Below are 230,686 nucleotides of genomic sequence, written 5' to 3'. Positions count from 1 at the left end.
GTAAAACTGTGTGGAGCCCGGATCACCCTGACGTCCTGCACGTCCGCGAAGCTGATTATCAATACGACGGGATTCATGACGTTCTGTACCGATGATGTGCAAACCACCGAGTTCTGATACGCCTTCGCCCAGTACGATGTCAGTACCGCGTCCAGCCATGTTGGTAGCGATGGTAACTGCGCCAGCTTCACCTGCACGGGAAATAATCTCAGCTTCCTCAGCATGATACTTCGCGTTAAGCACTTTGTGACGAACGCCTTTGCGTTTCAGCATTTCAGAAAGAAGCTCCGAGTTTTCAATAGAAACCGTACCTACTAATATCGGTTGGTTCTTTTTGTTACGCTCCAGGATTTCATCTACCACTGCATGGAATTTGCCTTTCACGCTCTTGTACACTACGTCAGGCATATCCACACGCTGGTTGGGGCGATTCGTCGGGATTTGGAGCACTTCCAGACCATATATTTTTTTGAATTCTTCTTCTTCTGTTTTCGCTGTACCCGTCATCCCCGCCAATTTGCGGTACATACGGAAATAGTTTTGGAATGTAATCGTCGCTAGCGTCATGCTTTCATTTTGTACAATGATGTTTTCCTTCGCTTCAATGGCTTGATGCAAACCATCACTATAACGGCGGCCAGCCATCAGACGACCTGTAAACTCATCGACAATCAGAACCTCACCGTCAGCTACGACATAATCCACATCCAAACGCATAATAGCATTAGCCTTCAATGCCTGTACAATGTGGTGATTGATTGTAACACTTTCCTGATCGTACAAGTTTTCGAGACCAAAGAAATTTTCAGCTTTGGATACGCCGTTTTCGGTCAAAGCAACCGACTTCACCTTAATATCCAGCGTGTAATCTTCTTCAACATTCAGGCTCTTCACAAAACGGTCGGCCGCGAAATACAGCTCTGTCGATTTCTGAGCTTGTCCTGAAATAATCAATGGTGTACGAGCTTCATCGACGAGAATGGAATCGACCTCATCAATGATACAGAAGTACAACGGACGTTGAACCATCTGCTCTTTGTAAAGCACCATATTATCGCGCAGATAATCGAACCCGAACTCGTTGTTTGTACCGTACGTGATATCACAAGCATACGCTTCCTGCTTGGCGGCATGATCCATATTGGCCAAATTCAGTCCTACGGACATTCCCAGGAAGTTATAAATCTGTCCCATTTCTCCGCTGTCACGTTGCGCCAAATAGTCATTGACCGTAACCACGTGCACGCCTTTGCCCAACAGAGCATTCAAATAAACCGGCAGTGTTCCTACCAGTGTTTTACCTTCACCGGTTTTCATTTCGGCAATTTTACCTTCATGCAGCGCAATACCGCCGAGCAACTGTACGTCATAATGACGTTTACCCAGCACCCGTTTGGACGCTTCGCGAACAGTTGCAAAAGCTTCCGGCAAAATTTCTTCAGCCGTAGTCCCTTGTTCGACCCGAGCTTTAAATTCCGCCGTCTTCGCTTGCAACTCCTCATCCGAGAGCTTTTCGAAATCCGGCTCTATCTTATTGATCAGTTCAACCGTCTTCATTAAACGCTTGACATCACGTTCATTGGTATCTCCGAAGATTTTCTTAACAATTCCTAGCATGGTTTACCCCTTTCACGCAAAACAATTAATAGAATCAATTTCACAATAAGAAAGGGTCCATGATGAAATTGATTCCCGATATGTTTGACAGGCCCGGCTGTACCAGCCCATCGTGCGATGTTCTTTGCATAAATTGTAACAGTTTGTAGGACATGCCGCAACACAAGCAGCCTCCAGATTTGCATCCGGTTAAAGATACCAAAACAATTGACGCACGAAATACACAACTTGGTTACACTTATCCAAGTTTAATTTTCCTTCATTTACAAAAAAACATATAAAAGAGCCTTATCCCGCCAGGTTCGCAAGGATAAGGCTCGTGTTGTTTTCATTTTCCTAATATCCATGAAGCATGCTTCAATCGAAATCGTTCTATTCATTTTAAAATGTGAAAAGTTCCTACTTCACAGGCTATTCCCGTTCGATCAGACCGTATTTGCCATCATTGCGCTTGTAAACTACGTTAACTTCTTCATTGTCAATATTGGAAAATACAAAGAAATTATGTCCAACCATGTTCATTTGAAGAATAGCTTCTTCCACATCCATAGGTTTCAATAAGAAACGCTTGGTGCGGACGACTTCCAGCTCATCCAGTTCTACATCCTCATCTTCAGCAACAGCCACGCCACCTGCCGGATCTTCCACAAAAAGGGTTTTTAAACTGCCTTCCTGACGGAATTTTCGGTTTAGCTTGGTTTTGTGCTTGCGAATCTGCCGTTCAAGCTTGTCTACCACGGCATCAATGGATGCATACATGTCATCGCTCTCGTCTTCGGCACGGAGTACAAGCCCCGGCAAAGGAATGGTTACTTCTACAGTGTGCAAATCTCTGGTTGTGCTTAACGTTACACTTCCATCAGACGTCGGGGGTGCATCGAAATACTTTTCAAGTCTGCTGAATTTCTTATCAACGTAGTCCTTCAAAGCGTCGGTAACCTCGATCTGTTGACCTCGTACTGTTAAGTTCATAGGGCACGCCTCCTTTGCCCCTTCAGTATAGCACATATGTTAACGCCAAGTAAAAAAAGAGACCAACATTCCGAAGCTATTTTACAAAATTCTTCTTTTTTCGCTAAAACGCTTCCGATAACGTCATTCTTTGAAAACAGGTATGTTTAAAATCGACTTGCATACATATGTGAATAATGAGTGCATATACGAATATTGCTCCGCTGACGTCCTGACAAACAACTATTTTGGGCTTCATGCTAAGCGATTTTTATCGAAAAAGGGGGTGTCCCTTTCCCGCTGAACAGGTACATGGACTTGTGCGGTATGCAAGGCCTGGTTACAACCCAGACAATTTATACGAAAGGATTATTACACCCAGCCTAGCTGGCTCTTCCTATACGGAGATCCCAAGATAACGGATTTGGAAGAGATGGAAAGTAGGAAGCTAATCCATGGCTTTTATTCAGCGTTACGTAACGAACCAGACGGGGGCTGTCACCTTTATAGGGAATACACTTGGGCTGGCACGCTCTAATTCGGTAGGAGTGCCGGGAACAACGACCAGCATTGGCGCGTTCATCACAACCAATACAGCCTCTCGCTTCGGCACGTATCCATTCGGTACGACTTCTGCCTTTACCAGTAACTCATCGACAGCATTCCTTGTGCTTCCTGCGGGCAGTACGGTGCTGTACGCTGAGCTTATTTGGGGAGGAAGTTATGCCAACGGCAGTACCAATGTATTATCCAGCACCAACAACCCGGTCACATTTCAGACACCTGCTTTATCTACTACGGTCAGTCCTGAATCTGCAACATCAGTCAACGTCACCAGTCTCAGTACCTATGTGAGAACAGCGAATGTCACAAATCTAGTCATTCAAGGCGGTGCAGGGGCATACACGGTCGGAAATGTGACGGGCACCATCACGGTTCCCGATTCCACCAACACCAACCATGCCGGCTGGACGCTGGCTGTGGTGTACAATAACCCATCTCTTCCCTTCCGTAACCTATCGCTACGCGTTGGTGGTGAAGGGGTCAGTACCGCTACAGGCTCGGTCAATGTGGTGGTGAGTGGCTTTGCCACGCCCGTACAGGGGACTTTGCGCGGCAGGGCACTGATTAGCGCCCAAGAGGGTGACGTGGACATCACTGGTGACCGTGCATTGTTTGGACCTACCACATCCAGTTTGACTGCGCTGTCTGGGCCTAATAATTTTTCAACTAATTTTTTCGCTTCTCAAATAAACGGAGACGACGGCATATTGGTCACGACCGGGACCTTCGGTACAACTAATGCCGTGAATGGGGCACCTGGAACGCAGGTGACGGGCGGAAGGCAAGGCTGGGACATTACCAATGTCTATATTTCCTCCACGCTGCTCAACAGCCAAACCACAGGCGTCCTCCAGCTGACAACAAATGGCGACATTTACACTGTAAATGCCAATGCCATTCAAATTGATATCAATGCTCCGCTGGTGACCCTGACCAAAACTGCCAGCTCTACAGGCTTGGTTATTGGCGATATAGTTACCTATACGGTTAACATTTCGAATACGGGGCTCGTCAGTGCTTCCAACGCAGTGCTTACCGATACCATACCAGCCGGGGCTACCTTCGTACCCGGCAGTGTTGTTGTCGCGGGCACAGCCCAGCCAACGGCCAATCCCGCTACAGGTATCACAGTGGGCAGTGTAGCTCCTGCTTCCACGGTGACCATTACATTCCGTGCAACCGTCACTTCATTGCCAGCAAACACCCAGCTGGGCAATCAGGCATCGGCATCCTTTTCCTTTCAAACCGTACCTGGAGGACCTGTCATTTCTGGCAACGTTCCGTCCAACACTGCCAGTACACCAATCTACCAACCTGTTATTGGGATTATTAAAAGTGCCAATACAACGGCTGCTACAGTTGGAGATACGATTACGTACACGTTTCAGATATCCAACACAGGCAGCATTGCTGCAAATCTCAGCTTTTCGGAGAGCATTCCCGCCGGATCATCCTTCATACCAGGCAGTGTGACCATTGGTGGTTCTTCCGTGCCTGCTGCCAATCCCGCTACTGGTTTTTCAGTAGGAACAATTAATACAGGTGCTACTATACCCGTGACCTTCCAGACCCTCGTCAACGTGGTTCCCGCCTCTGGTAATTTGACCGATCAGGCGGCTTACACGTATACCTTTACACCGCCTGACGGACGTATATTGAACGGAAGCGGGACGTCCAACACGCTCACCATTCCCGTATCCTCACCAAATGTGACCGTGACAAAAGCCTCTTCCCTGGCAGCCGCCGCAGTCGGAGAGACTGTTCAATTTACCATAACCGCCACAAACAACGGAATCGCCAATGTGACCAATGTAGTCGTTACCGATCCGCTACCAAGCGGAGTTGCCTTTGTACCTGGTAGCGTCACCGTGAACGGAACTGCTTCTGCGACTGCTACACCTGTGAATGGCATTCCGATCGGCACTTTAGCTCCAGGCGCATCGGTTACGGTTGTATTTCGGGCAGCCATTAATTCTCTGCCTTCTCCTGCACAGGTCAACAATCGTGCAACTGTCAGCTTCACTTCCGGGGCCTTTACCGGATCATCTTTGTCCAATCTTGTAACCATACCTGTCGTTATTGCAGCGCCGACGATTACCAAAAGCGCCAGCTCCAACCGTGCCAGCGTTGGCGGGACGATTACTTATTCATTCCTCATCGCTAATACCGGAACAGCGGTATTAAACACGACTTTGACGGAAACTGTACCGACAGGCTCCACCTTTATTCCCGGAAGCGTCATTGTCGGCGGGTCCTCAGTGCCAAGCGCCAATCCTAATACGGGAATTTCAGTGGGGACCGTAAGCCCTGGTGCACAAATTACAGTCTCATTCCGGACGACAGTGGATTCCCTACCACCCGGGGGTGGGTTAAACGATCAGGGCCTGCTCCAATATTCATATCAGTTGCAAGACGGAAGAACCCTGTCGGGCTCGCTTCTTTCCAATATTGTTTCCGTATCGATTTCGCTTCCCAACGTAGCAGTAACCAAGTCTGCGGGGTTCACATCCGTTAGTGTTGGCGAAGCACTGACCTACAGCGTGAACGCCGTTAATAACGGAATTGACCCCATCACAAACACCGTGATTACCGATCCACTCCCCGGCAGCGTGTCACTTGTGCCCGGAAGCGTAACCGTCGGTGGATCACCTGTGAGCACAGCCGATCCAAGAAGTGGGGTTCCAGTCGGCACCATTGGCGCAGGCGCATCCGTGCAGGTGTCCTATGCTGTGCTGGTCAATGCCGTTCCGTCCGTACAGCCGCTGCAAAACACAGCCAGTGTCAGCTTCACCAGCGGTGCTTTTACCGGAACATCCCAGACAAATACCGTCTCTGTGCCGGTTTATCAGCCTCGCATCAGTGTAGCCAAATCTGCAAATACAACAGCAGCTACGATAGGCGACACGATTCTGTACACATTGTTGGTCATGAACAGCGGCAATTATAACGCTTCAGTAACGCTGACAGATGCTATTCCTTCCGGGTCCACATTTATGGAGAACAGCGTGGTAATCAATGGCGTTAGTCAGCCCGGAGCTAGTCCAGCAGCAGGTATTTTCATCGGAACCGTGTCGCCGCAAAGCCCTATCACATTGACATTCCAAACTGTAGTGGCTTCTCTTCCAACACCATCCCAACTGACAGATCAGGCCACCGCCGCCATTTCCTTTACGTTGCCCGATGGGCGAGTGCGAACAGATAGCGCATCGTCCAACGTGTTATCCATTCCTGTGTCAGCGCCGAATGTGTCCATTTCGAAGACTGCAGACCGTTCCACCGCCATTCCGGGTGATTCGGTGTTATACACCCTGACCGTACTCAACAACGGACTACAGACCGTGAGTAATGTGGTCGTTTCCGATCCTATCCCGGCCGGCTCTCAATTCACCGCGGGTAGCGTAACGCTGAATGGCTCCACAATAGCCAGTGGAGATCCGTCTTTAGGTATCGTAATTGGGAGCATTGCCGCTGGAGGGGGACCTACAATCACTTTCAGAGCAACGGTGTCCTCTCCATTGCCAAGTCCGCCGCAGCTCACCAATCAATCGCGTGTCAGCTACACCAGCGGTGCTTTTTCAGGGGTATCCGTATCTAACCCGGTGACAGTGGCTTTGAACGCTCCGGTGTTAAGCGTAAGCAAAACCGCTGAGCCTATATCAGCCACAGTCGGAAACATCGTAACGTACTCTGTGGCAGTAACCAACAGCGGTAATATTGCAGCTGCTGCCACATTGATAGACAATATCCCCGAAGGCTCAGCACTGGTACCGAACAGCGTGGTTGTCAACGGTGTTCCTATTCCCGGTGCCAGTCCCGAAACAGGTCTGTCTATTGGCTCCATTGCACCTGGAGCCGTGACTCAAACAACTTTTCAGGTGGTGATTACTTCCGTGCCTTTACCTCCCCAACTCACCGACCAGGCGAATATCAGCTTTTCCTTTCAACCGCCGGATGGCCGGATTGTTAACGGCAATGTTTCGTCCAATATTGTCACAATTCCTGTATCATCACCCAATGTGCAGGTAAGTAAAAGTGCTTCGGTAGCTGACGCAGTTCCCGGCGATACAATAACTTATACCATTACAGCTACCAATAGCGGAGTCCAAACCGTGACGGATGTTCGGGTAAACGATACGATCTCGTCGGGCTCCACCTTTGTTCCTGGCTCGGTTATTGTAAATGGAACGACATTGCCGTCAGCCAGCCCCTTAACGGGGATACCAATCGGTTCCATCGCTGCTGGAGCGTCAACAACCGTCACCTTTTCCGTGTCTGTCAACAGCCTGCCTGAGCCACCTCAGCTGAGTGATCAGGCTACAGTTTCTTTTACTAGCGGTACACTGAACTTCACATCACTCTCTAACACAGTTGTCGTCCCTGTTTACCAGCCTATTATCAGTCTTGTTAAAATCGCAAATACGAGTCAAGCAACGGTAGGCGACACCGTAGTCTATACACTCACCGCCCAAAATACAGGTAATCTAGCAGCGACCGCCACCTTCACCGATGCCATTCCATCAGGCTCCTCCTTTATACCGAATAGCGTCACCGTGAACGGTCTGCCTGTTGCTGGAGCCAATCCTCAATCAGGGGTAGTGGTCGGAAACATTGCAGCAGGGGCTTCTGTCGCCCTTACCTTTCAAGTGGTCATTAACGCTGTCCCTGCTGGTCTGGGTCTATTAAATCAAGGTTCGGCCACATTCACCTTCCAGCCACCTGACGGCCGCACATTAAATGGGAGCGCACAATCGAATCCGGTGTTCATTCCCGTATCCAATCCGAATGTCACCGTGACCAAAACGGTCAATCAGACTTCTGTTGCCTTCGGCGATACCATTACGTATACCATTAATGCAGTAAATAGCGGCATTACACCCGTGACGGGAACTGTCTTTATCGACCCGATTGCTGATGGCACTACTTTTATACCTAACTCCGTACAAGTCAATGGTGTCACTATACCGGGAGCCAACATCGCCACAGGCGTATCCGTAGGCACTGTCCCTGCCGCCAGCTCAGTAGCGGTCACCTTCCAGACCACGGCAACATCCTTGCCAGCGTCAGGCTTGTCAACGGATCAGGCAACGGTCTCCTTTAATTCCGGGGCTTTCGCAGGTCAATCCGTCTCGAATCAAGTCAGCCTGCCTGTATTTCAGCCAATCTTGAATGTGACCAATACCCTCAGTGCAGATCGTGCAACCGTAGGGAATACACTTGGCTTTTTTATCACCGTAACCAATACCGGCAACGCGCCCGCAGAAACGGTGGTGCTTGATCTGTTGTCCAGCTCGCTTAGCCTGAATCAAAATAGCGTACTGGTCAACGGTTCGCCCATTCCCGGAGCAGACCCGATTACAGGCATTAATATCGGTTCAGTCGCCCCAGGTGCGACGGTAACCGTCTCGTTTAGCGCCGTGGTCATATCAGTACCACCTGGCTCCATATTAACCAACCAGGCCACTGTGAACTACACGTTCCAGCTACCAGATGGACGAACGCTGACCGGAAATGGTGCAGCCCTACCTGTATCCATTCCGATCTCATCACCGAATGTTACCGCCACGAAGGCAGCTGATGTGGCTGTCGCTGTCGTGGGTGATTCTATCCCCTATGTCATAACTGCGTTCAATAACGGACTCGATCCGGTTACTAACGTAATCGTCACAGATACCATTCCTTTTGGAACTGCCTTTGTCCCAGGCAGCGTTACAATCAATGGTACACCTGTTGTTACAGCCAATCCGCAAAACGGCATTCCTGTCGGAACGCTTGGAGCTGGGGGCGGAGCCACCATTCGCTTTTTGCTTAACGTACAATCACTGCCTTCGCCAGCGTCCATTACCAATGAAGCGACCGTCAGCTTTACTTCAGGTGCATTTAACGGATTTTCGGTATCCAATCCCGTTACCATCCCTGTGTATCAACCGATCGTCACTGTAACTAAAAGCGCGGGAACGGGAAGAGCTACGGTTGGAGATACGGTAACCTATACATTCTCCGTTACAAACTCTGGAAACATCGGCGCAGATACCGTCCTTAGTGATCCCATTCCGGCAGGGGCTGCTTTTATAGCTAATAGTGTAGTGATCAATGGCACCGCCGCACCTGGTTCAGATCCAAGTGTTGGGATTCCATTAGGTATCATAGGTGCAGCTACGACTGTCACTCTGACCTTTCAGGCAGTCATTACCTCACTGCCCGCATCAGGTACATTGGTCAATCAGGCGACCGCAGCTTACAGCTATCAACCTCCAGATGGTCGTGTCCTGACTGGAAGTGCAGTATCTCCGTCTGTGACCGTCTCGGTCTCTTCGCCAGATGTGGACGTTATCAAAACAGCCTCCGCTACAGATGCCGTAGTCGGAGATACCATTACGTATACTGTGATTGCTACGAATAACGGAATCAGTCAAGTCGTCAATGCCGTTGTATCTGATCAACTGCCACCCGGTACCAGCTTTGTTCCGGGTAGCGTAACCGTGAATGGAACTTCGGTGCCTGCTGCGTCGCCAAGCTCCGGTATCCCTGTAGGCACCATTGCAGTAGGTGGTTCGGCAGCAGTTACATTCCAGGTCTCCGTCGTTAATCTGCCGCAGCCGCCGCAAATAACCAATCAAGCGACCGTCAGCTTTACTTCAGGCGCGTTGACCTCGTCTTCGCAATCCGATCCGGTCACCTTGCCCGTTTATCAGCCGATCATCGGCCTGACCAAAACCGTGAATACCGTTAATACACAGATCGGATCAACATTGGTCTACACCCTGACGCTCACCAATACCGGAAATATTGCCGTTATACCTGTGCTGTCGGATAACATTCCTGCTGGCTCTGAACTACTGCCTAACAGCGTAGTCGTTAACGGCATCCTTGTACCAGGAGCTTCGCCAGTTACAGGCATAACGCTCGGATCACTGGCCCCTTCAGGCAGTATTACAGTGAGCTTCCAAACCATCGTCTCGTCTCTGCCAACTCCGCCTGTATTGACCGACCAAGGGCAAGCAAACTTTACGTACTCACCGCCAGATGGTAGGGTGCTGAGTGATTCCGTCACATCCAATACAGTCAATGTTGCTGTGTCTGCACCTAATATTCAGGTGACGAAAACATCCAGTCTGGCAGCCGCTGTAGTCGGAGATACGATCAGATATACACTGAGCATCACGAATAGCGGTGTGGATTCAGTCACAGATACTGTTGTAACAGACACAATTCCTGCAGGTACATCCTTCGTTCCGGGCAGTGTCCTAATCGACGGAGTAGCCTTCCCTAATGCCTCTCCGGTTGCTGGAATTGCCATTGGAAACGTCGCACCTGGAAATACATTCGTCGTCAGTTTCCAAACGACTGTCCAGTCTTTGCCGCAGCCACCACTGCTCACAGATATTGCAGCCGTCACGTTTACTAGCGGAACGTTCACTGGCACTGCCTTTTCCGATCCACTCATCGTACCTGTGTTCCAACCGTTAATTGCAATTACTAAGGCATCCAGCACTCTTAACGCCTCCGTCGGCGATACACTGACCTACACGATTACGGCCGTGAATAGCGGCAATATTGCAGCAGCGCTTACCATCAGCGATAACATCCCAGCCGGATCGACTTTCCTTGCCAACAGTGTCAGCATTGCCGGCAGTCCACAACCTGGATTGTCCATCGAAACTGGCGTTCCAGTTGGATCCGTGCTGCCAGGCGGAACGGTATCTGTAACGTTCCAAACCGTTATCAATACTCTGCCTAATCCACAGGTACTGGTCGATCAGGCATCAGGCTCATTCACTTTCCAACCACCAGATGGCAGAACTGTATCTGGATCTGCGGTATCCAATTTAGTTAGTATCTCTGTATCCTCACCAGACGTTAGCATCGTCAAAGGAACGACAGCTACCGACGCCATTATTGGCGATATCATTACCTACACACTGGCTGTCTCCAACAATGGGATCAGCACAGCCAGTAATATAGTGGTTTCAGATATGATTGCGGCGGGAAGCTCCTTTGTGAATGGCAGTGTTACCATAAACGGAACTTCCTTCCCTGATGGAAACCCTGGCTTTGGCATTGCCATCGGTACGCTCGCTCCAGGAGCTGTTACTACCGTTACGTTCCAGGTTCGAGTCGACTTCTTGCCAACACCGGCACAATTAACTAATCAGGCATCCGTTAGCTTTACCAGCGGAGTATTTACTGGCAGCTCAACATCTAATGTGATAACCATTTCGGTCTTCCAGCCGATCCTGACAGCAGTCAAAACAAGCAATACCAATAATGCCACAGTCGGAGACATCATCACTTACACGATTGTCGTATCCAACACGGGTAACATTGCAGCCTCGACTACTGTAAGTGACAATATTCCAGACGGCTCTGTATTCCTTCCGAACACAGTCTCGATTAACGGCATTGCAGCTCCCGGTGCAAGCCCGGTTTCTGGCATCTCGACTCCAGCCATACCACCAGGACAATCGGCAACCGTCACTTTCCAAGTGCTGGTATCCTCCATCCCTGCAACCGTACTACTAGTCGATCAGGCTGAGGTAGACTATCGCTTTAATGCACCAGATGGGCGAGAGGCAGGCGGTTTCCATTTATCCAACATTGTTGAGGTAGCCGTGTCACCGCTAGACATCACATTAAGTAAAAGCGTAAGCTCACCTTTCGCCACTACAGGCGATACCTTGACGTATGAACTCGTGATCCTCAACGAGGATACGAATACCGTGCAAGATGCCCGTTTGCTGGACACTTTGCCAGAGGACATCGAGTTTATTACAGGTTCAGTTCAGATTAATGGATCTACGGTGGCAGAAAGCGATCCCGACACTGGCATACCTTTGCCACCGTTAGAAGCGAATACCAAGACTGTCATATCCTTTGATGTCCGTATCACAGCGACAGAACAGCCAGGACCACGTACGAATCAGGCGCGCTTGTTACTCTCAAATGGTGAAGAAGCGAGTGCCGTTTTGTCCAATGCTGTCACCATTGCCTTACTTCAGCCTGTGGTGAAACTGACGAAAACAGCCAGCACGGAGAGCGTACAGCCAGGCCAAAGCATCACCTATTCTATCGTCACAGAAAATACGGGAAATATCGGTGCGTTTGGCTTGTTAACGGACTCATTGCCATCGGAGCTTGCTTTTGTTCCTGGCTCTGTTTCGGTTAATGGAATCCCTCAATATGGGGTCCGTCCAGGGCAAGGCATTGCCCTAGGCACCATCGCACCAGGAGAAAAAACGACTACCGTCTTCTCCGCGCTTGTCATTCGTGCCTCCGAGTCTGGCACACTGGTGAATCAAGCTTCGCTGGCTTACTCCTACCAGCTGCCCGACGGACGAAGCACGAATCTGGTAACTGCTTCACCTTCTGTCTCGGTTAAAGTAGCCCCTACTGCTAGAGGAGCCTTGTCAGCCGTGCTACGCACAACAGTGTCTACTGTCACATTAGGGGATGCTGTACCTTATCAGCTGACTCTTGTTAACGATGGAGGCTCGGTCATTACTGATGTAGTATTAGCCGATTACGTACCGAATGGAACCATCATAAACCCGGATAGCTTGAGAATTAACGGTTCTCCACCTGCTGCTAGCAAGCCGGGTGAACCATTATTTATCGGCAGCTTACAGGCGGGACAGACAATGGATGTATCCTACAGCGTGAACGTTCAGTCTCTGCCTCTCGGAGGACGTCTAAACAATAGCGTACGGCTTCAATATGCTGGCAGTGACGGTGCGAGCGAGGTTACCAGTAACACCGTGACTATAACTGTTTTTGATCCACAGCTTGCCGCAAGTATCTCTACGGAGAATACAGAGGCCATCGCAGGAGAAAGCCTTACTTATACGGTACTGCTCAACAACTTTGGCAACGTAACATCCGAAGTTACACTGCAACATTTCATTCCTGCCGGGACTCTATTGATTCCTGACAGCATACAGTTGAATGGTCAGTCACTGTCGGGAGTCGATCCTGCTGTCGGTGTTAGCCTTGGGTCTGTGGAACCCGGACAGTCATTGACACTGACTTATCAAGTGACCGTATTAGAGGCGCCTCCATCCGGCTACATCGTAAATCAAGCTGCCTTTGCCTACTCGTTTACGTTACCTGGAGGAAGAGTCGTATCGGGGACATTGAATACCAATACCGTTACGATCCCAGTTGTATTCCCACTGCTCGAATTAGTTAAAAAGGTGAGTACCACGGATGCCTCTGTAGGCGACACACTCACCTTCACCATACAGATTACTAACAAAGGGGGAATCACAGCGCAGTATCCGCTGTTCACAGACCCTTTGCCGCATGGACTCATTTATGTACCCAACAGCCTGACTATTCAAGAAAAAGCACAGCCAGGCGCTAATCTCGCTGCAGGTATCACGCTCCCGGATATTGCACCAGGGGAGACGCTCACCCTTACATTACAGGCACAAATCCGTGAAGCACCTGCAGATGGAACATTCAGCAACCAGGCCACCATCGAATATACCTCACGTCGTAGTGGAGGAGAGACCATTCAGGAAACCTCCCAGACCAACACCGTCGGCGTGACCGTTATTGCAGCCATCCCTAAACTTACGCTTAGCTCCAGCGCTTTGCGTGTCGGCCAAGAAGATACCCTGTCCTTTACCGTCTATGTGGAAAACATCGGAAACACCCCACTGGAAGAGCTCTTGCTCACTGCACCATTTGCAGCCGAAGATTTCATTTTGCTACGAACGGTCACCGTGAATTCTGTGCCACTTCCGCATCCTAACCTGCTCCAAGGTATTCCGTTAGGTCGGCTTGATCCAAACCACAAAGCAGTCATCGTATTCTCTTTCGACATCGAATCTGCGCTCCGCGCGTATCTGATCGCCCAGGTTATCCTGCGCTATCAATTCCGTTATCCAGACGGAAGCGTAGAGAAACAATCTGCCTCCTCCAATACCATTTTTGTGGAAATGGCTGACTTTGATGGTTCTCTAGAGTAAAAGTTCTATTGTGTTAAGCTCCTTACCACTGGGTAAGGGGCTTTTTTATGTAATTAGATAACATAAAAAAGCCCTGGAATATATTCCAGGGCAGTTGCTAGCGCGTTATCCATTGCTAACCATCTTACCAATTATGTAGGTCGGCTATGCCGGGGATGATTATAATTTGGTTACGTTAGCGGCTTGTGGTCCACGTGCGCCTTCGACAATGTCGAACTCCACGTCTTGTCCTTCTTCAAGTGTTTTGAAGCCTTCTGTTTGAATTGCGGAAAAATGTACAAATACGTCGCCGCCGTCAGATGTTTCAATGAAACCATAACCTTTTTCTGCGTTAAACCATTTTACTTTACCTTGCATGCACTAACATTCCCTTCGTCATCAAATGAAGTGAAGCTCTCGCCCACATTTCCGACTATACCACCCAAAGTTATCCATTGTCAATTGGAATTGATAATGTTTTCATGTATAGTTATTCCATATATAATACAATGGGTAAATAGTCAACAACTTTGTTCCTTGAACTATTAGAACTTGGACTAAAGTAGACTTACTGATCATGTTTTAAACTATATTTTAGTGCCTGAAACAATAAATTGATAGATTTTTTTGTATAGGTCTTTCTCTTCGTTTAAACTCAATTAGTGACGGCTTTACAAATGTAAAAAAAGCTTTCGTCCACACAATAAAACGTGTTGGGCGAGAGCTTTTTAAATTTATTTCCTACGATCCATCAGAAAGCTATCAGGCGTATAGTTAGTTTCATAAGCACTGCGTTGCGATTTGGCCATATTTCTTTGGACAAGCCAATTTTGGGCTTCCTGTTTTAGCGATTGCATATGCTGATCAATTATTGCATCGTGGCTTAGAATAGACTCTAATTTCTGTTTTTGCTCCGCTGTCATAGGCGTATTTTTCAAGACACTCAGCAGTTTATCCACCTTCATTTGACGAACTTCGACAAAAATCTCAACTTCCTCGTAATTTGTCTCATTCAGTCGAAGTATGAATTGTTGGGTTAGTTGCTCTAATTGAGATAAGGCGTCATTTATCATAGCTTACTGTTCCGTTGACAATGACATACCTGCCGTTAGCTTGTTCACTGCAATCCAAGTTTCACGTAATTCTTGCAGATAACCCAGGACTTCTTCACCTGACTCAATCCTTTTCTTGATATTCGTTTGAATCAATAAATAGTTCATATACTCATATAAAGCATATAAATTTTTGGAAATATCATACGAGTAGTTTAATGTGGACATTAGCTCACTAATAATGGTTTGGGCTTTGACCAAGTTTATATTAGTCTTAACAATATCATTGGATGATATCCCATCAAGCCCGGCCTTTACAAAGCGAATGGCACCGTCATATAACATAATAATGAGCTGCCCCGGAGTAGAGGTCTGCACCGAAGACTGTTTATATTTTTCATAAGGAGATGAGATCAAACGAATCACCCTTTTCTAAACTATTGTAAAAAGCTTGTCAAACTGGACGACTGCGACTGGTACTTGTTCATAGCCGATTCCATAGCCGAAAACTGCTTATAATACCGTTTTTCAGCATCAGCAAGTTTTTTGGTCATCTCTGTAATATCGCTGTTATAGTTTTTAAGCTGCTTTCCCATTATACTGTCAGCCTTTAAGGTCATACTAGCATTTGTATCGAATTTTGATGTACCTGCTTTTTTTACAAACATGTCTAACGTAGTATCAAGCTTACTTCTTAATTCGCTAAAGAGAGGCTTGCTGTTTACAACATCAGACGACCCTTTGAATATATTCAAAACCTTATCCGGATTTGTCGTCAAAGCGGCTTTCAGCTTCTCTTCATTAATTTGTAATTTACCATTTTCGAAATATTGACCTGTAGTAATACCAACCGAACTTAAATCGCCTAATTTACTGGAAATAACCATACGCATAGAAGACACAGCAGAACTTAAAATGGAGTCATTTTTAAGAAGACCACTTTTCGCCTTTTCTTCCCACTGCTTAATTTCATCTTCCTTCATGTCTTTCCTTTGATCGGCTGTCAGTGGAGGAAAATCGCGATACTTTTGTTCACTTAGTTTCGTATTAAACGTACTTAATAGGTCATTATAAGTATCCACAAAAGATTTAATGGTCTCCATAGCTTTTGTTGGATCTGATTGGGTTGTGATTTTAGCTGGTCCAGTAGTTCCAGTAGTCTCTAACAGAGTCAGCGACACTCCATTAACGACAAGGGAGTTCTTATCAGGATTATAAGTTTTAGAACTCGAATCCGCAGTATTCGTTACTATAACTTCTCCCTTCTCAGCCCCCTTTACATCTGTAGAACTAATTTGGAATAAATCCATAAGCGTACTGCTTTTAACCTGCTTATCAGCACCAGTTAATTTAATATTATTGCTATCCCCATAATCTTTAGCTGTAATGGAGAACTTACCACTGATTTCATCAAAAGTCGCTGTTACATTCGCCCCTTCTGAATTGATGCGGCCCATCACTGCAGATATTGTATCGGTTTTTAGAAAAGTGATTGTTTTGTCATTTATATTTAACTCATAAGTATCTGACGCACTACCCCCTGCAATTTGCTCCAATGTGGTACTTTTAGTGGCATCTGCCGTACTGCTGCCCGCTGTACGTAGGCCTGTAGAGGTCTGCATATTGGACATTGTTGCTAACTTGTTGACGACTACAGACATAGGTGTAGAGCTAGCATCAGCATTAGCTTCCGCTTTAATAGCCGTTGTATTACCAGTTAACGTTGCTTTCTGAGTGTTCATTTTGTCAGACTTAGTCATTAAATCGCGCAACTTATCGCTAAACTGAACGATCTTAGTATTTAATTCACGGTAACTATCACGCGTCCACTCTAACGTCTGCTTCTGCTGGTTCAGCTTATTTAATGGAGACTTCTTCGCGGTCATTAAAGAGGTCACCATACTGTCTATATCCATTCCTGAGAAACCATTTATACGCATTTCACTTCCTCCTTATACTTTTTCATCGATAAGAATCCCTGCAATCTCCATCATCTTTGCTACTAAATCAAGGGTCTTTTCAGGAGGAATCTCTCGAATCAATTCCCCAGTGTCTTTATTGAGAACTTTGACCAAGATCTGATGTGTTTTTTCATGCACACTCATTTCTAACGTGGTTGTAGGTCCCTGAAGAGCTTTAACGGCTCTATCTATTGCCTTAATGAGCTGTTCATCCCCCATGGAGAATGAAACTCCCTGCCTTTCGAGCTTGCTTAATTCTGATCCATTTCTCACGGCCTGTATTTGCTGGCTATCCTGATTTGCTATAGCATCGCTATGTTGGCTTACGCCGTTTGCTTTGCCACTCACCGCATTCGTCGAAAGAGAGAATTGCAGATTCATCTTACAACCTCCGATGGGATTATTTATTATATTTATCGGTTCCCAATGCATGAGTTTGAATAGAATGGTTAAAATTGATTACTCTATACATGTGGGTCATTGAAACTGCAACCTTTCATTTCTAACATATAAAATAAAGGTAACCCCCCCAAAAAAAATGTCCGCTTGAGGGTTCTACCTTTATTTCATATGAAAACTAAAGAAGTAATGGCCATTTGTATAGATTAGTTTCATACTGTGCAATATAATTTTCTTTTATCCATCCAAACAATCTGCTTCATATTCAGCAATTTGCCGCTCACACAGTTCCTTTATATCTCTGCCTTGCAAATAACCAGCAACCCATTGAATAGTAGCTTCCAATGCTCTATCCAACTGCCACCTTGGAGCCCAATTAAGCTCCTTCAACGCCTTGGAACAGTCCAGCTTGAGCATATTTGCTTCATGCATACGATCCTGTCTTATTACCTGATACCCAGGGTGCTCATAAGGCCATTTGCTGAGCATCTGTTCGACTATCCATTCAACTGACCTAGCATCAACGTCTCGCGGTCCAAAATTCCAAGCTTGAGCAAAAGCGTCGCCGCCTTCTAGGTATAAGTTTTGGCAAAGCAGTAGATATCCCGATAAGGGCTCAAGCACATGTTGCCAAGGGCGGATAGCCTCAGGATTTCGGATTAAAATTTGTTCTCCATCCGTCAACGCTCTGATCAAGTCAGGGATCAATCGATCTTCAGCCCAATCGCCTCCTCCGATCACATTTCCTGCTCGTGCTGTAGCTACTCTGATATCGGATGATTGAAAAAAGGATCGCCGATATGCTGACGTAATCAGTTCTGAGCACGCTTTACTGCTCGAATAAGGATCATATCCACCTAAAGGTTCATTCTCACGGTATCCCCAATGCCACTCTTGGTTTTCATAACATTTATCTGTTGTTACATTTAAAATCACCCGTACTGAACTACAGGTACGAGCTGCCTCCATTACATTTACCGTTCCCATCACATTCGTTCTATAAGTCTGAACCGGATCTTCATATGACTTTCGGACCAAAGGTTGCGCTGCCATGTGAATGATGATCTCTGGGTTTACCTTATGCAAAGACCGTCTTAGCATCTCTAAATCAGCCACATCACCGATAGTCGATTCCACCAGAACATTCTCTACATTACCTAGCTTAAATAAAGATGGGCTAGTGGGAGCAGGTAAAGAGTAACCTGTCACCTTTGCGCCCATGCTACGAAGCCACAGACTAAGCCAGCTCCCTTTAAATCCTGTATGTCCTGTAAGGAACACATTTTTTCCGGCCCAAAAACTACGATCCACCATGTCTGATTTCATCATAGGTGCTCCTGACTTTTATAAAAGTTCTTTTTGATCAAGGCTATTGTAAAGTAGCCTGATAGTTCATTTGATAGATTCCGAAAGTAGAGTGTAATAATGACTCCAAATATTTCGATTCTAATTCTCTTCCGCCAGTTAGAAACTTAGCCAGATCTTCTACGACTTGATTACTCTCAGAGCTGCGTTCCGGAGCAATATTAATGAAAGAGGTTGGTTCAAAACCATGGATCCTTGCCTGCAAATAAAGCATATCCCGCATATAAATCCTGCGATTGTGCATGGAATTCGAAGAATTGAGCATTTCATATAGTGCCTCTATGCTTATGCTATTGTTAACCATAAAAATTAGCTTTCCGTTAGTATTCATAACCTTGGAGAGATTATGGAAAATGGTATCCAAATCGTCAGAATAACAATCAAGAGGCTTTTCAATATAGACTAAGTCGATCTTACCATTAAGCTCTTCTGGTATATAACGTAAATTATCGAGTAAGAATACATTTTCTGAAATGGAATTTGCATCTACTTCGTACTTCTGTTCTGTTGTACATATAGATAGTTGTGGTTTAATACCATAAGTTGACCATATATGATTTTTAATTTGGAGCAAGGTGGCTCCGCATTTTACATCAACTCCAAGAATAGATTTCACATTAGAAAGCTGACTAAAATCAAACCTCATATAAGCCGCACTCATACGTGCATCCAACCAAGCGTCCAAACCATATTTATCTATAAAAGTTTGTCTTCCTTCTTCTAAGGAATTCGTCTGATGATCACTGGCGGTGGTTAAGCTCCCATAGTGGTGCGTCACTGTGTCCGCACAATAAACGAGCTTGTATCCGGCGCGTCTGATTTTGAAACTGATGTCATCGTCTGAAAATTCACCACGGAAAAAGCGAGTGTCATAATAACCAATCCGATCCAAAAGAGCTGTGGGACAACACAAAACATTGGGCAATAGCACCACACGCTCTTCCCATTTTGTAGGGTCACTTACATTGTATTCTCTAGCCTTTTCTTGAAAATCCTCTTTGGAGGAGAAGGGGATTGGAATTTGCTGCATATTGGATATGAAAGTCGCCCCTGGAGACACATAACCAATTTCAGGATCTGATTCAATACAAATCATTAAATTCTTTAACCAGTTTGGCGCAAAAATAAAATCGTTGCATACCGCAGCAGAATATTTACCTTCTGCCGCCATTAGGCCTATATTGAAGCCTTTCACAACATGCAAGTTATACTTCAAATGGATCACCTTTGCACCAGGAATGGAATCAAAATACTCTTTTGTCCCATCTGTTGAGCCGTTATCCACCAAAATCAATTCGAACTCCACATCGTCTGTGTTCGTTAAAATGCTCTCCACACAATCGCGTGTATAATTAAGATTATTATACGCGACCAAAACGACACTAACTTTACAGTTGGCTTTTTCCCCTAGTGCCGCAATATCACCATGATTAACGATTCCTACTTCTGGATAAAGACGCGGATAGTCCTTCTTGTCAACGAAATCCTCCACGATATAAGCAATTTCAAACTCCAAAATCCGGAACAGAGATCTAACATGAAAGCGAAAATCATATAAAAATCGCTCTACATTTTCATTGATTGCATTCTGTTTAAGATGTTCAATATAGAACATAATATTAGCTTTAATCTCTTTTACACGGTTAGGCACAGACACATTCGACGTGGCATTTTCGAGCGCATACAGCAACTCAACCATATTATCTAATATTATGATGTCGGATAGGTTTAGCTCTCCACGATGGATACAATCTTCCAAATAACAAATGGCCTCATGTCCAGACTGTAAAGTTTCAAGGATCTGTGTTGCTGTATAATTATTCATGTCCGACTCCCTCACACAAAATCATTCCATCGGTACTTATATTAAAGTCTTTCCACTGCTCATCCTTCGAGGAAATAATAAGCCCGTCCTCCAAAGGCCATTCTATTCCAAAGGCTTTATCATTCCAACGAACTCCAGACTCATGAGAAGGAGTATAGTACTCACTGACCATGTAATGAATGCTCGTGTTTTCCGTCAGCGTCTGGTAACCATGAGCAAAACCCTTCGGGACATATAAAGACAAACGGTTTTCCTCAGACAAAGTTAGTCCAAACCATTTTCCGAAGGTAGGGCTTTTACGGTTAAGGTCTATAATAACGTCGTAGATGGCTCCATGAAAGCAAGAGACGATCTTGTCCTCGCAGTAGGGAGGTAGCTGAAAATGCATCCCCCTTAGCGTATTAGGATATCGATTGAATGCCATATTGGATTGAACCATATCAAAATAAATTCCATGCTCAGAAAAAGTTTTTTTGCAAAAGCTTCTGGCAAAATAACCGCGGCTGTCCTGGATAGGCTCCATTTCAATCACCGCTGCCTGATGCAAGGGTGCTGGCTGAACTAACATATTTACTCTCCTTATGGCTTAAAAATATTCCGAGAAGCTTGTAGATAATCTTTAGAAATTGGCATGATTAGTCCAACATCAACTCCCCAAAATATCAGCAGTGTTCTAATGAATCCAAGCTTCATGAGTTGATCTCATATCTGGTGAGAGGAACTTTGAGCATTTACTCAATAACAGTCTCCAACTTGTCGCTAGGCGTGAGGCTGGGATTTTCGTATACGCTAGTAAACTCAAAATGCCCCACAATACCCCGAACGGTTTAGTGCTTGATGAAAAGACTGGCTAAACCGTTTTTCCTCAGGAGACAATCGATTATCTGAAAAAAGCGACTCACCTAAGGCTACTACTCACTTTCCTTGCTAATAAGATTTGATTGATCTTTTATTGTGCATTTTAATCAACTAGCTCTGTAACTCTTCATTTAGTTGGTTCATGTAAATAGGAATTTTTATGTTTTAACAATTTAGGACTAACATCATAACATTTTTTAAAAGAAGTAGAGTTAAGTATTGAAGTATCTTTAACAGCCAGCATATTAAACCCATGAGGAGGTCCTTCAAGAAACACTCTATCTGGAGGAATAATTTCAATCGGTAAATCTGTCATATCAACATTCGAATTGTAATCTCTAATTGCGAAAACTGAGTATCCAAATCCCATCAGATATTGAACTATCTCACTGTTATGAAGACCATTACTCCAATCAACATAGCTCCGGTGTACTTCAAAAACAATGGTTGGTGCCTCCGAAGCTGGAAGATTCAATTGATTTTGAGCTCCCTGTAAAACAAAATATTCTAACCCCTCGATATCAAGCATGATGAGATCGAGTTTTCTTATTTGTTCTCTCTCCAAATAGTCACCAATCGATACCGTAGAAAAAATATCTTTATCCACCTGCATAGTTTCGTTCACAACAGATTCAGCATGAGCAAACGAATCTTCTCCTACAAGACGAAAGGAACTGTCACTCTCTTTCCAAAGCCCCATTCTCCATGCTTTTAAATTATTTAAACCATTAATTTTAGCATTATGATTCAGCATATTGAACTGATCCAAATTCGGTTCGAATGCATGTACAACTCCATTGTTGTTTTTAATTTCGTTAGCTAGCATTATAGCCTGATCACCGAAATAAGCGCCGCCAATTAGGACTTGTTTTAAATTTTTAGACAGCAACAATAATAATTTCGTTGTTTGAGGTTCCCAAACATGATCAGGTACTTCAGGAGTTGACATTAAAAAGTCCCTTGCAATTTTAGTTCTGTAATAAAAATCAAACACCAACCCATTGGAGAGTTTCTTTCTAAATATATTATTTTCATTATAAATAGCATCTAAAATAGGACCTGTTATTTCATCCCTAATACTACCTTGCGGGTAATGCAATAGTTCTTCTATTTCCTTAAACCAAGTCAGTGTTTTACTTCTTAATTCGTCATTTTGTCCAATTAATAGAAGAGCTTGATTTAGCTTATTTAATGATTCCATGAATACCTTCCTTTTACTATAATTTTTATTTGATAAAATATTTAGTAATCCCATGGTTCCTTCATGTCCAACCTAAGGCCATTCTATCCCAAACTCCTGATCATTCCAACGAACCCCAGACATGAGAGGGAGTATGAATTTCATCAACAGATAGTATTAAACTATACCACTTTTCAAACGTATTTTTGACAATAGTGATCAATAATAACGTCATAAACACTGATATTAGTAAACAATTAAACTCATTATCCAGCAAATCATAATTGACAATTCCCTTCTATCAACTCGATAGAAGCACTTTAAGCATTTCATCCACAAACATTTCTATATCATCTGTTGGTAAAATTTCTGGATCGTTATATAAACTTGTAAACTTAAATTGAACGACCTGTTCATTTCCATCTGGGCGAATGATTTGCACAGGAAGATCGAAGTTTTCCAATGCAACCTTTTGGACAAGGTGTGCATAATGCAAAACGCTTATAGTTTCTTTTCCAAAAGCATGTAAAACACGATCAACCGGCCTTTTATTCAATATCCATAGTACTTTTTTACACACATCAGAAATGCCTACAAAATTACGAAGTTGACTTCCAGAGGTTAGAAGAGTTATTTTCTGCTGCTCTACTGCTTCCTTGCAAAATAGAAAAGGTATCAAATTCCACCTCTTGAATCTTTCTATGTTTGCTGGGACTCCAAAAAGATTAGACGGACGGATTATCCATGCATTGATCTCTTTGTTACGATCAAACATTCTAACAGTTTGTTCAGCTGTATAATGTGCTAGTCCGTAGTCATTACTTGGCGTGACGTAAGAATCCTCTCTTAATAGTCCACCTTGTTTACCAAAAACATGAAAACTGGAGATATATATAAAATCACGGATGTTATTACTCTTACAAAAATCGATTGCTGCATGTATTCCAGCTGCATTTTCTGATAAAGCGTGATAAGGGTCATGTCTGTAAAGATCTTCATTTGGTGAAACCGTGTGTATCATCGCATCAATACCAGGATAATTTAAGAGTGATATCTTCGATGGAACCGAGAAATCCATCATAATATCCCCATCCGAATCTCGTGCGGCCGTGATAACTTTATAATTATTATTTTTCAGCAACTGTGCCATGTGAAGCCCTATATAACCATTTGCACCGCTGATTAAGACTGTCTTCACTCTCAAAGATCATCTCCATCTGGTATGATTGGGACATTGAAAAACGACTGGGCCCAAGGTGTTTTAGCCTTTTGAATAGCGTGCTGCCCTGTATCGATATGGCGATAATACAGCGACCTGCTATCCAGATTCCTATTTCTAAGCAAGGCCTGATTTCCAATTGTAACTAGATCCCCCACAGTGCAATTTCCGATAATCGATGACTGAGGAGCCAAGATAACTCCTTTTCCCAGCTTAGGATAGTTTCCATCAATGGCACCTACCGTGCATCCTTGATAACACACAAAAAAATCACTGTAGGATGCTTTGCCCAATACAACACCACCGTGTACGATGAGAAAAATGTTAGGCATATTTGCATCGTACATGCATACTACCCCATTTAAAGCCTTATTTAAATAAAAAAGCTTAGACGCCAACTCAGAATCTTCAAATCTCTTCCATACTGAATTAGACAAAAACCATAAAAACAACGTGTATTGATCTGAATGCAGATGTGAGAAAAATGTACTCCCTTGGTGATGATAGGCTTGTAAGGCTATATGCTGAAAACAGTACTCCGTACGTTCAAGCGCATGATTAAACGAATTTTCAAATAATATATCTTTACATAATAAGTCATTATCAGGATAAAAATTATTCAACTGATGACGAACATAATTCTGCAGATCATCCGTCGTTAAAGTTAGTTTAAACATGCTACTCCACTCCATAGAACTTGTTTTGTTTTATGAATCCAGCCATACTTTCCAGGGAGCCTTCTGCTTCTCCCAAAGCTCATCGAGGATAATTTTTTCACGTATAGTATCCATAGGCTGCCAAAAGCTATGGTGTCTGAAAACGTTCAGTTCCCCATCGCGCGCTAAGTTTTGCAATGGCTCCTGCTCCAAAATTGTTTTTTCCGTGTCTTGAATATACTGGAAAACTTGAGGCTGGCAAACCATAAACCCTCCATTAATCCAACCGCCATCCCCTTTTACTTTTTCAGTAAACCCTGTAACAGACTCACCTTCTAATTCAAGCCGACCAAATCTTCCATCTGGCTGTACGCCGGTAATCGTAGCCAGTTTGCCACTTTCTCTATGACACTTCACCAGTTTCGTAACATTAATATCTGCCAAACCATCGCCATAAGTGAGCATAAATGGATTATTCCCTACATAAGGTTCAATACGTTTTATACGGCTACCAGTCATTGTATTTAAACCCGTCTCGACCAAAGTGACTTTCCATGGCTCAACTGAATTTTGGTGAACTTCTACAGTGTTGCCAGAGGTAAAGTCGTAGGTAATTGCTTCTGACATGTGGCGATAATAATTAGCAAAATACTCTTTAATAATATAACCTTTATAGCCCAAGCAGATAACGAACTCATTATAACCATAATAAGCGTAGGTCTTCATGATATGCCAAAGTATTGGGGCATCACCTATTTCAATCATGGGTTTAGGCCTCAAATGGGATTCTTCGCTAATTCGCGTCCCCCGGCCACCTGCTAAAATAACAACTTTCATCTCCACTCACATCCTTGCTTAGATTTCACCCTGTGTACTCCACCAACCTAAACACATCAACTTAATATTTTTTTCTACTTTCAAGGAAACATTCCAACCATGTATTGAAACTCTCAATAACTCTCGATTCCAGCACAAGAAGAGCTCGCGGAAAATCATTATTATAGGTAACTTGAAAATTTAATAAGGAACTCTTTAACTCATTTGTTTTAATTTTCAAGTCTTTATTATAAAGTTTCTCACAATACGGGATCATTTCTTTCTCCAGCTGATGTGCTGCCTGTATCGTATCCGCAGTAAGAATTTGAAGCATATCTGATTTTCCCTCTGTAATGTTTTTATATATAAATTGAATAGCTTCCTTCATAGAATCAACCAATTGTAAAGTATCCTCTTGATCTACTGAGTCCATTTTTAATAACATATCTTTGTCTTCTTGAGTTATTCTCTTATACCAGACAAGACTTTGATTGAACCGATTATAGGATCTGCCAAAAATATCATCCAAGGCTTTAATTACTCCTGTATGATAACCCTCTATACCGTCTAAATGCTTGTTGTCACCATGCAAAAGATGAGGAGGAAGTTCATCTGCATAACACTCACAATCATGCCCCATTAATAGTCCGCCGACTTTAATTTTTCTTATTCCTTTGATTATATCCTGATAAACATAGTCATACGTATGGTTAGCGTCCACAAAAATAATATCAAAATAATCATCCTGTAGAATGTCCATGCCCACCGTTGAATCGCACACAATAGGCTTTATATTATCGTAAACACCGGTATATCTCATTACACTCTTAAAATGTTCGAATGCATTTTCATAATTTGCAATATTATGGCTTGCTGTATCCGGACTGCCCTGCCACGTATCCATACAGAATAAGATATTACTATCTGAGAATGTTTTGAGACTATTTGCAAAGAAATAACTTGAACATCCGAACCAACTTCCTACCTCTAGAGCCCTGATCTCAGTATGTTTTCCAGCCATTAATTCGTTGTATATAAGACTTGTAAGTGCCACGATATCAATCATGGTAGTTTCGCCGTAAGTGTACTTTTGGATAGTTGAATAGTTTTCCAACATATGAATGTATTCCTGTAGCAGCTTGGGAGAACTTATCGTTGTATGGTTATTATGAATCCCACCGAAATGTAAAACAGTTTCCGAAACATTATTTTGTGTATTTATTAACTTCACTTCATCATTTTGAAATGTTATTTCGATCACTGGAGTTCCCCCATTAATTTAGATGTAATAAAAGATCAAGCTTATCGCATATATTAGTCCAGTTAAAATTAGTTTCTGCGTAATTTTGAATTTCACAACATGTCTGTTCTAGTCTTACATTGTCATTACAAACCTCAAGTAATATTTCAGACAATTTATAAGGGTCATCTATAGGAAATAGAGTTCCATATGCGCTTTCTTTGGTAATATCAAAAGCCGGATCAAGTTCAGTAGAAACGATAAAGCACCCGCTTTTAGCAGCTTCCGTGAAAACTAACGGAAATCCCTCGTATCTCGAAGTCAAACAAAAAACTTTAGCCTGTCTATATTCATTTTCTATAGCCGTCCTATTTTCAATTGGGCCAACAAATTCAATCCTGTCTCTAAGCTCAGGATTTTTAGTGAAAAATTCATGAACATATTGGATGAAATGTTCCTCAACATTTCCTACAAGTTTAAGCTTCCAGTCAGGGATTTCTGAAGCAACTAATTTAAACGCTTCTAATATAATTTCATTGGCTTTTTGGTGAGTTCCAATTCTTCCGACTGTTAAAATAACATTTTCCTTTTCATTAAAACTCACGCTTGGGCTCGAATGGAAATTGTAAAATCCGTTAGGAACATACTCTATTTTTAGGGGCCATTTTTTGTTTAAATAATGGTATAGCTTCTTACTCTCAACACTGATCACATCACACTTTTTAAGCGTCTCCAATAGATTATCCGTTAAGTCAATACTATTCATCCAGTAGACATTGGCGTCTAGCTTTAAATATATTTTCCCTTTCGGATTAAGGGCTTTGTATTTCTCCATCCAACTCAGTGTAAATGGGTAAATTCCCATTAAGAATAATATATCAATCTCTTTCGCTCGTTTTTCGAGGTAATCGTTACCATCTGTTAAGATGTCTCCTCCATTTTCAACAGGATCAATCTTCAAACCCTTAACTTCTGCCTCTATATAAGGGAAATCCTCAATACCATAACATGCTATTGCAGAATCATAATTATGATACTTATGAAGAATAAACGGTATCATTCCGAGATCTTTAGTCAGATGAACATTTAAACATTCTGGCCACAGAGCTACCAGACGAGGTTTAGTTCCTGCTGTAAAATTTTCCATACTAGACTCCTTATTTTGAGCATTATATTATCTATTAAAATTCTGTTTAGACCATGCACATAATGGGAACTTACGATTTATTTGAGTTAGGACAGAATTCTTTGCAATTTGATCATCCACTTTTTCATATAGCTCGTAAGCTCTCTCATACGCCACGTAATCATCACTAATTTCAAGTAGTTTTGTATAAAAGAGCTGTGCATCTTGTATATAATTCGACCTAAGGCAAGCATCACCCAACATTTCAATAATCTTTACATTCCTTGGATATTGTTCAAACAGTTTAACTAATAGATCGATAGCTATCTCGTTGAAACCATAGGCAGCAAGATGCTCACAAACCTTAATTTTTACATCAACGCCACCTTGCCACAAATAATTCGATATTATTTCAAAGGTTTCAAATTCCTGTAATCGAATTAGATGTATCAATGCTCTCTCTAATATATTCTCGAGATGTGATGTTAACTTTACATCTTCAGAAACTTCATTCATCAAAATTTTGTATAAATTTTTTTGTTCCTTTTGACTTAGATTGAGCAGTGATTTGAACCTTCCAAATAGAGTTTCATCTTTGAGGATAATGGATAATAATAAAATGTCCTCCCCATTTTGCTCATCTACATCCGCCATTTTCAACCATAAGGCTTGCGCTCCATTATAATCCCTAGTGTATTGCCGCGCAGTGGCCATGACATTATCTTGAACAGTCACCTTATACTCTGTCAGATATCTTTGCAAGAGGGGGTGTCTCAACTTATACATCACCTCTAATAGCTTCTCTAGCTGTCCACTGTTTGATATTGGATACAATTGTTGCGTAATTGAAAATACTTCTTCTAATGGAACATTTGCTTTCTCTATAATTTTAAAATATTTCCCCATAATCGGTACAAAATCTTTTTTCAGCTTGAAAGCTTCTAAAATATGCTCATAGCTCTTCATCAAATCATTTCGTGATTCATACCATTCTGCAAGTCTGAAATGTGCAATATAGCTGCCGTTGCCTTCAGTGACTGTGATACCTCGATCACCCACTTCAAGGCATTTATTCATTCTCGCTATTGCATCTTTATAGTAATTAATTTCCATATAAAACAGCGCCTGAAGGTGAATTAAATCTACTTCACCAGGATAAATTGTTGTAGCCTCTTGTAATATAATTAGAGCCTCTTCATATCTCTTCAACTCACCTAAACTCCTACATAATGTTGAAATCAACTCCGGAGCAATTGTAAGTTCTTTGCTTAAAGGGTATGCTCTCTGTAAGTACTTGATTGCTTTTTCATGTTCCCCCACCCATGTGTACGTCCTTCCCATATTAAAAAGGTTATAGACAGTGGGATTCTCTTCCACCTCTTTTAACATGAGGGGTAAATTTCTGTTTGCCTTCTCTCTGCTCTTCATCATTTCATCTGTGTAACCAGTATGGAAAATAGTCAGCTCAGCATATGCTTCCTTTAATTTATCTTCTTGTTCCATCGTATTTAAGTGCTCATGAAGACGATTACGATAATGCAAGCCCTTATTGTTAGCAAAAATGCGAATGGCTAAATGGGTTATCCCTCTATCAGATGACATAACATTATATATTTTTGTGAAGTAGTAATCCGCTCCTGATGCGATTTCCTTTTGTAAATTAGCGGATTCCTCAAGATATTCATCGCCGTCAAGTATGAGAATATAATCTGTAGTTGCATATTTAATGGACTCATTTCTGGCAGCTGCAAAATCATTGATCCATTCCATATGATATACATCATTAGTATATTCCTTAGCAATATTAACAGTTTCATCTGTTGAGCCTGTATCGACAATTACAATCTGATTTACTTTATCTTTTACGCTATCAAGACATCTTCTAAGATACTCTTTTTCGTTTTTTACAATCATACATAACGCTATAGTTTTCATCATGCATTCCTCTCATTTCGCATTTACGAATCAGGTTAGTATATATATCGGTTAATTGATAATTATAAGTTAGATTCGACTTATAAAATATGAAGGTAATAACAATTCCTTATATGTAAAATATAAACACAAAAAAACTGCTGAGAATAATCTCAGCAGTTCCATTAATAAACGATTAACGAAGCAATTGAAGTACTGCTTGTGGTTGTTGATTAGCTTGTGCCAACATAGCTTGGGAAGCTTGAGCAAGAATATTGTTTTTCGTTTGGTTCATCATTTCTTTAGCCATGTCTACGTCACGAACACGGGATTCAGCAGCAGACAGGTTCTCGGAAGTAGTTCCCAGATTGTTGATTGTGTGCTCCAAACGGTTTTGGTTTGCACCCAATTTCGCACGCTCAGAGGATACTTTTGTAATAGCCGCGTCCAGAACTGAAATTGCAGCATTGGCACCTGATTGAGTTCCAATTGCAACTGTACTAATACCCAGTGATGCAGCACCCATATTTCCAATAGACAATTTAATATTTTGGTCGATATTAGCACCAATGTGGAACACCGCTCCGCTGACACCAGCGCCGTCCAACAATTTTTTAGTATTGAATTCAGTATCTGTGGAAATACGGTTTACTTCTGTTGTCAATTCCCCTACTTCTTTTTGAAGCTCAGCACGGTCAGCATCAGTATTTGTATCATTCGCAGATTGTACAGCAAGCTCACGAACACGTTGCAGAATGCTGTGTGTTTCGTTCAGTGCGCCTTCAGCTGTTTGAATCAAAGAAATGCCATCTTGAGCATTTTTGGAAGCCATATCCAAACCGCGGATTTGACCACGCATTTTTTCGGAAATTGCCAAACCAGCAGCATCGTCACCAGCACGGTTAATACGAAGACCAGAAGACAGTTTTTCGATTGCTTTGTTTGTGTTAGTAGTGTTTGTGTTCAATTGACGGTGAGTGTTCATTGCAGCGATATTGTGATTGATAATCATTTTAAATTTCCTCCCTGAAGGTAAATGTCCCACATCCATGTGGTTTATTGTTGTTACAGCTATCCGTTGAAGTCGGCCGCCCCTCCGCAATAGCTTGTACTATATATATCGACATTCTCGTCGAACTTTTAATAGCATTTTAGGATTTTTTTTATTTTTCGTTATTTTTATTTATCATCTTGCGCAAAGCATCTAAATTTGACTGCGTATGGGCAGCAGATTCACGATTGGACTCTTGAATGGATAAATAGATTTCTTTGCGAAAGATGTCCATCTGTTTGGGAGCTGAAATTCCTATACGCACTGTATCTCCCTCTACTCCGAGCACCGTCACCTCAATATGATCCTGAATGATAATAGATTCGCCTTTCTTACGCGAAAGTACCAGCATGATTATTCACCTTCCTTTGAACGGATGGTTTCGTCTTCCTTAGTGGGTTGCAGTGAATGCCTGGTCGAATACGGAGACTGGTGCAAAACAACCTGCTTGGCTTGCCTATTATCAGGGTTGAATACCAAAGGTGCCAATAGATTGATCGTCGAGTTTTCTACCTGCTCATGTAATGTTAATATGCTGCGTACGACTAAATTAGATTCAATCTCCAGTTCTTCCGTTTCACTATCAGGGAGTTCGAACTCGTATTCAGGATAAAAAATAAATGGGTCCACTAAGACAAAAGATAGTTCCTTCTGCTGAAGAGACTGGAGATAGTAAAAGGGAGCCTCATCCTGATCAAGCAACACAAATTCGGTCGTCTCCTCAAATCCCGGAATTCCTTTTTCAAAACGATATACTTCTTTTTCATTAACTTCAATGTCACCCCATATAGATGTGGATATAATCACTAATATTCCTCCAATATTTAATCAGATATATACATTTTATTATAAAAAAAAGGCTATAGACGGCTTGAATAACCTCTATAACCTTAACTTATTTTACATCGCGACATCAATTTCAGGTGGAATATAGGCCACTGATGGATACTGCTGCATATAAATCTCCAGTTTCCCCCGGGTATACTCAATCTCTGGACGATTAACGGTAACATGCATTTCCGATACAGCAGGTGTATATGTAATATCAGGTGCACGCGTTTCAACACGAATATCGACATTATCCATAGATGCTGGACCCCTAAATTCAGGAAGCACATGCGTTCCAGTATCCTCTCCAAAAACATTAGCTACCGTATTCCCAGGAATGTGAATATCCGCCATTCGGTTACCTTGCTCCACTTTATGCGCAAGAGCTTGTAAAAAAATCTGTGGCACCCCTGAATAAATTCGATTATTCATCTCAAGGTAATTTCCACCGTTATAGGCAGAGAAGGCTGCACTTTGATCTATGGTCAGCTGTGGCTTATACTGGTGAATTTCCAGTTGAGCACGTCGTGTCGTTAATTCCATATCTGCCGAGGGCTGTCGAATCGAATACTGCCCTGGGTCAGCATCAATGTGCAGGATAGCCGGAGTTTGCCGGATCTGAAGCGTCGGAATGATGGACATCTTTCCCCCTCCTTAGACTATCTTAAGAAATCAACTAATGATGCGGATATTATTTTAGCTCCAGCTGACAAAGAAGCATTGTAAATATTCTCTTGGATCTTGGAATTCATTAAAAGCTCAGCGTAATCCGCATCTTCCGTTTTAGACTGCAAGTCCGTTAAGTTTACTTCCAGATCGCTTAAACGGTTTTGCATTAGCTCAACGCGGTTGGATTTAGCCCCCATTTCCGACCGGACCTTCAGCATTTTGTCCATACGCGTATCAATATTGGCCAGTTGATCCCCACTTGCTTTAATATCACCACTTGCCAAAGCCGCAGATAGCTGATTAAAAATAGTAAATAAATTATCGGTATCCGCGCTTGTTCCTACGACTTCATTGCCAGTAACATTAATAGGCAAAGCTACATTTTCACCTACTATAAAATTAACATTACCTGTATCCGTAGCAATTAATGCTGCTCCAGACGTATCATGCGTATTATCAGCATTCAAAGGGAAGTCATAAGGCTTCTTGTCGTAGGTCTGACCATTGAATATATATTTTCCGTTCAATTGGCTGTTCACAACATCAATCATTTGTTCCTTAAGCTGACCAATTTCTTTGTTGATACTGTCCAGCGCAGATTGTGGATTAGTTCCCGTAGAGGCCTGTACTGTAAGTTCACGTACTCTTTGCATAATTTGTCCTGCCTGATCCATGACCGTATCATTAAAATCAAGCCAAGACACTGCGCTGTCCACATTCCGTTGGTATTGTTCATTTGAAGACAATTCAGAGCGGTACCTTAAGGAATAGGTAATCCCTACAGGATCATCAGAGGGCTTGTTCAGCTTACGTCCGGTAGCCATCTGGTTCTGCGTATTATTCATACGCTCAGAATTTCGATTCAAATTCAGCAAAAGCTGTGAGCTTAGCATATTGTTAGTAACTCGCATAATTATATCCCTCCGTAATTAAATACCCTTGTATACAGACTAAGATATTTAATCCCCATTCTTATCTTCCAACTACACCTGTGGAATTAATTAATTTATCCAATAACTGATCGAATGTGGTCATAAACCGAGCAGCGGCGCTGTAGGCATGCTGAAACTTGATCATATTGGACATTTCTTCATCCAGTGAAACACCACTCACAGACTGGCGCATAGTTTCTACCTGAGATACGAGGGCTGTCGAGTTTTGTGTCTGTCTTGTTGCTTCTTGAGCCTCTATACCCAACTGACCAACCATAGAACTGAAAAAGCTATCAATAGTAGCCGTGTTCCCTGTAGAAACTGAAGTGAAATTGCTTAATTTCAAATTGGACATCAAGGATGCCAATGTGTTATTACCCTTAACCAATTCCTCAGTAGGAGCAGTGCCTGTTACCCGAAGGGATGCTGCAATAGCGTTAGGATTATCTACTATAGCAGTGTTTAACGTGATATTACCTGCTGTTATTGTCCCACCATTATTTGAAGTTACAAAAAAAGGTTTACCCGCAACCATATTACCGTTAGCATCTTTATCTTCTTGGGTATAACCCAGTTGATGCAAACCATTAAGACCTTTAACTGTAACTGTTAAATCCGATTGAAGTGTTCGGCTGGTCCCAGTATAAGTCACTCCATTCAGTACAGTGCCTTCTGGCAATACTGAGCCTTTAGGTAGCGTTACAGAAATATCACCGTTTGCCAATGTATTAGCAAGGTTATCCATTTGCGCAGTATAATCTGCTACAAATTGATCTCTGGAGATGATCATTCCATGTACTTCTCCACCTTGTAAATCATTGGAGGCAAAAGCGGCTTGTAAAAAAGCGCCGTTAATTCCAGTAGTCGGTGCAAACCCAGTTACTAATGCTTGACCACCCATATTAACGTTGTAGCCTTGATCAGTATCAGTTACCGTGACATTAACGATTTTTGAAATTTTATCGACGATCAAATCCCGCTGGTCACGAAGGTCATTAGCGTTATCTCCCAAGCCTTCAATTTTAGTAATTGATTGATTCAGGTCCGCTATGGAATTCACATAACTTTGTAGCTCGCTAGACTTAGCCTCCACATTTGAGGTTAAATCCGCAGATAGATTGCTTAACTGTTTACTCATATGATTCATTGCATCAGTCAATGCAAGTGCATTTTCTTTTACAATAGTTCGTGCAGTTACACTTTCTGGGTCTTTGCTTAAATCAGACCAAGATTTATAAAAGTTATCCAAAACCTTGCGAATCCCTGTATCGGACGGCTCATTCATAATCTGTTGTAGCTTATCAAGTGTGTTACTCCGAATCGTCCAACTGCCCAACTCAGTATTTTCTCCACGATACTGACTGTCCAAGAACTTCTCACGAATGCGTTCAATAGCATCAAATTCAACACCTGTTCCCAACTGACCAGGTACATTAGAACGGTTAATACCATAAGCCTCCATGGGTATAGAAGCTCTCATCTTAACTGTTTGCCGTGTATAGCCTTCTGTGTTGGCATTAGCTATGTTATGTCCTGTTGTATTTAAAGCTGCCGTTTGTGTATAAAGGCTTCTTTTGGCTGTTTCTATGGAATGAAATGTGGATGGCACTCTATTTTCCTCCTCGGCTCAAGCCTTAGTGTCGAACAATCCAGGTCGTGCGAGTTGATTACTTTTCTGATCTGGATGCATATACGTCATCTCCTGATTAGGACGACCTACAAGTAGATCTAACGAGTAGTCAATAAACACCAACGATTGCTCGATGAGCTTTTGATTGATTGCATTAATTTCCTTTAATTCTGAAAGGGTGTGGGATAAGCGGCTCTGGACACTGAGGAGTTTGTTCTTATCTTCAGGATCAAAAACAAGCCGTGCCAGCTCAGTTATAGTCAAATTAAGCTGAGACTTAATACCACGTTCACGAAGAAGCTCATACGAAACCTCCATACGAGCTTCCTCCAGCTGTTCCACCTGTTTAAGGAGCCTGGATTCCTGGTTCAAATGCTGAACCAGGCTATCCATATCATTTTCCATAACAATCTTTTTTTTACTTTTTGCTAGTTCTAGCAAGATAAGATGCTTTTGGTCTAGCTGCTCCAGCACATCAATCAATCGCTCTAAAGGCATACTCCTTCACCTAGCTTTCAGAAGACTGCTTGAAGTAAGGTAACAGTTTCTCTGCAATTTTATCGGCATCCACACGATAGGTTCCAGAAGCTACTTGCTGCTTAAGCTCCTGAATTTTCTTAACACGGTCTGCATCACTGCTGCGGTTCAGCATTTCCATTGCTTCCGGAGAAATCGAAACCTCATCCTTGCGGCGGGACTTCTTAAGCTCCTCTTGACGTCCTGTTTCAATATTTCGCTGATATGGATTAATAGCTCCGATGCGGTTGGTCTCGTTAATTTTCATAACTTCCACCTTCCTTAGTTATTTGATATGGTCAGAATGTATCAGACGACATAGCGTCGAACATGGTTCGTATTATGCCTGACTTCTTTATTTTGTGCATGTTGCTAAAAATAAAAAAACCGATAAGCTCTATAAAGATTATCGGCGGTATTTGAAACTTTTTGAATAGCTGAATGCGTTTTTAATTCCCCTGTACTACTTTCCACGAAGTTTATCAATCGCGCTGTAGGTACCTGAGCCCATATTATTACTTTGATCCTGATTACTACTTTCGCGTACAGCCTGATGCAGGTCTTTAGTCAGACGTGTTCGACAAGAATCGCACATATGCCCTTCACGAATCGGTATCCCGCATACCTCGCAAGGATACGTCATATTAGGCGCATTAGCAATGGAAATACGTCCCTCACGTATAAATGTCGTGATTTGCTTTACAGATACCTCAGTAGCCTCTGAAAGCTCATGCATATGAATGCCCTTATTTTCACGTATATGTTTGACACAGCGTTCGTATTCAATTTCAATTTCTTTAATACAGTTTTGACAGATTCCCCTGACGTTCTTAATAAACAGCTTTCCACAGCGAGGACAGTTATCCAAATTCATCCTCTGTAGCGCCCCTTTCCAATTTCCGATCTTTAATTACTTTTATCCTTACATTAACTTATAATGAAGAGCCTCGTCTAGCAAATATTTCAAAAAAGATTTTCAGATTTTACACAATTGCACATTTTATAAGTTATCATATTTAAAAGTATAAGAGAGAATGATCCATCAGTAATAGTTTCTCTATATTTATATGCATCAATATGCAATGACATAAAAATAAAGAAAGCCCATGAAAGCTAATAGTCAGCCTAATGCATGTATCTATTTATCGTCAAACATTACACCGTACTTTAGATAGAAAATAAAATAAGCGCCATTCCAGTTATTTTCGGGAATAGCGCTTCATTATACAATTAAAATAGCTATATATGAATATGAGTAAAGGTAGAAATTATCAAGATGAGGGAAAAACCGGGCGAAACAATCCTCAGAAGAATTCATGTTCACCTGTGCCCCGAATGACATCAAGGAAATCCTGTAAATCCGGGGGAACGGCGCCCATACGAATGCTCCGCACATGGAGTGTGGGTATTCATAAATCTCATGGACCTAACATCATCTCAACTTATAACCTATCTGAAAACAAGCTAGATGCATCAGTGGAAATATGCAGCCCAAAAAAACAAGCTATTTCACAAATAATTATTCAAAAAAGCATTGTTTTAATAGAGGCCTTCCCGTATACTATAGTCAAACGCTTGGTTTAAAAAACACACTTCATTATACATTTATAATGATAATTATTTATTTGTGTTTGTTTGCGGTACTTGCAGTTCTTGGCCTGCTTTAATCAGGTTGTTAATTTTAACCAGTTCCTCAACAGTTACACCGTATTTTTCAGCAATAGAAGTCAGTGTTTCGCCCTCTTGAACATTTACAGTGATTGTATTTACAGTTGCTGGTGTTTCAGTTGTTGTAGTCGTTGCTGGTTTTGTGGTTGTTGTTTGATTGTTGTTCTCAGTAGCTGGTTGAGCTGGTGTTGTAGTTGTTGCTTTTTCAGTAGTTCCAGTTCCAAAAAGTTTTGCTTCAAATGCTTTTTGTGCTGCTTCTTGTTGTTGAATGATCAGTTGTTCTTCAGCTTGATCCCTGTTGCTCTCTGTGTTCGATTTTGCCATTACTTGACCTGTTGCAAGTGGACTCAACAAAGATACTGCACCTAAACTAACTGCCAACATGCTAGATACTGCTACTTTTTTCATTACGTTTTTCATGATTTGTTCTCTCCTCTTTTTAGCTTTAAATTTTAATTAACTGCTTTACTACCGAGCGAGACACTCCCAATGTCCGCTCTTTAGTCATTAGCTAATCACTTATTACCAATCATGTTAGCTATCAACAGATAGAAATTGTACTCCTCTTTTCCAAAAAAATCAACCTCTAAATTGAAATATTCTGTTTTCATCCCTCACTTCCTTACTTTTTGTTTGTCTCTATATTTTTATTATATACCTCTCTCTAGCTCGTTGTCAAATCCTGCTGATTGTACGGCTTAAAAGACTTTTGCTCTATCATTTAATCCTTCTTACAAGAGAATTATAACCTCTTTTTCATAGTTTCAAGCAAAATTTCATGGGAAATACTAGATATTTAGACTTATGATCTTGCTAAGGTCAAACAAAAAATAGTCAAATGTATTCCTTGCTCTAATGCCTTTTCTTTCAAAACACGTGCACACGCCTTCAATGTGCTCCCCGTTGTATAAATATCATCTACAAGCAAAACGGTAACGGAAAGCTTGTTCTCCATAACACATTGAGATTCAGTTTTTAAAATAAAAGACATCATCAAATTTGTCATATTGGGGTGGACAGAAAACGCATTATTCATGGTGTTCATGCGTTCCTTTTTGGATTTAAAGCTTTGTTTACCTGTATCTTGTGGACGAGCAAGTAAAGATAGAAAGGGGAGCTTATTCCGCCTAGCAATCTCTTCTGCCAACATCTGAGCCTGATTGAAGCCTCGCTCTGTCAGCCTCTTCTCACTTACCGGGACACAGGTCACTACATCCACACTCCACAAAGATTGCTTGAAACGAGAATATTTATGGCCTGCAAACTCATACCTCATCGCCTGATAGGCTCGATTCATGATCTCGCCCAGCAAGGAACTATACTTTTCATTTCCACGATATTTGAACTGCCCAATCCATTCTCTCATCATCGGTGTATAGCTGGTTGCACTCCGATTGCACACATAGTAACGTACTAATCGGTCAAGCCTTACGCAATCCGGGCAAGACGTCGGACGTCCACAATAAACACAACGAATATTGTAAACCCAAGGAATTTGAAGCGAACAAGAAGTACAAATTCCGGGGAATTCGGAAAAACGCCCTGTGAGAGTGCCGCAAGCCATACATGTTTGGGACTGGCGATGGAATAGCCAATTCAAAAATAGACGGGTTGTTGGAATCATCCTCATACCAGAATGCACCTTTCTTGGTAGTTTACGTACCGACATTGTTTCAGGTTTCACATTTCCAAAAAAACTTTTTTTATTTAATGCATTTAGTGCTTCGCCTCCTTCAGGTATCCTCTTTTCCGAGCCAGTGCATTCATACGTTTAATCTGTCTAATTGCTCTCTTTTGACCTCGAGTCCATTGGGGGGATGTAAAAATAACACCTCCACATGGGTCATCCTTGGACCTTCCTGCACGACCCGCCATTTGGACAAGAGAGGCTTCATCAAAAAGACTGCTGTCCGCGTCTAATACGTACACATCACTCCGTGGAACAGTTACCCCTCGCTCCAAAATAGTCGTTGTAACCAGAACACGTATTTCAGTAGCTCGAAATAAGCGCACTTTAGCGGTTCTTTCTTCATCCTGTGAGGAGGTGCCTGCAATAGGTACATCAGGTAATTGTTTAATCAGCAGCTTCACAAGTCCCTGAATATGTGAGATTCGTGTCACAAATAGGAAAACCTGTGCCCCACGTTGTATAGATACGCGTAGGCGTTGAATAAAGGATAGGGGAAGCCGACCTTTTTGCAGCCAATGTTGCACTGAAGCAGCCCCCAGGCGAAATGGGACAGGTAAGGGATGACGATGAAAACGAACGGGAACCTTGGCGTGTGGCAGTAGACCGCGTGCAGCCTCTTTCTGCAAGGATTGCGGTGGTGTAGCAGACAAATAGATAAACTTTCCCTTCGGCTTACATACTGCTCGTGCAGCAAAGGCAAGCATAGGATCATTGTGATAAGGGAACGCGTCTATCTCATCAATCACAACCAAATCAAAGGCTTGACGATAACGCAATAGCTGATGTGTCGTTGCCAGTGTAAGCTGTCCCCTTTGCCACCGTTCTGCGCTTCCCCCGTAGAGCGTCACCATGCTCACATCGGGAAAAGCGATGGCCAAACGAGGCGCTAACTCCAGTACCACATCACGGCGTGGTGTTGCCACAAGTGCCGTTCCTCCGTGGTCCAACACATATTGCAATAGCGGAAACATCATTTCCGTCTTGCCTGCGCCTGTTACAGCCCAGAGCAGAAAACGTTCTACCGTGGTATCAGGCACCTGCCGATCAGCGTTATGCCTCGCACCTTCGCCAGGTTTTGGCGAAGGTTGCCTGCTGCGTGCAAGGGTGCTGCCCTGCGAAGCGGCAGCATCTGATCCCCGGCGCGCAACCCTATCGCGCTGGAACAACGCCCGGAGCCCACGGCCTTCCGGGCGAAAACGTCCCCGCACTTCGCCGTGCGGTGCGGCCAAAAAGCGCAGCGCCGCTTCGGCGGCGGCACGTTGTGCAGGGCTCAGCCCCCAGCGGTCGAGTTCCGTCGCCGGGGCCCTGCCTGCTGTGCACGGCAGGACGGGTTTCGCTGCGCCACGAAGCAGCAGCGAGCATTCACGGCTGCGCCCCAGTGCGAGACATGTCTCACAGTAAGCGCACGCCTTACGTCCGCACGATGCGCATCTCGTGCGGTGCACTCCCCCGCTGCCACAACGATTGCAGCGAAGTTCATGCGTACGCGCGGCAGACCAGCGCGTACGTGGTGCTGGAGCGAGGCCAGCAGCAAAGCTGAGTCGGCCTTGCAGATATGCAAGTTGTGCAGCGGATCGCCAAGCATGCTCCAAACCTGGCGCTGCCTCTGCCAGCAGCGCTTCGACTTCCGGAACGAGTAACTGGCGTCCTGACAACAAATTAGCCAGTTCATTCGCTTGTCGTGTTAAACACTCCCTATCCAATCCATCAATTCCCGTGATGAGACTCCTTTTTTGAATAGAACGTAAAACTCCGTCTGTTTCCCGTCCCTCATCCCCACCTTTTGTGCAGGAAGTCCACCCTTGTACATGTTCCCAAATGCATATATTTTCTACTCCTCCAGACAAAATTCGTTCTCCATCAAAGGGCTCAAGAGCCAGTTCACTTCTTAGCTGTGCGAGAATATAAGCCCACCACTGCCGTTTTCCCCATCGCTCCATATTTGCTAATTCCTTAAATGTTTCGCACAGCCTTGTCCCCCAGGACAAGGGAAGCTCATCTCCTAAAAGCACCCATCTTTCGACAACATTCTCTTGCCCCTCATCTTGATTCATCCACCATGTCATATCTACTCGAATATCCGCAGATAATCGAAGAGTCCAATTCCCTTTATACCTCATTGCATATACTGCAATTTTCACCTTCCCCTGCTCCTCCCATTCATGATTTTTGCGGTTCTTGTTACCCCAGAGAACAGCAAAAAAGCACACTCCTATGGCTAATAGCCTGAAGTGTGCTTCACATCAAGTAGATCTCAACGAAATCCCTGTCGTCTTGCCTATGCAACTGTTTTAAAACATTTATATCCGATTTTAACCACGATGTCCACAATCCCCTATCGCTAAGGAACAAATGGGGCGTCCGCCAACGACTTGACCGTTCTAAGATCAATAACAACCTGCTTTTCACCGCCTGACTTCGGTAAGACCGGGTTCCCCGGTGAAAAACGACTTGAAATGACTGAAACATCCATATGACTATAGCGTAGTAGCCGTGTCAGAATCGGTAGCGTATCGTCCATAGATTCATCATCCAGTACCGTCACATGTAGCGGCCTCCGGTGTAGCCAGGCAAGTATGTTCAGCGAACGCATCACCCATTCCACACGATCTCCGTCATTGGACGTAATCACAATATAGCGAGTCGCGCGATGACCTGGAGATATTGTGCGTGAATCTTCACCATTGTGATAAGCCTGAACCGCCTGTCGTATATACATAAGATGAACGACTGCGGCTCCCACACCGTATATAAGCAATATCCAAACCAAGTGAGCCGTCACGAGGGTTCCACCTCCTCCTATAGCGACAATATATGCCGTATAACAGGAAGAGGTGTCACGGTTATGTACTGGGTTTCCGTATGAGCGGACATATCGCTCCCAAAGAAAGGCGGTACAGCATTCATATCTATTAGCAGCTGCATCGTCTAATGCATGGAAAGACTACACTTTACAGCGTAACCCATCCATATTTAATTGAGTTAATAACTGCTTGTGTACGGTCATCAACTTCCATTTTTTGCAGAATGCTGCTGACATGGTTTTTGACCGTTTTCTCACTAATGAATAAATATTCACCGATCATCTTGTTGCTCTTACCTTCAGCCATCAGACGCAGCACTTCAGCTTCACGACGGGTCAATGGATTATTTTCACCTGCGACAAACTTCACGCCGGCTTCCTTCGTATGACCTTCAGCCATAGCCCCTGTTTCATTCAGGTAGGTCATCCGGCGAAGCTGCTGAATGAGCTTACCCGTTACCTTCGGATGGATAAACGCATATCCTTCATGAACCGAACGAATTGCATTAATGAGGGACTCGGCCTCCATATCTTTTAACAGATAACCATTGGCTCCCTTGCGCAACGTCTCGAATACATAGCTTTCATCATCATGAATGGATAAAATGATAACTTTGACATCCGGGAACATCTCACGCAGTTTTTCGGTTGCCTCTACACCATTTTCAATTGGCATATTAATGTCCATCAGAACAATATCTGGTTTCTCTACGTTACAGAATTCCAACACTTGAATACCATCGCCACATTCTCCGATGACCTCAATGTCGTCCTCCATATTCAAAATACGTTTAAGTCCTTCACGGAACAACTGATGATCGTCCGCTAAGAGAACTTTAATGGGTGCATTGCTAATTTCCTGATTTTCCATGTTGTTACTCCTTTCCCTTTTCCACGTTGGTTGGGATATGAATCACTATCTTGGTGCCTTGATTCTCAGCTGATTCGATCTCCATTCTCCCCTCGAGCAGTTCAACCCTTTCCCGCATACCAATCAGACCAAAATGCCCATGATCTTTGCTTTTTTGCTGAAAAAGCTCTGGCTTAAAGCCCAAACCATTATCCTGCACCACGATTTTTACAAGCTGCGCCTGATAGGTAATCTCAACAAGCACATAGGTAGGATAAGCATGCTTGGCAGCGTTGGTCAAAGCTTCCTGGATCAGACGGTAAATGGCTGCTTCCATCGCGGAAGAGAGACGGTGTTCCTTGCCCCTTGTTTCAAAAAGCGATCTAATTTTCGTTTTTTCTTCAAAATCCTGCACATATTTCCGGAGCGTCGGAATAAGTCCCAGGTCATCCAGGGCCATAGGACGCAAATTGAAAATGACCTTTCGCATTTCCTCAAGACTGGAGCGAACCTGTTTCTTCAAGTCTACTATTTCGTCCTGAACCATCTTAAATTCCTGCTTGGCGATCATTCTTTCCACAATTTCCGTCCTAAGCACTAGATGCGCAAGGAGCTGCGCAGGTCCATCGTGAATTTCACGGGATATACGTTTGCGCTCCTCTTCCTGAGCCAAAATAATTTTCAGACCAATAAACTGCCGGTTTTTGGCCGATTCGATGATCCGCGTCACTTGCCCCAATTCACCCGACAAATATTCCAGCACGACCCCCATCTGCGAACCGATGGTTTCGGCGCGCTCGACAGAAGCCTCGACACTTTTGGCCCGCTTTTGAAGATCATCTCTTCTGGCTTTGAGATACATTTCCTTCTCGCGGAAAATCATCACATCGAGTTGAAGCTGTGTTGCCTTCTCATAAGCCTGCTTGATATCCTCTTCCGAATAGCGAACGAAGTCGCGGCTGACCTCAGTCAACCGAATGCGGGACCGCCGATAGTTCATTTCCAGCTGGTCCACCTTTTCGATCGTTTCTGCTGTTTCCTTCAAGACGCTCTGGAGCTCCTGATTTAACGTGACCAGCTCGGTCCGGGCCGTGTCCAATATTTCGAACATCTGATATTTGCTGTTCTCCATCACCTGGATGGCATTTTTAATGACTCGGTCTATGATATCGGCTTGAAAGTCCACAAATGTTCTACTCCAATCCTAGCATTTCAAGTATATATCATACCATATCATGACTGGAGGGTGATGGTCTTCGTTTCTTGTTCCCATTTTACAGTCATTCCTAACTGCTCAGACACGAGTCTTAATGGGACTAAAGTCCTACCTCCTAGCACAATGGGTGCAACATCAGTGCTTTGACGCTTCCCGTTCAGAACAACTTCTTTTTTCCCTACGGTCAAATCCATCAGCACACCGCCGCGCATAATGGTGATCCGCTGATCGCCCGCATTCCATTTGGCTTGTCCGCCAAATGCGTCCAGTACATACTTGATCGGAACATACGTTGAACCATCGCGAGTCATCGGAGCGGCATCAATCGTGGTCGGCGTTCCGTTCACCGTCATTGATTTTTGTCCAATCGTCATTTGAGCTGTTCCTTTTTTGAGTCCTTCTGTACCGACCGTTCCCGGTGTATTAAAAGAAATATTATCAAAAGCAATATTACCTGTTTTAGCACGCTCGTCCTGACCCTCAGCCACATTGACCACATAAAGACGCTTCAGCTTCGCCGGATACGAAATATTCAAACCGCTCATATCTGCGTTAATGGTTTTCCAGCCGTTCCAGTCGATCACTTTAGCGAGATCAATATATGCTGTTTTGCCTTGAGCATCCTCTAACTCCGCACGCAACCAGTTCAGACTCTTATCCCCTCTGACATCAATCGAGATGGAAGTAGCCGCCTGTTCAAGCGTTTTCCCGGATGTGCCGTTCAATTGAGCGTAAGCATACATTTTACCACTGCCGTTCGTCATATCGTAGTTCAGCTCTAGCACTTTGGAATTAGCATGGTCGCCATCTCCTTGTACAACAGCCGCTGTGCCGGTAACACCTTCCACATTCGAAGTAAAATCAACCGGATACGAAACATTTTCAAAGTTCTCCCAGTTGTTTGTACTTGCTCCGCCAGCAGACAGGAAGACGACAGCGCTGAAACCATCATAGCGACCGATGGCATAGCCCGTTTTTACGCCTGCATCCACCGTATTTACCGTAAGCTGATTGTCCTTGACACTTCCCTTAAAGCCGATGAACTCCCATTTGAGCGCATCTGACGTAATGCTGACACTCTGTCCATCTTTTGTCTTTGCCGTTACCGGTACAGCGATTTTAGCTCCAGCGGTAAGCGAGCCACTTCCAGTACCAGCGGTAAGTGATGAAATTTCATCTGCTCCAAGCACCGTAACCTTGGTTGTAGCGCTGGCTGAGCCACTGGATGCCGTTAAAGTAGCAGTTCCCGGTTTGGCTCCCTTTACAACACCGCCGCTCACTGACACAACAGCCGGATTGCTGGATTTCCACGTCACTTGTACTTTCGAGGTATCGAATGGATTGTAGTAGTTGTCATAACCTTTGAAGGAATAGCTTCCGGTTTGTCCAATCAGCAGCGTTTTATTGCCCTTGATGGTGAAGCCTTTGAGCGTTCCTTTAGGAGCATTGGTATATAGCCCCACTCCATTTACAATACTACGCTGCTCTGTGCCATATTCTGTATTGAACGTAAGCCCCGCTGTCGTATCTCCCAAATCACGAGTCACCATGGTGGTAGAGCCGCCCCCGTCAAGGTTCATACCCTTCCAGACGCCAATATCTTTCATCAGTGTTTGCAGCTCACTCAAGGATACACCAACGCTGTTCCCATTCTTCTCAACAGCAATGACATAAGCGTAACGCTTGTCACGAGAATATCCCAGAGCTGTACGCGCACGCGTCCCGCCTATGCTTGTTGTGCTTCGAGAAAAGGAGGTTTTCTGACCGTCATTTACTAATATGGTATGTCCACCAATCATCATTTGAAGGTTAGAAGGATCTACTTCGCTCCCTGTCGATTTAACACGAAGGTGATAGCTTGTTTCTACCGTCTGTCCCACGGTCAGATGCGCTTTGGCATAATCAGCAGCTTTACCATGAGTACGTAAAATATAGCCATCCTGCGGAACGGTCATATTCAACGTAGCATTGTCGGAGACTTGTGTAACCACACCATTTTGTACCAATATCTCGGTGGGCGTTGTCGAACTGTTTTTGGGCCGCTCAATCGCTTTCCAAGCAGATGTATAAATATACATAGCATTAGAGTGGCTATAGCCGCCCCCACTCGTCTCAGGCGAATACGAAGCCTTGTTCATCCCCGCCAAAGAGAAGGACGACCCATCTCCAGCTTTTACTGTACCTTCAAAAGTAAACTGCTCCACCATGGGAGAACCATCCTTGGTTACAGCAAAGGCATACATACCCGTTAAATCAGACGGAGTAGACATCAACACACCCTTGGATACTTGTCCACCGATCGGCGCTCCCTCGCTGGAGGTATTAAAATAATCTCCGTTTACACCAGCAACCGCCCCGGTCTCTTTTGCCATGCCACCTGTACTCTGACGGGTCGTAAACTGTCCATTCTTCCCCGTCATGACATCCAGCTTGACGTACGGATTTTGTAAGTCCACTCGAATGATATCAGCCAGCGCTGTTCCTTTGGACCCTTTAAAACGATATTTCAATAATGTTGCACCCGAAGTAATGATCTCTTCGCCCAATTTTACAGTTGAACCAGAGGCTGCACTTGCGATTGGAGCAGACATCCAACCATTCAAGGGGATTAGAGCCCCAGTTCCAGCAACCGGACCGACCCATAATACCCCTGCCAGTGTTAACACGGCCCATCTTTTAGCAATTCCTCTGCCATTTACTTTCACTTCACTCTGTTTCTTATTACTTAAAAACATTTGGATAATAGCTCCCATCTCCAGTGTATTCAAACGGTTTTATTCCGCACGTGTACTCTATCAATAAACAAAAAAATCCTCTTATGTTAATAGACTTATTATATAGGCAAAAGTTACGAAAATCCCGTCAACTAATTCATAAAATCTAAAACGATGAATTGACGAATGCAATATCGGCGCACTATAATACATTTGAACTTATTAGTTCAAATAATACTGATTAGTTCACAACTCCAATTATGACCCTATCGGAAGGATTGATAATCATGAATAAACAACGGGCCATCATCATATTCACTTTATCCCTGAGCATCGCAATGACCGGATGTTCTACAGAAAAAAAAGATGCCGCTCTAGGTTCATCTGCACAGCCAACCGTTGTGCGCACCGCAATCGTCAAATCCACGCCACTTCATACGGCCTATAACTTGTCAGGCACTCTTCAGGCTTATGAGGAGAACACACTGGCTTTCCAAAATGGAGGCACTGTAGCCAGTGCATATCTCACTGTCGGCACTGCTGTACAGAAGGGCGCCGTTATTGCTAGTCTGGATGACGCTGACTACAAGCTTCAGGTGGCACAGGCGACAGCCTCCATCTTGGAGGCACAGGCTGGTATTGATAACGCACAGGCTAATTTACAGGCTGCTACCTCCGCGATTCAATCCGCCGATGCCGGCATTACAGGAGCTCGCGCGAATGTTAACAAGGTCAATAAAGGCGCACGTGCTCAAGAGAAACAACAAGCGCAAGCTACTGTAGATAAGGCACAAAGCGCTTATAACAAGGCCAAGATGGATAGCGAGCGTACACAGAAGCTGTTTGAGGCAGGCGCTGCTACCGCATCAGATAATGAAAATGCTCGCCTGAATGCTACCGCAGCCCTGAAAGACCTGGAACAAGCCAAGGAATCCCTGTCCCTTTTGCTGGAAGGAGCCACAGCCGAAGATCATCAATCCGCACAAGCTTCCTTTCAAGATGCGCTTGCAGGTAAAAGCAAAGCCCTTGCGGCCAGTGAACAGGCTGCAGCTTCCCAAAAACAAGCCCATGCCAACTACGAAAAAGCCCTTGTTGCCAAGGGGCAGGCAGAACTTGCACTTTCACGCACACGTCTAATCTCTCCTGTGAACGGTGTAATCTTAGACAAAATCGTGAATACAGGTGATTTGGTCGCGTCAGGGCAAGCCGTCTATCGCATAGGCTCCATCGACCGCCTCAAAGTACTACTTCCTGTACCAGACAGTGAAATTAAGGATTGGAAAAAGGGTCAACAAGTAGAAGTGGCGCTCTATGAAGAGACTCGTCAAGGTACGGTGTCTAACGTCTATCCTTCAACCAGCACCGACACGGGAAGGGTTAACGTAGAGATTGTTATAAACAATCCACAGCGAGACTGGTTACCCGGTCAGGTCATTAAAGCTGCTCAACAGGTGACCGACAAGAATGGGATTCTCGTTCCTGCCGAAGCAGTCATTAACACGGGAAGCAAACCTTTTATTTTCAAAGACATTCAAGGAAAAGCTGTTAAAACCCCTGTGGAACTTGGTAATCAGGTTGTAGATAATCAGTTGCAAATCGTATCGGGACTTCGTGAAGGCGAACGTATTATCGTTAAAGGGGCAGAAAACCTGTTTGATGGAAATGCGATTCAGTCGGAGGAAGGCGGACGCCCATGATTGAGTACATCGTAAAAAAACGAAAAATTACATTGCTGTTTTTTGTCATGCTGATTTTGGTCGGAATCTTCGGCTTTTTCCAGTTACCACAGCAGGAAATGCCGGATGTCACCATACAAAATGCCACGGTAACAACAGTCTACCCTGGTGCTTCACCACAAAAAGTAGAACAAACCGTAACCAAAGAGCTGGAGAAACGCATTAAGGAAGTTGAAGGTGTTAAAACGATTAGTTCGACTTCTGGTAACGGATTCTCCTCTATTTTAATCGAATCCAAAAACGGAGTTGATCCTCAAACGGTTTGGGATAATATGCGTAAAAAAGTGCAAGATGCGCAAGCTGATCTTCCTCAAGGCGCTGAAGTGCCTGTTGTAAATGACAAACTAACCAGCTCTTTTATCGGCTCCTATGCCCTAACAGCTGACTCTTCCGCACCACTGTATAAACTAAATGATTTAACAACAACTTGGAAAGATCAGCTCAATACCATTTCTGGCGTATCTAGCGTCAAATTCAATGGTCTCCCTGATCAAGAAGTACGTGTTCATATTGACAACCAGAAGCTTCAGCAATACCAGCTGTCATGGGGACAAGTAGCTCAAGCGATCCAGTCTCAAATTGATCGGGTTCCTACTGGTAATATTGAATACAACGGACGTACCTATCAACTTATTGTTCGCGAGACCGAAAAAGCTGATGAATTGAATCAGGTCCTTCTGACACGCACCAAAGAAGGTAATCCTGTATATTTGAGAGATGTCGGCACAACGGAGCTGGCACATCCTAATACCGAATACTTTGCCTATGTAGAGGGTAAACCGGCCATTACGCTAAGTATTGGAGCAGAAACAGGCACAGACATCCCTTCTATGAGCGAAAAGGTCAATACCAAGCTCAAAGAACTGGAGAAAACACTTCCCGCAGGTGTTCACTTTCAAACTCTTTTTGCACAAAAGGATCAGGTAAGCCATATCTTTGACGACTTAAAGCGTGAAACGATTCTTGCGATTGCGGCCGTTATTCTCGTTTGTATGTTGGGGCTGAATTTGCTCACCTCTGCATTTGTTGCACTGGCCATTCCTATTTCGGTTTCGATTGCCATTATCTTTTTGCCTATGTTCGGCATCACTCTAAATCAGATTTCCGTTGTCGGTCTGATCATCGTACTCGGCATACTCGTGGATGATGCCGTAGTTGTAAATGATAATATTGAGCGTAGACTTACGGAATTAGGAGAATCACCCTCAGTCGCAGCTGTAAAAGGTACCAAAGAGGTCATGCTTTCTATTTTGGTTGCAACTCTGGCTACCATCTCAGCTTTCGCGCCATTGTTGTTTCTTCCCGGAAATGTAGGTGCCTTTATTAAACCTATTCCTGCTATTGTCTCCCTGACCATGCTTGCCTCTATGATCATGTCGCTCACCATCATCCCTATTTTTCGAGAATGGTATGAGAAGCGCAGACAGGCTCGTCACCCTCAGGGTAAGTCTAAACCAGCAGGCTTGCTCGGCCAGCAGATTCATTCTTTAAACAAGCTCTATTCACAAAAACTGATGCCTAAGGTCATTCAACGTCCCTTGTTGACAGCCATGGTCGGACTCATGCTTGGAACAGCCGCCTATGGATTAGTTCCCTTTACCTCAGTTGAACTTTTTCCTGAGTCGGAAGATCCTCATGTTGCACTAAATGTAAAAATGCCTGTAGGCACTTCAATTGCGGAAACCGACCAGGTCGTTAAAGACCTTGCAGGCTGGGTGAAAAAGCAACCTGAAACTTCCAAGGTCGTCTACAGCGCTGGAGGGAATGCCCCACAACTGTTTAGTGACATTAATAGTTCGGGTGGAAATATTAGTTATAACGAAACGGTGGGGCAGATTGCTGTCGTCGGCAAAGAAAACGTATTCGATCTCAATACGACAGTTGATGCTTGGGAACAACATGTTAAGAAATCCTACCCTGGAGTTACAGTTACGATGTATGTTCCTCGTCTCGGGATTCCAGTGGGTAAGCCCGTTTCTATTCGTATCTCAGGTCAGGATCTGAATGAACTGCAAACCCTTGCCCAGAAGGCAAAGGAGCAGATCGCGACAGTAGAGGGCACAACAGGCATCGTGGATGATATAGGAATTGAACGATATGCATTGGACCTTGAGGTCAACAAACAAGCGATGGATCAATACCTGGTAAGCTACACAGATTTGACTCGCACCCTGCTTCTATTAAAAGAAGGGGCCCAAGTCAGCCAATTTGATACTGGAAACAGTCTGGTAGATATTAAAATGTATTTGAATCACAGCGACGAGGAACCAAGTAAGCTTTTCCAACAATTAAGTGTAGTTAATGCAGCGGGTAAGCAAATTCCATTAAACCAGCTTGTCCAGATTAAGCCGTCATTTGCTATTCAGCAAATCAAGCATTACAATATGGAGCGGACGATTACGGTGGAAGCCGATTTGAACGGACGAACTGCAAGCGAAGCGATGGTTGATGTTGAAAGTAAGCTGGCGCAAATGAAGTTCCCAGAAGGCTACAAATGGGAGGTTGGTGGGGAAACCTCTGACCAATCGACCATATTCAAGGACTTAGGACAGCTGGCGATCGTTGTAGTCTTGCTCATTTTACTCTTGATTACTATGCAATTTTATTCTCTCTCCATTCCTATTATTATTATGACGACCGTGTACCTGGCAGCAGCCGGCGGGATTATTGGTATTTTCTTGACCGGTATGCCTATTGGTTTTATGAGCATCATGGGAATTATTGCACTCGCGGGCATTGTTGTGCGGAATGGGATTGTGTTAATTGAATTTATCGAGGATGCACGACATGAAGGAATGGAATTAAAGGAAGCCGTAATACAGGCGGCCGCTGCTCGCTTCAGACCGATTTTATTGACATCTTTGGCAGCTATTGTAGGTATGATTCCATTAGCACTATTGGGAAGCCTGCTCTTTAAGCCACTGGCGTTTACCGTCATTTTCGGTTTGTTATTCTCGACCTTGTTAACCTTGTTTGTCGTGCCGTCCTTGTATATGATCATGGCCAAGTACAAGATGCGCCGTCAACTCAAAAAACAGCAGCACACAGTTATCACACGTGACCAACCTTTGTGATGTATAAAGTGAATTCGATGCTGTCGAGTTGGCCGGTCCCTAGGGGGAAGTATGTATGGAAAGTAAAAAAAATGATATTTTACAGGCGGCCATTCGGCTGTTCTCCAGAAAAGGCTATTATTCAACATCTGTTGAAGAAATAGCCAAAGAAAGTGGGATGGCGAAAGCATCCTTCTATAAATATTTTCAAGGAAAAGAAGAACTTCCTCTAGAAATGTGTATCATTCTGGAAAATAACATTGAACAAGACATCCGGGCTCTCTACAGTAAACCTGATCTTTCTAAGCATGATAAACTGCACGGTTTTATTGTACTTTACTTGAAAAATCTCGTTGAAAACAAAGTGTATCTCATGATGGATCTTCCTGAGCCTTCCATACTTATTTTTCAGAATGAACAACTCAATTACGCATTCGAGAATCATGAATACAAATTGTACAGATGGGTTCGCGAGTGCCTGATTGATATTTTTGGTCCGAGCATTGAAGATCATGCATGGGATATGACCTTTGTACTTAAAAGCATTGTGTTTGAATATATCCGCTTCTTTGCCGATCGGATGAATGATGAAACGATTGAACATCTAACACAGTTTATTATCTTCTTATCCAGCTCCTTGGCAACCAGCCTGAACAATGCTGATTCAGCTCCACATTTATTCTGGAGCAAGCAAGGCTGGTTACCTGAAAGTGCTCTAAGTAATCCCTTTGACCAAGGCCGTCAAATTAACAGCCTTCTCCACTCCTTGGAAGACAGTATACTGCTGTCTTCGTGGAGTTCAGAGGAGAAACAAGAGTGTCAGCAAATCTACGCTCATTTAAAGGAAGAGGCTCTGAAATCGAACCCGCAAAAAGGCCTCCTGAAAGCCCTTTTTGCGTATTTGGAGCAGTACAAGGAACTGCAAAAGGTTTGTCGTTTACTTAAAAATTTATTGGACCATGCACCGATATCCGAGTAGTCACTCAGTATTCGGTACTTCGGTGCAAATTCATACTTAACAGCGAAACACATCAAAAAAAGACTGTTCATGCAAAGCATGAAACAGTCTTTTTGGGTTATTGTTTTTATTTTGATAATATACGAGGAATTACAGCCCCGCTTGTTCTTTTAGAATTTCAGCTTTATCTACGCTCTCCCATGGTACATCCAAATCTGTACGGCCAAAGTGACCGTAGGCAGCAGTTTGCTTATAAATTGGACGACGCAGATCCAACATGCGAATGATGCCTGTTGGGCGCAGATCAAAGTTATTTCGGATCAATTCAACTAGCTTCTCATCGCTTACTTTACCCGTACCGTATGTATCGACGTTAATCGAAACAGGCGTAGCTACACCAATGGCATAAGCAAGCTGAATTTCCACTTTGTCTGCCAATCCAGCTGCCACGAGGTTTTTCGCTACATAACGAGCAGCATAAGCAGCGGAACGGTCCACTTTGGTTGGATCTTTACCGGAGAATGCTCCCCCGCCGTGACGCGCATAACCACCATACGTATCCACAATAATTTTACGGCCTGTCAGACCTGCATCTCCTTGAGGGCCACCGATAACAAAGCGTCCTGTTGGATTAATGTAATATTTGGTTTGCTCATCCAGTAATTCGGCAGGAACAACTGGCAAAATAACCTTTTCTTTGATATCTGTTTGAATTTGCTCCAAAGTAGTATCCTCCGCATGCTGCGTAGAAACCACAATAGCATCAATACGAACAGGTTTACCATTTTCATACTCTACCGTTACTTGAGTTTTACCGTCTGGACGAAGATAATTCAGTGTTCCATCCTTACGCACTTCAGACAAGCGTCGTGCAATACGGTGAGACATAGCGATAGGCAAAGGCATCAACTCAGGTGTCTCGTTCGTAGCAAAACCAAACATCAATCCTTGATCCCCAGCCCCAATGTTTTCCGTTTCTTTATCTACTTCAGCAGGATCACGGCTTTCCAAGGCAGCATTAACCCCTTGAGCAATGTCCGGCGACTGTTCATTCAAAGAAGTCAATACAGCGCAAGTATTATAATCGAAACCGTATTTCGCACGTGTATAGCCAATTTCCTTAATCGTATTACGTACAATGGATGGAATATCCACGTATTCCGATTTGGAGCTGATTTCACCAATGACGAGAACGAGACCAGTAGCTACCGATACTTCACATGCTACCCGTGCATTAGGGTCATTAGCCAGAAAGGCGTCCAATACAGCATCGGATATCTGATCACAGATTTTATCCGGATGGCCTTCTGTTACAGACTCGGACGTGAACAAATGGCGGCCTTTTACAGACATGAATTTCAACCTCCCACAATTAAAATACATGAGGATTTATTAAAAAATCCTGACATGGCAATGGCATTATTCAGATACCTTCAAGCCAACAAATGGCGGAAGATATCTTGTTACCTTATTAATAAAAAATGAACCTTTTCCGGTAGGAAAAGGTTGCGTACAAGCCTCAAATGCCATGATATCCTATTTAAAACAAGGTGTCAATTCGTGCAGCCTAATTACAACATTCGAAATTGAGGTAAGTTTACATGCAAATCATTTTCGATTCACATGTAAATAACCCCAATTTATACGCTACTATATGTTAAAAAACTGTAGAAATTATTGCTATTTACAATGTACCAAATTCAGATAAGCTACGTTCAGCAGATTGTATCAGTCGCTTAGTAATTTCACCACCAACTGAACCGTTCTGTCTTGAAGTCAAATCACGCCATGCTACATTTTGGCCCCCCGCAAACTCCCCCAATTCTGCAGCAAATTCACTGTCAGCATTGGGATGTATATGAGTATATTGAGGATTATAAACTGGTAGCCCAAACTCAGCAGCGATTTCATACTTCAAATCATCTAACCTGGCACGGCTTTCGGGAATTAATCGTCTTTGACCTCTTGACGCCATCGTATACACCCTCCACTAAACATATTGTCTTTCATGGGGTTAGTGTGCAGCGATTAGGTTCAATTTAGCCAAGAACAATTTGCTATCCCAAGCAGTATTTAAGAAAAAGAGCCACCGAAAGCAACTTATATACAAAAACAGTTTACTGAACAGTATAACCGCCTCGTACCATAACGACCAGACCAAACTTCTGACCTTCTTTTACTTGAATACCTCTTCCTTCTCTAGGAAAGGATAATAAATGATTTTTTTCGACAGCCTGATTATGGACAATTTCCGTTCCAGAAGTAATATCAATAGCACCACTGGCATCCATACTATACACAACAGCATAACCATTACGTAAAATAAACTCTGACCCTGCTTTGGCAATCAGTTTTTGACCAGGCTTTACATCAACTACCTTTAAAGCCTCTGTCTGCTCTGGTGTGGAAGTTTTTCCTGCACCAGAAGCTCCTGACGCTGTTGTGTTAGAAGTAGCGTTTGTTGTTGGAGTAGTCGAACTAGTCGTTTTACTACTCGTATTACTTGCTGGTGTTCCACCTTTAATTGCCTGAGCAATTATTTGGTCAACATAGCTTTTGGTTACGACTGGATCATCAGCTGTGCCAGGTTGTCCAGAACTGGAGGCACCATTAACTGAATTGTTCATTAAGGAACCAGCAACAATTCCTCCACCAAGTAAAACAGCAGCCAACGATACTTTATAGCGTGATTTCATGAAGTCCTCCTACAGCAGGTTATTGCAAGTATAGTTAAGTTTTAATTATTGTGCGCTAGCTCCAGAAGAACCCTGCATAGCCCAAGGCTTATCAAAAGCCAACTTCAAAGTATCAATATTTGTAACTATATCTTCGGCCTGTTGCTCAGCAGTAGTGACTTTCAAATTAGCTTCATAAACCTGAAGCTCTGTCGCCAACCCAACATCAAATTGCTTCTTAGCCATATCAGCCGCACTTCTAGCACTCACCAAGCCAGCTTGAATCTGTGAATATTGGCTTTCCAATGCTTTGATGTTGTTATAGATTGTTCTTACTGCTTCTTCGAGTTGTCTCTTTGTACCCTCTGTTGCATACTGAGCTTTCTCAACATTAAGCTGTTCGGCTTCGTAAGGTGTGTTACCTGGCGTACTAAAATTGTAGAGCTTCAAGCTCAATTCAGCCAAATCCACTTTTTGCTCACTCAGCCAAATAGCCGTGCTGCTGGTAAGTACTTGGCTTACTTTAGTTTCCACATTATCTTTAAACTCAGAATAGACAGGCTTATCCTTCAATTCATAACGTTGCTCCGGTTTGTAGCCAATCACTTGGTTCAACGACACATAAGCACTATCCAGATCTTTTTTTGCTTTTTCTAAAGCAGCTTGATTTTGAGTCACCTGATTGGTTGCTTGTGTAACCTCATAATCACTCGACATTTGATTGTCTCTTTTAATTTGTGCAACTTTCAGCTTGCGCTCAGCATCTTCAATATTCAAAGCAGCCAGTTTAACGGCATTCTGCTTTTGAAGAAGCTTATTGTAAAGATCCTTCACATTGTACTCAATGCCTTCTTTGGTCATATCCAAGTTCTTTTTAGCAGCCTCATAATTAAGGTTCGTTTGAGCATAACCTTTGAAAGCCTTATCTTGACCTTCATCACCTGCTTCTGCTGGGACAAAGTCAATATTCTTGCCTGCTTCTTTCATTATTTTTCCAGCTTGATCGATATTGGTTGTAGCTGTTTTAACTGAAGTACTATCAGCTACAGCCAGTTTAACGGCATCATTATAGGTCAAAGAATCATTATAGTAGGTATCATAAGTAACTTGGGTCACAGGAGCTACGAGAGGCTTACTTGACAAACTATTGGTTTGATCGCCTGTAGTGCTACCACTAGCTTGATTGGAAATGGTTACTGTTCGTGTAGTCTGATCCCAATTTACTTTGGCGCCTAATGATTGGCTCACAAAACGTAAAGGAACGAGTACTTGACCCTTTTGAATTTGAGTTGCTGCATCGAGTTGTACAGGATTACTATTTTTATAAGCAAGCTTGGAACCAACATTCAAAGCCAATGTATCTTCATTTTTAGAAGCAGTTACTTTTTTAGCTTTGCTGTCCCAATCGACTTTCGCACCCAAGCTTTCAAAAACACCACGGAGAGGCACCAAGGTTGTATTTTGACTAACAACTGGGGACTGGGTATATTGCTGTGTTACACCGTTAATAATAACCTTTATATCACCTGGTTGAGCTCCTGCAAGACTGGCGAACGCAGAAGAAAGAACCAATGTGGACAGTACTGCCACTCCAAAACGTTTCATAATTTCTCTCCTTTGTCAATAAGACTAATAAAAGAAAAGGGCTCCAAAAGGAACCCTCTTCTCATCTAATTCAGTTAACTCAAAAGAGTTGCTCTTAAATTAGTTGTTGTTTTCAACAGTTACTGTTTTAGCAGTTGCATCATAGTTGATGGATGCATCCAGCGCTCTGCTCACCCAGAAGATAGGCAGTACAGTACGGTTTTTGTTAGTTACAGCTTTAACGTCCATACGAACCACAGAACCGTTAATAGTCAACAGGTTTGTGTTCAATTTGATTTGAGCAACGCGGTCACCTTTAATCAGGGTAACTGTGGAAGTTGCTTTGTCAAACAGGATGTTTTGTGGGGATACACCCAAAGCTTCAGCTGCATAACGTACTGGCAAGTAAGTGCGTCCGTTTTCAGCATAAGCAGCTACATCAGAAGTTTTACTTTCGCCGTTCACAGTGTAGGAAGTGCTTCCCAGTGTGAAGACAGCTTTAGTTTTAGTAGCACCTGGAGCTGGAGTTCCAACAGTTGCGATTGCTACTTCAGCAGCTGCAGTGTTGTTGTCTTTCCAGTTTTGAGTGTTGTCAGTTGCGCCTTTGTATGCAGTGTAGGAAACTGCGCTACCTTTCAGCTTAGCAACGATGTCGCCTTGAGCTACAGTACGGTCAACAGTCAGCTTAGGAGCCGAGATTGTGATTGTACTTGGAGTAGCACTTTCGCTGTCGATGTAGAAGCTCAGACGGCCTTTGTTGCTTTCGCCGTAAGTATCAGTAGATACGCTCTTCACTTTAACGTCACCAGCTGTAACTTTTACTTCTGGAGTAGAAGCAAAACGTACGCCTGTTGGCAATTCCAAGATTACTTCACGGCTACCGTCTTTCTTAACGAAAGCTTCTTTAGCAGCTTCAGTGATTGTGATATCGCCAACTTGTTGATCGCCCAGACCGATTGTCAGGGTTGGTTTGGAAGCAGCAGCCAGAGTAACTGCTTGTTTCACAGTTGCAACCTTAACAGTACCGCTCAGACCTTGGCTACCAGCAACATCAACGTTCAGATCGCCGGAGAAACCTGGTTGCGTAGCAACTTCAACGTTTTTCAGTTTCAAAGTACCAGCATCAGTTGTGCTGTTAGCGCTGTTGAAAGTCAATTTCAAAGTACGTTTGTCAGAGTCAGTATAGGAAACTTCTGCTCCGCCCAAACCGTTAGTGTTCTCCATAGAACCGGAGAAGTTGCTTCCTGGAGTATTGCTTTCAAAAGTTGACTGCCAACGAGCACCTTCAGGCAGACGCAAAGTTACAGTACGTCCTTTTACGAAAGAACCAGCAACAGTTTCTTTAATTGTTACATCACCAATTTTTTGCTCATCATGACCAGCAAGAATTGTTGTTGGAGTAGCAACGGAAACGCCACCACCGATTTGGCCATAGCTACCTACTACGAGGGAGCTAACATCAGTTGTTGCATTACCAGAGATACTAACTGTTACGTCGCCTTCTTTAGCACTGTTTTCATCATCAACATAGAATCCTACAGGCAATTGGAAAGAAGTTTGGTCGTCACTTACTTTTTTCAAAGACAGAGTAAGTGTATCGCCATCAGTGGAGTAATTCACATCTTCTGGCTTAATTGCTTTGTCTGTCTTGGAAGTATACAAAATAGTGGCTGGTGATTTAAGAGCGGAGTCCCATTTGAAACCGCTAGGCAATTTCAACTTAATGTTGTTGTTACCCAAAGAACCAGCTGTTTCTTCTTTAACTTTCAAAGTTGCAGTAAAGTTTTCTTCGCTGGAAACAGTATCAGCAGCGCTCAAAGATACTTGACCAGAAGACACTACGTTGGCAATTGTAACTTCACCGCTAGTCAAACCACTTGCAGAAGCAGCATCAATTGTTGCTTTTACCGGTCCATTACTTGGTCCAGTCACATTGATTTTACCAAAATTCAGGTAAACGTCGGAGGTATCTTTAGAGTCGTTATAATTGTTATCGAAAGATACTCTTACAGAATTACCAGTCAACTTTTCAACTTTAATCGGTTCAGCTGGGAATGGACTTTCTGCTTTAGATTTGTTATCTCCAGCTTCAAGATAAACACCCAAACCATAAGTTGCATCGTTAGCGGATGTAGTAACTTTTGGATCTGTAGCAAAGTTGAAACCTTTAGGCAATGTTACTGTAAAAGAAGCACCTTGTGCTAAGGAAGCTTGGCTAATAGAAATTCTTGCTCTACCAAGAGAAATAGGATCCTTAGTTGAACCAGAATTAATTGATGGAGTATTCAGAGATGAATAGCTAGAAGCCGCATGAATTGCAGTTGGTGCAGTCAATGCTGCGATTGGAGCCGCTACACCAGCAACCAATGTTGCTGTTGCCAGCACGTTGATCATTTTTTTATTAAACTTTGTCATAACCTTTTTTTCTCCTCCTTGAATATAACCAGAAATATTATTTTTGTCTTTTTGTCGGATCTTGTCACTCATCAGTCGTTACACCTCCTTTCCGAGCTTTATGAGAACCCTTATAAAATGATATCTGTGACAATATCACAGAAGCTTGGAATCTAGTTGAAAGAAAGCGTCCATTTATGACGTACTCCAGTATTATACAATGTGATAACAATGCAGTAAAGATTTTTTTTAGCGAATTTTGTCTTTACGCTTTTGTACCCCTTTGTTTCATACTCACCCAATTAGACGTAGCATGGGTTCAAAAAGTTGCGTCCGTTTCAAAAAAAAAAAAATTATTTTTTTGATTATGTATTCCGCTTTCCACAGTCATAATTATACTATTGAACCTGTTCCTCCGTCATCCTACAACTTTTACCTTCTCAACCTTAAATGTACAAGGATTATTTTCGTACATTTAAGTCGGTCTTTAATGGAGTATATTCGTTAAGAATTATCCATAGAATATATAAAGCACATATAGTCTATAGATTCTCTTGAAATCTAATACTCTAATACACTTTAAGTAGTAGGAATGACGGAGTAACAATGATTTACAGTAAATATAACCGAGACAAATTACTTCACTACATTAATCTTCGCGCCATCCGTAAGTAGACTAACACCCTTAACGACAACATTTTGTCCTTCAGCAAGCCCCTTGGTTACCTCAACCTGTTTGGCACTTTCCTGGCCTGTCTGCACTTCTACCCGCTTAGCAACAGTTCCCTCCACTACATAAGCATACTTCTTCCCTGCCTGCTCCGTAACGGCATCCTGCGATACCAAAATATTTTTAGGTGCTTCTGATTTCATGTATACAGTTACAACCATCCCTGATTTTAATTCACCAGAACCATTAGGGACTGAAATCTCCACAGCATATGCCTTAAGATCATTATCCATTACCGGATTGACAGCCGATACTTTGGCCTCAATTCGCTTATTTAACGAGTCCACGCCTACAGTTACAGATGAACCCACCTGCAACTTTAGAAGCTCAGCTTCAGAAACGTTAACTTTAGCAATAATAGGATTGGTATTCGCTATTGTAGCAACCGCAGATTGTGCACTAACCATTTGCCCCTGGGTTCCTGTTACTACTGATATTGTGCCAGAGATTGGAGCTTTAACTACAGCATCCACCAATTGACTACGAGCTGTGTCTAAACTGGACTTAGCCTGATTGACAGAAGCACGAGCTACGTCAATGCCCGTTTTCTGTTGTGCAAGACGTAATGATTTTTGAGCATTATTATATGTTGTTCGCGCACTTTCCTTAGACGTTTGTGCATTATGAAGTGTGATCTGTGCATTCTCCACCGCAGTTAAAGCCCTTCTATGCGCTATTTGAGACTGCTCTAACTCGGATTGAGAAAGAGCACCCGCACTAAACAGCTGTTGGTTGCGATTAAGCGTATTTTGAGCATCACGCACGGAACTCTGAGCATCTACCAGACTGGTCTGAGCTTGAGTGATCGTGTTGTCTTGCTGGACAAGCGCACTTTTGGCTTGATCCACGCTGGATTCTGCCTGCTGCACCGATTGCGCTGCACCTGACTCTGCCTGCTTTAAATTGGCCAGGGCAACCTGATACGACTCTTGGGATTGCTTAATGGAGTCCCGCAAGTCCTTTTGGTCTATAGTAAACAATGTGTCGCCTTTATTTACTTTTTGGCCCACTGTAAGGTTAATACTTTGAATTTTACCACTAATTTTCGGAGACACCTGAGCTGTCTCTTTGGGAGCAAAGCTTCCAATAATACCTGTTGAATCGTTAATACTACCTTTAGCCACTTTTGCTACTTGAACTGGAATGGCTTGCTGCGCCGTAGTTGGTGCGGCAGGGGCCTCTCCCCCACCGCAACCCGCTAATGCAACTGATAAAAGCAAAGTTGTAGCAATCAGAGCACTTTTTTTATTCATTATGTTTCTCCACCTCACCTTATATATGAACACTTTTTTGTAGTTTCGCTTCTTTTTTTAATTCTCTCTTCGCTTGTCTTTTTAATTTCCGATTCTTACGTTTTTGTATCATATTATCCATGATGACGTAGACTACCGGAATAAGAATCAATGTAATAACAGCTGCGAAGGATAACCCGAATACAACAACAACTGCCATCGGTGCTTGTGTTTCGTTACCCTCTCCTGTAGCGAATGCCATTGGGAGCAAAGCTAGTACAGTAGCCAGCGTGGTCATCAAAATCGGACGCAACCGCTCAGACGCTCCATGAATAATAGCTTCATCCCGATCTTGGCCGTCTTTTCGGAGCTGAATTATAAAGTCAATCATAACTATGGCATTGTTGACGACCAAACCGACGAGCATGATGTAACCCGTCAAAGCTGAAACGCTGAGACTCGCCCCGGTTACAGCTAAACCGATAAGCACACCAATTACCGTAGGTGGAACGGAAAACATAATAACAAACGGTGTGAGCAACGATTCGAACTGTCCTGCCATAACCATGTAAATGAGCACGACAGATAGTAAAATAGCTATCGCCAAGTTCGTAAAGGACTCCAGCATTTGTTCATTTTGTCCACCACCCGTATCTGCACTGTAGCCTTCAGGGAAGTGAGTACTCTTCAAAAGAGCATCTATTTTTTGATTAATAGCAAGAATATCCCCTGTTCCATCAATATCAGCTGTAATCTGCACTTGACGCGTTTGGTCTTCACGAGTAACAGTATCAGGTACAGTCCGTTTATCAATACTTACTACGGAAGACAAAGGTACATCAATACCTTGCGAAGTGGTGATCCGTAAGGCTTTTAGATTTGACAAATCATGACGGTTTTGCTCTGGCAACGATATCTTCACATCAATCTGATCTTCACCTGTACGATAGCTTGTGGCGACTGATCCATTAAAAGACGTATTCACTGCAGATAAGATTTGGGTCGCTGATAAGCCATATCGACTTGCAAGTTCCCGATTAACGGTAATCTCATATTCTTCGCGAACGGCACTCAAGGTACTTTTCACATTGACCGTACCCGGTATGTTTTTTACGTCCGCAACGAGATTGTCGGAGAGTTCTCTCAGGACGTCAATATCGTCACCTTTTAAGTTAATATTAACAGCCGCTCCGCTTGAAAGACCTGTTGTAGACGCCATTGTAATCTCTGCATCCGGAATGCTATCAAATTTTTTACGAAGGCCCTCAACTACACCATCTGTTGGCTGATGTCCATCCTTCAGCGTTACGCTTAGATCCGCCGAATTAGTTGGAGCTGCCCCTGAATAACCAGAATTGCCACCAGAACCAACAGTCACTGTCATTTTATCTAGATCCGGAACTTTCAAAATTTCTTTTTCTATATCTTGAACAACCTTTTCCGTTTCTTCCAAGACCGTTCCATTAGGAAGTTTCACGTTAATTGTGAATTCCCCAGTATCGGATGCTGGGATAAATTCAGCCTTAACAAAAGGAACTAGAGCCCCAGCTGCCACAAACATTAATAAAGTAATAATTAACACAGATTTTCTATGGTTAATTCCCCACTTCAGTATACGGCGATACCCACTCTTAAATTTCTCAAAGCCAATATTAAACCACACAATAGGGTTAACACCCTTATAAGTACCTGAAGAATAAATGGATTCATCTGGCACGGTAGGTAGCCAACGTGAGCCCAGCATCGGCACAATCATAAGGGATACAAGCAAGGCTGCAATGTGAGAGAAAATAACGGTTAACGCCAACGGTTTAAATAGAACTCCCGCAATTCCGTCAACAAAAACAACTGGTAAAAATACTACGATCTGCGCAAGTGCAGATGCCATAACGGCATTACCCACCTGCTTGGAGCCATCAATAGCCCCTTGTAGCATGCTTTTCCCTTCATGTCGCTGTCTAAAAATATTCTCAATAATAACAACAGCAAAATCGACAAAGGATCCTAACCCCAGAAGCAAACCGCTCAGTGAAATAATATTAATGGTTTGTCCGGTGAAATACATCATCATAAACGTAGCTACGAAGGAAATTGGAATAACGATAGTAGCAATAATGGTAGAACGTATACTATTCAAAAATAATAGCAACACAATAGCTGCGATAATAAGTCCCAATATAGCATGCTCTACTAATGAGTGTACGGAGTCGCTAATGGGTTTGGATGCATCTGTTACCATCTCCAATTGAGTTCCCGGAGGCAATTCCTTCCGTATCGAATCTAAACTATCCTTTACAGAATCGGCGATTGAAAGGGTATTCCCCCCTGTAGCTTTAGTAACAGAAATATTGATACTTGGCTTTCCGTTATAGGTAGAAATGGTTGTAACATCATCCAAGGAATCTTCAACTTTCGCGATGTCCTTTAGCTTAATGCTTCCCTTCCCTACTGGAATTGGCGTTTCACCCATTTCTGAAACAGCTTTGTATTCACCTTGAACCCGAAGTTGGATTTCTGTATTGCCTCGGTACACCGAACCAGCAGAACCCGCTACGTTATTAGACGATAGCGCTTGGCTGATTTGATCTAGCGTAATGCCATAGCTTTGAAGTTTGGCTTGATCTACGGTAATCTTCACAAGCCGAGCTTGCCCACCTGACATGTTGGCTGCAGCTACTCCCGCAATTCTTTCAAGCCGCGGCTCAATAATATCTTCAGCAATAGGCTTCAACTTGTTAATATCCTGGTCTCCTGTAAGAGAGAGCGTAATAACCGGCGTTGCGTTGAGATCCACCTTAAGGACACGTGGCGAATTAGCCGCCTTGGGAAGTGACCCTTTAACCCCATCAACTTTATCTCGCATGTCGAGGGTTGCTTGATTGATATCTACTCCCCAGTTAAATTGAATCATGACCATAGATGTTCCTTCTGAAGACTCGGACATGACTTTATCCACGTTCTCAATAGAAGCCAGACTTTTCTCAATAGGTTTAGTAACCAATTCCTCAACTTCTGTAGGCGTTGCATTTGGAATACTAGTCACCACTGCAGCGAATGGCAGCTTCATATCCGGCATTTGCTCTACAGGAAGTCTTAACGCAAAAATACCGCCCCCGATTAACAAAGCAATAATTAACATAAATACTGTTACAGGACGGCGTATTGAAAACTGAGACATCTCATCACTCCCCACTCACTTCTCTATGTAATATTTAAGCACACACATCCACTACTACGATGAAATAAGCGTAAGGTTTCAGATAAATGCGCAAAAAAAACATATAAAAAAATAATAAACACATTTTGAGATAAAAGCTTAAAAAAAAGCAATTAATTACAGACGTTTAAGCTAAATCCAAAATAAAAAACGTTGTAAGGCTAATCCAAAGTTCTTACCTCATTGATATTATGGCATAGGCCCTTAATTCCAGTCAAATAGCTGATTTATAAAAAACATCCCTCTCATGTATATGAAAGGGAATTTCCATTTCGCATGGAGGGATGTTTAATAAATTCAGGTGTTTTGTTGATTAGATTTTAGGAAGCAGTTTTTTATCAGCCATAACTTTAGCTACAATAATCGCTGCATCTCCGCGCAAGGTCAAGGAAGTAGGATTAAACATATATCCTTTTTTCAGATCACTTGCATCCACAGGTGACCCTGTGATAAAGCCCTTCTTGGCGATAGCCAATATAGATGCCTGCGCATAGTAATCAATTTTGTCCGCATCTTTAAAGGTTTTAGACAAATTCTTCATGATCTTGTCATGATCTGTTTCAAGCTTCAAATTCAATGCCTTGGCAATAATGACTGCTGCATCTTGACGCGTGATTACATCTTCCGGCATAAAGATTCTTGGTTGTGAACCTTTGACAATACCGGCACGCGCAGCTGTTTCAATATAACGATAATCGTATAGAGCATCTGCTGATATCGTATTTGGAATAGACACGTCGTCGAAATGCTTCGCTCCACTGAAATTAAGCGGAATTTGCAGACCTTTGACAATCATAGACGTGAATTCGCCTCTTTTAATGTAGCTGTCAGGTCCAAAGCTATTAATTGGATCCATTGGGTTCATGACACCTTTGGCCAAGATAGCCTCAATGTAATCTCTAGCGTATTTGTGCTTAATGACATCACTATACGTTTCTCCAACCTTAGCAACTACATAGTAGCCAAAACGATCAAACGGTACCTTAATGGTATGTTTTTTCGGATCCACCACACCACCAATGTTCTGCCAATCCTTAAGATCAGAATCGAAATAGAACACTGTCATTTGTTTCCCTGCATCCTGAGCAATACTGCTATCATACGTCAGCGTCAATGTAGCACGCTTGGATGGTACTAACTCGTTAGATGGGTCGCGCCAGTAGAAGTTTTTGATCTTGCTACTGTCATTTTGCGACTTGTTAGCCAATTGATAAGGATCAGCACCATAAGTTACCGGATCGTAACCATCCGTTTTAATGTCATCTGCTGTACCTGGATCAATCCAGAATACCGGACTCGACATATTAAAGCGGGCCGGAAAATCTCTGTTGAAGTATCTACTTCCATCTGCAATCAAGCTCTGCATATCGGACAATGCTTTTTCAGTTTCAAATTCATGACGGTCAACCACACCATCTTCGCTATTTGCTATTGCAAAGTACAAATTGTGACCAGAGAATACCTGGTTTTTGAACTGTTGCGGTTGATCGTAGTCCCGACGAATCAGACTCGTTCCCTTTGCAAAAGCAAGTGTAAGATTACCATCGAACACTTTGTGCGATGTTTTCATCGCTTCCATGTACTGCTCGCCAGGGATATTAGTAGGCACATATTTAACAGTAATGGTCTGTTTCAGTTTTTCTTTGCCTACAGTAACCACTACATCAATTTTATTATCTTTGTTGGCTTTTAGACCTGTAACGATGGCTTTGTAAGTTGATGGATAATCAATGGTGCCATCATAATCAGAGTCGAAACCCTCTTGAACTGCTGTTTCTTTACCTACCGTAACACTATCTGCATTACCTGCATTTACAACAACTTGCACAAAGTTTTGATTCACGATTCTCTTTTCAGGGAGCGGACGCAAAATATCAAAAGATGTGGATTGACCGGATACTTGCAGTCGGAAAGTAGCAAATGGTCCGCTCTTACCGCTATTGTACAAGGTAATGTTATAAGCTATTGGTGTTCCATCTTGCGAAATAGTTTGGTTTTTCAACACAAAGCTGAAATACTTTTTGTCTGGATGGTAGTACACAAGCAGGTCTTTTAAATCTTTATTTGTAAATTTATCTGTAGTAGAACCGGAATTGTATGTTGTCTTAGCATCTTCTGCTGAGAAAAACTCGTTACTCAGTGTCCAGTTGACTTCACTGTCATCCGATCCCTTAATCTCCAAAATATATTGATCTTTATTAGCAATATCACTTAACGAACCATTTACCTGATCTGCTTTACCCAAATCAGCAATACTGAAAGTACCAAATACATTGATATTTTTCAGAGATGTATTGTAGTTGGTGTCATCCACTTTAGTGAAATTAGCATCTTTTGATTTCGGAGCAATTTCGCTATATTTCGGCGTATTACTCAAGCCGCTAACTGGTGTAAAAGGGATGATTCCTTGTGTGTTGGGAACAGGAATTACTGGAATATTCGTCTGTGTAAAGTTTACTTTTACCGTATTGCTATACTCAATACCTGGCTTGTATACAAACTTGATTTCATTATTCCCGTTCGCCAAGGCATTGGCTGCGGCTGTGTCCGAGGAAGCAGCAAGCTTGAAGTCCGCACCTGAACCATCCAAATCAACCAATACATTATTAATATACAGGAAGACATTTCGGTTACTTCCAGTGTAATGAATATCTGCTGCATTGCTCACATCAAGCAATTTACCTTTAAAGTAGCCCAGTTGAGTCAATTTATAGGTATTCAAGTTTGAGCTGGATGTATTCAACGGAATTTGTTGCCCATCATAAATCGTATCGTATTTCATGAACGGACCCTGCAACAGATTCACCGTTGCTTTAATTAACTTGGTCGAGTCACCATTCAGATAAAAATTCAGTACATTTTGTCCTTCTTTAGGCAAAGTGTCTACATAAGCAACAATTTTCTTCACTTGCGTTGACTTACCATTGATTGTACGAATTACATCTTGAGCTGGCCCTACAGTATGAACCGATACTCCAGAAAGCTCACTAATTGAAGAAGGTGCGCCATTAACAACGATAAACTCCATACCTACAGGTACAGATGCAGCATCTGTAGTCTTGTTCTTCATAGAGCTACCTGTTAATTTCATAGCTTCATCTAGGGCAGCTGCCTGATCAGACCCGCTTCCTTTAGTTCTGTTCAACAATTGAGTATTAAAATCAGGAAGATAGTTAACATCATCAATATACGGCTGAGTGCTGCTGCGCAATGTAAATTGGACAGCCGATGGAGCTGGAGGTGTACTGCTATCCGTATAAGTTATGCCCAGGGATGCTCTGGTCAAATGATCAAGTACAGCTTCCGAAGGTACAGTCACCTGAAATGGATATACTTTATAACCATTTGAAGTAACTACATTTGCAGTATCAATTGTGGCATCAACCCCAGTCGCACTACCCACAGCACTACCATTGTTACTCACATCGGTAAAACGTGCATTGATTGTGGCCACTCCTGGATCGGTTGCACCGCCTGGCACCAAAACATTACCTTTTAAAACCACACCACTTGTAGACGATACGGTAAAGTCAGGCGAAGTGGCCAAATCAGCAGAAACATTCCCATCCTTATTCAGGGTCAAATCAGAAAATTCCGGTTTACCCGTATAAATCGTAATTTCACGTGTAACTGTAAGAGCCTGAGTTCCGTTATTCACTTTAATGGTCACTATATTTTTACCCGGACTCAGTACAACACTACCCGTTAGTTTATAGCCAGTGTAAGAGTTAACTGTATACGTATTACTGCTTTTTGCAGACGTGAGCGTTACACTGTCAGCATTAGGAGCCGTACCTTGAATGACTACTTTCACATCATCCGTACCGCTATTGCGTGCGTCTGTCAGCACCGCTGTCTGATTCTCAAGCAATTGCTCGGTTTCACCATTCAACGTAGCAGATAGATCATAAAGCTTAGGCCCATCCTGATACTCAATGTAAATGGAGTCCTTCATATCAGCCGAATTTTGGCTACTTTGAAATGTAATCCGGTTCAAACCAGGAAACAGTTTAATGTCTGTAACTTTAAGCGTAGAGCCACTGACTGTAATTCCGCCTTTTTGACTCTCGTTCTTATTAACCACGTTAAGGTTTGTTCCATTTTTAGAGAGTTGGAATACACTATAAGATATAGTACTTCCGTTCACTCCGTTAATCGTACCATTAACTGTAACTCGGTCAGTGTTTACCATTCTAGCCGAATCCACATCATATTTTTCACTTGGAAAAATAAAATAAGTTCCCGTCGCAGCATGAGCCGTACCTACCAGGGCCGCCGGCACCAAGCCAATGATGAGACCAACCGTCAGCAACATGGATAGCAATCGTTTCAAATCATTGTCCTCCTTTGATTCTGTCGCACCTTGGGGTACGTAATCATTCAATACTTTTTTTATCGGTAGTAAACATACAAAAAATTAGTAAATTCTCAAAAAAGGAGGGAGTTTTTTTACAGTAAACATCAAAAAAGCCTTCAAACCCGCGGTATACCGCCAAGCTTGAAGGCTTACTTTTAAATTAAAATTATAATTTCGAACGCGTTTGGGAATCTGGCTTAGCCAGCAAGCGAATCAGTGTGTTTATAACTGGGCGTTTGGTTTTGCCAACAAGACCAATAACCTCTGCACCAATCTGTAGGAAGAACATCATAATACAAATCACGACAAAGGTGACCCAGTTCGCTTCATTAAGCGCAGCAGACGATTGAATCACGGCCAATACACCGAAAAATGCCGCAATACCGTAGATAATCAACACCGTCTGTCTGTGACTGAAACCTAGTTCGCGTAAGCAGTGATGCAAATGACCTTTATCCGGAGAGAAAATCGGTTTTTTCTGCAACTTGCGACGAATGATAGCAAAGAATGTATCTGACAAAGGTACACCGATAATAATCAATGGCGTAATAAAAGATACGATAGCAATTTGCTTGAAACCAAGCATGGATAGCATGGCCAGACAGAAACCTAAAAATAATGACCCTGTATCACCCATAAATATTTTCGCAGGATGAAAGTTGAAAAATAAGAATCCGATAATACTGCCCAGCAGTACAAGACAAAGCATAGCTACCATGTAATTGCCCATCAATACCGACATTACAAAGATAGTCCCAATCGCAATTCCTGAGACACCTGCAGCCAGTCCATCCAGACCGTCAATCAAATTGATGGCATTCGTTACACCTACGATCCAGAAAATCGTAAGCGGAATGGAAATCCAGCTTTCCAAAGATGAGTATGCATCCTGAAAAGGTACATTTACAAAATCTACACGAATATCAAAAGCAAACACGACCATACACGCAACGGCAATTTGAGCCAAAAATTTCAATTTTGCATTGAGATCAAAACGATCATCGAGAGCACCAATCAGTGTAATCAGCGTGCCGCCAATCAGAAAGGCTGCGATAAAGTTAATATCCCGAGAGGACAGCATTCCGTCAGGCACAAAAGGTAACACCGCCAATAAGGACAACAGAAATGCCAAGAAAATCCCCAGTCCGCCAAGACGCGGCATAATTCGGGTATGTACTTTTCGGGCATTCGGTACATCGACGGCTCCAACCTTCACAGCGAATTTCTTGACGAGCGGTGTCAGTAACAGCGCAAGTCCCAGTGCCATGATGAACCCAATAATATAGATCAATAACATTTGATCATTCGACCCCCAATTTTAAAGCAATCCCTTTTCAGATGTAACCGCATTGAATTATACTCTGATCAAAAATAAATACCAAGCTTCATATTCTGGCAAATTAGCGGGTTTTGAAGGCAGATTCAAGCTATTTATCACACTTTTGTGACGTTTTCTTTTTCGCGCATCACTTTCGCGGCGAATTTCGGCAGCGCAAGCATTCTTTTGTATCGGCTTGGCTCTTTGAGGAGTCTATATAACCATTCAGCCCGTAGCTTTTGGAACAATTTAGGTGCGCGTTTGGTTCTGCCTGATATAACATCGAAGCTACCGCCAACCCCCATCATCACCGGTACACCCAGTTGTTCCTTATATTTACCAATCCAGGGTTCCTGTGTGTCCGCTCCACGTGCTACAAACAACAAATCGGGATTTGCTTCACGAATGGCTGCAATCACCGCTTCATCCTCTTTAGGTCCAAAAAAGCCATCACGCTTGCCACAAACCGTAACCCGGGGATAAAGCTCATGTACCCGCTTCGCGGTCGCTTGAATCACCTCAGATGTTGATCCCAGTAAATAAACCTTCCAATGATATTTTTCTCCAGCTGCAAGTAATTCATGTAACAAGTCAAAGCCCGCTACCCGCTCAGGTACAGGATGTCCTACATAGTTTGCAGCCCAGACCACGCCAGTCCCATCTGGAACAATCAACTCTGCCTTTTTCATCACATTCATGTACACTGGATCTTCCAATGCAGCCATTACCATAATCGGATTGGCAGTGATCACTTGATGGGGCTGGCGAGACTCCACTGCTTGAATTAATACATTTAATGTATCTTTCATATTAAGCCTTGATACCGGAACACCGAAAATCGGGACGGTAGGCACATTCGTAACCTTATGAACTGTCACTGTATCCATCATCCTTTGCGACACAAGTAATTAACGATATGCTGTGCCGGTAAGCGAGCCTCACTTTTTAACAAAGCAATGGCCGCTCCCTGGCTCTCGATCCATTGACTTCGCTGATCCAGCAACCGCATAGACTCATTAGCCAGCTTTTGTCCATCCAGTGCCTCTGTAGTGCCTACAGGCTGGCTACCGACACGGCTGAGGAAATGATCAATTTTGGGATCGTAGGATATCCCCAACGGAGGCACTTGGTGGGATGCTGCATAGATCAAGCTGTGTAATCGCATCCCGATCATCAAACTGCAACGACTGACTTCCAAAAGCATCTGTTGAGGATCGGTGACTTGATCGCACATGCTGACAAGGCTTCCCGTCCCCCTAATATCCCCCAACAAATCCATTACCATCCTTGAAGCCTGCTCGTCATCAGGCAGATGGAAAGGTAAAAAGCGTAAGTGTACATGGCGCTCAGCAGCTAATTTTTTCAAGCCGTCCGCAATAGCCGTTAAATCGCGACGCTCCTTATCCCAGTAACGTACAGATACACCAACGATCGGAAGTTTATCCTTATCCGTTTCAGTTGCTGCTTTATGCAGCTCGGAACCCGAGGGCAATGGAAGCCCCATTACCGGATCAGGAACAACTTCGACAACCGGGTTCTTTAGTTTCATAGTACCCAGTAGTGCGGCAGACTGCTCATCTCTTACAGAAACATATTCACAGTGCTGAAACACAGAACGGATCATAGGATAAAATATCTTCCGTTGTACCGGACCAATGCCCTGAGCATATACAAACGTCGGTTTTCCAGCCCATTGGGCCAGTTTCAGAATCGCCAGATAATACGGAATACTTTTAGGGCTTGTTGCATCCTGGAGCAAACTCCCGCCGCCACTTATTAGCCCATCGCTGTTTTTAATCGCTCTACGAACTTCCCCCAGACTCATCCGTGGTACAGCTTCTACTCCGTACATTTTCTGTGTCCAAGCGGGGTCAGAAGACAGAACAACAGGCTTGATTGTAATCCCCGCCTGACGACTCTCCTCCTCTAAAGCTGTCAAAATCGACTTAAGCACGGCCTCATCTCCACTATTGTTAAAGCCGTAATAACCCGAGATGATTATCGTTTGAGCTGTGGTGACCATTTCTTCCAACACCCTTCCAGCACTTGCCACACGACAATTGCGATGATTCCCAGCACCAGGCCCAAGCCCAATCCTAACAGCCCGCGACTAAGCGACAATGCCGCTGGAGAGTGAATGTGAGCAAAGGTATCCACCATAGAGGCTTGACCAATAGCAGCTATAATCAACAAATAGATTGCTTTGCGATATTTCAAAGCCAGGAATGCCCCTGCAATAAACAGTGGGTGAGCCATCAAAAATTCCTTATTGCGCGGACGTACACCAAACGCATTTTCAAGGAAGTTCCGGAATACCAACTCCGTGTTCGACACTGTACCCGCATTTCCGGTACGAGTCAAATAGTAATAACCTGCGGCTGCGATAACAGCCAGTGCGATAACCCACAATACAGTAATCGGCGTACGTAGCAGCTTGGAAATTTCCTCCCGTATAGAAACGCCACGATAAAAGAAAATATATATCGCTGCCAAGAAGATGGGCAGAATGTGAAGCAAGCTTACACCTCTAAATTGATTCAGCACAAGGCTGTAGGCAATACTGTTCAACAGCGCAATAACGAAAGGCACCGCAGCCAGCGACAAAATCGCCGTCTGCACGTACAGTATTAACGTTTGAATCAAACGCTGACCTACAGAAAGTTCAGCACCCTGTTCACGTTTAATTCTAATCGTACGCACAGCGATGATCATTGCAACCGTAGGTCCGCTAATCGCTGCGAGTAGGGCCAGGCCTTGCTCCATCAAGCTAGAGTTCAAAACATAAAGTCCTGCTGAACCTACCAAGCCAAGTGCAAATGCCAGCAAAGTCAATGCCGGGACGAAATAGGACACCATAATGGAGAAGAATGCCAGTGCACCTAGTACGACAATCATTTTCAGATAGCGCTGAATGGACGAATCGACGACTTGGAACGGTTCAGCCTGTCCGAGTTCAAACCCCTTTTTCTCCATCCGTTGTACAGCGTTACCCGGCTTGTCCAAGCTGTGGATTAGGTTATCTACCGAATCCTTCACCTTGGCTTCAGCAATACTACGGCTAGGCGCGGTATTCAGATACAACATGCGAATATTACGGTCCTTGGTGGCCAATGCAAAACGATCGGCCAACGTTTCAACATCGAGCGTTGAATCTTTATCGCTCAATGAGTATAAACGCACAACGTTATAGTGGATATCGTAAGCGAGCTTATTGAAGCCTGCTTGCGGTTTTTTTAAGTTTTCGATAGCAGCTAGGCCAATATCGTATTTGTTCAGCAATTTAGCAAATGCCGCTAAGCTATGCTCTTTCTCGTTATCGGTGAAGCCTTTGACTGAATCACCTTCAAACAAAATGCGTTTTACACCATTTTGCTGAAAGGAAGCAAGCATCTCTTCCGTCAACTCCTGGTTGTAAGGAAGACTGTCGCTCATCCGTGGAACAATAAAAAATCCTTTGCTCCGAAGCTGCTTCATCGCAATCGGGTCAGGCTGCATGGGCTTGAGATACGCATCCTCTGGAGATGTTTCCACAACTAACCCTTCCTGTCCCTGGTAAGTCCAAGGTTTTACATTGATGCCCAGGCTTGTAAACGTACGTAAAATTAACGGCTTTAATGCCTCGGCATTTTCTTTGTCAGCGAAAACAATATACGTAAAATTCTCATTTGCAGGTGAAAGCCGTTTTTCCATATCGGCAACGTTCTGAGTCGTATAGGTTACGACGCGACCCGCTTTACGGAAATCATCCAACGTACTTTCATACATCGCCATGCTGTTCACACCCGCTTGCTGTAAGCGGTCAAGTTGCTCATTCAGATAGTCCTGCGGGTGAGCCTGATACGAGGCTGCCTCTGTCAAATCCCGATAATCGAATACAATCTCTACTTTTTTACTCGAGGTTTCTGTCTTCATACGATCGGCGATGACTGGAATGGAAGCCAGCAAGCCGACAGCCACCAAAATCCATAACCATTTTCGAGAAGCCGTATTCCAATACTGCCATTTCTGATACACCAAAGAACCTCCTTAATATTCGGGATTTTGCAAAATTCAATGCTGCCCACCTCGTCATACTCAGCCTTTTGGTAGGTCACTCATTGAATTTTGCAAAATCCTCCGTTGCCGGAATAAGCCTATTTTCCCAAAGCCTCTTCCAGGTTATTCTGCAATACAGAAATGACCTCCACGGCGTACTGCCCTTTGCCGTGAGAGGTCACCGATTACTATATCTTATCCAATTACCTTAACCTATTCTATTATAAAGGGATTTTTCTCAAGCGTCTACGCGAGCCATAACAGCATCGACCAGATGGCTGATTCTTTGCTCCGCGTCTGCCAGCGAGGAGCCGCGTACCGCAAAGTATACTTTGATTTTCGGCTCTGTGCCCGAAGGGCGCAGGCAAAACCACGAACCGTCCTCCAGTAAGAATTTGAGTACATTTTCCTGTGGAAGTCCGTCCAGACCTTGTGAGTAGTCCAGTACCTTGTCTACCTTCACGCCTGCAATCTCTTGAGGCGCGTTGCTACGCCAATCGGTCATTTTGCCCTGAATTTGTGCCACTCCATCCTTACCCTTAAGGGTACGAGACTCCAGCTTCTCAAGGAAGTAGCCAAACTGCTCGTACAGCTCTTGTAAAACATCATAGAGCGTCTTACCTTGTGTGCTGTAATAAGCAGCAGCTTCAGCGATCAGCATAGCCGCCAAGACAGCATCCTTATCGCGAGCATAATTCCCTGCCAAATAACCATAGCTCTCTTCATAGCCAAACAGGTAGGTGTACTCGCCAGTTTGGTCAAATTGGTTCATTTTCTCGCCAATATACTTGAAGCCAGTTAGCGTGTTAAACACGGTTGCTCCAAAATGTTCGGCAATGACTGCACCCATTTCGCTGGTTACGATGGTTTTGATAACAGCCCCATTATTCGGAAGCTTGCCTGTTTCTTTCAGTTGATTCAACAAGTAGTAAACCATGATCGCGCCAGACTGATTACCGGACAATACCACATATTCGCCATCACGGTTTTTCACAACTGCACCCATACGGTCAGCATCGGGGTCTGTTCCGATCAACAGATCTGCACCAATTTTCTCACCCAGCGCAATTGCCAGCTTAAACGCATCACGTTCTTCTGGGTTTGGCGACTTGACAGTCGAAAATTCAGCATCTGGCAACTCTTGCTCAGGCACAATATGCACCTGTTCAAAACCGATTTTCTCCAGCACACGACGAACCGGTACATTTCCAGTGCCATGGAGAGGTGTAAACACAACTTTGAAGTTTTTGCCTGGTCCGGCTGCAATCAGCTCACGGTTCACACTCACACTGGCTACCGTATCTACAAACGCTTCATCTTCCTCTTCTCCAAGCCAAACCAACAATCCCTGTGCCTCTGCTTCCTCACGTGTCAGACTGCGAATGTCGGCAAAAGAAGGAACCTCGCGGATATAACCAATTACCTGTTCAGCCTGATCTGGAACAAGCTGACCCCCTTCATCGTTGTATACCTTGTATCCATTATACTCAGGAGGATTGTGACTCGCTGTCACAACAATCCCTCCACTGGCTCCCAAATGACGTACACTAAACGAAAGCTGTGGCGTTGGACGCAAGGAAGGGAACAACTTAGCCACGATACCATTGCCCGCCAGCACCAAAGCTGCATCCAGAGCAAATTCTGGCGAAAAGTGACGCGAATCATGTGCAATAACAACCGAAGGTTTGCCTTCTTTACCAGCATGCTGTTCTAAAATATAGCGAGCCAGTCCTTGAGTCGCCCGTCCAATGACGTAACGGTTCATCCGGTTACTTCCTGCCCCGATCACTCCACGCAGACCGCCTGTACCAAATTCCAGCTCTTTGTAAAAGCGATCCTCCAGTTCCTGCTCGTTGCCTTCCAATGCGCGCAACTCCTGTTTGGTCTCTTCATCAATATAAGGGTCTTGCAGCCAGCTCTCAATGCCTTCTAGTGCTTTTTTACTCAACTGCGTCATACGGAATTTCCCCTCTCCATTTTTGGGTTGTCAAAACAGGATTTCTATGTACACATGCACTCGGTTCAGACGTCGTGCTTATGTAGGCAGAGCTTTAATTATTGGGGAGGGTCAGATAAAGCAAACATAATTTCGCCCTCAGCTACTACCGTATCGCCTACTTTAGCCGTAGCTTTCCCTTTGCCAAATGCGCCTTTGGAACGAGTGATTTCCACTTCAAGCGTCAGTGTATCCCCAGGAACCACCTGCCCACGAAAACGGAAACCATCCAACCCTGCCAAGAACCCGATTTTGCCACGATTGCTCTCTAGATGCAGTAATGCGACAGCCCCAACTTGAGCCAGTGCTTCGGTGATCAACACACCAGGCATAACAGGATACCCCGGAAAATGTCCAATGAAATGAGGTTCATTCATCGTTACATTTTTAATGCCTACTGCTCTTTTCCCTTCCTCCAGCTCAATAATACGATCCACCAATAAAAATGGCGCTCGATGTGGGATAATCTCCTGAATTTGATTAACATCCAATTGCAATTTGTCCATTTACCTTAATAACTCCTCCCGCTTGCAGGTTTGACTCTGTATCAGTCATGAGTTACTGCAAGCATAATATTACCCCGCTTACGCTGCATAAAAACAGCTCATAACGGCAACAATGTTAGATATCCTTCACCTACTGCAGAAGTGGAGGTTGAGATAAGGGGCTTTTTCCGCCGGTTATGCAACCTGAGGCGCGAAGAAGCCCTTTTGCCCGTGCTTGGTTTTACCCCGCAGTGTTATAAACTTCCCCATCATTATACAGTTATCAGATGCAAAAAGAAAATTACGCGGAAGTACCATATTGGGTGCTCCTATTATGGGGTGAAGCGGAGATTCAATTGAGCCAAGGGGGGAAGGGCTACGTGATTTATTTGATCTTCCGATCGCTGTTGCCCCTAAATTTTTTCATTTTATAAAACCTGCAAGGTTAAAATTTAGGGGCAAAGGCGAACGCTATCGCTTCTCCAGATTCAAATAAACCCCTCCGCCGAGTTACTTTTGGCTCAAAAAGAAAGCTCGCTTCAATAATGCTCGCTTGTCGTGAAGGGTGAAACAAAACCGAAGGCCTCTGCGATGGCCTTCATTGGCCACAATCCATGCGTGCTACGCTGGAGGCCCCTCCCTTAAAAGCATAACAAAACCCTGCGCCACTGGCACAGGGTTTTGTTATATACTACCCGCACAAATTGCGGGTGGTTTATTTTAATAAAAGTGACCCTGATGGCGGGTAGCAGCGGAGCGAAGGATTTGAATCTGGAGAAGCGCGAGCGTTCGCCTTTGCAACGGGATTTTTACATCTGAATAATTTATAAAATAAGAAAATCCCGCTGCAACAGCGATCGTAAGATCAAATCATTCGCGGAGCGACTTTTCCCGCCCCCACTCATTTAAAGTAAACTAAGGCGCAAATATAAGATCAATGACATGCTGCCAGGTTTTCCACTCGAACACGCCTGACAACCCTTGCTTACCTACAATTACATATCCTGCAATTAAGCCGCCTAACAGTGATAACAGGAGCAGCAACGGAACTATGAAATAACGAGCAGTACGCCAGCGGGATTTCGTCTTTTCAGGCACCGGACGGGAATCAGATTGTTCTTCTTTCATCACCAAATCCTTAAGCCCTCAGATTGTTGGCCAGGTTCATCATCGTATCGCTAGAAGTGAGTGCCCGTGCCGCCATTTGATACATCCGCTGAACTTGCATCATATCCGTCATTTCGCCCGCTAAATCCACATTAGATTCCTCAAGATAACCGGAACGCACAGATACGTCCGCTGGAACAGCACCTGCCACACCTGCTGCTCCGAATACATTTGCCTCTGTTACACCATTCAACAACACGAATAGGTTATCATCCCGCTGTTCCAGTCCTTCTGGACGCTGTACATCCATTAGCTTGATTCTCTGACCAACTGTCGGATCCCCAATTCCATTAGCACGAATCAGCAATTCGCCATCCGAGTTAATAGCCACCTTGGAACCCGCTGGAGCAGTCACAGGAACATCATTGTTATCCAGCACGGAGTAACCTTCAGCAGTGGTCAACATCATCGTCGCACTATCATTCGGATCAGGAACAAAATGAAAGCTACCGTCACGAGTCCAAGCTTTTTGCCCATTTCCCTGGACTTCAAACATGGCATTACCTTGAATCGCCAGATCGGTAGGAAGTCCCGTCTCCTTGAGCGGACCTTGCTCCATATTTTTCATGATTGCGGCCGTTTTAACTCCGTAGCCCAAATTATAACCGAGCGGCATGGCTCGTCCATTTTGGAGATACGTTGAAGGCTGTTGCTGCACATTGGCCAATACATCTTCAAAGGAACCCTGTTTACTCTTATAACCAACTGTATTGATATTAGCAATATTATCGGCAATTAAATCCAAACGCTGCTGCACACTGGCCATAGATACCATTGCGCCAATCATGGAGTTGTTCATCACTTACCCCCTGTTATACACGGCCTACTTCATTAACGGCCTTGTCCAAGCTTTTATCGTAAAATTGAATTACCTTCTGATTCGCCTCATACGCTCTTAACGCAGCCATCATATCCACCATCGACTGTGAAGCATCTACATTAGATACCTCCAGGTAACCTTGACGAACGGATACAGCATCATTAGCGGTCATCATTCTAGCTGTAGCACCGTCAGTATCATTCAGGCGGAAGTTCCCATTGCCCTCACGAACGAGCTGGTACGGACGATCAATGACACTAATACCGAGCGTCGTCCCTAACGTCTGGTTGGACTGGCTATCTACCAATTCGCCCCGCTCATTTACTTTAAGCGCTGAGACAGCCCCCGTCAATTGAATTGGCTTTCCATTCGTATCCAGCACCGCTGAGCCAGTCGATGAAAGCAATGCTCCTGCTCCATTTACTTGAAAATGTCCATCACGTGTATAACGAACGTTACCATTACTGTCCCGCACCGTAAAAAACGCTTCTGGACGGTAGGTGACTTCACCGTTAGCATTGATGAATTTCCCTGCCTGATCAAAAGCCATAGGTTGACCAGTAGCTGGGTCGTTCACATTAATATTGGACTGTATCGCGAAATCCGTCGCTTGTCCACTGTCCTTTAATGCTCCCTGAATGTAAGGGGAGAGGCTTTCCTCAGCAAAAACGCCAGTATTGAGCTTGCCGACCGTACGGTCCGGGTTATCAGGGTTACCACCCGTCATGGAAATAAGCATTTCGGGGAAAGAACGCTGAACACTGTTCTCCTGTTTGTATCCCGTCGTATTCATATTAGCAATATTTTGCGTCACGGTGTCATGGCGTCGTTGTTGTGTCATCAATCCGGCGGCCGCAGTATATAAACCTCTCAACATGTATGGTGCACCCCAATCCTATACTCTGCTAAAATCATATGCTCGCGCGGAGGCAGGCAACCTGTCTGACCGCACACGAGTCTCTTATAGTCACTATCGGCAGATTAGAACTTTTTCTTAACCACATGATCCAAATTATCCAGCATAATTCCTGTACCTTTAACGACACAATGCATCGGATCTTCGGCAACCAGTACCGGAACACGCAGCTCTTCAGCAAGCAGCTCGTCCAATCCACTAAGCAAGGCACCGCCACCAGTCAAAATAACACCACGGTCAATAATATCAGCTGACAGTTCCGGTGGGGTCTGCTCCAATACAAACTTGGCCGCAGCAACAATCGCCGACACAGGATCTCTAAGCGCATCCTGCACTTCATCCGCAGAAATACTTAACGTTTTGGGCAATCCGGATACCATATCCCGTCCACGGATGTCCATTTCTGCACGCCGTCCGCTCGGATGCACGGTTCCGATAGCAATCTTGATATCCTCAGCCGTACGTTCCCCGATCAAAAGCTTGTACTTCGTTTTTACATATTTCATGATGGCTGTATCAAATTTGTCCCCTGCCATTTTAATGGAAGAAGCTGTTACGACATCCCCCATAGAGAGGACTGCAACGTCAGTCGTTCCGCCACCAATATCCACTACCATGTTGCCGCTAGGCTCAAAAATATCCATTCCTGCCCCGATGGCAGCCGCTTTTGGTTCTTCCTCCAAAAATACTTCCTTGGCCCCGCTACGCTCCGCCGCTTCACGAATCGCTTTTTGCTCCACTGAGGTAATGTTCGTCGGCGCACAAATTAGAATACGAGGGTGGCTGTACCAGCTTTTTCCCCCTACCCGATTGATAAAATATTTTAACATCGCTTCTGTTACTTCAAAATCGGCGATGACACCATCACGTAATGGACGGATGGCTATGATATTACCAGGAGTACGTCCCACCATACGGCGCGCTTCCTCTCCGACAGCCAGAACTCTTTTTGTATCGCTTTCTATCGCGACAACGGAAGGTTCGTCAAGAACAACCCCCTTCCCTTTGACGTGGATAAGCACGTTGGCCGTACCGAGATCGATACCGATATCATTACTGAACATATTAAAAAGGCCCCCAAAGTGATATTTTAAAAGCTAAGATTCGACAAGAAGCGGCAAATATATGTATAAACCTACGGTTACATGTCATTTTTCGTCTTGTACCATCTTTTAACATATCATACTTCAGGGGGTTGATTCAATGGCTTTGCCAGCCAATTCACTATATATTTTTAGGACTTGCCGGAAACGAGAATCTCCCTTCGTTTGCCACTCGTTTTTTTGTACTTAATTTTCGTCGCTTCTCCTCCCCTCAGATGGCGGATGGATTTATGGTATTCGAGAATGTGCTTCACCTGATCGGCAAGATCCGGGTTGATTTCAGGCAGCCGTTCGGTCAGATCTTTATGCACCGTGCTCTTGGAGACACCAAATTCCTTGGCAATCGTACGGACCGTATTCCTTGTTTCCACGATACAGCGACCGATTTTGATGGTCCGTTCCTTGATGTAATCGTGCACGCTCCCGCCTCCCTACTGTGGATAGTTTGGTACATTATATGAGGAGCGTGCCTATATATTCGCGGTTTGGCGGGAAGACATGCTTCGGAAGGCCTATTTATTTGGCAAAAGCAGCTTATGTTTACCTTATGCACAAAAACTACACAAGAAAAAAGCAGGGAATATGGATTCCCCGCTTTGCATGCAAAGCCATGACCAAATTTATTTTTTAGGAAGCAGACCTGCTGGATTCACCGGCTTGTCATCCTGATACACTTCAAAATGCAGATGTGTTTTCAAATCCTTCTCAAGCTCGTTACGACCCGCTGAAGCAATCACATCGTTTTGTTTCACTTGATCGCCTTCTTTTACTTTCAGATCACTCAAGCTTTGGTACACCGTTTTGAGATTATTATCATGCGTGATTTCTACGACATTACCTACCAGCGGATGTTGTTCTACACGGGATACTTTGCCACTCAGGGCGGCTCTCACTTCAAACGCCTGATCGTCGGCCCGGGAAAGATCAATTCCAGTGTTAGCGGTAAATGTTTTATCGTACTCTACCATAGCTGCCGCCTGCTCATCAGCTGTTGCGTTCTCATCAAAGAACGGCTTTACGACTTGTACTGCGCCAGCATCTGTCACTGGCCATGCGATATTTTCCGACTGGGCAACTACTTCTACGCTTTCTGGCTGTTGTCCGTTAACATCGGTATTCACTGCACTTGTGCTTTGTACCGATGGACTAGCTGGGTCAGGTTTGAAAGACTTCTGGCTGGCATCCTGATAGACCCACACTAAGGTTAGTATAATGGCTGCTGCGGCAATGTAGGCTGCCGGGTATGCCCACCTTTTGGACAACAGCTTTTTCCACGAAGACGGCCGTGAAGCTCTTCCACCCTGAAAGGTTTTGGGTGTTTCTTCATGGTTTTGGTTCTGGTTTTTATTTTGTTCATTCATTTGCTCATCACCTCAGTAACCAGTGTTACCGGGTGCAACTCTTTTATACTTCAAAGTTTCGAAATATTTACTAACTTAGAATACGAGAGGCTTGCGCAAAAGAAATGCCAGTATAATAGTGAAGGAGAATTTGAGTGGCGGTATGACCTCCCTTGGCCATTCCATTGGCTCCCCACTGACTCATACCAACACCATGACCATAACCATAGGTTGTTATAGCAATCCGATTCCCTTCAGCCTTCCACGTAAACTCAGCCGAACGTAACCCCAGTTTGTTACGGATTTCCGGCCCTGTAAAGATTGAGCCACCAACCTCAATCTTCTTGATGCGATGTCCTTCCGTCTTCGAGAGTATACGAATCTCTGGCATACTTCCTCCTCCAGTAGAGGCGGCAATTGCAGTACGACTCAATCCCAATCTATCGAACACACTCTGACGACTCAGTGTGACGGTTTCTGTATAACGTGGGGCCAACTGCTTGTCCCATGGACTTGACACACTTCGTAAATAGGGTACTGGCTTCGCCCATACATCCTCTGAATTTTCAGTATAGCCGTTGCTAGTAGAAAAAAAAGATGCCGTTATGGGCTTCCCCTCATATACCATGATCGTATCCTTGGTGTCTCGTACAGCCTGCTGAATTTTAGCCAGCTCTGCGGATTTACCAGAACGCCCCCATTCTCTAGTAAGTTTGGCTTTGGAGATATAAGCCTGATGTTTAACAGTATCCGTCACATCTGCTCCCGCCGGGGCACCGCTAGTGTCATCAGCCAGCAAACGTCGGGCAATGAAGGTACGCGCGGCAATAGCCTGTGCTTTTAGTGCCTCGCCCTCGAAGCTGGGCGGCATTTCGGCGGCTACTACGCCGACAATGTATTGCTCCAGCGGTAACGTCTCCGTGCGACCGGTAGACGTGACGTACACGCGCACGTCCGGCTCTGCCGCCACCGGCACGCTGCGCGCTGGAGCAGCCGGCACCGCCGGTATCGGCGGGACGCCCGGCAAGCGCGTGACGGGCGTCTCGCCCTTTGCCGTCACGCTAGGCGCAGCTGGTGCTACCGTGCGACTGCTCGGCGGCAACGGCTGCGCCGTCTGGCGAGGCCACGCCATTAGCGCGGGCACAGCCATGGCAAGCACCAGCACCCCTGCCATGGCAGCGAATGGCAGCCATGGGCGTCTGCTACCCCAGCGCGGGGTACGCCCGGCGGATGGACGCAGGTGCGGCAGCGTCACTTGCAGCGGGGTTGCAGCGCGTGTGTCATGGGCCGCTGCTCCAGCGATAGGCAGAGCCGTATCAACGGAGTTCACAGCGGAAGGCACGGCTGTTGTACGCCGATTGGGCTTGACGCCAGTCGGCAATGTACCTCTTGTGTCCGGCTGCTGTTGCATAAGCTTATTTTTCTGTAACGAAGTAGCTATAGAGCCAGAGCGTTCCTCCGCAAGTGAAGCCTGGCAATGTTCCTTAGGATGATGAATGGGTATACGGATGCGAACCTGTGAATCTTTCATAGGCTGAAACCTCCATCAAAGGGCTAAGTGTCCGGCTGGAAGTACAGATATACTCCAGCAGATATTTTCAATCATATGAAGTCGTCCACTTTGATAGAACCATTTTAAGAGAACTGGAAGAACGAAAAAGACTGACTGTAAACAACAAAAAACCAAGCCCTTTCGGACTTGGTTCCTTATTGTTCAAGAATATACTTATGCAACATGAAGCTACATACGTTAAGGCTTAGGCGAGGGAAGGCTGGATTTTCTTAAACAGATTCCCCGACGTCTCTTCCGGCATTACGCGCTCTGTACTGGGTGAATGATCCAGTTTGGACTCTTCTACGGTCACTCTGTAAATGTCCGCTCCCAATCCAGTCAGCTTCTCAGCCAAATGAACGTAACCGCGATCGATGTGATGTACGCCGGATACCTCCGTTGTACCTTCCGCAATGAGTCCGGTCAGAATTAACGCAGCACCTGCACGCAAATCTGTAGAGGTTACTTTCGCACCTGTCAGCTTAGCATTACCAGTTACAATGGCGGAACGACCTTCGACCTTAATTTCGGCATTCATGAGATGAAATTCATCCACATGCATGAAACGATTTTCAAACACGGTTTCCGTAATAATGCTCGTTCCTTCAGCGGCAAGTTGAAGTGCCATCATCTGAGACTGCATATCGGTAGGAAAACCAGGATAAGGCAATGTTTTAACATCAACGGCCTTTAACGGCTTATCTGCAATGACACGAATTCCGTTCTCATCAGGTTGAATGGTTACACCCATTTCTTCCATCTTGGAAATAACCGGTCCTAAATGATCGGATATTGCGCCTTCTACATATACGTTCCCGCCTGTGATCGCAGCAGCAACCATATAAGTACCTGCTTCTACCCGGTCGGGAATGACGGTATGTTTTACACCATGCAGCTTCTCGACGCCTTCAATACGAATAACGCCCGTGCCCGCACCGCGTACTTTGGCACCCATTCCATTCAGGAAATTTGCGAGATCAACAATCTCAGGTTCCTTAGCAGCATTCTCGATGGTAGTTACGCCCTCAGCAAGAGTAGCGGCCATCATAATATTCTCGGTTGCTCCTACGCTGGCTACATCCAAATAAACTTTAGCTCCACGCAGACGCCCGTTACTTTTAGCTTCAATAAAACCTTGGCCCAGGCTAATCTCCGCGCCCAATGCCTCAAAACCCTTTAAATGCTGATCAATTGGTCGCGTTCCGATTGCGCATCCGCCTGGAAGCGAGATTCTTGTACGTCCCAAACGTGTAAGCAGCGGTCCCATAACCAAGAATGATGCGCGCATTTTCCTAACCCACTCGTAAGGGGCTTCACAGGAAATTATCTTCCGCGCGTCAACACGAATGACCTCATCTTGGTATGTAACGCCTGCTCCTAAGGACTCCAGCACTTTGTTAATGGTCATCACATCGTCTAGAGGAGGTGCATCAATAATAACACTTTCTCCTTCTTCTCCTAGCAGAGAAGCGGCGATGATCGGCAGAACTGAGTTTTTGGCTCCGCTGACTTTGACACTCCCGGTCAATCTGTTGCCACCGCGGACGATAAATTTGCTCATCTATGGTTCCCTCCGCGCGTCATTTCCCTTTTCCATTCTGGAAAAAAAGAACATATTCCGCTATTTTCATGCCTTGCTTTTTCATTACATAAAAAAACAAGGTTTTACTAATACCCTAACTGCCATCATACCACTGATTAAAACAAGTATACAAGCGTTTTTTGTACTTGATGACCATTGTACTCTAACTGATTCAGCCAGCTATACATGTATGGTTCTTTTGTTTACCATTGTTAACAATATGACGCGATGTTATTCGACAATTCCCGCAGAGACACAGTCATAAGGTCATATAACCCGCCTACTTCATGTTAAAACAAATTCTAGAGCATCTGGCTCCAAGAGATGTAGCTCAACAGGAACCCAGAAACCAACTGTCCCAAGATTATAGCAAGAAACAAGTGCAGCAATCTGCCCTGCGGTCCTTTGGGTTGCCGAATTAACAAATCCAGCTTTAAGCTCTGTAAAGCCCACCAAGCTAACGCTATACAGATAAGCGACACGATCATGGAGATCAGCGCGGTCATACTCGCCGATTGACTTAGCTGTTCAGCCAATTGCTGTTTCCCGTTCAATCATAATTCCTCCCATCTGCGTCACAGACTTCTTTATAATACTCGGCGAACGCCTAATATGCCAGTGCTATTTCTGCTTTTAGGACATTTATTTCGACAAAATGTGATTAATCACTTCTGTTTCGTGAATTTAAAAGGTACTAAATACCTAGCAACCGGGCAAGAAATAGGACTGTACATTTGGTAATAACAGCTAAAAAAGGGCCCGATCACAGTGATCGAAGGAAGCAAGGTTCTCCCTCACCTTCTACCGGACATTCTTTGGCAGAAGTTATGAAGTGGTCTCCTTGTCGTTCCATCCGTATACTATGCCGAACCCTTTTAAAATTCCACTTAAAATCCAATATTAATTCTTATTGGTTCTGATGCTTGTAGCATTTAAACGGTTAAGCGCCCGTTGCAGAGCTACTTCCGCCCGATGGTGATCTATCTGTTCCTGTTTGCTCTGGAGCCGCAGTTCTGCCCGCTCCCTTGCCGCACGGGCACGCTCCACATCAATTTCTTCGGAACGTTCCGCACTCTCAGCCAAAATGACCACTTTATCCTTGCGGACTTCAAGAAAGCCCCCATTGACCGCGATCACTTCGGTTTGACCACCGATTTTAATGCGTATCGGTGCAATCTTCAAGGGAGTGACCAAGGGAAGGTGTCCGGGTAAAATCCCAAGATCGCCTTCCGAGCCGCGAACACTGATGCTGTTTACCTGTTCTGTATAGACCAGGCGCTCCGGCGTCACAATCTCTAGTAAATACGTGCTCACTTGAATCCCTCCTGGAAGCTGTCCGCAGACAGCTCACTTCGTAAGGCTCGGCTATTCTTTGCCTGTTGTTTACAACGTTTTAGCTTTTTCAACTGCTTCTTCGATGGCTCCTACAAAAAGGAAAGCCGCTTCTGGAAGATGGTCATACTTGCCTTCCAAAATTTCTTTGAAGCTTCGTACAGTTTCTTTAACCGGCACATATTTACCTGGGAAGCCGTTAAATGCTTCGGCAACGTGGAAAGGTTGAGAAAGGAAACGCTGGATTTTACGTGCACGTGCTACCAACATTTTATCTTCTTCACTCAGCTCGTCCATACCCAGGATCGCAATGATATCCTGAAGCTCATTGTAGCGGGCCAAAATTTGTTTTACCCCTTGCGCTACATTGTAATGCTCTTCACCCACAACGTCTGGAGCCAAAATACGGGAGCTTGATGCGAGTGGATCAACCGCCGGGTAAATACCCATTTCGGAAATTTTACGTTCCAGATTCGTTGTAGCATCCAAATGGGCAAACGTCGTAGCAGGAGCCGGGTCAGTGTAGTCATCCGCAGGCACATAGATCGCCTGAATGGAAGTAACAGAACCTTTTTTAGTAGAAGTAATCCGTTCTTGCAATTGACCCATCTCAGTAGCCAGCGTAGGCTGGTAACCTACTGCTGAAGGCATACGTCCCAACAGGGCCGAAACCTCAGAACCCGCTTGAGTAAAGCGGAAAATGTTATCAATAAAGAGCAACACGTCACGGCCTTCTTGGTCACGGAAGTATTCCGCCATCGTCAGACCTGTGAGAGCTACACGCAAACGTGCACCCGGAGGCTCGTTCATTTGTCCGAACACCATCGCTGTTTTGTTGATAACGCCGGAATCTCTCATTTCATGATACAAGTCATTTCCTTCACGTGTGCGTTCACCTACACCCGCAAATACAGAAATACCACCATGCTCCTGAGCGATATTGTTAATCAATTCTTGAATGGTTACGGTTTTACCTACACCAGCACCACCAAACAATCCGACTTTACCACCTTTGGCATAAGGAGCTAGCAAGTCGATAACTTTAATACCTGTTTCGAGCATCTCTGCTTGAGTTGTCAGCTCATCAAAAGAAGGAGCTTGACGGTGAATCGGATTTCTAGCCGTTTCACTCATATCAGCACCATTATCAATTGGCGTTCCAAGTACGTTAAATACGCGTCCAAGAGTAGCTTCGCCGACAGGTACTGAAATAGGTGCTCCCAGATCTATGGCTTCAGCTCCACGAACCAGACCATCTGTGGAAGACATGGCAATACAACGCACACGGTTGTCACCTAGATGTTTTGAAGCTTCGAGCGTCAGGTCAATTTTGACTCCGCTCTCCAGCACAGTCCCAATATGAATGGCATTCAGGATTTCCGGAAGCTGTCCACGTTCGAACTCAACGTCGACAACCGGACCCATGATGCTCACTACGCGTCCTTTGTTCATCTTTTGGTTTCCCTCCTACAAGCTTGCACAGCCGCAAATCCGAACCACTCTGATTTGTTTTGCGCCCGCAATTTATCATAATAGTGTAGACATGCTATAAAACAGTCGCAACAAGCCTGATTAAGACTGAGCGCTTGCCCCTGCAACGATTTCCGTAATTTCCTGGGTAATAGCCGCTTGACGAGCACGGTTATAGGTCAAGGAAAGCTCACCAATTAACTTGGAAGCATTCTTCGTAGCAGATCCCATCGCCGTCATCTTCGCTCCCAGTTCACTAGCTTTACCATCCAGCAAAGCGCCGTAAATGAGCGTTTCCGCGTAACGCGGCAGCAATACTTCCAGCACTCCTTCTGGTGAAGGCTCATACTCATAGTTAATTGAGGATGAAGCTGTAGCTGAATCAGGTGTTGCCATTGGTAACAGACGGTCAACTGTTGGAATTTGAGTCAATGCGTTGACAAAGCGGTTATAGCATAGATAAAGCTCATCAAATTCTTTAAGTTCAAAGCCTTGTACAGCCTTGCTTGCAATTGTTTTGATATCTGCAAAAGCAGGTGTATCTGACAGATCTGTTACCGATTCAGCGATAGGAAATTCACGACGTCTGAAATAATCCCGTCCTTTTCGCCCAATGATGAAAATCACAAATTCATCCTGTGAACGGTGACGTTCAGCAATCGTCTGCGTAACCTGTCGCAAAATATTGGCGTTATAACCACCAGCCAGACCACGATCTGATGTAATGATGAGATAAGCAGTCTTTTTAACCGGACGCGTTTCCAGCATTGGATGCTTGATGTTATTCGCTCCAGAAGCAATGCTACTCACAACTTCCTTAAGCTTTTCCGAGTAAGGACGAGCCGACTCCGCTTTCTCCTGAGCTTTTCTCAGCTTGGATGCAGCGACCATTTCCATCGCTTTCGTGATCTGCTTCGTACTCTGCACACTTTTAATCTGACGTTTAATCTCGCGCATACCTTTTGCCATGATTTCACCACCTTTAAGCTCTAGCAAAGCCAAAGCTAACTTCGTAAGCAATCCCTTAGCTTAGCTTGGACCAAGTCTAAGCACTTCGTAAGATTCAAATCCAGCCGGACATATGTTAAAGGGCCTGTTATAGAGGGTAAAACATGCCAAGGAAGCCAAAACCCGGAGGGCACGCTTCCTTAGGACATCTTTCATCATAAACAGGCAATTCCAATGTATTAAACCGACGTGGCGAATGATTTTTTGAATTTCTCGATAGCCGCCTTCAAAGCCGCTTCGTTATCAGCCACCAAGTCTTTCGTGTCGCGGATAGATTGAAGCACGTCCTGATGGTCAGACACCATGAAAGACAGGAAGTCTTTTTCAAAACGTTTTACATCCGCTACAGGGATATCATCAAGGAAGCCTTTTACAGCAGTATACAAGCTCACTACTTGTTGCTCTACAGCAAGCGGTTGGTTAACGCCCTGTTTCAGAATTTCCATCATGCGTGCGCCGCGATCCAGACGGGCTTTTGTGGATTTATCCAAGTCGGACCCGAATTGGGAGAACGCTTGAAGCTCACGATATTGAGCAAGATCCAGACGCAGGGAACCTGCTACCTTTTTCATCGCTTTAATCTGAGCAGAACCACCTACACGAGATACAGAAATACCTACGTTGATCGCTGGACGTTGCCCTGCATAGAACAAGTCAGCTTCCAGGAAGATCTGTCCATCCGTGATGGAAATAACGTTAGTTGGGATATATGCAGAAACGTCGGAAGCCTGTGTCTCGATGAACGGCAATGCGGTAAGTGATCCGCCGCCCAACTCATCATTCAGCTTCGCTGCACGTTCCAGCAAGCGAGAGTGAAGATAGAAAACGTCACCCGGATAAGCTTCACGACCCGGTGGACGACGCAGCAACAGGGACAGTTCCCGGTAAGCTGACGCTTGTTTAGTCAAGTCATCATAAACAACAAGGACATGCTCGCCTTTGTACATGAAATACTCACCCATGGCGCAGCCAGAGTAAGGAGCAATGTACAGCAATGGTGATGGTTCGGAAGCAGATGCCGTAACGACAATCGTGTATTCCAGCGCACCGTGACGACGCAATGTTTCAACAACTTGAGCTACCGTGGATTGTTTTTGACCAATAGCGACATAAATACACTTCATGCCATTGCCTTTTTGGTTCAAAATTGCATCGATTGCGATAGAAGTTTTACCTGTTTGACGGTCACCGATGATCAACTCACGTTGACCACGACCAATCGGAACCATCGCATCAATAGCTTTAATCCCCGTCTGCATAGGCTCATGTACCGATTTACGGGCCATAACACCTGGAGCCTGACTTTCAACCGGACGGAATTCTGTTGTAGCAATCGGTCCTTTACCGTCTACTGGTTGTCCCAGTGGGTTAACTACACGTCCGATCAGTGCTTCCCCTACAGGGACCTGCATGATCTGACCTGTACGTTTTACTTGACCGCCTTCACGAATGTCGGAGAATTGACCCAAAATAACAACACCGACATTGCTTTCTTCCACGTTGAGCGCCAAGCCCAATACGCCAGTGTCGAATTCAACCAATTCACCGGCCATAACTTTTTCCAGTCCGTAGACGCGGGCAATACCGTCGCCGACTTCAACAACAGTGCCGACTTCAACGACCTCGATATCATTTTTATATTGTTCAATCTGACTTTTAATCAATGAACTGATTTCCTCAGGTTTGATACTCAAGTGTGTTCACCCCTATCTTCTATACTCGTCTGTTAAAGGATTTCTCGAGACGATCCAGCTTGCCGGCCAGACTGCCGTCGTACAGTGTATCGCCGATAACCACTTTCAATCCGCCCAGCAGACTCGGGTCCACTATATTTTCCACACGGATTGTTTTATGTTCACGGGCTCCGAATTGCTCGGCTACCGCTGTTTTTTCCTGATCACTTAAAGCATAAGTCGAATACACCTTTGCATGAGCAAGTCCCAGCTTGTATTCCTGAATATCGAGGTATCCGGCAAGGAGAGATTCGAACAAATCTGCTCTACTACGCTGAATCAACAGCTTGATCGTGTTAATTAGCGAGGCAGACAGCTTGCCTTCAAAACTGTTAGCCAGAACTTGAAGCTTGACCGCTTCCGTAATGTTAGGAGAATTAATGAATTTACGGATTTCAGTATCCCCCGATACAGCCTCTACAAAAGCACGTAGCTCCTGCTCGGTTTCCATAATGGTCTGTTCTTGCTCTGCCACTTCAAACAAAGCTTTCGCATACCGTTTGGCAACTACCGTATCCCGGCTCATGCTTTGCCTCCTACCTCTTTAAGGTATTGGTCGACAAGCTCTCCCTGGACTTGGTCTTCCTTGATTTCCTTTTGAATCAGTTTGGAAGCAATTTGTACCGAAGCTTTACCCACTTCGCTGCGCAGTTCGGCAACCGCCTTATTACGCTCGCTTGTGATTTCACGAACAGCTTCGTCTTTCAGGCGGACAGCTTCGTCTTTAGCCTGAACAATAATTTGCTCCGCTTGCTTGTTACCTGTTTGTTTTGACTGCTCAATAATGTCGTACGCTTCCTTACGTGCCTGCTGGAGAGCCTGCTTTTGCTCCTCAACATAAGCAGCAGCCTGTTCACGCGTCTGTGCCGCTTCATTCATTTGCTGCAATACAAGCTGACGGCGCTTCTCCATAACGGAAAAGAGAGGGCCGAATGCATAACGCGTCAGTAACCAGTACAAGATCAAAAATGCAATGATAGTGAAAACGATACTTGTCCAATTAAAACTCAATTGAAGTCACTCCTTTCCGGTGAACGTCGGTTCTGGATCTTTCATGTTCAAACGAACAAAGAAGGCGCGGATGGCTGTGCCTTCCCCGCCAAACCTTGCTTCCATTCAATTAAGCACCTGCGTAGAAAATGAATGCCAGAACGACCCCGATGATTGGCAGGGCTTCGACCAGACCTACACCGATAAACATTACCGTTTGCAACGTTGCTTTTGCTTCAGGCTGACGAGCGATACCTTCAACTGTTTTACTTACGATCAGACCGTTACCAATACCTGCGCCCAAAGCGCCCAAACCTACTGCGATTGCAGCTGCGATATATGCCCAAACTCCCATTTTAAAAATCCTCCTTAGTGATGTGTATTTGTATTGTACATGTATTTGCAGTTAAGAGCGAAGCGTACTCCTGAACTTAACTAAAAACCGGAAAACAAGCTTGTCTAATGCTCTTCTTCATGCGTGTCAATGGACTGCGAAATGTATACAAACGTCAGAATGGTGAAGACGAACGCTTGAATACTGCCGACAAAAATACTGAATCCTTGCCAGACCACGAGTCCCAATACGGAAGCAACCATACCTCCCACACCAAGTGCTGTCATTTTCAGCAGAACACTGATCAAAACTTCGCCGGCAAAAATATTACCGAATAGACGCATACCATGTGTCAACAGTTTTGAGAACTGCTCAATCAAGTTAATTGGCAAAAAGAATGGAAATGGCTGAACGTAATGCTTGAAGTAAGCTTTGGTATTGCGGAAGATCCCCAGGAAATGAACCAGGACAAAGATCATCAAAGCGAGTCCAATAGATACCCCTGCATCTGCAGTAGGTGATTTCCACCAGCTGATGCCTACATGGGCAGCTTCGCCCGGGTGAGACGCCTGTGCTTGTTCTAATGCTTCTTTGACTGGAATGATTTCATGTCCAAATACTTGGGCACTTTGCGCATTATCGAATTCGGTCACAATCCCGAACGGTAAGCCCAGCATATTCCCGACGAAAATGAACATGATCAGCGTCATCCCCAAGGAGAGGAATGGCTTCCCTTTTTTCAAATCCATCGTGCTGGTAATCAGTCCTTGAACGAATTCAACGACCCATTCCATAAAATTTTGCAGCTTGCTTGGATTGTCCACAGACAAATTGCGCGTTGCAGCAAATGCCAGTCCAAATACAATCGCACAAGTCACAATAAGCATAATAATGACGGACAAGTCAATGTTAAACCCGCCCAATTGGATAATCGGTGATTCATGCAACATGTTTTCTCACCCCTTTCTCAGTTGAGCCATCATTTTTCCTGAAGCGCGAATATGATGCCTATAATTAACAGAAGAAATTGCCCAGTCACCAGGCTTGCCATTACAGCGATCTCATGGAAATAGGCCGGAAATTCTATCGCCAGCACCACTGCCAAAATCGAGGTCCCTAATCGAACGCCAAAGCCAATACCAAACACTCTCTTCTTTCTTTCACCGGCGGCCGCACTCGCAACCTGTCGAATTTTGTAGGCCATATACAGCACATTTAGACAGCTTACTCCCGTTCCCAGAATGATTCCGTGAGCAATGTCACGATGTTGGGGCATGAAGGCGGAGACCAGGAAACACAGAGCCATAATACCAAGCGCTACGATCCATAACATTTTTTGCATACGGGTCATCTCATTCATGGTTATCCCTCAGTACCTTTCCGATCACAAGGGCAATACTTAATGCGCCTACAACCAAGCCTGCGAGAACGCTTACGCCAATCCAAATTCCGGAGCCACCAAGTTTGGCATCAAGCCATTTTCCTGCATAGAAACCACCCAGTGTGCATATCGCCAAATCAATGCCGATCGCGCTCACCAGTCCTATAGCCTTAAAGGCATTTCCGGTGTTATTTCGGTTGTTGTTTTGCTTGGAAGGTTTGACCACTTTTCCATGTCACCCCTGCAATTCCAGTCCATTTTACTTAAATATAAGATGCTTTGTCAATTGAGATATTTTAGTGCCCTAAAGTATAAAATCAAACGACAAAGCATCTTAAATTGCTGTATCCCTTGGTAACCGTACAGTTTAACTGTATGCTTGCCTTGTAAAGAATAATTATATCGGACGAACACCTTTTGTGAACATTGTGTGAAATTCCTCAGGACGTTCAGTTTGAACACCATAATGGTGCAAAATCGCATTGACAATTCTTACTGATGCTTGTCCATCGCCGTAAGGATTCGCTGCCTGACTCATAGATTCGTACAACGCGGAATCTGTCAAAAGTGCCTTAGTCCGATTGTACACGTTCTCTTCACTCGTACCCACCAGTTCCAAGGTGCCCGCTTCAATTCCTTCCGGTCTTTCAGTCGTATCACGCAGCACCAGAACAGGTACTCCGAACGAAGGTGCTTCTTCCTGAAGCCCACCGGAATCCGTAAGGATCAGATGTGTATGTGGATAAAAATTGTGCAGATCCACGACATCCAGCGGATCAATCAGCTTAATACGCGGATGGTTGCCTAAAATCTCAAATGCAGGTTCCTTCACTGCCGGACTTGGATGAACCGGATAAACAATAGCGATATCCTCAAACTCATCCGCAATTCGCTTAACCGCATTAAAAATCTGACGATGCGGTTCCCCTTGAGATTCCCGGCGATGCGCTGTCATAAGAATCAGGCGTTTGCCCTGAGCCCAATCCAGTACAGGGTGCTCGTAATCCTGGCGAACCGTATACTGAAATACATCAGTTACTGTATTGCCTGTAACATATATTCGCGATTCAGGCTTGTTTTCCTTCCGCAAATTTCCAGCCGATAAAGAAGTAGGCGAGAAATGCAGATCAGACAGCACGCCTGTGAGCTGACGGTTCATTTCTTCAGGATATGGAGAAAGCTTGTTCCACGTCCGCAAACCCGCTTCCACATGCCCTACTTCAATCTGCTGCATAAAGGCTGCATAGCTGGCCAGGAAAGTCGTCAGCGTATCACCGTGAACTAACACGATATCGGGCTTGGCCTCACGCAATACAGGCTCCAGACCTTGAAGTACCCGCATCGAGATTTCATTCAGTGTCTGGCGATCCTTCATTACGTCCAGATCATAGTCAGGGTGAATATTGAAAACTTCCAGAACCTGATCAAGCATCTGGCGATGTTGAGCCGTAACGCATACCACGGACTCGATATGCTCCGGGTGACGCTGAAGCTCCAAAATAAGAGGAGCCATCTTAATCGCTTCCGGACGCACACCAAAAATTGTCATCACTTTGATTTTAGACATTTTCTGTTGAACCCCTTTTCATAATAAATGTCCGCTTCACAGGTCTTCCATTATTCAGAAAAACGACCTGTCATAACGTCCATAGATTTTGCCGAACCGCCAAGGGCAGTCTACTTGGTTCCGTACAAGCGGTCTCCCGCGTCACCAAGACCCGGAATGATGTATCCATGATCATCCAGACGCTCGTCCAGTGCAGCGACATAGATGTCTACATCAGGATGCGCATCCTGCACAGCTTTGACTCCTTCAGGAGCAGCAATCAGATTCATCATTTTAATTTGAGTACAGCCTCTCTTTTTCAATACATCAATCGCCGCAATTGCCGAGCCACCCGTTGCAAGCATCGGATCAATCACGATCAATTCGCGCTCAGTTACATCTGTAGGCAGCTTCGTATAGTATTCTACGGGTTGCAGCGTCTCAGGATCGCGGAACAGTCCCACATGGCCTACCTTTGCTGCAGGCAGCAGCTTTACTACGCCATCCAGCATACCCAAGCCTGCACGCAGAATCGGAATAAGACCCAGCATACGTCCTGAAATCACTTTACCTTCTGTCTCAGCAACCGGTGTCTGCACCGTAATGCTTTCCAGCGGGATATCCCGTGTAATTTCATAAGCCATCAATGTTGCTACTTCATCCACCAGCTCGCGGAAATCCTTGGTGTTGGTCCGCACATCGCGGATAAATGTAAGCTTGTGTTGGATCAAAGGGTGATCGCAAACCACCAGTTTCGCCATAATATATTCCCTCCGGTATTATCGTCACGTTCTTTCGCGCCAGCATATCGAACTATCCTGAGTCGAAAGGATCTATGTAACCTATTTGCACAAACCAAATAAGCACAGATGCAATGCGTGCCTGTAAATCCTGTTTATTATAACATTCCCTTGATTGATTTAACACCTGCCGCCGTAACCTTTTGTCAAGGGAAAGATATGACATGTAAAATACTTAATAGGACCGCTTCACGTGTGACTTTCGTCACATAAAACCACATCAAAAAGGCCCTGACGGCACTTGACCGTCAAAGCCTGATGGCTTTAAACTTCCTGCCCATGCTATAGCCTTTGCTTCCTCATGCAGCGGTATTCTTTTATCTATACTTCAAATTGTCCCATGCCTCCTGAAATTGCTGAAGCATTTCGTCCTTCGTGATAACCCCTGCAATATAGGCTTGCATACTACTGCTTAAATCCTGATTTAGCCCTTTCGGGAAGCGTTGAAAGTTCCAACTCCATATCTTGCCTTCCCTCACATGCCGAGATATTTCTGCACCTAGATCACCTGTCGTCTCGTCACTGGACGTGATACTTTTGAAGGCAGGAACAAACTTAAATTCCTTGGTGATATAATGCTTGCCTGTTTCTGATGTGACCAACCAATTGAGGAATTCTTTTGCCTCCTGCTTCACAGGCGAATTTTTATTGATCACCCAGTTCGAGGCCACTCCCACCGCGAGTCTACCTCCTGTGGAGGGATCATTGTCTATAGGCGTAGGCAGAATACCCAAATTCAAGTTAGGATTAATTCCATCCATTTGCGGTTGCGTCCAGTTCCCCTGGTGCATCATAGCAGCCTTACCTGTCGAAAACAGTGTCACTTGTGTATTGTAATCCGTCGTGAGCGGGTTGCGGTTCCCATATTTTATAGTCAGGTCAAGCAACTTCACCCACTGATCGAACACGGGGTTACCGGGGATGCGAGCCATTCCTTTGTTTAAATCCTCAACATAACTTTCCGGGTTCGGCTGTCTGGCAAACGGGATATTGATAAAATGGTTCCCCAGAACCCACCATTCCGCATACCCGTTAGCAAAAGGTATAATCCCTGCCGCTTTCAGTCGCTTGGCTGCTTCCTCCAGTTCATCTATTGTCTGAGGCAGTTTGGTTATGCCCGCTTTTTTAAACAAATCCTTGTTATAAACAAATCCAAATCCTTCTAGGTTCATAGGCTGTCCATAAATCTTACCGTTAACCGTCATCGGCTTACGAGCGAAATCGTCCAGATCCTTCACCCATGGCTGATCCGACAAATCCTCCAAGTACTCCAACCACGTATCCCGATCCTGGTAGCCCTCATTTGTAAAAATGTCCGGCTGATCGCCTGATGCGAATTTAGCCTTCAACGAAGCACCGTAGTCCGTACCACCACCGACAGATTGGATATCCAGCTTGATGCCAGGGTGGGTCTTTTCATATTCAGCCTTCAGCTTGTTTAACGGTTCCGATATCTCTACTTTGAATTGATAAATGTGTATCGTTTTCGTCTCACTCTGTTGAGCCTTCGTATTTCCACAACCTGCAAGTGTACATGCGAACAGCACCATCAAGGAGATGACAAGTAACGCTGTTTTTTTCATCGATTATCTCTCCCTTCAGCCTTTGACCGCGCCGGCTGCAATGCCAGAAACGATGTATTTTTGCATCACCAGAAAAAACACAACAATTGGCGTGATCCCCAACACCAGTGCTGGCAGCGCCAAGTCCCATTGCTTGGTGTACTGACCAAACAACATATAGGTTGCAATCGGAATGGTACGCAGCTCAGGATCATTCAAAATGAGTGAAGGCAACAGATAGTCATTCCAGATCCATAAGGTATTCAAGATAAGCACGGTTACGAACATAGGCAGCAGCAGCGGACAAACGATGCGAAAGAACACCCCGTACCGGGATGAACCGTCCACCCTTGCCGCCTGCTCGATCTCAATAGGTACCGTTTTAATAAAGCCATGAAAAAGAAAAACGGATAAAGGCGCTCCAAAACCCAGATAACATAAGATCAGTCCCGGTATACTGTTGTTCAAGCTCAATACGTTGGACACTTCCATAAGCGGCAACATAATCGATTGAAAGGGAACTACCATCGCAGCCACAAGCAAACCGAACAGGAACCGGTTAAAACGAGTGTCATGCCGAACCATCTGGTAAGCGGCCATCGAGCTGATTAGTAGCAAAAGCGCATTACTGACGATCGTGACAATCAGTGAATTCCCCAGTGCTGTGGGAAAGTTTATTTTATTCCAGGCGTTAGCATAGTTTTCAAAACGGAAGGTTGTCGGCCACGAAGCGGAATGGGCCAAAATGTCGCCAAAGGATTTAACGGAGTTTACGAGCAAAAAATAAAACGGAACCAGAAAGATTAACCCGATCACAATTAGCATTATTTCAGCAGCCCATGTGCCCAAACGATAGTTTGACGTTTTTCCCATTACATTTCAACCTCCTTTTTCTTCGTGAGACGCACCTGAATGCTGGTTATGATTGCAACGACCACAAAGAAAATCATAGCTTTGGCAGTCCCTAATCCAAGTCGATTATTTGTAAACGCTTCATTATATATGTCCAACGCTACAGACTCTGTCGACTTGAAAGGTCCCCCCTTTGTGAGAGCCAAATTCAACTCAAATATTTTAAAGGACCAGGATATCGCCAGGAACAAGCAGACGGTCACCGCTGGCATAATAAGTGGCACTACAATATGACGCAGAATCTGTCTTCGGCTCGCACCGTCGATTTGTGCCGATTCAATAAGGGCATGCGGGACATTATTTAACGAGGATATGTAAATAACCATGAGATAACCTGCATATTGCCACACAAACACAATGACAGTTCCCCAAAAAGCAGTTGGCCCATCACCCAGCCACGGCAGTTTAAAAAAAGAAAGCCCTGTTGCCTCACCTACTGCAGAAAAGCCGCGTACAAATATAAATTGCCAGATAAAGCCGAGCAGCAAGCCGCCAATCATATTGGGCATAAAAAATACAGTTCGCAGTGCATTACGGGTACGCAACGGTTTGGTAAGTGCATAGGCTAGGAAAAAGCCAATCAGGTTCGTCAGAACGACACCACATACGGTAAACCGGACCGTAAACCAGAATGCATTACGAAAATCTGGATCATCCCTAAAAATATGAATGTAATTCCCCAGTCCGAGCCATCGGATATTTTCAGATACTCCATCCCAGTTGGTCATAGAATAATACAGCCCCAGCAGGAACGGAATGACCATAATCAAGACAAAAAACAACGCCATCGGTCCTACAAATACGAGTTGCTGCAAAAATTGCGCGGATTTTCTTTGACTCAATGCAATCACTCCTTTGTCGTAGATCATGAAGGATAGCGCGCATAAACCCTTACTGTAATCGCTTATTACCCAAAAATGTATGTTTCGAGTCGTTCGGAAGCAAAAAAAGACTGTTCTCCTCCGGCTTACGGAAGGAAAACAGCCTATAACATAAAAATTATGAATGTCGATGAATTAGTATTGAGTTCCTGGATAAATCGGGAACTTATCTGTCAACTCGCCAACCGCTTGGCTTGCTTTGGACAATACAGTATCATCTTTCGGGTTTTTAAGGGTTTCAGCAATGATTTTACCGATTTTGACCATAGCCTCTTCATCCATACCACGAGATGTTGCAGCAGGTGTACCAATACGAATTCCGCTTGTTACGAATGGACTGGTCGGGTCAAAAGGAATCGCATTTTTATTGACTGTGATGCCCACGGAATCCAATACATGCTCCGCTTCTTTACCTGTGATATTCAAATTGCGCGTATCCAACAGCATCAGATGGTTATCCGTACCACCGGATACAATGTTAATCCCTTCAGCCAACAGTGTTTCAGCCAGCACCTGTGCGTTGCGAACTACGTTTTGCGCATAGGTTTTGAACGATGGCTGGAGCGCTTCACCCAAAGCAACCGCTTTAGACGCGATCACATGCATCAGTGGCCCCCCTTGAGTACCAGGGAAAATAGCTTTATCAATCGCTTGCGCCCATGCTTTGCGAGTCAGAATCAGACCCCCGCGCGGACCACGCAGCGTTTTGTGTGTTGTTGTTGTTACAAATTGGGCATGCGGAACTGGACTTGGGTGAATTCCCGCTGCCACGAGACCTGCGATATGTGCCATATCCACCATAAACAGAGCGCCTACATCATTGGCAATGGAAGCAAAAGCTTCAAAATCAATAGTACGCGGATATGCACTCGCGCCAGCTACAATCAGACGAGGGCGGTGCTTAAAGGCTGCCTTGCGCACTTCATCGTAGTCGATGCGGAAGTTGTCTTCGCGTACACCGTAAGCAGCAAAGTTATACAACAAGCCGGAAGCGTTAACCGGACTTCCGTGTGTTAAATGGCCACCATGCGCCAAATTCATACCCAGTACAGTATCTCCAGGTTTGAGAGCTGCCAGATACACCGCCATGTTGGCTTGTGCTCCAGAGTGAGGCTGCACGTTAGCATGCTCGGCGCCGAACAATTCTTTTGCGCGGTCACGTGCGATGTCTTCAACGATATCTACATGTTCACAGCCACCATAGTAGCGTTTGTTCGGATAACCTTCAGCATATTTATTCGTCAGCACGGAGCCCATGGCTTCCATTACTGCTTCACTGACAATGTTCTCGGATGCGATTAGCTCGATATTGTGGCGTTGTCGTTTCAGTTCAAGTCCCATTGCTTCCATCACTGCCGGGTCACTTTTACGCAGGTGTTCCATCATGATTGATTACTCCCTCTCCATAGTCAATTGTTGGGTATACAAGCAAACGCCTGCTCCTCTGTTGGGTACCTCATCATCAATGCAAAAAAGATTAGTACAAACATGCCGCCATGCCAAATGCTAATCGCAGTTTCCGCCGACTTCTTGCTCCAGACTATACACTGCCCGTTGTCCACCAATAAGTGGAGGACGGGTGAATGCCGCTGTCACACGTGCTTCGCCAATCCAGCGAAGACTTGGGCGAAATGGAACAGCAATGGATCGCAGATGCATGCCAATCAGCGTTTCGCCGATGTCTATCCCGGCATGGGCCTGCACGTTCGCCGCCAAACACGCGTCACTCATAGAACGATAGGCGACGGTGGCCATAGAGCCTCCTGCTGTACGAACAGGAACAGCTGCAACCTCCGTCAGTCCCAGTCGCTCCAGCACAGCCCGTTCAACGACCAGCGCTCGGTTCAAATGCTCACAGCATTGAAACGCCACATCAAAGCCATACTCCCTGCGAACGGACTCTACTCCAGACAACAGTTGCTGAGCCACATCGAGCGCTCCCGCCGTACCAATCCGACTTCCAGCCACTTCACTTGTGCTAACGCCAATAACCAGCAGGCGGCCAGCCTTGAGACTGGCTGCTTCTGCGATTTCCCGCACAACAGAAGTGGTCTGTGCTTCTAGCGAAATCTCATGATCCAATTGTCCCACTATTGGAACCCCCTTTGGTTGAACAGCCTCTCAGAGACTAGGCACGGCCTCATGCCCCAAGTTCAACACACTCTCTCCTGATCACAATCTGACTATATTATAGCCGATGTTTCAGATTTCGAGCAGAAAAAATGGAAGAACCTTTAAAGGAATCAACTCTCAGCTAACAATCTGGCTCAACTTGTATATGAAAAAAGAGCAGTCCACACCTATGTGGAATTGCTCTTTTGCCCAGGCGACCGGCCGTATATCCGATGCTCCATCGTGGTTAATCCCACTTTTGTCGCCAGTTACATCGGATTCTCATTTTTCCACCTTATCTTAACGGATTTGCCGCCGAAAATCAACAGATTCCGTACAAAACAGATGAGTAATACCAATTTTATTCGGAAGAAGCCTTTAGCTTGTCCAGCAGCTTATGCAGCGCCGTACGGATTTCTGCAGCTGTGACATCGTAGTCTTCTCGCGAACCGCCAAACGGATCTGAAATATCAAAGCCCGGAATCCGTTGGTGTAATTCAATCATTCGTTCACGTTCCTGCGCCGATAGCTCTTGTCCGAGTGAAGCCATCAACTGCTGTGAAGCATATAAACCATCCAACTCCTGTACATCATTCAACACCGCATCCCGGTTCTCCACATATTCCTTAAGCGTAAATACTTTGCCCGCCGTTTGGGGAAAGCGCTGAATTACGTGCTGTTTATGTCCTTGCGTCAAGGTTAAGATCAGATGCGCCCACCCGGCAAGCCCGTCGCTCAAAGGGGTTGAAGTGATTTGATCGGATATATCGTGATCACGTAGAACCGCCTCTGCATGTCGGGATATCGGCGTGCCTTCCATCGCGGCTACTCCCGCAGAACGCACTTCCAGTTCTAGCCCATGCTCAGCAGCCAACTTACGCAGCATCCCTTCAGCCATTGGACTGCGACAGGTATTCCCTGTGCATACGAATAAGATATTCTTCAACGTTTTCACCCCCCGTATGTTAAAAAAATATATAAACAGAGGATTACTATAATCCTAATCCTTTACGATAACCCTGCACTTATTTTACACTGTCTACGCTAAAATCAAAACATAAACATAAAGCCGAATGCCAACAAAATGGCACCCCCCACTGCTTCCCCATAATCTCCTAGATTACGGCTGACCTTGCGACCCAGCAGCAGGCCCAGCATCGCCATTGCTCCCCCGCAAAAACCAAACGCCAGAACGGACAGCACCAGATCACTCTGGAACATACCTAGTGACACTCCTACAGAAAATGAGTCAACGCTCACCCCAAGTGCAAACAGCAAAAGGCCTAAAGGCGAACGATGATCCAATACCTGTACGCCGTCCCCTTTAAAGGAATTATACACCATATGCCCGCCCAAAAGGATGAGTAGACCCCCTGCGAAGTAGGCCGTCACATGACCTAATAAAGAACTCATATAATGGCCTGTGAACATTCCCAGTAATGGCATCAGAATATGAAAAAAGCCAATGACAGTACTGATGCGCAGCACGTCTCGCAGGCGTATCCCCTTCATGCCGATCCCTACGCCCAGCGATAACGCATCCATTCCTAGCGCTACCGCCATGATTAGAATCGTTACAACCTGCCCGGCATGGGCAGAGGCTGCCAGCATACTCCATCCCTCCATTATCCGTCTGTTCTTGTACACGTTATGCGGACAAGGGGCAAATCAGTACAAGCATGTACTGGAAGTACCCAATACCGAGACGAGGAGGGAGGAAAATTTAATATAAGAGGCTCTGATTCGACAGAAGCTACAAGCGGACGATTCGGTGACCTGCCGCTTTAAGCAGGCGGTTCATGACGGCGTCTCCCAATCCCTTCGGCGGACAGGATTCCGCCAAAATGTAGGTGACGCCGTCCTCGTCGCAGCGACGCAGCACGCCGTACAGGCGCTGCGCCGCCTCATGGAGCGCGTCCAGCTTGCCTAGCGTATAGACGCGCTCTCCGGCGTAGCCGGCGGCATGCTCGTCGAACGCGAGCACTGCCGTGCGCTCCCCGCGCGCGGAAGCCTCCGCCAGCGCGGCGCGAATCCAGCCCGTCACCTCAACGGACGACGGGCCTTGTACCACGCTCAAGCGGCCTCGCGGCGCGTAGTGCGTGTACTTCATGCCTGGCGAGCGCGGGGCCGGGCTGTCCGCGTCTTCCCCGGGCGTAACAGTCAACGCCGGGTCCAGCACGACGGCGCGAGCAACCGCAGCGAGCTGCTCAGCCGTCACGCCGCCGGGGCGCAGGATGGTGACGGTTCCGTCGTCACCCGCCTGCACCACCGTGGACTCCAGCCCCACCCCCGTGGGACCTCCGTCCAAAATGCCACCGATGCGGCCCTCCAGATCCTCTCGCACATGCTGTGCAAGGGTGGGACTGGGTCTTCCCGACCGGTTGGCGCTTGGCGCAGCCAGTGGACAACCCGCTTCAGCGATCAAACGAAGGGCTATCGGATGATCCGGCATGCGCACTCCGACTGTATCCAGCCCGGCTGTCACACGCGATGACAGTGCCTGCGGCACTACCGGCAATACGAGAGTCAGCGGTCCCGGCCAGAACATATTCATCAGCGCTCGGGCTGTATCGTTTATTTCTGCTACCATACCCTCTAATTGATCAGCATTAGAAATATGTACAATGAGCGGGTTATCGGAGGGACGTCCTTTGGCAGCGAATACCGCCTCCACCGCTTTTGTACTACGAGCATCGACCCCCAGGCCGTACACGGTCTCCGTAGGAAAGGCTACCGTCTCTCCAGCTTGGAGGAGTACGCCAGCCTCCCGTATGCCCTTTTCCGCCGCGATCCGAGTCTGTTCAGCCCAAACTTCGTCAGAAACATCCCCGTCAATGTTGCTCACAGGAACCAAACATCTTACATCCCACCATTGGGTATGGGAAGACCTCAATGCCTGCTTCAGCTCGCAATTTTCCTGTTCGTCCAGCTTTTGCTCCGATTTTTCCTTTTGCACAAAATCTCCGCGCAAGTCTTGCATTTGATTCGATTTATCACTCATATCAGATCATCCCATATCTTATTGTCATATACAGGCCAGTGATTTCGCTTGATCCTATAAGGCTACTTTGAAAGATCAGTTTATTTGGCTCTGCCATGTGTATATCTATCGTAAGCTCCATTATAGCATATGGGGAAAGTTACACTCCTCAACGTTTAGGCAAACAAGCCACTCACCCAGCTACACAGTCCCGCAAGTGCATCCCACAGAAAAAAACGTACTTCCGGCTCCTTGTCAGCGGCATTCGTCCGACTTTCTCCGTGATCCGTTTTTGCCGATACTGTTTGTGCCGCTGCTTCCCCGCTGCCTGCATCAATAAAGCACAGCGGAGGAAACAGCACGCACCACCAATTTTGCCCTTTTCCTTGCCCCAGCGTAACCCGAAGCGCTTCATAATTCCCTGCTGGGTAGACCAGACCACCGTACATTTTCGTCGGGAAAGGTACGCTCGCCAGTTCCACCTGATGATCATATGCAATGCCGCGACGAGCCAGTTCCGTACCTACCAAACGGTCAATTTCAGGTAAATGAGCACCAATCAATGATCTAGCTTGATCTAAGCTTTGCGGGTTTTCCAGCTCACCCACCCAGGCATTCATCTGCTGTACAATAGCGTCCCGTATTTCGCGTTTAACCAGCTGATCCTCCGGACGATCCGAGTTGGCCAAAATACGCAGTCGAATGGAGTCATGTGGAATCACATTCAGCCCTGTTGTAGCTACTCCTGATGCTAAGGTTCCTCTTGTTCCAGTGGTCATAGCAGCATCCGTCTTTTGACCTTCCCAAGACATCATTAATATCGAAATACAAAATAGTATCATTGCAGCTTGCTTGATCCAACTTCTCATCTTCGTCCCCCCAAACCCAAACTCTATCATGTCTATCAGTCTGTCCGGTTTGGGAGAGTCTAAACCTATGAATCTTGTAAAAGATTCAAGAACACTTTACAGATCTTCAATACACCCTCAAATCATGCTACACCAAGCTTCTGACCCTCACCGAGGAATATAAAAAAGCCCAGATTTCACAATCTGGACTCTCTCGTTGCACCGTTTCAACCCACACAAATACCAATCAGTTTCAAGTCAAAATCCACCTGCACTAGGCTTTTTTCGCCTTCGTCAAGCTTACTCTGGAAGGCTGCGGCAGATCGTCCTCCAGCTCTTGGCCGTGTATCTTAATGCTCATAATGACGCCCACACTCGCCATGTTGATAATCAGGGAAGTCCCGCCGTAACTGATGAACGGCAGCGTAATCCCTGTCAGCGGCATGATATTGAGGAAAGCACCAATATTTTCAAAAATCTGATACAGCAGCATTGAGACAATTCCCACAATTATATATGGTCCTGACCGATCCCGGCACTCTAGGGCAATGACAATCATCCGGTAAATTAGGATAAAGTACAACACCAACAATAGCGACGAACCAGTAAAGCCAAACTCTTCTGCCACTACAACAAAGATCGAGTCTGCATACGTATACGGCACACGCCCGGATTGAACTGAGCTACCTTTCGTAAATCCTTTACCAAGCATTCCACCCGAGGATATAGCCAACTTACCATTTCCTGTCTGATATTTAGCATCTCTAGTGGCCTCTTCTGGAACAAGCCAAGGATCAAAGCGGTTAACCAAGTGAGGTTTTCCAATAGTATCAGATAGAAAATGCTTAGCCTGGTCATGATAATGCGTGTACCAAAATATCCCTGAGCCAGCCATTCCCGCTATGAGCAGTAAACCAATCAACGCATGAGCCATCTTTATATTTCCAATCCAAAGCATACCAAACATAATAATAATATAGCTTAGCGCATTACCCAAGTCGTTCTGAGCTAATACGAGCACAAATGGTAGAAAAGTGATCATACTTATCGGCACTACATCACGCCAGAAGAGCATTTGTGCTCTTTGCTTATTCCTGCGTACTAATATATAGGCCATGAAGAGAATTAGGATCAATTTAAATAATTCCGCAGGTTGAATACTTAATCCCCCTATATCCAGCCAACCGGATGCATTATTCTTTTTCTCACCTACAAAGATCGTCAACAAAAGCAAAAAAATCCCGAATCCGTAAATATATATGGAATTCCTTATAAACAATCGATAATCGAAAATACTCAGACCCAAAATCACCAGAAAACCAAGCACATAAAAAATAATCATTTTGATGTAGTCATTACCATGACCCTGTCCTGTTTTTTCAAAATAGATACCAGCACTGTACGTTGCAAATACACTAATGATCATCAACATCACGAGGATGAAAATGATACCCGTATCCATCTTTTTCAATTTCCGAAGCATAAGAATCCTCCAAATCAGGTAGTTGACTATATCCTCTTATTCTAAAGTAAATGTATAGCAAATGAAACTACCGATAAAATGTACGTTTCTTCACCAAAATCCGACATTTTATTTATTAGTACATATATAACATCAGTCCCTTAGGCCCATTCAAAGCCTTCTTTTTTTACGAGATAATACAAATATACAAAAAAAAGGAGGATTGTGGTTTGCTGTCGAAAAAAATTATTTTAAATATGGAGGACTAATCATGTTTCTTAGAAAAGTGAGTTTAATTTTAGTTGCATTGACTCTCGGTATCTGTTCCTTCGGGAATATAAGCTTTGCTGAAAAAGCCCCAGAATCTGAAGCTAACCAAGTGGTTAAAGACTTCCTCACATCTATGGTAAGTGGTGACTTTACAAAAGCTACATCTTTGGTTGTGGATCAGCGCTTCTCTAACTCTGAGGAACAAATTAAAGAATATAAAGCATTCAGCAGCACTACAGACTTAAGCTCTCTTGAAATTTCTTCAGTTGATACTGAAAACAGTAACTCATTATACGTAAATTTAAAGGATAATTCCGGGAAACCTGAAACCGGAAAAGTAATACACGTAAAAAATATTGATGGAACATGGAAGATCATATTAGGTAATACTTCAGATGAACAAAGAAATATATCCACCAACGCCTTTGTGGATAGTTTCCAGTATAATGGATTGCAATATGGCGCTACCTACACCGGTACCTTTTCTATTCCAAGTGGCGTCAGCAAAATCATGCTACAAGGTTGGCAATACTCCAGTAATTCATATCCAGCCAATGTGTCTTATCAGCTCGCCCAAAAAGATTGGTTGGGCTATAAAACCTTTGGAGATCCGGTAGATGTTGACCAGGACGGTAATTACTCTATAAATTTATTCGGAGCATCATCTGGAAGTAACTTTTGTGTTAGGATCTTTGTAGGAAATAGCGCGACGGTTAATCTCTCGGCCAACATTTCCCATCCTTAACATTTGTACATTTTCAATACAGTAATTAAAAGCACCCTCCAGCCTTCCTCTTCAGGAAATCTGGAGGGTATTTCCCAATTCCTAATACTCCTCTTTATTCATCTTTTACACCTAGGACATGTCGTTCGATCCCAGCAAGGTCAGGAACGATTATAATGTTCTTCCAATGACCCGCCTGTTCCAGCAGGTCAGCCACGTCTCTGGCCTGTCCCATCCCCAATTCAAACCCGATTAGCCGGGGCGGAGCCTGAAGGAGTTCGAGCTGCTCCAGCATTGCCCGATACGGGCCGAGCCCGTCAGGACCACCATCCAACGCCATCCGCGGCTCATGGTCGCGTACCTCTGGCTGTAAGCCAGCGATGTCAGCAGCCGGGATGTACGGCGGGTTGGACACGAGAATGTCCACCGCCGTTCCCTCGAACGGCGCCAGCAGATCGCCCTCACGGAATTCTACGACTGCGCCGTTCGCAGCGGCGTTATGAGCCGCTACTTTTAACGCGGCAGCCGAAATATCCCCTGCCGCCACGCGCCAGCTCGGTCGCTCAGCCGCCAGCGTCACGGCAATCGCACCGCTGCCCGCGCCGATGTCGAGCGCCTGCGGAGCGCCGCTTGGCCACAGCCGATCACCGTGCTGGAGTATCGCCTCGACGAGCAGTTCTGTCTCCGGGCGTGGGATCAGCACCGACGGCGAAACCATGAACGGGCGGCCATAGAATTCCTGCCGTCCGATAATATACTGCGCCGGTTCACCCGCAGCTTTGCGGGCTATGGTCCGTTCCCACGCCTCCTTGGCGGTGGAAGGGAACGGATCACCCAGAGCGGCGTAAAACGCCGTACCTTCCAACCCGAGCACATGCTCCAGCAGCAAACGGGCATTATGCTGCGGCTCCAGAACGCCACAGCTTCCTAAAAAAGAAGAAGCCTCAACTAAGGCTTCTCTGACACTCATGTTCCGTTCCGGCGACATCCGATACACACAATCGCGTTCGTTCCCCAAAACTTAAACCTCTTGTTCCATCAAATCAGCCTGCTCTGCAATCGTGAGCGCCGATACGATTTCTTCGATCTCCCCGTTCATCACCTGGTCCAACTTATGCATAGTTAGGCCAATACGATGATCCGTTACACGGCTTTGCGGGAAATTGTAGGTACGTATACGCTCACTGCGGTCTCCGGTGCCTACTTTGCTCTTACGCTCGCCTGCATATTTGGCTTCCTCTTCCTGACGCAACATATCCGAAATACGGGCACGCAAAACTTGCAGTGCCTTCTCCTTATTGGAGTTCTGGGATTTTCCGTCCTGACAGGTTGCCATAATACCTGTTGGCATATGCGTTACACGCACCGCCGACTTGGTCGTATTAACGGACTGTCCGCCCGCACCACTGGAACAGAACGTATCCACGCGAATATCCTTATCGGAAATTTCAATATCCACTTCTTCGGCCTCAGGCATAACAGATACTGTAGATGTCGACGTATGAATACGCCCACCTGATTCCGTCGTCGGAATCCGCTGTACGCGGTGTGCGCCGCTTTCGAATTTCATCTTGCTGTATGCACCACGACCGTTAATCATGAAAATAACCTCTTTAAAGCCCCCGAGATCATTCATGTTCGCGTCCATCAGCTCTACACGCCAGCCTTGAGTATCGGCATAACGAGTATACATCCGATACAAGTCAGCTGCGAACAGTGCCGCTTCGTCACCACCTGCTGCACCACGAATCTCAATAATAACGTTCTTATCATCATTCGGGTCCTTTGGCAGCAGCAAAATACGGATTTTTTCATCCAGCTCCCGCTTGCGAACACTCAGTTCTTCAATCTCCATTTTGACCATTTCACGCATCTCGTCGTCCAGCTTTTCACCCTGCATGGTTTTTGCAGCTTCCAGCTCTTCAACGACATTTTTATATTCGGTATATGCTTCATAAGCAGGCTGTAAATCAGACTGTTCTTTGGAATAATCTCTAAGTTTTTTGCTATCGTTCGCTACATCCGGATCGCAGAGCAGTTCGCTCAGTTTATCGTAGCGGTCCGCCAATGATTGCAATCGGTCCAACAAGCGATTCACCTCTTCAGTTAAATTAATATGAAACCAGCTTCAATTCCACTGGCTACAGCTCTCTATTATACCAACTAATTCATGAATTAGCTACAAGAAATACTGACTAATTTAGGATTTTGCAAAAATCCACACAACATGCAAAACAATAAAAAAAGTCGCCGCCCTAATATAGGCAGCGACCACGTAATCTAGCACCTTTCAGAACACACATACATTAAGTCATCGTCTTTTATATATCCGAATCAGGTATTGTATTCTGGAAATTATATATTAAACATTAAAACGGAAATGCATAACGTCTCCGTCCTGCACTACATATTCCTTACCTTCCAGACGAAGCTGACCACGTTCCTTGGCCCCGTTCATCGAACCAGCAGCGACCAAATCGTTGTAGGATACAACCTCAGCACGAATAAATCCGCGTTCAAAATCCGTATGAATTACGCCCGCAGCACCCGGTGCCTTCGTTCCTTTGTGAATCGTCCAAGCGCGTACTTCCTGCACACCTGCTGTGAAATACGTATACAGGCCCAGCAAGCGATAAGCTGCTTTAATCAGACGGTTCAATCCAGATTCAGCTAATCCCAGCTCCTCGAGGAACATCGCCTTGTCTTCGCCTTCCAGTTCAGCGATTTCAGATTCTACCTTGGCGCTGATCGGCACCACTTCTGCATTTTCCGCCACGGCAAAATCGCGTACCTTTTGCACATATGGATTGCTGTCCGCTTCCGTTACGCCATCTTCGCTAACATTAGCTGCGTAGAGTACAGGCTTCATCGTAAGCAAATGAAGATCGCGTACAATCAACCGTTCTTCATCCGACAATTCTAAGCTACGCGCAGGTTTATCAGCATACAGCGATTCCTTGATCCGCTCCAACACTTCTACCTCTTGGGTGTACTGCTTGTTGCCACCCTTCATGTTTTTGCGGGAACGTTCAATACGCTTGTCTACACTTTCGATATCCGCCAGAATCAGTTCCAAATTAATGGTCTGAATGTCGCTGATCGGGTCAATTTTGCCGTCCACATGGGTAATGTTCTCATCTTCAAAGCAACGTACCACATGTACAATCGCATCCACTTCACGAATATGAGCCAGAAATTTGTTACCCAGACCCTCGCCCTTGCTCGCGCCGCGCACAAGTCCTGCAATATCAACAAATTCAAATGCCGTTGGCACCGTTTTATTCGGCACAACCAGTTCGGTCAGCTTATCCAGCCGCTCGTCTGGTACTTCAACGACGCCTACATTGGGGTCAATCGTACAAAATGGATAGTTTGCGGATTCCGCACCCGCCTGCGTTATTGCGTTAAAAAGTGTTGATTTGCCCACGTTCGGCAAGCCCACAATCCCCGCTTTTAAAGCCATAATCAGAACAACTCCCGTTTATATAAAATATGCGTTATGCCATCCGTTAGTTTACCAACCCACATTATATATGAGAACCTATACACGCGGCAAGCATACGGTTATGAAATTCAGGATATTGCTATATCCCTATTTAGATTTCTTTGCTCATCTGGATATCTGTAATCCGATAGCCCGACTTGCGATATACATGCAAAGCTCGCTCATTATGCCCAAATACATGCAAACCGATGCGTACAGCTCCCAGCCTGCGAGCCTCCTGTTCCAAAGCCTCCATCGCCAGCGTGCCTAGACCCCTCCCTTGGTATGAATCGTATACAAGAATATCCAGTAGGAAAGCTTCTTTTCCTTGCACCCCATCCGTAATATTGAACCAGATGTAGCCAGCTTCCTCCTGACTCTGCTCCCCGGCATCGGAAAACATCAACATATACAGGTGAGCATGAGGTGTGTCTAGTCTCTGTGGCAGGTATCGAGCAAAACTTTCTGCCGCACGTTCTGGTGCTTCTTCTACCGTCCATGTACCTGCTTGGATTTTCTCATCCGCATAGTCGGCAAGCGAGCGTTGTTCAAATCGATCATATTGCTCCGCATTCATCGGAACCAATGTAATAAGTCCGCTCATCCGTTTACCTTCTTTCTTAGTCGAGTCGTATCTTTGAGTCCTTCTATTCCATCTACCCCAATACCAAACATAACCGTGCGGAGCTCCAGTTCCACCTGCTCCAAACGTGCCTCCAGCGCTTCCCTAGAGGCAACCGCAGAACCGAGCAAAGAACGCCCGAAGCCTGCCATGTCAGCTCCCAAAGCAAGCGCCTTCGCTGCATCGACACCGTCTCTCAGTCCACCGCTGCCGATCAGAGCACCATGTGGCTCAGCGGCTCTGACTTCCACGATACAATCAGCGGTCGAGTTGCCCCAATCCGCAAATGCCTCCGCCGCCGCGCGACGCACAGGATCAGGATTGCGAAATTTCTCCACTTGGCTCCAGCTTGTCCCGCCTGCGCCAGCGACATCTATAAAGGCTGCACCCGCATCATACAGTCTCGATGCCGTCTCGCCATCTATGCCCCAACCTACTTCCTTCACTCCTACAGGCACTGAAAGCTGACGACACAACTCCTCAATGCGCTGAAGCAAACCGCTAAAATCCAAATTCCCTTCAGGTTGAAAAATCTCCTGCAATCCGTTCAAATGCAGCACCAACATATCGGCTCCAGCAATTTCCACTGCACGGCGACAATCGTCTACGCCAAATCCGTAGTTCAGCTGCACCGCACCCAGATTGGCAAGGATCGGGATACTGGGTGCCAGACGGCGAACCGCAAAGGTTGAAGCCAGTTCTTCCCTTTCCACCGCAGCCCGTACCGAACCGACGCCCAGCGCCCAGCCGCGTCTCTCCGCTGTCTCTGCTAGTCGCTCATTAATCGCTCCCGTCTCGGCGCTGCCGCCTGTCATGGAGCTAATAAGCAGCGGTGTTCGTACAGCTCGTCCTAAAAAAGTAGTATCCAGACGAACCTCGTCAAAATGCAACTCCGGCAGAGCGCAGTGCTTGAAGGCATACCGCTCCAACCCACTGGTGATGCCATGTCCGGCTACATCTTCTTGCAAACAAAGGCGGACGTGCTCAATCTTCCGTTCACCTGTCCTTGCGGCAGGCAGCAAAGAGCCGGATTTGTTAAAACCGTCAGGTGCTCCCTTTATATTCTCCGTACTACTCATCTATGTCCCACCTCATCCAAAGTCACTCTGTTATTGCATCAAGTTCAAGAAGCACAAATAAGACCGTTCCCGAACACGGTAACCGATCTATTTATCGTCTCTTATATTCAATATCGTAGCCCTTAAAGTGGCTATTTTAAGATACTTTCATTGTATCATGGATGGAAAAATATATACACGATCGTGAACATTTTTTCTTACCCATAGGTCATGTTCAAAATTCGCAATAAACCAGTTATTTCGGAAACTCTACAGAAAAGCCGCTCCTAATGGAGCTGCCGCTTTTCTGCAAAATGCCTACTCGAAAGGACGATCCCTATCCCAGCAAGATAAAGGCCATTACAATCTCCTTCATCCCTTCATCGAATCAGGTACAGATGAAATGCTTTCTGCTTGTTCCTTCGTACGTCCATGTCCAAATTTGAATACCAGAATACCACCGATAATGACCAATACTCCGATCAACTTGTTAAAGGTAAAAGGGATCTTTTCTAATCCCAGCCATCCTAACGAATCCCACAACAGGGCCGTACCTAATTGCGCCGTCAATACAATGGAGATCGCATAGGTCGGGCCAAGTCGCTTCATTCCTTGCACCAGACAGAACACAACACCGACACCAATCATGCCACTGAACCAGTACCACGGCTGCATATGCTGTAAAGTAAATGTATTTTTCCCTTCAAAAATAAGACTTCCGAGTAAGGAAGCCACGAACCCTGTTCCCAGCACCAATGTTGTTGTAGCCCACGATCCTGTCCGTTCATTCACCTTATTATTGAATATCGTTTGCAGACTGACCAAGGCACCTGCGATAATCGCCAATACAATTCCTAATAACATATGTTAACTCTCCCTTGATGATCCTTGATATTCTTCTGCTTTTATAAAAGCCCATATTACAATGATTCATAAATATTATGTCCTGCCAGTTCACTCAAACCTTTTCTGTCCCGAATGACAATGTAGCCTTTTGTCCGTTCAACCCATCCATCTTCAATCATTTTGCGAATAACACGGTTGAGATGTCTATAGCTGGTTCCGATCAAATTCGCCACATCTACCAGACTGGATGCACGTAATTCCTCATGAAAAGCCGTATTCGATTCGTCAAAAGAAACCGATAGCAGGTAGCTTGCCAGCCTGACTTCCACCGGATACATGAGATTGAAACTGGAAAAGTCGGAGTCCAGGCAAAACTTTCGCGTGACAATATCCAATAGAAATTGCAGCAAAGGAGCATAGTCTCTGCCGTATTTGTTCATCCATTGGTGGTGAATACCGATCACATAGATCGGAGACACTGCCTCTACTGTGTTGATGACGTGACTACTCCGAATATATTCAACATCTCCTATAACCTCGATCGGTGTTTTGAAGCAAAGGATCAGGGTTTTCCCTTCTGTAGAGCTGGTATAAATCTTGACCTTGCCCTGCACCAGTATATATAGATGCTCGATGGGGTCCCCCTGTAAACAGAGCTTTTCCCCTTGCTCCAAACGATGCAACGACAAATAAGGATGTAGTGGCTCGTAGAGTATGGATTCCAACTCATGCAGCTGCAAAAAATATTTTAGCTGCTCTTGATCCTGAATTTCTCTCATTCCTAAGCTCACCTTCAATTTCTACATTCTAAGCTTCTTTACAAGTTAAATTTCTATTTTAAAGTTTCAGAATAATTACACCCGCAATCATCATACCAATACCTATAAATTGTGGAAGCTTCATCTTTTGCTTCACTATACCGAACCATCCCTTAATATCCACCAGGAAGGTTAAACACAACTGCGCAATCAACAACGCCGAGATCGTGAACGTAACCCCAATATGTTGGATTGCCGTGACTTCACTAAATATAATAATTGCCGCAAAGGCACCGCCCCAAAGATACATCGTCTTTACCTGTTTCAGTTCAGCCACATTGCCATCCCTTGTAAACATCCAGACTAATGCTGCCAAAATAAAGCCTATTAGCTGAGTAACAGTGGCCGCCTGCCATGTACCGATATCCTGACTAATCCGTGTATTTGCTACCCCCTGTAGCGTAATACACGCTCCTCCCAGAAAAGCAAACAAGATTCCTCTCATAAATCGTTATTCTCCCCATGTAAATGACTTTTCTATATATTAAATTATAGGGCAGACTTCTTATAAAGGACATATGTCCTCAACGAATAGTAAAACATCTTCCATTTCATTCTATTTACTATCCGCGTCAATCCTGCACACTTGCGTTAATAACTTGACAGTATCCCATCATAAAACTGCATGTTCCGGCACGATAAAATGGAATGCAGCATTCAATTGAGGAGTTGATCGTCATATGACTACACGTGATCCGCTGCATTCTGTGCCGGAATATCAAAGAAGAACTGAGAAAAAGGGTCGGGCTTTTAAAATCGCCATTCTGGTACTTATCCTCTGGCTGATTGCCGTCATGCTGTATCAGACCCATAAACCCTTGCCTCCGTTCGTCTCTTATGAGAGTCAGGAGTATTCGACCCATGAGGTAAACTTCTGGACAGATTTGACCTATCCCACCGGGGATGGAAGCACTGCACAGCATGAAGGTCAAATTTTGAATCGTATGCTCGAGATCATTGATGAAGCTGAGCAATTTATTGTCATCGACCTGTTTCTGTTCAATGACTATAAGCATAAAGGTCAGCACTTCCCCCAAGTCAGCGCACAAATGACCGATCATCTTATTGCCAAAAAGAAAGCTCATCCGGATATGCCTATCTTTTTCATTACAGATGAAGTCAATACCAACTATAATTCTGCCCCCAATCCTTTGTTGGAGAATATGAAGCGAGCAGGGATTCAAGTCGTGCAGACCGATGTAGACCCTTTGCGGGACTCCACCCCCATCTATTCGGCAGTGTGGCGTACCTTTTTCCAATGGTTCGGGCAGCAGGGCACAGGTTGGATTCCCAACCTGATGGCCAGTGACGGACCTGATGTTACGGCTCGCTCCTATCTTAAGCTGTTGAACGTCAAGGCCAATCACCGAAAATTGGTTGCCAACGAACAGACAGCGCTCATTTCTACAGGCAACGTGCACGACGCGAGCGCCTATCACTCCAATGTAGCGCTGGAGGTGAAGGGGCCTATCATCGGAGACATTTTACAAACAGAGCAGGCGGTGTTGGACTTTTCGGGCGGTGGACAGCTTCCTGCCTATACACCACAGGCCGAACCCAAAGTTCCATCGAGTAAGGACAGCTATCGGATCAAGTATCTAACTGAGGGCAAGGTGTACACCTCAGTTCTGGATGGCATTGCGCAGACGAAGAAAGGTGACAGCATTCATATGGGCATGTTTTATTTGGCTGACCGCAAAGTATTGAACAGCCTGCTGGATGCCTCTGCCCGCGGTGTAAACATCCAACTGCTGCTGGACCCCAATCAAAACGCGTTTGGTCAGGAAAAAATCGGCATCCCCAATCGTCCGGTTGCCCAGGAGTTGTCCGATAAATCGGGCGGGAACATTCAAATTCGCTGGTATCATACCACCCATGAGCAATTCCATACCAAACTGATTTATATCGCCAAGGCGCAAGGAGAGCATATCATTTGGGGTGGCTCTACCAATCTGACCCCCCGTAATCTGGATGATTTGAATCTGGAAAATGAGTTGTGGGTGGCCGCTCCGGCAGACAGCAAGCTGACCCGACAGGTTGCGGCCTATTTTGATAAGCTATGGAATAATCAGGGGGCTGAATACAGTTTGGATCTAGCAGCTTACGAGGATCATTCAACATTTTGGAAAGATATTATATACCGTCTACAGGATATTTTAGGCTTTACTACATTTTAACTACGGGATATGCTGTAGCGAATTCGTTTATGCTTACAGCAGCGGTGAAAGCAGCCGCGCGAGCGATTCCATCAAACGTTTGAACAGACGTTTTTTCATGAATTCTTCGCGTACGATCAGACTGGCAGAGTGCAAATCTCGTTCGTAGTCTGTTACCATCTGCTGCACACTGTGCGTTTGAATTAACAGGGCGTTAACTTCAAAATTCAAATGAAAGCTACGCATATCCATATTGGCTGTCCCGATCGTCGCAACTTCCCCGTCAATGATGAGGAGCTTGGAGTGGAGGAACCCCTTCTCATATTCATATACCTTGACTCCAACCTCCAGTAACGACTGGAAGTACGAATGAGACGCGAGAAACGGTAGCCATTTATCCGGTTTTGCGGGAAACAGAATACGCACGTCCAACCCGGACAAGGCAGCCATCCGTAAGGCAGTCAGGATATCTTCATCCGGGATAAAATAAGGCGTGGCAATCCAGACTGATTTTCGGGCGGACGTGATCATGGAGAAAAAGAGATTTTTGAGCACTCTCCGCTCATTATCCGGGCCACTGGCAATAATCTGCACGCCTCCGTCCGTAATTGGTTCAATATTGGGAGACAGATATTCGCTATCGAGCACCGACTCACCCGTCATGTGAAGCCAATCTTGTAAAAATATAAGCTGCAACGTCCGCACAGCTTCGCCCTTCACAATCATATGCGTATCACGCCAAAAGCCGTAGGCTTTGTTGCGACTGAGGTACTCGTCTCCCACATTTAGGCCGCCGATTAATCCGATATTACCGTCAATGACTACAATTTTACGGTGATTACGATAGTTTACCCGGCTGGAGAAGAACAAGATCCGAGCGCCGCCGTACGCAACAACCTCTACTCCTGCATCTCTCATTTCCTTCAAAAATGACTTCGACAACTGAATACTGCCCACCGCATCGTACATAAACCGAACCTTAACACCCGCTTTAGCCTTTTCGATCAAAATTTTCTGAATGCTGGTACCGATATCATCCGACCGGAAAATGTAATATTCCATATGGATATGATGCTGCGCCTTGCGCAGTTCTTCCAGCAAAGTGGAGAAGGTTTCATCTCCATTGTTCAGAATTTGAGTTTCTGTCGCAAAATAAATCGGGGAGCGGGCCAGTCTGCGTGCCAAACGCATTAACTGCTGCTGCTCACCTGTAAAGCAGGTCAGATCTCGTTTGACTCGCAAAGCATCCTTTTCTATGCGGTCGTAAGCCTGTTGGTCACGCAATGCCTTTTTATCATATTTGCGACGCTTGAATACATTTTGCCCAAACAGAAAATAAAGAGGAAGTCCAACGACTGGCAGCAATGCCAGCAGCAAAATCCAGGACATCGTAGTGGAGGGATTACGATTCTCCGTAAAAATAATCAGACTGATGGAGATCACTGTCAGGGTGGAAAAAATACTGATGACAGTTCCTTCATTTTTGCCGATGTAATTAAACAAGCCAAAATAATAAATAATAAACACCATAGCCGCGATCAATACGGCCAGTAAGCTTCGCCTCATAACTAACCTCACTTCCAGTGGACTGCATTTGACAAGTATTCTTCATTATATTGTACATGAGCCCCTTATTTCTTCCCACTTTTTTATTAAAATGTTGATAAAAAAATCCAAAGAAAAGCTTTATACAAAAACGCAATGATGCTGGGTTGACACTTACTTTTTTTCGTGCAAGAATAAACTAACGAACGTTAGGTAGGTGACAATAATGGGGATGGAAGAGATTCGAAAGGCCGCTCTTTTTCAATTTGCCACCAATGGGTATGAGGGAGCCTCCTTGAGCAGTATTGCCGCTGAAGTCGGTATCCGAAAACCGTCTATATACGCGCATTTCCAAGGCAAGGAGGATCTGTTTCTACAGGTGGCTAGGTACGCTTTTCAAGAGCAGAATTTACGTATTTTCGAATACTTTACGGAACGTAAAGATCAGCCGCTTAAGCATACCCTGCATGACTTCTTGTTTTGGATGGGACAGGAATATGAGAGCAACGACTCAGCCAAGTTTATGCTTCGCTTTTCCTTCTTTCCGCCTGTATCGTTGTATCACGAGGTGCTGGATATTGTTAATCCTTTTCTGGATAAAATGGAGCGAAAATTAACTCGCCGCCTCCGGAATACACGGGATCGGGAACCCTTTGGGCATATGGAGCCAGTGGATGTGGCTTTGGCTTACATGACCCTGGTGGACGGGGTCATGGTGGAGCTCCTATACAGTGGAAGCATCAACTACCACCGAAGGCTGAACGCTGCATGGCCTATTTTTTGGCGTGGGATTACGTTAACCTCACCTCATGAAGCATGAAGCCGTCGAACTTATAAAATTTATTTTTAAGGAGAACATTCATCATGAATCGCAGTTGGATTTACGTTTTTGTTGGAGGCCTGATTGAGGTGGTATGGGTATCGGGTTTGAAGCATGCGGACTCTATACTCGCCTGGATTGTAACGGTGCTGGCTGTGGTGGCCAGCTTTTATTTAATCATGAAGGCTGCGAACCGACTGCCTGTAGGCACAGTGTATGCTGTATTCACCGGACTAGGGACGGGGGGAACAGTCGTAGGCGAAATGCTGCTATTCGGAGAACCGTTTCAATGGTCCAAAACGCTATTAATCGCCCTTTTGCTGGCAGGTGTGGTCGGCCTGAAGTTAGTTACCGACCGTGATGTTCAGGAAGGGAGTGGCGCATAATGGCTTGGATTGCATTGGTTATCGCGGGGTGCTCGGAAGTGTTAGGAGTCATCGGTATGAAGGGAGTTACGGTGGGCAAAGGCTGGAAGTCCTTAGTGCTTATGGTCCTATCCTTTGTTCTTAGCTTCTCTCTACTCAGCTATGCCATGAAAAGTTTGCCTATGGGCACCTCCTATGCCGTATGGACAGGCATCGGAACGGTTGGCAGCACGATTACAGGCATGTTCTTGTACGGTGAACAAAAAAGCGTACTGCGCGTTTTATTCATCGCCATGATTCTTGCCGCAGCGTTGGGATTAAAGCTGATATCTTAGCATGAGCGAATGGCATCAAATATTGCAAATTGCTGATCTTAAAGGAGTGATGCCTTGTGATTACCACCGTAACGCTTAACGCGGCTGTGGATAAAATCTACATGGTTGCAGGCTTCGGTTTGAATGCCGTCCACCGCATGGAAGGCGGCCTGACGGTGCCGGGCGGCAAGGGCGTGAATGCCGCCCGCGTCATCCGCACGCTAGGCGAGCCTGTACGAGCGACCGGGTTTGCTGCCGGACACACCGGACGGCTGCTCATTGACGGGTTGAGCGTAGAAGGCGTAAGCGCTGATTTCATTGAAACGGCACATGGGGAGACCCGTCTCGCCATTACCGTGCTCGACCCGTCCGCGCGCACGCAGACCGAGCTGATTGAGAGCGGACCGACCGTTGGGCCGCTTGAATTAGCCGCACTGCGGCGCAAAATCGAGACCCTTGCCGAGGAATCGGCTTGGGTCGTATTCTCCGGCAGCCTGCCACCCGGCTGCCCGCCCGATCTGTACGCCGAGCTGTGCACGCTGGCGAAGGCGCGCGGCGCGCGGGTAGCGCTGGACGCGAGCGGTGAGGCGCTGCGCTTGGGGCTGCGCGGAAAGCCCGACCTCGTGAAGCCTAACGAGGACGAGGCTGCTCGCTTCGCGGGAATTGACGCCGCGCGCCCGGATGCCGCTGAAGCAGCGGCATCAAAGCTGCTGGAAGCCGGAGCGCAGCTGGCCGTCATCTCGCTCGGCGCGCGCGGGGCGCTGGCGGTAACGCACGATGCGCGCTACCGCGTGAGCCTGCCAGACGCGGACATTGTCAGCGCGCTCGGCAGCGGTGACGCTATGGTCGCCGGGCTGGTCACCGGCGCAGCTACGGGGCTGGATCTCCCTGCCATGCTACGGCAGGGAGCGGCCTGCGGCACAGCGGCAGCTCTGCACGCCATGGCCGGGAAGATCGAGCTCCAGGACGTGAAGCGTCTGGAGCAGGGCATTACGGTGACGCTGTTGTAATTCAGCGTCACTTTTTTTTATTTTATCCAAGCATTCGCTTATCTTCATTTCACAAATACAGTTATTCCGAATGCTCTATATTCCAAATGTGGGTTTTCGAGTTGCTTACAGCAAAACCCTGTTTTCCAGTATATTTTTCATACAAATATGCGACTTCGAAGGCCCCAGCTTAACTAATGAATCCTGAAGCTCTGCAATTTCCTCTACCGACGCGGTTTGTACCTTAATGAGATAATTAAATTCCCCACTGATGCGAAATAAATCAGTGACTTCCTTCGCCTCTCTACAAAATTCAACCAACTCTTAATGTGGATGAAATATATCAAAAAGCCCTTACCCACGGAGCAAGAACCTTTGTGGAACCCAATCAGCTTACACTTGGCGAACCTCCTCTAGTTGTAACAAATGCATTAGTCCACAGCCCCAATGGTGAGGTTATCGAATTTATCGAGGATGTTGATTTTGATATGTCCTTATCTAGCAATAAGTAATTCTCATAGCTATTAAAAAAATCCACTTCCCGGTGAAGTAGGATCTTTTTATATTCCATACAGCTCTGTCGTTATCTCTATGGAAGAATTAAACGGTTCCTAAAAAACATCCGATATATTGATTATCGCTTTGTTTAAAGGAGTAGATTATCATCTCAATTGATTTCAATGTGTATTGGTTTCATTTTAGTTCCGAATTGCTGATGCCATTGTTCAGCTTGATTGGACTGCTACTCATCTATAGCACCAACCTAAGCCTCAACCGGGTTGGCAGCAAGATTAAGGTATTATACAATCCATCTAACCCTCGGGACGCCCGAATTGCAGGCGGTGTAAATGGTGCAGGCTGTCTGGCCTTTATGCTGTTTTTGATCGGTGTTCCCTTTGCTTTGAGCGGGGTATTCGCTGTATTGAAATTTTTCTTCTAACCAGGTTTGGATCACATACTGGTAATAAAATTTATCGCCATATACATTGCCAGGCCTAAAATAATCAGTGCCGATATTTTGTTGAGCACAGTCCCAAACTTCCCTTCTGAATCCATACGTCCCACGAGACGCCCTGCCGTTGCCAGACCGATAAACCATATCCAAGATACGGACACGGCGGCCAGACCAAAGGCCCAGCGTTCCCCGCCGTCATATTGGAGGGAGCTGGTTCCAATTACGCCAACCGTGTCGAGTATGGCATGTGGATTCAATAGCGATACCGAAGCGGCAAAAATCATCTGGCGTTTCGGCCGCATCGCCTGACTTTCTCCCGAGGAAGCTGCCTTCGATCTCCATAAAGTCCAGGCCATATACAGCAGAAACAAACAGCCCGCCGCATAGAGTACGTTCGTGAGCCATAGAAATTGCTGCAAAATAAGAGACACGCCCCCAACCGCAAGCGTGATCAGGATTGTATCACAGACACCCGCTGTAATGACAGCAGGCAGTGCATTGCGAAACCGCGACTGGGACGCCCCCTGATTAAATACAAATACATTTTGTACCCCCAAAGGCAAAATCAATCCCAATGCCAATAAAACAGCATGGATAATAGCTTCCAGCATAATTATATTCCCCCAAATTTAGTCCATCATATTTCTCTAGTATTTGCTCTCCTAAATAGTCCTCGCGCAGGAAGCTTGTACGTTTCTAATCCTCTCGTATTTCCTTTAAATTCTTCACGTTCTGCGTGTTCTGTTGTACACTATGCTTCAACTGCTCTAACGCAAGCTCGTAGTCCCGCGGATTATTCATATTGAACGCGGCCTTATGCCACATGTCTTCACTCACCCGCGGCAAATCCTCTACCGTCGCATAACGAACGTTCAGCTTGTTCAACCAATCGGTGAGACGAAGCTGTCTATTGCGCAAACATTCCTCGGCAGACGGCAGCACGCTCCGATGGTACACAGCCAGCAACGGATGTATACGTCCATCCATAGAAGGTATTACTGCTTGCAATGTTGGTTCCGTCGTTCCATGCAACTCCGTCCATTTCTCAGTTACAACGAGCAGGTCTTGCAGCACCTCTAGCTGTATAAAAGGCATATCACAAGCGACAACCATTCCCCACTCCGTAGTAGATGCAGATAATCCCGCATGAATACCGCTTAGGGGTCCCATACCTGGAAAAACATCAGACACAGTTTCCATACCACTCAGACCATATCCTTGGTTGTCACGAGTGACTATTACAACCCGCTGGGCAACCTGCTGCAATGTAGTATACGTCCGTTCAAGCATAGTGGCTCCATTGATCTCAAGCAAAGCCTTATCCTGTCCCATTCGGCTGGAACGTCCTCCTGCGACGATAATACCAGTCACTTTCATAAATAAATCCTCCTTTTTTTTCAGAAAACAATTGCAAATATGCATATGAATTTTTGAACAAAATTTAATTATTACATAATTGTTAATTTATTGGTTTGTTAACCCTTTCAACACATGATACATTGGAATAAAGAACCTCCCCACAGATCGGCATCGATGCGCAGTTCTCTATCGGGCTAAGAAAGGAATGGCTTGTCTTGCAAAAGAGAGAAATTCAAGAGACTCCTCTATATTCCTTAAAACTGTATAATTTTTTTCTATATGGAGCTATGGTCATTTTCTCCAGCTTCTTCCCGTTGTATCTGCAAGATATCGGCATGGACAAGCTGGAGATCGGGAGTCTGATGGCCATCGGGCCTTTTGTATCCGTATTTGCGAACCCTTTTTGGGGCTATACAAGCGACCGGAGCCGTAACCTCCGACGTATTCTGCTATTTATGATTATAGGTACCTTGTTATTGCTACAAGCTTTGTTTCATGTCCATACGTATATCATGATTTATGTTTCGATGATTGGTTTTTATTTTTTCCAAAGCCCTTTATTTGCGCAAAGCAACAGCCTGATTCTCAGTTATATTGAGGGCACAGACCGGAAATTTGGTGCATTCCGTATATGGGGCTCTTTCGGTTGGGCAGTGACAGCAGCAGTTGCCGGCATAGTTATTGACCAAACGGGGATATCCAGCATATCCACCATCTTTACGGTACTTCTTCTGGCTGCTTTGATCTGCACCTTGTCGATTCCACCACTGAAAAGCACTGTGGAGACAGCAACCATCCATTTACGCGGCTTTGGCAGTGTTTTAATGAACGGATACTTTATATCCTTTATTTTATTGGGCATCCTTGTATCCATCCCGAATTCGATCAACAGCGCCTTTATGTCCCTGTACATCACCGAGCTGGGTGGGTCCAAACAGATGCTTGGTTTTGCTGTTTTTATGTCATCGGTATTCGAAATTATTGTATTTTTGCTGTTTGATCGCTTCTTGAAGAAAAGAATGACTGTGATGGTCGGCTGTTTGGCACTCGTCAGTTTGCTGTTTGCCTTACGTTGGGAACTGATGGCTCTGGCCACAGACCCGATTCAGATTGTGTTCATTCAGGCACTTCATTGCGTCACCTTCGGTGGATACTTCTATGTAGGCACCCAGTTGACCGTCCTATTTACCCCTGCAGCATACCGATCATCCGGACAGGCCGTATATACCTTGACCTGGAGTGGTATATCCGGTATCGTAGCAGGTTTTGCGGGAGGATGGCTATTCCAGAACTTTGGTGGAGAAATGATGTACCATGCAGGGGTGTTCTTCGCCCTACTTGGATCTGCGGGATTCGCTATCATGTGGTATATGCTGTACAAGAACGGTTATCAGCCAGGACTGCCAGCGGGCACAAACGAATAGAAGAAGCCCCTTAACAACACTAGAGGAATGAGCTATCCTCCCTTCTGGCTCGTTAGCAAAGACAATAGAGTATCGTCAAGTCAATGATCATGTATAAAGAGTGTGCATGCGTAAAATAAAGGAGTCTGCCGACGGCAGACTCCTTTTCAACTTGGTCGCACGAAGCTACCATCTCTCCCACACTTTCCACCAGCCTATTGCTTAGGCAATTGGAAAGAGCTTTTCAACGATACAACACGGTTAAATACAGGCTTACCCGGTTGGGAAAGCTTCGGATCGACACTGAAATAACCATGACGGAAAAATTGGAACTTGTCCTGTGATTGAGCTTCTTTCATGTTCGGCTCGACATAACCATGAGCAATTTCTAAAGAGTTCGGGTTCAATTGGTCAAGGAATGTTTTTTCCGATGCATCCTCTTCAATCTCTTCCGTGTTCTCTGCGTTAATCAAAGGCTCATACAAACGGAATTCGGCAGGTACAGCCTGAGTAGCCTCTACCCAGTGGATCGTGCCTTTCACTTTACGTCCAGTAAAGCCTGATCCGCTCTTGGTTTCTATATCATAGGTACAGTGGATTTCCGTTACATTTCCGTCTGCGTCCTTAATCACATCGTTACATTTAATAAAGTAGGCATGCTTGAGACGTACTTCATTACCAGGGAACAAACGGAAGTATTTGCTTGGCGGATTTTCCATGAAGTCCTCACGCTCGATATAAATCTCACGGGAAAACGGTATTTGACGTGTACCGAGTTCCGGATTTTCAGTATTGTTTTCCGCCTCCAGCATTTCAACTTGTCCTTCAGGATAGTTTGTGATAACCACCTTCAACGGATCTATGACTGCCATGGTGCGGGGTGCCTTAAGCTTCAAATCCTCACGTACAAAATGCTCCAGTACCTGCAAATCGATGACTCCGTAGGCTTTGGAAATGCCTGTCTCATATACGAAGCTGCGGATGGCTTCCGGCGTGTAGCCGCGACGACGTAAACCGGAAATCGTCGGCATACGCGGATCATCCCAACCATCTACGTGCTTTTCATCGACCAGAAGCTTGAGCTTACGCTTGCTGGTTACGGTTTGAGCCAGGTTCAGCCGTCCAAATTCGTATTGGTGCGGTACCTTTTCCATCTCACATTCAGCTACAACCCAATCATACAGCGGGCGCTGATCTTCGAATTCCAGCGAACAGAGTGAGTGCGTTACTCCCTCAATCGCATCTTCCAGCGGATGAGCATAGGAGTACATTGGATAGATACACCATGTGTCGCCTGTATTGTGATGTGCTGTGTGTGAAATGCGGTAAATAACCGGATCACGTAAATTAATATTTCCTGAAGCCATATCAATTTTGGCACGCAGCACCTTTTCACCATTTTGGTATTTGCCTGCACGCATCTCTTCAAACAGCTTCAGATTATCTTCCACACTGCGATCCCGATAAGGGCTATTTTGCCCCGGTTCGGTCAATGTGCCACGAGTTTCACGGATTTGGTCCGCGCTTTGATCATCCACGTAGGCTTTACCCTTTTGGATCAGCAGGATGGCACGCTTGTACATTTCTTCGAAATAATTGGAGGCAAAATGTTTTTCCTCCCATTCATAACCGAGCCACTTCACGTCCTCCTGAATGGAGTTCACGTATTCCGTGTCTTCCTTCGCCGGATTGGTGTCGTCAAAACGCAAATTTGTGCGTCCTCCGAATTCATCTCCCAACGAGAAATTGATCCAGATAGCTTTGGCATGTCCAATATGCAAATATCCGTTTGGTTCAGGCGGAAATCGTGTAACGACCTCCTTTACCTTACCCGTACGTAAATCCTCTTCAATAACATTTTTAATAAAATTGGGGGGAGTGATCGGCTTCTCCACGCTAATCAACCTTTCTTCCGTATAATCTGTGTAAAACCTGTTCCCTTAAATATACCCTTTCACACCGCATAACTCAATAAAATGAAAATCCTTATGCTCTCTTCAGCAAAAAAAGTGACAAGTTATGAAAAAGAGTTAACATTTTCGGCAAATAAATTCGTTATAGTGTATATATCTTTTATTTTGCCCGGAAAAGGAGACCCACCCGTGTTTAAGCTGCTCATTGTGATCCTGCTGTCTATGCTTTTGTCCTCTTCCGTCATGACTTCCGGCCATCCTTCATCGGACCCAGTGAACGAAACCGTACAATCTCGTCCGCTAGCCAGCGCTCCAGAAGACTCATCCGTCCGCTTATATGCCGTTAATCCGTCACAGGGATTATTCCAATCAGCTGTACTGGAAATCGGCCAGCAACGCCGCACATTCCGATGGTCAGGCTCGGCGGATATCTCCACCGCACCACAATTATTTTACAGGGATGTGAACGGGGATGGTGTCCGTGAAGCCGTCGTGATCCTCACGCGTGCCTCGGGAACGGGTGTCGAATTGCAGGAATTGCATATTGTTAACGCACGCACGATGGAAGAATATGCGGTCGAATCGGCAGTAGATGCTGTGTCCCAGCGCGTACATAGCTCAGTGGAGCTACGTGACCACAACCGCCAGGTTCATATTGCTGTCACGATTGACGGTGTTACACACACGATAAACCCTAAAGCATCCGTATTTTACGATGATCCAGCCCAATTTACAAAGTATCTCGATTTTAGCTCTGTCGTAATGTATGATGCTGAACAGCTTCCTCTGCAAGCCACTGTATCTGGCAGTGTATCCCCAACCGAATTTGTAGGGGATTTGGATCTAAAATATGTATACGAGCATGAACGGTTCCGGGTGGGACCTATTGAATTTGAAGCTTCCTCTCCCTTTTGACGACTCTCGCAGAATAAGGTAGCATGGGATTAAATGCTAGACTGGCTGGTTTAGCGATTTTCCGAGTGAAAGAGGGGATCAATCATGTTTACATATGCGTTGGACGAACGCACAGTCCTTCGGCCGCTCACCAAGGAGCATGTGCAGCCTCTGTTTGAGCTGATCGAAATGTCCCGTGACCGCCTGCGTCAATGGCTTCCATGGGTAGACTCTACCACGGAAATCAGCCACACAGAGCAGTTCGTGCAGGGCGCCTTGAAACAAGCCGCAGAGAACGGTAGTCTGACCGCCGGAATTTGGATAGACAACGAGCTTGCTGGCATCATCAGCTACCATGAGATCAATTGGACTCACCGCTCCGTTAGCATCGGATATTGGCTTGGACACGGGTACGAAGGACAAGGTCTAATGACTAGCGCCTGCCGCGTATTCGTTGAATATGCTTTGATGGAGCTGGACTTGCATCGGGTCGAAATCCGTTGCGCAACTACGAACCGCCGCAGCCGCGGTATTCCAGAACGTTTGGGCTTTGTGCTCGAAGGCATTGTACGCGAAGCGGAATTGCTGCCCGACGGCTACATGAACCACGCAGTGTACGGTATGCTCCAAAATGAATGGAAGCAACTACGGTAATATTGTATTGTACAACAACGCCGCAGACCTGATCAGGTCTGCGGCGTTGTTGGTTTAGGCCGGGCATACAACGAATTGCTGTCTGTAGCCTCCCGCCTATTTTAAGAAATAGGCCATTAACACATCATCTACGAATTGGCCTGCTATGTAAAACTCCTCATGCAAACGTCCTTCAATCGCGAAACCGCTTTTTTCATAAAACATAAGGGCTTCCGTGTTGCATGAGAGTACACGCAAACTCAACTTACGTATGCCCTCCGCAGCTGCAATGTCCTTCATGGAGTTCATGAGGGCCGTCCCAATACCTTTGCGATGATAAGCTGGATGTACAGCTATATTTATTTCGAGTACATGACAGTTACTAGCCAACAGCGTTGGAGGACGAAATCCAATATAGCCGCAGAGTACTTCCTGTTCGATGGCAACCAGTTGAGAGCCTGGAGGCGTATTGCGCAGAAACTCTCCACGCGACTTCCAAGACAATGAAGCGGGAGCCGTGCGTTCATTCCATACCAATTCATCCAGCGCGATCAGATCAGGAGCATCCTTCATCTCCGAATGACGTATCGTCAAGGGTTGACTTGTAAACAATTCCTTTCAATCCTTCCTGTGAAGGCTTTCCTGAAGCAATAACTACAACCATCCGTCACTATTGTACCATAATCACAGCATATTACTGCACTTTTATTAGGACTTAAGAACTGGGAGCATCCACCTTGGACGTCGTAGTATCCAAAGTATCCGAATGATGCCGGAAACGGTTCAACCAGCTATGCAAGACGAAAAACAGGATCGACAACACCGCTACGCCTGATGCCAGCCAAAGTGTAGGCGGTAACCCACCGCCATCATACAACTTCCCCATAATATAAGGCCCCATTACCCGTCCGGCTGCGCCAATGCCCCCCACAAGCCCAATGTAAAAGGGTGCACCCCGACCTCCATGATCAGACAGGAATGCTGGAACGGCAGGTGCAATCAGCATTTCTCCCAGGGTCGCCAGAACCATAGCGAATATCATTCCAGTATAGTTCTGTGTGCCCAGCATGACAATATAAGCCGCCAAATAAAATCCTCCGGCCCATGTCATTTGCGCTGAAGCGTGATGAGCGTACAGTCGTTTTATCCAAAAAATAATGGGTTGTGCGGCAAAAATAAGGATACCATTCAGTGTCCATAGTAATCCATACATCGTTTTAGGCAAGCCCTGCTCAATAATATGGGGAGACACTCCTGTATTCCAGATCGAATTCCCGAACCATAAAAAAAGCGAACCTAACCCCACAAAGAGATACAGTCTGGTATCACGAAACAGTAATCGAGCTGGTATTTCCTCTCTTTTTTTCACGGACTTACTGAGCTGCACTTCTCCCTCTTCCCGATCCACCCTGCTTAGATAAGACCAGAAGAACCCGGCAAATACCGCAGAAGTCACTCCGTTCATCACGAAGCTGAGCTGATAGGAAAGGTCAGCCAGAACGCCACTCAATCCCGTACCCACTGCAACCCCAATATTGTTAGCGACATAAATAATATTAAACAGCTCACCACGACGGTCAGCAAAACGAAAACCTACAAAGGCCTGAATCGCAGGCACAGATACGACATTAAAAAAGCCGATAAAGCCCATCATGATGACAAACGCTACCCAATGACCACTGGTAAATGGAAGCGCGAGAAGTCCCAGCGCGTTCATCGCGAGTGAGCCAACAATCAGTTTCTTGGCTCCAATACGGTGATAGAGGGCTCCGCCCAGCACTTGACCAAAAATTCCGCCCAGAGATTGCACTAAAATCGCAATCCCTGCATCTCCCATACTACGGTTTAGCTCGTCAAACACATACATGCTAACCAACGGCCACATCAGGGAACTTCCAGCGGAATTAATCAGACTAGCAACGAGAAACACTTTCACTTCTTTCGGATAAGACTCCAACCATTTCATATCTTTTGTTTCTCCTTTTGCATCTGACACCATAAAAGGCATTATCTCATTGGCGCTTCACATTCACCACCGTTGAGAAGAAAGTAGCCCCCTGTCCCATATCCGACAGTCGATCAGAGGTTAACACATTGGCACGCTGTCTGCGTCCTTTGCCTTCCCACCATAATCCCTGACTAATCACTGTACCGGGCAGCATTAGATCGGTGACTTTCGCTTTCAGCTCATACGTCCCCCGATCATTCCATACGGTAACCGGGTCCCCATCCGCGATGTCCCTTGTCTGAGCATCCTCCGGGTGAATTTGTAGCAAGGGCTCCCGCTCCAGTCGCTGATGCTTGGGCAAGTTAGCGAAAGTAGAATTCAGAAAATTATGGTTTGGCGGTGAAATAAACATTAATGGATACCGCTCGTCCGCTTGCGGTCGATGCTCTCCGTCGTACCCTTCAATCAGCGGCACATAAGAAGGCATCGCGGGCAGACCTGCTTGTTTCATTTTTTCCGAATACAACTCAATCTTGCCTGAAGGCGTGGTTAAACGATCCAAATAAGTAGCCTTTGGCGTCATATCGAGCTTTACAAAAGGTGACTTCTTTAAGGCTTCCAAAGTTACACCGTTGAGATAAGGGTTCGTTGAATTATCAAGCGCGCCCACTATCATGTCCTCTTCACTTTCCGTAAAGGCAGCTTCGTCAAAGCCCATAGCCCGTCCAAGCAGGCTAAATAGCTCATAATTGCTTTTGCTTTCCCCGAGTGGAGCAATGACGGGTTCCTGCATCTGAACATAGTGATGCCAGTAGGATTTATATAGGTCTGTACCTTCAAAGGAAGACGCTGCAGGCAGCACAATATCGGCATAACGGGCCGTATCCGTAAGAAACAGGTCATGAACGACTGTGAACAAATCCTCTCGTCCGAATCCTTCAGTCACCCGTTCCGAATCGGGGGCTACAACTACCGGGTTACTGCAGTATACGAATAACGCCTTAATCGGCTGTTCCTTCTGTAGCAGCGCTTCTCCGATCCGATTCATGTTGATCACCCGTGCATCCGGATTCTGTCGCAGATCAGGACGCGCCAGATTGGCGCCGTTAAACTTGCCATAAGCGCCATTAGAGCGTGACGCTCCCCCGCCGTGCTTCAGCCATTGTCCAGTGAGCGCAGGCAAGCATGTAACCGCACGTACGTTCATACCGCCATTATCATGATGCTGAAGCCCATTGCCGATATTGATATACGCTGCTCGCGCAGTTCCGTACATTTCCGCCAAACGGATGATATCCGCTTCCGGTACGCCGGTAATCCGCGAAACTCGCTCTGGTGTATATGTCTTAACATGCTCGCGCAGTTCCTCATGGCCTACCGTGTAGCGATGTAAAAACTCGTCGTCCGTCAGTCCCTGAGCGAACAGCACATTCATAACACCCAGCGCGAGCGCCGTATCCGTCCCCGGATATAACGGAATGAACCAATCCGCCCATTGCGCCGTCCGGTTGCGATGAACGTCAATAACGACCACCTTAGCACCTTTTTTACGTGCTTTCTCAGCCAAAACGACCTGATGCATGTTCGTGCTAATGACATTTCCACCCCACACAATAATGAGGTCTGCATCCTCCGTGTCCTCCGGGCTGGTGCCGCCCTTAAAACCCATAACGGACGCCCAGCCTTCATTCCCTGCCACGCTACATATCGTCTGATCCAGTTGGCTTGAACCCAGCGCATTAAAAAATCGGCGGTCCATTCCATCCACACTCAATACGCCCATATTGCCATAAAAGCTGTAGGGAAGAATAGATTCCGGTCCGTCCATACGTATCAGCTCCTTGAACCGACCTGTAATGGTATCGACTGCCTCCTCCCAGCTAATACGTTCAAATTTCCCTTCTCCTTTGGGGCCTATACGTTTCAACGGATAGAGCACCCGATCAGGATCATATACCCGCTCCGTCATATTGCGAACTTTGTTACAAATAGCCCCTTTGGTAATAGGATGATCCGGGTTCCCAGTCACCTTGACTATCTTTCCATTTTCCTTGTGAAGTAGGAGCCCACACGTATCCGGGCAATCTAACGGGCATACAGCTGGAAAAATACCGTCCTGCTGCTCCGTCATCCGCTGCCCCATTTGTAAGTCTTGTTGAAGCGTGGCCTCAGGAGGCGCGCTATTACGATGATCCATAGTGTTGATGCTCCTTTCCGTTACCGTTTCCAAAAATTACACTGATCTTATCATATCCACAGCTTTGGCCTATGGCAAGAGAAGGATTTTCCCACACAGCCGCTCTCCAAAATATTAAAAAATCCGTCTGCTGCATAGAGCAAAACGGATTTTTTTAGAATCATAATTTTTTTCAACATCCTGTTTCATCATATCTTACCGAGGGTAAAAGAGATCAAGGCATTATGGGACGAGAGCACACTCATCCTCCATGCCAAATCATGGACCACTCCCAAAAAAATCCGCCATGACAGGTTTCGTTCCCCCGGGCCTGTCATGGCGGATTTGCTTTGTTCATTGCTGTTTAAAGTACCGTAATTAAGCAGGACCACTCAACGGATTTGATGTGCAACCGAAGAAGTAGTTGGAGATTCATTCGCTGGAAGTGCGTTGGTTTGAGGCTTTTTCAAATAGGCCAACCAGTAGGCTCCAGCCACAAACAGGCTACCTCCTACCAAATTCCCCAGCCAGACCGGAATGAAGTTCATAACATAATCTGCCCACGAAAAGTGGCCTGCAAAAATAGCCGCCGGAATGAGAAACATATTGGCAACAACGTGCTGAAATCCAATAGCGACAAAGGCCATTGTTGGAAACCAAATGCCCATAATTTTGCCACCGATAGAGTCTGTGCTATATGCCAGCCATACAGCCAGTGCTACGAGCCAGTTACATCCTATACCCGATATAAAAGACTGCAAAAAGCTTTCATGTAGCTTATGTCCTGCCATATCCACCACTTTGTCCAGATAAGGGCCCGTTTCTGTCAAACCCAGCACATGCCCAAAGAAAAATGCAACGAATAACGCACCTGCAAAATTACTGAGCGTAATAATCGCCAAGTTACGAAGCAAGGCTCCTGTCTTAATCCGTCCTGCCCATCTCGCCAAAGGGACCGCCATCATATTGCCGGTCAGCAATTCTCCGCCGGCGATCAAAACTAATACCAGACCTACGGGGAACACCGCAGCTCCAATAAAGGTGGCAATGCTTCCCCATTCTTTAGGCGCACTTGCAATAACACGTATATCCAGCAAAAAACCGAGTGCAATAAATGCACCTGCCAAAAATCCCAGTACCACCGCCACAGTCCACGGGTTGTTCGCCTTGGCCACTCCTGTTTCCACCGTCTTTTCAGCAATTTGCCCCGGTTTATAGCTCGCCATATGTCCCCGCTCCTTTAATATCTTTTTACTAAAATATTCTTCTTTCATATTTTATTTAAAATCAGTGATTATGTTTGTGAAAAAAATCACTTTCTCAACTATAAAAAAAACAGCCCTTGGAAAAAGGACTGTCTTTCTGTATTATTACATCTACTGCGCTACTACGCGCTTTACATTTAGTTGTATTCTTCCTTTTCAACTGCTCTCAAGAACCAAATAACTCCACCGAGGCCTACCAGGGCCACGACTACAAGAAAAAGGATATAAAACAAATCCATAAGCTACTTACCCCCTAATCCTTATGCTACTCTATATTGTACTATAAGGATTCGTCCGTACGTCTCAGATTGTTGACAAACTTATGAACAATGTCACAGACAAATCTAATTATACAGTAACTGGGTTCCGTTCGGATATTGTAGGCAATGCTTGCAAGCCTGCTGCATTCAGGAAATTCCAAGGCTTGTTATAATGCGGCTGGAAGAAGAAATCGACAAAGGCCAACTGGTCAATGGTCATATGATTTTGAATGGCTACGGATAGTGTGTTAATGGATTGCGTCAAATCCACCTTCGACATAATTTGAGCCCCCAAAATTCTTCGTGTCTCCTGCTCATATACCACTTTCAGTAATACCTTTTCGGAGGTTGGCATAAATTCAGGCCGGTAGCTGTCCTCAATGGTTACAGCTTCTACAGTCATGCCTTCGTCCGTTGCCGCCGCTTCCGTCAAGCCTGTTCCTGCGATATTGTCTTCGTAAATTTTGATACCCGAAGTTCCTTGGGTTCCCATGTAGGCAATCGTTGGTTGTACCAGATTACGTGCTACCAGCGTACCCATACGAACTGCGTTGGTTGCCAAAGGGATATAAGCCGTTTTACCTGTCGGATTATAGCGGATTGCACAACTATCACCTGCTGCAAACACGTCCGGGCAGCTACTTTGCATATAGTTATCCACAATGATCGCACCGTTAGGCAACATATCTACCTGACCTTTGAGCAGATCCGTTTGAGGTCGGAAACCGATGCAGAGAATAACAAGCTCTGTTTCATATTCTCCTTTAGAGGTCACGACTTTACTCACCTTACCGTTCGTACCCTCAAAACGACTCACCGTTTCGCCAAGTACCAGCTTAATGCCATGTTCCTTCAGGGAACTTTCAATCCGGTCTGTATACTCATGGTCCAAATACTTATTCAATATACGATCAGCACTGTCGATCAGCGTTACGTTTTTACCGTTCATTTGGAAAGCTTCTACCAGTTCAACACCAATGTATCCAGCCCCGACGACTGTAATGTTCTGTACGTGCTGGGCTTTCTCAATGATATCATTGGAATGATTATAGTTTTTACAGAGCAAAATATGATCAAGTTCAATGCCCTCCAGCTTTGGAATAATGGGCCATGATCCTGTGGTCACAATCAATTTATCAAATGTGTCTGTAAATTCTTCACCTGTTTGGAGATTACGTGCATGCAGCGTCTTGCCTGCCGTATCCACACTCGTTACCTCGTGAAGCATCTTGGTCACTACACCCAAGTCAGACAGTTGATCTGGAGACGAATAAAACAGGCCGTGTGGATCTTTAACGACACCACCTACATACAGGGCAATACCACAAGATAAAAATGAAATATTATCATTACGCTCGTAAACGGTAATTTCTGCATCTGGATAACATTTAGCTGTGTTGACGATAGCTGCCGTGCCTGCGTGTGTACATCCGATAACTGCTACTTTCATGTAAAATTCCTCCTTGGTGTGTGGGCATAAAATGTATAATAATTGTGAATAGTTTCACGTAAACAGCTCGTTTGCGTTTGTGATTTATTTCACTTCATGCGCTTATTATAGTGTGATATTTTTCACATTACAATAGCTTTTCGTGATATTCACAATTTGTCCACATTTAAAAAAGAAAGGATATACAAAATCAACGGTTTGCTGAAATATTTTTTTGCTCCATTCAGTTTTCCCTGTAAGCCCCCTGATTATGCCCTTGGAATCGACTTTCACATGATGCGCCCCCCTTAAACAAATGCACATGTAGAGAACAAAAAAAGGTCCGTTTCCCGGAGACACGCAGGAAATCAGACCTTTTTAAACATATACTTTGGAGTTAAGGCAAAGCTACTATAACAATTGCTCAATGGCTGCTTTCATCGCTTCTGGTGACTCCTTCGGTTCAAAACGACCCACAGGTACACCTTCACGATTCACAATGAATTTCGTGAAATTCCACTGAATTGTTCCATCTTCCTGTTCTCCAGGCTGTTGCTTTTTCAAATATTCAAACAGAGGCGCTGTATCCGGTCCGTTGACGTCCACTTTGGCGAATACCGGGAAACTAACCCCGTAATTCAGTTGGCAAAATTCAGCCGCTTCCTCGCTGCTGCCCGGCTCCTGACCGCCAAATTGGTTGCAAGGAAAGCCTAATACAACTAATCCCCGATCCTTATATTCATCATAAAGCTTTTGCAAATCCCCATATTGCGGGGTAAGTCCACATTTACTGGCGGTATTCGCAATAACCAGCACCTTACCGGTGTAAGTATCCAGAGAAACCTCCTGATTCGCTGGTGTTACGGCATTATGTGAATAAACAGACATACAGCATCCTCCTTCGTGTCGCTTGGTTTAGGTTACATAACCTATTTTAACCAAAACGTGACGGACATGCCAACATCCGCAGATCCTTTACCGTGATGCCATCACTTCGAGTCTGCGTTCTTCACGTTCGGAAGCGGACATTTTTGGGCAAGCATAACAATACCGCTGGCCTCCACCTGTCTTGTAATATTGGCAACAGGACGGTTTCATGTAGGTATTTTCACCGGGGCGGTAAGGATTGTCCAATTCAATGAGACGAACCGTAAACGGATTTCTTTTACGTCCGAATACCTCTCCCTTCAGCTCACGTGTCACATAAATATAATCTTGTTCAAAGCGCTCCACATCCTGAGGATCAGTCAACGATGGCTGTACTCTATCCTTAAAATACAGCAATGTCAACGGAAACTGTCCCCACATTTGCCCAATAGATGCGCTTCCCACTGCAGCTATTGCCTCCATTATGGGCCGCATCTGCAAACTGTAAAAGTCACGTAACACTTGCTGAGCCTGTTCGGAAGAATGGTCATCCCCATTGTTCCGCGTATTGTCCAGCTCTGTGAGATCGATGACCTGGATGCTAATAGAGGGATATTGACCTTCATAACAAATATGAAATCTGAGATTAGATACGGACAGATCCAAACGGCGTTCACACAGTGACACCATAAAATGCTGTGCAAACACGAGACCACGCAACTGGTTCACAAAATAAACGGCTGCGGTTAAATCGTCTTCAGCACGCAGAAGATCGCCATAATACTCCATCACAGAACGGATCTTCTCTGGTTCAAGCCATTCGGCCACTGGCCCGGAATATACTGCATCCTCCGGCGTGACTCTCACTATTTTCGCTAGTTGCTCAAGCTGATCGTAATCCAGTGGTTTCATGGTATGTCCTCTTTAACCTCTTGCCGCTACTTGTGCTCTAGCATCACGTCGCTCAGCAACAGAACCCACGAGTTTCTTATCTTCCACATTCATTTCTTTTACTGCTTGGCTCACCGCAGGCTGTCCAGCCAAAGCATACGGAAGACAGAGCGGTACACCCGTACGAGGATCTGTTACAATATCCGCCTCGATCCCGAACACCTCACGCAGCACATCAGGGGACATAACCTCTGTTGGAGTTCCTACCGCCTCGGCCTTCCCCTTTTTGATTGCAATCATATGCTGAGCATACCGGGCGGCATGGTTTAAATCATGCACGACCATAACAATGGTGCGCTTCTCCGAAGTATTTAGATACTCTAGCAAATGCAGCACTTCCAGTTGATGTGCCATATCTAAAAATGTCGTCGGCTCATCTAGAAACAAAATATCCGTATCCTGCGCAAGCGCCATAGCAATCCAGGCACGCTGACGCTGACCGCCAGAAAGCTGATCAATCGGACGATCGTGGAACTCGCTCATTCCCGTTACTTGAATGGCCCACTCCACCATTTTGCGATCTTCCGCTTTCATGGAACCAAAACCTTTTTGATAGGGAAAACGTCCGTAAGATACCAGTTCCGTCACGGTTAATCCTTCCGGTGCAGTCGGATTTTGTGGCAAAATAGCCAACTGCTTAGCTACTTCCCGGGTGGATTGCTTATGAATGGATTTACCGTCAAGCAGAACACTGCCGCCCTTAGGATTCATGATGCGAGCCATCGTCTTCAGAATGGTGGACTTACCAGAACCATTTGCGCCCACCAAGGCTGTGATTTTCCCTTGCGGTATTTCTACGTTTAGATCTTCTACAATCAATCGATCTTCATAAGCAATATCCAGATTTGCCGTTTTCAGACGAAACATTTGGAATCATCCCTTTCCCTTATCCAATATATATAGTCACGGGCTTAACGCACGACTTTCATCAAAACTTCATTCTATCTTTATATAATAAAGATATTGATAATCATTATCAAGTGTTAACTGGTTTATTTCCTATATCATACAGTGCATATCATCCAATATTCCCTCAAAAAATTCAAAAAAAGATCACCGCTCCTCGAAGCTGTGATCTTTTTTAAATCCGGCGAATCGCATTATGACTGTATAGAAGACAGTCCAAATGCTTCAGCCATGAGACGTATAGATTTTATTTTGGCATCAAAGTCGTGAATAATGCTCGCAACCATGATCTCCTGTGCATTATAGTCCTTACTTAACTGCTCAATCTGACGCTTCACCTGTTCGGGCGAACCGACCACCATACGTTTGCGATTCTCACGAATCCGCATCCGGTCAAACGGCGTATACGGATACGCCAGTGCCTTTTCGACGGAAGGTGTTCCAGCGGAGCGCATTCCCTGCTCTAATAGAACAAGAGACAAGTCCATACTGGAAGCCAACCGATTCGCCTCCTCTTCGGTATCCGCACAGATCGCAAATACGGCAACAAGCGAACGTGGTTGGTCACTATGCTGGGAAGGCTGGAAGCTTTCCTGGTATTCCTTCATAGCCCCTGTGCCGCCTTCACCATTAATGAACTGCGCAAACGCAAAGCCCACGCCACGCTCGGCTGCCAAACCTGCGCTATCACCACTGGAGCCGAGCAACCACATTTCCGGTACAGTTTCTATAAGCGGCATCGCCTGTAGCGAACCGAAACGGTGATTATTGCCCGTGCTGTCATGTAAATAAGCTAACAGGTCATCCAACTGCTCAGGGTATAGATCTACACCACCTCGCATTTTGCCTTCTTGCAGGGCTCTGGTAGCAATGGGCATGCCTCCGGGCGCTCGTCCCAGGCCTAAATCAATGCGTCCCGGATACAATCCCTCCAGCACACGGAAGTTTTCCGCTACTTTATAAGCGCTGTAATGGGGCAGCATCACACCACCCGACCCCACTCGAATGGTTGAGGTACGTGCGGCCAGATGTGAAATCAGTACCTCCGGACTGGAGCCTGCGAGATTTGCGGCAGAATGATGCTCTGATACCCAAAAGCGATGATAACCCAAGCGTTCCGCCTCTATAGCAAGCTCAGCGGTCTTTTGTAATGCTTGTGCATGCGTCATGCCTTCCGATACCGGAGATTGGTCAAGAATGCTGAGTTTTATCATAAAAGTCTGACCTTTCTATTTGGGAATAAGGATAGGCATTAATTATAGCACGCGTAGCCACAGTTACCCAAGAGGGGCCCATATCAATTTTATAGTGGGAAATTTTATTTTTCGTAAAGACTTGCGTTCCCTTTATCCGCCTCATAGAGATGCGAACGTTTTTTAAAGAAACTATACAAATGTGTAACGATTACTTTCAAGACAGCATACCCCGGAACCGCCAGTACAATTCCCACCACACCAAACAAATTGCCTGCGGTCAGAATAACGAAGATAATCGTGATCGGATGTACCCGAAGAGATTTGCCCATAATTTGTGGAGAAATTAATTTACCCTCAATGAGCTGTACGACCGTCCACACGATAACCATCTTGAGCAGCATAATCGGTGAGGTGACCAAGGCTACAATTAACGCAGGTGTAATGGCAATGACGGGACCTAAGTAGGGGACAACGCTCGTAAAGGATGCAATGACTGCAAGCGTCAGAGAGTAGTCTAATCCAATGATTAGGTAACCAATATACAACAGCGCCCCAATACAGAAGCTGACAATAATCTGCCCACGAATATAGGAACTGACCTGATGATTCATCTCGGTCATAATGCGATCTGTTTCTTTACGAAACATAGGCGGGAGCATTTTCAGGATAAACTGTGGCAGCTTGTGTCCATCTTTTAGCAAGTAGAACAGAATAAATGGAACCGTGGCAATCGCAAGTACCGTTTCTGTAACCACGCCCAAAAAGCTGCCCACACCCGTCCATGCATTATTAATAAAGCTAGATAACTTTTCAGAAGCTTTGGAGGCCAGCTCAGATGGATTAATTTGAATGGTGTTCTGGAACTGGTTTACAAAATCGCTGCCGATCAGTTTCTCAAATTGTCGTTGTACTTGCTCGCTATAGTCAGGGAAATTCTGGATAAGCCCCTGTATTTGATCACGGATTACAGGTACCACCGATGTAACTACAATCGCAATAACCCCTATAATAAGCAAAAACAGTACAACAATGGAGTATACTCGTTTCACCTTGTTACGCTCCAATACATCAACCAACGGGTTGAACAGATAGTACAACACGCCGGATAAAATGACAGGGAGAATTATCGTTTTTAACAGCACCATGACAGGTGTGAATATGTATGAAATTTTGGTAAGCACCAAGATATTCAAGCCGATCAGCAGCAGTACCAGCAGGAATAACACAAACTTGTTGTTCAGAAAAAACTTCTTGAATCGGTCTTTCCATGCCGGAGTTATTTCCACACCACATTCCCCTTCTCTTTATACAAATGAGTAGACGTTCTTCATAGATACGATATATTTTTGGAACAAAATATACAAGGTTATACCCAAATAAACACAAAAGCAAACAAAGTTGTACGTCATCGTACGAACTTCGCTTGCTTTCGAGGGTTATGGAGTATCATTTATCGTGGTTGCAGCATCCACCGTCGTGGTCACAGGTTTGTTCTCCTGTTCAAAAAGATTCTGTATGAAGCGCTTGAGCTTTCTTTCGTCTACACCCAACACCTGCGCACCCTTAATGGTTTCCCCGCGCACCAATTCATTCGGCGGGATTTGCTGCTTCGCTACTGTTGTTGCATCGATATTAAAGCCCAATGAAGCCAATTGCAGCATTTCCGTAGTGCTGAGATTCGTTTCAATATAAGGAGAAATGCTATTTAGAATACTCGGCAGTTTAATTAGAGATGAGGTTGACTGAATTTTACCGCCAAGCTCGGTAATAAATTTGCGTTGCCGCTCCGTACGCGTAAAATCGGAAGTTGCATCATGACGGAAGCGTACATATTGCAAGGCTGTTTTACCGTCCATGTGCTGCATTCCCTTTTTCAAATCAATATCAAACTGGTGTTTATCTGCCTTGGAGGTATAGTGCATATCTTTTTCGACATCCAGGTCCATACCACCCACAGAATCAACCAGCGCAATAAAGCCATTAAAATCAGTATATACATAATATTGAATCGGTATGCCCAGCAGGTCGCTCACGGTCTGTCTGGTCAAATCCGGTCCACCGTAGGAAAAAGCAGCATTCAATCGACTTTGCCCATGACCTGGGATATTGACGTACGTATCACGAAGAATCGACATAAGTGTAGCCTTTTTCGTAACCGGATCAATAGAAGCAACCATAACGGAGTCAGAACGCCCTGAATCCTCTCCACGGGAGTCGCCGCCTAGCAGCAGAATATTCACTCTTTCTGTCCCATCCCATTCCGGTGGGAGCGATACCTCTACAGGTTGTACATTGGTTTGAGTTTGTGCCTGCGGTTTGAATTTCGAATCCTGTCCGGAAGCAACCGAAATTTGATTCGTAAAATGATAAATAGAATACGTATAATAACCGCCCACTAAAAGAACCGCTGCAGTCACAGAAATGCCTAACCATTTTAAAAATTTTCGCATATTTTCGGGTAACCTCGCTTTTATTCATCATCGTTCGGCTTTTAAAAGCATACCCTTCCTGCAAGTTATCTGTCAATTTGTGTCGTCTGTTCTAGTGGTCGTCCGCATACCATGGATTCAAATGGACAAGCACCTCATAAACCCGCGGTTCCCGCTTCATAACAGCCCCCTTAATCAGTCGGATAATATCGTGTCCCTGCTGAATCGTCAAAGAGGCATCCACTGAAGCGCGGATATCCACGATGATATAATGGCCGTGCTCACGGGCACGGATACGGTCAATACGTTGAACCTCGGCTACACTCAGCGCGGCTGCGGCGTAGCTTTCAATTTCCTCCGTTGCAATCGCTTTTTCCATAAGCACATCTATGGATTCACGGCCCATTTCCCACGCCAATTTCAGAACTAGCAATGCCACTACGAATCCCGCAATAGGGTCGCCGTAAGATAAGATTGAAATGCTCCAGTGCTCCCCAATTAGCCCTAAGCCGATACCCAGTACAGCAGCCCCAGAGGCGTACACATCAGCGAGATGATCTTTTGCCGTTGCAATAAGACCCTGACTATTGGCCGCTCTCCCGATACGAATCGTGTAAATATACAGCCACTGTTTCCAGAGCAAGGAAATAATGGCGGCCACCAAAGCCAGTATATGCTCCTGTGGCATCGGTTCGAACAGTGCTGCAATGGAATGATAGCCGATAAATATGCCCGCTCCAAACAATATGACCGCCACCACGCTTGCACCGATCACTTCTGCTTTGCCGTGACCATAAGGATGATCCTCATCCGGCGGCTGGCTGGATATGCGCATCGCTCCCAGTGCCGTCGCAGAGGCAATCACATCTCCGGCATTATGCACACCATCGGCTACCAGCACCTTACTGTTGAACATAAGTCCTGTAATAATCTTAATGCCGGTTAATAGGATGTTGCTAATCAGGCTGATCCATGCTGAGACCATGGCGCGCTTGCCCATATCCTGTTCCTGCATGATGTATAACCCCTCCAAATTTATCTTTTGAAAAATGTAACCTAAACGCTAATCGTATATTTCAAGGTAGCTCCGCTACTCATGTCATCTTATGGTGCCGCTCCTTCAGCGGTATGGATGAAGATTACAATAGCCCCGGAAGATGAGCCTCCCCGGGGCTATTATGATAACCATAGTGGAGCATTCTATGAGAATACTCCTGTTTTAACTATCTGGACCGTCCGCGACGGCCTCCTTGTCCTTGACCACCACGCGGGCCGCCTTTGGCTTGTCCACCGCGGCCACCTTGGCCTCCGCGCGCGGAACCGCCGCTGCTGCGGTCATATCCGCTGCGCTCGCTGCTTTGTCCTGCCGAGCGGCCCTGACCTCCGCGCGCGGAACCGCCGCTGCTGCGGTCATATCCGCCACGCTCGCTGCTTTGTCCTGCCGAGCGGACCTGACCTCCGCGTGCGGAACCGCCGCTACTGCGATCATATCCGCCACGCTCGCTGCTTTGTCCTGCCGAGCGGCCCTGACCTCCGCGTGCGGAACCGCCGCTACTGCGGTCATACCCGCCACGCTCGCTGCTGCCGCGGCTAGAGCGGCGTTCGCCGCCTATGGCATCACGACGGCCCGCCTGTTCGCGGCCGCTGCCCCGGCGCCCACCGCCAGAGTCGTTGCCGCCGTAGGAACGACGGTCGTTTCTGCCCGAACGGCGTTCTCGACCCTGCCGATCAGCCGTATCGGAAGCAGGTCTACGCTGTCCGCCGCCCTCACTGCTGGTGAATGTGACACCAGCAACTCTTTGGATGTTCCGAAGCTCTGGAACATCCCTTGGCGTAGCGAGCGTCACCGCCACGCCTTTGCCTCCGGCACGGCCGGTACGCCCGATGCGGTGGATGTAGCTTTCGGCATCCTGCGGCATGTCATAGTTAAAGACATGCGTGACGCCTTCTACATCCAAGCCGCGTGCAGCTACATCAGTCGCTACGAGCAATTGGAGTTTCGCTTCCCGGAACGCCTTCATCACTTGCTCCCGCTTGTTCTGGGACAAATCTCCGTGAAGCTCACCGCTCTCGAAGCCCATCTCTTGCAGCTCTTCGTTCAGTTTGGCAGCCCGGCGCTTCGTACGGCAGAAAATAACAGCCAAGTACGGACGATCTGTATTCAGCATATCCACTAATGCCTGTTGCTTACCACGGTCTGTTGTTTGCACAACGACCTGACGGATTTGGCTCACCGGAACGGAAGAAGCGGATTTCACTTTGACATCTACGGGTTCGTTCATATATACACGAGCCAGCTTGCGAATACCGGCTGGCATCGTAGCGGAAAACAGCATCGTCTGTCTCCGGTAAGGAACCTCCTGAAGAATCGTCTCCACATCGTTCAAAAAGCCCATGTGTAACATTTGGTCAGCTTCGTCCAGGACCAGCATTTTAATGCCACCCAGATCCAGCGTGCCACGTCTCAGGTGGTCCAGCAGTCGCCCAGGTGTACCAATAATCAGTTGTGCGCCGCCTTTCAGTTTACGAAGCTGACGCTCTACGTCCTGTCCTCCATATACAGCCAGTAATGAAAGGTTCGGCTCCGTAGCAGCCAAGCATTTTGCTTCCTCCGTAATCTGGAGCGCCAGTTCACGCGTAGGTGCAATCACGAGCGCCTGTGGGTGTCGCTTATCCAAATTCAGCTTTTGTAGAATCGGCAGTAAAAACGCAAGCGTCTTCCCGGTTCCCGTATGTGCCTCGGCGATAACATCCTGACCTTCCATCAACAGTGGAATCGACTCCTGCTGTACAGGGGTTGGGGATGAAATTCCCTGTTCTTTCAAGGCTTCTACCCAATGCTGCTCTACGCCTAATGCTGCAAAATTCTTCAAGTGGTATTCACTTCCCTTATCTGTATTCAATATGTGTCACGTAAAATAGGTTCATGTGCCATATGACATCTATCGTTCCATAGTTCAGAATTCCCATTTTTGTATCGGTTCTCATTCTACCCTTTTCAGGAAGGGAGCTTATCCGTTATCGTTGAATCTGTTCATGTAACCAACATACGGCCGCCATGCGGCTCAGGCCCGTTCCATGTATGACTTTCCTAGTATACGCGAAGTTGAACTGGTTTCCAAACGATTTTAATGAACAGTACCACAGTCAATGTAAAAGGTGAATTCGATCTTCATGTCATATATTATGGTATAAGAATTGGTAATTCCGTCATATACCAAAGGGACAACGCCGGAAGTGTACACATTCTTTTGTCCAATGACCCCATGTGCCAATCTTCTAATCATTGCGGCATGCTCGTTTCAATCCGTCAGGACGTTTATGAAAATATCGACCAAGCCATCGTCGAAGACGTTATGATGAAGCTGAGCCAGTGGTTAAAGGCACACAAGCTGCTACACAGTCCGCGTAACTTTTATGCTGGCAGTAAAGCACGCGCTATTATGGATATTGTTCCATTTATGCTCGAACAGGATACACCGGATATGAAGTATGTTTTTCAATCGTGGGCTCCGTTCCCTTTACCACACACTTAAACAATCCGCCATACCATTAACCCTAGGAGGCTGCAATTTATGCAAATTCAAGTTCAAAAGGTTGAAAAAAAAGAGAACGAATATCTCATTCATTATCAAGCCGGGGGAGCGTTGCCGTTCGTTCCGCATGATATTGTTCTGATCCATGGCAAACAGTATTTTATAGGCACGATTTTGAAAGTAGAGCCGGAACAAGCCCTTGTACGTATCAATCCAGAATATGAAGACCAACTGGCAGGGTCCATCGGACTGGAACTGGCTTTCTCTCCAACCGTTTCTATTCAAGGTGCAGACAGCATTGTTGAAAAGCTCGGCTATTTTCCTCCCTTTCATTATGACCGAATTACGGCTGCTAATATGACGAAAGACCAGATTACACTGACGATCGAGCTATCCTACGCTAGCGTGCTTGTCCCTAGATCACCGGATCTGGAGCCTTCGGCTGAGGCACCTGTAATCCCTGAAGCTCCAGCAAAAGACGTCCCACGCTATGCAGTGACTTTTACATTTCTGGAAACCAAAGAACATGTATTAACTCCTGTAGAAACAGAAAACATCATCTTACAGCTTGATTTCCGCTATGAAGAAGCAGACATGGTCGTTGATATCGATGCCTTGTCGGGACTGTCAGGTAGCTTTCTGTGCAGAGGTATCCGCGCAGAGATTAAGGAACTGAATGAATAAACAGGAGGCTCGCGAGCTGCGGACCGGAAGAAGCTTTATCGAACTACAGACATGAGAGTTGATCCGCAGTGATACATATATCTTAGTCAAGGGGGCCGCTTTTGCACTGCTTCGCGCACATAAAAGCATGCCTTTCGCACAACATGCTCTGAAGCAATTATTGCAGCATGAGGAATTCGGTGCATCTGCCAAACGGGAGCTGTCCACATCATCGACATCCAAAGGAGAATCACTCTACTTATGCGTGTAAGAATATTTATATTCATATTGATTATCGGAATTATATGTGTGCCTGCCTATTTCATTATGAGCAGCTTTGGATTATTTCAAAATGAAAAGGTGCTTGTACATTACAAGCTTGCCATTGAGGTAAAGGATAAAAAGTATGATGCCTGGCCTTTAATCAGCAGCTATACCGCTATAGATAAAAAAGGGGACAATCGTCAGCTCTACTATCAGGCGAAGGGCTCGGGCATAGAGTATCTGTTTCAACTAGCCTACGGACACTATGAACTCCGACCCTCCAAGGAAAATCCTTTCCTCGACGGGGGAGTCCACTACACCATGGACCATCCTGAGTATGTGCGTGAGGAAAAGCAGTATGAGAATGCTAACGACTACACGGAATTAACCCATTATTACAATCAGCAGGAACAGATTATTTATACCTATAATCCCGAAGCCAAGCTCGATAAAACATACGTCCATTCCATCATCACCGCTGGGATGACTCGTACAACCGGTAGATCAAGCCGTGCGGTAAAGGATGACTATATCAATATCAGTAAGCTGTTTAAGGACAAGCTGGGAGTGAATGTGAAGGTAGATGTGGATGAGAACAATAAAATCGTCACCTTATCTATGACATGATCTCACAAATGATGCACCGCTAGCGATTAATAATGAATTTCTGGATGAAATCAATCATGTCGAGAACGCTTTGTTGATTGGTGCAGATGCGGGCGACAATTTTTACGTTCTGATATGTAATGAATACACCCCGTATGTGTACTACTGGGACCGCACACATCTTCATGCTTATGATGACAAACTGAACTATGATATTGCAGAGCAGGACCAATGTGGACATTTGTATCTGGTGGCAACAGACTTTACAACGTTTTTTAACCAGGTAATTGAACGACTCAACGAGCAGAGAGGGAGGCCTACTGATGACAGAAATACATAATCCTAAATGTGGACCGGCTTATTTGGAAGGTTGGGTTGTACCCGAAAACCCGGAGGCATGGGTCGAGCAGGAGTGGACAGGTAAGCTCTGTTCACAGGCCGGACATACGAAATTCCACATTTTTTATTATGGAGAGCTTATGGACGAGCTAATCGCTGTAACTGAATTTGCACCCCAGCTCATTATTGCAGAAGATGCAGTCACAGGTGAACAGATCGTGATTTTTGACGGAACCCGCCATGGTTACGATGCTCTGCTATGCGAAGTGTATACCAAGGAACAGCAGAACAATCGCACTCCCCTGCTGCCCTATCTGGACGAAGATGGTGAAGATACTTTCGAGGTAAGCTTGACCGCTTTTTATAATGTGGATTGGGATGACGAGTTTGCAGACGATGTGGATGAGAATGGACAGTTAGAGCTGATCAACGGCGAACGATGCGATTTTGAAGATGTGAAGCGGAACGGCTATGATGCGATCAGCATTACGATTACCAGCGCTAAAGGTCTAAAAACAGAGATCATTCAGGAAGAGCTGGCCTGACGATGGTGTTCAAAAGAATCAAACATCGGGAAGGCGATATTTTTGTTATTCCCACGCATGACGGCCGATTTGCGGTATGTCAGGTGATCTGCGCACTGTATGGTAGATTCAAAAAAGCGTTGTTAAAAAGGCTCGAATGTATAAGGGAATGGTGTACGATCTGTGCCCAATACCGACTTTACGCGCTCTTCATCCACCAACGCTTCGACGAGGCTATACAAATCCGAGGCTGCATACCGAAAATTGCCCCATGTGCGTAGATTCAAAGCATAGATTGGGAATTCTCCCCGTTCATCAGGCGATTGAATATCCCAAATCAGCAGGTCATTCCCTTCACTGGAAGCGAAGGGAACCGCATGCTCCAAAAGTTCTGGAAAGCCATCTGGCTCCAGCGCCGCTTCTTGTAAAACCTCTTCCGATTCGAGTAAATCATCAAACCAGGCCCGCCAGTCATGATAACGATGAAGCCATGAATCCGGGTGATCGCCAAGAGGAATATGAATGTTCCATAAGCCGCATAGTCGCCCGTAACCAAGAGTTTTGACATAATCTATATAAGAAGGCGGAAAACCCATACCATTTTCAAAACGATGTTCTATTAGAAAAGCCTCATCATAATAAGCCTGAAACTGCGGACGTTGCAGCCCTGTAAAAATGCTCATGTTCGCCCTCTCCTTTTGCACGTCCTATTCACCTTTTCACCCTTCGGTGCATTGAAAAGGCCATTTTCAAGTGTTAAAATGGGAATAAGATGTATATTCTAAAAAAAGAGTGAAGATGCGCCAACATCCTCACTCTTTGGCAACAGCCGCTTTTAAGGGCGGTAGCCGTGTCAAAGGATGATCATTGAAATAGACCGCTTGCCTTTGTCGAGGGCGGTCTATTTCTTTTTATGGAAGGAAAGAATCAGGACCGTCACCTCCTTTACAGGAGACTAGCCGACCGCCCATCTAAGCCATTCTGTTGTTGAGGAATATTATAACATATGAATCATAAAATGTACGTTTTTACGCTCTTTCCGAAAAGGAGGAACGAATATGGAGCAAAAGCGCTTCAAAGATGAACATGGATATAAATATGACTTTGCCGCCGTGATCCGGAGAGGAGAACAAGTAGCTGTTCACTGTCCCCGTTGTCAGGGCCAAGCTTTTATTTCCAGATCCAAAAAAGAATGTTATTACGTTGTTCGATGCTCTCATTGTTACTACACGTATCAGCAGCCAGAATCTTATACATTCTATGCACGCGGCGTATGCAACCATTGCGAACGGTATTTTAATATCGAAATCCATGATGACCGAACGAAACTCCATAAAAATACGAATATAAACTGTCCGCACTGTGAGACACGCAATCAGGTTCCGGTGCATCGTGTTCAATCACGCGAATGGCATACGGACGTGATCCAAAACGGAAAAGACCCTATTTTCCAGCTCCAGCTGTACTTCCTTGATTACTATCGGGGTAAACCTGTCTGGGCTCTTAACCGGATACACCTGAATTACCTGCTCTCCTATATCTCTGCCGAGTTGCGGGAAAAGCCTACATCCGGTATGATGCGTACGGCTTCCCATTCCATTCCCAAGTACATTAAGGATGCGAAGAATCGCCAGGCCATCTTAAAGATATTACAAAAGCTACAGCATAAGCCAGCAGCTAAGAGAGGAGCCTCCATACATGAGCATACTAACTTTTGACAGCCTTGAAGCACTAGTTCATGCCGTTGACCAAACAGAAATCAATGAATGGGTATTTGCCAATCTGAAACATGTCCAAAGTAATCCGCTCAATTCTACCTACTACATCATTCCCGAGGAAGAATTGTGGGAGCTGGAGGATGCCGGTCTCACCGTCACCAATCATCGTGATGAAAGTATCCCTGCATCTCTGCCAGACCATCACGTGCAATCTTGGCTGGAGGTGGCGACTGTACAGGATGTCATTGAAGTGTTACGCCACAGCGGAAGCGAGCCGGATATTGAACGCATTGCGCAGGGACTGCGATATTATCATGAATATGATGCTTTTATGGAATAAGCGTCTCCAGCAACTCTTTCACCTCAGGGACAGCCTGCTTCAGGCTGTTTTTTAGTTTCTTCGCGCCACCCCATATACGATAAACAAGCACCTCTTGTTCATAGTCCTCCAGCTTCTCAAGCTCCTCCACCAGTACCTGTGCCTGCTCTACAGTTTCGATTCCGGATGACTTCAGTGGTTTGGCAGACTCGTTGCTTGCCAGTAGAATCCTCGTCCAAACGGGGATCGTGTCAGGTGTTAGCCCATGCGCTTCGGCAAAAGCAGCCGCGTAACCGTTCTGTACGGACTGATGTTCACTGTCCACCAGCTTCATATAACGATTCACTAATGGGAAATAGTTCGTTCCTTTCAGTCCTAATCCCATTACCGCATAGGTTCCCGGCATCGCCGACTTTTCACCGGGCTCTACATCGTTATACCATTTGAATTCTTCCATCACGGTTTCGGCATATTCAGCCAGCAACGGATGCAGCGACGGATACTCAAGTGCATTGGCGAAGAAACGATGTACCGTAGATTTAGCCAACTTGGGTACAGGCAGGTAGTTTTTCACCTTGCTTTTGAACTTCATCCGATATTCCTTGGTAAAGCCCTTCTTTAAAATATCGCATAAATATACAAGTGCTTCTCTATAGCTTTCTTCTTCCTCTGAACGAATCTGAACCTCCAGCGTTTGCAAAATATCATTGGCTTGGCAGATGACTCGCTCGCTTGTATGTAGCGTTGGGATGCTTCCTGATCCGCTCTCAAGCCACACGGAAGCCTGCTCCGAGCCTAGCTGTGCAGCAATCTCCAAATATTTCTGCCGTGCATCGGCATCGGTCGAACCCACCCGCATCGCGGTAAGCAGGAACATCTCCATGGCTGGCGTGGGAATTTTCGAAGGGAGAATATCGGGCTTCACTTTATAATCCAGCCCATAGCTTTTTTCCCGATCCGCATACTTCAGCAAAAATTCATCTTCAGCCCAATGCTTTAAGCCACTGTTGAGCTGATACCTCCATGCTTCCTCACGCTTGCGGCTGACCTTCACTTTGGCATCCATTATATGGAGCAACTCATCCACCCGCTGGGCATCTATAGCGTACAAATGAGGATCAAGCAAGTGTCTCACTAAGAAGAAATCGTCCTCTTCCTTCGGGATAGCTTTACTGGAGGGGTTGAGCTTCTGCTCCACAAACTGCTGGATAGTGGCTAACAGTTGCTGCCGTTTATCTTCATTTAGGAGTGAGAATGTAAAATGATTGGCCTTATTCTCCAAGACCACTTCCAGATGAAAATCCAGCCGATAACGAAAGAACATGGAACTGAATTCTTCCGAATTAAATAGCGCCTCTATCCGTTCCCTAAACACAGGCATCCATTCGTCCTGAACCTGCTGCAGTGTTACCCCCTCCGTAAAACCAGAAATCTCCATGTCCGGTCTACGATGATCCCAATCAAACGGTTCGTAGGTATCCACCCACAGCCCATCCTTCTTACAGGTAACTTTTAAGTATTCATGAATCCCTTCGTGAAGGACACTTTTGATTTGGAATTCGGCGATGCGCTTTTGCTCAGAAGCGTACGCCTCATCAATCGCCTCAAAAATTGGATCTATGTAGGCTTGTACCCCTGATGTTGTCATAAGATGTGTTCCTCCTTCGTCCCCTCACAAATTGTAATTCCTATGGAATTAAGATAGACTAATCTATAACTACTTTATTTCCTAATTATAGCATATCTCTCATTTACTTTTGATCTCTATCCCTATAGATAGAGTGCCGGAAAGCAGGTGTATCCTACATGTATTGGGTTTCCACACAACATACGACGGTGGCTGCCACGACACTCGGAGATCATTACTACGAAGACTTTAGATGTTCAAGTCCCATTCACAGAAACACTGGAACATATTTTACGGGATGAATTCGGAATGATGGAACCATTTCCCCGTTATTTCGAACCTGTCAGCCCAGACAAAGCCTCAACATTCCTACTGTTTAATCCCCCGGATACGACCGAGGCCTACAATCCAGCCCATCCGAACGAGCAAGCCCTGGATTTCGCTCCGGCATCCATACAAGCATTGGCTCAGCGGTTTAAACAGCATTTTTCCTCAAACCTATGGATTGAAAATGAGCATATCTGCATGGCTTTTCTTCAGACTCTAGGCGGATACGTGCGTTTTAACTATGCATATGGACGCGAAGTGGCGATCATTTATGAACCGAAAGCGATAGCACTTCGTGATGAAATTCTAGCATTCTTGCAAAAAGAGCATTATCGGGTTGTAGAGTAAGAGGAGGACGAATACGAATGACAGTACATTTTGCACAAACCTTAGAAAAACTGGAACAAGTCGTTGATCGTCTTAGACAAAGTGGGATGCCTGATGTGGTATACCATTTGACGGAGGAGATTTCTACAGGTGAACTAACTGAGCTGGAGGAACGGCTGCAGATGCCTTTGCCTGCCTCCCTGTCTGAATTAATACAGCGGTGTGGCAGCTTAAATTTACTATGGTGCCTCCCCACACACTGTATTGTAGCTGATGGACCGGAGTGTTCATATAAAAACAGCAATGATCTTGAACAAGAGCAGAGTATCCTAGACGATATCACAGGAGAGTTTGGCTGGAATCATGAGTATATTGGCTATTTTACATCCTATGGGGAAGATACCGACTCGGTAGCGGACGAGCAACGATATCTGATCCTTAATTATAATGGTGCGGGTGATCCGATACTGCTTGATATGGCGACATCCACTACAGAGCCAGCGGTGTTCTGCTATCATCACGAGTTGGACCAGTTCACGTTGCTTGCGGAAAATCTACCTGCCTATATAGACACCATGCTCACCTTGCACGGGCTATGGCTATGGGATTGGTTTAAAGTGGCCGATGAGCATGGCATTCAGCTAAACAGCCCACCACTGCAACTCTGGCTACGCTGGTTGAACATGTTTTGCACGATGAAACTGGAGGATGCGCAGTCGTTGGAGACGCTGATCCATTACACCACCATGCATGGCGTAGATCATCCTGCTGTGTTGCAGGCTTTTCAAGCCTATGATCCAAAGGATATTTTTCTTGCCTGGGAGCAGCACTGGCAGAACATTCAACATAGCCAGGTTCCATTCTCTACTTGGGCCGTTTTGGTAGGGGAGACCGCGGGGATTGGGGCTGCTGATTGGGTCCGCTCCTTATGGGAACCAGAAACCGCGCAAGCATGGACATCTTTAGCTCAAAACAATACCCTACATGCTAAGGGTGCATTTGTGTCCACACGTGCCTATCTGAGCGCCCGTTGCCTACCCGAGCAGGAAGGCTTGGTATGTGTTTGCAATCACCTGCTACAGGATTCGGCTGCAGAAGACAAATTAGAAGGATACACCGCTAATGGGCAGCTACAGCATTTTCGTTCACCACAGATCATTAACTGGATGCGGGATAAAGTCAATCATCCGGTGGATGGCTGGGCAATACTTTTCGCTCACTCCCGTCCTACAGCTGAGCAGTTGATTGAATGGCTATCCGATAGCGAGCTTCATCAGAAAATTGCAACGGAGGCGCTGGATATCATGATTCATCGGGATCTTCTTCCCGCTCTGGAAGCAGATGCTTGGGCCGATATCTCAGATCTGCTTCTTGATTCTTTGCAGCTCGTTATGCTCAAAAAAGATAAACGTCGCATTGAAGCCGTGCTTAAGCAGCTTTCAGACGCGGATTCGCATGTACGAGTGATGCGAGGTAAAGAAAGTTAGCCGCTGCGTCAGCGGCTTAACCCCCTGAGGAAAGTATCTATAGTGAATGCGATCAATTCATCATTGGATTTTGCCATAGGAAGTTCAAAATTCAGGAGCAAAGAAGTCAATCCGTGCAGCATGCTCCATACGGATCTGGCGATCAGGCGCTCATCTCCTTGCATGATGCAGCCTTCCTCCATAGCGGCTTTGAGCCCAGTTTCAAGCAGCTCAAAGCCTTTAAAACGCCCACTGTCTATAAGGCTGACCAAGCTTACAGATTCCAGGTTGCTGATAAACAGGATGTTGTAATATTCCGGGTTAGCCGTTCCAAAACGAACATACGCATCAGATACCGTTTTCAGTGTGTCCAGAGCGTTCAATCCCGCTGCCTGTGCTTCATCCACACGCCGCTGAAGAGCCTGCAGGAACAAGGTATTTCCTTCTACCAGCAGTTCACGGACCACGGCTTCCTTATTGGCAAAATAATGATAAATAGTTGTTGGTGAATATTCGATCTGATCCGCAATTTTGCGCATGGAGACTTCGGCATATCCTTGATTCAGGAAAAGCGACCGGGCGGCCTCAATGATTTTCCGGCGGATCTCACTGCTTTCACGTTCTCGGCGTTTGATATGTTTCATGAGTAGATGTACTTGCCCTTTCTGCCTACCCCAATTTGGCGGCGATACGATCAGCTTCCATTATACCCGAGTTCATAACCCCTTGAAACCCGCCCCCAGGCTGTGTCCAGGCCCCTACCAATGACAGACGATTCACGGCTGATTTGTGCTTCAGTCTTTTTATACCGGACTGCCGGACCGTTTGTGCGTAGCCATAAACGGCCCCGTCGGGATTAGCGGTATAACGCTGCATCGTGCGCGGTGTGCCCAACTCGGCCACCACTACCTTGCTGCGAAAACCCGGATACAGCTGTTCTAGACATCCCAGTATCTGCTGTGTCACGGCTTCCTTTTGGGCTTTATATTCGGGACGTGCGGCAGGCCAGTTCTCCAATCTGTCCAAAAATGTAATTGCAATGACACCCTTTCCCGGTTCATTAAGCTTAGGGTCCATGGCGTTATAATTCGTGAGCATCCAGTTGCCTTTGGTATACTGGCCGCTCATCATAACTTCATAGTCTGTTTCCGAATCCGGCTCATTGCACAGGATTAAGTCTTCTTCGGTGATGCCAAGCTCATGAGGCTCACATGATAATCCCAGATATAGCTGGGTGAGAGACGTGCCAGTCTCCAGACTGCTGACAGCTTCCAGCTCACGACGGGCAGCATCATGGTTTTCCAGTAGGCGGTCATACGTATGATGGGGACTGATACCAGACACAATCCAGTTGGCTTTATATACATCGCCTTTTTTCAGACGGACTCCAACTGCTTTACCGCGTTCGAGTAAAATCTCAGATACTTGACTGCGCAGGTGAACTTCTCCTCCCGCTGACTTAATAGCGTCAACCAATGCATTGGATAAAGCCTGTGCGCCTCCCTCAATGTAGTACGTCCCCTCCAAATGATAGCCGATCCAGGGAATGAAAAAATACAAGGCCGCAAGCCGCTTTGGAGGCAATCCATAATAGGCCCACAGCGCGGTAAAAAATTCCGTGAATCGTTCAGACAACCCGAATTGTCTTACAGCTTCCCAGGTCGTCATTTGCGTCCAACGGAAGAAGGTTCCTGCTTTGAGCAGGCCAACCGCCTTGCGCCAGGAAGTGAGAGTAGAAAAAGCAGAAAAGCCTGTTTCAAAACGGCGAATGCCCGCGAATAAACTGTCAATGCCTGACACCTCAGCAGGAAACATATTTTTGAGGAGCTGCACATACTCCTGAACATCGGACGGAATATCAATGGTCTGTCCTTCCCAACGAATGGAGTACGGGTGCTTTTTGCGGAGGGGAACAATTCGCTGGTCCGCATTGCAGTCCTTTAACAGTCGACCGAAGCTGCCCTCCTCGAGTCCGCCGACACCGTGCAAGGAGACATCAAAGGTATATCCCTTTCTTGTAAATTCAGTTGCGAAACCGCCAGCTAAAGTATGGCTTTCAAAAACAGCTGTTCGGTAACCGAGCGCGGAAAGTCTTGCTGCACAGGACAAGCCACCCAGTCCTGCACCGATGACAATAACATCGTATGGGTTCATGATTTCATCCCCTTTTGTTAACATCGTTATATAAATTAACACTGTTAAGTTAAGGAGATTATATACCACAATATTACCGTTGAAAAGCCCGGTATCTTGGTTGCCCGCTATAGATGAATACCATGAGTTCGACATATCCACTTCTAATTGTAAGCTGCTTTAAGGATTTTTGTAGAATCCTCCGTTGCGGAAGTAAACTTTTTTTTATAAAAAACACCCAAAAATGTAGCGCTTTCACTTGTCAGATTCCAATGAAGGTGCTATCCTTCAAGTGGGATTGTTACTGAAAAGGCAAAACCCGAGTGCACACGTGTACCCGGAGTTTGCCTTTTTTTGATTTGTATGAATTTCACAGCTTACAGTCAACCATCCCGAACATGTAGTAAGCGCTTTAAAAAACGACACCAAAGGAGATTAATCTCATGCAAAGAAGACGTTTTGCCCTTGTTTTATTATCTTTCGTGTTCATGCTAACGATCTTTTTCCCATCCTCCAGCTCTGCCGCAGCAGCCGATGTCCCAGCGCCACAGGCTACCCTACTTACTCAGGTACAGCCTTTGGGTGAAGTCGTTTCTGCTGTCGTACTGAAATACAGCACCAATATTGACGGGGCATCCTTATCCACGTCCAGCTTTCAGGTTCAATCTGTACTCAATGATGTATATACAGACAGAACCGTGACCAGTGTATATACCAATGATACTGGAGCCATCACCAACCGCAGTACTCATGGCAAATATGTCGTGATTGAGCTGGATACGCAAGATAAAAATGCAAGTACCCTTACTTACGATGCAACAAGCGCAGTTAACCGCATCAACACGTTGAATTATATGATTAGTCAAAAGAAAGATATTGCAACTTCAAAGAAAACAGTCATCCCAGCCTCTACACAGACTGTAAAAGCAACGGATAAAATTACACCAATCGTGGACGATTTCCAAAAAAACACCTTTGAAAATAAAGAAGGCTTCAAACTGAACTACTTTACATTTGAACCTAAAGTAGAACCAGGCAAAACCTACCCGTTGGTTGTATTCCTGCACGGAAACGGCGAACGCGGTGATGGAAACGGAGTCAACCTGTTAGCGAATGCTGGTGCTGTCACTTGGGCTTCTCCTGAGCAGCAAGCCAAACACCCATCCTTCGTCATCGCTCCACAAAGCCCGATTGACCTGGAGCATAAATTCATTTGGGCAGATGAGCCACGCAACAGCGCTGTAGCCGATTTGGTACGTGATACGGCGTTAAAATACCCGATCGATACCAACCGAATCTATATTGTTGGTATTTCTCAAGGAGCCATGGGAACGTGGAGATTGTTGGAAAAAAATCTGGACTTGTTCGCCGCAGGTGTGCCAATTGCCGGTTTGACCAACTATGAAAAAGCCGTTAACATGTATGCGCCTGTTGAACCTACACACGTCGAGGCATTGAAAAACGTTCCTATTTGGGCCTTCCATGCTGCAGACGATACCACAGTAAGTCCTAAAAACTCGCAAGAAATGGTCGCTGCCATTAAAGCACAAAACGGAAACCTCATTCACTTCACTGAATACGAAGCAGGGATTATCAAACCTACAGGACACTTCTCCTGGGTTCCGGCTCTGCAAAATCAGGATATGATTGAATGGCTGTTTGCACAAAAGAAATAAATGTAGTTTTTGTATTAAAACCGAACTTAAAAGTTTCATATTGTGCCACTACGCAGTCGGATAGTACTTTCCATCGCCACCGCCCCCGGATTTCTTGAACAAAGCCTTTTATAGAGTAGTAATCCGGGGAGGTGATGCTTCCGAAGCGCGCTTTCCTACGGAAAGCTTTTAAAGCGATCGCTTCGCTTGTACAGCACTATTCCGTCTACTCCGTTTTTATGTTCATTTTGAGTTTGGTTTTTTTATATCTCCAAATAATGCGCCAGAACGGTTCGATACCCGCCTGGCGCTTTTTTATTATTCAAAAAAAAGACACCTACTTTCCTGTGTACCACCATCAGGAAGGCAAGTGCAATATCAAAACGAGGAGACTGAAAAATTTGACACTGGTATTGCCATTTGCAGTTAACTTGGAACCTGCTACTTCGCGCGTTTCGCAGCTTTGATCGTTCTCAAAGCTCGTCTGCGAGTTACCTTGTTCGGACTCCGAAGCTGTCTTCTGGCAGTTGCCACATCTGCTTTAGCCATGTGTACATCACCATACTATTCACTTAGGCTCATAGCGTGAGCATGCACCTAAAGCCTATTAGTAGTGATTATGATTCTCATTATCATTTAAAATTATATAATGAAATCTACTAGCATGCAAGAGCTTTGGGAGAAGTATGTACCTTTATTAAGGAGTTGCCAATGACCCCTTTCCCCCATATTAATAAAGAAGCGTTGGGCTTGCAGTCCCAACACTTCTTTATAGTAAAACAACAACTTATACTATGATTAATCCACTTTGCCGCCCTCTACGACCAGTTGATCTGTAAAGCCTTCTCCGTAAACAGAGGTCAGTGTGTCCTTGTAGGCTTGATGCACAAAGTTTTCCTTGCCTAATGTAGCCAGCTCATTGTTGATCCAGTCTAATAACTCCTTATTTCCCTTTGCTACTGCGGGTGCAATCGTATCTTGACCACCAAAGGCCGGGATGGTTACGGTAAAGCCAGGGTTGGCCTTTGCCCAGGCGATCAGCTCTGTATTATCGTTGGCAATGGCAGCCCCGCGTTTGTCTTTGAGGGCTGAGAAGATTTCTGTATATTGATCGAATTTAAGCAGCTTGATATCAGGGTAATTTTTCGTGAAATAGGTTTCAGCCGTTGTTCCCTTTGCGACAATCAGCTTCTGATCCGAATTCTTCAATTGGTCAATCGTGGTGATTGGAGCGCTATCAGGCGACACAATGCCAAAGGATAATTTCATATACGGGTTGGCAAAATCGACTTTTTCCTTACGCTCATCCGTCACCGTAAAGTTAGCCATGATGATATCTACCTTGTTGGATTCCAAATAGGCGACCCGGCTGGCGGCATCCACCAGAACAAATTCCACCTTGGACTCGTCACCCAAGAGATCTTTGGCAAACCGCTTCGCAATATAGACGTCAAAGCCTTGATTCTTCCCTTCCGAATCCACGTAGCCAAAAGGCGGCTTATCTGCAAATACACCTATTCGAATCTTGCCATTCTTTTTAATGTCCTCAATCGAAGCAAATTTAGCCGAGCCTGAACTACCGTTGGTATTTCCGCCTCCTGCACATCCCGCCAAACCAACAATCAGCAAGCTCAAAGCCAGTAATAACGTCGTGAACTTCATTCCTTTTCTCATCTGTATTCATCCCCCTGTTTATATCGTTTCGTACTGAAATATATCCAGAAAGTGCTGGGCACGCTCTGTTTCCGGTTGGGTAAAAAATTGCTGTGGCGTAGTCATTTCGCATATCTGTCCTTGATCCATAAAAACGATACGATCCCCTACCGACTTGGCAAATCCCATTTCATGCGTCACGATAATCATGGTCATGCCCTGCTGTGCCAGCTCTCGCATGACATCCAGTACCTCTCTGACCATTTCCGGGTCCAAGGATGCGGTGACTTCATCAAAGAGCATAATTTCCGGGTTCATACACAGGGCGCGCACAATTGCAATCCGTTGCTTTTGCCCACCTGATAATTGTCTCGGATACGCATCTTTGCGATCCAGCAGACCCACTCGCTCCAATAGCTGCTCCGCTTGCTCAAGTGCCTCCTGCTTATTTCTCCGCTGAACTTTAAGCGGGCCGAGTAATATATTTTCTAAGACCGTCATATGTGGAAACAGCTCGTAGTTCTGGAACACCATTCCAATATGCTGCCGCACCTCACGCCAATTCACTTTCTTATCCGTCAGGTCCTGTCCTCTATAACGGATATCTCCACTCTGGACCGGCTCCAGACCATTGAGACATCGGAGGAGCGTGCTTTTTCCACATCCCGAAGGACCGAGAACGACCACGACTTCCCCTTTCGTTACGTCCAGATTAATCTGTTGCAGTACTTTTCGGTCTTCGAAGCTTTTGTGCAGCCCTCGAATTTCGAGTAAAACCTCCTCAGCCTCTCCCATGACACCCACCCCATCCTGCTAATTTTGCCATCTGCGTTCAAATCTTTTGGAAAGTCTGGATAACGGATAGCATACGAGAAAATACAATATGAAAATAAAGCCGTACACCCAGAAGGATGCCGAGGGCGCCTTGATTACACCAAGCTCAATAATCTGCTGTCCGACCTTGACCACTTCCACTACACCGATCAGCACCACTAATGAAGTGGTTTTGATCATCCGTGTCGCCAGATTAATAGAACCGGGAAGCATTCGGCGCACCGCCTGGGGAATGAGCACATAGCGGTATAACTGTCCATATGTCAGTCCCAATGCCTGCCCGGATTCCACCTGATGCTTGGGCAGTGATTCCAATGCACCACGAACGATATCACCAATCTCGGCCGCTCCCCACAGGCTGAATACGATAATTGCTGTCAATTCCCCGCTGATATTCACATTCAACAAAGGAGTAAATCCAAAATACACAACATACAACCATACCAGAATTGGAATAATGCGGAATGTCTCCAAATATAATTTCAGCACAAACCGAATCGGTCTTGATTTTAAGGTGCGCAGCAACCCCATCAAAATGCCTAGTAGAGTACCGATAATAATGGAAAGTAACGCAATCTCCAGCGTAACGAGTAATCCCCCTAATAGACGCTCGAAATTGGAACCTTCAAAGAGCACATTAATCCCCGAATTCAGCATATCTCACCTTCCTTTCCACCCACGTCAGCAGTATCGACAAAGGTAAAAGCAGAACGAGATATGCCAATACCAGCAGAATTAGGGATTCTGTCGTTTTGTAGTACATGCCGATCAGGTCTTTTGCCACATTCATCAGATCTAATAAAGCAATGGCGCCAACAATGGAAGTCTCCTTGAGCAAAAAAATCGCATTCGCTCCCAGAGACGGAACACTGATGGCAAAAGCCTGTGGCAAAATAACATATCTCGCCAGTTGTATCTTGGACAGTCCGAGACTCAGCCCGGATTCCGTCTGGGTTTTACTCACTGCTTCCATTCCCCCACGGAACGCCTCAGCCATATAACCCCCGCCCAAAAAGGTCATGCCCACAATGGCACACGTCATTTCGCTCATATGCAGACCTATTTTCGTAAACCCGTAATACAGAAAATATAACTGTACAAGCAGCGGCGTATTTCGGGAAAGCTCAATATAGGCAACAACGATGCGGCTAATTCCCCTTACCTTGTAATACAGTACTGTGCTGCACAGCAAACCGACGACTAATGAAAATAGAATAGCAAAAAAGGCGATCTTCAACGTCAACCACATAGCTTCTCCATATAACGGCAAGCTCTCTACAATAAACTCCCAGTCTAAGTTCATATGTGTATACCTTTCGATTTTCAATTATTCCTATGTACTTGCTCTGCTTAATAACAATGATTGTATTCCTGCCCAATTATTACGTCAATACTTTGATGAAAATTTGTCATATTTATCTATGATTCAGGAAGAAAAGTGTTGTTTTATTTCAGAAATAAATAAAAAAAGCTTGAAATGAATAAATTTCATTTCAAGCTTTGATTTATGCTATACGATTCATCATACGAGCGGCTCGGTAACAAGAGGGCCGCCGAGCTTCTCTACAATTAAACGGCTCTCCTCATTTAATCCCCGCAGGGTGATGGATTTGCCGGATTTCGTATACTTTTGCAACACCTTGCCGATGGCAGTAACTGCGGAGTGATCCCAAATATGAGAATGACTGAAGTCCACCACGACACGTTTTGGATCATCCGAAGGTTCGAAATGATCGACAAAATGAGTCGTTGAAGCAAAAAACATCGGACCCCTGACATGGTACACCTTTTCGTCGTTGTTCTCCGTTGCGCTGATGCGAATTTTAGCCATTTTCCAGCCAAAATGCAGAGCACTCAGCAGTACGCCTACGATCACGCCCTTGGACAAATCATGCGTAGCCACCACAATGATCACCGTGACCACCATAATAAACGTGTCCGCCTTGGGTACCTTAGCAATGTTTCGGAGCGATTTCCAGTCTACGGTTCCGATACACACCATAAACATGACTCCTACCAATGCACCCATTGGCACTTGCTTTACAACCCCGCCAAGCACGAGCAGCAGAAAGGCCAAGAATACCCCAGCCGTAAAAGTGGACAAACGCCCTCTTCCACCTGAGCTGACATTAATAACGGATTGTCCGATCATGGCACAACCACCCATACCACCAAAAAAGCCATTTACAAAGTTGGCAATCCCTTGCCCGCGGGCTTCCCGGTTTTTATTGCTCTTCGTTTCGGTCATTTCATCCAAAATACTGGCTGTCAGCAGCGATTCCAGTAGTCCAACCAGTGCCATCGTAAAGGAATACGGCAACAAAATCCGCAAAGTATGCCACGACCACTCAATTTGCGGCAAATGGAATGAAGGCAGCGAGCTGGTTAGCGTACCGATATCTCCTACCGTTTTCACATTCAATCCAAATACATACGTAATGATCGTCATGATGATGATTGCCGTCAATGGAGCAGGAATGCTTTTCACAAATCTCGGTAAAATATACACAATGAGCAGCGTCCCCGCTACCATCGCGTACATGATCCAATTAGCTCCATGAAAGTGGGTGAGTTGCGCCATAAAGACGAGGATCGCCAGCGCATTCACAAATCCGGTCATAACCGGCTGCGAAATAAAGCTGATAAAGCGACCTATTTTCAAAACACCCAGCAGCACTTGAATGATTCCTGCCAAAATGGTAGCTGCAAACAGATATTCCACGCCATGATCCTTCACTAGGCCAACGACCAGTACCGCTACCGCTCCAGTTGCTGCCGAGATCATCGCCGGACGTCCACCTGCAAAAGAGATGACAATTGCCATCGAGATGGAGGCGTACAGTCCGACCATGGGATTGACCCCCGCAATGATCGAGAAGGCAATCGCCTCGGGAATTAGTGCTAGCGCCACGGTCATGCCCGCAAGTATATCGGCCCGGATATTACCGAACCATTGGTGTCTAAGATTCATACTGTCTCGTTCCAGCCTCCTATATTTACGGAGAGTAGCGTGTTGACTCGCACCCCGTGTGTTTCGGGTCTCCGTCCAGCGCCCAATCGCCAAGGCTCTCCTATCATTCAGTTCGTCTCTCTCAAACGAACCCGGTCCGTTACATTCAGTCCATCATTATAACGTAAGGAAATCGCAGAGACGAATGAGTTAAAAGGCTGTTTACAGAAAGAAATCATCTATTTCCTTGAAATATCGATCATTATCTTCATCTTATTTCGTTTTCTTATAATTAAAATTTTCGCAATTTCTAAGATTCTAACCTGCTAAAGTTTATCACCTTAACTTCATACTCAGACTCCGCGAACTGTAGATCTTGATCCGCCGTAACCAGTACCAATTGGTTTATAATAGCTGTCGCAAGAATCAATGCATCTGGAGTCTTGAGCTTTCTTGCAAACTTATCTTTTTGTTCTCTTCTGATACGCCCCGCTTTAACTGCGATATCTGAATTAACTGCAATAAATTCCCCGCCAAGAAAAGGTATTGAATCTAAGGCAGTATCAGTGGGCAACCCGGCTATAAACTCGGACTGAGTTATAACAGAAAAGAAAATATTCTCTTTGTCTTTCTCAGCTTGTCGTATTACTCTATCCAAAGATGAGTCAAGTCTATGAAGGGCAATAGCTGCATTCGTATCAAATAAATACCCCATCTAATCCCAATCCTCTCTGGATTGTTTAACACTCTCTTCGATCTCAAGTAATTGCTCCTTACTTAGGCTGCCTCGGGAATTTAAAACAGCTTGCAACCCTTTCGGTAACGGGGACTCTAAATCAATAACCTCAGTTTCCCCCTGTTTATTTTCTATAGTAACTTTTGATGGTTCAAACCCAATATCACGAAGGAGATTTAAGAGACGTATTCGATGTAGATCAGTTAATTTTTTTGCCACTAAAATCACTCCTTAGCAAAAGATTAGTTTCCTGTCATAGCTCATTTGATTCGTTTTCTTATGTTTAAAATTTTCGCAATTTCTGTACAAGCTCCGATAGGGATTCAGCAATCTCAGAGTCCGCATGCTGCTGAAGTAAGCCTTCAAAGTCAGGCAGTGCTTGCTTCAATAATCGATAACTATAGTCATAATAACTCCAAAAAGCTACCGGATCATAACCGCGTGCTTCTTCCTCTTCCCACTCCAGTTCATCTTCTTCTGGATCGCTGTCTGCCGGCCATAGATATTTTTCGTCCAGCAGCATGGTTAGGGATTCTACAGACTTCTGTGAATCCTCTTGTGCGTTTTCCATGTCCAATGTTCCAACAACCGCATGGTACAGTTCCAACTCACTCCGCGTGATATCATCCGAATTTCTCATATGCATATTACGCAATAAGAAAAGTAACACCCATGGCGTAACCTGCCACAATGTGCCTTGATGCTCTATCAGATCAGCAATTGCTGCGTACTCCCCGTTGGATATCAATTGTGGCAACTCCGTGCCCCTACCATAAGGAGTAGTCAGGCGGTGCCATGGCACATCTGCAATTTGGAGATTATTCATCTTATGTGTATCCATAAGTTTTCCTTTCTGGTCAGTATCTAGAATCTTCCCGATTTAAAAATGGAATATAGTAAAAAGGCAACCATTAAGAGAGCGACAACAAAGCCGATTTCAATGGCAGGTACATTCCACAGCATGGTCACCTGATGATTCAGCGATGAACCGATAATCAGTCCGACCATAATAATGCTGAACGCTAACAGCACGATACTGAATGACAGACGGTTGCTGATCTGATCCAGCCTGCGCAGAAGCATTTCCAGCTCCGGCACAGTAACCTCCAGCTTAAGCTTGCCCTTGCTGATAATCGAGGCCAAATGCCTCGCATGTCCTGGTAGTTCCATCAGCGTCTCCACCAGCTCAGTCGCACCACCCAGCAGCTTGCCTCGGATACGACGACCGCTGAAGCGTTCCTTCAACAGCTTGTTACCAAAGGGCTCAGCCAAAGCGATAATACTGAGATCGGGGTCCAGGTGCTCCACGACCCCCTCCAGTGTCAGCAACGCCTTGCCTAGCAACAGGACGTCCGACGGCAAACCAATCCGATGGCGCTGCGCTGCGCCAAATAGGTCGTTCAAAGCATCACCAATACTGATCTGTGAGAAAGGAACGTCTGAGTAATCTTCGCGTATCTTGTCCAGATCAGCACGCAGCGCATTCAGGTCGGTGTCCGGTTCGACCAGACCCAAACGTTCGATAGACCGAACCATGGCATCGGTATTTTTGCGCATCAGGGCAATAATGAGGGAAGCGAGATGATTCTTCATCTCTTCGCTCAACCTTCCCGTCATGCCAAAGTCCAAATAAGCGAGACTGCCATTTTTCAAAACGAGTAAATTCCCCGGATGGGGATCGGCATGAAAAAATCCCTCTATAAAAATTTGATGCAGCATGCTGTTCACCAGCCGCTGCGCCAGTTCTTTCAAGTTATATCCACGGCGTAATAGCTCTTCACGACTACCCAAGTGAGTTCCGTCTAGAAACTCCATAGTCAGTATACGGGAAGAGGTATGATCCCAGTATATTTTCGGAATATAGATATGTGGGTCCTGCTCAAATTGGAGCGCAATCTTCTCTGTATTACGGGCTTCATGGTTGTAATCCAGCTCCTGAATGAGCGATCTCCCCAGCTCCTCCACCATCTGGCGAAGCTGATATCGCTCTACCCACTCCCAGCGCTTGGCTGCCATAGCGGTCAGTTCCCGCAAAATGTCCAAATCTCGCCGAATAATGCGATTAACGCCAGGACGCTGGATTTTAATGGCGACCATTTCGCCGCTGTGCAGCTTGCCCAGATGCACTTGCCCGATCGAAGCAGCGGCCAGCGGAACATCGTCAAAACGAACCAGTATGTCCTCTAATGACGTGTCCAGCTCTTGCTCCAGAATGCCACGCGCCGTTTCAGATGAAAACGGTGGTACCTGATCCTGAAGCTTAACCAGCTCACGGATAATAGGCTCCGGCAGCAGGTCAGCACGTGTGCTTGCCAACTGTCCAAGCTTGATGAATGCAGGCCCCAGATCCTCCAGCACAAGTCGAATCCGTTCACCTAGCGTTTTGGACTCGGGAGTTTCTCTCGTCAGCCACTTGCGAGGCAATGACAGCAGCTGGAACAGTCCCATTTCTTCCACCATATAGCCAAAGCCATGACGCGCCAGCGCCATGGCAATTTCCCGGTAACGACCGGCGTGCTTCATACGAACCGCCATTTTAATCCAGCCGGTTCGCTTCTTCAGCGTCGCTCGAACCCGTAAGCGCCGCCTTTTCTTTTTCCAGCTCCGCTACCTGTTTTTCCAACAATGCCACACGCTGCTCCAAACTTGTAACATCGTTTTCGGTAGGGACTTCCAGCTCCTGCAAAATGCGGCTAACCTGTTCGCGGATCACTGTTTTGAATTGTCCCTGTTCCTCTGCCCCTCGTTCGATCAGACGATCGACCAGCGCTTTGGATTCCGAGGGCGCAAGTTCTCCCCGGTTTACAAGATCCTCGACGGCTTTCTCCACCTTTTCTTTGCTGACAACGGTGAGGCCCCACCCCAATGAGATGGCTTTTTTGAACAAATCGCTCATAATATATCCTCCCCTACCTGTGATTACCTATAGTATAACCTGAAAAGGGGAGCCGCATAAAGTTCGCAGCTCCCCTTCCTCAATGAATGGAATGATCTATGTTTAACCCGGAAAGCGTCCAGCCCACTTGGCAGCCTGAAGCAGCAGCTTGCGGTATCCCTCGTGTTGGAAGCTTGGCTGATTATGTCCAGGCATCAAATAGACGACCCGACCCAAGCCATAGGACAGTGACCATGCCGCCGGCCACCACTGGCCTTCGTGTTCATATTCCATCAATAGTGTTTTTTCAGTGAAAGGATCAAAATCAAAACGATACGGCTCCTCTTGCATCTCGAACGGCTCGATTCCTTCCATAATCGGATGATCCGGCTCCGTTACTTTGAAGGAAAGTGGACCTGCAGCCGGGTGTCGCAAGAAACGTGCCCCCATTAACTGTGCAATTTCATACCGTCCTTGCAATGTGATTCCGTTATGCAGCACAAGCAATCCACCCCCGCCACTAACATAAGACAGCAATCCTGCTGTTTGTTGAGGTGACAGAACCTCCTTGCGGCTATCGCAGTACGAGATACATAGATCAAATGAGGTTAGATTTTCCTTGAGCAGCATTTTACGATTCTCACTGCACTGTACGGTCATCCAATCCTGTAAAATATGGCTAATCTCTTCGTCCACCCCTTGCAGCGGGTGAAACTCCGGATACGAATAATCTCCTAACAACAATGCTTTTCTTTTTTCCATGATAAATCCTCCTTGCCTGACTTGTATATAAGGACTTTAAAGGCGGGGCCCGTGTCATTTATTCTTGTTTGTGGGGTCAAAACGCTCAGAAAATTCCGTTTGGCCCTTATCCATTTCTCATAACACCGCCATCATTGTCCGAGCTACGGCATATATAAATAATTCTACAGACGGCCTATTAAATCCTTTAGCAGACGATTATAGCATATATGTTCGCTCGCAATAAACTTATTAAAACTTATTCAAACTTTATAAATCTGAACGATGGCGATTCGGCCTGTTTATGGTATACTCGTAAGAAAAAAAGTGCGTCCATGCTTGATTAACAATGAAGGGCCGCTTTTTGTAAGAATTTATGCTTGCGGTTATAGAATTGATAAGAATTGCCTCAAACCTTATACATTCTATAAATCTTAAAAAACCGGGGAGGTTGCATGAATGAAAAGGACTGGAATGACCCGGCCCTTGGACAGCTTGGGGCGAATTGTGCTTCCTAAAGAGTTGCGCATGACGATGGAGATTGACATCGGCGATCCATTAGAGTTTTTTATTGAAGACCAGACACTCATGCTCCGTAAGTACAAATCAACCAACTGTATATTTTGCGGTGCGGTTGATACCAACACCTACTTTAAAGATCAGTTTATCTGCGATGAATGTGCAGCCTCGATGAAAACGGAAGATTTAATTCCGGTCACAGCGACTGAAACCCATTCACCTCCACTTAAGCAAAATATGCATATGAAAAAAATTTATCAGCGCACAGACGTTATTTTGGAGAAAATGAGAGAGCTTATGGAAGAACATCCAGCATCTTCACAAAAACAACTCGCCTCCATGCTTGGCGTGAGCCAGGGAAGGATTTCCCAGCTGAAAAAGCTCATGTAAGCGAGTCACCAAAAAAGTAATGTATACGCTTCCATACTATGTAAGGTTTAAATCTATTGAAATTTAGAAAAGCCGGACCCTTTAGGGGACTCGGCTTTTTTCGTTTATATGAAGTAGTGGACTCGTTTGCAAACCTATTGACCGTAAGCCCGGCATTGTTCCACCCAGCGTGCTGCCGCCTTGGGAAGAGAAGCGAGATGAATATGCGTGTAGGCTGCCAAAAGGTTCCCTTTCGCATAACCCTCACTCTGGAGACCACGCATCCCCTTGGTTTGATAGGCGTAGGAGTAGGGGGCGGATGATTCATCATAGTGCATGACAGAATAATGAAATTCATGTCCCCGAATGGTCTCTCCAGCCTCCAGCAGCAAGCAATCCTGCAAAGCGGTTGCTTCCCGGTATCCCAGTGCAGCCCGTTTCTCCTGCATGCGGACGTCCGACGGAATAACCCCGGCCATGTGATAGGCATTCCCCATACGATCCGTAAGTGTCCGTGCCAGTACCATATAACCGCCGCATTCGGCGAATACTGGCATATCCCGGCTTACCGCGTTGCGGATATCTTCCAAAAAGCCCGTATTTGCAGCGATAGCTGCGGCAAACTCTTCGGGGAAACCGCCGCCCAGGTATAGGCCGCTTGCCTGCTCAGGTACGCGTTCTCCCGCCAGCGGACTGAAATAGACAATCTCTGCTCCCGCCTGACGTAGCAAATCCATATTTTCCGGGTAGTAAAAATTGAACGCCGCATCTCTGGCGACGGCGATGACGGGACGTTCCCCGGTATCAGCTTCATGCCCTGCTGATGGAAGCCAATCCGGGGGAAACAACGGTTGTGCGGGCAGAGACAAGGGCGGAGCCGAATCCGCCAATGCCCGCAGTGCATCCAGATCCGTACCCGCGCGGATCAGCTCTGCCGCCCGTTGGAAAAGCGGCTCCAGCTCGCCGCGTTCCACAGCGGGTACTAAACCCAGATGACGCTCAGGAATATCCAGCCCGTCATCACGCTTTAACCAGCCGAGCACGGGGATGCCGCACTCCTGCTCAATCGCCTTTTTGACGATGCCATAGTGCCCTTGGCTACCGCAGCGATTCACAATTACGCCCACAATGCGCAGCTTGGGCTCCAAGCGCTGAAAGCCGAGCACAATAGCGGCGGCGCTTCGTGCCATACTGCGCACGTCGACCACCAGCAATACAGGGCTGTCCGTCAGCATGGCGATCTCAGCGGTCGAGCCGGTGTTACTGAGCGGGTCCTTGCCGTCATACAGCCCCATGACGCCTTCAATCACGGAAATATCCGCGCCTTCGGAAGCACGGATAAAGGTTTCACGCACCGTATCCGGTGAGGTCATCCATGAATCCAGATTACGGGAAGAGGTCCCGGTCGCGGCAGTATGATAGGTCGGATCGATATAATCCGGCCCGCATTTAAAACCCTGCACTCGCAGGCCGCTGTCGGCGAACGCCTTCATCAGCCCGAGGGTAACCGTCGTTTTGCCTGCGCCGCTGCCTGTTCCGGCAACAACAATACGGCTTCTGCGCGTAGCGGCAGACGGATCAGACTGTACAGCCTGCTTCATGATGTCAGTCATAGGAAACCCGCGCTACAGACAGCGTCATATTGCCGCTTTTTTTCTTCTCCAGCAGCCAATGGTCTGCACCAGAAGACAACAAGGCTGAAGGTTCACTGACCCCATATGCGCCAGTGTATTTGAAGACGGTTTCCGATGGATTGGGAAGCTGCACCGTATTCAGCTCTGACGGAGTATACGTCACCAGTTCCCAACCGTATTTGGCGCAAAGGGCAAGTAAGCCCTCTTCGTCCTTTTTCAGATCAATGGTGGCAATATTCCGTACGCTTTTCACGGACAAACGCAGCTCTTGCAAGGTGTCCAGCACACCCGCCTCCAGTTCCTCCAATGCAGTCCCACGGTTGCAGCCGATGCCGAGCACCAAGCTTTTCGGACGGTACAGCACGCCATTAGAAAGAAGCTGCTCCTCTTCCTCCGGCTCCAATAAACGGTCACTCACGACCAACGCGGCGTTAAACGGTTCTTGCAATGCTTCTGCCGTCGAAGCATATACCTTGATATGCCCAGGTACAGGCTTGTCATAACGCCACCAGTTCCGTTCGCCTGTCTCTTGTATGAGCGCAACAGGCTCCTCGTTCACAACAGCGGCGCTCACAGGAGTGGCCTTGTCGAAGCTATCGACCACCCAACCCAATTCCCGACCAAACATGTCCACCGGAATCGTGCCCTGCACGTCCGATGCAGTCGTGATTACAGCACGTGCGCCCAGTACAGCCGCTACATGGCGGGTCAATTCATTGGCGCCACCCAAATGGCCAGACAATACGCTAATAACATGCTCGCCACGATCATCAATGACAACTACCGCCGGGTCTACCTTTTTATCCACCAAAATTGGTGCAATCATACGAACCACTGCACCGAGAGATATAAATAAAATAATACCGTTATATTGTTTAAATAAATCCGGCAAAATCAGCTTGACCGAGCCTTCGAACAACTGAATGCCACGCTCCTGCTCGTCGCCACGCTCAAATTTGGACATGTAATACACATCGGTACCCGGAAAGCTGGCTCCCAAATTGCGGACCATTTCCACTCCATGCTTCGTGATCGCCACAGCGGCAAATGGATTACTCACCGGGCTTCACTCCCTTCCGGTAGCCATGGGTGAACGACTTGTCATACAGCTTGGAACGATGCGCGTCCTTGTCCACCAGTCCCGGATCGAGCGCCCAGCCTGCCAAAATCATGGCATGCATCGTTATGCCTGCTGCACGCAAATCGGCGGGTAATTGAGCAAGCGTCGTGCGCACGATCTTTTGATCCGGCCAGGTCGCGCGCTGCACAACCGCTACAGGCGTGTCCTCACTCCAGCCTGCTGCCAGAAACTCAACGACCACCTTCTTTGCCAGCGTTGCGCTGAGGAACAGTGCCACTGTACAGTGATGGGATGCCAAGTCACGCAGCTTTTCCCGATCCGGTACAGGTGTACGGCCTTCGGCACGCGTCAGAATGACCGTCTGTGTCAGGTCAGGCACAGTTAGCTCTGCACCCAGCACCGCCGCAGAAGCAAAGACCGAGCTGACGCCTGGTACGATTTCGTATGCTACTCCGCGCTGCTTCAGCAACACCATTTGCTCCAAAATCGCACCATACACTGCCGGATCACCTGTATGTACGCGAGCTACACTGCGTCCAGCCTGCACAGCCTCGCTCATAATCTCGACCTGCCGCTCCAAATCCATGCCTGAGCTTTGCAGTACCTGCGCCTCTGGCTTGGCCGTGGCAATCAGCTCGTCGTTCACGAGCGAATCCGTGTACAATACCACATCGGCCGTGCGTAGAATCCGAGAGCCTTTGACCGTAATCAGCTCCGGGTCGCCTGGACCTGCTCCTACGATATATACTTTGGGCTCCAACGTCATTTGCTCACCACCATTAAACTCAAATATTCAAGCTCCTGTCCGCGCAGCTCACGTGCGTCGCGCCATACCATTTCATAAGGGGAAGTGACCTTGGTAATGACTGATGCACGGTCCCCAAGATGGAGTTCATCCAGCACATCCAAAATCAAATCCAGCACCTTGGCAACCTTGATAAACACGACCGTATCGTGATTCTCAATCGCCCGCTTCATCGCTTCCCGATCATCCGTAGCCGGAATAATACCGACCTGCTGATCTCCGTCTGCCAAAGGCAATTCGAGCGCTGCCGCCGCTCCCAACACAGACGAAATGCCCGGAATAGATACAATCGGCACCTCAGGATGGAGATCCTTCATGAGCCGTGCCAAATGAATAAAGGTACTGTACAGATTAGGGTCTCCCTCTGTGACAAAGGCTACATCTTTGCCTTGGCTCAGTGCCTCCCAGCAAGCAACCACCGTTTTGTTCCACTCACGCTCCAGTACAACCGGGTCCTTGGTCATTGGAAAAATGAGTCCCAGCATCTCCTTTTCCTCCGGATTGACGTACAACTCCACGATTTCGTGAGCATACGACTTACCTCCCCGACGTTTCTTCGGATAAGCCACAACTGCACATTCCTGAATCATGCGATACGCCTTGACTGTAATCAGCTCGGGATCACCCGGCCCCACGCCTACGCCGTAAAGTGTTCCTGTTGCCGCCGTATTCATGCTGTCTCTCTCCCCCTCTTGAATTACCAGCTTACTCCCCTGCTACTTCGTCAGCCACGTCCACCGACGGCTGTCCTGTAATGACATATATCGGATTGAGTCCGTCAAAACGAGTCATATTCAAAATCGGCTTGCTGCGCGCTGTTTGCAATAACGTCACCGAAGTATCGAGACCTGCTGCTTGCATCGCCTTCATCCCATCATGCAGCGTCTCAATCGTTGCAGCATTCACTACAATTCGTCCATCCTTCCGCAGACGGGAAGCACACAGACGAATTAGTTCGGCCAATTCTCCCCCGCTCCCACCGATAAACACCGCATCCGGGTCTGGCAGATCTTCCAGTCCGGCAGGCGCTTTGGCATGAATAACCGGGAAATCGGTGCGGAATTTGATTTTGTTCGCTTCGACATTAGCCAAATCGCCTTCGTTCTTCTCAATGGCAAATACTTGCCCATACTTGGCCAGCCGCGCACATTCCACCGCTACAGAGCCGGAACCTGCGCCGATATCCCATACGATGCTTCGTTCGGTCAGACGCAGCTCGGACAAGCTGAATACGCGTACTTCACGCTTCGTGATCAGTCCTTTTTCCGGCTTACGCTGGTGAAATTCCGCATCCTCGAAGCCAAATCCCCGACGAATTGCAGGCACGTCTTCTCCCTTACGGCGGCGCAAAATAACCACATTCAGTGGTTGGAACGTTCTCTGCGCCATCTCATCCAGCGTATAATGCTGATACACCTCGTCCGGTCCGCCCAAATGCTCGCCGACAAAGGCATCATATTCCGTCATGCCATAATGCAGCAGATAGGCAGCGACTGCGGCGGGATGATTTCGGTCGTCAGTCAGCAGCGCGACCTTGTTCTGTCCATCGATTCGCTGCGCCAGTCCGGTCATCGGACGGCCGTGTACGCTTTCCAGCACCGCATCCTGCCAGCTTTCACCGAGACGCGCAAACGCCAGCTGAACCGAGCTGAGATGCGGCAAAATATCCAGATGTTTCGACCCTAGCTTGGCAGACAAATAACCTGCAATTCCAAAAAAAAGCGGATCGCCTGACGCAAGCACGACAATATCCTTGTCCTTGCGCAACCGTCCCAATTCTTCTACCACGGCAGATAAGCCGCTCTTTAATGTTCGTTTTTCCCCTACGAATGCCTTGAAAAAGGCTAGCTGGCGTTCTCCACCAACCAGCAGGTCGGCACGCTCAATGTGCTCCAGCGTCTCCTGCGACAGACCTGCCGCTCCATTTTCACCGATACCAATGACACGAATCACTCTACTCACCGACTCTCGCCCTCCCCAGCACGTTCCCTTTCATCGTTACCAGTACCATTTCCACGACAATTCCACCACCTGCATGGTCCAGACAATGCGAACATCCATAGGTACACAACTTTTCAAAAAAGCTAAGCGCATTCGCTTCGGTCATCATATCCGCCACCTGCGTAGCTGTATTCGCCTCTGCCACTGACGCTGCAAGCGACTCATCCACCCCCGCTTCACGCGCGACCTCAGCCAAAAAACCAAAATCCACCGGAGCACTCTTGGAGTGAACCATCATGACACCTTGAGCTACCTTCGACAGCTTGCCAGGCATACCGACGAGAATAATCTTTTTCATTCCCAGCCGTTTCCCATGCTTAATGGCAAAGCCGACAAAATCCCCCATCTGAATAAAGGCCTCTTCCGTCAGCTGATCGTACATTTGCATGGCATATTTTTCACTGCTGCCGCCTGTGGTCAGGACTATTTCCTGGCAGTTCATCGCTTGTGCAACCGATATGGCCTGCACGACACTGGCTTTATAAGCTGACGTGGAAAACGGAACGACCACACCACGCGTGCCTAGTATGGAAATACCGCCAAGAATGCCAAGACGCCCGTTCAGCGTTTTCTTGGCGATTTCTTCGCCGTCCGGTACGCTGATGACGACACGGACACCTTTGGCCGATCCGTGCTCTTCAAGCACGCCTGTCACAGCCTCCATAATCATACGTCGCGGCACCGGATTAATCGCCGCTTCCCCGACAGGCACAGGCAGACCGGGCTTCGTTACCCGTCCTACGCCGATGCCGCCATCCAGCTCAATACCCGGCTCCTCGCGCCAGCTAACGGACGCGATAATTTTCGCCTGATGCGTGGCATCTGGGTCATCGCCACCGTCCTTGATCGTCGTGCAGGAAGCTTCGTCCGCGTCCAACACAGGCTCGATCAGCTCAAACGCATGATCGAATCCCGCGGGCAACGATATCACTGCTTCCTTCGGTGGAATGCCCGTGATGAGCAGTTGCACCGCTCCTTTGGCCACTGCAGCCGCACAAGCCCCCGTCGTAAAGCCTGACCGCATCGGCTTGTCCGGCGCGGGAGCTTCACCGCTTTTCATCCGTTTGGGCCTGTTGGCGGACGCCGCTTCCTTTTCCATGCCAATTCCTCCTTAACCTCTTCTGCTGATCATGTTCTAATTCATTTCATGATACAGCAAACGGACAACCGCATCTAGCGGACAGCCATTAAGGAGATCGCATTCAATGCTGCTACGACAATTGTACTGCCGCCCTTGCGTCCAATATTCGTAATGAACGGAATATCCAGCTTGCGCAGTTCGTCCTTAGATTCTGCTGCCGATACGAAACCGACGGGCATGCCAATCACCAGTCCGGGTTTAGCCGCTCCTTCTTTTACCAGACGGATCAACTCCAGCAACGCTGTCGGCGCATTACCAATGGCATAAATGCCACCTTCGCCCGCCTGAATCGCTTTGCGCATTGAAATAATGGCGCGTGTCGTATTCAGCCTTTTCGCTTCTTCCATGACATCAGGGTCAGATATGTACACATGCACATCCCCGCCAAATTGACGGATACGATCCTTGCTCAGCCCCGCTTGAATCATCTGCACATCCGCCACTACCTGCTGTCCTGCACGAATAGCTGCAATCCCAGCTTCAATCGCCTTTGGATGAAACACCATGCTGCGGCCCAGCTCAAAATCAGCAGATGCATGAATGACACGCTGTACAACGGGATATTGCTCTGCTGTAAAAGGATGCTCTCCCAATTCTTCTGTGATCATCTCGAAGCTTTTGCCTTCAATCTCCTGCGGCTGTACCGTTAGCGGTTTAAATTCTGTTTTAAAATCCATGGTAGACCACTCCCTTATGGAAAATTAGAAAATAGTTTAGGAAAATGACAATTCATTGCTACAAAATCATAGATACCTCTTAAAAACACCTATTTTAAGATGACTATATTTTAAATACATGCCAGAAGTCGTTCCTGATTAACTGGACTCGCAAGGGCAAGACTCAACTCAAATTGAAGTTTTCTCTTTTGCTGTGCGCAGTGCGTTAATGACTCCGTCGAAATGATCAAATACTGTGCCAAATTCCACTTCCGGCCTGGAAATCAAAAGTACGTGAATCCCCAGCTCCAATGCAGATTGAACCTTTTCATCCACTGCTCCCGTGCGTCCGCTTTCCTTGGTGACCATCACGGTCGTGCCATAGTGTTTGTACAATGCTTCGTTCATCTCGCGGGAAAAGGGTCCCTGCATGGCAATAATATTCTTTTGCTCCATGCCCAGTTCGCCGCATTTCTCCATATTGTCCAAGCGCGGCAGCATGCGTGCAACCAGACGAATCTCCGGGTCTCCGAGTAAATGCTTGGTGAACGTGCCGAGCGTCTTACTACCTGTCGTAAGCATTACAGAGCCTTTGAGTTGCTTCGCTTCTAATGCGGCCTCTTCATAGGAAGACACGATGTGGAGCAATGGATGATTGTCATACACCAGTCCCGCCCGCTCGTAGCGAATATAAGGAACTCCGGATTCGCGAGCAGCTGTCATCGCATTCGCATGTGCTTCTTCTGCAAAAGGATGACTGGCATCAACAACCGCCTGTATTCCCTGATCCCGAATCATTGCACTCATTTCATCGGCTGTCATTCGGCCTGTACGTACGTCCAGCCCTGCTTCGGCCAAGCTGGCTGCCGCACTTTCGGTTACGACCGAGGTCAATACGTTGAAGCCATTGTCACGGATTTGCAGCGCCAATTCCCGAGCATCGCTCGTTCCACATAGCATGAATATCATGAGCCCTTCACCTGCCCGCTTCCATTCACTACAGATGGCGTATGTGAATGCTCATGATGGTGATCATGGTCATCATGGCTGTGAGCATGGACATGCTCATGAGTGTGATCGTGGCTGTGTGTATGGTGATCATGATGATCGTGCTCATGTGCATGATGATGGTGATGATGCTCATGATCGTGATGGTGGTCATGGTCATGGTCATGGTCGTGGTGATGATGGTGGTGCTCCTGCGCCTCCAGACGGAACTGGCAGTTATCACAATTGGCCGTAACCTTGCCGAACAAGCCTTCCTTAGCTCGCTCCAGCACCAGTTCAATCAATTGAGGATGAAAACCAAAATATCCTCCCATCTCCACTTGTAATGTAGGGTGAGCCTCGGCAAATTCCTGGGTCATTTCTCCGATGCGCTTAATCAGCACACCCGTGAACAGAAAATAGGGAAGCACGATAATCTTTTTGGCCCCCAGTCGTACACAACGCTCCAATCCATCGGGAAAAGAAGGCTGCGTCACACCGATAAAGCTGCTCTCTACCCACGTATAAGAAAGCTGTTCCCATAGCATACGGGTGATTTTGAAAAAGTCACTGTTCGCATCTGGATCGCTACTTCCGCGTCCTAACACAAGTACCGCCGTTTCTTCGTCGGATACCTCGGCAAATGCCTCTACAGCGCTATTCATTCCCACTGGAACTGCAACCGGACGGGCCTCTTTCAAGCGGCTTTGCAGAATGCTTACGATTTTCTCGTGAACGCCAATCGGGCGTCCATATACAAATTCCACCTGCGGATATTTTGCTTTTGCCCGATCAATAGCCATCGGAATATCAATTTTGGCATGTACCGCTGCGAACAAGATAATCGGAATGAGAACGACACGCGTCGCACCTTTCTCCACACATGTTTGCATCCCATCAGCAATGCTGGGACGTGCCAACTCCAAGAAACAGGTTTCCACGCACATATCCGGTACCCGGTCTGCCACTGCCTGTGCAAATTCCAGCAGTTCCTGATTCCCCTCCGGGTCCCGACTTCCATGTCCAACTAACAATATTGCATCCACTGCTGTTTTTTCCTCCTCTTTAATAGGGATAGCCTGCATGACGCCCTATTTTATATATATGCTTGTATCCAGTTCATCAGGCCTTCAGTCCATTAATCACCACAAACCGCATTCACTTCTACCGTTGCTGGTGCATCTTCATGCCGGAAACCCGCAACGACGCCTACACGTTTAAAAAATTTATGAAAACGCTCGTTCGGATGCCCTTTTTCCTTATATTCAGCGATGACGTTCTCCACGATGTCAGTAATTTGATCACCCGGAATCCCTTCCGCTACGGGCTGAGCGGCATGAGCATTGCGACCGAATTTTTTGCCACCAAGGAAGAGGTCGTATCCTCCCTTGCGATAGACGATGCCGATATCCTCCAGCACCGCTCCATAGCAGGCCATACCGCATCCGTTCAAAGCAATGCTCGTTTCCTTGGGTGCCTGTAATCCGCCAAGTACAACCTGTAAATGCTCAGCCACAGGCACAGCGTCATCCTTCTCCATATTGCAGAAGTCGCACGCCTTCACCTTAAACACATCGCCAATCGGCATGACAATGAATCGTTCATCCCGCAGCCGTCCGACCAGTTCCTCGGGGTCTGCACACGGTACGCGCAGCACGATCTGATGATCTGGCGTGTATTCCAGCTCGCCGTCATCACCCGCTACCTCGGCGAGCAGCGCCATCTGGCGAGCGGTGAATTTCTTGTTTCCCACACCCGGGGAAACGCCCACCTCAAATAGCGCAGGCTTGCCAAAGCCGCCTGTCGCCATCCCGGCCGGGGCCCCCACTCCGGCCACTGCTGACGTTCCGGCGGTGCTCTCGGCGGTAGGCGCTTGCCCGCTCCAGCGAGCGTTGGCTGCGCCAGGCAGCTTGCCGCCGACAGCGAGGCGGCTTAGTGCCTCTGCCGCTAGCGATGCCGGGGCCGCCCCGGTTTGCACAGCGGTCGTTGCCTGCACGGCAGCCATCGCTTGCGGGCGTGCCTGCGTCGCAACCGCAGCGCCGCTCGCGGAGGGTCCAGCGGGCGTAGTCGGGGCTGCGCCTGCCTGCGGTGCGGCCTCTTGCGCGCCCAGCGACCACGGCTCTGCTTCCGTACGGAGACGCTGATGCGGCTTGAGCGCTTGCTCGGTCGCATCCAGCGTGTATTTGCGCTGATATCCGCGCGGAGTCACGATCAAGCCGTCATACACCGTTGTCGAGGAATTGCCGATGATTACAGTTGTCAGCATCCCGATGTCATGATTCAGCATATCTTCCAGCGTCGTTACAATAACTTGCTGACGTTCACGATAAGCACTTTTCACCAACCCAACTGGAGTTTGCGGATCGCGGTAACGCAGCAAAATGGACTGCGTCTCCACAATCTGGCGGGTACGCCGACCACTGCGCGGGTTGTATAATGCAATCACAAAATCGGCCGAAGCCGCTGCTTCTACACGCTTCACAATCGTTTCCCATGGGGTCAGATGATCACTCAGACTGATCGTGCAAGCATCATGCATAACTGGCGCCCCCAACAGTGAGGCACAGGACTGAATAGCCGAGATCCCCGGTACGACTTCTACCTCAACCCCGTCCTCGCGTCGCCAGCCTTTTTGCATCAGCACTTCGTACACCAGCCCTGCCATACCATAGACTCCTGCATCTCCACTGGAAATGACAGCTACCTTCTTGCCCATCTCTGCTTGGCGAACCGCCTCCTGCGCACGGCTCACTTCCTCTGTCATCCCTGTGCGTACAATCTCCTGTCCGTTCAACAACGGACGGATCAAATCAACGTAGGTATTGTAGCCGATAATGACCTCACTTTCGGCCAGCGCATCCAGCGCCCGTTTTGTGATATGTTCCATATCTCCTGGTCCAAATCCAATCACCAGCAATTTTCCTAATGGGCTCATCGTGCTCCTCCTATTCACCCTTTTCAGGGTAGCTATCCTATCTATTTCAATGATTTATGCACATCGTGTAACTCAAAAAACCCCATCCTGCCCGGATGGGGTTTCTATGTACGTATCTCTCATCAGACGAAAAAACAGCGTAAGAAGACACTATTTGTCTTCCTCCAGCCTGCCGTTGTTTTCCACCTGTCTGTTTACGCTTCAAACGCTGCTGCACGTTCATATCCACGCAAACCTCTAACCAACATGGAAAAAGCAACGTGTGCCTGATTTCCTGATTTCGTACACCCATCCTCTCCGCGAAGGTTAACGGTGCATACAGATCAAGGTAGGTCTCCTGGCTTGGCATCAACAGATTCTTTCGTCTTCCCCGTTTTTCACGAGTGACCATTTAAAAAAATCCTCTTCCTTACAGTGGCGGGACCGCTCGGGATTTGCACCCGATTCCCTGTTACCCTTTGCTCAACCGCAAAGGCACCTTGTCTGTCCGCTATTTGATTATGGGTCTTATCATAACCTTGCCTCAATCAGTTGTGCAAGCACGAAAAACGCTTTATTTCAAGTTCTCTGCTTTATTTTTTAACATATGTAGCAATTCGTCCGGGTCCGCAGAGATACTTAATAACGCTGGATGCTCAGCCCCGGTAAACCCTTCTTGCACGCTATGACGCACCATTTCTACTAACGGGTCAAAATATCCATTCACATTCAGCAGCCCAATCGGCTTGCGATGAATGCCGATTTGCGCCCAGCACAATACCTCGAACAGCTCCTCAAAGGTTCCCAAGCCACCCGGAAGGGCAATAAACGCATCGGCCATCTCGCTCATTGCCGCTTTACGCTCATGCATGCTTGCTACCTCAATGAACTCGGTAACTCCCCGATGAATGATCTCTGCATCAAATAACAGGGTGGGCATAATGCCAGTGACCTGACCGTCACCCGCCAGTATTCCATCCGCCACCTCTCCCATCAGCCCCCTACTGGAGCCACCGTAGATCAGACGGATATGATGGCGAGCCATGGCTTCTCCCAGCTTGCCTGCCGCTTCAACATATACCGATGAATGTCCAGGTCTGGACCCGGCAAATACACAAATAGAATTCATTAACGTCTCAGCTCCTGTCCTAAGTATCATGCATCGAAACTTATTCATTATATTAGCTAAATATTTTCGCTATAACAAAAATCTTTGTCGATGCATGTCCAACAAAAAAAAAAGATAAAGACCTCGCAGGCCCTTATCTTTATTTTACGCTTTATCCAAAAATATAAGTTCATTTTTAGCATACTATATTTATAATTTCTATCTCATTTCCATCTCATTTCAATGACCATTCATGATCTTCAGACCACAGCCATGCACCGAATCGTTATGCTCAAAATATTTGCCCAGCTCCACCATCATCGCGCCCATGCGTTCTTCGGTTGGAAACACGACTCGATCAATCCCTTCTTCCACAATGGACTGTGCAGTCACCTTCCCTACTGATACAGCAATCACATCCTCACGGAAAGCCTCCAGTAAATCCTCGATTCGATTTTGCTCTCTCGCATATTGGGCTAAAAATCGAATTTGCGGACCACTCGTGAACGTAACAGCATCAACATTACGATGGATAACATCCTCCAGTAACGCCTGCAATTTTGCTTCCTCAGGTGGGATATGCTTATAAGGAAGTACCTGGCGGGTTACTGCCCCCTGCTCGTCCAGCCACTTTACCAACCGTGGGGCTGGATCGCCATGCAGTTGCAACAATACTTCTTTTCCCTTCAGATCGTATGGGGCGAAAGCTCCTGTCAATCCGATCAAACTTCCGTCCTCGTCTCGTACTGCTGGCGTAAAGCCACGCTTTTTGAGTCCATTGACCGTCTTGTAGCCCCGCGCTGCAATGTTGGAAGATTGCAGCAGCTCCATAATCTGCTCAGCCACGCCCATATCCTCTGCCATATCGAACAGGGCATCCAGCCCCATACCTGTCGTGAAGATGTACCAGTCCGGAGGGTGCTTCACCCACGATACAACAGCGTTGCGCAGCTCGATATCATCCAGAAAAACGGTACCCTGGGCCGGGCGCTGTACTGGCTCACCCCCCATCTTCACAACTAGCAGCGCCATTTCTTCTGCTTTACGGGGACCAGCAAGAGCGACTCTCTTGCCTGCCATGCGTTGTGCCATTCTGTTGCCTCCCTTGTAGATGTCGTATTTCTTTCTACCAAGTATACAATCAGAGGGGTAAAAGACAAATAAGAATTACTTTTCCGATGAATACAGTAATCTTATAAGTGGCCGTGTTCTGTTCTGCCTCCATGCTGGCTTTCTTTCTGACTACTGCTATCCCGCTCTCCGTTAGATGCCCTATCATCTCCGCCTTTCCCTTTAGATTTGGGTCGGAGCAACATCCATAGCAACAAAGGCATGATAACAAAAAAAATGATCATCACCGCGGTCCACTCCCGGCTGAACTCATAAATTTGCACAATGTTGGAGAACAGCATAAACGAACAGACATAGCCTAACAAACCTACGGGCCAAACCATCAGGCTCCCCCAGGCTTGGGCAAACATCCGTTTTACCGCCAAACTGGTAACGTACAGATCAACCCCAATCTTCGTAAGAAAGGTCGGTACGGTCAGTACTGCCACGAACAAATCGAACCGATCCAGAAAGTCCGTTAGCTGCAATTGACGCACCAGTTCATACGCTGGATAAAACAGCCGTGACAAGATAGGAACACCAATAACCAACTCGGATAGCAGCACCAGCATGGTCAGAAAAGCGGTTCCGAGCAAATGCCCAAACCACGCACTACGCCCATTATAGCTCTTCCCAGAAATCACAAAGGGGACTATCATAATATCGGCCATATAACCCAGCATGCGCCAACTCCCCTTGATTACTCCCTCTACTTCTGGATGTAAGTAGGGTCTCAGCATCGAAAAATCCATATTACGCCCAAAAAAAAGCGGCATGGTCAACAGCGTCACAATCAACAGCGGTATAAAATTCTCGGTCATATTCACGATGGTGCTTATTCCGCCTTTAGCCATAAATACTAGAGTCAACAGCACAATAAGAGAAGTGACCACAATCGGAGTCAGCGGCAAAAGCACCACCTCCACCAGATCCGTAATAATCCTCAAATCCCGTGCAAAGATGATCAGGAATAAAATAAGGTAGATTGCAAGCAGCACACGGCCCAGCACAGGGTGAGAGCTCACCATCGCCTGCATCAGATCCTGATCAGGGAACCGTCGTTTAAGTTTCAACATCGCCCAGATCGGCAAGCAGAGTACGATAGCCGCAATTATACAGGTCCAGTAAGCATGCTGATTCGCGTGATCCGCTGCCTGCGTCGGAGCATGTATAAGGGTAATACCGACCTCCATCAATACACCAAGCAGCACAATTTGTCTGGTTGTGAACTGTTTCATGCAGGTACATCCTCCTTTTGCCCGCAGGCATCCATTACACGATTTACAACGTAGGGGGGAGCCACATGTCAATAAAACGGGTTAGCCATGTAGCCACATAAACGGTGCTCTTCGTTGATGTTCCGTAAATCCAGATACCAATGCTAATAACATACATTACGCGGGAGACCCAGCGATTGATGGCTGGTGCATTGTGAATATTTTTACGGTCCATCAGATACATGAAGAGCATAACCAGCACCAAAGGTAACAGAAATACTTTATTCATTGGATTTGCTCCTTTTTGACCCCGAATGGTTTGGTGACCGCACCGATATTCTCAATATGCACGACCGGATTTATGGTGACCTTCACCTTGGGATACAGTTGTTCCCATTGGGGTTTGATCCGTTTCCATTCATCCGGTTGACTCGTAATAATAGCCCGGCCCAAACCAAGTACGTCTGAACGATACTTTTGCTGAATCACCTGAACAGCCTCTCCCAGCTCCCTCTTAATTTCCTCGGCTGTCTGCTGCTCCAGCCACTTCAAATTTTCCTCGTTGGAAATATCGAAACTCGTCTCATTTTCCTTCACATTCCCATTGCAGTTCATATGAATGGTCATTCGAATCTCATCCCCTTGAATATGGGGCTTAATTTGGACTTTATTTTCGATGAGGTGTACAGATATGTAACCTCTACCTTTGGGAGGGGGAATAAATATTTCTGTCTCCTTGGCTTGCTCCATACCCAAAAGCAGAAACCGACTGAGGTGGTTATCAATAATTCCTGTTAACCTGTCTTTGCGAAACACAGCCAGTCCATCGACCTGAATATTCGTTTTCTTGTCTTTAAGGTTAGGGGGCCCATTCTTCACCAGAGACATTACTGGTACCACCGGGTCAACGCCTTCCAGCAGGACGGAATTCATCAACAGCTTAACGGAACGAGGTTTTTTCATATAGGAAATATTGAGCTCACGCACCATTTCTGCTGGATATTGCTCTATCGGAGCATCTGCCTGAAGCAATTCCATCGTTGAACCCTTCGTAATAACAACCAGGGACGACAGACGGTTCTGCGGAACACGTGCCAGTACATCCATCATTTTGCTAATCCCTTCTCGTGCCAGCGCCTCGCCGAACAGCAGCACCCGCCGATGGGAGTAATTGAGTGTTCGCGAAACTCCGCGCTGTTCCTCGGTACTTGCTCCTCGAAAGCTTGGGCCTATTTTGGACTCCAAATAGTAGGATTTCGTACCACTGGTACCTCCCCCTCCTCCTGTACTGCCCGAAGATCCGAGTTGTCCGGGTAGAGCGATTTGCATCGTTACCCGGTATTGATCGCCTTCCTTGTCCAGCCCGGTACCCATCACGAAAGCAACATCATTCACTTCACGGCGATCCCAGCATCCTCCCAAGAGAACAGAGCATAGCAGCAGACAACAGAGCACAGCGACTTTACGTATTTGTTGTGTATTCGATTTGGGCTTCATCACCATCCCTCCTCGCTTTTAGGCGTTCCATTCATCTTTTCCTTCGCTCGTTTGTTGTTGTCTTTACCAATCCAGGAAGGACGTTTGGTCATTTTCCACCAAGGCGCGCGGACGACGATATCCTTTTGATCCATATGGTTGTATGGGCTATATCCACTCATATAAGGGACACCAAACGAGGTTAGCTTGGTTAGATGCGTAGCAATCAGCGTTGTCGCAATAATGATCCCAAACAATCCGAATAAACCCGCCATCAGCATGATGGGAAATCGCAGCAGACGAACCGTGATGGCAAAGTTAAAACGCGGTATGGTAAACGACGCAATACCTGTGAGCGACACAACAATGACTATGGGCGCCGATACGATTCCTGCCTGTACTGCGGCCTGCCCAATGACGAGTGCACCAAGAATACTGACGGCCTGACCGACCGTTTTGGGGAGACGAATCCCTGCTTCCCGTAATGCCTCAAAGGAAATCTCCATCATCAATGCTTCCACCAGTGCTGGAAAAGGGATGGATTCGCGAGCCGCCGCAATACTCAGGATGAGCGTCGTCGGCAGCATATCATGATGAAAGGTCGTCACCGCTACATATAATGCAGGCAGAAAGAGAGCCATTATGAGAAAAAGAAAACGAATCCAGCGCACCATATTACTGATGAAAAAGCGCTCGTAATAATCCTCGCTCGCTTGCATCATCTGCCACATGGTGACTGGCCCAATCAGAGCAAAAGGCGTTCCGTCCACAAAAATGGCAAAACGTCCTTCCAGTAACTGCGCAGTGACGGTATCCGGACGTTCAGTGTATTCCATTTGCGGAAACGGTGAAAACGGATGATCCTCAATCAGTTCCTCAATATACCCCGTCTCCAGAACACCATCAATTTTAATATCGCTGAGCCGTTTTTTTACATCCTCCACCAGCTTCGAATCTATGATCCCTTCAATATAAGTAAGGACGACGCTCGTTTGAGTTTCTGTTCCGATGGTCATGCTATACATCTTGAGCTTGGAGGTCTTCAGCTTGAAGCGTAACAGTGCCGTATTAACGCGAAGAGTCTCAGTGAAACCCTCACGCGGACCTCGAATAACCGCTTCTGTCTGTGGTTCCTCTACGCCACGACGAACGCCCCCCTTGGCGCTAAAAATATACGCACGAGGCGTGCCATCTACGAACAAGGCGGCATTGCCGTCCAGTATCGCTGCCGATACCATCTTCCATTCGTCCATCGTTTTGGTCTGGGACATGGAGATACGAGTTTCATCCAGCGGCTCCAATTTGCCGTTCACTTCAGGGTCCTTGAGCATCATGCCCAGAATGACAGGCCGCAGGATATGATCCTGCAAATCCTCCGATTTTACCGTACCTTCAAAATAAGCCAACAACCCTTTGCGTTCAGGGGAAATCATGAGCTCTCGATAGACGATATCAGAGCAATCCTTAAAAATATCACGCAAAGCAATCAAATTGTCTTCCACACTGCTACGTAGCGGCTGTTCCAGCCACGAAGACTCAGGCAGTCCTTTAGGCACATTGGAATTTCGTGTCTTGCGGTCTGCGGCTGGAATCGCTCTCCGGCTCCACGGTGGCTTCGGCAACTTGGGAAAGCGCCCTTTCTTCATCGTTATTCCCCCTTTACGAATGAGCCGAACAGATAATATGACATATAGGATGTACCAGCCTGCAAAGGATTATGTATCCAATGAACTCAACATATTGAACGGATAACAAAAAGACCCTGCAATGATGCAGAGCCTTCGAAAATCCATCATATATCTGAAAATTTATGATAAAGGAATGATTAATCGCCCCAATACTCCTCGGGATGGTATTCAATCTCAGAACTAGCTTCGAACGTAAGCTTATCTGTCTGATCATGATATTCCACACTTTCCGGGGTGACGTAATACCAATGCTTCACCAGGGGGCCATCATCTACCGGGGTTACAAAACGAAATACGTTCAACTCCCCGCTATAACGCACAATCGCCTCCGCCATCTCACGCGGCAACTCTTGAAGCGTAAAGCGAAACACACCGTCCACCGATTCAAAATGACAATCGAAACTCTGCTTGCGGCTGTCAGCAAAGCTACGTCCCGTGACGGCATGCTTGATCAGCCATGTTTCCTGCTGCGCCATTGTGCGCACCTCCTTTTAGGGCAAATCAATCAACATATAAAAAACAGAATCTTCTGCTTCCAGTGAGAGCTTCGGCTCCTGCTCAATACGAGCGGAATCGCGTCCTTGCAGAATATGTTCACCGTTCACACGCAGCGAGCCTTCGATGATGAACAGGAACACGCGCCGACCCTCGGCCTGTGTGAATTCTACTTGTTCTCCAGGCTGAAGCTTGCTTAAATAAATCGTTAAATCCTGGTTGATTGCAGCTATTTCACCCTCTGTGCCTGGTACGCGCTTTCCGGCAACGACAGGCAGAAGCTGACCGTGAAGACGCTCAGGATTGAATGCTGTAGCCTCATATGACGGTTTCAGTCCTCTCGTATGCGGGCTAAACCACAATTGCAGCAGACTGACATCCTCCGTTTGTGAAGCGTTGTGCTCCGTATGAATGATGCCGTGGCCCGCTGACATTCGCTGAATGCCTCCAAAACGGGTTACCGCTACATGTCCACGGTTGTCTTCATGACGCAGTTCCCCATACAGCACAATCGAAACAATCTCCATATCACTGTGCGGATGCGCCCCAAATCCCCGTCCCGGTGCGATGACATCGTCATTACAGACACGCATAGGACCAAACGCTGTATTGTTCTCATCCTGATACTCCGCGAATGAAAAGCTGTGACTTCCCCGCAACCAGCCCTTATCGAAGCTGAATCGGGAAGCCGCCGGATATATTGTAAACATAATAGCCCTCCTTCAGGAAGAAAATGAGATCAAATCCCTCTCATTGTAACCGAGCCCAAGCGATAAAGCTACGCCTCTGTCTGAGTGATAATCTCATCTATAAAAGACTGCAAAGTACTGGTAACAAAGGCTTCCTTACGCCGGATAAACACCGTTGTTACTTCATTGTACGGCTCAGGCATCGCATGACCGCATACAAGGCCTTGAGCCACCAGCCCGCTGATCGACGATTCGGGAAAAACAGTCATTCCAATACCAGCCGCCACACTGCCGATAATCGTCTCAAATGTCCCAAACTCCATAATCTGCTTGGGAATAATCCCCTCCATCTTGAGCCAAGTTTCCAGCCGTCCCCGGTAGCCGCAACCTTTTTTATACAGCAGGAGTGGACGGGTTGTAAGATCCTCGACAGAAAAGTCATCTCCTTGGGATACGAGGACCAGTTTTTCCTGAAACACATCAAACTGTTCAATCAGCGGATGCTTGACCGGCCCGGTCACAAAAGCTCCATCCAGCCGCATTTCTGCAACCTCCTGCACCAGAGACTCTGTAACCCCGGCCTTGAGGGACAACTCGACATCCGGGTACTTGCTATAGTAAGCATGTAAAATGGCCGGGAGGGCAATGACAGTCTCCACAATGCCAATCTCCAGTACCCCCGAAGGTGCAGAGGTATTCTGAAACGCATGTTTCATTTCCTCAAATTGCGATAAAATGCTTTTCGTATATTGCAGCAGACGCTTGCCCTCTGCATTGAGGATCATTCCCCGCTTATGTCTATTAAATAAAGGCGTTTGCAGTTCCTTTTCGAGCAGCTTGATTCTGGCCGTTACATTGGACTGGACATAGCTAAGCTCGGCTGCAGCCTTGCTGACACTGCCATGCGCAGCCACCGTCTGGAAAATGTTTAAATCGTTCAGATCCACTACTGCTCCCCCTTATTGTGAAGGACAAGGGGCCATCCAAAATTGACGCGCCTTGTCACTTATTATCATTTTAAATGATCATAATGTTTATTTTCAATCATTTTACCAACAGCTTCCTATCCTTTATGATGTGTCCATAAGATATGTCCGCTGAGACCGGCAAGGAGGAGCATTTGTACATCATGAACAGACAAATCATGACCGGATCTTTATTATGCCTAATCGCCAGTATGTCCTGGGGGGCGATGTTTCCGGTTTCGCACATTGCATTACAACATATCAATCCACTGTACTTTTCATTTTTGCGCTATTTATCGGTTACACTCATTTTAGTCGTGCTATTGTGGCTCAAAGAGGGACGGACGGCATTTCGCTTTGAGGGCAAGGGCAAGACGTTGTTATTCTTTGGGACCATGGGATTCACCATTTATAATATGGCCGTTTTCCAAGGACAGCACGCGATGGGGGCAGCAGGTACTCTGGTAGCTTCTATAATGGAAGTGCTAATGCCGATGATTTCCATTGCGATGGTGTGGGTCATGACCCGTAAAATGCCTCCGAAATATACACTAATCAGCATGGTGATTGCGCTGGCTGGGGCTTTACTTGTGATCACGAACGGAAAATGGACCTTTTTCACACTTGCCGGACAACATTTACTGCCGCTGTTGCTTATTTTCGTAGGCGTCGTCGGATGGGTCGTATATTCCATGGGAGGCAGCCACTTTGCAGGATGGTCTACTCTTCGGTATTCAACCCTAACCTGCCTGCTTGGAACTCTCGTCTCCTTCGTAGTCGTCACATTTGCCTCTGCTTTCAACTGGATTGTGGTGCCGGACTGGCAGGCTGTGTGGTCAGTTAAATACGAAATGAGCTTTATGATCCTGCTTCCAGGGCTAGCTGCCCTGCTTAGCTGGAATGCCGGAATCCGAAAGCTGTCTCCACTGAACGGAATTCTATTTATTAACTTTGTACCGATTACCACGCTGGTACTCATGTACTTCCAAGGTTATGTCATTAGCCGTTTTGAACTATATGGGACAGTGCTAGTCATTTTCGCACTGATTCTGAACAATATGTTTCAGAGAAGTTCGCTGCGTCCTTCCGACAGCTCACGGGATGTCCGTTTCCGTCTGGATCGCCGCAAGTCCTTCCAACGTTAACTTCTAACCCTGCAAACCAGAAATTATGCTAAAAACATTAAAAAGCGCCTGGATACAGAGTACAATCTCCTGTATCCGGGCGCTTTTTATCATTTTAGGATTTTCCTTCAACCTGAAAACGTCCAACCAGTTCACGCAATTCCTCTGCCATTTGGCTCAGGTCCGCTGTAGATGAAGCAATTTCCTCAATAGAAGCAAGCTGTTGCTCAGCCGCTGCTGAGATCGACTCGGTGTTGCTCGCTGCCTCGTCCGAAATGTGGGCAATATCGCTCATAATATCTACGACGCCTACAGTCCCCCGTGCCATTTCCTGAGTCACTCCGGTAATGTCATTGATATGTACCATAGCTCGTTCCACGGCCTGGCTGATCTCCGCAAAGGATTGCTCAGACGTGGTTACCGAATCAATGCCTTCCGTCACCCGTGTCCGCGCTTGATGCATAGCGCCCAGAGCATGATTCATATCCACCTGCATCGCTTCAATGCGCTCCGAGATCAAAGTAGCCGATTTCGCTGATTCCTCAGCTAGCTTACGTACCTCCGTAGCGACCACGGCAAATCCCTTACCATGATCCCCAGCACGTGCGGCCTCAATGGACGCATTCAGAGCTAAAAGATTCGTCTGTTTGGCAATACCGGATATAACGCTGATAATATTCACGATTTCACCGGAGCGCTCATTGAGAGAGTCCATGGCCTGTCCGAGATCGTTAACGGTCTCATCGATGTCATGCATCTTCTGGACAGCCTGCGTAGCAGCCTTGCTGCCCTCCTGAGCCGACTCGGCGTTCATCTTCACATGTTCAGATACGCCCACCATACGCTCGGATACGTTCGCTGCTTGCTGAGCAAGCTCCTCCATATTTACGGAGCCGTGCTTGACGCTCTCCACCTGACGTTCGCTGCCCACAGCTACTTCCTGGATAGCAATGGTGACATGCTCAATCGCTTGGGTTGTCTGATCTGCACCCGCAGCCAGCTCCTCCGCTGAAGAACTCACCCGATCTGTCGTTTCGTGTACGCTTCGAATCATCGTGCGCAAACTATCCACCATGGTTTGAAAGTGAGCAGACAATTCGCCCACCTCATCCGTTTTTCCAGTTTCCAAATCGCCCGTCAAATCTCCTTCACTGATTCGTTCTGCTGATTTTTGCAGCTTACGAATCGGTACCAAAACAGAACGGGTAATCAGGAAAATCGCGATAAGCGCAATCACCAGTGAGGCAGCCAGCACGAAAATGGTTACATAACGCATGGCAGCGGTGGCATCGCTAATCTCGGATTGATAGAAGGTACCTGCAATTTTCCAGCCGGTATCCGTATTCGTTACATAGGTCAAATATTTCTCGCGACCTTCATGCATATAGTTGAAGTTCCCGCTCGGCGCAGTATACAACCTATCAAGCGAATTCTCCTGAGGAGATGAGCCCGCTTTAGCCGTAGGATGGACTACGAATTTCTTCGTATGATCCAAAATGATGATATACCCCTCCTGGCCCACTTTGATAGAGGCCAGTTTACGTACACTCTCCAGATTTAGAGAAATCCCGATAACGCCGGACTTGTCGGAAAGCGTCTGAGATACTACGACAACAGGAATACCCGATGAATTGATGATCACAGGCGTAATTGCAACCTTACCGGGCTGCTTCATCGCTTCTATGTACCATGGGCGTGTGCGAGGATCAAATGTCCCTTCATCCTCCTTGGGCACCCCCCGAATCATCAGCCCCTCCGGTGTTCCAACAAAAATATCCGTGGCATCTTCATGCAAACCCTTGTATTGGATCAGCTTGGGCTGAATCAAAGGGCTGTTTCGACCATCTATCATCGAGCCGTCCAGACGCTCCGCCAAATAACTCGCATCTTTAATTTTACTGGCGATTGCGTATTCAATAATGGAGTTAGCTGTCGCTACCCCCTGATTCGCACTGCCGTGGAGCTGTTTCTCCATAGCATTATATGATGATTTATAGGTCGCAGTGGAAATACTTAAGCTCGGAATCAGCAAAACAAGTAAAAAGCCTAAACTTAGCTTGTTCCTGAGTGTCCATATCGTTTTTCTCTTTCGCGTTGTTCCCATGTTTTTTCCCCTTTGCTCATAAAACAATATATTTGAATTACATTCCGTGTTAGTTATATCGGTTGAAAGTAGCAAATGATTTACAATAAAATTTCACAAAGGAGAAAAACAAAAAAAGCGCCCTATAAGACTAAGGACGCGGTTATATGAACATTTAGACCTGTACGTTACTGTTTTCAGCCTTTTTGCGGCCAAATAACTGATCCACTGCCAGAAAACGTCCACCGACAAGCGCTTGCTGAAGGCTGGTGAACAGAATCAGCAGATCAAATTCAATCGAGCCAAAAGGCTGTCCTTTTTTAGCGGTTAGCAATACACCAATCATAACAATGGTCAATGCCGCTCCAGCCAGTCGTGTTCCGATACCCAGAACCAGTGCAATTCCTCCCACCAGCTCAACCGTAGCGACCACAGGGGCCATCCAACCAGGGAGTCCGATACTTTGGAAGAAGCCGGAGGTTCCGTCTAATCCCTGAAACTTTTGTGCACCGTGAACGATAAAAATAACCCCTGTAAAGATTCGTACCAACAATAATCCAATATTCATAAGCGTTTGATTCATTTGCTCATCTCCTTTTAAATTGTATAAAAATCCTGCAACAAACTACATAGTGTAGTGTATTGCACATCGAGAATCGGGAGCGCGAAAAGCGCCACCCGTAAGAAACATCTTGTCCAACTAGATTAGCGCCAGTGCGAACATAAGTGTCAGCATCACTAGCACATAGCTGGAAAACATAATCGAACGCCAAGGCATTTGAATGACAGGTTCTTGCTGAGGGTCTAAAATACGTGAGATACGATAATTAATGGACGTTTCTGCAAACGAGGAACAAGCGGCCGAGTTTACCAGGCGAGTATTGGCAGGTGTCATACTCAGAAGCTTGAGCAATGCGCTCCCAATCCCAACGGGTGAACCAGCTCGATGGATCGCTTCGTTATCAGCCAAAATTTCACGGGCCGTCTTATAATGATTGGTAATGTGACGCAGCACCGGCAAGTAAAACAGCTGTTTAGCACACACTTGCAGCAACCAGGTCTTCAACGGATCATAATGTTTCATATGATAGGCTTCGTGGTATATGACAGCCTCTTCCTCGTGCTTGTCCAGTACGGACAATAGTGCAGAGGACAATACAATGCGTGGCTTCCATAATCCCATGGTAAAGGCGGCTGGCTTGGCATAATCAATGACCCATATCCGATCGGTCCCGAGTTCACGATATCGCTCACCCAGTGCCTCGGTCAGAGAGAGGTCACGCATTCGGTGCAGTCTGCGAAAGGCTGCCCTGGTAGCCATACACTGTCTGACTGCTTCTCCTCCAGCGATAGCAAAGGTAACGAAAACCAGCCCGCTGAGCGCATCCACCATGTAGCCAATTCCGTAGTGCTGCAACAAACTTCTGCAAATTTGAAACACGTTATAATTCAATTTCCAGCCGAAAACATGCTGCCCGGCGTACATACCCATCTGTATAAGGGCGAAACCCGAAATCAAGGCGCCTGCTGTAAACAGTAATTTAGAACGTGTTTTCCACATCGCTACATATCCTTTTTCCATTGTTTAATTTTTTGTTCCAGACGTTCGATCAACTTCGGATCGGCCACCTCCAGAGCATCAATCATATGATTGACAGCAAGCGGACCAAATTCATCCACCAATTCGTGACTGAGTCCCTTGGATTGCTCATCCATGAACTCTTCCCTACTTAAAACTGGACGATATAAAGACGTTCTCCCACGTATACTCTTACTCAGTATCCCCTTGTCCACTAAACGGTTCATCACGGTCATTACCGTATTGAAGTTAAAGTCCCGATCCCCCTCCAACGCGGTCTGCACTTCTTTGATACTCCGATCCGAAGTGGACCATAAAATATCCATAATCTTGGCTTCCAGAGGCCCGAAAAATCGGTTAAGCCCAGTTTCGCCAGCTTTAAAATTCAGTCGTTTCATAAGAAGCACCTCACACTACCGATTGTAGTGTATATATCCGGCTAAAGTCAACCGTCACACCTAATGTCAGTTTCTTCATGGAATCATATACAAACCGCCGAATGTCTCCATCCGGCGGAAATTCATCGGTATTCATAACTTTCAGGTCAATCTGCCAATCTGTATCCTACACCTCTTACGGTTGCAATATATTCAGGTTCCGCAGGTCGATCATCTAGCTTCTTACGCAAACTTTTGACATGCACATCTACAACGTTACTACCGCCTACAAAATCCGTCTCCCAGATATCGTGCATCATTTGCTCGCGAGAGATCACTTTGCCTTGAGCATCAATCAGCTTCAGCAACAAATCGTATTCTGTTTTAGTCAGATTCAGTTGACTCTCTTCTTTATATACCAGCATTTTATCTCGGTCAATCCAGATGTCCTTGAACACCGTACGACGGCTGGCTTGCGCTGCCTGACGGGAAACGGCAGGATGGCGTACAATCATCCGTTCAATGTCATGCACCATATGATTGGAAGCCAGCGGCCACACCAGCACCTCTTCTGAAGGAAGCAGCTCATTCGCATGTACAGACACCCGATCCTGAACCACGTACATAACCGGTGTGTCTTTCATGTGTTCTACCTCCAGACGATTGCGGATATCCAGTAATTCATTCTGTGGTTCGGTGGCGGTCAAATCGTAAATCAACAGATCGCTTCCCAGATGACGCTGCACTTCAGGCTCCCAGCGATGAAAAACCATCACATCAAAACACGCATCTGACAACGTACGCACCAACCCGTGAACTACACCCGGTACCGAACTGATTAGAATGATACGACGTGTGGTCGGACAATACAAAGGCTCATTGGAGGGAACGGTCTGCACCGTAGGTGTAGAGGGAGCTGCTAACATCGATGTCCAACTGCCCTTCACCCGTCTAGGCATGTCAGCCACTTTGAAACGATTCGTTATCTGATTCGCTTGCTTTGGCATTCCTTACACACTCCTCCGAATACGACATGGGCATGGGCAATATTATACCCCGTTTCATGCGCAACCGTGTCAATCCAATCATGGGGGACTTCACTCATTACTTCATCTACCCGGCCGCAAACCTGACAAATAATATGCTGATGATCGTCCATCCGTCCGTCATAACGACTAGCAGCTTCCCCCAGCTTCAATTCACGGATTAATTCCTTATCCGTCAAATAACGCAGTGAATTATATACCGTTCCATAGGCTAGATTATATCCGCGCTCCATCAACCGATTCATAACATCGGCCGCAGTAGGATGATCGTGGGCTTCACGAACCACATCATATACCGCTTGGCGCTGCGAAGTTAAATTTAAAGTTCTCATGCCGCATCTCCCTTAACCAACGCAGATTATATTAATTACAAACTTACAATCATAATAAAGATCAATTTAGAATAAGTATAAATCTTAATTTATTTCAAGTCAATGGGATCGGATAAATTGAACGGCTTTGCAACACAATGTATACATGGTACATCTCAGCTCATACACATCGGAGGAATATTTTATGAAAATACTGTGGATATTCACACTCTTTATGATGCTTATGCTCGGCACCAATCTGCTAGTGAACTGGCTATTCAGTACTCATACCCCGTGGGAGCCGATGGCATTGGCTTTTAGCACTATGCGTCCATCCGAATATATCGTCTTGGCAGGAATGCTGCTCGTATTCTTTGTGACCGTGGCAAAAAAACAAATTAAATACGGATTTCACTTCCTTTTTTCACGATGGTCCCGTTTTCTTAAAGTTTCCGCTTCTTCCTCGGGTTCTAACTCTGCTTCGATGCAAAAGAGCGGCCAAAAAGAGCAGCAAGGGAAAGATGTAAACAAATAACGGATGAATATAAATAAAAGATAATCGTGCAAGAGAAAGGTGCTCAATCATGCTGGGTGTTTGTACCTGTGACCACAGTAAGACAATGATCCCGACAAAAAGTAGTGTTTTCCGGTAGGGGAGGTTAAAAATATCGGAGATCCCGAGCACCGCAGCATAGAAGAACAGGGCAATTTTAAAAAAATCGCCCACAATCATCGTCATCAGAACAATCACATCCAGACGTTGTAAATATTCTGAAAATTGTACATTCCCAAATGTGCTGAGTAAAGGAAAGATGGAGCGCTGTGCAATGTCAGTGCCCATAACAGCCACATTTAGTATTGCGGCTTCAGCTAAAACGAAACCACCTACGATAATGCCCGCATAGCCTGTTCTGGCCATCTGCGACGTTTTTTCCAAATGGGGCACGAACATCATAAAACAAATCATTTCTGCGTATGGAAATGCCAAATGTTCCCGAATGGCTGAATGAAGCACAGATTTAAAACCATGCTCCATCACCGGCGTCAGCTCATGCAAATGAATGCTGTCCGATAAAATCAACAGTACATTTCCCACAAAAATGACGGTCACCACTGCAATAAGCATGATTTGTCCTGTTCGAGCTAATACTTCAAATCCTAACCAAAGGACATACATTACGCACAAAACCATAAGGAAGGCAACGACGAGGTTGGGCGTTTGCTCCAGTACGGAAATACGAATTAGCTCTGTCTCATCGCGCAAATTCCCGCCTGTTAGAAATAAAAAAAACAAAATATATAATACTCCCATGACTGTTCCACATGCATGACCGACCAATTCGCTAGCATAGGTTGTGAGAGGCTTACCAGGGAACGTTTCAGCTGTGTAGCAGTACATTCGGAACAATACCATACCCAGAATCATAGCAACGAGTTGGATAATCCAGGTGTCCCGCTGCATATAACTATCCATATTAATGGTAATTGCGTTGCCTGTAAGAAAATGAAACATAAGAATGAGCAATTGCCCCGTGCTGATGTATGTTTTGTTTTCAAGACGATGACTCACGAGGCATACTCCTTTCTTTTTTTGTTGCGAAACTTTTTCAGCCATGACACCATAAGCAACAAGAAAGGAAAGAACACAGCAAATATCGGAAACACCCATTTCAGTACAAACTTGCCTGTTGTAAGATGTTCTTGATAGCCCTGAGCCATCAACACGCAAGAAACAAGCATGATAAGCCCAAACGGCAGAATCAGTTTATGGTATGAAACACGTAATACATCTTCAGCAGCCTTAACCGCCGCATAATAGAAAATAAAAATTTTGAAAAAATCAAAAATAATGACAGTCATGACCCCAATTACATCCACTCTATCGACGAAATCTGATATTTCCACCTTGCTGATCATAGAAAGCAGCGGGTAAGTGGCCCGTTTGAATACGTCCTCCCCAAGCACAACCACATTTGACAGTGTAACAAAAGACAGGATTGCGCCTCCCAACAATACAGCGGTGACCCCAACCCCGTTGGCACGGTAGCCTTTCTTTAATGTGGGAAGGATCATCGCAAACGTGACCATCTCACCGTATGGCAACATCAAGGCTTGTGAATAGACAACCTCCCATACCGGCTGCCAGCCATGCTGAGCAATAGGCAATATATTGCTCATATGAACAATGCCTGACAATAAAATCATGATATTCGTAGCGAAGCCCAGCAGCAGCAGCAAAAATAACAGCATAAGTCCCGTGCGGCCTGCGACCTCAATTCCCAAATGCATCACATACATAACAAGACCAATCATCAGGACACAGACGATAGTTAACGGCGTATGCTGTAATGTCCGGTCGGCAATCAGTATTCCAGTATCTCGAAGATCGCGTGCTCCACCGTAAAGAAAAAACACAATATATAAAAAGGCAAGCACGCTCCCAGCAGTTTTGCCCAGGAGCACCTTGCAGTACTGTGTCATGAGTAGGTCGGGAAAGTGGCGGTGAAGGCTGCCGTAGCATAGAAAAAGTAGGGCTCCCAAACCTGCGGCGATAAGAATAGCAATCCACGCATCCTTGCCCGCATCTCTTCCGGGAATAGACATCATGGACGTCCCCAACTCAAACAGCATCATCAGGGAAATCATCTCTTTTGCGTCGATTTGTATCTTTTTCAATGCCTTCCCTCCTTTCCCGATTTCACTAATTGGACTCTCCCTTTGAATAAGGGCTAGTCCGTGACTGTGTATGCTTCAGTACCGAAGTCACCTGAACACGAACGGTGCTTTCTGCAAAATAGCGGCTCCATTCAGGTGAGAGTTTTTTCCACTGTTCAGGATGGCTTTTCTCCAGTGCATGGCCTAGGCCGAGTACATCACTACGGCTACGCTGAACCTCCTTAACCGTTGAAGTAATCACTTTTTTTGTTTCTTCTCCCCACTGTTTCTGCAAGCTATACATAACCTCTGGACTTTTTAAGTCAATCGAGCACTCGGCTTCCTGAATCGTCCCGGTCTGCTCCAAATTAATAACAAATACCGGCTTCCCTTGCTCGATCAGACTGTGTACATGTGTTTTAGAATACAAGGTTTCGATTCCAATGGTTTCACCTTTTTTGCCGCAGCTCAACGCGGTTTCAGCACTTTTCACTTTATTGTTTACTATAGATAATCCAATAGCTCGGTTATCGTCCAGCCAATGGACGAGACGATCCTTACGGAACACACCCATACCGTTAATGCGAACAACCGCTTCGGGCAAAATAGTATCCACGTTAGCCTTAAGGGGAGCCTGCTCCAAATTACCTTCTACTTCTACACCAGTAAGGACAGGCCCACTACCTTTATTGGACATACTCCGGATAACATCGTCTAGACTCACTGCGTAATCCCCGGCGTACATACGCTGGGACGCTTCTAGCTTACCCGAGATATCATTAGCAGGAATACGACCGATTGCAGTCATGGATGCCAGTACGTTCTTGGCCGTTTCACCGCGTGCTACCAGCATTTTCATCGTTAGTCGGGGCTCCGCGGCCCTTTCTAAATAATCCAACGTATCCCCGATTCCACGTCGAGCCAGCTTTTCTCCAAAAACGACAATCCTCGCATGGGCCAGAGAAACTACCCGCGGAATCTTCTGTGAAGCTTTGCGAATCACTTGAAAAAGGTTGCTTCCCTTTTGCTGATACAGCACAACTGGGGTATTTCCTCGGGCTTTAGCCCCGGCAATTTCATCCGCTACGATAATCTGTAGTGAAACCACATAATCGGATTCACCGTCCGCATCAATGCCTATAGCCGCGACTACTGCCCGCTGGTTCAACTCCACTGAATCCCAGCAGCCAGAGAGAAGCGGCATGACTAGTAGCCCCACCAAACTCAGCATCCATATTCTCCATTTAAAGGTTACCGTGCTTCGTTCACTCCCCTTCTCCAGATGCACCCTGAGCGCCCCCCTCCCGCATTGGTGAAGTTTTATCGGAAGGGGAAATCCCGCTTCCATCCTTCATTCGTGTCTGATTCGTTGATGTAATACTTTTAGGACGTTTCCGCATCATCCAAAATGGCATTCGCAATACCGCATCCTTTTGACTCTCCAGCACAAAAGGACTGAAAGGGGCCATGTAGGGCACCCCAAAAGAGCGAAGACTGTTCATATGGGCGATTAGCGCAATGAGCCCCAATGTAATGCCATACAGCCCCATAAATGCAGCCAGCACCATAAAAACAAACCGGAACAGTCTCCCGGCTACCGCCATGTTATATGCCGGAATCGCGTAGCTGGCAATCCCCGTCAGCGCTACTACAATCGTGAGCAGCGGGGTGACAATTCCAGCCTCCACAGCCGCTTGTCCCAATACAAGCGCACCGATAACGGATACCGTTTGTCCGCCCACACGGGGCATTCGAATACCTGCTTCTCGCAAGATTTCAAAGGTGATTTCCAGAATAAACGCCTCCAGAAATGCCGGAAAAGGAACGGATTCCCGCTGCGCTAGTATGCTGATCAGCAGTGGGGTTGGTATCATTTCATAATGATAAGTGGTTAAGGCGATGTAGAGAGAAGGCCCCAAAATCAGAATAATAAAGCTGATATAACGTATGACTCGGATGACAGTTGCCATGTCATAACGTTCCGAATAATCGGAAGAACTTTGAAAAAATTGAGCAAATACAGTGGGCATCACCAGTACAAATGGATTTCCATCCACGATGAGTGCCACCCGACCCTCCATAATGTTGCTGCTAATCGTATCCGGTCTTTCCGAGTTATAGATCGTTGGAAATGGTGTGAGATTTTGGTCCTGTATCATCTCTTCTACCATGCCGGATTCAAATATGGCGTCAATATTGATGGCTTTTACCCGTTTGCGAACTTCATCTACGACACTTGAATCTGCAATATTTTTCATATACAGTATGGCCACATTCGTGAGAGACGTACTTCCCACTTTGAACATCTCCATCGTAAGATCGGAGCTTTTAATCCGCCGACGTACAAGAGAGACGTTCGTGAACAGGGATTCCACAAATCCATCCTTCGGCCCCTGGACGACAGACTGTGTGGAGGGCTCGTTAACCCCCCGCGTCTCTCCTCCGCGTGTGCCGCATGCGATGGTTTTTTTACAGCCTTCCAGCAGAATGATCGTATCTCCCATCAAGAGTTGTTCCATCATGGAATTCCAATCATCGCAATCCTTCACTTCACCCAGTTCCAGCGCATGAGCCTGTATCCGATTGTAAAGCTCTTCTGCACTTTCTACCTCAGCAGCCACCTCGGCAGATGGGCGGCTAAGCAATGATTTCATGACGAGCTCATTCACCGTATCCGTCTTGACCATACTATCTAGAAATACAATGGCGGCAGGAACATCCGCCTTTAGTCCGACATTAAAACGGCGAATCAAGAAGTCTGGGCTGTTTGACGTCGATTCCTTAATTTGCTGCAAGTTGGTATCCAAATGAGCCTCGATCTTTAAAGAACGTGAAGAATTTTCTTTATTCTTGTCCGCACCCGACTTTTTATTATGTTTGCGATAGGGATAGCGAATCATGAGCAAACCTCATCTCCAGTAAGGCAGCAATAGATACCGCCCATTTTTCCTTATTCTTGTATCTTTGGAGTATGCTCAATCTATTCCCAGTTATGCACTAAACACGTGAACGAAACGTTATAAGCGCACCCGCATAATAAATTTCAATAAATTCTTCATTTTTAAGCTTAATGTCAGTTTTTTTGATAAAATGAAGAAATATGCCTCTCGGGAGGGTTAGCATCTTGTTCAGTACGTTTTTTGTAAATACCTGTATCCTTGTCACCTTTTTGTACATAACTGGCCTCATATCACAAAGATATAAAATCCGTCTGCACACCTTGAAGCGTAAGATACATTGGATCGGAGGCGCCCTTTTTGGGTGCTACGGCATTGTTATGATGTACTATTCAATTCCAGTAGGATTTAATACGATTGCCGATCTTCGTCATTTGGCCATCGTAGCTACCGCAACGTATATCGGCGCCCCAGCAGCACTCATGGCTACCCTGTTTATATGTGTAGGTAGATTATTACTGTTTGGTATTAACACTCAAGCCATCGTAGGCGCTGTTTTTATGCTGTTTGCCGGTCTGGGGTGCGCTATACTGTCACATTTGTCGTGGTCACGTTTGCCCAAGCTGATTATGATGAACATTTTTGCTTTGGGCTTTATATTTTGTTCCCTGATGGTTAATTTAAAAGATCTTGATGATGTTCTGCATGTTTATCCGCTTCAGTTCTTCATTTCGATGGTTGGTGGATGTCTTCTGTACCTCATTGCTGAATCTATCAACACATCCAATGAGCTGTTACTTCGACTGGAGCATACCTCCTACACAGACCATCTCACTAATTTAAGCAACAGAAGACAGCTTGAGTTTTCATTGGAAGAGAAGCTCCCTCAAGCTCGCCAACGTCATGAGCACTTATCTGTACTGGTGTTGGATATTGATCACTTCAAGAAAGTTAATGATAGCTACGGACATGCGGCAGGAGATGCAGTGCTGCGCCAGCTTGGGCAGATTTTAATGGAAAAATGTCGTCCCAATGATGTAGTCACCCGCAGCGGGGGGGAAGAATTCACCGTGCTTTTGCCGAATTGTGCTTTTCGACAAGCGCTACGCATAGCTAATCAGATTCTAAGTGGAGTAAATCAGCACGAGTTTATTTTAGCGGACGATCTTGTTCTTAAAGTCACGGTGTCCATCGGCGTGACGACCTTTCCTGGTACCGGGGAAGATATGTCCGGGGCAGCCCTGCTGGAGCAGGCAGATAAAGCACTATACGAAGCTAAAAATGCAGGACGTAACCGGGTTTGCTCATATGAAATATAATTTGAGACATGACCATTTCATAGAAATAGCCGATACCCCCCTCTCTTGAGAGTCGTATCGGCTATTATCATTTTGAATCTTCATTATGATTGCATTTCCCCACCACGAGTGACGTACGATTGGCAAGCGAAGCCAGCGTATGGGACCCCCATACTTCTAGCATACGTTGTTCGCTCTCGGCTAAAATTTCGGATACGGCTATCGCCAACTCCTCACAAAAAGGATTGGTTTCCGGTTCATGCATCATACCCGGGAAAATCGGATCACATATTTCAATGGCGTGGTATATATCGGCAAGTGTAATATGGTCGGCCGAACGGGTAAGCACATAGCCTCCCTCACGACCTTCGCGTGCTGCAATCAAATCTGCCTGTACAAGTCGCGTCAGCACCCTGCGCACCAAAGTGACTTCGCAGTCAATGGAACGGGCAATAGAACCGCTGGCACAGAGTTCTCCGTACTTTTCCAAATAGACAAGCGCCTTTACCGCCACCCCAAGCCATTTGGGCGTTGCGGTGCGTAGTCGTTTTTCACTATTCAAATGAGATGACACCCCTAAGCTGTAGAAACTTCGTTGAATGCATTGTACGTGATGTCAGAAGTAAGTTCAAGCCTGAAAGCCGGAATCCTCTGTAGCATTAGCGCCCAAAGTAAAATGAGCTAGCCGCACTTCCCCGCTCAACAACAGGTATACATCACGTGTGCCAGAGACTGAATGTACCGCTTCCGCGAGCGTAGCCCATGCTTGCGCCCCTCCTGTATTGCCCACATTCACACGTGCCACAGCTTCGCTGTCCGGCGCGTCCAAACGCAGCTCAATTGTGGCATCGCTACTGTTGCCTGACACGCGGCACTGAAGCTCGACCACACTCACCGTATCCATGTCTACGCCATGAAAGGCAATCCAACCGGAACGTTGAGGTGTGCGCGGACGTACACAAGCCTCCCTTTGCTCCTTGCTTTCATCCAGTACGATGTCGGAGCAATCATCAAAGTTTTCAGCGCGGATACTTCGTCCGGCTTGGCGTGGTGGAATAACTTCGCCACGAACGTACACAGGGTGCTCCAACCGGATATCTGCTGAGGAAGCGCCTGCCAGCAGTGTATATACACCCGATTCAACGCAATAGCAATCCCGTGTAACATCCCAAATCGCCCAATCCTTCATCCGAATCGTAAAGGAAACCGTTCGCGTCTCACCTGCGTCTAGGCGAATACGTTGAAAACCGCACAATGTCTTCAGTGGTCGCTTTACTCGTGAGGCACCGGGACGTACATAGAGTTGTACAACCTCTTCACCAGCAGCCACGCCCCGATTCGTCACCTCTACCCACACCTGGAGCGTATCCATGGCATTCAGTGCAGCAATAGACTTTACGCTATCCTTTGGGGCATCCGTACGCAGGTCATTATATTCAAAAGGCGAATACGTCAATCCATGGCCAAACGGATATAAAGGTTCACCTTCAAAATATTGATAGGTACGACCGCCGCGAATAATATCGTAATCTTTAATGTCGCCCAATTGATCCTCGCTCTGAACCCAAGTCATGTTCAAACGCCCCGCTGGCGCGTAGTCTCCAAATAACACATCCGCTATTGCTGTACCATGCTCTTGTCCCGCATGAGACGTGTATACGATCGCTGGAATATGCTCCTGAACCCAAGGGATGGCAAATGGATAGCTGCCCGTCAGAACCACAATCGTATTCGGATTGACGCGATACACTTCCTCGATAAGCCGTTGCTGGGAAGCTGCCAGTTCCAAGCCTGGACGGTCATTCTCTTCCTTTCCATTGATGAGCGGGTGATTTCCAACAAATACAATTGCTGTATCTGCCGCTTGCGCAGCGGCTATCGCTTCCGCTAAACCATCTGACACCGTCTCTACCTGGAATGTTGTATGGCTCTGTCCTGAAACTGTCGAGGCTGTCGAGGCGTTACTCTCTACAGCGTGAAGTACAGATTTTTCAGCCTCCACTACTTTTAATGAGCCCTCCATTCCGGCAATCACTGAATTGCCATTCCATGTTGTCCACAGATGCTCTCCTTGTTCAACAGGAGTCAGCCCAAAGACCTCTTTGACATACCAGCCATACGCTTCATCAGCTGTCACACGGAGCGTCTCCTCATCACTCGTCACGTAAGTACCTAGATGCTCATCATGTAACGTCACACTGCCATAGCCCCAATCCGTCATGGTCAATATCGTGGGCTTTCCATCCTGGGACAGGCGCATCTCACCAGAAGAATCGACTGTGAGCTTCGCTCCGTCATTCGCCGCCGTCAAGGTCACGCGATTCTTGGCATCACGGTACACGACGCGTTCCTTTGCGTCCTCACCTTCCAGTTTGGCACGAATCGCCTCCAGCGGTGTAACCCGGTAGGGCAGCGTACCGGAATACCAGTCGCGGTACACCTCATTGCCATGCGTACCAATGACCGCTACTTTGCCGCACCGGGCAGGGTTCAAAGGCAAGAGTTCATGCTCATTTTTAAGCAATACGATCTGCTCCCTCGCCGCACGCAACGACAATTCACGGGCTTGCTCTGTCAGGAGAGCTTCCTCTCCGATTAAGGCATAAGGATTGTCTGCCGCCGGATCAAATTCCCCCAAACGAAAACGGACACGGAACGTATGGAACAATGCCCGATCCAAGTCTTCTTCTTGTAGCGTTCCTTGCGCCAAGGCTTCACGAATCGCCTGTTTGGAGAGCTCTGCATCATCTGTAATGCTGTCAATTCCCGCCCGAATAGATTCGGCCACACCTGGCGTGTGTGAATCGTAATACTGATGATCGTTGACAATCCCCATGACATCACCCGCATCACTTACGACAAAACCGTCCATCCCCCATTCGTCCCTGACAATATCGTTAACCCCATAATATAACGTAGCAGGCGTTCCATTAATCAGGTTGTAAGAAGTCATCATCGACTGGGCGCCGCCTTCCGTAAAAGGCTTCTCAAAGGCTCTTAGGTAATATTCTCGCAGGTTTCGTGGATCTATACTGGAGGAGCCACTTCCCCGATCCACTTCATTATTGTTACCCAGAAAATGTTTTAAAGTGGCGACCGCTTTCAAATATACCGGATGATCCCCCTGTATCCCCTTGACTAACTCCTTTGACAGCTCTCCCGTCAAATATGGATCTTCGCCGTAAGCTTCCTCATTGCGTCCCCACCTCGGGTCACGCTCCATATCCACTGTAGGTGCCCACAGGGTCAGACCGTTTAATTTGGGATCACGACGATAGTACACACGCGCCTCATCGGCGATAACAGAGCCGATGAGGCGCATTAATTCCGTATCCCAAGTACATGCCAATCCTACAGGCTGAGGAAATGAAGTCGCCTCACCCAACCACGCTATCCCGTGTGCCGCTTCCGTACCGTGCTTATAAGCTGCGACTCCCAATCGGTCAATGGACGGCTGGTATTGCAACATGGATTCAACCTTTTCCTCCAAGGTTAGTCGCGACACAAGATCCCGTACACGCTCATTCAGATGAATCTTCGGATCTTGAAATAAATATTCGATACCCGTTGTTTCATGACTCATATCCGTCATCTCCTTAGCTTAATTAAGATGATAAAAAGTTCATTTCTGAAAGCGTTTTAATATATCATAGCTAAAAAGGGATACCCCGGCAACAATACCGAAAACATCCTATACTGGTTGAAAGAAAGACCGCAGCATAAAGACAAAAAAAGTTGTATTTTACCTTCAATATACAAAGCTAAAAATAATATTTTTTGGTATAATCAGGATATATCATGGAAGGAGGAAGCGCTAATGAAAAATACCGGAATGACAAGGCCTCTGGATCAATTGGGGCGGATTGTACTCCCTAAGGAAATGCGGACCACAATGGATATCAATATCGGTGATTCACTTGAATTTTTCGTAGATGAAGAAGGGTTTGTACTAAGAAAATACACCGGTGTCTCCTGCAAATTTTGCGGCGCGGTGGATCATTTAACTTATTTTCGCGACAGCTTTATTTGCGCAGAGTGCATCCAGGTATTAAAGACCGATGAAAATGTGCATGCCACAAGCACCGATGCTATTCAGGCTCAAGAAGATTCTAAGCCGACCCGAACCAACACAACCTGGCAACCCAAGCAATCTAGAGTGCAGCAAGGTGAAATGGTAAAAAAGCTACGCAAGCTGATTCAGGAACACCCGAACCTGCCACAAAAAGTGTATGCCGAAATGCTAGATATTTCCCAAGGCCGGGTGTCCCAGTTGAAAAAGCTACTCTAAACCTTCTCAAAACAATATCCCAAGATCATATACTATGTACTCGCAAGCCTATCATTTTCATCGCAACTACGATGGCCAGATATAGAGTAAGGTGCATATCCGTGGATGTGTCCCTTACTCTGTATCTGGCTTTTTTATGCTGCCCGCCCCTACCAATGTGACAATAGTCACATACTCTCAATGTATACGTATATACAATATATAGATCGAAACAATTGGTTAACACAAGATATCATCAATATGTTGTTTTTGTGAAAAATATATATATTTTACTATATGGAGGGTTTTACGATGAAGGTGCTGGAGGAACATCAATTATACGACATCGGCGAACGGGTCATTGGGGCACAAGATCTGGACATGCTGCGGGAGAATGCAAATTTGAATGGAGAATCGTTCAGCGGCAAAATGAGCAAGCTTGGGTCCGAGTATGCCAAATGGTATGCGCGCCTGCGGGTACTTCCGCCTGAACTGACGAACGCGATTGACCACGGGTATGTATATGTTCACGATTTGGACCAATATGCACTCGGAACTACAAATTGTATCTTTATTCCTTTTGGTCGTTTACTGCGAGACGGCTTCAATACAGGCAACGGCTCTGTGCGCACACCGCAAACGATTATGTCTGCTATGGCACTTGTCGCCATCATATTCCAGTCTCAGCAAAACAGCCAATTCGGAGGTGTCTCTGCCAATAAAATCGATTGGGACCTTGCCCCATACGTTGCCCGGTCCTTCCGCAAGCATCTGCGCAAGGGACTTCGGCTGTTCGAGGAAGAGGTAGAATCCAATATGTCTGACGACGAACTACATATGGCCAATCCCCATTTGCAAGAAGTCTGCCCTCGTTCATACGCATTCGCACGCGAAGAAACGGAGACGGAAACCCGGCAGGCTGCTGAATCGCTCATTCATAACCTGAACACCATGAGCAGTCGGGCGGGGGGACAGATTCCATTCACTTCACTGAATTACGGAATGTGCACGTCTGCTGAGGGACGGCTTGTTACTCAATCGCTGCTGGAGGCCACTATTCGCGGCTTGGGCAGCGGGGAAACTCCTATTTTTCCACAACATATTTTCCAATGTAAAGAGGGAATCAACCAGGCAGAAGGCGACATCAATTATGATTTGTTCTTACGGGCGGTAGAATGCTCTAGCAGACGGATGTATCCTAATTTTGTGAATGTGGATGCCACCTTCAACCTGCCTTTTTACCGTGCTGATGATCCAGATACCATTATAGCGACAATGGGTTGCCGTACCCGCACCATTTCTGACCGTTTCGGTAGAAACCGGCAGAGTGGCAAGGGGAACCTCTCCTTTAATACCATTAATCTGGTGCGGCTTGGCATTGAATATGGTATTTGCACAGGCAAACGCCTGACACCTGACCGTGATCGCTTTGATGCGAGACTAGAAGAAGTTATGCGCATTGCGGTAGATGGCCTAATTCATCGCTATCAAATCCAGACCAGCCAACCGGCCAAAGCCTCAGACTTTATGATGCGCGAAGGGGTATGGGAAGGTGGAGAACAACTGGCACCAGATGATAAGGTGGGAGGCGTACTAAAACACGGTACGCTTTCGATTGGGTTCATCGGGCTGGCTGAGTGCATGAAGGCACTATACGGGAAACACCACGGGGAGGATGATTTTGTATACCGCGAGGCACAGCGAATCATCACTTCCATGCGCGTGTATTGCGATCGAATGAGTGAATATCACAATTTAAATATTACATTGTTCGCTACGCCTGCCGAAGGTCTGTCGGGCAAGTTCACATTGCTGGATCAACGTGATTTCGGGATTATTCCTGAGGTAAATGATCGAGAATATTACACCAATTCTTTTCATATTCCCGTGTATTACACGCTCCCGGCTGCTCGTAAAATCAGCTTGGAAGCTCCGTTCCATAACCTATGCAACGCTGGTGCGATTTCATACATTGAGCTGGACGGTAATGCGCGGAATAACCCGGATGCGTTTCTTAAAATTGTTCAGTATGCGCTGCATCAGAACATCGGCTATTTCTCCATCAACCATCCGGTGGATCGTTGTACGGAATGTGGTTATGAAGGGATTATCGGGACAAGCTGCCCCCAATGTGGCACAGATGAGGAGCACACACACTTTCAGCGCTTACGTCGGGTAACCGGATATCTGACAGGAGATTATACCGTTCGCTTTAATGCCGCAAAACAGGCAGAAGTTCGAGACCGGGTGAAACATAAGTGAATTTGTGTGGCTACATTCCGGAATCTCTGAACGAAGGATACGGCCTGCGCACCGTTGTGTTCATTAGCGGTTGCCGTCATGCCTGTCCTGGATGCTTTAATCCAGAGTCATGGAGCTTCCGTGCAGGCGAGCCATTCACCCCCCAACGACAACAGGAGGTCATTCGTGACATCATGGAAAATCCGTTGTTGGATGGACTGACTCTCTGCGGGGGAGACCCGTTTTTCTCAGCAGCAGAATGCTCGCAATTTGTGCGTGACTTCCGCGAAGCCTGTCCCGACCGAACCGTGTGGGCTTACACTGGCTTTGTCTATGAAGATCTACTCACAGATCAGGAGCGACAGGAACTGGCGCTTTTGTGCGATGTGATTGTGGACGGTCGTTTTGTAGAACAGCAAAAGGACCTGACCCTTCCCTTCCGGGGCAGTCGCAACCAGCGTCTGGTAGATGTAAAAGCCAGCATTCAGGCAGGTTATACCGTTTCATTGACATAAGGCGATGCTTACCCAGCAAGCAAGATGCTATATCTAATCTAAGACAAGCCCCCATCATGGGTAAGCTTGTCTTTTTTTCATATAGCTAACAGATTCCATTGGAGTTTCTATTGCGCATCCTGTAAGTTTCACTTATGATGGTGAACAAGTATACGAGTGCATAATTATTCGTCATACCTTAACCGCATAGCTTGGAGATAGGTGTCTGTTCTATTCAGATCAGGCTTAAAAGGGAAGCCGGTGCAAATCCGGCACGGTCCCGCCACTGTAAACGGGGAACTTTCAGCTGTTCATATATCCACTGGTCCACAGACCGGGAAGGAATGCTGAGCGTCATGATCCGTAAGTCAGGAGACCTGCCTATTTTAACAACATCGCAAGTACCTACGGAAGATAGGGAGGTGTTAAGAGCAGTCGCCGTATTTTTGATTTTTTAATCACGGAGGCATTCTTTCCCCTACTTATTTTTAACCTTGGGGGGAAGAATGCCTTTTTTGGTACGTAAAAATAAAACAGCTACCCACTAGGAGGAAAAGTACATGTCCATTATTGAATGGCCTGAATTGTCCGGCTTAATTAGCAGTAATCTGGGATATCCGCGTATCGGCGAAAATCGGGAATGGAAGAAAGCACTGGAACGCTTCTGGAACGGTAGCATTAACGAAAGCGAACTGCAGACGGAGATGAAAAGATTACGGTTGGAGCATCTGAGCAAGCAGCGCGACAAGGGGATTGATTGCATTCCTGTCGGAGACTTCTCCTATTACGATCACATGCTGGATACATCTGTGATGTTCGGTCTGGTACCCGAACGGTTCAACTATCGTCCCGCGGGTCCGGTTCCTCTGTCCGTGTATTTCGGGATCGCTCGTGGACAGAAGGGAGCAACCGCTAGTGAAATGACCAAATGGATGAATACCAATTATCACTACATCGTTCCTGAATTGGCGAACGCAGTTCCGGTGTTCACTGAAAATAAACCTTTACAGGCTTATCGTGAGGCAAAACAAGAACTAGGTATTGATGGGAAACCGGTCCTCATCGGCCCCTATTCATTCGTTACCCTTTCCAAAGGCTATGATCGTAAGGGGCTTGCCTCTATTATAAGAACCTTCCTGCCTTTATACACCCGTGTCCTGTCTGAGCTAGCAGCAGAAGGTGTTCAGTGGGTCCAAATCGATGAACCTGTCCTGACTACCTCATTCCCAGCAGAGGATCTGGACATTATTCAGGAAGTCTATGAAGCTTTGAACCAGGCTGCGCCCTCCTTAAATATAATGCTGCAAACCTACTTTGGCAGCCTAGATCATTATGAGCGTCTGTCCGCACTTCCGGTACAGGGGCTGGGTCTTGATTTTGTGTATGATGATGGCGAAAATCTTCAGCATATATTGCAGCATGGCTTCCCTAAAGGAAAAACGCTGGGCGCTGGTGTCATTGACGGACGCAATATATGGCGCAGCGACCTGAACGCTGTAGCTGCTCTGCTGGGTCAGTTAGCAGAACAGACCACTGCCGAGCAGCTTATCGTACAGCCATCATGCAGTCTGCTGCATGTGCCAGTCAGCCTGGAGGCAGAGCACAAGCTGGACAAGGAGCTGGTGCAAGCGCTGGCCTTTGCTGATGAAAAGCTAGAGGAAATCGCCATCCTGACGGCTGCACTTGGCAAACACGATCCATCCGCACTCACCAAGCTTGGACAAAGTGCAGATGCGGTAGCCCGTTTCAACAGTTCAGCGGCACGCGTACAGACAACTGCCGATCTGGCCGACCTGTTGGCCAAAGAGCCTCTGTCACGCAGCGTTCCTTTCGCCGAGCGTCGTGAGATTCAGCAAAATAAGCTGAAGTTGCCTCCACTGCCTACGACGACCATTGGTAGCTTCCCGCAAACCGCCGAGATCCGCAAGGCCCGCCTGCACTATCGCAAAGGAGAATGGTCTGCCAAGCAATATCGAACGTTCATCCAACAGCAAATTAAGGAATGGATTGATATCCAAGAGGACATTGGCATTGATGTGCTTGTACATGGGGAATTTGAGCGGACCGACATGGTTGAATTTTTTGGCGAAAAGCTGAATGGCTTTGCTTTTACGCAAAACGGATGGGTGCAGTCCTACGGCTCCCGTTGTGTCAAACCGCCGATTATATACGGAGACGTTTCCTTCGATCAGCCCATGACCGTGGAAGAAACGGCATTCGCCCAATCGTTAACTTCCAAGCCTGTTAAGGGAATGCTTACGGGTCCTGTGACCATTTTGAACTGGTCTTTCGAACGTAATGACATTCCACGTAGTCAAGTCGCTTTACAGTTGGCTCTGGCATTACGGGCAGAGGTAGAGGCACTGGAACAAGCGGGCATCGGCATGATCCAGGTCGATGAGCCTGCAATTCGTGAAGGGCTTCCGCTGAAAAAAGAACAGCAGCAAGCCTATCTGGATTGGGCGGTTCAAGCCTTCCTTGTGACCACGGCCACCGTTGAGCCAGCCACCCAAATCCATACGCATATGTGCTATTCCGAATTTCAGCATATGATTCAGTCCATCTTCGATATGGATGCCGACGTTATATCTATTGAAACCTCGCGAAGCCACGGAGAACTGATTGTCAGCTTTGAAGATCAGGTATACGACAAAGGCATCGGTCTGGGCGTGTACGATATCCACAGCCCGCGCATCCCCGATGTATCTGAAATGCTAAGCATGATCCAGCGTGCCCTGCGCGTACTGCCATCAGATTTGTTCTGGGTTAATCCGGATTGTGGTCTGAAAACCCGCACCAAAGAGGAATCTGTCGCCGCCTTGCGACAAATGGTACAAGCGGCTCAAGCAGCCCGGGCTGCATTGGCTGTATCCAACTAATTTTTTTATCGTATCCAATCGCGCCATCATTTTCGCCTTATCCTATTCCCCTTTCCGGCCCTTTTTGCTAAAAGCCAGGAAGGGGGATTTATTCTAGATCATATAATGTATATACGCCTTGAATATGCTCCATTTTCATCTGCTTCATATGTACGCCTAAGCCATGTTCTCGATCCCAGGAGCAACTAAAATTCAAATACAGTTCATCCTTTGCCGATGAGTCGGAAATCAGTATAGACATAAGCTGTATTCGATCCAACAATTGTTCCGGCCGCTCCACATAAGGCGCATATTCATCTGGGTCCTCTCCCAATGTACTGTAAGCATTCCGGTACTTTTCCACTATGCCAGCATAATGATAGTGTATGGACTCCAACACTTGAGGATGAATAGTTGACGAATATTCCATATACTGCTCCCATGTCTTTTTTTGCAACTGTGTAGGTTCTTCTATAGTCTGTGCCTGTTCTTCGGAGTCGGCTCCCACGATAAATTCGACTTCTACTTCCGAGGGCTGCCCGCAAAAATTAACATGTACTACACCACGCAGAACAATCTCCTCAGATACATCCCAAGACTCATCATCCTGTTCCAGTTCCATATACCAGTGTTTCCAATGCACCCTTTACCACCTCTTCATAAAAAGTAATCTTTAACCCTATTGAATACTTTACAATCTATCATTTTAATGAATGAAATTAAAGCGGCATCCTATTTGGGCTTCCAGCCACATTTCGAGGAATTTCCAAATGAAACTACTTTTTTCTACAACATTCGCTATTCAATAAAGCCTTCAAGAAAGAAAATCTGCCCATTTCGGCACAAATATTTTATTATTAAAAATTTAGTACCTTGCATTAATCAGTACATGATGTTAAATTATACCTGACTACTGTTCTATAATTAGTACCCGTGACAAATTAAGCACAAACACACGTTTCTTCCCCTTGTTCCGAACGACACCTATGAATCATTGATAACATCCAGGAAGGGAGCACCGCTCGTGAATGTGAACATCCAATTCAAAAAAGGGGTACTGGAACTGTGCGTTCTAGTTCTAATTGGACGCAGAGACCGTTATGGCTACGAGTTGGCTCAAGCCGTCTCCCGTCATATTGAAGTAGCTGAGGGAGCCCTATATCCACTGCTTCGCCGTCTGGTATCAGAAGGATACTGCACAACGTATTTACAGGAATCGACCGAGGGGCCTCCCCGTAAATATTATCGGCTGACTGATACTGGAAGCCATTATACAAAAATACTTACGCGGGAATGGAATGATTTTGTCCATCATGTCGCAAGCCTACTGGAGGAAGGAAATTCCGATGAATAGAAAACAGTTTCTTACAGAGGTGGAGCAGCGTCTTTCTCCTCTCCCTGCAGAGGTACGCAATGAGCTGCTTAGTGATTTGAGCCAGCATTTTGACTACGGGTTGGTCAATGGAAAAAGCGAAAGTGAGATTGCCAATGAGCTGGGTAACCCAGAGGATATTGCCCGAGAAGCGTTGGATGATCCCAATGCAGCCTGGAACGCTTCTCCTCCGCTTCGCCAGGGAAGCTTCGCACGCAATCTTTTTACTTTCTTAGGACTGCTGTTTCTCAACTTGCTGATCTCCATCCCGATTATGGCTACCCTATGGGTAGTATGGGTTTCATTGACCGTGGTAGCGGTCAGCTTCATTGCAGCCCCCCTTCTCGCCGTTACTGATTATGCGCTGAACAGCACCTTTTACCCGGCCAAATTCTTTTTCTCTATCACGATGACGGGTATAGGTCTATTGCTGCTGCCTGGAGTACGTTATCTCTTACTCCTTATGGTCAAAGGCACAGTACGATACTGGAAATGGAATCAGACTACCCTGAGGGGAGCTTACTAACAACATGAATAAAAAGTGGTTTATTGCAGCAGGTCTGTGCATTGTGATCGGTGTAGCCGGAATGGTGGCTTACGGTGCCCCATGGAGTCAACAAGTCATGAAGGAAACAACTGCGATTAACAAAAAATGGACGTTCACACGTGGTCAGCTACAGAAGCTGAAAGTGGACAGTTCTGATGATGTCTCTATTTTGTTTACTCCCGGCTCTGGCGACCAAGGTACGATACGCATTAGTGGAGAAGTTCAGACAAAGGTAGCCGACCAAATTCATAATGCCCGAATTGAGAACGGTAAGCTTACGATTCAATCGGAGCCGGCCGCTTCCTTGTCATTTCTTTCGATCACCCCTGATTTGGATCAAACGATTACCGTAGAGATGCCCTCCGGCGAAACACTAACTGACCTACAGGTAGATGCACATTCAGGGAATGTAAAACTTCAAGATGCCTCCGTGCAGAATACTTCCATCACCGCTACTTCAGGCACTGCCGAGATTACAAACCTCCAAAGTACCCACCTGATCGCAAATTTAACATCCGGCAATTTTACAGCCAGTCAGCTTGCAGCAGATATGGAGTTGAAGCTTACTTCAGGCGATGTTACCATCCGCGATTATAGCGGTAATGGCCTTATTTCCCTAACCTCAGGGGAGACAAATATTACGCAACGTGCCGTAGCCAACTTGGAAGTGAATGCTGATTCTGGTGACGTGAAGATTAAACAAGCTCCCGATTTTAAAGGTGTTTATAATGTCCACTCTGACTCTGGGAGTATAGATACTCCCGAATCTGTTCCCGGTAGTGTGAACGTGATAAAGGTAGAAACCACCTCAGGGGATATTAATATTTCCAAATAGGAGACCTCTAGATGAATACCTCATCAGAGGCGAAGTTTGGTTCAATGAGTTTAACCTTGTATAATGTAACCATGTGCTCACATGCACAACCACGTTATGGAGTAAAAAGGAGGAGACTGGATGGAACTTAAGAATAAAACAGCCATTATTACAGGAGCCAGCAAAGGAATCGGTAAAGCAATTGCCGAAACTTTAGCCAAGGAAGGCGTTAATCTGGGATTAATCTCTCGAACATTGACTGACCTGCAAAAGCTGCAGGATTCGCTGGGGAGTACATACGGTGTGAAAGTGGTGAGTGCTGTTGCAGATATATCGGATCGCGCACAGGCCGCTGCCGCTGTAGCTTCACTGGAACACGAGTTGGGTGCTGTCGATATTTTGATCAACAATGCAGGCATTGCTACCTTTGGCACAGTCGCAGATATGGACCCCGAAGAGTGGGAACGTATTATTCGTGTAAACCTGATGGGAACCTACTATGTCACACATGCTGCTCTTCCAAGCATGCTGGCACAAAAGAGCGGAAACATTATTAATATTTCCTCGACGGCAGGAGAACGAGGTTTTGCAACAGGCTCGGCATATTGCGCATCCAAATTTGCTTTGATGGGCTTCACGGAAGCACTGATGCAGGAAGTTCGCAAATCCAATATTCGCGTCACCGCGCTGACTCCAAGTACTGTCAATACAGAACTGGCGGCAAACGCAGGATTGTCTATTGGTGATGAGGATCGCATGCTTCAACCGCAGGATTTGGCCGATCTGACATTAGCCGCATTGAAACTGCCTCCACGGGTTCAATTAAAAGTAGCCGGTATTTGGACAACCAACCCACAGTAATTCGACATGACATCTTAGATTCATTGGCTGTACAATGCTCCGGCAGACGTAATTGTTCGTCATGCCGGAGCTTTTTTTTCAGCATAGCTATACCAAAACAAACTGTAATATAAGCGCTTTGTACTTCCAGCATATATACATACAATTCCTACAACTATAAGCGCATTTCAGGAAAGGGGAAAAATGATGAAGAACACAGGAATGACACGGCCATTAGACCATTTGGGCCGCATTGTGCTGCCCAAGGAGCTGCGCAATTCTATGAATATTAATATTGGAGATGCCCTCGATTTTTTTATTACCCCAGAGGGACTGATGATTCGCAAGTATACGGGGGTTTCTTGCTATTTTTGTGGTGCCGTAGATCATTTGAGCTATTTTAGGGATCATCTGATATGTAAAAGTTGTATTGAAAATCTGAAGAGCGATAATCCTTCCAGTCATTTGAGTGAATCCCGTCCTGTCCAGCCCAAGAAAAGAAGGAGTTACAGAAATCAGAATGATCTCCTGAATAAACTAAAACAGCTCATGCAGGAGCATCCTAATGTATCTCAAAAAGAATTAGCCGAAATGCTCGAACTATCCCAGGGACGCGTGTCGCAGCTTAAAAAGCTACTTCTTTAAATCATCCGACCCGATCTCGTCTGTTCTAATCAACAAAAAAAGAGCCTGACGGCTCTTGGATCATCATCGTTACGCAATGTCGGACTGCTCTATAACCGGGACCCGATAGGCCAGCAAGGACTCGTCTATTACGGCAGAAATAAAGGTTGCTTCTATTTCAGGCACCAGTCTAAGCGCATAATTCCATGCGTTTTCTTCAATTTGCAGCGCAAGTCGTTGCCGGGTCCCTATCCCGTTCTCTTGCTCCAACGCATCGGAGAGGTCCACTAATTCCGTATCGGCGGCGTGCCCGATCTCATGTGCAAGCACAACCGTAAAATACTCCTCAACTCGATCAACGCTGCCGAACATCTGTACACACTGTGTTTCAATAACATCCGTATACATGGTAATGGCGTGAGCATTCATGGCATACTTGCCCCCAATCAGCCTTCCACCAGGAAAACGTTTCTCCAGCTTGACTGTCACACCTATAGCAGCCCGTTCCAACAGCTCAGCGACAATGCGCTCTGCCTGATTTCTTTCCAACTTAGCTTCGCTCCTCAAACCAGGATATATAAAGTTATATTTACTTTAAATTTATGAAATCATGGATGTGTTCATACCATATACAGTACGATATTATACCTTTTTACAAAGGAGAATACCATGTCAGAAGATTATTATATAGGTTGGGGAACGCTTGCCCTGATTAATGCCGGCTTGGCACAGTCCAAAAATCGGAGCGGGCTAAACTAGTTTCTGCTCTCCCTATTAATAGGGCCACTGGCTACCCTATTTATCGTTGCATGGGATAAGCTGGAGTCCTAATCCAGCCATTAGGTCATTCCCATCGTTATCCGGAATGAAAAGGGCAGCCTTGGCGCTTCTGCTGAAGCACTGTGTCTGTTGCTGTACTAGTAGCCTGTCTCGACGTATACGGCTTCTCTTGAACTCCGAAATTCGGCTTCACAAGCCGATTATCATAGGAACTATGAAAAATATGCGTTGTCGCCGGGGATAGCGGGGGGATCAGCCATGTCCAATTGCCTGTCAGCGCGCGCCCAGCCTTGGCTTCTCGTTCCTCAAACAACTTGAATTGTGCCGCTGCGGTATGGTGGTCGACAATGCTGACTCCCGCTTTTTTAAAAGAATGCAGCACAGCAATATTCAATTCCACCAGCGCCCGATCACGCCAAAGCGTTGTTTCACTCGTCGTATCCAGCCCCATCAGCTTAGCCACCTGTGGCAACATATTATAGCGGAAGGTATCCGCAAAATTACGGGCGCCGATTTCTGTTCCCATATACCAGCCGTTAAAGGGAGCCGCTGTATAGATGATACCGCCAATCTCCAGCGTCATGTCCGAAATCATAGGCACGGCATACCAACGTAATCCCAAGGAAGCGAAACCCGAAAGTTCTGGATGCTCAATGGCTACCTCCATCACCAAATGTTCAGGAATATCAAAGAGCTGGGGAGGCTGCCCACCCGCTTCCACAACCAGTGGCAAAATATCAAAAGGAGTCATCGCCCCTTGCCAGCCCATGTCTTTACAAGCATTGGTAAAATCCACCGAGATCGGGTCCCCGATGATCCCTTGATCGGTTTCATATCCAGCGTAACGAATGAGTTGATGGTTCCAGATGCGAATATTCGGCTGCCCTGGCTTGGAGGCGCGAAATACAGTAAGCGTTGGCTTAATTTTACCGCCATTCGTTCCTATGCGTATATGCTCCAGAAGCTCGCTGACCACCTCCGTCGCATCTGATGCGCCCCGCGCATCCCTGACCAAAAGCTTGTCCCAAAATAAGCGCCCGATGCAACGATTGCTATTGCGCCAAGCCATGAGCGCTCCGTGCTCCAGCTCTTCGTAAGTATGATCATACGTTCCCGTAGCCTCTATGTCGTAACGAATATTAAGAAGCCGGGCTTCCGCTTCATCGCGGCTTCGGCCCAGCTCCTCATAACATGTATATATAAACTGCTCCGCTTCATGCAAAAGCTGTTGTTTTACTTCCATAACATACACCCCATCCCGGCAGCTCCATGACTCTAGAGCCCGTGGTCTTCCACGCCTTCTCGTCATTATACTCCAGTGGCAGACTGGAACCAACGGGATGTGTATCTTGTTCACCTGATCTCCATATACATGGAAATATACACCAATTAATTATCCCAAATACGCACTCAGCATCCAGATATGTTTATCCATTGCTTCTCTCAAGCCGTTAAGAAGATCCTCTGTCGCTTTATCCTGTGCTGCTTCCGCTGCTTCCATCCCATTAGCCAGTTCAACAGTGATGGTTTTAAAATCAGCAACAACGGACTTCACCATATCGTCAGCTGTCTGCTCACCTGCGGACTCCTGAATAGCTGAAAGTTGCAAATGCTCCTTCAAGGTCGCAGCCGGACGGCCACCAATAGCCAACAAACGTTCAGCAATCGTATCTAGATTAGCTGTTGCTTCATTGTAAAGCTCTTCAAATTTAGCATGCAGTGTGAAGAATTTAGGTCCTTTCACATACCAGTGGAAATAATGCAGTTTCGTATACAATACAGACCAGGTAGCTACCTGACGATTCAATGCCTTGTGCAATTCTTGAATAGCCTCTTGTGTAGGTGCGTTCGTATGATTTAATGTACTCATGTTAAAATCCCCTCTCGTTTTCATTCAAAATATAGTTGGTGTAAAGCTTGGATACTCGTTAACAGTAGTGTCTGATTTTCTTCAAAATTCCATGCGTGAATCCAATAAATATTTATTAATTAATTTAGACTTAATCTAAATCCTGTTTTAATTATAACACTGTGTCGATGTTTTTCAAGTCTTAATTCGGTTTAAATCATGAAGATTACGTGAATTGATTGTAAATCAAACTCTATAGGCAATAGGATATCCAGAATCAAGACTTATTTATCTTTTATACATAGGTTACATCAATAGGAGTAAAGAAGATGTTAATTTTGTCTGCTAAAGTATCTGTATTGTAGGCAAAGTCCATAACCTACTACCTCATACCTAGCCACGACAAAAAAAGAGCCGGCCCGTAAGAGGGTCGGCTCTTTTTTTATTCTTGCATCTCTGAAGGTTCCACGATTAAGGATACAACCTTGCCAGCATTTACATCAATCAGGCCGTGATCGGTAATTTTCAAGGCCGGGCTGACCGGCAAAGAATGCGTACTCAGCGACATGATTGGATTGTAATGGCGGTAGCCCAGCGACAGCAAGGCTGAACGAAGCTCCTTCACATGGGCCGCAACCATTTCCAGCGGTCCTTCTGTTAAAATCCCGCCTACGGTTAACGGCAAATGGGACAGCACCTTGCCATTTTCAACTACGCAAAAGCCACCTTGGCTGGATAAAACCGTATTCGCAGCCAGTATCATATCTTGCTTGTTATGCCCTACGACCAGCAAGTTATGGTTATCGTGCGAATAGGTGGTTGCCACTGCCCCACGTTTAATCGTATCTCCCCCGATCAAACCGTAAGCACGGTTGCCATTCTTTCCATACCGTTCAAACGTAGCGATGAGTCCATGTTCACCATGTTCCCATACCAGTTCACCCTGCTCCACATGTGCAGGTGCAATCCGTTCGCTCGTAAAAGTTGAGCCATCCTTGACCATCATAATACGACATTGATGTGTGCCATCAGCTACATCCATCTTTACCGTAAAATCCTGTTCCGTGAGCGGATTGAGCTTCACACTTTGATAAAAATGGGCGGGGAAGCGGCTTTTTATCGGTGCTTGATGGTATTCCTCGAACTTATCGAATACCTTGAGTCCGTCCTTATAGACTTGCTCCACATCAAATTGACCAAGATCGGACAGCAGTACAAAGTCAGCTATTTTTCCCGGTGCAATTGTTCCGCGGTCATGCATTCGCATCCGTGCAGCAGGAGTAAACGTAGCAGCATAAATGGCATCCTCAGGCTTCATGCCCATTCCGATTGCTTTACTTACAATATGGTTCAGATGCCCTCGCTCTACGAAAGAGTCTGGCATGACATCATCCGTTACGAAGCAAAAATGCTGTGCCACATCTTCCTGAATAAGATAGTCCATCACTTCAGGGGTCATGGATTTTTCTTGGATTTCAATAAACATTCCGGCAGCCATCCGCGCCTTCATACCTTCAATACTTTGGTGAGTATGGTCCGAGCCTATTCCCGCATAGATCAACTGATGCAGGTCCAGATCAAGTAGCTGCGGCGTATGGCCTTCAATGATCAGCTCCGGGTAGTGCTCACGAACATGGCGTAAGATGCGATTCGTCTTGCTCTCCGGATCACGAATGACATCCACATAGTTCATAATTTCACCCAGACAGATCATTTCGCCGGTTTGCAGTAGCGCATCAATCTCGGGAATACCAATTTCGCCCCCTGAGGTTTCGAGCGGCGTTGCCGGGACAGAGCTTGGAATGCCGTAGAACATATCAGCCACGCAATCTTTGCTGGCTTCCATCATTTCCTGGATGCCTTCCAATCCGAAAACATTCGCCATTTCGTGCGGTTCCGGTACAATCGTCGTTACCCCATTGCGAATCAGCCCATAGGAAAAGGTTGCCGGTGTCACCATGGTACTTTCGATATGCAAATGAATGTCGATCAGGCCGGGAATCATATATTTCCCATGCCCTTCGACAATTTCAGCAGCCTCGAAAGACTCCAGACCACGCTGACCGATATACATAAACTTGCCATTAAGTATAGCTACATTACCTTCTTCGAACGTCTTGTAGTAACTATTATACACCTTAACTTGTAAAATCATTTTGTCTGCACGCATGATGTATCTCCTTCATCGAACCCGCTGATTATTGGACCAGCACCATTTTATCTGCCGGAAAATGCAGGGTAACCCGCTGACCACTCAGGTAAGGCGTATCCATTTCCTGATTAGCCGTAAAGTTGCCTTTCGCCGTTTCTACCACGTACTGATAGCTACGCCCCAGGTAAGTACTTACTTTAATAATACCGGGAAGCTCATTTTCCCCTGTCTCGTTGCCTTCTGTTCGAATGACCAAATCATCCGGGCGAATAGCGCCCTGACGAGCACCCGGTTGGGCAGTACCCTGATTACGCGCTACGCCGAACGAAAGATCGCCTGTATTCAGTCGAATACGATCCCCTTCTTCAGTACGCTCGTCAAAGCTTAGAAAATTATTAAACCCAATAAAACGGGCGACAAATTCGGTCGTCGGATATTTAAAAATGGTCGATGGAGCATCTAATTGTTCGATGTTCCCCTTATTCATAATCGCAACCTGGTCAGAAATCGAAAAACATTCCTCCTGATCATGCGATACATACACAGTAGTGATGCCCAGTTCCTGTTGAATACGGCGGATTTCCACACGCATATTTACACGCAGGTTAGCATCCAAGTTACTCAGAGGTTCATCAAACAACAGCAGATCGGGTTCAATCACAAGCGCTCGCGCAATCGCAACACGTTGACGCTGTCCGCCTGACAACTCACCGGGGAAACGTTTCTCAAATCCCCCCAGGCTAACCGTATCCAGCATGGCCATAACGCGGCGTTTCACATCATCTTCCTTTACCTTACGTAACCGCAGACCAAAGGCAACATTATCAAAAACGGACAAATGCGGGAAGAGTGCATAACTTTGGAAAACAAAGCCGAAGTTCCGTTTATTCACCGGAACCCGAGTATAATCCTTATCGCCAAACAAAAATGTTCCTTGTTTAGCTTCGAGAAATCCTGCAATGAGACGAAGTGTGGTCGTTTTGCCACAACCACTCGGTCCCAGCAACGAGAGCAATTGGCCCCGTTCGAGCTGCAAATCGAAATCCTGCAAGATCAGTTGGTTGTCATAAGCGACCGATACGCGATCCAGAGTAAGCAGTGCCATAAGGTTGAAGCCTCCATTACCTTTTAGTGAAGTAAGACAATCCCATCAGTCGTTCAATCAAGAACATCAGGATACCGGTTAAAATCATCAGCATAACCGAAATCGCTGCAATCGTCGGGTCAAAATAATTTTCGACGTAAGTCAGCATTTGAATGGGCAGGGTGCTGAAGCCCGGTCCTGTCATGAAGACGGAGATGTCGACATTGTTGAATGATTCCAGAAAGGCAATCAGGATAGCCGCAATAATACCTGAGCGGATGTTGGGCAGAACCACCTTGAAAAAGGTTTCCAGCCGTCCAGCCCCCAAACTAAGCGCTGCTTCCTCAATCGCAAAATCAAAGTTAGACAAACTGGATGCAATGACTCTAATAATGAACGGCAACATAATCACCGTATGTCCGATCAATAGTCCAGCATATACTGGTAAATGGTAAACAATGATCAAATAGCGCAGCAGTGTAAAACCAAGAACGATACCCGGTATAAGCAACGGGGAAAGGAACAAAGCATTCAGCGCATCCTTCCCGCGAAACGAAAAGCGACTAAGTGCATAGGCGGCAGGCATACCGATCAGCAGTGCCAAGATGTTGCCTAGCAGAGAGACGACAATGGACGTTTTGAACGTGGACATAAACAAATCCACTTCAAAAATATTTTCATACCAGCGCAAAGAAAAGCCCTGCGGAGGAAATTTTAATACCGTGCCCGGCTCGAAAGAAGTGACCGATATGATCAACAGCGGACCGAGCAGAAAGATGAAGACCAGCAGGCTAAAGAAGCCTAGTCCGTAATGTTTCTCCCGCATATCCACCTACCCCTTCGGATTGAGTTTATGGGCCGCCTTATTTAAGAGACCGACCACGATAAATGTAATAACAATCATAATTGTTGCAATAACAGAAGCTAAAAACCAGTCGTTTAGCGTCATCGCGTTCTGATACAAAAATGTAGCGATAACCCGCTGTTTTCCTCCAAGTAGTGCTGGTGTCGTATATGCAGTCAGGCTACCTACGAAAACGAGAATGCTTCCAATGATCAGGCCCGGTACAGACAGCGGAAATACGATTTTACGAAATGCGCTGAATCTGGAAGCCCCGAGGCTCTGAGCAGCATGAACAAGATCACCGTCGATATTTTCGAGCACACCAATCAGTGAAATAATCATCAGTGGTAAAAACAAATGAACCAGACCAATAATCATCGCTGCCGGGGTGTACAAAATATTCAGCGGTTCATCTACAAGTCCTAAACCGATGAGCACGTTATTTAACAGCCCCTTGCGACCCAGAATGACCATCCAGCTGAATGACCGCACCACTGGACTCGTCAATAAGGGAAAGATAGCCAGCGCAAGCAAAATACCTTTACGACGCGGGGCCTTTTGCGAAATATAATAAGCCGTCGGGAAGCCGAGTAATACGCACACGAGTGTCGTTACGACACTGACTTCCAGCGTAGTCAGCAATATTTTCAGAAAATAAGGATCCTTGAAGAAATGGAGATAGCCTTCTAGGGTGAATGAGCTGTTCTGTACGAAGGTCGAACCGATCGTCAACACAATCGGAATGACCATGAACACCGCCAGAAAGAGCAGACCTGGCAGCAGCAGCCAATACAAGTATGTTTTCTTCATGGGTAGCTCCTTGCGGTTATCGAAATGTTATTCCTTATTCAGCACCTGGATGAACAGCTCCAAAAAAGCTTCGCTGTCCACCTGTTCGCACACATTCATATTGGGGCTATGATTGAGGCGGTTCTGCACATCGCCCACCGTTTGTCCGTCACATATGCGACTGGAGGTTTCCACGTCGACATACAACGACGAGGTATCTACTAACCTCGAATTCAATGCGACACCCACGGCAAGCGGGTCATGAAGCGCACACGCTTTTACCCCGTTGCGTTCTTCATAACGCTTGGTATAAACAGCCGTACTTTCAGCTACATAATTACGAATTGCAGGATGGGACAGACGAGCAATATGATCGGCAGTCAGCAGAGCCTTCCGTGTTACATCCAGTCCCACCTGTATCAATCGACCAAATCCTGCATGAAATACGATCCGTGCGGCTTCAGGGTCAGCATACATGTTGTACTCCGCTACAGGTGTAATATTGCCGCACCCGTGAATAACACCGCCCATAAAAATGACCTCATCGACGTGATCCGTCAGTTCGGGACACTTCAGCAGCGCCAGTGCCAAATTGGTGAGCGGGCCGGTGCAAATGAGCGTCACTTCCCCCCGGTGAGCCATCACGGTATCGATGATGATATCCGGCGCAAAACCTTCGGACGCAGACATCGCTGGGACTACTCCACTCAATGCACCTCCAATGCCGTCTTCTCCATGGACACGGTGCTCGTGCAGACCTTTACGTATTAAGGGAGCCTCCGCCCCCCGATAAACCGGAATATCCGGTCTATCCAAAAGGTCGAGGATTTTGCATGTGTTCAATGTTGCTTGTTTAAGTGAGACATTACCGCATACTGTAGTAATCGCTTGGATATCCAACTGACCACTTTTGGCGGCCAGTAAAATACCCAACGCATCATCAATGCCCGTATCTACATCTAATATAACCTTTTTCATTACTGTGCTACTTCCCGGTTCCAGCGATCTGTCCATGCCTTGATATGATCGTTAACGAACTTCATATCCAGCTTGGTCAACTTGTTCACTACATCTGTACCGTACGTAATTCCTTCTGTATCCGCACCCGACAGTACCACCTGCGTGTTCACCGGAGAATCAACCTTCGCCTTGGCGGATTTTTCTTGAACTTCCTTGCTCAGCTGCCAGTTGATAAATTCCTCAGCCAGCTCCTTCTGGTCGGAGCCCTTCACTACATTAATCGTGTTCATGACTGCGTAAGCACCTTCACTAGGAGCTACAAATTTCGCTCCTGGCACAGCCGCCTGCAAATCTTTGAAGTACATTTCCATGATCGGACCGCCCGCAATTTCTTGTTGACTAAACATGTTCACGAACTCGGACGTTTTGCTATAAAACTTAACGATATTCGGACTCAGCTCTTTCAGTTTTCCGAAGGCTTGGTCTTCATTAAACTCCTTACTCCCCGCTACCTTGGAGGCTGCATCTACCATCATCGGTCCGGCAGTCGCCGTAATATTCGGCAAAGTCACGTTTCCTTTGAACTCAGTTCCCCACAGGTCAGCCCAAGAGGTCACATTCTTTTTCACCAGCTCCGGATTATAGGCAATACCGAGACGCCCGACCGTATAAGCAGGACCATACTCCTCACCCAGCGGCGCTTTGGCAATATCATAAATTTGGTTCAGGTTCGGCACCTTGCTGCGATCCAGCTTCTCAAACAATCCCTGTTGGATTCCCTGTTGGGCATAATAATCAGACAGATAAATCAGATCGACGTCTGTGCTGCCTTGACTGATTTTGTTCAACCGTTCCGCGTTATTTCCAATTTCGACCACGATGTCAACGTTATGTTCTTTTTCAAAAGGCTCGTACACTTCTTTGTTAAAAAAGTCCTCGGAAAAGCCCCATGTGGAAATAACTAGTTTCTTTTTTCCATCAGCTGAACCATCTTTTCCATCTGTCTGACCGCCAGTAGCATTGCTGCCGCAACCTGCCAGTACCACGGATGCCAAGGTCACAGCCATAAACCCTTTAAACCATTTTTTCATATGAAACTCCCCCTATTTTTTTATTATGCACACCTTATGACACAAAAAAGAAAAGTACTCTTGTAAAACAAGAATACTTTTCTTCGTAAACAAAGAATAAGTTGATCCCGCTGCGCGTTATAACAGGTTCTCCCCTCAGATAGATCCGAAGCGAAAAGCCGAATATCCAATTTTATTAGGATTCTTTCAGTATGATGTTCGTAATTGCCCACTGCGTTGCTGAATCATAATCACGCAGTAAAGCTTCTATATCGAGCTCCATATCCTCAATCAGCTTCTCGCGAAGTCTCTTCTTGTACAGCATGGACATTCGGAAATCCACTTCCAGCTTCAAGCCGGGAGCTTCCACTTCCAATGCCGCCGAGCGTGGAGAACGCCGGTGCTTCGCCACAAAGGTAACAATGTTGTTCTCAACGGTGGCCCGCAGTAGCGTGGTCCCGAAGCCGAACAGTTCCTTTGAAACTTCATTGTAAATCTGGCACATCCGCTTCTTGCTTTCGTTACTGTCGAGCAGCGTCATGAACCCACCCTCATCAGCATATTACGTACAATCAATCTTTCAACACGATAGATTATACATAAATATGCGATAAATAGCAAACAAAAATCCCTAATCTAATAACATATGATGCGAAAAAGCGAACAATATGTCGAACTTTGTAGCTTTTCAACATTTTTACACTTTTTCGTCTAACCCTTAAGTTTTCGAACACTGCTATATTCCTCGCAGGAAAATTAAAGTAGACTACAAAATCATTATCGTCACCACTCTGGGAGAATATTTTTTTCTACTACTATATATGTAGTTTTTATTTAAACGCATTTAACCGTACCCCGCGGGAGTCCCCTAGCGATTGTACGGTTTTTTTATGTTATGTAGCTGACTGGCCAGATGGGAACCCTTCAAGAAAAAGCCGATTGAATCCACGAGGACACTACAAGAGTAGCTGGCCACAGCAGCATAAAGTTAGCTATGATATACGCCTTCTTAAAAGCATAACGATGATAAAAATACCAACAGCTCCATGAAATAAATACTCCTATCGGGTAGCTCATTATGACATAGGCAAAAATATAACTGATGAGATAATCTCCAGCTGTTGGTGCATCGAAAGAAAATACGACCACCATCAGCATGGCCGGATAGGCAAATAGAGTTAAGCCATAAACGATATTCAATATAAGTAAAATGACAAATGCATTTTGATCTTTCATGATGTTCTCCTAACTATTGCAGTCTGCCTGTATCACCATTGTGCAGCCCGTTTACGTCTCTCCTCACGCCGATCAGCTTCTTCCATTTTGCGAATATAACGTTTCAACTGCTCTTTATGATCGTCCAATTCTTGTATTCGTACCGTGGTTCCTTGGAGAAATACCTCCATTTTACGTGTTAATTCAGCAGCCGATTCGCCCCTCCAGTCTTGCAGACGACCATATATATTTCTCATCTGCTGCTCCTGATGCTGAAGTCTTTGCTTTAGCTGCTCGCATTGCTGTACAGCCCTACGCAGATCCCCCAGGCTCAAAGATATTCTACTCATCTCTTTTGCCTCCCGTTGTGTTCTTCCAGCTGCTCTTTTTATTGATCCACCATCGTAAATTCCTGGCCCTTGCGATCGATGTACTCTGCTATCTCTGTAATCGATTCCTGATACCAGCGATTAATCCGATCCAGTGTCGCCGTAGCACTATGCGCAAGCGGGGTCAAAGACTGACTTTCACTTGTCCCGATATGAGCCTGAAATAACTGGATGGATGCTCGGGTATCGCTAGAAAATCCATGCAGGCTGGAACGCATCTGGTTAGCCGCATGCTTTAGCTCCTCAGGTGTTAATTGAATTGTGCCCCCATTTTTGTTGCCTACAAAATATGTACCGCCATTGGAGCGACCATTCTGTTGTCCTACTCCCAGGATATTCACTCCCAGTGCATTAGCAGCAAACTGCCCGAAGGCCCCCATTTGTCGACCGTAACGTTCAACCAGATCGCCCATGACTTCCTTGAGCTCTGCTCGCGCGGCCAGCATCTGCTCGTATGCCTGCACCCGTGGGTTACCTTCCACCAATTGACCGTCCATGGTGTACAGTGGATTGCTGATATTGCCGTTTTCATCAAATGTAAAGTTTTCCATGCTATGAGTGTGCTCTCCACCTAATACAGAATTATAGAACTTGGTGAATGCATCTTGCTGTATCATAGGCAATGTAATCGGAACATAAACAATAGGAGTCCACTTGGGGCCAAGAAAAAGTCTTTCCAATTCGGTTTTTCTTTCCAAGGGAATTGAAACAGGAATAGTAAACTTAGCTACATTGGCAGTCTTATAATCACTCCCAATATGATACGTTTCCCCCACATGTTGGTTAGCCTTAGTGGCTCCCCCACCAACGCTATCTCCGGGATGGGCAAAAGCCACATTAGTCTTCTTGAATTCTCCTGCTTTTACCCTCTTTTGAAGATCTTCAGGCAATAAATGTACAATGCTCGGAGCAGCAAAACTCACAGATGATAAACCATTCTTCACTGCAACATATTCTGCTTCTGCACCGCCTAAAGAATGACCTGTCGTAGATATTTCGGCAGCGGGATACTTCTTCTTCACTTCGTCGTACAGTATTTGAGCTTTTGTAAATTGATTATCCTGATACTGGGCCTCATACTTATGAAATGAACTTTGTACCTGTGGGAGGGAATTTTTTATCTCTTCTTGATTATTTACATAATAATCGTGAACTTGATTTAAATTTTTTGCTCGTCCGCCCACGACATCGCTAATATCCGTTCCTATGTCCATCGCTCTACTCCATATTGGTCTTCCTCCTGGTTCAGTTCCCCTATATCCTATAATCACCTGATTGCTATTCTCATTGTGAAAAACGGTCGCATCGAATCCAGAACCATTCGTGTCATGTAATAGTTTTTCATCTAAATCAACAACCTTCCAACCGGGAATATCTTCATTTTTATAAGTCTTTGGATCAATATCCAATAGGTAAGCCTCATCTGCTATCTTCCAGTATGTTTTTTCGCTAATATACTGCAACTATTACCCCACCTTGTCTAATCACCTAATATATTATAAAGTTAGAAAAAGTTGATACTTTCAAAAAAGGAGCATCAAAAAATTGAAAAAGAAAAAATTTTGGGTTACTGCTCTTATCTTATTCTGCATCCTAGTAGGAACTCTCTATTACATGCAGTACGCATCAAATATAAAAAAAGAAGAAGCCGTTAGAACAGGTATACCTATTGGAAAAGAGTACATCAAAAAATACTATAGGGCTGATTTCATATTTAAGAGTTATGACTATGTAGGTAGCTATGTTAATAATACGGTTCATCTAATCGGCTATATAAAAGGACATGAAGATCAATCGATATCTATCGCTTACGATTTTGAAAAAAAAGAAGTGCTTAGTGTAACCGGACCGGATTGGTTCATTGACAGTCGATACCCTAAAAAGAATGTTCCACCATTTTAAATATCAAGATTTGTATGCCAAAAAATCACATATGATTCATTCCAGTTCAAGAATATATTTTTCCAATCTAAGGAAGTGAAATCATTATAATACTTCCTGTTTACTTGGGGTATAGTTGAAAGTAAAAATAAGTATAAAGTCGTTGGTTACTGCATTTCTGGTCGCGGTTCATACCTAATAACGATTAGGACTTTGTAACTGTATGTTAGAAGAGATTTGCGTATATGAACACAATTTTTAAACGTTGTACCGAGCTAATCCTTTTATTAAATAAATGAGCTATCCTACTATTATTATAAAAAGCAGTAATGTTATGAGTTTATAGTCAGGAGATACTAAGGAGAAGAATTCAACTTGAAGAAGAAAAAGGATTGGGGAAGCATCTTTATAGTAGTCTCAATCCTTGTAGGAATCTTTTATTACATGCAATATACGGAGGATGTACAAAAAGAAGAGTACGTCCAATCCGGCATACCTATCGGGCAAGACTATATTAGGAAATACTATAATGTTGAATTTATATACCAAAATAACGACTTTATTGGTAGTTACGTTAACTATACCGTATATCTCCGTGGCTACATAAAAGGACATGAAGGCCAGATAATCTCAATAAATTACGACTATAAGAAAAAAGAGGTGCTCTACGTGACTGGACCGGATTGGTTCATCGACAGTAGGAATCCTAATAAGATTGTTCCGCCATTCTAAAATCAAGTCTGTATTCAAATAATTAGTCCCATTACAGATGATTTTTTCCTAAATATGAGGAAAAATAGTATCATTATAATACTTCCTGTTACTGAGAGATATTTGCAACAAAAATAAGAACCAAGTCATTGTTCACTGCATTCTGGTTGTAGTTCACATTAAATTATAAATAGCATGTTAGGGGAATGTTGCGTAAATGAACACAATCCTTAAATGTTGCACAGTTCTCATCATAATATTAACCATTCTGGGCGGTTGTGGTTTTTCTACCGTTCAAGAGGAAGAGATAGTAGAGTCTGCTACTACTGTCAGTATCAAATATATTAAAACTCACTATAATACGGATTTCGTATTAAAAAATTACAATATTGAAGAAAACAGTGTCTTTGCAAGAGTACATCTTTACGGCTATATAAAAGGAAACGATACAGACTTAATTAGGATATCCTATGACTTGGACTCAAAAGAAATCGTCAATGTTACGGGACCGGATTGGTTTATTAATAGTAAGGTTATAGATAAGAATGCACCTTATTCCTAAGAAAGCGTATAGCATATTTAGCTCAATTTTAAGGAGAATACTTCAACTTGAAAAAGAAACAACTATGGCTTTTTGTCTTTATATCACTTGTCATTCTGGTAGGAGTTTTCTATTACATGCAGTACGCATCGAATGCCAAAAAAGAAGAAATCGTTCGGACAGGCATACCTATTGGAATAGAGTACATTAAGGAATACTATAGGGCCGATTTCATATTAAAGGATTATGTTGTAGATGATCCGGCTATCCACTCAAGAATATATCTGTATGGGTACATTAAAGGTCACGAAGACAGCAAAATTACCATCTATTATAATTATAAAACCAAAGAAGTGATCGACGTCTCTGGACCTGCTTGGTTCATCGATAGTAGAAATCCTAAAAAGAATAGAATATTGAACCATGATTGCAGAAAAGGCTCCCTAGGAGCCTTTTTCAGTCGTCGTTAGTCATATTTAACGCTATTCACCTTTGGCGCTATGCTTAGTTACATGAATAAAAGGATATTCACCTTTGCTTATTTTACGTTTCCACTCTTGTATCATGTCTTCTTGGGTAGGCGGTTTCTCATTCACGATTGCTCCTGTAGTTACTTTAGCCATGGTTTACCCTCTCTTGGTGGTTTTAGTTATTGCGTCTTTATCTTTTCTCCAGTCATTTTGATGTTACCATCCATTTCTACCAAACTCGTTTTACATTTTAAACCGATAGCATCCTTCGCTGTGACCTGTATTGTGTTACCCGCATTGAACACCAGGTTCCCGTCGGCTTTTACACGAATATCCTTTTTGCTTCGCAGTTCAATTCCATGGTCATCCAGTAGTCGAATCACCACTTCATCGTCGTTCCCCGTAATTAAAATTTCATTTTTCTCAAATATAATGGCTTTGCGGTACTTGGTCATAAAGATCTTCGTCGACGGGTCCTTAATAAAGTCACCGCCTTTGGATCTCTTGCGGATCGAGTGGGTTACAATGGCATCTTTTTCTGTAGAGGTCGGAAAGTAGATATCTACAAAGTCAAACAGCTCTGGCATGCAGTACCATCCGGTATTCCCTTCCGATGTATAGAATGTAGCCGTTGGAAAAGCGTAGGTCTCCTTGACGTTAGGCTTGACCTTGTCCATTTCATAAAAGAAAACTTTCACATGATCCTGTTCAATTCCAATAACCTTGGACTTCAGCGAGATGCCACGAATACTCTCATTTACAATCAAATCCTGTTTCATTCCATCCGATGTGGTCAGCACATATTCATGCCACAAGACACTATGGCGTATAAACGCAACAGACTGCAGGACGTATAAGGTTTTCCCTTTGAACTTAACCTCCGCCCCAATTTGCAGCAGGACATCTCTAGCCCCTGTCGTTTGCACTTTATAATATAAAAAGTTGTCATCCTTGCTGGCTCCTGGTTTGGTTTTTCTGGTCATGGAGTAGTTATACTGCCTGAGCTCACGCTGATTGACACCATCCGGTAATCCAAAATAAAACTGCGGTTTGTCTCCAATCGGATCAGGTATTAGTCCCCAACCGAGCCGAGACGCTATACGTTTCAGAAACAACCAGTCCGTCTCATCAAATTGCATCGTAAATTCCTGCAGAAGCTGATCTTTTAAGCGGCTCGTACAATTCGCTTTGGGATATGATTTGAGTACATGTTCAAGCAATGCCTGCACCTTCATCTTCACATTTTGAAAAGATTGTCTATGAAGCACTTCATCCAACTGGCTTGTATAGGATAGAGCTTCGACAACCAAATGAGCTACATTGGATACCATCTTGATTCTGAACTGCGTGACTAATCCCCTAAATAATACAATCTGCTTCTGATCATCATTCACATAAGAAACGACTAACTTAGCCCCTGCCTCCATATGATCTGTATACTCTTCCATTTGGGCACCCGTTAACACACCTGTCAAAAAGACCTTCACATGCTCATTCATTTTCTGTACAACTTTAACTTTTGGATTTTTAAGAGATAAAACTGTTCCATTATACTTGATGATTGGATATCCCATGTTACCGCTCCTCTATGTCGGTTAGTTTACGTTTATCCGTTGTTTGCTTACGTATTGAATGACATCTTTAATGGTTTGATTATGCCCCTGATCGTTGAGAGCCTCATCTAATGTAGGAATCGTGGTAAAAGTTTTATTTTTCTTCTGAAAATATATGTCCGCTATAGGGAATGGCTTTGCACCATCTGGTCCAGAGCCCGTTTCATAATAAGCAATAATGATAACGTCTTTTAATCCATCCTTATTTACATCCTTGAAGGCCACTGCTTCTACGCCTTCATCAGCATACCACCATTCATTCCCATATAAATCTGGAAATGAATATATAACTCGCTCTCGATCATCTAATA

Annotated in this window: 208 protein-coding genes, 4 pseudogenes and 3 riboswitches (2 of these 215 only partly in view); of the genes and pseudogenes, 43 read left to right on the top strand and 169 right to left on the bottom strand. The window is 45.9% G+C overall.

Annotated features, from left to right (window positions below):
* Both secA and hpf read right to left on the bottom strand, forming a co-directional pair.
* Positions 1–1,617, bottom strand: the 5' portion of a protein-coding gene (gene secA, locus ACL9RM_RS02880) for a preprotein translocase subunit SecA (protein WP_250260285.1). Its footprint begins 834 nt before the window's first position; only the first 1,617 of its 2,451 coding nucleotides appear in the window; the start codon lies at positions 1,615–1,617; its stop codon lies beyond the left edge, outside the window.
* A 411-nt stretch (positions 1,618–2,028) separates the two neighbouring features.
* Positions 2,029–2,589, bottom strand: a complete 561-nt coding sequence (gene hpf, locus ACL9RM_RS02875) for a ribosome hibernation-promoting factor, HPF/YfiA family (RefSeq protein ID WP_013312261.1) — start codon at positions 2,587–2,589, stop codon at positions 2,029–2,031.
* A 434-nt stretch (positions 2,590–3,023) separates the two neighbouring features.
* On the opposite strand from hpf, the gene ACL9RM_RS02870 reads away from it, so the two are divergent.
* Positions 3,024–14,099: a DUF7507 domain-containing protein gene (locus ACL9RM_RS02870; protein WP_414126184.1), complete on the top strand. Its 11,076-nt coding sequence runs from the start codon at positions 3,024–3,026 to the stop codon at positions 14,097–14,099.
* Between the two features lie 159 nt (positions 14,100–14,258).
* Here ACL9RM_RS02870 and ACL9RM_RS02865 read toward each other — a convergent pair whose 3' ends face one another.
* The 31 genes from ACL9RM_RS02865 to ACL9RM_RS02715 form a co-directional block, all read right to left on the bottom strand.
* On the bottom strand, positions 14,259–14,456 hold the full coding sequence (locus ACL9RM_RS02865; protein ID WP_013312263.1) for a cold shock domain-containing protein: 198 nt from the start codon (positions 14,454–14,456) through the stop codon (positions 14,259–14,261).
* Positions 14,457–14,812: 356 nt separating this feature from the next.
* A complete protein-coding gene (locus tag ACL9RM_RS02860; RefSeq protein ID WP_235306480.1) occupies positions 14,813–15,151 on the bottom strand; it encodes a hypothetical protein in 339 nt (112 codons plus the stop codon).
* 3 nt (positions 15,152–15,154) lie between these two features.
* Positions 15,155–15,547, bottom strand: coding sequence for a flagellar export chaperone FliS (gene fliS, locus ACL9RM_RS02855; protein ID WP_235306481.1), 393 nt, complete (start codon positions 15,545–15,547; stop codon positions 15,155–15,157).
* A 20-nt stretch (positions 15,548–15,567) separates the two neighbouring features.
* Positions 15,568–17,070, bottom strand: coding sequence for a flagellar filament capping protein FliD (gene fliD, locus ACL9RM_RS02850; RefSeq protein ID WP_250266794.1), 1,503 nt, complete (start codon positions 17,068–17,070; stop codon positions 15,568–15,570).
* 12 nt (positions 17,071–17,082) lie between these two features.
* On the bottom strand, positions 17,083–17,472 hold the full coding sequence (locus ACL9RM_RS02845; RefSeq protein WP_165146235.1) for a flagellar protein FlaG: 390 nt from the start codon (positions 17,470–17,472) through the stop codon (positions 17,083–17,085).
* A gap of 255 nt (positions 17,473–17,727) precedes the next feature.
* Positions 17,728–18,816 carry a CDP-glucose 4,6-dehydratase gene (gene rfbG / locus ACL9RM_RS02840; RefSeq protein ID WP_422759355.1) on the bottom strand — a complete coding sequence of 363 codons (1,089 nt, stop codon included), beginning with the start codon at positions 18,814–18,816 and terminating at the stop codon, positions 17,728–17,730.
* A gap of 43 nt (positions 18,817–18,859) precedes the next feature.
* Positions 18,860–20,680: a glycosyltransferase family 2 protein gene (locus ACL9RM_RS02835; RefSeq protein ID WP_235306484.1), complete on the bottom strand. Its 1,821-nt coding sequence runs from the start codon at positions 20,678–20,680 to the stop codon at positions 18,860–18,862.
* Complete coding sequence (gene rfbC, locus ACL9RM_RS02830; RefSeq protein WP_235306485.1) at positions 20,673–21,248, bottom strand: dTDP-4-dehydrorhamnose 3,5-epimerase; 576 nt, start codon at positions 21,246–21,248, stop codon at positions 20,673–20,675. The genes ACL9RM_RS02835 and rfbC overlap by 8 nt, the downstream gene beginning before the upstream one ends.
* Positions 21,249–21,665: 417 nt before the next feature.
* Positions 21,666–22,739 (bottom strand): FkbM family methyltransferase, encoded by a 1,074-nt coding sequence (locus tag ACL9RM_RS02825; protein WP_235306486.1) that lies wholly within the window; start codon positions 22,737–22,739, stop codon positions 21,666–21,668.
* A 280-nt stretch (positions 22,740–23,019) separates the two neighbouring features.
* On the bottom strand, positions 23,020–23,916 hold the full coding sequence (locus ACL9RM_RS02820; RefSeq protein WP_250268972.1) for an NAD-dependent epimerase/dehydratase family protein: 897 nt from the start codon (positions 23,914–23,916) through the stop codon (positions 23,020–23,022).
* A 2-nt stretch (positions 23,917–23,918) separates the two neighbouring features.
* On the bottom strand, positions 23,919–24,614 hold the full coding sequence (locus ACL9RM_RS02815) for a hypothetical protein (RefSeq protein WP_250266796.1): 696 nt from the start codon (positions 24,612–24,614) through the stop codon (positions 23,919–23,921).
* A gap of 30 nt (positions 24,615–24,644) precedes the next feature.
* Positions 24,645–25,430, bottom strand: a complete 786-nt coding sequence (gene rfbF / locus ACL9RM_RS02810; RefSeq protein WP_250266797.1) for a glucose-1-phosphate cytidylyltransferase — start codon at positions 25,428–25,430, stop codon at positions 24,645–24,647.
* Positions 25,431–25,491: 61 nt separating this feature from the next.
* Positions 25,492–26,670 (bottom strand): class I SAM-dependent methyltransferase, encoded by a 1,179-nt coding sequence (locus tag ACL9RM_RS02805; RefSeq protein ID WP_250266798.1) that lies wholly within the window; start codon positions 26,668–26,670, stop codon positions 25,492–25,494.
* A 13-nt stretch (positions 26,671–26,683) separates the two neighbouring features.
* Positions 26,684–27,796, bottom strand: a complete 1,113-nt coding sequence (locus ACL9RM_RS02800; protein ID WP_250266799.1) for a glycosyltransferase — start codon at positions 27,794–27,796, stop codon at positions 26,684–26,686.
* Positions 27,797–27,823: 27 nt separating this feature from the next.
* Positions 27,824–29,689 carry a glycosyltransferase gene (locus ACL9RM_RS02795; RefSeq protein ID WP_250266800.1) on the bottom strand — a complete coding sequence of 622 codons (1,866 nt, stop codon included), beginning with the start codon at positions 29,687–29,689 and terminating at the stop codon, positions 27,824–27,826.
* 196 nt (positions 29,690–29,885) lie between these two features.
* The gene (locus tag ACL9RM_RS02790; protein WP_250266801.1) at positions 29,886–30,701 is read right to left on the bottom strand and encodes a flagellin; all 816 of its coding nucleotides are present in this window, start codon (positions 30,699–30,701) and stop codon (positions 29,886–29,888) included.
* A 151-nt stretch (positions 30,702–30,852) separates the two neighbouring features.
* On the bottom strand, positions 30,853–31,092 hold the full coding sequence (csrA, locus tag ACL9RM_RS02785; RefSeq protein ID WP_029514583.1) for a carbon storage regulator CsrA: 240 nt from the start codon (positions 31,090–31,092) through the stop codon (positions 30,853–30,855).
* A 2-nt stretch (positions 31,093–31,094) separates the two neighbouring features.
* Positions 31,095–31,547, bottom strand: a complete 453-nt coding sequence (gene fliW, locus ACL9RM_RS02780; protein ID WP_250266802.1) for a flagellar assembly protein FliW — start codon at positions 31,545–31,547, stop codon at positions 31,095–31,097.
* A 93-nt stretch (positions 31,548–31,640) separates the two neighbouring features.
* Positions 31,641–32,210 (bottom strand): DUF6470 family protein, encoded by a 570-nt coding sequence (locus tag ACL9RM_RS02775; RefSeq protein ID WP_250266803.1) that lies wholly within the window; start codon positions 32,208–32,210, stop codon positions 31,641–31,643.
* A 17-nt stretch (positions 32,211–32,227) separates the two neighbouring features.
* Complete coding sequence (gene flgL / locus ACL9RM_RS02770; protein ID WP_250266804.1) at positions 32,228–33,148, bottom strand: flagellar hook-associated protein FlgL; 921 nt, start codon at positions 33,146–33,148, stop codon at positions 32,228–32,230.
* A gap of 61 nt (positions 33,149–33,209) precedes the next feature.
* Positions 33,210–34,778 (bottom strand): flagellar hook-associated protein FlgK, encoded by a 1,569-nt coding sequence (flgK, locus tag ACL9RM_RS02765; RefSeq protein ID WP_250266805.1) that lies wholly within the window; start codon positions 34,776–34,778, stop codon positions 33,210–33,212.
* Between the two features lie 18 nt (positions 34,779–34,796).
* Positions 34,797–35,297 (bottom strand): flagellar protein FlgN, encoded by a 501-nt coding sequence (locus ACL9RM_RS02760; RefSeq protein WP_235306498.1) that lies wholly within the window; start codon positions 35,295–35,297, stop codon positions 34,797–34,799.
* 10 nt (positions 35,298–35,307) lie between these two features.
* The gene (gene flgM, locus ACL9RM_RS02755; RefSeq protein ID WP_039271505.1) at positions 35,308–35,583 is read right to left on the bottom strand and encodes a flagellar biosynthesis anti-sigma factor FlgM; all 276 of its coding nucleotides are present in this window, start codon (positions 35,581–35,583) and stop codon (positions 35,308–35,310) included.
* A 195-nt stretch (positions 35,584–35,778) separates the two neighbouring features.
* A complete protein-coding gene (locus tag ACL9RM_RS02750) occupies positions 35,779–36,189 on the bottom strand; it encodes a TIGR03826 family flagellar region protein (RefSeq protein ID WP_044648603.1) in 411 nt (136 codons plus the stop codon).
* A gap of 743 nt (positions 36,190–36,932) precedes the next feature.
* Positions 36,933–37,403, bottom strand: coding sequence for a LysM peptidoglycan-binding domain-containing protein (locus ACL9RM_RS02745; RefSeq protein ID WP_250266806.1), 471 nt, complete (start codon positions 37,401–37,403; stop codon positions 36,933–36,935).
* A 382-nt stretch (positions 37,404–37,785) separates the two neighbouring features.
* On the bottom strand, positions 37,786–38,280 hold the full coding sequence (locus tag ACL9RM_RS02740) for a ComF family protein (protein ID WP_250266807.1): 495 nt from the start codon (positions 38,278–38,280) through the stop codon (positions 37,786–37,788).
* Between the two features lie 419 nt (positions 38,281–38,699).
* Positions 38,700–40,814 (bottom strand): DEAD/DEAH box helicase, encoded by a 2,115-nt coding sequence (locus ACL9RM_RS02735; RefSeq protein WP_250266808.1) that lies wholly within the window; start codon positions 40,812–40,814, stop codon positions 38,700–38,702.
* Positions 40,815–41,014: 200 nt separating this feature from the next.
* Complete coding sequence (locus ACL9RM_RS02730) at positions 41,015–41,455, bottom strand: hypothetical protein (protein ID WP_250266809.1); 441 nt, start codon at positions 41,453–41,455, stop codon at positions 41,015–41,017.
* Positions 41,456–41,624: 169 nt separating this feature from the next.
* Positions 41,625–42,347 (bottom strand): response regulator, encoded by a 723-nt coding sequence (locus ACL9RM_RS02725; RefSeq protein ID WP_007432713.1) that lies wholly within the window; start codon positions 42,345–42,347, stop codon positions 41,625–41,627.
* Between the two features lie 4 nt (positions 42,348–42,351).
* Positions 42,352–43,512 (bottom strand): sensor histidine kinase, encoded by a 1,161-nt coding sequence (locus tag ACL9RM_RS02720; protein WP_013312293.1) that lies wholly within the window; start codon positions 43,510–43,512, stop codon positions 42,352–42,354.
* 47 nt (positions 43,513–43,559) lie between these two features.
* Positions 43,560–46,277, bottom strand: coding sequence for a stalk domain-containing protein (locus ACL9RM_RS02715; protein WP_250266810.1), 2,718 nt, complete (start codon positions 46,275–46,277; stop codon positions 43,560–43,562).
* Positions 46,278–46,543: 266 nt separating this feature from the next.
* On the opposite strand from ACL9RM_RS02715, the gene ACL9RM_RS02710 reads away from it, so the two are divergent.
* The 3 genes from ACL9RM_RS02710 to ACL9RM_RS02700 are packed head-to-tail and all read left to right on the top strand — an operon-like array spanning position 46,544 to position 52,024.
* The gene (locus ACL9RM_RS02710) at positions 46,544–47,953 is read left to right on the top strand and encodes an efflux RND transporter periplasmic adaptor subunit (RefSeq protein ID WP_250260267.1); all 1,410 of its coding nucleotides are present in this window, start codon (positions 46,544–46,546) and stop codon (positions 47,951–47,953) included.
* On the top strand, positions 47,950–51,066 hold the full coding sequence (locus ACL9RM_RS02705; RefSeq protein ID WP_250266811.1) for an efflux RND transporter permease subunit: 3,117 nt from the start codon (positions 47,950–47,952) through the stop codon (positions 51,064–51,066). Before ACL9RM_RS02710 ends, ACL9RM_RS02705 begins: the two co-directional genes overlap by 4 nt.
* A gap of 55 nt (positions 51,067–51,121) precedes the next feature.
* The gene (locus ACL9RM_RS02700; protein ID WP_061831634.1) at positions 51,122–52,024 is read left to right on the top strand and encodes a TetR/AcrR family transcriptional regulator; all 903 of its coding nucleotides are present in this window, start codon (positions 51,122–51,124) and stop codon (positions 52,022–52,024) included.
* A gap of 129 nt (positions 52,025–52,153) precedes the next feature.
* Here ACL9RM_RS02700 and metK read toward each other — a convergent pair whose 3' ends face one another.
* The 45 genes from metK to ACL9RM_RS02475 all read right to left on the bottom strand — a co-directional run bounded on the left by metK (position 52,154) and on the right by ACL9RM_RS02475 (position 105,878).
* On the bottom strand, positions 52,154–53,356 hold the full coding sequence (gene metK, locus ACL9RM_RS02695) for a methionine adenosyltransferase (RefSeq protein ID WP_250266812.1): 1,203 nt from the start codon (positions 53,354–53,356) through the stop codon (positions 52,154–52,156).
* Positions 53,357–53,687: 331 nt separating this feature from the next.
* Entirely contained in the window at positions 53,688–53,978 is a 291-nt protein-coding gene (locus ACL9RM_RS02690) for an alpha/beta-type small acid-soluble spore protein (RefSeq protein WP_061831635.1), read from the bottom strand.
* A 142-nt stretch (positions 53,979–54,120) separates the two neighbouring features.
* Complete coding sequence (locus ACL9RM_RS02685; RefSeq protein WP_250266813.1) at positions 54,121–54,699, bottom strand: hypothetical protein; 579 nt, start codon at positions 54,697–54,699, stop codon at positions 54,121–54,123.
* 45 nt (positions 54,700–54,744) lie between these two features.
* Entirely contained in the window at positions 54,745–56,283 is a 1,539-nt protein-coding gene (locus ACL9RM_RS02680; protein WP_250266814.1) for a stalk domain-containing protein, read from the bottom strand.
* Between the two features lie 99 nt (positions 56,284–56,382).
* Positions 56,383–58,749, bottom strand: a complete 2,367-nt coding sequence (locus tag ACL9RM_RS02675; RefSeq protein ID WP_250266815.1) for a copper amine oxidase N-terminal domain-containing protein — start codon at positions 58,747–58,749, stop codon at positions 56,383–56,385.
* Positions 58,750–59,292: 543 nt separating this feature from the next.
* Positions 59,293–60,639, bottom strand: a complete 1,347-nt coding sequence (locus ACL9RM_RS02670) for an efflux RND transporter periplasmic adaptor subunit (protein ID WP_250266816.1) — start codon at positions 60,637–60,639, stop codon at positions 59,293–59,295.
* A gap of 19 nt (positions 60,640–60,658) precedes the next feature.
* Positions 60,659–63,796, bottom strand: coding sequence for an efflux RND transporter permease subunit (locus ACL9RM_RS02665; RefSeq protein ID WP_250266817.1), 3,138 nt, complete (start codon positions 63,794–63,796; stop codon positions 60,659–60,661).
* A 352-nt stretch (positions 63,797–64,148) separates the two neighbouring features.
* Entirely contained in the window at positions 64,149–68,168 is a 4,020-nt protein-coding gene (locus ACL9RM_RS02660; RefSeq protein ID WP_250266818.1) for an S-layer homology domain-containing protein, read from the bottom strand.
* Positions 68,169–68,358: 190 nt separating this feature from the next.
* Complete coding sequence (locus ACL9RM_RS02655; RefSeq protein ID WP_013312307.1) at positions 68,359–69,489, bottom strand: glycosyltransferase family 4 protein; 1,131 nt, start codon at positions 69,487–69,489, stop codon at positions 68,359–68,361.
* A gap of 137 nt (positions 69,490–69,626) precedes the next feature.
* Complete coding sequence (locus tag ACL9RM_RS02650; protein WP_250266819.1) at positions 69,627–70,388, bottom strand: WecB/TagA/CpsF family glycosyltransferase; 762 nt, start codon at positions 70,386–70,388, stop codon at positions 69,627–69,629.
* An 8-nt stretch (positions 70,389–70,396) separates the two neighbouring features.
* Positions 70,397–71,533 (bottom strand): polysaccharide pyruvyl transferase CsaB, encoded by a 1,137-nt coding sequence (csaB, locus tag ACL9RM_RS02645; protein ID WP_250266820.1) that lies wholly within the window; start codon positions 71,531–71,533, stop codon positions 70,397–70,399.
* Positions 71,509–73,524, bottom strand: coding sequence for a DUF5693 family protein (locus tag ACL9RM_RS02640; RefSeq protein ID WP_250266821.1), 2,016 nt, complete (start codon positions 73,522–73,524; stop codon positions 71,509–71,511). Before ACL9RM_RS02640 ends, csaB begins: the two co-directional genes overlap by 25 nt.
* A 259-nt stretch (positions 73,525–73,783) precedes the next feature.
* Positions 73,784–75,502 carry a phospho-sugar mutase gene (locus tag ACL9RM_RS02635; protein ID WP_061831644.1) on the bottom strand — a complete coding sequence of 573 codons (1,719 nt, stop codon included), beginning with the start codon at positions 75,500–75,502 and terminating at the stop codon, positions 73,784–73,786.
* A gap of 98 nt (positions 75,503–75,600) precedes the next feature.
* The gene (gene fabZ / locus ACL9RM_RS02630; RefSeq protein ID WP_013312312.1) at positions 75,601–76,047 is read right to left on the bottom strand and encodes a 3-hydroxyacyl-ACP dehydratase FabZ; all 447 of its coding nucleotides are present in this window, start codon (positions 76,045–76,047) and stop codon (positions 75,601–75,603) included.
* A gap of 894 nt (positions 76,048–76,941) precedes the next feature.
* Positions 76,942–77,154 (bottom strand): DNA-directed RNA polymerase subunit beta, encoded by a 213-nt coding sequence (locus ACL9RM_RS02625; protein ID WP_061831651.1) that lies wholly within the window; start codon positions 77,152–77,154, stop codon positions 76,942–76,944.
* 10 nt (positions 77,155–77,164) lie between these two features.
* Entirely contained in the window at positions 77,165–77,992 is an 828-nt protein-coding gene (locus ACL9RM_RS02620) for a flagellar hook-basal body protein (RefSeq protein WP_235306515.1), read from the bottom strand.
* A 13-nt stretch (positions 77,993–78,005) separates the two neighbouring features.
* On the bottom strand, positions 78,006–78,890 hold the full coding sequence (locus tag ACL9RM_RS02615; RefSeq protein ID WP_061831647.1) for a flagellar hook-basal body protein: 885 nt from the start codon (positions 78,888–78,890) through the stop codon (positions 78,006–78,008).
* A 104-nt stretch (positions 78,891–78,994) separates the two neighbouring features.
* Entirely contained in the window at positions 78,995–79,993 is a 999-nt protein-coding gene (locus tag ACL9RM_RS02610; protein ID WP_023990703.1) for a rod shape-determining protein, read from the bottom strand.
* Positions 79,994–80,163: 170 nt separating this feature from the next.
* A complete protein-coding gene (gene spoIIID / locus ACL9RM_RS02605; RefSeq protein WP_007432737.1) occupies positions 80,164–80,451 on the bottom strand; it encodes a sporulation transcriptional regulator SpoIIID in 288 nt (95 codons plus the stop codon).
* A gap of 201 nt (positions 80,452–80,652) precedes the next feature.
* Positions 80,653–81,393, bottom strand: coding sequence for a M23 family metallopeptidase (locus ACL9RM_RS02600; RefSeq protein ID WP_069290539.1), 741 nt, complete (start codon positions 81,391–81,393; stop codon positions 80,653–80,655).
* A 70-nt stretch (positions 81,394–81,463) separates the two neighbouring features.
* Positions 81,464–82,903 carry a stage II sporulation protein D gene (gene spoIID / locus ACL9RM_RS02595; protein ID WP_250266822.1) on the bottom strand — a complete coding sequence of 480 codons (1,440 nt, stop codon included), beginning with the start codon at positions 82,901–82,903 and terminating at the stop codon, positions 81,464–81,466.
* Between the two features lie 226 nt (positions 82,904–83,129).
* A complete protein-coding gene (gene murA, locus ACL9RM_RS02590; protein ID WP_013312320.1) occupies positions 83,130–84,485 on the bottom strand; it encodes a UDP-N-acetylglucosamine 1-carboxyvinyltransferase in 1,356 nt (451 codons plus the stop codon).
* Between the two features lie 323 nt (positions 84,486–84,808).
* Positions 84,809–85,060: a DUF1146 family protein gene (locus ACL9RM_RS02585; RefSeq protein WP_013373430.1), complete on the bottom strand. Its 252-nt coding sequence runs from the start codon at positions 85,058–85,060 to the stop codon at positions 84,809–84,811.
* A 346-nt stretch (positions 85,061–85,406) separates the two neighbouring features.
* Entirely contained in the window at positions 85,407–85,820 is a 414-nt protein-coding gene (locus ACL9RM_RS02580) for a F0F1 ATP synthase subunit epsilon (RefSeq protein WP_013312322.1), read from the bottom strand.
* Positions 85,821–85,889: 69 nt separating this feature from the next.
* Positions 85,890–87,290 (bottom strand): F0F1 ATP synthase subunit beta, encoded by a 1,401-nt coding sequence (gene atpD / locus ACL9RM_RS02575; RefSeq protein ID WP_013312323.1) that lies wholly within the window; start codon positions 87,288–87,290, stop codon positions 85,890–85,892.
* A 120-nt stretch (positions 87,291–87,410) separates the two neighbouring features.
* A complete protein-coding gene (gene atpG / locus ACL9RM_RS02570) occupies positions 87,411–88,277 on the bottom strand; it encodes an ATP synthase F1 subunit gamma (RefSeq protein ID WP_039271553.1) in 867 nt (288 codons plus the stop codon).
* A 218-nt stretch (positions 88,278–88,495) separates the two neighbouring features.
* Complete coding sequence (gene atpA / locus ACL9RM_RS02565; protein ID WP_013312325.1) at positions 88,496–90,010, bottom strand: F0F1 ATP synthase subunit alpha; 1,515 nt, start codon at positions 90,008–90,010, stop codon at positions 88,496–88,498.
* Positions 90,011–90,029: 19 nt separating this feature from the next.
* Complete coding sequence (locus ACL9RM_RS02560) at positions 90,030–90,575, bottom strand: F0F1 ATP synthase subunit delta (protein WP_250266823.1); 546 nt, start codon at positions 90,573–90,575, stop codon at positions 90,030–90,032.
* Positions 90,572–91,060 carry a F0F1 ATP synthase subunit B gene (gene atpF, locus ACL9RM_RS02555; protein ID WP_069290542.1) on the bottom strand — a complete coding sequence of 163 codons (489 nt, stop codon included), beginning with the start codon at positions 91,058–91,060 and terminating at the stop codon, positions 90,572–90,574. Before atpF ends, ACL9RM_RS02560 begins: the two co-directional genes overlap by 4 nt.
* 109 nt (positions 91,061–91,169) lie before the next feature.
* Positions 91,170–91,394 carry a F0F1 ATP synthase subunit C gene (atpE, locus tag ACL9RM_RS02550; RefSeq protein WP_007432750.1) on the bottom strand — a complete coding sequence of 75 codons (225 nt, stop codon included), beginning with the start codon at positions 91,392–91,394 and terminating at the stop codon, positions 91,170–91,172.
* Between the two features lie 104 nt (positions 91,395–91,498).
* Positions 91,499–92,323, bottom strand: coding sequence for a F0F1 ATP synthase subunit A (gene atpB, locus ACL9RM_RS02545; RefSeq protein ID WP_134904311.1), 825 nt, complete (start codon positions 92,321–92,323; stop codon positions 91,499–91,501).
* A 29-nt stretch (positions 92,324–92,352) separates the two neighbouring features.
* Positions 92,353–92,733 (bottom strand): ATP synthase subunit I, encoded by a 381-nt coding sequence (locus ACL9RM_RS02540; RefSeq protein ID WP_013312329.1) that lies wholly within the window; start codon positions 92,731–92,733, stop codon positions 92,353–92,355.
* Positions 92,726–92,980, bottom strand: a complete 255-nt coding sequence (locus ACL9RM_RS02535) for an AtpZ/AtpI family protein (protein ID WP_023990711.1) — start codon at positions 92,978–92,980, stop codon at positions 92,726–92,728. The genes ACL9RM_RS02540 and ACL9RM_RS02535 overlap by 8 nt, the downstream gene beginning before the upstream one ends.
* A gap of 171 nt (positions 92,981–93,151) precedes the next feature.
* Positions 93,152–94,321: a non-hydrolyzing UDP-N-acetylglucosamine 2-epimerase gene (gene wecB, locus ACL9RM_RS02530; RefSeq protein WP_061832041.1), complete on the bottom strand. Its 1,170-nt coding sequence runs from the start codon at positions 94,319–94,321 to the stop codon at positions 93,152–93,154.
* A 110-nt stretch (positions 94,322–94,431) separates the two neighbouring features.
* On the bottom strand, positions 94,432–95,061 hold the full coding sequence (gene upp / locus ACL9RM_RS02525; protein WP_013312332.1) for a uracil phosphoribosyltransferase: 630 nt from the start codon (positions 95,059–95,061) through the stop codon (positions 94,432–94,434).
* Positions 95,062–95,417: 356 nt separating this feature from the next.
* Positions 95,418–96,683 carry an ABC transporter substrate-binding protein gene (locus tag ACL9RM_RS02520; RefSeq protein WP_250266824.1) on the bottom strand — a complete coding sequence of 422 codons (1,266 nt, stop codon included), beginning with the start codon at positions 96,681–96,683 and terminating at the stop codon, positions 95,418–95,420.
* Positions 96,684–96,698: 15 nt separating this feature from the next.
* On the bottom strand, positions 96,699–97,535 hold the full coding sequence (locus ACL9RM_RS02515) for a carbohydrate ABC transporter permease (RefSeq protein WP_061832038.1): 837 nt from the start codon (positions 97,533–97,535) through the stop codon (positions 96,699–96,701).
* A complete protein-coding gene (locus ACL9RM_RS02510) occupies positions 97,535–98,443 on the bottom strand; it encodes a carbohydrate ABC transporter permease (protein WP_414126180.1) in 909 nt (302 codons plus the stop codon). The genes ACL9RM_RS02515 and ACL9RM_RS02510 overlap by 1 nt, the downstream gene beginning before the upstream one ends.
* A gap of 147 nt (positions 98,444–98,590) precedes the next feature.
* Positions 98,591–99,841 (bottom strand): serine hydroxymethyltransferase, encoded by a 1,251-nt coding sequence (gene glyA, locus ACL9RM_RS02505; RefSeq protein ID WP_013312336.1) that lies wholly within the window; start codon positions 99,839–99,841, stop codon positions 98,591–98,593.
* Positions 99,842–99,961: 120 nt separating this feature from the next.
* The gene (locus ACL9RM_RS02500) at positions 99,962–100,549 is read right to left on the bottom strand and encodes a TIGR01440 family protein (RefSeq protein WP_250268973.1); all 588 of its coding nucleotides are present in this window, start codon (positions 100,547–100,549) and stop codon (positions 99,962–99,964) included.
* 219 nt (positions 100,550–100,768) lie between these two features.
* Positions 100,769–100,850: riboswitch (ZMP/ZTP riboswitch) on the bottom strand.
* A gap of 78 nt (positions 100,851–100,928) precedes the next feature.
* Complete coding sequence (locus ACL9RM_RS02495; RefSeq protein ID WP_029518516.1) at positions 100,929–101,513, bottom strand: low molecular weight protein arginine phosphatase; 585 nt, start codon at positions 101,511–101,513, stop codon at positions 100,929–100,931.
* 104 nt (positions 101,514–101,617) lie between these two features.
* Entirely contained in the window at positions 101,618–102,178 is a 561-nt protein-coding gene (locus tag ACL9RM_RS02490; RefSeq protein WP_023990719.1) for a manganese efflux pump MntP family protein, read from the bottom strand.
* Positions 102,179–102,320: 142 nt separating this feature from the next.
* The gene (locus ACL9RM_RS02485; RefSeq protein WP_250266825.1) at positions 102,321–103,568 is read right to left on the bottom strand and encodes an L-threonylcarbamoyladenylate synthase; all 1,248 of its coding nucleotides are present in this window, start codon (positions 103,566–103,568) and stop codon (positions 102,321–102,323) included.
* Between the two features lie 155 nt (positions 103,569–103,723).
* Positions 103,724–104,416 (bottom strand): stage II sporulation protein R, encoded by a 693-nt coding sequence (gene spoIIR, locus ACL9RM_RS02480; RefSeq protein WP_134902589.1) that lies wholly within the window; start codon positions 104,414–104,416, stop codon positions 103,724–103,726.
* A gap of 253 nt (positions 104,417–104,669) precedes the next feature.
* Complete coding sequence (locus ACL9RM_RS02475; RefSeq protein WP_250266826.1) at positions 104,670–105,878, bottom strand: FtsW/RodA/SpoVE family cell cycle protein; 1,209 nt, start codon at positions 105,876–105,878, stop codon at positions 104,670–104,672.
* Between the two features lie 250 nt (positions 105,879–106,128).
* On the opposite strand from ACL9RM_RS02475, the gene ACL9RM_RS02470 reads away from it, so the two are divergent.
* Positions 106,129–106,872: a hypothetical protein gene (locus tag ACL9RM_RS02470; protein ID WP_250266827.1), complete on the top strand. Its 744-nt coding sequence runs from the start codon at positions 106,129–106,131 to the stop codon at positions 106,870–106,872.
* 94 nt (positions 106,873–106,966) lie between these two features.
* On the opposite strand, the gene prmC is transcribed toward ACL9RM_RS02470, so the two are convergent.
* From prmC to ACL9RM_RS02430, 8 genes are all read right to left on the bottom strand, one after another.
* A complete protein-coding gene (gene prmC, locus ACL9RM_RS02465) occupies positions 106,967–107,869 on the bottom strand; it encodes a peptide chain release factor N(5)-glutamine methyltransferase (RefSeq protein WP_250266828.1) in 903 nt (300 codons plus the stop codon).
* A 3-nt stretch (positions 107,870–107,872) separates the two neighbouring features.
* Positions 107,873–108,940: a peptide chain release factor 1 gene (gene prfA / locus ACL9RM_RS02460; RefSeq protein WP_013312344.1), complete on the bottom strand. Its 1,068-nt coding sequence runs from the start codon at positions 108,938–108,940 to the stop codon at positions 107,873–107,875.
* Positions 108,941–109,213: 273 nt separating this feature from the next.
* The gene (gene ychF / locus ACL9RM_RS02455; protein ID WP_039271572.1) at positions 109,214–110,314 is read right to left on the bottom strand and encodes a redox-regulated ATPase YchF; all 1,101 of its coding nucleotides are present in this window, start codon (positions 110,312–110,314) and stop codon (positions 109,214–109,216) included.
* A 133-nt stretch (positions 110,315–110,447) separates the two neighbouring features.
* The gene (locus tag ACL9RM_RS02450) at positions 110,448–110,939 is read right to left on the bottom strand and encodes a GNAT family N-acetyltransferase (RefSeq protein ID WP_069290551.1); all 492 of its coding nucleotides are present in this window, start codon (positions 110,937–110,939) and stop codon (positions 110,448–110,450) included.
* A complete protein-coding gene (fni, locus tag ACL9RM_RS02445; protein WP_069290552.1) occupies positions 110,936–112,036 on the bottom strand; it encodes a type 2 isopentenyl-diphosphate Delta-isomerase in 1,101 nt (366 codons plus the stop codon). Before fni ends, ACL9RM_RS02450 begins: the two co-directional genes overlap by 4 nt.
* 351 nt (positions 112,037–112,387) lie before the next feature.
* Positions 112,388–112,879, bottom strand: coding sequence for a DMT family transporter (locus ACL9RM_RS02440; RefSeq protein ID WP_039271577.1), 492 nt, complete (start codon positions 112,877–112,879; stop codon positions 112,388–112,390).
* A gap of 56 nt (positions 112,880–112,935) precedes the next feature.
* Complete coding sequence (locus tag ACL9RM_RS02435; protein ID WP_165177763.1) at positions 112,936–113,640, bottom strand: Crp/Fnr family transcriptional regulator; 705 nt, start codon at positions 113,638–113,640, stop codon at positions 112,936–112,938.
* Between the two features lie 58 nt (positions 113,641–113,698).
* A complete protein-coding gene (locus ACL9RM_RS02430) occupies positions 113,699–114,124 on the bottom strand; it encodes a DMT family transporter (RefSeq protein ID WP_250266829.1) in 426 nt (141 codons plus the stop codon).
* Between the two features lie 235 nt (positions 114,125–114,359).
* Between ACL9RM_RS02430 and ACL9RM_RS02425 the strand changes: the two genes are divergently transcribed.
* Positions 114,360–115,856 (top strand): phospholipase D family protein, encoded by a 1,497-nt coding sequence (locus ACL9RM_RS02425; RefSeq protein ID WP_250266830.1) that lies wholly within the window; start codon positions 114,360–114,362, stop codon positions 115,854–115,856.
* A 33-nt stretch (positions 115,857–115,889) separates the two neighbouring features.
* On the opposite strand, the gene cls is transcribed toward ACL9RM_RS02425, so the two are convergent.
* Positions 115,890–117,401 (bottom strand): cardiolipin synthase, encoded by a 1,512-nt coding sequence (gene cls, locus ACL9RM_RS02420; protein ID WP_039271582.1) that lies wholly within the window; start codon positions 117,399–117,401, stop codon positions 115,890–115,892.
* A 205-nt stretch (positions 117,402–117,606) separates the two neighbouring features.
* On the opposite strand from cls, the gene ACL9RM_RS02415 reads away from it, so the two are divergent.
* The 4 genes from ACL9RM_RS02415 to ACL9RM_RS02400 are packed head-to-tail and all read left to right on the top strand — an operon-like array spanning position 117,607 to position 119,889.
* The gene (locus ACL9RM_RS02415; RefSeq protein ID WP_322155121.1) at positions 117,607–118,200 is read left to right on the top strand and encodes a TetR/AcrR family transcriptional regulator; all 594 of its coding nucleotides are present in this window, start codon (positions 117,607–117,609) and stop codon (positions 118,198–118,200) included.
* Between the two features lie 44 nt (positions 118,201–118,244).
* Positions 118,245–118,586: a DMT family transporter gene (locus tag ACL9RM_RS02410; protein WP_039271586.1), complete on the top strand. Its 342-nt coding sequence runs from the start codon at positions 118,245–118,247 to the stop codon at positions 118,584–118,586.
* Positions 118,586–118,900: a DMT family transporter gene (locus tag ACL9RM_RS02405; protein ID WP_013312355.1), complete on the top strand. Its 315-nt coding sequence runs from the start codon at positions 118,586–118,588 to the stop codon at positions 118,898–118,900. Before ACL9RM_RS02410 ends, ACL9RM_RS02405 begins: the two co-directional genes overlap by 1 nt.
* A 56-nt stretch (positions 118,901–118,956) precedes the next feature.
* Positions 118,957–119,889 (top strand): 1-phosphofructokinase family hexose kinase, encoded by a 933-nt coding sequence (locus tag ACL9RM_RS02400; RefSeq protein ID WP_250266832.1) that lies wholly within the window; start codon positions 118,957–118,959, stop codon positions 119,887–119,889.
* A 105-nt stretch (positions 119,890–119,994) separates the two neighbouring features.
* On the opposite strand, the pseudogene ACL9RM_RS02395 reads toward ACL9RM_RS02400, so the two are convergent.
* Positions 119,995–120,192 (bottom strand): annotated as a pseudogene (locus tag ACL9RM_RS02395) (Lrp/AsnC ligand binding domain-containing protein); the annotation flags it as partial.
* 2 nt (positions 120,193–120,194) lie between these two features.
* On the opposite strand from ACL9RM_RS02395, the pseudogene ACL9RM_RS02390 reads away from it, so the two are divergent.
* Both ACL9RM_RS02390 and ACL9RM_RS02385 read left to right on the top strand, forming a co-directional pair.
* Positions 120,195–120,380, top strand: a pseudogene (locus tag ACL9RM_RS02390) (VOC family protein); the annotation flags it as partial.
* A 170-nt stretch (positions 120,381–120,550) separates the two neighbouring features.
* A complete protein-coding gene (locus ACL9RM_RS02385; RefSeq protein WP_250266835.1) occupies positions 120,551–120,808 on the top strand; it encodes a DUF3592 domain-containing protein in 258 nt (85 codons plus the stop codon).
* An 11-nt stretch (positions 120,809–120,819) separates the two neighbouring features.
* Here the strand turns inward: ACL9RM_RS02385 and ACL9RM_RS02380 are convergent, their stop codons facing one another.
* Both ACL9RM_RS02380 and mobA read right to left on the bottom strand, forming a co-directional pair.
* Positions 120,820–121,434: a LysE/ArgO family amino acid transporter gene (locus ACL9RM_RS02380; RefSeq protein ID WP_039271593.1), complete on the bottom strand. Its 615-nt coding sequence runs from the start codon at positions 121,432–121,434 to the stop codon at positions 120,820–120,822.
* 85 nt (positions 121,435–121,519) lie between these two features.
* Positions 121,520–122,200 carry a molybdenum cofactor guanylyltransferase gene (gene mobA, locus ACL9RM_RS02375; protein ID WP_039271594.1) on the bottom strand — a complete coding sequence of 227 codons (681 nt, stop codon included), beginning with the start codon at positions 122,198–122,200 and terminating at the stop codon, positions 121,520–121,522.
* A 197-nt stretch (positions 122,201–122,397) separates the two neighbouring features.
* On the opposite strand from mobA, the pseudogene ACL9RM_RS02370 reads away from it, so the two are divergent.
* Positions 122,398–123,620, top strand: a pseudogene (locus ACL9RM_RS02370) (MFS transporter).
* Between the two features lie 180 nt (positions 123,621–123,800).
* On the opposite strand, the gene ACL9RM_RS02365 reads toward ACL9RM_RS02370, so the two are convergent.
* Positions 123,801–125,480, bottom strand: a complete 1,680-nt coding sequence (locus ACL9RM_RS02365; RefSeq protein WP_250266836.1) for a glutamine--tRNA ligase/YqeY domain fusion protein — start codon at positions 125,478–125,480, stop codon at positions 123,801–123,803.
* A 207-nt stretch (positions 125,481–125,687) separates the two neighbouring features.
* On the opposite strand from ACL9RM_RS02365, the gene ACL9RM_RS02360 reads away from it, so the two are divergent.
* Together ACL9RM_RS02360 and ACL9RM_RS02355 are read left to right on the top strand one after the other, a co-directional pair.
* Positions 125,688–126,413: a hypothetical protein gene (locus tag ACL9RM_RS02360; RefSeq protein WP_039271598.1), complete on the top strand. Its 726-nt coding sequence runs from the start codon at positions 125,688–125,690 to the stop codon at positions 126,411–126,413.
* Between the two features lie 84 nt (positions 126,414–126,497).
* Positions 126,498–127,046 carry a GNAT family N-acetyltransferase gene (locus ACL9RM_RS02355; protein WP_028540721.1) on the top strand — a complete coding sequence of 183 codons (549 nt, stop codon included), beginning with the start codon at positions 126,498–126,500 and terminating at the stop codon, positions 127,044–127,046.
* Between the two features lie 96 nt (positions 127,047–127,142).
* On the opposite strand, the gene ACL9RM_RS02350 is transcribed toward ACL9RM_RS02355, so the two are convergent.
* From ACL9RM_RS02350 to ACL9RM_RS02290, 13 genes are all read right to left on the bottom strand, one after another.
* Positions 127,143–127,637, bottom strand: coding sequence for a GNAT family N-acetyltransferase (locus tag ACL9RM_RS02350; protein WP_039271600.1), 495 nt, complete (start codon positions 127,635–127,637; stop codon positions 127,143–127,145).
* 103 nt (positions 127,638–127,740) lie between these two features.
* The gene (locus ACL9RM_RS02345; RefSeq protein ID WP_069290563.1) at positions 127,741–128,991 is read right to left on the bottom strand and encodes an MFS transporter; all 1,251 of its coding nucleotides are present in this window, start codon (positions 128,989–128,991) and stop codon (positions 127,741–127,743) included.
* Between the two features lie 46 nt (positions 128,992–129,037).
* Positions 129,038–131,170, bottom strand: coding sequence for a molybdopterin-containing oxidoreductase family protein (locus ACL9RM_RS02340; protein WP_414126176.1), 2,133 nt, complete (start codon positions 131,168–131,170; stop codon positions 129,038–129,040).
* Positions 131,171–131,541: 371 nt separating this feature from the next.
* Positions 131,542–132,375 (bottom strand): formate/nitrite transporter family protein, encoded by an 834-nt coding sequence (locus tag ACL9RM_RS02335; RefSeq protein ID WP_155765235.1) that lies wholly within the window; start codon positions 132,373–132,375, stop codon positions 131,542–131,544.
* 387 nt (positions 132,376–132,762) lie between these two features.
* Positions 132,763–134,124 carry an FAD-dependent oxidoreductase gene (locus ACL9RM_RS02330; protein ID WP_069290565.1) on the bottom strand — a complete coding sequence of 454 codons (1,362 nt, stop codon included), beginning with the start codon at positions 134,122–134,124 and terminating at the stop codon, positions 132,763–132,765.
* Between the two features lie 390 nt (positions 134,125–134,514).
* Positions 134,515–134,991 carry a glutathione peroxidase gene (locus ACL9RM_RS02325; RefSeq protein WP_039271605.1) on the bottom strand — a complete coding sequence of 159 codons (477 nt, stop codon included), beginning with the start codon at positions 134,989–134,991 and terminating at the stop codon, positions 134,515–134,517.
* Between the two features lie 87 nt (positions 134,992–135,078).
* Positions 135,079–135,882 (bottom strand): hypothetical protein, encoded by an 804-nt coding sequence (locus ACL9RM_RS02320; RefSeq protein WP_250266839.1) that lies wholly within the window; start codon positions 135,880–135,882, stop codon positions 135,079–135,081.
* A gap of 12 nt (positions 135,883–135,894) precedes the next feature.
* On the bottom strand, positions 135,895–136,788 hold the full coding sequence (locus ACL9RM_RS02315) for an ABC transporter ATP-binding protein (RefSeq protein WP_039271609.1): 894 nt from the start codon (positions 136,786–136,788) through the stop codon (positions 135,895–135,897).
* Positions 136,789–137,021: 233 nt separating this feature from the next.
* Positions 137,022–138,041, bottom strand: coding sequence for an LLM class flavin-dependent oxidoreductase (locus tag ACL9RM_RS02310; RefSeq protein WP_250266840.1), 1,020 nt, complete (start codon positions 138,039–138,041; stop codon positions 137,022–137,024).
* Positions 138,042–138,145: 104 nt separating this feature from the next.
* Positions 138,146–139,309 (bottom strand): AI-2E family transporter, encoded by a 1,164-nt coding sequence (locus ACL9RM_RS02305; protein WP_250266841.1) that lies wholly within the window; start codon positions 139,307–139,309, stop codon positions 138,146–138,148.
* A gap of 150 nt (positions 139,310–139,459) precedes the next feature.
* Positions 139,460–140,473, bottom strand: coding sequence for an LCP family protein (locus tag ACL9RM_RS02300; RefSeq protein WP_165177805.1), 1,014 nt, complete (start codon positions 140,471–140,473; stop codon positions 139,460–139,462).
* 91 nt (positions 140,474–140,564) lie between these two features.
* Positions 140,565–141,467 (bottom strand): cation diffusion facilitator family transporter, encoded by a 903-nt coding sequence (locus ACL9RM_RS02295; RefSeq protein ID WP_013312377.1) that lies wholly within the window; start codon positions 141,465–141,467, stop codon positions 140,565–140,567.
* A 208-nt stretch (positions 141,468–141,675) separates the two neighbouring features.
* Positions 141,676–143,325, bottom strand: a complete 1,650-nt coding sequence (locus tag ACL9RM_RS02290) for a DEAD/DEAH box helicase (protein ID WP_250266843.1) — start codon at positions 143,323–143,325, stop codon at positions 141,676–141,678.
* A 393-nt stretch (positions 143,326–143,718) separates the two neighbouring features.
* Between ACL9RM_RS02290 and ACL9RM_RS02285 the strand changes: the two genes are divergently transcribed.
* The 7 genes and pseudogenes from ACL9RM_RS02285 to ACL9RM_RS02255 form a co-directional block, all read left to right on the top strand.
* Entirely contained in the window at positions 143,719–143,988 is a 270-nt protein-coding gene (locus tag ACL9RM_RS02285; RefSeq protein ID WP_422759354.1) for a hypothetical protein, read from the top strand.
* Between the two features lie 39 nt (positions 143,989–144,027).
* Complete coding sequence (locus tag ACL9RM_RS02280; protein ID WP_250266845.1) at positions 144,028–144,672, top strand: immunity 50 family protein; 645 nt, start codon at positions 144,028–144,030, stop codon at positions 144,670–144,672.
* A gap of 58 nt (positions 144,673–144,730) precedes the next feature.
* Complete coding sequence (locus tag ACL9RM_RS02275; protein WP_422759353.1) at positions 144,731–144,922, top strand: hypothetical protein; 192 nt, start codon at positions 144,731–144,733, stop codon at positions 144,920–144,922.
* On the top strand, positions 144,913–145,542 hold the full coding sequence (locus ACL9RM_RS02270) for a hypothetical protein (RefSeq protein WP_250266846.1): 630 nt from the start codon (positions 144,913–144,915) through the stop codon (positions 145,540–145,542). Before ACL9RM_RS02275 ends, ACL9RM_RS02270 begins: the two co-directional genes overlap by 10 nt.
* A gap of 73 nt (positions 145,543–145,615) precedes the next feature.
* A complete protein-coding gene (locus ACL9RM_RS02265) occupies positions 145,616–145,861 on the top strand; it encodes a hypothetical protein (protein ID WP_069290571.1) in 246 nt (81 codons plus the stop codon).
* Complete coding sequence (locus ACL9RM_RS02260; protein WP_069290572.1) at positions 145,845–146,405, top strand: hypothetical protein; 561 nt, start codon at positions 145,845–145,847, stop codon at positions 146,403–146,405. Before ACL9RM_RS02265 ends, ACL9RM_RS02260 begins: the two co-directional genes overlap by 17 nt.
* Positions 146,406–146,407: 2 nt before the next feature.
* A pseudogene (locus ACL9RM_RS02255) lies at positions 146,408–146,524 on the top strand (Imm26 family immunity protein); the annotation flags it as partial.
* A gap of 3 nt (positions 146,525–146,527) precedes the next feature.
* Here ACL9RM_RS02255 and ACL9RM_RS02250 read toward each other — a convergent pair.
* Positions 146,528–147,067 (bottom strand): hypothetical protein, encoded by a 540-nt coding sequence (locus ACL9RM_RS02250; protein WP_250266847.1) that lies wholly within the window; start codon positions 147,065–147,067, stop codon positions 146,528–146,530.
* 375 nt (positions 147,068–147,442) lie between these two features.
* Here ACL9RM_RS02250 and ACL9RM_RS02245 point away from each other — a divergent pair, with 375 nt between their 5' ends.
* On the top strand, positions 147,443–148,102 hold the full coding sequence (locus tag ACL9RM_RS02245) for a hypothetical protein (protein ID WP_250240659.1): 660 nt from the start codon (positions 147,443–147,445) through the stop codon (positions 148,100–148,102).
* Positions 148,083–148,442 (top strand): DUF7716 domain-containing protein, encoded by a 360-nt coding sequence (locus ACL9RM_RS02240; RefSeq protein WP_250266848.1) that lies wholly within the window; start codon positions 148,083–148,085, stop codon positions 148,440–148,442. The genes ACL9RM_RS02245 and ACL9RM_RS02240 overlap by 20 nt, the downstream gene beginning before the upstream one ends.
* Here ACL9RM_RS02240 and ACL9RM_RS02235 read toward each other — a convergent pair.
* The gene (locus tag ACL9RM_RS02235) at positions 148,432–150,069 is read right to left on the bottom strand and encodes a DUF6138 family protein (RefSeq protein WP_250266849.1); all 1,638 of its coding nucleotides are present in this window, start codon (positions 150,067–150,069) and stop codon (positions 148,432–148,434) included. The two genes, ACL9RM_RS02240 and ACL9RM_RS02235, sit on opposite strands and share 11 nt — an antisense overlap.
* A gap of 288 nt (positions 150,070–150,357) precedes the next feature.
* Between ACL9RM_RS02235 and ACL9RM_RS02230 the strand changes: the two genes are divergently transcribed.
* The gene (locus ACL9RM_RS02230; RefSeq protein ID WP_250266850.1) at positions 150,358–150,723 is read left to right on the top strand and encodes a hypothetical protein; all 366 of its coding nucleotides are present in this window, start codon (positions 150,358–150,360) and stop codon (positions 150,721–150,723) included.
* 17 nt (positions 150,724–150,740) lie between these two features.
* The gene (locus ACL9RM_RS02225) at positions 150,741–152,189 is read left to right on the top strand and encodes an SMI1/KNR4 family protein (RefSeq protein ID WP_250266851.1); all 1,449 of its coding nucleotides are present in this window, start codon (positions 150,741–150,743) and stop codon (positions 152,187–152,189) included.
* Between the two features lie 8 nt (positions 152,190–152,197).
* On the opposite strand, the gene ACL9RM_RS02220 is transcribed toward ACL9RM_RS02225, so the two are convergent.
* Both ACL9RM_RS02220 and ACL9RM_RS02215 read right to left on the bottom strand, forming a co-directional pair.
* Entirely contained in the window at positions 152,198–152,812 is a 615-nt protein-coding gene (locus ACL9RM_RS02220) for a TetR/AcrR family transcriptional regulator (protein ID WP_250266852.1), read from the bottom strand.
* 25 nt (positions 152,813–152,837) lie between these two features.
* On the bottom strand, positions 152,838–154,322 hold the full coding sequence (locus ACL9RM_RS02215) for a phytoene desaturase family protein (protein WP_250266853.1): 1,485 nt from the start codon (positions 154,320–154,322) through the stop codon (positions 152,838–152,840).
* A gap of 422 nt (positions 154,323–154,744) precedes the next feature.
* Between ACL9RM_RS02215 and ACL9RM_RS02210 the strand changes: the two genes are divergently transcribed.
* The gene (locus ACL9RM_RS02210; RefSeq protein ID WP_250266854.1) at positions 154,745–155,977 is read left to right on the top strand and encodes a PHB depolymerase family esterase; all 1,233 of its coding nucleotides are present in this window, start codon (positions 154,745–154,747) and stop codon (positions 155,975–155,977) included.
* A gap of 420 nt (positions 155,978–156,397) precedes the next feature.
* Here ACL9RM_RS02210 and ACL9RM_RS02205 read toward each other — a convergent pair whose 3' ends face one another.
* The 12 genes from ACL9RM_RS02205 to ACL9RM_RS02150 all read right to left on the bottom strand — a co-directional run bounded on the left by ACL9RM_RS02205 (position 156,398) and on the right by ACL9RM_RS02150 (position 165,766).
* Positions 156,398–156,505, bottom strand: coding sequence for a putative metal homeostasis protein (locus ACL9RM_RS02205; protein ID WP_158451783.1), 108 nt, complete (start codon positions 156,503–156,505; stop codon positions 156,398–156,400).
* 249 nt (positions 156,506–156,754) lie between these two features.
* Positions 156,755–157,630, bottom strand: coding sequence for a cysteine ABC transporter substrate-binding protein (locus tag ACL9RM_RS02200; RefSeq protein WP_069290583.1), 876 nt, complete (start codon positions 157,628–157,630; stop codon positions 156,755–156,757).
* An 18-nt stretch (positions 157,631–157,648) separates the two neighbouring features.
* Positions 157,649–158,404, bottom strand: coding sequence for an amino acid ABC transporter ATP-binding protein (locus ACL9RM_RS02195; protein ID WP_250266855.1), 756 nt, complete (start codon positions 158,402–158,404; stop codon positions 157,649–157,651).
* An 18-nt stretch (positions 158,405–158,422) separates the two neighbouring features.
* Positions 158,423–159,100, bottom strand: a complete 678-nt coding sequence (locus tag ACL9RM_RS02190; RefSeq protein ID WP_250266856.1) for an amino acid ABC transporter permease — start codon at positions 159,098–159,100, stop codon at positions 158,423–158,425.
* Positions 159,081–159,746, bottom strand: coding sequence for an amino acid ABC transporter permease (locus tag ACL9RM_RS02185; RefSeq protein WP_250266857.1), 666 nt, complete (start codon positions 159,744–159,746; stop codon positions 159,081–159,083). Before ACL9RM_RS02185 ends, ACL9RM_RS02190 begins: the two co-directional genes overlap by 20 nt.
* Positions 159,747–159,965: 219 nt before the next feature.
* A complete protein-coding gene (locus ACL9RM_RS02180) occupies positions 159,966–161,414 on the bottom strand; it encodes a SulP family inorganic anion transporter (RefSeq protein WP_250266858.1) in 1,449 nt (482 codons plus the stop codon).
* Positions 161,415–161,703: 289 nt separating this feature from the next.
* Positions 161,704–162,108, bottom strand: a complete 405-nt coding sequence (locus tag ACL9RM_RS02175) for a PIN domain-containing protein (RefSeq protein ID WP_165177837.1) — start codon at positions 162,106–162,108, stop codon at positions 161,704–161,706.
* Positions 162,109–162,348, bottom strand: a complete 240-nt coding sequence (locus ACL9RM_RS02170; RefSeq protein WP_069290586.1) for a hypothetical protein — start codon at positions 162,346–162,348, stop codon at positions 162,109–162,111.
* A gap of 64 nt (positions 162,349–162,412) precedes the next feature.
* Positions 162,413–162,970 carry a hypothetical protein gene (locus ACL9RM_RS02165; protein WP_081330700.1) on the bottom strand — a complete coding sequence of 186 codons (558 nt, stop codon included), beginning with the start codon at positions 162,968–162,970 and terminating at the stop codon, positions 162,413–162,415.
* A 23-nt stretch (positions 162,971–162,993) separates the two neighbouring features.
* Positions 162,994–164,664 carry an ABC1 kinase family protein gene (locus ACL9RM_RS02160; RefSeq protein ID WP_039271646.1) on the bottom strand — a complete coding sequence of 557 codons (1,671 nt, stop codon included), beginning with the start codon at positions 164,662–164,664 and terminating at the stop codon, positions 162,994–162,996.
* 1 nt (position 164,665) lies between these two features.
* Positions 164,666–165,025, bottom strand: a complete 360-nt coding sequence (locus ACL9RM_RS02155) for a phasin family protein (RefSeq protein ID WP_013312404.1) — start codon at positions 165,023–165,025, stop codon at positions 164,666–164,668.
* A 102-nt stretch (positions 165,026–165,127) separates the two neighbouring features.
* Entirely contained in the window at positions 165,128–165,766 is a 639-nt protein-coding gene (locus tag ACL9RM_RS02150) for a ThuA domain-containing protein (protein WP_039271649.1), read from the bottom strand.
* A 438-nt stretch (positions 165,767–166,204) separates the two neighbouring features.
* Here ACL9RM_RS02150 and ACL9RM_RS02145 point away from each other — a divergent pair, with 438 nt between their 5' ends.
* Positions 166,205–166,654, top strand: a complete 450-nt coding sequence (locus ACL9RM_RS02145) for an AbrB/MazE/SpoVT family DNA-binding domain-containing protein (protein ID WP_039271650.1) — start codon at positions 166,205–166,207, stop codon at positions 166,652–166,654.
* A 134-nt stretch (positions 166,655–166,788) separates the two neighbouring features.
* Here ACL9RM_RS02145 and ACL9RM_RS02140 read toward each other — a convergent pair whose 3' ends face one another.
* The 19 genes from ACL9RM_RS02140 to ACL9RM_RS02050 form a co-directional block, all read right to left on the bottom strand.
* A complete protein-coding gene (locus ACL9RM_RS02140; RefSeq protein ID WP_250266859.1) occupies positions 166,789–168,246 on the bottom strand; it encodes a cobyrinate a,c-diamide synthase in 1,458 nt (485 codons plus the stop codon).
* Complete coding sequence (locus ACL9RM_RS02135; RefSeq protein ID WP_025719610.1) at positions 168,239–169,327, bottom strand: cobalt-precorrin 5A hydrolase; 1,089 nt, start codon at positions 169,325–169,327, stop codon at positions 168,239–168,241. Before ACL9RM_RS02135 ends, ACL9RM_RS02140 begins: the two co-directional genes overlap by 8 nt.
* Positions 169,320–170,114 (bottom strand): precorrin-4 C(11)-methyltransferase, encoded by a 795-nt coding sequence (gene cobM, locus ACL9RM_RS02130; protein ID WP_013373518.1) that lies wholly within the window; start codon positions 170,112–170,114, stop codon positions 169,320–169,322. The genes ACL9RM_RS02135 and cobM overlap by 8 nt, the downstream gene beginning before the upstream one ends.
* Positions 170,111–170,827 (bottom strand): precorrin-2 C(20)-methyltransferase, encoded by a 717-nt coding sequence (cobI, locus tag ACL9RM_RS02125; protein ID WP_039271654.1) that lies wholly within the window; start codon positions 170,825–170,827, stop codon positions 170,111–170,113. Before cobI ends, cobM begins: the two co-directional genes overlap by 4 nt.
* 31 nt (positions 170,828–170,858) lie before the next feature.
* Positions 170,859–172,115, bottom strand: coding sequence for a precorrin-6y C5,15-methyltransferase (decarboxylating) subunit CbiE (gene cbiE, locus ACL9RM_RS02120; RefSeq protein WP_250266860.1), 1,257 nt, complete (start codon positions 172,113–172,115; stop codon positions 170,859–170,861).
* A complete protein-coding gene (locus ACL9RM_RS02115; RefSeq protein ID WP_250266861.1) occupies positions 172,108–173,253 on the bottom strand; it encodes a cobalt-precorrin-5B (C(1))-methyltransferase in 1,146 nt (381 codons plus the stop codon). The genes cbiE and ACL9RM_RS02115 overlap by 8 nt, the downstream gene beginning before the upstream one ends.
* A 74-nt stretch (positions 173,254–173,327) precedes the next feature.
* The gene (locus tag ACL9RM_RS02110) at positions 173,328–173,972 is read right to left on the bottom strand and encodes a precorrin-8X methylmutase (protein ID WP_039271658.1); all 645 of its coding nucleotides are present in this window, start codon (positions 173,970–173,972) and stop codon (positions 173,328–173,330) included.
* Between the two features lie 168 nt (positions 173,973–174,140).
* Positions 174,141–174,920 (bottom strand): precorrin-6A reductase, encoded by a 780-nt coding sequence (cobK, locus tag ACL9RM_RS02105; protein WP_250266862.1) that lies wholly within the window; start codon positions 174,918–174,920, stop codon positions 174,141–174,143.
* Complete coding sequence (locus ACL9RM_RS02100) at positions 174,917–175,984, bottom strand: sirohydrochlorin chelatase (RefSeq protein WP_250268974.1); 1,068 nt, start codon at positions 175,982–175,984, stop codon at positions 174,917–174,919. The genes cobK and ACL9RM_RS02100 overlap by 4 nt, the downstream gene beginning before the upstream one ends.
* Before the next feature lie 92 nt (positions 175,985–176,076).
* The gene (cobJ, locus tag ACL9RM_RS02095; RefSeq protein ID WP_250266863.1) at positions 176,077–177,873 is read right to left on the bottom strand and encodes a precorrin-3B C(17)-methyltransferase; all 1,797 of its coding nucleotides are present in this window, start codon (positions 177,871–177,873) and stop codon (positions 176,077–176,079) included.
* 310 nt (positions 177,874–178,183) lie between these two features.
* A riboswitch (cobalamin riboswitch) is annotated at positions 178,184–178,369 on the bottom strand.
* A 57-nt stretch (positions 178,370–178,426) separates the two neighbouring features.
* On the bottom strand, positions 178,427–178,981 hold the full coding sequence (locus tag ACL9RM_RS02090; RefSeq protein ID WP_069290593.1) for a TIGR00730 family Rossman fold protein: 555 nt from the start codon (positions 178,979–178,981) through the stop codon (positions 178,427–178,429).
* A 219-nt stretch (positions 178,982–179,200) separates the two neighbouring features.
* Complete coding sequence (locus ACL9RM_RS02085) at positions 179,201–180,052, bottom strand: uroporphyrinogen-III synthase (protein ID WP_069290594.1); 852 nt, start codon at positions 180,050–180,052, stop codon at positions 179,201–179,203.
* 101 nt (positions 180,053–180,153) lie between these two features.
* Positions 180,154–181,308, bottom strand: a complete 1,155-nt coding sequence (locus ACL9RM_RS02080; RefSeq protein WP_250266864.1) for a GerAB/ArcD/ProY family transporter — start codon at positions 181,306–181,308, stop codon at positions 180,154–180,156.
* A 43-nt stretch (positions 181,309–181,351) separates the two neighbouring features.
* Positions 181,352–181,576: a hypothetical protein gene (locus tag ACL9RM_RS02075; protein ID WP_069290596.1), complete on the bottom strand. Its 225-nt coding sequence runs from the start codon at positions 181,574–181,576 to the stop codon at positions 181,352–181,354.
* Entirely contained in the window at positions 181,573–182,784 is a 1,212-nt protein-coding gene (locus ACL9RM_RS02070) for a Ger(x)C family spore germination protein (RefSeq protein ID WP_250260204.1), read from the bottom strand. The genes ACL9RM_RS02075 and ACL9RM_RS02070 overlap by 4 nt, the downstream gene beginning before the upstream one ends.
* On the bottom strand, positions 182,784–184,409 hold the full coding sequence (locus ACL9RM_RS02065; protein ID WP_069290598.1) for a spore germination protein: 1,626 nt from the start codon (positions 184,407–184,409) through the stop codon (positions 182,784–182,786). The genes ACL9RM_RS02070 and ACL9RM_RS02065 overlap by 1 nt, the downstream gene beginning before the upstream one ends.
* Positions 184,410–184,588: 179 nt before the next feature.
* Positions 184,589–184,927: a hypothetical protein gene (locus tag ACL9RM_RS02060; RefSeq protein WP_039271675.1), complete on the bottom strand. Its 339-nt coding sequence runs from the start codon at positions 184,925–184,927 to the stop codon at positions 184,589–184,591.
* Between the two features lie 15 nt (positions 184,928–184,942).
* Complete coding sequence (locus tag ACL9RM_RS02055; protein ID WP_250266865.1) at positions 184,943–185,656, bottom strand: pirin family protein; 714 nt, start codon at positions 185,654–185,656, stop codon at positions 184,943–184,945.
* A 68-nt stretch (positions 185,657–185,724) separates the two neighbouring features.
* Positions 185,725–186,582 carry a LysR family transcriptional regulator gene (locus ACL9RM_RS02050; protein ID WP_023990802.1) on the bottom strand — a complete coding sequence of 286 codons (858 nt, stop codon included), beginning with the start codon at positions 186,580–186,582 and terminating at the stop codon, positions 185,725–185,727.
* Between the two features lie 182 nt (positions 186,583–186,764).
* On the opposite strand from ACL9RM_RS02050, the gene ACL9RM_RS02045 reads away from it, so the two are divergent.
* Complete coding sequence (locus ACL9RM_RS02045) at positions 186,765–187,745, top strand: DMT family transporter (RefSeq protein WP_250266866.1); 981 nt, start codon at positions 186,765–186,767, stop codon at positions 187,743–187,745.
* 94 nt (positions 187,746–187,839) lie between these two features.
* Here ACL9RM_RS02045 and ACL9RM_RS02040 read toward each other — a convergent pair whose 3' ends face one another.
* The 11 genes from ACL9RM_RS02040 to ACL9RM_RS01990 form a co-directional block, all read right to left on the bottom strand.
* On the bottom strand, positions 187,840–189,828 hold the full coding sequence (locus ACL9RM_RS02040) for a methyl-accepting chemotaxis protein (RefSeq protein ID WP_250266867.1): 1,989 nt from the start codon (positions 189,826–189,828) through the stop codon (positions 187,840–187,842).
* A gap of 154 nt (positions 189,829–189,982) precedes the next feature.
* On the bottom strand, positions 189,983–190,390 hold the full coding sequence (locus tag ACL9RM_RS02035) for a DoxX family protein (RefSeq protein ID WP_028540751.1): 408 nt from the start codon (positions 190,388–190,390) through the stop codon (positions 189,983–189,985).
* A 117-nt stretch (positions 190,391–190,507) separates the two neighbouring features.
* Positions 190,508–191,368 carry a M56 family metallopeptidase gene (locus tag ACL9RM_RS02030; protein WP_069290603.1) on the bottom strand — a complete coding sequence of 287 codons (861 nt, stop codon included), beginning with the start codon at positions 191,366–191,368 and terminating at the stop codon, positions 190,508–190,510.
* Positions 191,369–191,370: 2 nt separating this feature from the next.
* Positions 191,371–191,784: a BlaI/MecI/CopY family transcriptional regulator gene (locus ACL9RM_RS02025; RefSeq protein ID WP_039271686.1), complete on the bottom strand. Its 414-nt coding sequence runs from the start codon at positions 191,782–191,784 to the stop codon at positions 191,371–191,373.
* Positions 191,785–191,794: 10 nt separating this feature from the next.
* On the bottom strand, positions 191,795–191,920 hold the full coding sequence (locus ACL9RM_RS02020; protein ID WP_257785376.1) for a hypothetical protein: 126 nt from the start codon (positions 191,918–191,920) through the stop codon (positions 191,795–191,797).
* Positions 191,921–191,930: 10 nt separating this feature from the next.
* A complete protein-coding gene (locus tag ACL9RM_RS02015; RefSeq protein WP_250260200.1) occupies positions 191,931–192,770 on the bottom strand; it encodes a response regulator transcription factor in 840 nt (279 codons plus the stop codon).
* Positions 192,746–193,141 (bottom strand): Fur family transcriptional regulator, encoded by a 396-nt coding sequence (locus ACL9RM_RS02010; protein ID WP_023990809.1) that lies wholly within the window; start codon positions 193,139–193,141, stop codon positions 192,746–192,748. Before ACL9RM_RS02010 ends, ACL9RM_RS02015 begins: the two co-directional genes overlap by 25 nt.
* A gap of 403 nt (positions 193,142–193,544) precedes the next feature.
* Positions 193,545–194,690 (bottom strand): GerAB/ArcD/ProY family transporter, encoded by a 1,146-nt coding sequence (locus ACL9RM_RS02005; RefSeq protein WP_250266868.1) that lies wholly within the window; start codon positions 194,688–194,690, stop codon positions 193,545–193,547.
* Entirely contained in the window at positions 194,687–195,796 is a 1,110-nt protein-coding gene (locus ACL9RM_RS02000) for a GerAB/ArcD/ProY family transporter (protein ID WP_250260198.1), read from the bottom strand. The genes ACL9RM_RS02005 and ACL9RM_RS02000 overlap by 4 nt, the downstream gene beginning before the upstream one ends.
* A 25-nt stretch (positions 195,797–195,821) precedes the next feature.
* Positions 195,822–197,063 carry a Ger(x)C family spore germination protein gene (locus ACL9RM_RS01995; protein ID WP_237166348.1) on the bottom strand — a complete coding sequence of 414 codons (1,242 nt, stop codon included), beginning with the start codon at positions 197,061–197,063 and terminating at the stop codon, positions 195,822–195,824.
* Complete coding sequence (locus ACL9RM_RS01990) at positions 197,041–198,675, bottom strand: spore germination protein (protein ID WP_250266869.1); 1,635 nt, start codon at positions 198,673–198,675, stop codon at positions 197,041–197,043. Before ACL9RM_RS01990 ends, ACL9RM_RS01995 begins: the two co-directional genes overlap by 23 nt.
* Before the next feature lie 224 nt (positions 198,676–198,899).
* Here ACL9RM_RS01990 and ACL9RM_RS01985 point away from each other — a divergent pair, with 224 nt between their 5' ends.
* Positions 198,900–199,991, top strand: a complete 1,092-nt coding sequence (locus ACL9RM_RS01985; protein ID WP_250266870.1) for a diguanylate cyclase — start codon at positions 198,900–198,902, stop codon at positions 199,989–199,991.
* 67 nt (positions 199,992–200,058) lie between these two features.
* On the opposite strand, the gene ACL9RM_RS01980 is transcribed toward ACL9RM_RS01985, so the two are convergent.
* Both ACL9RM_RS01980 and ACL9RM_RS01975 read right to left on the bottom strand, forming a co-directional pair.
* Positions 200,059–200,532 carry an Rrf2 family transcriptional regulator gene (locus tag ACL9RM_RS01980; protein ID WP_069290611.1) on the bottom strand — a complete coding sequence of 158 codons (474 nt, stop codon included), beginning with the start codon at positions 200,530–200,532 and terminating at the stop codon, positions 200,059–200,061.
* 66 nt (positions 200,533–200,598) lie between these two features.
* The gene (locus ACL9RM_RS01975) at positions 200,599–203,553 is read right to left on the bottom strand and encodes a glycoside hydrolase family 3 protein (RefSeq protein ID WP_250266871.1); all 2,955 of its coding nucleotides are present in this window, start codon (positions 203,551–203,553) and stop codon (positions 200,599–200,601) included.
* Positions 203,554–203,787: 234 nt separating this feature from the next.
* On the opposite strand from ACL9RM_RS01975, the gene ACL9RM_RS01970 reads away from it, so the two are divergent.
* From ACL9RM_RS01970 to metE, 4 genes are all read left to right on the top strand, one after another.
* Complete coding sequence (locus tag ACL9RM_RS01970; RefSeq protein WP_023990816.1) at positions 203,788–204,258, top strand: AbrB/MazE/SpoVT family DNA-binding domain-containing protein; 471 nt, start codon at positions 203,788–203,790, stop codon at positions 204,256–204,258.
* Positions 204,259–204,549: 291 nt separating this feature from the next.
* The gene (locus tag ACL9RM_RS01965; protein WP_250266872.1) at positions 204,550–206,499 is read left to right on the top strand and encodes an anaerobic ribonucleoside triphosphate reductase; all 1,950 of its coding nucleotides are present in this window, start codon (positions 204,550–204,552) and stop codon (positions 206,497–206,499) included.
* Positions 206,496–206,993, top strand: a complete 498-nt coding sequence (gene nrdG, locus ACL9RM_RS01960) for an anaerobic ribonucleoside-triphosphate reductase activating protein (protein WP_061830472.1) — start codon at positions 206,496–206,498, stop codon at positions 206,991–206,993. The genes ACL9RM_RS01965 and nrdG overlap by 4 nt, the downstream gene beginning before the upstream one ends.
* Before the next feature lie 182 nt (positions 206,994–207,175).
* Positions 207,176–207,371: riboswitch (cobalamin riboswitch) on the top strand.
* A 161-nt stretch (positions 207,372–207,532) separates the two neighbouring features.
* Positions 207,533–209,851 carry a 5-methyltetrahydropteroyltriglutamate--homocysteine S-methyltransferase gene (metE, locus tag ACL9RM_RS01955; protein ID WP_414126149.1) on the top strand — a complete coding sequence of 773 codons (2,319 nt, stop codon included), beginning with the start codon at positions 207,533–207,535 and terminating at the stop codon, positions 209,849–209,851.
* Between the two features lie 88 nt (positions 209,852–209,939).
* Here metE and ACL9RM_RS01950 read toward each other — a convergent pair whose 3' ends face one another.
* Positions 209,940–210,452, bottom strand: a complete 513-nt coding sequence (locus ACL9RM_RS01950; protein WP_422759352.1) for a DUF6985 domain-containing protein — start codon at positions 210,450–210,452, stop codon at positions 209,940–209,942.
* Positions 210,453–210,854: 402 nt separating this feature from the next.
* Here ACL9RM_RS01950 and ACL9RM_RS01945 point away from each other — a divergent pair, with 402 nt between their 5' ends.
* From ACL9RM_RS01945 to ACL9RM_RS01925, 5 genes are all read left to right on the top strand, one after another.
* Positions 210,855–211,184: a PadR family transcriptional regulator gene (locus tag ACL9RM_RS01945; protein WP_061830478.1), complete on the top strand. Its 330-nt coding sequence runs from the start codon at positions 210,855–210,857 to the stop codon at positions 211,182–211,184.
* The gene (locus ACL9RM_RS01940; RefSeq protein ID WP_250266875.1) at positions 211,177–211,728 is read left to right on the top strand and encodes a DUF1700 domain-containing protein; all 552 of its coding nucleotides are present in this window, start codon (positions 211,177–211,179) and stop codon (positions 211,726–211,728) included. The genes ACL9RM_RS01945 and ACL9RM_RS01940 overlap by 8 nt, the downstream gene beginning before the upstream one ends.
* Before the next feature lie 4 nt (positions 211,729–211,732).
* Positions 211,733–212,584, top strand: coding sequence for a DUF4097 family beta strand repeat-containing protein (locus tag ACL9RM_RS01935; RefSeq protein WP_061830482.1), 852 nt, complete (start codon positions 211,733–211,735; stop codon positions 212,582–212,584).
* 120 nt (positions 212,585–212,704) lie between these two features.
* Positions 212,705–213,424, top strand: coding sequence for a 3-ketoacyl-ACP reductase (locus ACL9RM_RS01930; RefSeq protein ID WP_061830484.1), 720 nt, complete (start codon positions 212,705–212,707; stop codon positions 213,422–213,424).
* Positions 213,425–213,610: 186 nt separating this feature from the next.
* Positions 213,611–214,048 (top strand): AbrB/MazE/SpoVT family DNA-binding domain-containing protein, encoded by a 438-nt coding sequence (locus tag ACL9RM_RS01925; protein ID WP_013312449.1) that lies wholly within the window; start codon positions 213,611–213,613, stop codon positions 214,046–214,048.
* Positions 214,049–214,117: 69 nt separating this feature from the next.
* Here the strand turns inward: ACL9RM_RS01925 and ACL9RM_RS01920 are convergent, their stop codons facing one another.
* The 13 genes from ACL9RM_RS01920 to ACL9RM_RS01860 form a co-directional block, all read right to left on the bottom strand.
* Positions 214,118–214,576 carry a hypothetical protein gene (locus ACL9RM_RS01920; protein WP_061830488.1) on the bottom strand — a complete coding sequence of 153 codons (459 nt, stop codon included), beginning with the start codon at positions 214,574–214,576 and terminating at the stop codon, positions 214,118–214,120.
* A 307-nt stretch (positions 214,577–214,883) separates the two neighbouring features.
* A complete protein-coding gene (locus ACL9RM_RS01915; RefSeq protein WP_250266876.1) occupies positions 214,884–216,050 on the bottom strand; it encodes a nitric oxide synthase oxygenase in 1,167 nt (388 codons plus the stop codon).
* A gap of 150 nt (positions 216,051–216,200) precedes the next feature.
* Positions 216,201–216,677 carry a Dps family protein gene (locus ACL9RM_RS01910; protein ID WP_023990827.1) on the bottom strand — a complete coding sequence of 159 codons (477 nt, stop codon included), beginning with the start codon at positions 216,675–216,677 and terminating at the stop codon, positions 216,201–216,203.
* Positions 216,678–217,098: 421 nt separating this feature from the next.
* Positions 217,099–218,826: an adenine deaminase C-terminal domain-containing protein gene (locus ACL9RM_RS01905; RefSeq protein ID WP_069290620.1), complete on the bottom strand. Its 1,728-nt coding sequence runs from the start codon at positions 218,824–218,826 to the stop codon at positions 217,099–217,101.
* A gap of 28 nt (positions 218,827–218,854) precedes the next feature.
* On the bottom strand, positions 218,855–219,913 hold the full coding sequence (locus ACL9RM_RS01900) for an ABC transporter ATP-binding protein (RefSeq protein ID WP_061830494.1): 1,059 nt from the start codon (positions 219,911–219,913) through the stop codon (positions 218,855–218,857).
* Positions 219,914–219,929: 16 nt separating this feature from the next.
* Complete coding sequence (locus tag ACL9RM_RS01895; RefSeq protein WP_013312456.1) at positions 219,930–220,718, bottom strand: ABC transporter permease; 789 nt, start codon at positions 220,716–220,718, stop codon at positions 219,930–219,932.
* A 6-nt stretch (positions 220,719–220,724) separates the two neighbouring features.
* On the bottom strand, positions 220,725–221,546 hold the full coding sequence (locus ACL9RM_RS01890; RefSeq protein ID WP_013312457.1) for an ABC transporter permease: 822 nt from the start codon (positions 221,544–221,546) through the stop codon (positions 220,725–220,727).
* A 27-nt stretch (positions 221,547–221,573) separates the two neighbouring features.
* Positions 221,574–222,503, bottom strand: coding sequence for a nucleoside hydrolase (locus ACL9RM_RS01885; RefSeq protein WP_165177918.1), 930 nt, complete (start codon positions 222,501–222,503; stop codon positions 221,574–221,576).
* Entirely contained in the window at positions 222,503–223,576 is a 1,074-nt protein-coding gene (locus tag ACL9RM_RS01880) for an ABC transporter substrate-binding protein (RefSeq protein ID WP_061830502.1), read from the bottom strand. Before ACL9RM_RS01880 ends, ACL9RM_RS01885 begins: the two co-directional genes overlap by 1 nt.
* A gap of 175 nt (positions 223,577–223,751) precedes the next feature.
* The gene (locus ACL9RM_RS01875; protein ID WP_013373571.1) at positions 223,752–224,096 is read right to left on the bottom strand and encodes a hypothetical protein; all 345 of its coding nucleotides are present in this window, start codon (positions 224,094–224,096) and stop codon (positions 223,752–223,754) included.
* A gap of 383 nt (positions 224,097–224,479) precedes the next feature.
* A complete protein-coding gene (locus tag ACL9RM_RS01870; protein WP_013312461.1) occupies positions 224,480–224,791 on the bottom strand; it encodes a hypothetical protein in 312 nt (103 codons plus the stop codon).
* A 32-nt stretch (positions 224,792–224,823) separates the two neighbouring features.
* Positions 224,824–225,120, bottom strand: coding sequence for a WXG100 family type VII secretion target (locus ACL9RM_RS01865; protein ID WP_250260184.1), 297 nt, complete (start codon positions 225,118–225,120; stop codon positions 224,824–224,826).
* A gap of 38 nt (positions 225,121–225,158) precedes the next feature.
* Positions 225,159–226,622, bottom strand: a complete 1,464-nt coding sequence (locus ACL9RM_RS01860; protein WP_250266877.1) for a hypothetical protein — start codon at positions 226,620–226,622, stop codon at positions 225,159–225,161.
* A gap of 82 nt (positions 226,623–226,704) precedes the next feature.
* Here ACL9RM_RS01860 and ACL9RM_RS01855 point away from each other — a divergent pair, with 82 nt between their 5' ends.
* The 4 genes from ACL9RM_RS01855 (at position 226,705) to ACL9RM_RS01840 (ending at position 228,762) form a co-directional block, all read left to right on the top strand.
* A complete protein-coding gene (locus ACL9RM_RS01855) occupies positions 226,705–227,061 on the top strand; it encodes a hypothetical protein (protein ID WP_250260182.1) in 357 nt (118 codons plus the stop codon).
* Positions 227,062–227,415: 354 nt separating this feature from the next.
* Complete coding sequence (locus ACL9RM_RS01850; RefSeq protein ID WP_250260181.1) at positions 227,416–227,772, top strand: hypothetical protein; 357 nt, start codon at positions 227,416–227,418, stop codon at positions 227,770–227,772.
* A 196-nt stretch (positions 227,773–227,968) separates the two neighbouring features.
* Positions 227,969–228,313: a hypothetical protein gene (locus ACL9RM_RS01845; protein WP_250260180.1), complete on the top strand. Its 345-nt coding sequence runs from the start codon at positions 227,969–227,971 to the stop codon at positions 228,311–228,313.
* 116 nt (positions 228,314–228,429) lie between these two features.
* A complete protein-coding gene (locus ACL9RM_RS01840) occupies positions 228,430–228,762 on the top strand; it encodes a hypothetical protein (RefSeq protein ID WP_250262162.1) in 333 nt (110 codons plus the stop codon).
* Positions 228,763–228,774: 12 nt separating this feature from the next.
* On the opposite strand, the gene ACL9RM_RS01835 is transcribed toward ACL9RM_RS01840, so the two are convergent.
* The 3 genes in view from ACL9RM_RS01835 to ACL9RM_RS01825 are tightly spaced (at most 26 nt apart) and all read right to left on the bottom strand, a layout consistent with a single transcriptional unit that may run on beyond the window.
* On the bottom strand, positions 228,775–228,915 hold the full coding sequence (locus tag ACL9RM_RS01835; RefSeq protein ID WP_250260179.1) for a hypothetical protein: 141 nt from the start codon (positions 228,913–228,915) through the stop codon (positions 228,775–228,777).
* Between the two features lie 26 nt (positions 228,916–228,941).
* Complete coding sequence (locus tag ACL9RM_RS01830) at positions 228,942–230,336, bottom strand: phage late control D family protein (RefSeq protein ID WP_250266878.1); 1,395 nt, start codon at positions 230,334–230,336, stop codon at positions 228,942–228,944.
* A gap of 21 nt (positions 230,337–230,357) precedes the next feature.
* On the bottom strand, positions 230,358–230,686 hold the 3' end of the coding sequence (locus ACL9RM_RS01825) for a DUF4163 domain-containing protein (RefSeq protein ID WP_250266879.1). Its footprint extends 1,624 nt past the window's final position; the window shows 329 of its 1,953 coding nt (coding positions 1,625–1,953); the start codon falls outside the window, past its right edge; its stop codon occupies positions 230,358–230,360.

Source organism: Paenibacillus sp. S29, from assembly GCF_049319765.1.
GTDB classification, from domain to species: Bacteria; Bacillota; Bacilli; order Paenibacillales; family Paenibacillaceae; genus Paenibacillus; species Paenibacillus polymyxa_B.
This window is presented reverse-complemented; position numbering and strand designations above follow the sequence as displayed.

What these genes read in the sequence shown, in the direction of transcription:
- hpf (WP_013312261.1), bottom strand. Translation starts at nt 2,589, where the DNA reads ATGAACTTAACAGTACGAGGTCAACAGATCGAGGTTACCGACGCTTTG.
- ACL9RM_RS02870 (WP_414126184.1), top strand. Translation starts at nt 3,024, where the DNA reads ATGGCTTTTATTCAGCGTTACGTAACGAACCAGACGGGGGCTGTCACC.
- ACL9RM_RS02865 (WP_013312263.1), bottom strand. Translation starts at nt 14,456, where the DNA reads ATGCAAGGTAAAGTAAAATGGTTTAACGCAGAAAAAGGTTATGGTTTC.
- ACL9RM_RS02860 (WP_235306480.1), bottom strand. Translation starts at nt 15,151, where the DNA reads ATGATAAATGACGCCTTATCTCAATTAGAGCAACTAACCCAACAATTC.
- fliD (WP_250266794.1), bottom strand. Translation starts at nt 17,070, where the DNA reads ATGCGTATAAATGGTTTCTCAGGAATGGATATAGACAGTATGGTGACC.
- ACL9RM_RS02845 (WP_165146235.1), bottom strand. Translation starts at nt 17,472, where the DNA reads ATGAATCTGCAATTCTCTCTTTCGACGAATGCGGTGAGTGGCAAAGCA.
- rfbG (WP_422759355.1), bottom strand. Translation starts at nt 18,816, where the DNA reads ATGAAATCAGACATGGTGGATCGTAGTTTTTGGGCCGGAAAAAATGTG.
- ACL9RM_RS02835 (WP_235306484.1), bottom strand. Translation starts at nt 20,680, where the DNA reads ATGAATAATTATACAGCAACACAGATCCTTGAAACTTTACAGTCTGGA.
- rfbC (WP_235306485.1), bottom strand. Translation starts at nt 21,248, where the DNA reads ATGTTAGTTCAGCCAGCACCCTTGCATCAGGCAGCGGTGATTGAAATG.
- ACL9RM_RS02825 (WP_235306486.1), bottom strand. Translation starts at nt 22,739, where the DNA reads ATGGAATCATTAAATAAGCTAAATCAAGCTCTTCTATTAATTGGACAA.
- ACL9RM_RS02815 (WP_250266796.1), bottom strand. Translation starts at nt 24,614, where the DNA reads ATGTTTAAACTAACTTTAACGACGGATGATCTGCAGAATTATGTTCGT.
- rfbF (WP_250266797.1), bottom strand. Translation starts at nt 25,430, where the DNA reads ATGAAAGTTGTTATTTTAGCAGGTGGCCGGGGGACGCGAATTAGCGAA.
- ACL9RM_RS02800 (WP_250266799.1), bottom strand. Translation starts at nt 27,796, where the DNA reads ATGGAAAATTTTACAGCAGGAACTAAACCTCGTCTGGTAGCTCTGTGG.
- ACL9RM_RS02795 (WP_250266800.1), bottom strand. Translation starts at nt 29,689, where the DNA reads ATGATTGTAAAAAACGAAAAAGAGTATCTTAGAAGATGTCTTGATAGC.
- ACL9RM_RS02790 (WP_250266801.1), bottom strand. Translation starts at nt 30,701, where the DNA reads ATGATTATCAATCACAATATCGCTGCAATGAACACTCACCGTCAATTG.
- csrA (WP_029514583.1), bottom strand. Translation starts at nt 31,092, where the DNA reads ATGCTGGTACTTTCGCGTAAGAAAGGCGAATCTATTATCATTCAGGAT.
- ACL9RM_RS02775 (WP_250266803.1), bottom strand. Translation starts at nt 32,210, where the DNA reads ATGTCCATCATTCCGACGCTTCAGATCCGGCAAACTCCGGCTATCCTG.
- flgL (WP_250266804.1), bottom strand. Translation starts at nt 33,148, where the DNA reads ATGCGAGTTACTAACAATATGCTAAGCTCACAGCTTTTGCTGAATTTG.
- ACL9RM_RS02760 (WP_235306498.1), bottom strand. Translation starts at nt 35,297, where the DNA reads ATGCCTTTAGAGCGATTGATTGATGTGCTGGAGCAGCTAGACCAAAAG.
- flgM (WP_039271505.1), bottom strand. Translation starts at nt 35,583, where the DNA reads ATGAAAATTAACGAGACCAACCGCATCGGAGCTATTAATCCATATCAG.
- ACL9RM_RS02750 (WP_044648603.1), bottom strand. Translation starts at nt 36,189, where the DNA reads ATGAATTTGGATAACTGTCCTCGCTGTGGAAAGCTGTTTATTAAGAAC.
- ACL9RM_RS02745 (WP_250266806.1), bottom strand. Translation starts at nt 37,403, where the DNA reads ATGAAAAACGTAATGAAAAAAGTAGCAGTATCTAGCATGTTGGCAGTT.
- ACL9RM_RS02740 (WP_250266807.1), bottom strand. Translation starts at nt 38,280, where the DNA reads ATGAATCGAGCCTATCAGGCGATGAGGTATGAGTTTGCAGGCCATAAA.
- ACL9RM_RS02725 (WP_007432713.1), bottom strand. Translation starts at nt 42,347, where the DNA reads ATGGAAAATCAGGAAATTAGCAATGCACCCATTAAAGTTCTCTTAGCG.
- ACL9RM_RS02715 (WP_250266810.1), bottom strand. Translation starts at nt 46,277, where the DNA reads ATGTTTTTAAGTAATAAGAAACAGAGTGAAGTGAAAGTAAATGGCAGA.
- ACL9RM_RS02710 (WP_250260267.1), top strand. Translation starts at nt 46,544, where the DNA reads ATGAATAAACAACGGGCCATCATCATATTCACTTTATCCCTGAGCATC.
- ACL9RM_RS02705 (WP_250266811.1), top strand. Translation starts at nt 47,950, where the DNA reads ATGATTGAGTACATCGTAAAAAAACGAAAAATTACATTGCTGTTTTTT.
- ACL9RM_RS02700 (WP_061831634.1), top strand. Translation starts at nt 51,122, where the DNA reads ATGGAAAGTAAAAAAAATGATATTTTACAGGCGGCCATTCGGCTGTTC.
- metK (WP_250266812.1), bottom strand. Translation starts at nt 53,356, where the DNA reads ATGTCTGTAAAAGGCCGCCATTTGTTCACGTCCGAGTCTGTAACAGAA.
- ACL9RM_RS02690 (WP_061831635.1), bottom strand. Translation starts at nt 53,978, where the DNA reads ATGGCGTCAAGAGGTCAAAGACGATTAATTCCCGAAAGCCGTGCCAGG.
- ACL9RM_RS02685 (WP_250266813.1), bottom strand. Translation starts at nt 54,699, where the DNA reads ATGAAATCACGCTATAAAGTATCGTTGGCTGCTGTTTTACTTGGTGGA.
- ACL9RM_RS02680 (WP_250266814.1), bottom strand. Translation starts at nt 56,283, where the DNA reads ATGAAACGTTTTGGAGTGGCAGTACTGTCCACATTGGTTCTTTCTTCT.
- ACL9RM_RS02675 (WP_250266815.1), bottom strand. Translation starts at nt 58,749, where the DNA reads ATGAGTGACAAGATCCGACAAAAAGACAAAAATAATATTTCTGGTTAT.
- ACL9RM_RS02670 (WP_250266816.1), bottom strand. Translation starts at nt 60,639, where the DNA reads ATGAATAAAAAAAGTGCTCTGATTGCTACAACTTTGCTTTTATCAGTT.
- ACL9RM_RS02665 (WP_250266817.1), bottom strand. Translation starts at nt 63,796, where the DNA reads ATGTCTCAGTTTTCAATACGCCGTCCTGTAACAGTATTTATGTTAATT.
- ACL9RM_RS02655 (WP_013312307.1), bottom strand. Translation starts at nt 69,489, where the DNA reads ATGTTATTGATCTATATTATTGGGTTCATCATGGCACTGGGACTTGCG.
- csaB (WP_250266820.1), bottom strand. Translation starts at nt 71,533, where the DNA reads ATGGTCACCACAGCTCAAACGATAATCATCTCGGGTTATTACGGCTTT.
- ACL9RM_RS02635 (WP_061831644.1), bottom strand. Translation starts at nt 75,502, where the DNA reads ATGACGCAGTTGAGTAAAAAAGCACTAGAAGGCATTGAGAGCTGGCTG.
- fabZ (WP_013312312.1), bottom strand. Translation starts at nt 76,047, where the DNA reads ATGGACAAATTGCAATTGGATGTTAATCAAATTCAGGAGATTATCCCA.
- ACL9RM_RS02625 (WP_061831651.1), bottom strand. Translation starts at nt 77,154, where the DNA reads ATGAAAGAAGAACAATCTGATTCCCGTCCGGTGCCTGAAAAGACGAAA.
- ACL9RM_RS02620 (WP_235306515.1), bottom strand. Translation starts at nt 77,992, where the DNA reads ATGAACAACTCCATGATTGGCGCAATGGTATCTATGGCCAGTGTGCAG.
- ACL9RM_RS02615 (WP_061831647.1), bottom strand. Translation starts at nt 78,890, where the DNA reads ATGTTGAGAGGTTTATATACTGCGGCCGCCGGATTGATGACACAACAA.
- ACL9RM_RS02610 (WP_023990703.1), bottom strand. Translation starts at nt 79,993, where the DNA reads ATGTTCAGTAATGATATCGGTATCGATCTCGGTACGGCCAACGTGCTT.
- ACL9RM_RS02600 (WP_069290539.1), bottom strand. Translation starts at nt 81,393, where the DNA reads ATGAATGAACAAAATAAAAACCAGAACCAAAACCATGAAGAAACACCC.
- spoIID (WP_250266822.1), bottom strand. Translation starts at nt 82,903, where the DNA reads ATGAAAGATTCACAGGTTCGCATCCGTATACCCATTCATCATCCTAAG.
- murA (WP_013312320.1), bottom strand. Translation starts at nt 84,485, where the DNA reads ATGAGCAAATTTATCGTCCGCGGTGGCAACAGATTGACCGGGAGTGTC.
- atpD (WP_013312323.1), bottom strand. Translation starts at nt 87,290, where the DNA reads ATGAACAAAGGACGCGTAGTGAGCATCATGGGTCCGGTTGTCGACGTT.
- atpG (WP_039271553.1), bottom strand. Translation starts at nt 88,277, where the DNA reads ATGGCAAAAGGTATGCGCGAGATTAAACGTCAGATTAAAAGTGTGCAG.
- ACL9RM_RS02560 (WP_250266823.1), bottom strand. Translation starts at nt 90,575, where the DNA reads ATGAGCCGGGATACGGTAGTTGCCAAACGGTATGCGAAAGCTTTGTTT.
- atpE (WP_007432750.1), bottom strand. Translation starts at nt 91,394, where the DNA reads ATGGGAGTTTGGGCATATATCGCAGCTGCAATCGCAGTAGGTTTGGGC.
- atpB (WP_134904311.1), bottom strand. Translation starts at nt 92,323, where the DNA reads ATGTTGCATGAATCACCGATTATCCAATTGGGCGGGTTTAACATTGAC.
- ACL9RM_RS02540 (WP_013312329.1), bottom strand. Translation starts at nt 92,733, where the DNA reads ATGAATGAGATGACCCGTATGCAAAAAATGTTATGGATCGTAGCGCTT.
- wecB (WP_061832041.1), bottom strand. Translation starts at nt 94,321, where the DNA reads ATGTCTAAAATCAAAGTGATGACAATTTTTGGTGTGCGTCCGGAAGCG.
- upp (WP_013312332.1), bottom strand. Translation starts at nt 95,061, where the DNA reads ATGGCGAAACTGGTGGTTTGCGATCACCCTTTGATCCAACACAAGCTT.
- ACL9RM_RS02520 (WP_250266824.1), bottom strand. Translation starts at nt 96,683, where the DNA reads ATGAAAAAAACAGCGTTACTTGTCATCTCCTTGATGGTGCTGTTCGCA.
- ACL9RM_RS02515 (WP_061832038.1), bottom strand. Translation starts at nt 97,535, where the DNA reads ATGGGAAAAACGTCAAACTATCGTTTGGGCACATGGGCTGCTGAAATA.
- ACL9RM_RS02510 (WP_414126180.1), bottom strand. Translation starts at nt 98,443, where the DNA reads ATGATCTACGACAAAGGAGTGATTGCATTGAGTCAAAGAAAATCCGCG.
- glyA (WP_013312336.1), bottom strand. Translation starts at nt 99,841, where the DNA reads ATGATGGAACACCTGCGTAAAAGTGACCCGGCAGTGATGGAAGCAATG.
- ACL9RM_RS02490 (WP_023990719.1), bottom strand. Translation starts at nt 102,178, where the DNA reads ATGCTGGCAGCCTCTGCCCATGCCGGGCAGGTTGTAACGATTCTAATC.
- ACL9RM_RS02485 (WP_250266825.1), bottom strand. Translation starts at nt 103,568, where the DNA reads ATGAGTGATAAATCGAATCAAATGCAAGACTTGCGCGGAGATTTTGTG.
- spoIIR (WP_134902589.1), bottom strand. Translation starts at nt 104,416, where the DNA reads ATGAGAAGTTGGATCAAGCAAGCTGCAATGATACTATTTTGTATTTCG.
- ACL9RM_RS02475 (WP_250266826.1), bottom strand. Translation starts at nt 105,878, where the DNA reads ATGCTTCGGAAATTGAAAAAGATGGATACGGGTATCATTTTCATCCTC.
- ACL9RM_RS02470 (WP_250266827.1), top strand. Translation starts at nt 106,129, where the DNA reads ATGTTTCTTAGAAAAGTGAGTTTAATTTTAGTTGCATTGACTCTCGGT.
- ychF (WP_039271572.1), bottom strand. Translation starts at nt 110,314, where the DNA reads ATGGCTTTAAAAGCGGGGATTGTGGGCTTGCCGAACGTGGGCAAATCA.
- ACL9RM_RS02450 (WP_069290551.1), bottom strand. Translation starts at nt 110,939, where the DNA reads ATGAGCGGACTTATTACATTGGTTCCGATGAATGCGGAGCAATATGAT.
- fni (WP_069290552.1), bottom strand. Translation starts at nt 112,036, where the DNA reads ATGAGTAGTACGGAGAATATAAAGGGAGCACCTGACGGTTTTAACAAA.
- ACL9RM_RS02440 (WP_039271577.1), bottom strand. Translation starts at nt 112,879, where the DNA reads ATGTTATTAGGAATTGTATTGGCGATTATCGCAGGTGCCTTGGTCAGT.
- ACL9RM_RS02435 (WP_165177763.1), bottom strand. Translation starts at nt 113,640, where the DNA reads ATGAGAGAAATTCAGGATCAAGAGCAGCTAAAATATTTTTTGCAGCTG.
- ACL9RM_RS02430 (WP_250266829.1), bottom strand. Translation starts at nt 114,124, where the DNA reads ATGAGAGGAATCTTGTTTGCTTTTCTGGGAGGAGCGTGTATTACGCTA.
- ACL9RM_RS02425 (WP_250266830.1), top strand. Translation starts at nt 114,360, where the DNA reads ATGACTACACGTGATCCGCTGCATTCTGTGCCGGAATATCAAAGAAGA.
- cls (WP_039271582.1), bottom strand. Translation starts at nt 117,401, where the DNA reads ATGAGGCGAAGCTTACTGGCCGTATTGATCGCGGCTATGGTGTTTATT.
- ACL9RM_RS02415 (WP_322155121.1), top strand. Translation starts at nt 117,607, where the DNA reads ATGGGGATGGAAGAGATTCGAAAGGCCGCTCTTTTTCAATTTGCCACC.
- ACL9RM_RS02410 (WP_039271586.1), top strand. Translation starts at nt 118,245, where the DNA reads ATGAATCGCAGTTGGATTTACGTTTTTGTTGGAGGCCTGATTGAGGTG.
- ACL9RM_RS02405 (WP_013312355.1), top strand. Translation starts at nt 118,586, where the DNA reads ATGGCTTGGATTGCATTGGTTATCGCGGGGTGCTCGGAAGTGTTAGGA.
- ACL9RM_RS02380 (WP_039271593.1), bottom strand. Translation starts at nt 121,434, where the DNA reads ATGCTGGAAGCTATTATCCATGCTGTTTTATTGGCATTGGGATTGATT.
- mobA (WP_039271594.1), bottom strand. Translation starts at nt 122,200, where the DNA reads ATGAAAGTGACTGGTATTATCGTCGCAGGAGGACGTTCCAGCCGAATG.
- ACL9RM_RS02355 (WP_028540721.1), top strand. Translation starts at nt 126,498, where the DNA reads ATGTTTACATATGCGTTGGACGAACGCACAGTCCTTCGGCCGCTCACC.
- ACL9RM_RS02345 (WP_069290563.1), bottom strand. Translation starts at nt 128,991, where the DNA reads ATGAAATGGTTGGAGTCTTATCCGAAAGAAGTGAAAGTGTTTCTCGTT.
- ACL9RM_RS02340 (WP_414126176.1), bottom strand. Translation starts at nt 131,170, where the DNA reads ATGGATCATCGTAATAGCGCGCCTCCTGAGGCCACGCTTCAACAAGAC.
- ACL9RM_RS02335 (WP_155765235.1), bottom strand. Translation starts at nt 132,375, where the DNA reads ATGGCGAGCTATAAACCGGGGCAAATTGCTGAAAAGACGGTGGAAACA.
- ACL9RM_RS02330 (WP_069290565.1), bottom strand. Translation starts at nt 134,124, where the DNA reads ATGAAAGTAGCAGTTATCGGATGTACACACGCAGGCACGGCAGCTATC.
- ACL9RM_RS02325 (WP_039271605.1), bottom strand. Translation starts at nt 134,991, where the DNA reads ATGTCTGTTTATTCACATAATGCCGTAACACCAGCGAATCAGGAGGTT.
- ACL9RM_RS02320 (WP_250266839.1), bottom strand. Translation starts at nt 135,882, where the DNA reads ATGAAACCACTGGATTACGATCAGCTTGAGCAACTAGCGAAAATAGTG.
- ACL9RM_RS02315 (WP_039271609.1), bottom strand. Translation starts at nt 136,788, where the DNA reads ATGTTTCGTCTGAAAACGGCAAATCTGGATATTGCTTATGAAGATCGA.
- ACL9RM_RS02310 (WP_250266840.1), bottom strand. Translation starts at nt 138,041, where the DNA reads ATGATAAAACTCAGCATTCTTGACCAATCTCCGGTATCGGAAGGCATG.
- ACL9RM_RS02300 (WP_165177805.1), bottom strand. Translation starts at nt 140,473, where the DNA reads ATGCGAAAATTTTTAAAATGGTTAGGCATTTCTGTGACTGCAGCGGTT.
- ACL9RM_RS02295 (WP_013312377.1), bottom strand. Translation starts at nt 141,467, where the DNA reads ATGCAGGAACAGGATATGGGCAAGCGCGCCATGGTCTCAGCATGGATC.
- ACL9RM_RS02285 (WP_422759354.1), top strand. Translation starts at nt 143,719, where the DNA reads ATGTGCCAATCTTCTAATCATTGCGGCATGCTCGTTTCAATCCGTCAG.
- ACL9RM_RS02280 (WP_250266845.1), top strand. Translation starts at nt 144,028, where the DNA reads ATGCAAATTCAAGTTCAAAAGGTTGAAAAAAAAGAGAACGAATATCTC.
- ACL9RM_RS02270 (WP_250266846.1), top strand. Translation starts at nt 144,913, where the DNA reads ATGCGTGTAAGAATATTTATATTCATATTGATTATCGGAATTATATGT.
- ACL9RM_RS02260 (WP_069290572.1), top strand. Translation starts at nt 145,845, where the DNA reads ATGACAGAAATACATAATCCTAAATGTGGACCGGCTTATTTGGAAGGT.
- ACL9RM_RS02250 (WP_250266847.1), bottom strand. Translation starts at nt 147,067, where the DNA reads ATGAGCATTTTTACAGGGCTGCAACGTCCGCAGTTTCAGGCTTATTAT.
- ACL9RM_RS02245 (WP_250240659.1), top strand. Translation starts at nt 147,443, where the DNA reads ATGGAGCAAAAGCGCTTCAAAGATGAACATGGATATAAATATGACTTT.
- ACL9RM_RS02240 (WP_250266848.1), top strand. Translation starts at nt 148,083, where the DNA reads ATGAGCATACTAACTTTTGACAGCCTTGAAGCACTAGTTCATGCCGTT.
- ACL9RM_RS02235 (WP_250266849.1), bottom strand. Translation starts at nt 150,069, where the DNA reads ATGACAACATCAGGGGTACAAGCCTACATAGATCCAATTTTTGAGGCG.
- ACL9RM_RS02230 (WP_250266850.1), top strand. Translation starts at nt 150,358, where the DNA reads ATGATGGAACCATTTCCCCGTTATTTCGAACCTGTCAGCCCAGACAAA.
- ACL9RM_RS02225 (WP_250266851.1), top strand. Translation starts at nt 150,741, where the DNA reads ATGACAGTACATTTTGCACAAACCTTAGAAAAACTGGAACAAGTCGTT.
- ACL9RM_RS02220 (WP_250266852.1), bottom strand. Translation starts at nt 152,812, where the DNA reads ATGAAACATATCAAACGCCGAGAACGTGAAAGCAGTGAGATCCGCCGG.
- ACL9RM_RS02215 (WP_250266853.1), bottom strand. Translation starts at nt 154,322, where the DNA reads ATGAACCCATACGATGTTATTGTCATCGGTGCAGGACTGGGTGGCTTG.
- ACL9RM_RS02210 (WP_250266854.1), top strand. Translation starts at nt 154,745, where the DNA reads ATGCAAAGAAGACGTTTTGCCCTTGTTTTATTATCTTTCGTGTTCATG.
- ACL9RM_RS02205 (WP_158451783.1), bottom strand. Translation starts at nt 156,505, where the DNA reads ATGGCTAAAGCAGATGTGGCAACTGCCAGAAGACAGCTTCGGAGTCCG.
- ACL9RM_RS02200 (WP_069290583.1), bottom strand. Translation starts at nt 157,630, where the DNA reads ATGAGAAAAGGAATGAAGTTCACGACGTTATTACTGGCTTTGAGCTTG.
- ACL9RM_RS02195 (WP_250266855.1), bottom strand. Translation starts at nt 158,404, where the DNA reads ATGGGAGAGGCTGAGGAGGTTTTACTCGAAATTCGAGGGCTGCACAAA.
- ACL9RM_RS02190 (WP_250266856.1), bottom strand. Translation starts at nt 159,100, where the DNA reads ATGCTGAATTCGGGGATTAATGTGCTCTTTGAAGGTTCCAATTTCGAG.
- ACL9RM_RS02185 (WP_250266857.1), bottom strand. Translation starts at nt 159,746, where the DNA reads ATGAACTTAGACTGGGAGTTTATTGTAGAGAGCTTGCCGTTATATGGA.
- ACL9RM_RS02180 (WP_250266858.1), bottom strand. Translation starts at nt 161,414, where the DNA reads ATGAATCTTAGACACCAATGGTTCGGTAATATCCGGGCCGATATACTT.
- ACL9RM_RS02175 (WP_165177837.1), bottom strand. Translation starts at nt 162,108, where the DNA reads ATGGGGTATTTATTTGATACGAATGCAGCTATTGCCCTTCATAGACTT.
- ACL9RM_RS02165 (WP_081330700.1), bottom strand. Translation starts at nt 162,970, where the DNA reads ATGGATACACATAAGATGAATAATCTCCAAATTGCAGATGTGCCATGG.
- ACL9RM_RS02160 (WP_039271646.1), bottom strand. Translation starts at nt 164,664, where the DNA reads ATGGCGGTTCGTATGAAGCACGCCGGTCGTTACCGGGAAATTGCCATG.
- ACL9RM_RS02155 (WP_013312404.1), bottom strand. Translation starts at nt 165,025, where the DNA reads ATGAGCGATTTGTTCAAAAAAGCCATCTCATTGGGGTGGGGCCTCACC.
- ACL9RM_RS02150 (WP_039271649.1), bottom strand. Translation starts at nt 165,766, where the DNA reads ATGGAAAAAAGAAAAGCATTGTTGTTAGGAGATTATTCGTATCCGGAG.
- ACL9RM_RS02145 (WP_039271650.1), top strand. Translation starts at nt 166,205, where the DNA reads ATGAAAAGGACTGGAATGACCCGGCCCTTGGACAGCTTGGGGCGAATT.
- ACL9RM_RS02140 (WP_250266859.1), bottom strand. Translation starts at nt 168,246, where the DNA reads ATGACTGACATCATGAAGCAGGCTGTACAGTCTGATCCGTCTGCCGCT.
- cobM (WP_013373518.1), bottom strand. Translation starts at nt 170,114, where the DNA reads ATGACGTTGGAGCCCAAAGTATATATCGTAGGAGCAGGTCCAGGCGAC.
- cobI (WP_039271654.1), bottom strand. Translation starts at nt 170,827, where the DNA reads ATGAATACGGCGGCAACAGGAACACTTTACGGCGTAGGCGTGGGGCCG.
- ACL9RM_RS02115 (WP_250266861.1), bottom strand. Translation starts at nt 173,253, where the DNA reads ATGGAAAAGGAAGCGGCGTCCGCCAACAGGCCCAAACGGATGAAAAGC.
- ACL9RM_RS02110 (WP_039271658.1), bottom strand. Translation starts at nt 173,972, where the DNA reads ATGGATTTTAAAACAGAATTTAAACCGCTAACGGTACAGCCGCAGGAG.
- cobK (WP_250266862.1), bottom strand. Translation starts at nt 174,920, where the DNA reads ATGATATTCATGCTATGTGGAACGAGCGATGCTCGGGAATTGGCGCTG.
- cobJ (WP_250266863.1), bottom strand. Translation starts at nt 177,873, where the DNA reads ATGAGCCCATTAGGAAAATTGCTGGTGATTGGATTTGGACCAGGAGAT.
- ACL9RM_RS02090 (WP_069290593.1), bottom strand. Translation starts at nt 178,981, where the DNA reads ATGAATTCTATTTGTGTATTTGCCGGGTCCAGACCTGGACATTCATCG.
- ACL9RM_RS02085 (WP_069290594.1), bottom strand. Translation starts at nt 180,052, where the DNA reads ATGGCACAACGCATGGCAGGCAAGAGAGTCGCTCTTGCTGGTCCCCGT.
- ACL9RM_RS02080 (WP_250266864.1), bottom strand. Translation starts at nt 181,308, where the DNA reads ATGAAACAGTTCACAACCAGACAAATTGTGCTGCTTGGTGTATTGATG.
- ACL9RM_RS02075 (WP_069290596.1), bottom strand. Translation starts at nt 181,576, where the DNA reads ATGAATAAAGTATTTCTGTTACCTTTGGTGCTGGTTATGCTCTTCATG.
- ACL9RM_RS02070 (WP_250260204.1), bottom strand. Translation starts at nt 182,784, where the DNA reads ATGAAGCCCAAATCGAATACACAACAAATACGTAAAGTCGCTGTGCTC.
- ACL9RM_RS02065 (WP_069290598.1), bottom strand. Translation starts at nt 184,409, where the DNA reads ATGAAGAAAGGGCGCTTTCCCAAGTTGCCGAAGCCACCGTGGAGCCGG.
- ACL9RM_RS02060 (WP_039271675.1), bottom strand. Translation starts at nt 184,927, where the DNA reads ATGGCGCAGCAGGAAACATGGCTGATCAAGCATGCCGTCACGGGACGT.
- ACL9RM_RS02055 (WP_250266865.1), bottom strand. Translation starts at nt 185,656, where the DNA reads ATGTTTACAATATATCCGGCGGCTTCCCGATTCAGCTTCGATAAGGGC.
- ACL9RM_RS02045 (WP_250266866.1), top strand. Translation starts at nt 186,765, where the DNA reads ATGAACAGACAAATCATGACCGGATCTTTATTATGCCTAATCGCCAGT.
- ACL9RM_RS02040 (WP_250266867.1), bottom strand. Translation starts at nt 189,828, where the DNA reads ATGGGAACAACGCGAAAGAGAAAAACGATATGGACACTCAGGAACAAG.
- ACL9RM_RS02035 (WP_028540751.1), bottom strand. Translation starts at nt 190,390, where the DNA reads ATGAATCAAACGCTTATGAATATTGGATTATTGTTGGTACGAATCTTT.
- ACL9RM_RS02030 (WP_069290603.1), bottom strand. Translation starts at nt 191,368, where the DNA reads ATGTGGAAAACACGTTCTAAATTACTGTTTACAGCAGGCGCCTTGATT.
- ACL9RM_RS02025 (WP_039271686.1), bottom strand. Translation starts at nt 191,784, where the DNA reads ATGAAACGACTGAATTTTAAAGCTGGCGAAACTGGGCTTAACCGATTT.
- ACL9RM_RS02020 (WP_257785376.1), bottom strand. Translation starts at nt 191,920, where the DNA reads ATGAATACCGATGAATTTCCGCCGGATGGAGACATTCGGCGGTTTGTA.
- ACL9RM_RS02015 (WP_250260200.1), bottom strand. Translation starts at nt 192,770, where the DNA reads ATGCCAAAGCAAGCGAATCAGATAACGAATCGTTTCAAAGTGGCTGAC.
- ACL9RM_RS02010 (WP_023990809.1), bottom strand. Translation starts at nt 193,141, where the DNA reads ATGAGAACTTTAAATTTAACTTCGCAGCGCCAAGCGGTATATGATGTG.
- ACL9RM_RS01990 (WP_250266869.1), bottom strand. Translation starts at nt 198,675, where the DNA reads ATGATTCGCTATCCCTATCGCAAACATAATAAAAAGTCGGGTGCGGAC.
- ACL9RM_RS01975 (WP_250266871.1), bottom strand. Translation starts at nt 203,553, where the DNA reads ATGAGTCATGAAACAACGGGTATCGAATATTTATTTCAAGATCCGAAG.
- ACL9RM_RS01970 (WP_023990816.1), top strand. Translation starts at nt 203,788, where the DNA reads ATGAAAAATACCGGAATGACAAGGCCTCTGGATCAATTGGGGCGGATT.
- ACL9RM_RS01965 (WP_250266872.1), top strand. Translation starts at nt 204,550, where the DNA reads ATGAAGGTGCTGGAGGAACATCAATTATACGACATCGGCGAACGGGTC.
- metE (WP_414126149.1), top strand. Translation starts at nt 207,533, where the DNA reads ATGTCCATTATTGAATGGCCTGAATTGTCCGGCTTAATTAGCAGTAAT.
- ACL9RM_RS01950 (WP_422759352.1), bottom strand. Translation starts at nt 210,452, where the DNA reads ATGGAACTGGAACAGGATGATGAGTCTTGGGATGTATCTGAGGAGATT.
- ACL9RM_RS01940 (WP_250266875.1), top strand. Translation starts at nt 211,177, where the DNA reads ATGAATAGAAAACAGTTTCTTACAGAGGTGGAGCAGCGTCTTTCTCCT.
- ACL9RM_RS01935 (WP_061830482.1), top strand. Translation starts at nt 211,733, where the DNA reads ATGAATAAAAAGTGGTTTATTGCAGCAGGTCTGTGCATTGTGATCGGT.
- ACL9RM_RS01930 (WP_061830484.1), top strand. Translation starts at nt 212,705, where the DNA reads ATGGAACTTAAGAATAAAACAGCCATTATTACAGGAGCCAGCAAAGGA.
- ACL9RM_RS01925 (WP_013312449.1), top strand. Translation starts at nt 213,611, where the DNA reads ATGAAGAACACAGGAATGACACGGCCATTAGACCATTTGGGCCGCATT.
- ACL9RM_RS01915 (WP_250266876.1), bottom strand. Translation starts at nt 216,050, where the DNA reads ATGGAAGTAAAACAACAGCTTTTGCATGAAGCGGAGCAGTTTATATAT.
- ACL9RM_RS01910 (WP_023990827.1), bottom strand. Translation starts at nt 216,677, where the DNA reads ATGAGTACATTAAATCATACGAACGCACCTACACAAGAGGCTATTCAA.
- ACL9RM_RS01905 (WP_069290620.1), bottom strand. Translation starts at nt 218,826, where the DNA reads ATGCGTGCAGACAAAATGATTTTACAAGTTAAGGTGTATAATAGTTAC.
- ACL9RM_RS01900 (WP_061830494.1), bottom strand. Translation starts at nt 219,913, where the DNA reads ATGGCACTGCTTACTCTGGATCGCGTATCGGTCGCTTATGACAACCAA.
- ACL9RM_RS01895 (WP_013312456.1), bottom strand. Translation starts at nt 220,718, where the DNA reads ATGCGGGAGAAACATTACGGACTAGGCTTCTTTAGCCTGCTGGTCTTC.
- ACL9RM_RS01890 (WP_013312457.1), bottom strand. Translation starts at nt 221,546, where the DNA reads ATGAAGAAAACATACTTGTATTGGCTGCTGCTGCCAGGTCTGCTCTTT.
- ACL9RM_RS01885 (WP_165177918.1), bottom strand. Translation starts at nt 222,503, where the DNA reads ATGAAAAAGGTTATATTAGATGTAGATACGGGCATTGATGATGCGTTG.
- ACL9RM_RS01880 (WP_061830502.1), bottom strand. Translation starts at nt 223,576, where the DNA reads ATGAAAAAATGGTTTAAAGGGTTTATGGCTGTGACCTTGGCATCCGTG.
- ACL9RM_RS01875 (WP_013373571.1), bottom strand. Translation starts at nt 224,096, where the DNA reads ATGACGCTGCTCGACAGTAACGAAAGCAAGAAGCGGATGTGCCAGATT.
- ACL9RM_RS01870 (WP_013312461.1), bottom strand. Translation starts at nt 224,791, where the DNA reads ATGAAAGATCAAAATGCATTTGTCATTTTACTTATATTGAATATCGTT.
- ACL9RM_RS01865 (WP_250260184.1), bottom strand. Translation starts at nt 225,120, where the DNA reads ATGAGTAGAATATCTTTGAGCCTGGGGGATCTGCGTAGGGCTGTACAG.
- ACL9RM_RS01845 (WP_250260180.1), top strand. Translation starts at nt 227,969, where the DNA reads ATGAACACAATCCTTAAATGTTGCACAGTTCTCATCATAATATTAACC.
- ACL9RM_RS01840 (WP_250262162.1), top strand. Translation starts at nt 228,430, where the DNA reads ATGCAGTACGCATCGAATGCCAAAAAAGAAGAAATCGTTCGGACAGGC.
- ACL9RM_RS01835 (WP_250260179.1), bottom strand. Translation starts at nt 228,915, where the DNA reads ATGGCTAAAGTAACTACAGGAGCAATCGTGAATGAGAAACCGCCTACC.
- ACL9RM_RS01830 (WP_250266878.1), bottom strand. Translation starts at nt 230,336, where the DNA reads ATGGGATATCCAATCATCAAGTATAATGGAACAGTTTTATCTCTTAAA.